The following is a 229,316-nucleotide window of genomic DNA, read 5'->3' as shown; positions in this document are numbered from 1 at the left end:
ATGGCCTCGACGCGTTAATCGCCCAAATCGACGCGGATTGCGTACGTGCGCGCGAGATCCTGAACGATGTCTGATCCCATAGATCGCAGCGATATCCGGCCAGAATTTTGGTCAAACATCCCCCTATCAAAACTGACCAAAACCGAATGGGAAGCCCTGTGTGACGGCTGCGGTAAGTGCTGTCTAAACAAGCTAGAAGATGAGGGCAGCGGCGAAGTCGTTATGACACGTGTGGCATGCAAACTGCTTGATGATAGCAGCTGCCACTGTTCGCTTTACCCTAAGCGCCACCAGTATGTGCCAGAGTGCATCGTGCTGACCCCAAAGACGATTGAGGACAATATGTACTGGCTGCCGCAAACGTGCGCCTACCGTCTTGTCTTTGAGGGGAAAAACCTTTTCCATTGGCATCCGCTTGTGTCAGGAAATGCGCAATCTGTGCATGATGCGGGCGTATCGGTTCAGGGCCTAACCATATCTGAGGCCAATACCCCTGAAGACGACTGGGAAGATCATATCATTGAGGAGCCACTCTAATGTTTTTCGCCTCTGACAATTCTGGTCCAGCCCATCCAAAAGTGATGGAGGCCCTGATGCGCGCCAACGAAGGTTACCGTTTTGGCTATGGCGCGGACGCCGAAATGGACCGCGTGCGCGACATGATCCGCGAGTTGTTTGAAGCCCCTGAAGCGGCTGTCTATTTGGTATCAACTGGCACGGCTGCGAACTCGATTGCGTTGGCGACGTTAGCCGAACCTTGGCAGACGATTTTCTGCACTAAGCTGTCCCACATCAACGAAGATGAATGTAACGCGCCTGAATTTTATAGCGGTGCAAAACTGACATTGGTGGGCGATGAAAACGCCAAGATGACCCCTACGACATTGCGGGCGGCCATCGAGGATGAAGAAACCCGCGGCGTTCACGGGCCGCAACGTGGCCCAGTATCCATCACGCAAGTCACCGAAAAAGGGACCGTTTATACGCAAGGCGAACTAAAGGCGCTAACCGCTGTCGCCAAAGAGTTCGGTCTTACAACACACCTTGATGGTGCGCGTTTCGCCAATGCGATTGTAAGCTTGGGCTGCACACCTGCGGAAATGACATGGAAAGCAGGCATTGATTGCGTCTGTTTTGGCGGCACCAAAAACGGGTTGATGGGTGTTGAAGCGGTAATCTTCTTTGACCCCAAACACGCATGGGAATTTGAACTGCGCCGCAAACGTGGGGCGCATTTGTCGTCTAAGCACCGCTACTTAAGTGCGCAGATGGAAGCATACCTGACGGACGATTTGTGGCTTGAACTGGCGACCAGTGCCAACGCCGCGGGTCAGCGGTTGGCCGAAGGTTTGCTCGGATCAAATGCAGTGACGTTTCCCTATGAACCCGAAGCCAATTTGATGTTCTTTGATGCACCGCGTGGCGTGCACAAAAAGCTGCAAGCAGCAGGTGCTGAATACTATGTAATGGGGTCACTTGAAGGTGGCGACGACGACCTTGTTACAGGCCGCCTTGTTTGTGATTGGTCAGTTGGCTCGGACGGCGTGGATGAATTCCTCGCCGCCCTAAAAGCTTAAAACTCGCCGGATAGGTGGCGATCGAGATCGTCTAGGCGGTCTTGGCCCCAGAAGCGTTCATCTTTGTCAGAGATAAAGAATGGCGCGCCAAAGACGCCTTTGGAAACCGCTTCTTCTAGGTTGCGCGCATAGGTTTCTGCACCTTCTAAAAGGCCGCTATCAGCCAGCGCCGGATCAAACCCAGTTTCTTTCAAACAGTCGCGGATCACGTCGTCTTCGGCGATGTTTTTGTCGTCAGCCCAAACACTGCGCGTCAGTGCATTCACCAATGCCCCGACATTGCCACCGGCGTTTTGCGCGGCGATGATCGCATAGGATGACGGTGCCATGTTTGTTGGGAAGAAGGCCGGCTTTTCGCTGAGCGGTAACCCAGCGACAATAGCACGACGGCGCATGTCTTGCAGGCGATATTCCTGACGGTTGATGTGGCGCTGACCGGGTGGGACACCGCCCGTGGCAGCAAACAACGCCATGATGTCGAGTGGCTTGTAAGTGACGGTCGCACCGTGTTTCTGCACGATCTGTTCGAACTCCGGCCCTGCCAAATAGGTGAACGGAGAGATGGTCGCAAAGTAATAGTCAATATTCGGCATTTGGTGCTCCTAAAATCGCGCTGCTTTGTTGGTGCGACCCTACGGACGTGCTACCCCGTGTCAACGCTGCGAATCTGACATATCGGGACCCTGCCACATGCCAAACCTCATTGAACCAAAACTCATCTCCGGAAACGCCAATATGCCATTGGCCGAAGCCGTCGCCAAACGCATGTCCATGCATCGCGGTATTAACGTCGGCCTTGTGGATGCGCGGGTAGAACGGTTCAACGATGGTGAGATTTTCGTCGAGGTCTATGAGAACGTACGCGGCGAGGATATGTTCATCATCCAGCCGACATCGAACCCTGCCAACGATAACCTGATGGAACTTCTGATCATTTCAGATGCATTGCGTCGCTCGTCCGCTGACCGCATCACTGCGGTGATCCCTTACTTTGGCTACGCCCGCCAAGATCGCCGTTCAAAGGCACGCACGCCGATCACTGCCAAGTTGGTTGCGAACATGCTGGTCGAAGCCGGCATCGAACGTATCCTGACACTTGATCTGCACGCGACACAAATTCAGGGCTTTTTCGATATTCCAGTCGACAACCTATATGCGTCGCCTGTGTTCGCGCTGGACGCGATGCACCATTTCAAAGGTCAGATGGAAGAAGTCATGGTTGTTTCACCTGATGTTGGTGGTGTGGCCCGTGCACGTGACCTTGCGCAGCGCATTGGTGCGCCATTGTCCATCGTCGACAAACGTCGCGGCAAGCCGGGTGAAGTTGCAGAGATGACTGTTATCGGGGACGTGAAAGACCGCGTCTGTCTGATCGTAGACGACATCGTTGATACGGCGGGTACGCTTTGCAAAGCGGCTGAAGTGTTGATGGAACACGGCGCGAAGGAAGTGCATTCCTACATCACACACGGCGTGCTGTCCGGCCCTGCGATTGAACGGATCGGCAATTCCGTGATGAAGCATCTGGTTATCACCGACACGATTGAGCCGACTGATGCTGTCAAAGCATGCGAACAAATCCGCATCGTGCCGACCGCACCGATGTTTGCCCAAGCGATCTTGAACACATGGAACGGTACATCCGTATCATCCTTGTTTGATCACAAGACACTGCAGCCGATTTACGAGAACATGTACACGGGTAGCTAACTAAGCGCCGCTTAGTAAACATCCCATTCGTCCGCTTGACGTAACTCACCAATCGCCTGCCACGCGACGCGTACGCGGGCGATTTTGGTGTCGCCCCATGTGCGAAACACGATGGCAAAACCTTCGTTGGTGATGTCTTCGGATTGGACGTCAGCTCGGGCGTTGGTATCGCTGGCCATGTCCCACATGGATAGGTTCACTTGCACAGCGGGCGGCGCGCGGAAACTTTCGGGAAATTCCACATGCGCACGGGTTTGGCGGGCGCCTTCGCCCGTCCACATGACGCCGTCATGCTCAAAATCCGAGAACAGGACCACGTCACCGTGATCCACCCCGATAAGGTGATTTCTTAGTCGTTTCATGTCTTACCGTCGGCCCTCAAGAGCCATTATCCATCCAACGACAACCCTAGATGTAAAAGACGGCAGATTTAAGCCAAAGATTCATTTTCGTGATTGGATCATGATTGGGCGTGACTGCGCAGCCGCATGATCAACGGGTACATCAATAAAATAAGGATTCCGCCCATTAGAAACGGTGCTCCAGGCAGGTAGATTCCATTGTTGTCCACATAGGCTTCAAATACCCAGGTAGATCCCAATGGGGCCAAAAACGCCGCAATTGAGGCCATGGATGCAATCACGCCTTGCACAAGCCCCTGCTGGTCCTCCCGCGCGATATTGGACGCCATCGCCGTCATCATCGGCGGTGAAAGGTCTGAGAACGCTGCAAATATTAGAACGATGACAAGGCCCATGACGGTTGAGATCACGCCAAAACCGACGAAGCCAATAAGGGCGGCGATCATCCCGAGTTGAAGCGTGCGGAACTCGCCCAATCGGTTGATCATCACTGGCATCAAACCGCCCTGCACGCCCGCCAGAAGTATCCCGTATCCGGCAAGGGAAATGCCGATCAGTAGTGTCGACCAGTCGAATAATTCACGCGTGAAGAACGCCCAAAGGGTTGGGTAGACCATATTGGCGAGCTCAAAAATAAACAGGCAGATCAATGGGATCGCTAGGTTTGGGATTTTGAACGCCTGAAAGATTGCGCCGAACGGGTTCAAGTTTCTAACACCAAACGCGCGGCGTTTTTCGGGTGCGAGGCTTTCGGGAAGGACAAACAAACCGAACGCCACGTTGCCTGCCGATAGTACGGCCGCAATCCAGAACGGGGCTGTGATGTGCCAGCCAGCCGCGATGCCGCCAATGGCCGGCCCAAGGACAAATCCGATCCCGAAGGCCGCCCCGATCATCCCAAACCGTGCTGCGCGTTCTTTGGGGCTTGAAATGTCGGCGATATAGGCCGTCGCGGTCGTATAGGTCGCCCCTGCAATCCCTGCGAGGATACGCCCGATAAGAAGGACCCAAAACACACTTGCCAACGCCATGATGACGTAATCCACCGCCAGCACTAAAAGCGCTGCGATCAGCACAGGTTTGCGCCCGTAAGCATCTGAAAAACTGCCGATAATGGGTGCGAAAATGAACAGCGCACCCGCATAGGATGCCATCAAAATACCCCCCCAAAGCGCACCCTCGCCCGTGCTTCCTGCCCCGACCCGATCCATCAAGTCCGGCATGATCGGAAATACCAGACCGATGCCGATGGCGTCGATCATCAGCGTTATGAGGATGAAGATGTAGGCGCGGTTTTGCATGATGCGAAGTGACGCCTTTTGGCGAGACCTGGCAAGTGCAAATTGAGGGAGCATGTCGCACTTTGCGGTCAGCAAGCACGCGATATGCCACGACGAGATTTTGGCCCAAAGTGTTAACAAAGGGGCTTCGATTTCAATTAGTCTATGCGAATCGGACGTTAATGACCTTATTTTACGGGATTCTACGCATCTAGATTCCATATAGAATGCGTATAGAAACTGTATAGCTGCTGTATGGAAATGCCGTGATTAACCCACCGCGCGGTTAGGATGCGTTAACCTTTCCGCTAATACAATTTGGCAATACCAGCGCAAGGCTGCTTACCCGCGGGCGGACCATACCTTTGCGATCCGCCCGCAGTATTCAACTGGTCACACTAAGTTGCGTTCCGGACCATCTGGGTCTGAATGCCTAGTTTTTCGATACCAAGGCGCATCGTTTCACCCCCTGATAAATACGTTGGCGGCTTTAAGCCCATCCCAACACCAGGAGGTGTGCCCGTTGAGATCACATCACCTGGTTGAAGGCTCATGAACTGGGAACAATAGGAAATCAGATGCGGCACCTTGTAGACCATTGTCGCGGTTGACCCGTTCTGGTGGCGCTTACCATCAACTTCCAGCCACATCGAAAGATTGTCGTAATCGCCAACTTCATCAGGGGTGACCAGCCAAGGACCCGTTGGTCCAAAAGTATCGCAACCTTTGCCCTTATCCCAAGTCCCCGCACGTTCGATTTGGTATTCACGCTCGGAAACGTCGTTGACGACACAGAAACCTGCGACGTGATCCATCGCATTGGCCTCATCAATGTAAGCGCCACCTTTGCCGATCACGACGCCAAGTTCGACTTCCCAATCGGTTTTCTGAGAACCACGCGGGATGATAACTTCGTCGTCGGGGCCAACAATGGCAGACGTCCACTTGTTAAAGATCACGGGTTCTGGCGGCACGTCCATTCCGCTTTCAGCGGCGTGGTCCGCATAGTTCAAGCCGATGCAGACGAACTTGCCCGTTTGACCAACGCACGGGCCAAGGCGCAGATCGGCCTGCGGTGTTCCGTCGACGATGGTCAGTGTGGTTACATCCAAGGACTTCAGTCGTGCGATTGTTTCAGGAAGCAGGGCCGCGCCTGCGATATCGTCCACATGGGCCGAAAGATCGCGAACGCGACCTTCTGCATCAAGACAACCGGGTTTTTCTTGGCCTGCGGGGCCGTAGCGCAATAGTTTCATGTGGTCCTCGGACGTTAGATATTAAGGGGGTATCGCAGCCCCGGGAGGCAGGGCTGCGACGTGTCGTAGATCAATCGTACAATACGGCCTGAATTTCAGCATCGTCGATGTTGGATTGGTCGTAGTAGTAGAAACCTGTGTCGATGATTTCTGGCAGCTCTTCGCCATTCATCGCAGCCACGGCAGCTTTTACAGTTTCATAGCCGATGCCAACAGGGTTCTGGGTGATCGCGCCAGCCATCAGACCATCACGGATAGCGTCTGTCTGTGCCTTACCGGAATCGTAACCGATGATGGTCACACCTTCGGAGCCCATTTCACGCACCGCGTTCACGATACCGATGGCAGAACCCTCGTTTGTGCCGAACATGCCGCCCAAGTCAGGGTTTGCAGTCAGGATTGCTTTGGCCACTTCAGTAGACTGAAGCTGATCGCCCGCGCCGTACTGTACAGTCACCACTTCGATGTCTGGGTATTCGGATTCCATCTGGTTTAGGAAGCCATCACGACGGTCGATACCTGTGCGGCTTGTCTGGTCGTGTGCAACGACTGCAACAGTTCCTTCACCGCCAAGGAATTCTGCCATCTTGTCAGCGGCCAATGCGGCGGCTGCGACGTTGTCAGTCGTGGCTGTGGACACTGGAATGTCGCTGTCGACGCCACTGTCAAACGCGATGACTGGAATGCCAGCCTCGGATGCTTGACGAAGAAGCGGGATCGCTGCTTGGCTGTCGAGTGCAGCAAAGCCGATAGCACCAGGGTTGTTTGCTAGCGCTGCGGCAAGCATGTCGATCTGACGGTCAACCATAGTTTCATTGTCTGGGCCTTCAAACGTGATGCGGACTCCCAATTCTTCAGCAGCTTGATCGGCGCCTGCTTTGACGGCCTGCCAGAACTGGTGCTGGAAGCCTTTAGATACGAGCGGGATGTAGATTTCATCCTGCGCATATGCAGCGGGTGCCATTGTAAGTGTTGCAGCAACGCTAAGCGCGCCAATAAGGGTACGACGTGACAACATGATAATTCCTCCTAAGTTGTCGTTTACCCCGGTTCTCCTCCCGGGTTTTTGGTTGGTTAGTTTGTCTTCTTGCGGCGCATCATGTCGGCGTAGACTGCCAGAATGATGATCGCGCCAGTGACGACTGTTTGCCATTCTTGTGCCACGGACAGCACGCGCAGCCCGTTGGTGAGAACAGCCATAATTAGGGCCCCGATAAGGGAGCCGAGAATTGATCCGCGACCACCTGACAAGGACGTGCCACCGATAACCACGGCAGCAATCGCTTCGAGTTCGTAACCAAGGCCAAGGGCTGGTTGCGCAGAGTTCAGACGTGATGCGATCAACAGGCCCGCGATGCCAACGATGGAACCCGCAACAGCGTAGATTACGATCTTCCAACGGTCGGTGTTTACACCTGACAAGCGTACGGATTCCTCGTTGGACCCAAGCGCAAAGCAGTAGCGGCCCAGCACGGTGCGGTTCAGGATGTAGGCGGTTACAGCGGCAACGATGAACAGGATCAACACGCCATTCGGGATAGGCAGGGACGGTATGACTTCGCCAATCAGTGACCCACGAGATATTTCACTAAAGCCAGGTGTGTCGTTGAAGTAGATCGGGCGAGTGCCTGAGATCACAAGGCTAAGCCCCTTGAGGATCAGCATCATGCCCAATGTTGCAATGAAAGGCGGGATCGCCATTTTCGCCACAAACGTTCCTGACAAAGCCCCGCAAAGAGCACCGGTTAGGACTGCGGCTATTACGCCCAGAAACAGGGGCATGCCTGCATAGGTCAACACCACGCCGGTTATCACAGCACAAAACGTCATCATCGTGCCAACCGACAGATCAATGCCGCCTGTGATGATCACCAACGTCACAGCAATCGCCAGCACGCCGTTCACCGACGTCGCCTGCAAAATTGCGATCATGTTGGATGTCTGCATGAAGTTCGGCGAAGCAATTGAAAAGCCGATCAGCAAAATGACCAAACTGGCGAATGCCAGCACTCGTTGGTGCGTTCCAGCTGCAATGATCTTTGCAAGCGTCGACTTGGGGGCGTCTGTTGTCATAGCGGTCATAGTGTTTCCTCTGCACCAGCCAACGCGGGGTCGCGCTGGGTGGCCAATTCCATGATTTGTTCTTGAGTGGTTTCAGCTCCGCCCGGTAAAATGCCGGTTAAGCGGCCTTCGCACATAACCGCGATGCGGTGTGACAGGCGCATGACCTCAGGCAATTCCGACGAAATCACGATGATCGCACGCCCTTGTGCTGCGAGGTCTTCGAGCAAAGAATAGATTTCAGATTTCGCGCCAATGTCGATGCCGCGTGTTGGTTCGTCAAAGATCAAGACATCGCAATCACGCAAAAGCCACTTGGCGATGACAACCTTCTGCTGATTGCCCCCCGACAGGAACCGCACCTCTTGGGTGTCGGAAGGTGTACGGATGCCCAGACGATCAATGTATTCCTTGGCGACGCGTTCCATTGCAGTTTCGTTCAGAACGCCCGTTTTTCCTGCGAACCGGCCCAGATCGGCCATCGCGATGTTGGCACGCACGGTCATGTCTACAGCCAAGCCAAAATGTTTGCGATCTTCGGACAGATACCCGATTCCTGCCTGCACAGCAGTATTAGGGGTACGGATGTCCACGGATTGCCCATCCACGAAAATCTCCCCGCGATCACGCGGGTCGGCCCCGAAGATGATCCTCGCCACCTCTGTACGACCAGCGCCCATGAGGCCTGCAAACCCCAGGATCTCACCTTTGCGAACATCGAAGCTGACATCGCGCACTTCTTTGCCACGCGACAGGTTACGAACCTCGAGGGCCACAGGGCTTACCGACGTGTCTGGAATGTCCGGTGCGTTTTGCGTGACCTCGCGACCCACCATGAGTTGGATGATAGTAGATAGGGGCGTATCTGCAGCCTCAACCGTGTCGATATAGGCACCATCGCGTAGGATCGTGACGCGATCTGCGATGCGTTTGATCTCGTCCATGCGGTGGCTGATGTAGACAATGCCAACGCCGTCCGCTTTCAGCTTGTCGATCACCTTAAACAGCTCGTTGATTTCAGCGTCGTTAAGGGCAGCTGTGGGTTCATCCATGATTAGAACGCGCGGGCTGTAAGACAGCGCCTTGGCGATCTCGATCAATTGCTGGCGTGCGATGGTCTGAGTGCTGACTTGCGTGCGGGGGTCCATCTTAAGGTTCAGCGATGCGAATATCTCGGCAGTTTTGGCATTCAGCGCAGCTTCGTCCAACCGCCCGAAACGACGGCGGGGTTCGCGCCCGATCAACACGTTTTGTGCTGCGGTCAGATCATTCATCAGGCTGAGTTCTTGGTGAATGATGCCAATGCCGAGGTCCTGCGCTGCTCGGGGGCCATCAGGCGTTACAGGGTTGCCGTCCACGAACATCTCGCCTTCGTCACGGGCGTAGATCCCGGACATGATTTTCATCAGGGTCGATTTGCCCGCACCATTCTCACCCATAAGGGCATGAACCTCACCCGGGCGTAGATCAAACTGCACGGCCTTTAACGCGTGCACGCCCGGAAAGCGTTTTTCGATCCCCCTCATTTCGACAAGATTTGTCATGGTCACAGCCCTCCCAAGCCAGTGTCGCCCTAAATGGTGCAGCCGCCATCAACCAAGACCATCTGGCCGGTCATGAAGCTGCTGCCATCAGACAAGAGATGAACGATGGTCGGCGTCAGATCATCCACGGTCGACAAGCGGCCCATGGGTTGGCGCGCGATAAAGTCTTTTTCTGCCTGAACCGGATCGGGCGCCTCAGCGATGCGGCCTTGCAGGGCAGGCGTGTCGACAGTGCCAGGGCCAATGCAATTGCAGCGCAGGTTCTGGGCGACAAAGTCAGCTGCGATACCTTTGGTCAATCCGACGACGGCAGCCTTAGTCGCGCCGTATGCCGTGCGATTGATGAAACCTTTTTCCGAAGACGCCATCGAGGACATGTTCAGGATCGATGCGGCGCCTTGGCTTTCAGCACGGCGCAAAAGGCCGGGCACAAAGGCGCGACACATGCGCACCATTGAGGTGATGTTGAGGTTGACGGAGAAGTCCCATGCGGCGTCGTCCAGTTCAAGAACCGTGCCGTGATGGACTACACCCGCACAGTTAAACAAACCATCAAGGTCAGGCAGTTCAGCGGCCAGTGCGTTAACCGCTTCTGTATCTGTCACGTCCAACACGCGGGTCTCTATTCCATCAACGTCGTCGAGCTTTGCCAAAAGCTCCGCGTTAATGTCCGTCGCATACACCTTAGCACCCGCCGCCGCACAGGCGCGAGCGCTGGCTTCGCCGATACCTTGGGCGGCGGCAGTTATCAGAATTGTTTTGTTTTGTAGTGTCATGTCGGTCCCCATTTTCACATCACCGCACCGATCTGCCACGGCACGAATTCCACCCCACCAAAGCCAAGGTCTTCGCTTTTGGTTTGCTCTCCGGACGCGATGCTGATGAACATCTCGTAGATCTCTTCGCCCTTGTCCTGCAGGCTGACGCCTTCGCTGACGATGTCGCCACAGTTGATGTCCATGTCTTCGGACATGCGGGCGTACATTTCGGAATTGGTCGCGACTTTGATGCAAGGCGTTGGCATGTAGCCCGACACAGATCCGCGGCCCGTAGTGAACACAATCAGATTAGCGCCCGACGCGATTTGGCCCGTTACTGAGCAAGGGTCGAAGCCCGGGCTGTCCATAAAGACAAAGCCCTTCTTTTCGATCTTTTCACCAAACAGATACACGTCTGTCAGGGGCGCGCTGCCGCTTTTGGCGACCGCACCGAGAGACTTCTCAAGGATTGTGGTCAGGCCGCCGCGCTTGTTACCAGGGCTTGGATTGTTGTCCATCTCGCCCTTGTTGCGGGCGGTGTAGTCTTCCCACCAGCGCACACGTTCGATCAGTTTTTCACCAACCTCAACGTTCGCTGCGCGGCGGGTCAACAGATGTTCCGCGCCGTAAATTTCAGATGTTTCCGACAGGATCGTTGTGCCGCCGTGACGTACCAACAAATCGGACGCGACGCCCAACGCTGGGTTGGCCGTAATACCGGAATAGCCATCGGAGCCCCCGCATTGCATCCCTACCATCAAGTGGGAAATGGGTGCCGGCTGACGTGTGGCCGTGTTGGCCAATGCGGCCATACTGCGCAGCTCATCTAGGCCTTTCTCGATGGTCTTTCGTGTCCCGCCCGTCTGCTGGATCGTCATGTATCGCAACGCACCATCGGCGCGAATTTCACGGCCACCAACGAGGTCGGAAATCTGCATGACTTCACACCCAAGACCGATCAAAAGAATGCCGCCAAAGTTGGGGTGCTGCGCATATCCAGACAGCGTCCGAAACAACGTATCGTACCCTTCGTTATTGCCGGACATCCCACAGCCTGTTCCGTGAGCAATCGGAACGATCCCGTCGATATTTGGAAAGTCATCCAGAAGACCGGATTTTTCCGCAGCTTCAGCAATGAATTTCGCAACGGAGCCGGAGCAATTTACCGATGTCAAAATACCCAAATAGTTACGCGTGCCGACTCTGCCGTCCGCGCGGTGAAAGCCGTTGAACGTGCGCTCTTCAGAAGCGACTTCGAGCGGCTTTGCTTCACTTGCGTGCGCATAATTCTGTGTGTGCTCTCCCATGCCGAGGTTTTGGACGTGCACATGTTCGCCCACTGCGATGTCTGCAGTGGCCTGCCCAATGGTCTGCCCGTAACGAATTACATTCTGGCCTGCGCTGATCTCTGCAATGGCAATCTTGTGTCCTTGCGTGACCGACTCAAGAATTTTAACGCCAGTCGATTCGTCAGTTTCACCCGCTGAAATATCCGCAAGCGCGACCGCGATATTGTCTTGCGTATTCAGGGTCAGCAGGCGGAAATCTTGGGTCATTGACGGGGTACCTCTGGCTTAGGGGCTTTGGTTTTTGTAGGTTAAGTGCTAGCTTGACTTGCACCACCTGTCAACTAACATGTCAGTTGAAGGACACCTACTATGACGACTGAAACGTTAACACTTGATATTAACAATCTGGATGGCCCCTTGGGGCAGCGAGTCTATACGGCCTTGCGAAACAAGATCCTTACACTGGCGTACGAGCCAGGATTCGTGCTGCGCAAAGGTGCGCTATGCGAACAGTTAGGCGTCTCCCGCTCTCCTGTAACCGAAGCCTTGAACAGGCTTTCGTCGGACGGTTTGGTCGATATCATCCCACAATCCGCAACTCGAGTTTCACAGTTCTCAATGTTTGAGCTGCGAGAAGAAAGTTTCCTGCGAGAAGCCGTCGAAACGGCCGCTGTTGCCAAAGTCGCCCAAGAGCGCACCGACGAGCAACTGACCATCTTGTCACGCAATCTAAAAATGCAGAACCTATTGGTGGAAGACGAAGATTTTCAGGGCTTCTTTGAGGCGGATCTCGAATTTCATGAGTTGATCTTAGCGTTCACCGGTTTTCCCCGCGTTGCCATAACCGCTGGACAATTATCCCTACAACTGCACCGCGCGCGGATGCTGATCTTGCCGGAACGGGGCCGCCCTGCTGAGGCAGTCGCCGAACATCAAAGCATTTTGGCCGGAATCAAAGCACGCGATGCAAATGCAGCACGTGCTGCGATGTCGCTCCATCTTCGTCAGTTAATAACCCGTCTTGAACCGTTGGAACGCCAACACCCTGAATACTTCCGATCAACCTAAAAGGCCTTCGATGAAGCTGACGAAAACCAACGTGCTAAACAACCGTACCCGATCTCCGATCGAACTATCGCAGCTGGGGTTTGGCGGCGCGCCGCTTGGAAATTTGTACCGCAAGATTGAAGATTCGGATGCGCAGGCGACGTTAGATGCCGCATGGGACGCAGGGATCCGGTATTTCGATACCGCGCCACAATATGGGTTGGGGCGATCTGAAATGCGGGTTGCTGAAGCTCTCGCTCGGTTTGACCCTGACCAAGTGAGCTTGTCGACAAAGGTTGGGCGGATTTTGGAAGACTGCGAACCCGAAGACGTTACGCCCGAAGCCTTCGTGGATGTGCCACAAAAACGCATCGTCTTTGATTTCACATACGACGGGATCATGCGCAGCTATGACGACAGTATTGCCCGACTGAAGACCGACAGGATCGATATGCTGTTCTTGCATGACATTGATGCTGGCACACACGGGCAGGCTTTCGAAGACAACAACCTGCGCCAATTGTTTAGCGAAGGCGGATATCGCGCCCTTTCAGAACTGCGCGAGGCCGATAAGATTTCCGCCATCGGTGCGGGTGTAAACACGTGGCAAATTTGCGCACGGCTGCTGAGCGAGGCGGACTTTGACGGCTTTCTGCTGGCTGGACGGTACACATTGCTGGAACAAGACCCGCTCGATACGTTCCTGCCCCTGTGTATTGAGCGCGACGTCGGGATCATTCTGGGCGGGCCATATAACTCGGGTATCCTTGCGACGGGGGCGATTGAAGGTGCGCGGTATGATTACGCGCCAGCACCTGAGGAAATACTGCAACGCGTCCGCGCCTTGAACGACGTTTGCGTTGCCCATGACACGCCGCTAATTGCCGCCGCCTTGCAGTTCCCATTAGGGCACCCGGCCGTGAAATCAGTCATTCCCGGCGCATCAAGTCCGGATGAAGTCCGCCAGAACGTCGAGATATTCGAAACACCAATCCCTGATGCCCTGTGGTCTGACCTGAAGTCCCAAGGATTGATCCGGCAAGAGGCGGTTACCCCACAGGAGAGCCTTGATGCTTCGTAACATACCTTCAATTCTTTCGCCCGATCTGTTGTGGACCTTGCGTGCAATGGGTCACGGAGATGAGCTGGTCATCGCAGACGCGAACTTTCCTGCCACTGCGTTAGGTGCACGTTGTCACCGTCTTGATGGGGTAACTGCAACGGACGTTTTGCAAGCCGTTCTCACTGTGCTTCCATTGGATCAGTTTGTACCGAACCCAGCAGTGGTTATGGAAGTTGTTGATGACCCAAATGCGGTGCCTCCAATCGTGGCGCAGTTTCAAGACATCACGACAACAACGGCAGACAATCCGGCGGCCATGGGTAAGTTGGAACGCTTCGCCTTTTATGACCGCGCTAAATCTGCATTTGCTATCGTTCAAACGGGCGAGACGCGGCTTTACGGCAATATCATCCTCAAAAAGGGTGTAATCGGCGTATGAAAATAGATGCACACCAGCACTTTTGGCAGCTCGCGCGTGGTGACTACGCGTGGCTAACGCCCGATCTAAAGGTGCTCTACCGTGATTTCATGCCCGACGATTTGGCACCGTACCTGTCGCAACGCGGCATCGACGGCACGATTTTGGTTCAGGCGGCGCCAACAGTGGCCGAAACGGAATTCATGCTCGATATTGCGGATCAAACGCCTTTCGTCTTGGGCGTTGTCGGATGGGTCGACTTTGAAGCCCCCTCTGCCGCCGATGACATTGCGCGGCTTGCACAGAATCCCAAACTGATCGGGCTACGTCCGATGATCCAAGACATTGCTGATGATGACTGGATGCTGCGCGATGACCTTACCCCAGCGTTCGAGGCCATGATAAAGGCCAACCTGACCTTTGATGCATTAGTGCTGCCCAGACATCTTTCACGCCTTCGCCAGCTGTTGTCCCGCCACCCGAAACTACGCACCGTGATCGATCATGGGGCCAAGCCTGAAATCGCAAATGGAGCATTCGAAGGTTGGGCAAATGACGTCGCGTGCCTCGCAAACGAAACCAGTGCGTATTGCAAGCTGTCTGGCCTTTTGACCGAAGCTGGAGACAATTGGACGCCGTCAGACGTTGCCCCCTATGTCGAGCACTTACTCAATTCGTTTGGATATCAAAGATTGGTCTGGGGAAGCGATTGGCCGGTTCTGACGATCGCAGGCGGCTACGGGACTTGGATAGATTTGGCGAGTTCTTTCATTCCCAACGAACGAGAAAGAGAAGCAATTTTCGGCTCCAACGCGGTTGAGGTGTACAAAATTCCATCGAGATAGTCCCGCGATTGCCAGCGCCGTAAATCATCGGAGTAGCCTCATAAATATGGAGCTTTGTCCCGCAATCTTTGCGTGGAGGCGTAGCGCAACGATCGGTCGCAATAGATCCTTTCGTTTGGGGCATCATGGTGCATTGCCCTTTGCCCCAGTAATGCTGCGGAGGGTCGCCGCGAGAGTGTCATAACGAAAGCTGAACCCGTCCTTCAGAAGGCGGAACGGGACAACGCGTTGCCCGCCCAGCATGGTTTCGCGGCCCATGTCGCCAAGAACACCAGCAAGCAACCAGTGTGGAAAGCGCAGCAAAAGGGGGCGATGCAATGCAGAAGCCAAGTCACTCGAAAAAGCGTTGTTTCGTACAGGATTAGGGGCCACTGCGTTCACGGGGCCAGAGAGAGCCGGTGTAGAAATTGCGAACGCGATCACGCGGATTAAGTCGTCATGTTCGATCCAAGGCATCCACTGTCGACCATGCCCCATAATACCGCCGCCGCCAAATTCGAACGGGGTCAGCAACTTTGCCAACATCCCGCCATCGACCCCAAGAACAAGGCCGATCCGCAGGATCACTACGCGTACACCTTGTGCATCGATCGGGATGGTTTCTTGTTCCCACGCATCGCAGACATCATGGATAAAGGCTGGATTTGCAGCTGCATCTTCTGTCAATTCTGTGTCGTCACCGTCGTCTTGTAGGCCGTACCAGCCCACCGCCGAACCATTTACCAAACATTCTGGTTTGTGGGCGAGCCTTCCTATCAAAGCTTGGATCGCGCGGGTCATATCCACGCGTGACGCAATGATCTTTGCGCGCTTCTTTTTGGTCCATAGACCGCCTGCAACGGCATCACCGGCAAGGTTCACGATGGCATCAAAACGATCTTGATCGTTGATCATGTCCAAGCTCGAGATAACACGGACGGGATGGGCCAATTGATCGGCCTTACTTGGATCACGGGTCAAAACGGTGACGTGATGGCGTGCCGCCACCAAACTTTGCACCAAGCGCGTTCCGATGAATCCGGTGCCACCTGTTACCAGAATGGATTGGCGCGGTTTTAAGCCGTCTACCAACACCGCAGGGTCCCCTCGATCCAGACGATCACTGCGTTCTGCCGCTAAAAGATCACGTGCGCTGAATATGCCGACACCAAGGGCAGACACGGTGGCCATAACGCTCCACCAACCGTAGCTGATCGGGATCAAAGCGTTTGGCATGAAGGCCCATTGCCAAAGATAAGGTGCTGCCAAGGCCAAGATTGCGCCGTAGTTCAGCGCCAACAATGTGTGGTTGATCCGTTCGGTAGCGGGGAGTTTGCGGGTTAGGTCTTCTTCAACGAAATCCCAGAGGGTAATCAGTACTTCGACGGCGAGTATGGTCGCCAGAATGATGGTGTAGATCCCATGGGGTTCCAGCCACGCAAAGCACATGAAGATTACGGCGTAAAAGAAGTTGCGCACACCGTGAAGCCGCAGTTCGTGCTTTTGGGATGCGCGCCATGCCAGACGTTCAGTGCCTTCGTGATGCACAAGCGTATCAAATGCGCCCATAAAAACCTGTACTGAAATCAGGCTCCAAAGAATTGGGTTGTCCATTGTCTATTCCTTTGCATCATTAAAGAGAGCATCTTGGTAAATCATTTGACCTAGCAACCGGTGCTTCAAATCGAGAGAGAACCGGAACTGTCCGTCGCCCATGTCATGATGGCCGATGACCAATGCGCCAGGGTTGAGGACGCGCGGAAGACGGACGCGCCGTCCGAAAACTTGGACAAAGTAGTGGTCGCTTTTGAACAGTAGATCCTGTCCCTGCACGCAGACATTCAATGCCATGCCGATGCCGTATCCGATGTATTCTTCAAGACCAGTTGGGCCTGCAAAGCGCTTGGAGCTGTGAACGACCTGTGGAAAGCCCGCCTTGCGCCCGTATTGCCGGATCCAGAACTGGCCGCTGCCCGCGATGTCTTCGGTCACGGTCACGACAGCGGGTTGGTCGACGCAGGACATATCATAAGGCAACGGCGCGCCGATGATGCGGGCCGCATGTGCTATGATACGGCCCGCGAGGTTCATCCGCATTGATGTGACTTTGCCTTGATATGCGACGCTGACGCCACCCTTAAGGCGTTTGCCAAACCGCTTTCGAACAGCCTGCGGGAGGGTCTGCCATTTCTTCGCTCCGACCAGTCGGGAGAACCGGTCATCTGGAGCGTGGCTGATTGAGATGTGATTGAGTTTCATGGGTCTTCTCGTTCTGCTTTGTCTTTAGTTTCTGCATAGACAGAAATAGTATCGTGAAAAAAATGAGTGCCCCGTTATTCAGACTTTTTCCCCGTCAGTTTGAGTAGGGAAAAAACCTTGTCGCCCATCTTCATCAGCGTGTTCAACTTGGACTTGGGCACGTTCAACATTTGAGTGGACCACCTGTCTGCGGTCGCCAAAAAGTCCTGCATTTCATGCATGCGTTCCAGCACAACGGGATGAAGATCTGGCTCTTTGTTGGCTTGCTGCACACAACTATCGATGGCGGACATCGCGGGATCGATTTCGCGTTCCTTGCGTCCCTGCGCGATACGCATCGCCATTTCCCAAACATCAACCTCGGCCACGAAATGTTCGCGGCGATCGCCTTGAATTGGGACGCGGCGGATCAGTTTCCACCCGACCAGTTCCTTGAGGGAATTAGAAACATTCGAACGCGCAATACCAAGTTGGTCTGAGATTTCTTCGGCGTTGACGGGCTTAATACTTAGATACAGCAAGGCATGAATCTGCGCGACGGAACGATTGACGCCCCACTGGCTTCCCATGTCGCCCCAGTACAAAACGAACTGCGCTTTTGCGGAAGAATCGGATATATCTGCAATTTCTGTCATAACAGAAATAAACGACATCTAGGATTTGGAGTCAACGAATTTGTCAGCCCTGCCGACAATTGGCCTGTTACTCGGTGTCCCAGAAATCGGAGGGCATATCGTGAAGTTGCTGCGCGGCTGTGTCGTCGATCCAGTCTTGTTGCTCGCCGGCGGGCCAGCTTGCAAATTCAGGGTGTTGCCCGGCCATTGTGTGGGCACGGTGCAAGGCTTGCTGGTATTTCAGCTGTTCGATTGGGGCGTCGGGGACAAACGCATAGACAAACCGTCCGCCCATTGCCCGCGCGGTTTTTTCCATTTGCTTGAGAGAGACCGCCCCATCCAACTCACTGCGCTCAGCTTGATAGACCGCATTCCGGCTCACGCCCTTGCGCTTGGCCACTTGTTCAGCAGACATGCCAAGAGCAAGCCGCATCGTCGCTATCCACCCTTTTTCAGGTTTTTGAACATCGGAGAGCCTGTCGGCACTGCGATCTAAAATTCGGGCCAATCGTCGACGCTGTAAAAAGTCAGGCATATCGCATCCTTAGCACTTTTTCGACACTTTCTCACCCTATCCTTTAGTTAAATTCGGACATAGTTGCAATTTATTTGACTGATTTTTTAACTTTTTGCATATATATACCTAACATTTACGTGAAGGACACCTATATAAAGGGTGAAGGAGAAAAGATGATCAATGTGTTTTTAGCGCCCGAAGCGCTTCCGTTCTCAATTGCGCTCGCAGTCGTGGTTGGCCTATTTATTCTTGAGATAATTGGCTCGTTACTGGGCGCGACCGTTTTGGGTTTGGGCGGTGAAGGGCCGGATCTCGACATCGACGCCGATTTTGATCTGTCCGCCGACATTGATATTGATGCACCCGATCTGGATATGGACGTGGTCGCAGATATTGGTGATACGCCGACAACGCCTGCGGGTCTTTTGGGCTGGTTGGGCGCGCGCGATGTTCCGTTTCTGATCTGGCTTGTATCCTTCCTGACATTGTTCGGCTTGTCAGGTCTGGTTGTGCAATCTATCGCAACCCGCACGATTGGCATCCCGCTATTCACTTGGCTGGCTGTCGCGGTCGCGCTGGTCCCTGCAATCACCGTCACCCGGATCATCGCAAATTGGGTCGCCCTTATCATGCCAAAGACCGAAACCAGTGCGATGCGCACGCGGTTTCTCGGCGGCTCACGCGGGACCATTACCCAAGGCACTGCCATGCGTGGCAAGCCCGCCGAAGTTAAGATCAAGGACCGCCACGGCAACATCCACTACCTGCGGGTGGAACCATTGGACGACGACGGTGTCTTTCCCGAAGGCAGCGATGTCACCTTGATCCGAAAACGCGGTGACAAGTTTTTTGTCATCTAAGCGGGATGGCCCGCAAGCATAATTCAAACCTTAATTAGGAGATCATAATGGAATTTACTGAAATTCTTATCATTGCCGGTGCGATCATTGGCCTGCTTATTTTCATCGGCCTCATCATGGCCCGCCTGTACAAACGCGCCACGCGTGAAACCAGCCTAGTGAAAACAGGGTCCGGCGGGAAAAAGGTCATCATGGACGGGGGTACAATTGTTGTGCCGTTCCTCCATGAAATCGCAAAGGTTAACATGAAGACACTTCGCCTTGAGGTGTCACGGGTGAACGAGCAATCGTTGATCACCAAGGATCGAATGCGTGTTGATGTTGGCGTCGAATTTTACGTCTCGGTCAATGCCACCGAGGACGGGATTTCCCGCGCGGCACAGACTTTGGGTGACCGCACATTCCACGTCGAGCAATTGCGCGAGATGATTGAGGGTAAGCTGATTGATGGTTTGCGTGCCGTAGCTGCCCAAATGACAATGGACGAGCTTCATGAAAACCGCGCGAGTTTTGTGCAAGAGGTACAGAACGCTATCTCAGAGGACCTTTTGAAAAACGGACTTGAGCTTGAAGCCGTGTCCCTCACGGCCCTCGACCAGACACCGTTCGAGCAGCTTGACGAGAACAACGCATTTAACGCGGTCGGTATGCAAAAGTTGGCAGCTGTCATCGCCACGTCCCGCAAGGAACGTGCTGAGATTACCGCAGAGGCTGATGTCGCCGTTGCCCAGTCGGAAATGGAAGCTGTTAAAAAGCGCTATGAGATCGACCGTGAACAAGAAGAGGCTTCGATCTCTCAGGTTCGTGAAATTCAGACTTTGCAGGCCAGCCAAGAGGCTGAGATTGCGCGCAATCAAGAAGCTTCAGATCAGGCCAAGGAACAGGCCCGCATTGAACGCGAACGTGCGGTCCGCGCGTCCGAGATTGAGCGCGAACGCACCATTCGCGAAGCGGAGATCGCCAAAGAGCGTGAACTTGAAGTGGCTGATCAAGAACGTCAGATCATTGTTGCGCGCAAGTCCGAGGAAGAAAGCCAGGCCCGTGCATCAGCGGACAACGCCCGCGCAGAAGCCAAGAAAGCATCTGAGGCGATTGAAACTGCCCGCGCCGTGGCCGAAGCAGAGCGTCAAAAGCAGATCGCATTGATCGAGGCCCAGAAAGAAGCGGAACGTATGGCAACTGGTGTGCGTCTTGCGGCTGAAGCCGAGAAAGACGCGGCAAGTGACCGCGCCGCGGCCAAGCTGGAAGAAGCGCAGGCGGATGCGAACGCGATGACCGTCCGTGCCGAAGCCAAGAAGACCGACCTGCTGGCGACAGCCGAAGGCCAAACCGCGATCGCGAACTCTGAAAACGAACTGAGTGCCGAGATCGTTGCGATGAAAGTTCGCCTCGCGAGCCTTGAGGCTATGCCAAAGATCATTGCTGAAATGGTGAAACCAGCCGAGAAGATCGACTCGATCAAAATCCATCAGGTAACTGGTATGGGTCGTGGCATCGGCGATGGGGGTAGCGACGGTTCAGGTGCGACAGGTACGCCAGTCAATCAAGCACTGGACTCGGTTCTAGGCATGGCGCTGCAAATGCCTGCGATGCAGGCTCTTGGTAAAGAACTGGGCATCAGCCTTGAAAACGGCGTCGCGGGTGTAGCCAACGATATGCTGGAGGTTACCGAGCCTGACGCGCCCAAGACTACTGCAAAGCCAGCGGCTCCTGCTGAGGACATTGCATCCTAAGATCGGCTGTTAGTAAGACTAAAAGGACCACCCAAACCGTTTGGGTGGTCCTTTTGATTCACCGTCCTCTGCACATCTCCTCCTGCGCATCTGCAAGGTGCCGTCATACACCTCCCCCCAAATCAAAAGGGGAGATAGGAATGTTCAAAAATTTTGCCACAATGGTTTCGCCACCTAAGGGCACGACGCCGTCTAACCAATTAGACGGCAACAAAGATCCATCAAATCAACAATCAAAGTCAGATACCCCACGCGATGGGACGTTCCCTAACGCAGGGGTCGTGGGCCTATCATTTTTAGTACTTTTGGCGGACTTCTTGTTTTGGGGATATCGACTTGGGATCACACTAGGGCTTTTTGCATTGGCAATTTTCGCGGTGGCCGCCCTGCATCGAAAACCCCAGACTGGTGTGATCAAGCCTGCGCTGCTGATGGGTTTCGCGACGCTTCCAATCTTTGAGCATGTTCAGACGTTATCTGTCGTTATCTTGGTGCTGGGCACGCTGGGAGCATTGGTATGGATACGTGCCCCAAAAGACGGCAGATTTACTTGGATTATTTCGGCCGCCGCGAAGCTGGCAGCATGCCTCCCATTTGGAGGGCTGACTGCCTGCGCCGCTGCTCTTGGTAAGGTGCGCGATCAGTCTACCCCGCCGACCGTATTTGATCACCTGCGTTCAAAAACCTTTTGGTTCAAGTGGTCCCTTCCAGTTGGCGGGTCATTGATCCTTGGTGCGCTTTTGATGTCTGCAAACCCTGTCTTGGAAAGTGTCGTATTGAGGGTCTTCCAAATCGATTTGAACATTGTGAAAACGGCTCCGCGGATCATGTTTTGGGGTGGCATCAGCCTCCTGATCTGGCCCCTTTTGAATCCGCCCAAACCTCAAGACACAATTTCCATGTCGTTGCCGCGCTTAGACAGGAAATTTGGTGTAAACGGTGGGTCCGTCCTACGGTCGCTGATCGTCTTTAATGTCATTCTCGGCGTGCAGAGTATGCTCGACTTTTCAATCTTGCTCGGGAATGCCGCTTTGCCCGACGGAATGACGTACGCGACTTATGCCCATCGCGGTGCCTATTCCTTGATGATCACTGCGATGTTGGCCGGAATATTTGCGATAGCCGCCCGCCCGTACCTTAAAGAACACGCGGTTCTGAAACCGTTGCTTGTTCTATGGATTGGACAAAACACCCTGCTGTCGTTCAGTGCCGTCCTGCGCCTCAATCTTTATATTGGTGAATACGGACTCACTTATCTGCGGACCTATGCGCTCATTTGGATCGGGCTTGTCGGTCTTGGGTTGGTCCTCGTGCTGTGGCATGTGCTGCGCGAAAGGTCCTCATATTTGTTGATTGCGCGACTGGCAGCGATAGGTTTTGGAACGCTCTACCTTAGTGCATTTTTCAACTTCGCAGGTTTTATCGCTAGGTCCACGATAACGCAGGCAACTGACACTGCGTCTGTGGATTGGTCGTACCTTTGCCAGCTTGGGCCAACGGCGCAAAAGGCCGTAATTCATGGGCTGGCTGCAAATTCAGCAATCGTGGCACCCGCGGGTTTTCATCGGTGCTTTGTCGCGGGTGACGGTCCGTACAACTGGCGCGAGACCGGCTTTCGGAGCATTCGGTCACAGCTTCCCGCTCCGCCCAATTGAATCGGGGTTGGTGATCGGCTTCCTCGCGGCGGAGAACTTCAAAATATCGGAAAGCGGATCATCGCACTGCGTACGGCGGGTCAAAGCCAATTCCCGCACCAGGGGTGTCTTTACTTTTGTCGTTGTTTTCGATGGCTTTGATACCCACCAATTTTCACCCGTTCTGAGCTTACTGCCAGTAGCGAACATTGGCGCGGCCGCAGCGAAAGGCTAACTAAGTCCCACTTAGCTGTCCCAGTATCCACCACCCTTAAACGAAAAATGGCGCCCCGATTTGGGACGCCATTCTTCAATTCTATGTCTGATCGCTTAGGCGACAGATGCGGCCAGTTCGGTCATGGTGTTGCGAACTGCGTCCGCTTCATCCGCGCCGTTACCTGATGCTTTGGCGGCCTCAAAGGCGGCCGTTGCGTCTGCAACCAGCTTTTCCATCGCTTCAGCCGTAGCTTCTGCCTTTGGGAACGCTTTTTCAGCCAGCACAGAAACGCCTGTGCCAGTGATTTCAGCGAACCCGCCGGACACGATGTATTCCTCAACGCCACCTGCATGGGTAACGGACAGGATACCTGGGCGCAACGTGGTGATGGTTGGGGCATGGTCGGCCATAGCCGTCATGTCCCCGTCCGCACCCGGGATCTGCACTTCGGTCGCGTCCATTTCCGCCAAACGGCGCTCAGGAGAAACGAGATCGAATTTGAAGTCTGCCATGTGATAGGCTCCTACATCTTATTATTGACTGCTCTCGCAGTCGGGGTCGATCTTAAGCTGCGTCAGCAGCCATTTTCTCGGCTTTTGCGATCACGTCGCCGATGCCGCCGACCATGTAGAACGCACCTTCTGGAAGGTGGTCATACTCGCCGTCAACAACCGCTTTAAAGGACGCGATTGTGTCTTCGAGTGGAACCTGAATACCATCAGAACCCGTGAAGACCTTCGCAACGTCAAACGGCTGGGACAAGAAGCGCTCAAGCTTACGTGCGCGTGTCACAGTCATTTTGTCGTCTTCAGACAATTCGTCCATGCCCAAAATCGCGATGATATCCTGCAAGGATTTGTAACGCTGCAAGATCTGCTGAACGTCAGTCGCAACCTTGTAGTGCTCGTCGCCGATGATCAGTGGATCAAGCAAACGCGATGTGGAACCGAGTGGGTCAACCGCAGGGTAGATACCCTTTTCGGAAATCGCACGGTCCAGAACGGTTGTCGCGTCCAAGTGAGCAAAGGAAGTCGCAGGCGCAGGGTCAGTAAGGTCATCCGCAGGAACGTACACGGCCTGAACAGACGTAATAGAACCGCCCTTAGTAGAAGCAATACGCTCCTGCATGGCGCCCATGTCTGTTGCGAGTGTTGGCTGGTAGCCAACCGCGGACGGGATACGACCCAGAAGCGCGGACACTTCGGAACCAGCCTGTGTGAAGCGGAAGATGTTATCAACGAAGAACAGAACGTCGGAACCTGTGTCATCACGGAACTGTTCCGCAAGGGACAGACCCGTCAGAGCGATACGCATACGCGCACCTGGAGGCTCGTTCATCTGACCGTATACGAGAGCAATCTTGGACTGCTCCAGATCGTCAGGAACGATAACGCCGGATTCGATCATTTCGTGGTAAAGGTCGTTACCTTCACGTGTACGCTCACCAACACCGGCGAACACGGACACACCGGAGTGCACCTTCGCAATGTTGTTGATCAATTCCATGATCAAAACTGTCTTACCAACACCGGCACCACCGAAGAGACCAATTTTACCACCCTTCGTGTAAGGCGCGAGAAGGTCGATGACCTTGATGCCTGTCACGAGGATTTCAGTCGCTGTGGACTGGTCTTCGAACTTAGGTGCTTCACCGTGGATAGAACGGCGGGCTTTCGTTTTCACTGGGCCTTGCTCGTCAACAGGGTCGCCTGTGACGTTCATGATGCGGCCAAGTGTTGCGTTACCAACTGGAACAGAGATCGGCGCATCTTGGTCGACAACTTCTTGACCGCGAACGAGGCCTTCTGTTGCGTCCATCGCGATGGCGCGAACTGTGTTTTCACCAAGGTGCTGGGCCACTTCGAGCGTCAGATCCTTGCCGTTGTTGCTTGTTACGAGCGCGTTCAGAATTGCTGGCAGATCGCCATCAAACTGAACGTCCACGACAGCACCAATCACCTGTGTGATTTTGCCTTTTGAGTTTGCCATTGTCGTTTCTCCGGTTCTCTTACAGCGCTTCCGCGCCGGAAATGATTTCAATCAGCTCGTTGGTGATGACGGCCTGACGGGATCGGTTGTATTGGATCGTCAGCTTGTCAATCATCTCACCAGCGTTGCGGGTCGCGTTGTCCATAGCTGACATACGAGCGCCTTGCTCGGATGCGCCATTTTCCAACAGGGCCGCAAAGATTTGGGTCGCAACTGCGCGCGGCAGCAAGTCGGCAAGGATCGCCTCTTCGCTTGGCTCGTAGTCATAAAGCGTGCCATCTTCGTCTTCCGCGCCTTCCGGTGCTTCGAACGGGATGATCTGCTGTGCGGTTGGGATCTGGGTCACAACGTTCACGAACTTCGCGTAGAAGATCGTAGCAACGTCGAATTCTTCACCATCAAAACGGGCCAGAACATCGCGCGCGATGTCTTGAGCGTTTTCATAACCCACGCGCTTCACCTCGGTGAGGTCAACGTGGCCGATGAAGTGGCTTTCCAGATCGCGCTTGATCGCATCGCGGCCTTTTTTGCCAACTGTGATGATTTTCACAGTTTTACCGGCTGCGACGAGCTCAGCGGCGTGTGCTTTGGCTTTCTTGGCAATGTTGCCGTTGAAGCCACCACACAAACCACGCTCAGCAGTCATAACGACCAGCAGATGCACGTTGTCGGATCCTGTGCCGGAGAGAAGACGCGGAGCGCCTTCACCACCAGCGGCAGAAGCCAAACCAGCCATTACAGCGTTGAAACGTTCCGTATAAGGACGGGACATTTCAGCCGATTCTTGCGCACGGCGCAGCTTTGCAGCTGCAACCATTTGCATGGCCTTCGTGATCTTGCGGGTCGACTTGACCGACGCGATCCGGTTTTTAAGGACTTTAAGGTTAGCCATTTGGCGTCATCCTTCCCTTAAGCGAAATCAGCTGCGAACGGATCGAGAGCTGCTTTAAGTTTGTCGGCTGCATCGCCCTTGATCTTAGGATCGTCGTTGGTGATCCATGCAAGAACATCCGCGTGGTTTGCGTGCATGTGCTTCAGAAGCGCAGCTTCCCACTCGCCAACACGGGACACGTCGACACCGTCGAGGTAACCGTTTGTACCGGCGAAGATGATGACAACGATTTCAGCGTTGGTCAGCGGCGAGTACTGCTTTTGCTTCATCAGCTCTGTCAGACGTGCGCCACGGGCCAGCAATTGCTGTGTTGCCGCGTCGAGGTCGGAACCGAACTGCGCGAACGCAGCCATTTCACGGTACTGAGCAAGCGACAGCTTAACCGGACCAGCCACAGAGGACATAGCTTTGGTTTGAGCAGACGAGCCAACACGAGAAACGGACAGACCAGTGTTAACCGCTGGGCGGATACCTTGGTAGAAGAGTTCAGTTTCGAGGAAGATCTGACCATCGGTGATCGAAATCACGTTTGTCGGAATAAACGCAGAAACGTCACCACCCTGTGTTTCGATGACTGGCAGAGCAGTCAAAGAACCGGAACCGTTATCTTCGTTCAACTTCGAGGAACGTTCCAGAAGTCTGGAGTGAAGGTAGAAAACGTCACCTGGGTAAGCTTCACGGCCTGGTGGGCGACGAAGAAGAAGTGACATCTGGCGATACGCAACAGCCTGCTTGGAGAGATCATCGTAGATGATCAAAGCGTGGCGGCCGTTGTCGCGGAAGTGTTCCGCCATCGCAGTCGCAGCGTACGGTGCAAGGAACTGCAGCGGAGCAGGGTCAGACGCTGTAGCAGCCACAACGATGGAGTATTCCATCGCGCCAGCTTCTTCGAGCTTCTTAACCAGCTGAGCAACTGTAGAACGCTTCTGGCCGATCGCTACGTATACGCAGTACAGCTTGCCGTTCTCGTCTTTTGCAGCTTCGTTGTAAGACTTTTGGTTCAGGATCGTGTCGAGCGCGATCGCTGTTTTACCAGTCTGACGGTCACCAATGATCAGCTCTCGCTGGCCACGGCCGATTGGGATCATCGCGTCAACGGACTTCAGGCCAGTCGCCATTGGTTCGTGTACGGACTTACGTGGGATAATGCCTGGCGCCTTCGCGTCAGCAATCGCACGTGTCTTTGTTTTGATCGGGCCTTTGCCGTCCAGCGGGTTACCGAGGCCGTCAACAACGCGGCCAAGCAGGCCGTCACCGACAGGAACGTCCACAATCGCGTTTGTACGCTTAACTGTGTCGCCTTCTTTAATGTCTTGGTCGGAACCAAAGATAACAACACCGACGTTGTCGGCTTCGAGGTTCAGCGCCATGCCCTGAATTCCACCTGGGAATTCGACCATTTCGCCGGCCTGAATGTTATCGAGGCCGTACACACGTGCAATACCGTCACCGACGGACAGCACACGGCCGACTTCTGCAACTTCGGCTTCTTGGCCGAAGTTTTTGATTTGGTCCTTGAGGATCGCGGAGATTTCCGCAGCTTGGATCGCCATTACCGGGCCTCTTTCATGGTGTTCTGGAGAGCGTTGAGCTTAGATTTGACCGACGTGTCGATCATCTTGGACCCAACTTTAACGACAAGACCGCCGATGAGAGTTTCATCAACGGTCGCATTGATCTTTACATCTGAACCAACTGACGCGGAAAGCGTCTTGGCCAGCTTGTCTGATTGCGCCTTCGTCAGCGCTTTGGCTGAGACCACATCCGCGGTCACTTCGCCTTTCTGCTCCGCGATTTTCGCATGCAAGGATGCGACCATCTGCGGGACAACAAACAAACGACGCTTAGACGCCATAAGCGCCAACGTATTTGTCATTGTCTTAGAGAGTTTCATTTTCTTAGCAACGCCAGCCATTGCAGCGCCCTGTTCTTCACGGCTGTAAAGCGGTGAAGAAATCAAAGCGCGCAAGTCGTCACTGCTATCCAAAGCAGCGCCCAAAGCGTTGATATCTGTTTCTAAGGCTTTAAGCCCTTTTGCACCGGTTGATAGTTCAAACACGGCAGTGGCATAGCGCGCGGCGATGCCGGAGGAGATCGAAGCTGGTTCGGACACGTCCACCCTTTCGAAGTCTGGGCCCTGCATCCCTCCCACCACGGGAAATAACAAGGCGCCGAAATCATGTCTCACAAAAGCGCGAGACAGCTAAATCAGGGGCGATGTAGCAGAGCATATCGCGTGGGGCAACCGCCTTGCGGCGCAAAATACTGGGGCCTCACACTTCAGTACACCTTTGTATACCGAATTACTTTGCCGTCGTTTTAGATGTTGCTGCGGCTCGGAAATGCGCATTCCTTAGCCTTTGCAACCAGATGGGCGCGAAATGAAGCATTTCAGCCATTGGTTTTCAGACGAAAACCGCAATGGGGTGCGGCGTTTTGGCACAAAGTAAGCATCCAACTGAAAGCAGAACGAATCCTGCGAGCACCCGCGGGGCGCTCCGCCTTCGATTCTTACCTTTTGTGCGAGTAACAATCTGAATCCACCACCTAAGGTGGCAAAAATGACGGAACCTGTTCATACTTTTTAGGATTCGTTTACTTGGTTTGAGGTTTATTATGCTTGCTGTTGGTTTACTTCCTTTCTTGGCTTTTGGCCTCATGGCCTTATTGCCCATGCTCGAAACATCATCTGCGAGTGAGGATGATACCGATGATCTGGAAGAACCGATCGCTGACGATCTAATTGATGACAGTGATGAGCAAGATGACGACGACAGCGACGATCTTGTTGATCCGGTGGACCCAGTCGATCCAGCGACACTCGGCGCGACGTTCGAAGAAACCGAAGACGGCATCAATATCCAATTTGGTGAGAATGAAACCGGACGCCTTGCGGTCGTCACCTTTGTCGACACTCAAGACAGCGCGAGTGATTTCCTCGCCGAACACGAAGCGCGGTATTACCTTGTTCCCGAGGGTGTGGAGTGGGACGATAATACGTCCGAAACGCAAAGCGTCATTCCGGGGGAGAATGAGTGGAAAGATGAAACTGACGACCTGTTTCCCGTCTACACGCTGGACAGCTTTGAAGACCATTTCGACCTGACCTTGTTGGGCACTGTCGATCTACTGGCCGCAGGTGATGACAGTCCCAGCTCGCGTGATATGGCCGACAGCCTGCCCGCGTTGACCACGAATGCAGATGACGTCGACTATTATTATCTGGAAGAGAATACTGACGGGCAGGAACTGATCACTTTCTTACGAGAAGGGTGGCTTGAAACGCGAAATGGCGTAACGGAAACCGAAGTGAACGAAAACACCGTCGGCACGGAAGGTTCGGATTGGCTTAGCACATCAACCCAAGGGGTCACGCTGGATGGCGCTGGCGGGGATGACACATTGGATACGAGTGTAGCTGGCGTGTCATTTCTTGGCGGGGATGGAAACGACGATATCAACGCTTACACGGGCGGCGCATCAATTGACGGTGGCGCTGGTGACGACACGATAAACTCCGCAAACGCTGATATTAGTGGAGGCGATGGCGACGACAGCATCTCTGCAAGCGATAGCACAATCAGCGGCGGGGATGGCGCAGACAATATCACCTTGAACGGTGGCGGGGATAACAATGTGGCCTACGGCGATGCGGGCAATGATGGCTTGTCGACCAGCGCCACTGGCGACGTCACGCTTTACGGTGGCGCAGGGGATGACAACTTGTCAGCTCATTTGGCAGGCAATGCGTTAATGGCAGCAGAGCTATTCGGTGGTGATGGCAATGATCAGCTAAACGCAGGCAACGGCGTAATTGCCTACGGCGAAGACGGGGACGATAGTTTTCAAGCAGATGCTGGTGCAACCGTTTACGGCGGTGACGGCGATGACACCTTCAGGGTTAGCGAAATGTTAGACAATGAAGAAGGCCGCATCACTCTGAACGGGGGAGCGGGAGCAGACGTATACGAAGTTGCCGTGCGCAATCCGTTTGGCGACCCAACCGACGACGTTTATTTGCAGATCGAAGACTTCGACATTGATGAAGACATATTGATGGTTGGGTCCTATGGCAACAATGCGGACGTGTCTGAAATTATCATCCTTGAAGACCCCAATGGGGCATTCACCGATATTGAGGTCTCTTTCGAGCTTCTAAGCGGCAACGTCGAAACCGAGGTTGCAACAATCCGGCTAGTTGGCACAACTGGATTTACAGCCGATCTGATTGTTGCTCTCTAGACTGGTTTCACTACGGGTCCACCCATCCCTTCAAGCACCCGAAGCGGCCTTTTGACGGCCTGAGCCAGTCCTGGGCGCTTGGGTTGGGGGATTTGTTTGGTGACTTCGACCATCAGAACGCCACCCGCCGCAAACATTGGAATATGGCGACCTGCGCCTTCTAAGGGCTTGGCCAAGCGACGCCAAATTTTGCGCGAGGATGGCGGTTGATAAAGCGTCGAGAGCGTCTTTGTCGGAATAAGCCCCACATCGCGTAGCTGCTTTTCCAACTGCCCAAGCGAGTATGGCCGCCCAAAGCCGAATGGCGTGGCGTCCGATCGTGACCAAAGCCCCGTCCGGTTCGGCACTACAAACACCGCCCTACCCCCCGGCCCCAGCACGCGCCAACATTCATCAAGCAACGTCATCGGATGATCCGAGGTTTCCAACCCATGCATCAAGACCAGCTTGTCCACGCTACCGGATGCGAGCGGCCACAGCGTGTCTTCGCATAAAACGCTCACATTTGGGCCGTCAGCGGGCCAGGGCATTACGCCTTGCGGCCCCGGCATCAACGCAATCACGCGGCGTGCTTCGCCAAGAAATGGCCGCAGAAGCGGAACCGCAAAGCCAAAGCCCGCAACAGTTTGCGCCTTTGCTTCGGGCCACAGGCGCACCAGTTCGTCGCGCACAACTTTCTGGGCCGCACGACCCAAGGGGCTGCGGTAGTAGAATTCACGAAGATCATGCACATCTAAATGCATTGAAGCCCTCTTCCGATTAGGCAAAAGTTAACCCGAACATAGCAATCAAACAGGACAACGCCATGCCCCTTCAGTTGATCACCATCCCGTGCCTTGAGGATAACTACGCGTTCCTGCTCCACAATGCCGAAACGGGTGATACTTTACTGGTAGATGTGCCTGATGCGCCGCCCATCCAAGCGGTGCTTGATGCGCAGGGCTGGACTTTGACGGATGTTCTGTTGACCCACCACCATTGGGATCACGTCGATGGGCTTGCCCCCCTCCTGAAATCGAGCGGAGCAAACCCGCGTATCATTGGCGCTTCTGCCGATGCCCACCGTCTACCCGCCTTGGACTTGTCGGTATCTGAAGGTGATAAAGTCGTGATTTGCGGCGAAGAGGCAGAGGTGTTTGACGTATCGGGCCATACGTTGAACCACATCGCCGTGCATTTCCCACAGTCAGCCGTCCTGTTCACCGCTGACAGCCTTATGGCTTTGGGATGTGGCCGCCTGTTTGAAGGCACGCCCGCGCAAATGTGGGAAAGCCTGTTGAAGCTGCGCGCCCTGCCTGACGACACCCGCGTGTGTTCTGGTCATGAATACACAGAAACGAACGCCCGTTTCGCGCTGACTATTGAACCCGAAAATTCCGACCTTATCTCTCGTATTCAAGAAATCACCACGGCCCGCGCAAATGGCCAACCGACAGTTCCGTCGGATTTGGGTGTTGAGAAGCGCACCAATCCCTTTCTACGGGCCGATAATCCCGCACTACAGGCGGCCCAAAATATGACAGATGCCGACCCTACAGACGTTTTCACCAAAGTACGCCAAGCGCGGAATTCTTTCTAATCCGCCAAATTCGACCACAAACCGCGCAAAAACAGAGTCTTAGACAGCACATTTTCACGCCAGTAACGGGAATGTAACAATTTTTCCCTTGAAGATGGGCGCAATAAGGCAAACCTTAATCATAAGAGGTCACGGTCTGAACGGGACACGCCCTGAAAGACCCCCGATTAAAAGGAGCACTTAACGTGCCATCATTTTCCACGACGCTTGAGCAGTCCATTCATTCCGCTTTGGCCTTGGCCAATGCACGCAAACATGAACTCGCCACGCTTGAGCACCTTTTGCTCGCGTTGGTTGACGAACCCGACGCTGCCCGCGTCATGAAGGCCTGTTCCGTTAATCTGGACGAGCTGCGCAAAACGCTTGAAGATTTCATCGAAGACGACCTGTCCACTTTGGTGACAGACGTTGAAGGGTCCGAAGCTGTGCCAACGGCCGCGTTTCAGCGCGTGATCCAGCGCGCCGCGATCCATGTGCAGTCTTCTGGCCGCACCGAAGTAACAGGCGCAAACGTATTGGTCGCAATCTTTGCGGAACGTGAAAGCAATGCCGCCTACTTCCTGCAAGATCAGGACATGACGCGCTATGACGCGGTGAACTTCATCGCGCACGGTGTCGCCAAAGACCCTGCATTCGGTGAAAGCCGCCCGATCTCAGGCGCGCCAACATTGGACGACGAAGCGGACACTGCTGAAGAAAGTGGTAAGGACGAGACTGCGCTTGAAAAATACTGCGTTGATCTGAACGCGAAGGCCGAAAAAGGCGACGTTGACGTGCTGATCGGGCGCGATCACGAAGTCGAACGCGCCATTCAGGTCCTTTGCCGCCGTCGCAAGAACAACCCATTGCTGGTTGGCGATCCGGGCGTTGGTAAAACAGCCATTGCTGAGGGCCTCGCCCAAAAGATCATCGAAGGGAACGTTCCTGAAGTGCTTGGCGAAACGACTATCTTCTCGCTCGACATGGGCGCGTTGCTAGCTGGCACCCGCTACCGCGGTGATTTTGAAGAACGTCTAAAGGCTGTGATGACAGAACTCGAAGACCACGACGACGCGGTCCTGTTCATCGACGAAATCCACACCATTATCGGTGCCGGCGCGACGTCTGGTGGTGCCATGGATGCATCTAACCTGCTGAAACCTGCGCTTGCCGGTGGCAAACTGCGCTGCATGGGGTCCACGACCTATAAAGAATTCCGTCAGCACTTTGAGAAAGACCGCGCATTGGCGCGTCGTTTCCAGAAAATCGACGTGAATGAGCCGTCTGTTGAAGACTCCATCAAAATCCTCAAAGGCATCAAAACCTACTTTGAGGATCACCACGAGATTAAGTACACCGCCGATGCGGTCAAATCCGCTGTCGAACTCGCGTCCCGTTACATCAACGATCGCAAACTGCCCGACAGCGCCATTGACGTCATCGACGAAGCGGGTGCCGCTCAACATCTGATTCCGGCTTCCAAACGTCGCAAGACTGTTGGCACCAAAGAGATTGAGGCTGTCGTGGCAAAGATTGCCCGCATCCCACCGAAAAACGTGTCCAAGGATGATGCCGAGGTCCTTAAGGATCTGGAGTCCAGCCTGAAACGCGTGGTGTTTGGCCAAGACGACGCGATTGTCGCCCTATCCTCCGCGATCAAGCTCGCGCGTGCGGGTCTGCGTGAACCTGAAAAGCCCATCGGCAATTACCTGTTCGCAGGGCCAACAGGCGTTGGTAAAACCGAAGTCGCAAAACAGCTCGCCGACACGCTTGGTGTTGAACTGCTGCGTTTTGATATGTCCGAATACATGGAGAAACACGCGGTTTCCCGTCTTATCGGTGCCCCTCCCGGCTATGTCGGGTTTGACCAAGGCGGCATGCTGACGGACGGCGTTGATCAGAACCCGCACTGTGTGTTGCTGCTGGACGAAATGGAAAAGGCCCACCCTGACGTCTACAACATTCTGTTGCAGGTTATGGATCACGGCAAACTAACGGACCACAACGGCCGCACCACTGATTTCCGCAATGTCATCATCATTATGACATCCAACGCGGGCGCATCCGAAATGGCGAAAGAAGCGATCGGCTTTGGCCGTGAACGCCGCACTGGTGAAGACACCGCTGCGATTGAAAAAACGTTCACACCGGAATTCCGCAACCGTCTGGATGCTGTGGTTTCCTTCGCGCCGCTTGGCAAAGATGTGATCCTGCAAGTGGTCGAAAAGTTCGTGCTTCAACTCGAAGCGCAACTGATGGACCGCAACGTTACGATCGAGCTGACAAAACCTGCCGCCGAATGGCTTGCAGATCGCGGCTACGACGAAAAAATGGGTGCCCGCCCACTTGGTCGCGTTATTCAGGAACACATCAAGAAACCGCTCGCCGAAGAGCTTCTGTTTGGCTCGCTCGCCAAGGGTGGCCACATCATTGTGGGCGTCAAAAAAGGTGAACTTGATCTCAAGATTGAGCCACCTGAAAAAGTGCGCATCTCAAAAGATAAACCGCCGCTTCTCGCAGCGAACTAATGCGCACCCTTGCACTGCTTATAACCTGCGCCGTCCCTGTTGCGGCGCAGGATTTACAGCTCGAACTCCCCATCGACTGCGCCTTGGGCGAAACCTGCTACATTCAAAATTACGTGGATCACGACCCGTCCGAAGCGGCGTCAGATTTCCTGTGTGGCAGCCTCACCTACGACACGCACAAGGGGACAGATTTCGGCCTCCCATCGCTCGCGGCGATGGAAGATGGTGTACCCGTCCTCGCGTCGGCAGCGGGTACTGTACGCGGCGTGCGCAATGACATGCGCGACGTCATTTACACGCCCGACCTCGAGGGCGAGATCAACGGCCGCGACTGCGGAAATGGCGTTGCTATTGCCCACGAAGATGGCTGGGAAACCCAATACTGCCACATGAAAGAAGGCTCTGTCGTCGTCCTTAGCGGGGACTACGTTGAGGCTGGAGATATTCTCGGCGACGTTGGTCTTTCAGGCCGCACACAATTTCCCCATGTGCATATCTCCGTACGTCGCGATGGCGCAGTCATCGACCCTTTCGCGCCTGATGGACACACAACCTGTGATGAACCGCCTTTTGAAACGCTCTGGAACCTTCCGGTAGACACGCCAGCGGGGGGGCTTTTGAACATCGGTTTTGCCGACACCGTCCCCGAATATGCTTCCGTGAAAGCGGGCACCGCGTCCGCACAAACCCTGACACCGGACGCACCAATTGTCCTTTGGGCCTTTGCCTTTGGATCTCGCGTTGGCGACACCATTAGCATCTCGTTTGACGGACCTGACGGCGCGCTCTTTCAAACCGACGATGTGCTAGATCGCCAACAGGCGCTTTTCATGCGCGCTGGCGGTCTCAATCCACCTGATCAGGGCTGGCCAACGGGCACATATTCCGGCGTTGTCGTTCACTCCCGCGACGGAATTGAAATAGATCGCCAGATCACGACCATCGCCCTGCCCTAACATATTGCTTTTGTTTTAAAACTATCCCCGCCGGAGGTGCAGCTTTCAGCGTATCGCCACCTCTGCGCGATTGGCTCACATCAGCCGCACCCACCAATAATCCAGCGCGGCGCAGCCGCTCAATTGGATCAGCGCTCGGTGAGCTTCAACTCAATACGACGGTTTTGAGCGCGGGCGGCATCTGAATTGTCTGGATTAATCGGCTGATACTGCCCAAACCCGTTCGCCGCTAAGCGTTCCGGCGGAATGCCAAGGAAATTGACCATGTACAGCACAACAGAAAGTGCGCGTGCTTGGCTTAGTTCCCAGTTGTTGGCGAACTGACCCTGACCGGACAGCGGCACATTATCCGTATGCCCATCCACGCGGATCACCCAATCGATGCCTTCTGGAATATCACCTGCAACGTCGCGCAAGATCCCCGCAACTTTGGCAATCTCTCGCTGGCCTTCATCTGAAAGTTCTGCGGCCCCTTGTTCAAACAGAACCTCGGACGAGAACACAAATCTGTCCCCTTCGATCCGCACGCCTTCGACATCTTCCAAGACGACGCGCAGAAGCCCTAAGAAATCGGAACGATAGCGTTCCAGCTCGACAGCTTCTGCCGCCAACCGTTCAAGCTCGGCTTCCTCCAACACCCGTGCACGACGCTCGGCAAGCAAGGCCCGCGCCATCGCGGTGTTCAGGTCTTGGGTCAAGGTTTCGATTTGCACGTTGGCCGTGGCGTCCTCGTCGTTGGCTAAATTTAGAAGGCCCTGCAGCCGTTCCAGTTCTCCACGCAATGCAGAAACTTGTTCGTTAAGCAACGCGACCTGTCGCTGGCTTTCGGCTGACAGCGCTTGTTCCTGCGTTAGCGCGTCATTGGCCAACGCCAAAAGCGCAATCTGTCGTTGCGCATTTTCAGCAGCCGAACCGGACTGCTCTTGTGCAGCGGCCAGCGCTGCAACTGCTGCCGCGAGATCGGTATTCAATGCATCGCGCTCCTGCGCAGCATTCGCCAAATTGGTTTCGATTTCTGTTCGGGCAATTAACGCCTCTGCCAGTTGCGCTTGCAGGGCTTCGATACCCGCGCCGGTTTCACTTTGTTGTTCAAGTTCAGCCGCCAATCGTTCTGCCAGATCGCTTCGCTCAATCCCGGCAGCTTGCGCAGCGGCTTCTGCTTCTTGTTGTGCCAACAACGCAATGGCGAGATTTTGATTCAACTCATCCCGCGCGACCTGCGCGGCGGCCAGTAATGTCAGCGTATCTTCGGCCTGTTGGCGCTGTTCTTCGAGCGCGAGGGTCATTGCCGTGAGTTCGGTATCCGAATTTGCAAGCCGCGCACGCAGTGCTTCGGCGGCGGCAGCATCAACCAGCTTCGCAGCCTCAAGTTCACTTATTTGGGTTGCCGACGCTGCGTTATCCGCTTCCAATTCAGCGATCATCGCATCAAGGGCATCCGCCCGTGCCGCGGCAAGGCGGGCGGCCTCTGTGCCTTCGTCTATTTCAGTGCGGGCCTGCGCAAGGGCGAGGTTCAACGCCTCTTGCGCGCTGATCAGTTCCGCTTCACGCGCCTCTAGATCCGCAATCGCGCCCTCAGCTTCGCGCCGCTGCGCCAGAAGCCCAGCAACCTGGGCTTCAAATCCGGTGATTTGGGATTGGGCGTTTGATACATCCGCAATTAACGCATCACGTTCCCCAGTTAGCCGTGCGATCACCGCGTTCTGTTGCGCGACTTGGCTTTCGCTTTCCGTTAAATCGACCTGCAAGTCAGACAATTCGCCAGACAACACGCCGACTTGCGCGCCGAGTGCAGCGGATTGGTCTTGCTGAATACCGAGTGCGCTGGTCAACGCCAAAACCTCGGCAGACAGGCTATCAAGTTGCGCTTCTTGTCCTGTGATCGTTTCGCGCAGCACAAATTGCAGGACCATGAAAATGGTCAGGACGAACATCAAAACCAACAACAGGCCGGTCATCGCATCCACAAAGCCGGGCCAGATGGACGCTTGAAAACGTGCGCCTGTTCTGCGGCTCAGTGCCATGGCTTAGGATCCGTCCGAGTTTGACTTGCGCGCTTCGCGGTTGCCTTGCCGCACGGCCTTGGTCAGCCCAGCCATGTCAGCACGCAGGTCTTGAATGACCTCTTGGCGCCCTGCGGCCATGTCCTCAAGAATGCGCAACAGCCCGACATCGATAGACCGCAGCCGCATACGGCTTTCCGCGTCGATGCCTTCCATGCCTGTATCTTTCAGCGCGGCAATCAAGCCTTCTTGGGCGTCGGCCACGCGGGTTAGTTGGATGTTCGCTTCCTCGTTTGAGGTTTGCTGCGCTAGCGTTTCAACCGCGCTGGCCAGTTTGCCGATGCGTTCGTTGGCTTCTGTTCTACTGGCTTCGGATGCCGCAAACATCGCCTGCATCGTTTCCATCTGTTCGACCATATGATCAACAACGCCTGCCATCGCGACCTGATCGCCGCTCGCGTCGTCGCCAGTTGCCAAGCCAACGCGGGTGATTGTGGACATCCATTCTTCGAGTTCGCGGTAGAAGCGGTTCTGGCCGTGGCTTGCGAAGAGTTCTAACAGGCCCACGACGAGTGATCCTGCGAGACCTAGCAAGGATGACGCAAAAGCAACGCCCATCCCACCAAGTTGACTTTCGAGGCCGGACTGCAGACGTGAGAAAACGTCCCCGCCGCTTTCGCCTTCATCCGGCGTCAGGGACTGGATGGTTTCGACAAGTGCCGGAACCGTCGTTGCCAAGCCGTAGAACGTTCCCAAAAGGCCGAGGAAAATCAGCGTGTTGACGATGTAGCGGGTAATTTCACGGTCTTCATCGATCCGCTGGGACACAGAATCCAGAATGGAGCGAGATGAGCTGGACGACAGTTGCATCCGCGATCCACGCGAACGCAGCAACGTCGCAAGCGGCGCCAGCAATCCCGGTGCTTTGATGATGTCCGAGCCGAGCTGTTCACCCGCAAAGGCTTCGATCCAACTAACCGACTTGATCAACTGCCAAACCTGCCAGAAACACGACAGAAGCCCGATCAAAAAGACGAAAAAAATGAACCCGTTCAGATACGGGTTTGCCATGAACACAGGCCCGACGCGCGGAAATGCTAGGATGGCGCCGGCGCAGACCAAGCCAATCACGACCAGCATCGAAATGATCTGGCGCCAAGGTTGGGAAAACTGCGGCTCGGCCTTTTGGTCCCCTGTTGCCATGGGATCAGGCACCTCTTTGTTGTTTGTTAAGCGCCACTTTAGGGGCTAGCGCGCCAATTCCCAAACAAATTTATGCGAGTTCGCGCACGCGCCGTACCAGCCATGTCATATCAGGGTCTTCAATGCCCATTTGAACAAGATGATCAGCCGTATTGAACAGATATTCAGGGTTCGGACCGCGCCCACCAACAGAGCGCGCTATCATCTGTGCTTGGCGTTCTAGGTCGAATTGGCAGTACTGCTCATGGGTGCGGTTAATGACGTAAGCCAAGGCTTGAACATCGCGTCCGTCTTGCAGGGAAAGCGGCACGTGGACCTCTTCGTAGGCAGATGAAATCAGCTCTCGTTCGCGCAGTTCACCCAGCACGCGGACCTCGTCCATTTCAGCCACACGGAACGCGACCCCAACGCAGGTGCTGTCGCCCTCATCCAGCGCCAGTACGAGACCCGGCTCTTCAACCGTGCCGCGATGGTGGATCGACAACATACAAAAGCTGCGGTGATAGCCCGTCAACGTCGCCGTCACGGCCTCGGCTGGCTCGAAACCGGGGTTCCAAAGCAATGATCCGTATCCAAACACCCACATTGTCATCTTTTATGGTCCTTCTGCTTGGGGTCCTCTAAACACCAATCAACCCGCCCGTGAAAGGCTGAAAACATGCGTAAACTCATCGCCCTCGTCGTTGTCGCCGCCACGCTTTATGGCGGTTACTGGTTTGTTGGCCGTTCTCAAATCCAATCAAAACTTTCTGAGGCCTTGGTCGACATTGACGCCGGTGACTACGACCTGACCTATGACACGTTGCATACCAAGGGATTTCCGTCGCGGTTCGACACGACGATTACCAATTTGGAATTCAATGACCCACTGACTGCAACCAGTTGGGCCGCGCCCATATTTCAGCTGTTCGCCCTGTCCTATCGCCCCAATGAAGTCATCGCCGTCTTTCCAAACGAGCAGACCCTGACGGTCGACGGTGAGGTTTTCACCCTGCTCACCAATGACATGCGCGCCTCAGGTAAGGTTCGTGCGAATGCGACCCTCGCGTTTCAGACGGCAACGATCGAAATGGACTACCCGCGCATCCGAACTGAGGAAGGCGCGGAGCTTGCGATGGCGAGTATCCTTGCCGCGATGCGCCTGACACCTGAAACGATCCAGACTTATGATCTGTTTCTTGAAGCGCGCTCGATCGAGCTTCCCGAAGACGTCCGCCGCATGATCGACCCGCAGAACCAGCAACCGGCAATCATACAAAGCCTCCGTTTTGACAGCGACATCGATCTGTCGGCCCCGATTGAGTTGAACGGCGCCAACACGGACCCGATTGGGCTTGAGGCGATTAGCATCAAAGAGTTCGCGCTAGCGTGGGGGGAAATGTCTTTGTCTGCGATTGGCGATGTGACGCCAGACGCCACGGGGCTGCTGAACGGATCTTTCAGTATTTCCGCGCGCAATTGGCAGCAGCTATTAGATCTCGCTGTTGCGACGGGTTCGATCCCAGAGGAACGCCGTTTGTTGATCGTCGGAATGGCTGCAAACATTGATGAGACGCCGCATGTGCCAGACACGCTAACGGCCACGCTTACGATCACCGATGGTCAGATGGCACTTGGTCCGATCCCGCTGGGTGCCGCACCATTGCTTCGCTAGCTTAGCGGCAATAGCTACCGGATCTGTAGTCGGCGGTATCAAAATGGAAGTGATCGCGGTGATGGCGGTCGGCTTCTGGGCCTAAGACCGTTCCGAAAGGGCCGCAAGCGGCTTGCCACATCTGGCGCAGTTGGCTGGCGTATTGCCCATTCCAGTGCGTCAAAACCGTCATTTCAGAACCATCTGCTAGCCCGATACCCGCGATATCAATCGCGTTTCCAAAGCTGTGCTCAGACAGGCGAGCGCCGGGTTGGTTGTTTCGGCTACGACAGGAATAATGCGCCACAACGCGCAAGGAGGTCACGCCGCCGCCTGTATCCCCAACTGAGGGGCGAACACCGTCTTCGACCCATGTTTTCAACGCAGTTGCTGTTGAACAGTTGATCGTCGCTGGGGTTGAAAGCGTCACACCTGACACGGCAGTCAAGCGCACAGCACCTTCAATGCCGCAGGCGCCAGACCCCTCAACCATACCGATTGCTTCGCCGAACAACGCCGGGTCGCCGCACACATTTCCGGGGCCGAGCTGCGCATTTGCTTCAGGTTCGTCACGCGAACATGCGCTGAGAACCACTGCTACGCTTAGGACCGTCGCGAGGAGCTTCATGGTTTCGGGTTGCGGCCAAAGTTCGGCGCGTCCGTATCTTGGCCCGCTTCGATAATGCCGCGGCGAATGCTGCGGGTGCGGGTGAAATAATCATGCAGGTGTTCGCCGTCGCCCTGACGGATCGCACGTTGCAGGGCGAACAATTCCTCGGTGAAGCGCCCGAGGATTTCCAGCGTGGCTTCTTTGTTGTTTAAAAACACATCGCGCCACATCGTCGGATCAGACGCGGCGATGCGGGTGAAATCACGAAAGCCTGCGGCAGAAAACTTGACGACTTCGGTATCCGTCACGCGGCTGAGGTCATCAGCAACGCCGACCATTGTGTAAGCAATCAAGTGCGGCGTGTGGGACGTCACGGCGAGGACCAGATCGTGGTGATCCGCGTCCATTTCATCCACGTTTGATCCCAACGCTTCCCAGTAGCTGCGCAATTTGGCTGTCGCGTCTGCATCAGCACCTTCGGGTGTCAGAACACACCAACGGTTGTCGAACAGTTCAGCGAAACCAGAGCGCGGACCGGATTGTTCCGTACCAGCAAGCGGGTGACCCGGAACGAAATGCACACCCTCGGGGATATGCGGCCCAACGGCATCAATCACTGCGCGTTTCACGGAACCAACGTCCGTAACGACAGCACCCTTTTTCAACACGCTTGAAATTTCGCGCGCGACTGCGTCCATCGCGCCAATCGGCACGCATAGCACGATCAAGTCCGCGCCTTCGCAGGCGTCTGCGGCACTGTCGCAAATGCGATCACACAGTCCGATTTCACGGGCAACATCACGCGTTTCATCGGAACGTGCATAGCCAGTCACTTCACCAGCAATGCCGGCGCGCTTCATCGCCCAAAACATCGAGGACGCAATCAAGCCAAGCCCAATAAGCGCTACGCGGTCATACATTACAGTCATGCGTCAACGTCCTTGTCAGGGTTCATAAATTTCCCGATTGCATGAACGACGCGGCGGCAGGATGCCTCGTCACCGACGGTGATACGCAGCCCTTCTGGGATGCCATAACCGCCGACATAACGCACCAGAATGCCTTGTGCTGTCAGATGATCATTGCACGCCTTAGCCGCGTCTTCAGACTCAAAACGCACGAGGATAAAGTTTGCGCTAGACAGGTCAGACGGCAGGCCCATGTCGGCCAGTGCAGCCGCCATCCAGTCGCGTTGCTTGGCATTTTCAGTTCGGCATTTCTCGGTATGGGCGGTGTCACGCATCGCGGTTTCTGCCGCAGCCAGTGCAGGTGCGGACAGGTTGAACGGCCCGCGAATACGCAGCAACACGTCGATAATCGGCTGTGGCGCATAGCCATATCCGATCCGCAGCCCGCCAAGCCCATAAATTTTGGAAAATGTGCGCGTCATGATGACGTTGTCGCGGCTTTCGACCAGCGCTTTGCCGCCGTCATAGCCCTCAACAAATTCAGCATAGGCACCATCCAGAACCAAAACGGCGCCTTTCGGTAGCCCATCGGCTAGGCGTGCTAGCTCGGCGTCATCAATCATCGTGCCGGTTGGATTGGCCGGATTTGCGATGTAGCAAACCTTGGTTTTCTTGGTGCAGGCTGCAAGCAGCGCATCCACGTCAACGGTGCGGTTTTTTTCTGCCACGACAACAGGTTTCGCGCCGTTCGCGTTGGCGTAGATCGGGTACATGGCAAAGCCGTGCTCTGTGAAAAGAACCTCATCGCCTTTGCCCGCAAAGGCCTGCGCGATCATCATAAGAACTTCGCCAGATCCATTGCCGCAGATAATGCGTTCAGGATCGAGACCCCAAACATCACCAATCGCTTCGCGCAATGTCGCGTGATCGGTGGACGGGTAGCGGTGCAATTCATGAGACGCGCGCACCATGGCGTCTTTGGTGGCATCAGATGGGCCGAACGGGTTTTCGTTCGACGACAGCTTTAGAACGTTGTCCATCCCGTCGACATGACTTTTACCGCCCTGATACAGGGTGATATCCATAATGCCGGGCTGTGCTTTGATCTTGCTCATCACTAGATTCCGTATTGCGTCCCTGCCCTTCTAATGGGGCAAGGACGCAGAGACCAGAAGCGTTACTTCTTAGCCGCTTCTTTCATTTTCATTTTCGCAGCAGCGGAAATGTAGTCCATGCCGGCAAGGATGATCCCAGAGAGAACAAAACTCATATGGATGATGACCAACCATTTCAGCTTTTCGGGGGTATAAAGCGCATCGGCCTCGGGAATACCGATTTCCATGAACTTCTTCAGGAGGTGAATGGCAGAAATCGCAACAATCGATGCGATGAGCTTCATCTTCAGGCCGGAGTAATCAACCGTACCCATCCAATCAGGCTTATCTTCGTTTTCATCCAAATCAAACTTCGACACGAAGTTTTCGTAGCCTGAGAACAAGACGATCAGCAAAAGGTTCCCCGCCAACGTCAAATCGATCAACGTTAGAACGACGAGAATTGATTTGTCGGATGAAAGCGTCAAGATTTTCGGTGCGTAGTACAAAAGTTCACGACCAAAAATCAACGTGAGCATCGCAAGGCTAACAACCAAGCCAAAATACATCGGCGCCAATAGCCAACGGGACGCAAACAGTCCTCGTTCAAAATGCTCTTCTACTGTTAGTTTTTCGTCTTGTTGGTTCTCGTCTGACATATGCTCGTACCTGAAAATTGTTGTTTCCAAACAATTAGCGGGCGAAGGACTCGGCCCGCAACGCCAGATACGTTCAATACCCGCTCTCGTTGTATTTCTGTGGAATCTGAATCAAAAAAGCCGCACCCAAAAGGCGCGGCTTTCTCGATTTCATACTCTGAACAGAATTAGTTCTGAGCGTAGTATTCGATCACGAGGTTTGGTTCCATCATGACTGGGTACGGCACATCGCCGAAACCAGGTGTGCGAACGAAAGTCGCTGTCATTTTGCTGTGGTCAGCTTCCATGTAGTCAGGAACGTCACGCTCAGTCAGCGCGATCGCTTCGAGAACAGCAACGTTCTGCTTCGAGCTGTCACGAACAGCGATCACATCGCCTTCTTTAACGCGGTAAGATGGGATGTTAACCTTCTTGCCGTTTACTGTGACGTGGCCGTGGTTCACGAACTGGCGTGCAGCGAAAACAGTTGGAACGAATTTGGCGCGGTAAACAACTGCGTCCAAGCGGCGCTCAAGCAAACCGATCAGGTTTTCACCTGTATCGCCTTTTACGCGTTCAGCTTCTGTAAAGATGCGGCGGAATTGCTTCTCTGTCAGGTCGCCGTAGTAACCCTTCAGTTTTTGCTTAGCGCGCAACTGCATGCCGAAGTCGGACAATTTGCCTTTTCGACGCTGACCGTGCTGGCCGGGGCCGTATTCACGACGGTTTACAGGGGATTTCGGACGACCCCAGATGTTTTCACCCATCCGACGGTCAATTTTGTACTTGGCAGCGGTACGTTTAGTCATACGCTGATCTCCTTCGATTAGAGGCCCAAAGCGGGCTATGAAGGGCGTTGTCCTTTGGGCGAACCCTGACAGAAATCCCCTTGCGGGGGTCACCAACACCAATTGAAAGGCTGCATTACGACCGGTGCTGACATGAGTCAACACATCTAACCGTCGGTTTGCTAATAAAATTGGGCTTATGCCACGTCGTGACGCAGAATTGCCGCTTCGGACGCCGACGTCACGCGCCGCGCGTATGCACCATAGGAATTCACGTCAGTCTGAATGTCCGGCACCTGTGCAAACAAACGAGCGCGGTCGTCGTCGCCCAAATGGTCAAGTCCTGCACTCGCCGGATGGAAACTTTCGCTTTCTACACCATTGGCAAACACCACCTCGTGGTTCGGCAACAGCATATGAATATACTGCACTTCGCGCATAGAACGATCGACGTAGATAGATTGGTCATTCACCAAGTCCCGCGCCGTCACCAAAACTTCATCAGTGTTAAACAAAGCCCGTGCACGCGCGCCTTTGACCATCACGCGGTGATCTGGGCTGACCAGCAGGCCCGCATCTGGCACATCGTTATCAAGTGACCCTGCCCGCAAGCGAACCGGGCACAGGTGTGGCATTGCATAAAGACGTGCGCCCGTTACGCGGCGCTGCCCTGTCCATAGTACTTCTTGGCAACCGTTGTCCTTCGTTTGAACTTTGATGCCTTCATGAATGTCCTCAACCCGCATCAAACCTTCTTCTGTGCGGATCATCGTGCCGGGCGTGAAGCAAATCACGCCGCCAGCTGGATCATCGTTTTGATCGCGGGATTTCAAATCAACAGTGTGGTTCACAATCCACAAGTCAGCCGTGCGTGGTGGAATTTCACCCACGAACATGCACAGACGCGCAGATGGTGTTGCGCCCTCAACCAGCGTCACTGTCCACGTGTCGCGCCCGTCTGTGACTGTAAAACTTTGCTCAAATGCGGGGCCTTCGATCTCAACCAGATCGAGCCGCGATGTCTTGACCTCAACGGCCTTCAACAATCGGCGCACGGACATCGCCGCACGCTTTCGGATGTCGGCTTCGCCAGCCGCATCACCCAATGGTAAAATATCTGCGGGTCCGTCCACCCGTACCGCCTCGCCTGTCCATGACCACGCCGTCCCGACCCGCAAGTTTTCAAGCGGTGCCGACCAGAACCCATCGAGTTCCGTTTGTGACCAGGAGATGACGAACGTGCCTTTAAAGCCCGTTTTCATGCCCGTTACTGCCTCTGTCTTTGCCCCGCCTCTGCGTGCAGGGTTCTGATCAAAGGTTAACAGGCCGGAATCACGCCAATCAAGTCACTTTAAGGACGAGCGTTAACTATTTATTTAGAAGTTGAAATTCAGCTTCAGTGAACCGACGATCTGGCCCTCGGTTTGACCCACATATTCTTCGCTCAAATAGGTGACGCCGTAGAAGTACGAAAAGTTGTCACCAAGGCGCCAGTGAACACCGGCGCGAGCGCGGAAACGTTCGTCCTCTGCAATGGTTCCAAAGCTGGCCGGAAAGTACGCGCTATCACTGACCACCGCATAGTCCGCACCAAGCACAAATCCGGTGCCCGCTTGGCCACCCTCAACCCCTGTATATAGTTGCCCAGACGCGCTGTCCCGCAACCAGAGGTCATTTTGCAGTGTTTGGCCGATCAAGACATCTGCACCGACACGGATGAAATTCTCCACGCCATACTGCGCCTCAACGAAGGGGCGAATGGATGCGTTTTCACGGATAATAACCGGATAAGAAACCTCGGCCAAAGCGGTCGGGTAAACAGTGTTTGCAACTTGGTTCGTCAGCACCGAATTTGAGACGTTCGGCGCGCTTACAACATCGTGGAACCAGTCCTGAATATCCGCCACTCCGGTCTGTGGCCCAACGGCCACAAGGTCAACCCCGAGAGATACGTCAGCGCCACCGCTTTCGAAATGGGTGTGAAGGCCAGCTGACAGCGTTCCGACGTAAGGGCGATCATTTGAACCTGCGCCATTCAATGCGGACGGTGCGATAATTTCGGTACGCAAACGGTACTCAAGTATGGCGCCCGGCGTGCTTGGCGCACGGCCCTGCCACTCGGGCCCGCGCACGATGGAATAGGCATAAGACCCAGACCGCCAGCGGTCTTGGTTGTCGCCAAAAAAATCATTTGTGAAGATACGGCCAAAGCCGAGCGTTTCACGTTCTTGTGCTACGGCGGGTGCGGCGGCCATCAAGCCCGCACAAAGAATTGCAATCAAACGCATCGTCTTCCCCAACTTAAGGTTGCTTCGCAGGCAATAGTATAAAACGCCCTTCAATGGCGACCCATATCTCATTCAATTGCGACGGTATTAAGGTATTTGTCGCACCAGACCCTTCCTTTTGATCAGCACATGACAGTTTTTGGCGATGTCAACTTGAGGAGCCATGGAGCACCCCTTATCCAACCCTGACAATTGCGCGGGGTTTAATTTGACAAACGCATGATTGATATAAATTGTTGCGCCATGCGCATCAATTACGATTTTGGCGACCTAGAGGCCTTTGATTTTGCCTGTGCGTGACACTGGTAACCGGCTGCTTATCGATGAAGCCATGGCCAGCGCGCGCATGCCGTTAGTTTGGACTTATGAGGTCGGTCGATCAACGACGGCGCTAGATTTGGTTGCCGATGGTTTCAGGGCGGCCCTGTTGCCCCAATCCTCGATGAACGCCGATCGCGTCGCTATTTGCGAGCTACAAACCCCGAACATTGCCCGCCCAATCGGGCTGCTCTCGCGCTTGGGCCAAGGTTACTCACCGGCGGTTACTGTGTTCAAGGCCGAAATCCACAAGGTCGCAGCAGCGGGGGATTTCACATGAAAATCGTTCTTTCGACTTACTTGATCGCCGCACTTGGTGTGGGCGTGTTCGTGTATTTGGATCTACCGTTGCCTTGGCTCTTGGGTCCGATCGTCGCGTGCCTTACCGCAGCTTTGTTGGGGATACCAATGGGCGGCAAGCCTGTGATCAATAACCTGATGCGTACTATTCTGGGTGTCGCCATTGGCGCAACGTTCACTTGGGCGCTGGTCGTTACAATGGCGGGAATGTGGACAACGCTATTACTCGTGCCACTCATGGTGTTTCTGATCGGCTTGGTCGGGATTCCGTATTTTCAGCGGCTCTGGGGATTTGATTTCGCGACCAGCTATTATGGCGCGATGCCTGGCGGGCTTCAGGATATGTTGTTGTTCGGCGAAGAAGCGGGTGCTGATGTACGCGCCCTGTCATTGTTTCACGCGACCCGCATTATGGTCATCGTCATGGTGTTACCTTTTATTTTGCAGTTCTACTGGGGCACCGACTTAAGCAATCCACCCGGTGTGCCCGCCGCAACCCTACCGTTGGGACAACTGGTGTTAATGGTGATTTGTGGTTTGGCGGGTTGGCAAATCGCCAAAGCGGTCGGGATGTTCGGCGCGTCGATCTTAGGGCCGATGATCCTAGCCGCAATTCTCGCACTGACTGGTGTCCTGCAGCACCGCCCCCCCGTCGAAGCCATCTGGATGGCACAGTTCTTTATCGGCATGACGGTGGGCACGAAATACGCAGGCGTCACAGGTGCTGAGGTCCGCCGAGACGTCGCCGCAGCATTGGGATTTTGTGTTATTCTGGTGGTTCTGTCAGCTGGGTTTGTCGAGATAATACACGTGTTTCACCTCGCGCCACCGATGGAAGCGTTACTGGCCTTTGCACCAGGTGGTCAGGCTGAAATGGCGGTGCTGGCTCTCATCGCAGGGGCGGACATGGCGTTTGTCATCTCGCACCACGTTTTGCGGATCGTGGTCGTGATCCTTGGCGCGCCCTTAGCTGCGCGGCTATTTAGCCCCAAACGGACGGGTTAGCCACTGTTGTCCGTCGACATCCTCTCATCTCTTAAACGAGCGTTTTGCAGCTGGTGGAAAGGATCGGCAAAGTTCCAATTGACGCTACTTTTAGCGATAGTAGGTTAACGAAAATGTAGGCACATCTTTTACGAAAGTCAGGCAAATTTTGACCATCCAAAGTAACATCGCAACGGTAAGTGATACGCTTGTTGTGTCTGAATTTATCTATCTCTTAATTGATGAGTTAGCGGCAGGTGCGGGCCCAGATCGCAAAACAATGGAGGCCGCAACCCGTCAGGTTCTTGCGATGAAGGGCGTCACAAGCATTGTCGCGACAGAAGGTGCTGCGCCGGTCGGTGTGATAATGCTGAACGAATGCGCGGCGATTTATGCAGGGGGGTTGTTCGGGGAAATATCAGAGCTTTACGTTTCAAAAGAACACCGCTCGAAAGGTATTGCCGCACAACTCGTTGACGCGGCAGAAACCTATGCGAAAGAGCACGGTTGGAAACGTCTTGAAGTCGGTGCGCCTCCGCAGCCCAATTGGGATCGAACTTTGCAGTTTTACCTAAGAGAGGGCTTTGCAGAGGTAGGGCCAAGACTTCGAAAGCTGCTTTAGTTTCATAGGGTAAAGCCATGACACATATTACATACCGTCGATCAACCGCCTCTGACGCCCCTGAGGTCTTTGACCTTGTGACACGATCAATTCTCCGTCTCGCTCCGCATCCATATGATCAAGGTGTTGTTGATACTTGGATGATCGGACGTGTGGCAGAGGATTATCGGCCAGACTGCGCGGATCAATGCCTCTGGATAGCAGAGGTGAATGAAAAGCAAATTGGCTTCGCACACGGTGTTTTGGGTGAAGTTATGCGACTGTTCGTAGATGCTGATTTTGTGGGTATCGGAGCGGGCGCGGGGCTGATGGATTTAGCCTTGGCAGACGCTTTGCAAAACGGATCAGGCAAGGTCAGGATTGATGCGACTCTGAATGCTGTACCTTTCTATAAAAAGTGGGGGTTCATCGAAATTGGCACCGGTGTATTTTCTGGCCGTGATGAAGAGCTTCCACCGATTGATATAGTGAAGCTGGAAAGAATGTTCTGATTGATAATGACCGGTTCGAGTCCAAATTTTCAACTTTGATCACCACAGGAATTGTCTGCTTTTGCCGCCTAAGAATAGAATGATGTTGCTAAGATGTAGTATTAAGTTGACCGTGCGCCAAGAAGCTATCGTTGGTTAGAGAATGTCACGAACCCAAACATTCATTGTGTATTTCATCGCAATTTTTCTCCAAGCTGGTGCCTATGGGCTGACGTTCATGCTGCCTCGACTTTTTGGCATCTTTAATGCCAGTGAGAAGGATGTCGGCGTTATGCTGGCCATCACGGCAGTCACGACAATTATTACAGTCTATTTTTCGGGACATCTTTCAGACATTTTTGGCCGACTTCGCACCCTTTGCATAGCTTGCCTCGCCATCTCGATTTCACTGTATTTCTATGGTGCAGCAAGTTCCGCCGGTGCCGGCGTGGTCTTTGCCAGTGTTCTTTTGGGGTTTGGTTGGGGGCTTACATATTCCCTTGGCCCAATTGTTCTGACGCGTTTGGTGAAGCCGACCGAACGGGTTCAGTCCTTTGCGTTGTTATCAGTGTTCGTCATGGCGGGCTTTGGACTATCACCGGTTCTGGCATCGTTGCTCGAAGCCTGCGGTGCATCGATTAAGGACGCGTTTTATATCACCTCGGGGCTTTGCGTCATAAGCGCGGTTTTATTCTTTATTCTGCAAAGACCGATCAACGAATATGCGCTCAATCCGGCACCAGAAGCATCATCCAGGATAACGCTTTCATCACTTTCGCAGGTCCTGAAATCTCCGGCGCGCGCACCCATTGCAATGGTTTTCCTCGGTGCGAGTGTCTTTGCAGGACTGAATAATTTTCAAACCGTGTTCGCCGATATCCGAGGTTTGGACTACGCTATTTTCTTCCTCGTCTACACGTTGGTCGTTGTCGTTTTCCGTCTCGTTCTCGTTAAGTTCAAAGGAGGAGCAAACCCATACCGGACTATTGCATTCCTTCAATATCTCATGTGCACCAGTGTCGTTTTGTTCATGTTCAGTGGAGACAGTTTGGTTCTCTACATCCTGGTCGCAGTCTTGTTTGGTCTAGGTTACGGTGTATCGTATCCGATCCTTGTTGCGATGACTGCGAGTGATGCAGAAGGGCATCTAGGTCCTCAAACACTTCAGCTTTTTGCGTTAAGTTACTTCATTGGAATCTTCGGGTTTCCATTGATTGCTGGCTGGTTCATTGTTGAAATTGGCACGACGCCGTTGCTTGCACTTGTTGCTGTCTTAGCTGGCTTTGAGGCTACAATAGCGCTGCGCAGGGCGACAGCTCATAAAACACACAATAATGATCAACTCTCGTAAAGCAGCCCTTAGTCGTCGCCGCAGCGAAGGCTCACTAAGTCCGCACTGTGTGAATCCGACCGTTGATCTTCGCTGCGGCATGCATGAACGACCGATTTTTCTGCTGCTTGGCAGCATCAGATACTAGGCTGACGCAGCATTTTTCGCGCTGCGAGCGCACGCAGCACAAAAATCGAATTCACAGTGTGGGCTCTCTCCGGACTTTAGCTGCGCGCTGTATGAATGGCCGCTTCGCCAACGTACAATCAAGCTCTCTACCCGAGCAAACCTCGCTGTTGCACAATGGAACAACTAAGCCGACAGGAATTGACGCGCGTGCTACTGAGTAGTATACGACTTGTAGGAGGACGCATATGTCAGTCAAAGCATCCGTATCGATCTCAGAGCAACAGGACGCTTATGTGCGTGACCTCGTGGTGCAGGGGCGGTTCTCGAGCGTAAGCGCTGTCATACAACAAGGTCTCGATCTGTTGCGCAAACGGGATGAGGCGGAATTACTCGAAGCTGCCGCACTGAAAGTTCTGCTGGATGAGCGTATGAAGGGGCCCTTTGTGTCTAGTGACAACTTCAGCAGACAGACCGCAGATTTACTTGTACGGAAAAGGCAGGCCCTTGGCTTGGACGGTTGAATTTGCGGCCGACGCTGAACATGATCTGTCGCTGATTTTCGACCATCTATTTGCGACTTACAAGGATCTCGGTGAGCCAGATGATATTGCGTTTGAAAATGCAGCGGCGCGCATCATTGGCATTAAGCAAAGCGCCACTGATCTTGCGTCCAACCCATATCGAGGCACTCGACGGGATAAGATTGCACAGGACTTGCGCAATATCACCATCAATAAGGCCATCATCTGGTTTCAGATCGACGAAGCCCGTAAGGTGGTCCAAGTGTTGGCCTTCTTCTTTGGTGGACAGGATCACTTTCGACACATGCTCCGCAGGCTTTTAGACAAGTAGAACGTCTGATCGTTCTACGGTCCAGCCGAACGGTAATCCTCCCGTCCTTAACGGGACTTGGTCGTAGAACTTACGCAGTCAGATCGGAGCAGACCCCATATTGTTCAGGCTGCGACTGACGGGTTCCGCGGGCAGTGAGAAGTCCACCTCGTTTCCCAGACTTTCGCGGTTGAAGTCATCCAGCACGTTCAGCAGCCGGAAGGCAAAGCCGTCAACCGACCTTAGCTGCGCTTTATGAATGGCCGCTTTTGAAAATTACGTTCCTGCGGCAGCAGGTCCCTGCCCCGGCAAGTCATCCCCGCACGGGAACAATTCTAACATATTGAATATTATGTTAATTTTGGGCAATGAAATAATGGCCAAATTCGAAGCAGCTGGGTTCGCGCGGCGATGAGGACTATCATTCTGCCCTCCAAGTATTAGGGTTCTGACACTAGCTGATACTGCGGCTTCAAAGATGTGAAAACTTCGCGCGCGATTTGGGTATGCGCGCCCCCTGCCCTGTTACAGATTGCATTCCGCAATTTAACGCAACAGTCCTGCCCAAAGCCAACCGAGAACAAACCCATGAACAAAAAACAGAACACACGTAACGATCATATTTCCCGTGTTAACCGCGTTACTGATTATGTGAGGAAAAACCTAAATCAAGATCTATCTCTTAAGTGCTTGTCCAAAATAGCCGCGCTTTCGAAATTTCATTTCCATAGGGTGTTTAGCGAAACCTATGGCGAAACACCAAGCGCCTATGTCAAACGCATCCGAATAGAAAGCTCTGCATTTTTACTCATTTTCGATCCCAAAAAAAGCGTTAACATCACTCGCCTATGACTATGGCTTTTCTAGCTCAGCGGTTTACTCTCGGGCATTCAAATCTCGCTATGGGATGAGCCCTAGCCAATGGCGCAAAGCCTGGAAACGAAGGGCTGAATTACACTTTGATAAAAATAGCAATTCAGGTCAATCAGTTAGCAACCATTGCAAAGCCTTAGGTCAACCATTGTTTTACCTGAACCCAAAGAGCGGATTACCACATTGGAGACTTCACTTGAGCGATGGCAGATTGATCGACATCAATGTTCGCAAAATGGAGGAGTTTGATGTCGCCTATATTCGACATCATGGCGCGTATGATCCAAGCGACAGCGACTTGTTCCAAGCGTTGTTCTCAAAGTTGCTGGCATGGGCAGTCCCCAGGGGTAAATTTAGCCCTGACAAATCAAAGGTGATTACGTTGTTTAGTGGCGGTCATCCATACATTACCGACCAGAGCAACTTGACCGTGGATGCGTGTACTAGCGTTGATCCTGATGCCGAGGTCAGTGGTACTATAGGAAAACGTAAGATTTCAGACGGACAGTATGCGATCGTCCAGTTATTCGGCGCGACGTCGGAAGAGTGCCGACAGACGTGGGATCTCGTGTTTGATCGCTGGATACATCAAAGTGGTTACTGCCTTGGGCCCGGCGATTTCTATTGCCCTCATGACAACGATACAGAGCAACATCCGGAGAGACTGTACGATGTAAAAATGTTCTTCTCCGTTGTACCGCAAGGAATTTGAGAACTAATGATATTCGCTTCACCCGCACGATCGAAATCCGTTCAATCGCAAGCTGAAGCACTCAGCACCAGTATACATATCGGGAAAATCTAAGTGACAATTTACTTGGAATTTGAAAAGCCAGTGGCAGATATCATTGCCAAAGCTGAGGACTTGAGAACCACTCCCAAAGTCGGCAATGAAACAGCACTACAGGATGCAGCTGTTGATCTCGAAAAGAAAGCTGATGATCCGCTGGTACGCTTGTACGGAGATTTATCAGCTTGGCAAAAATGTCAGGTTTCCCGTCATCCGGAACGACCCCATTGCAAAGACTACATCGCTTCACTCTTTACCGAATACACCGAGTTGTCCGGAGACAGAAATTTCGCCGACGACCGCGCAATCATGGGAGGGCTAGCCCGTCTGAAAGGCATACCAGTTATGGTAATAGGCCAGGAAAAAGGTAATGATACAAAGACAAGAATTGAGCGAAATTTCGGCATGGCGCGACCGGAAGGGTATCGCAAAGCCATTCGACTAATGGATCTGGCGGATCGCTTTCAACTGCCTGTTGTCTCTTTTGTTGATACAGCTGGTGCCTATCACGGAAAAGATGCGGAGGAACGTGGTCAAGCCGAGGCTATCGCTCGAACGACAGAGAAGTGTTTGCAGATTGGCGTGCCGTTTGTATCCGTAATCATTGGTGAAGGCGGTTCCGGTGGAGCAGTCGCTTTTGCGACCGCAAATCGGGTCGCAATGCTGGAGCATTCAATCTTTTCCGTCATCAGTCCAGAAGGGTGTGCCTCGATCCTGTGGAGAGACTCCGGTAAGATGCGTGAAGCCGCCAACGCGTTGCGATTGACGGCACAGGATCTGCAAGCTCTTGGTGTCTGCGACCATTTGATTGAAGAGCCGACTGGGGGGGGCGCATCGCGATCCCAGCGCAGCAATTGTAAGTGTGGGCGAAGTGATCAATGAAATGTTGCAAAGCCTTTCAGGAATGGGACGGGACGCGCTAATCCAAGACAGACGTCGAAAGTATCTGGCACTTGGGACGAAAGGCATGCCGCCTTAGTGAAAGCCTGCGCAAAAACGCGGAGCATATCGCAGTTGTAACGGTGTAAAATTCGACCAAATTGTGTCCTTCGGCTTTCCAGAGGGCGGGAGACGTAATCTTTGGACCTTTACAATCGCGTGCGCCGCGCGTGTTTGAAGGACGGTATAACGTCGCGTGAAGCGGCGCGGTATTTTAACAAAGATCTCAAGACGATTGCGAAGATGTTGCCTGACAACTGTCATCCTTAGCAGTGAGATAAAGAGGCAATTTGTCCGCACCGCAGGACTTAGCGCATTCTGCGGCGAAAATTCATTGATGTTATGACCTTTGAAGTCATTGAACAGATTGGGCGATCCCTTGGGCCATATCTGCTGCTGCGCTATTGCTGCCATGCGTACGAATAGCGACATTGAGGCCAATCATGCTGACCAGAAGGCGTTCGGCCTCCAGATCGATGTCGACGTACATATCAAGGGTTCCCTCATTTTTGCTCTTCAAAAGCTCGCTTTTGAAGGCGCTGCGAAGGGCTTGGAAATATCTGTGGGTTCGTGTGCTTATGTCAGGATCGGTCGCACCAAATTCGGTCAGCGCGTTGACCAGGAGACAACCAAACCGGCCTTGTTCGGGCATCCTAGTGTCATCGGCACGCATTCGGAAAAAATCCGCAATGCCGCCTTGTGAAACCGAGTTGTCAATCCACGGCAGCAATTCATCAAGGTAGAGGTCCAGTGTCATTAAGAAGAGAGCTTTCTTCCCTCCGTACTTGGTTTGCAGCGTGAATTTGGTGATGCCTGATCGTTTTTCCAAATCACGCGTACTCATGCCTGAATACCCACATTCCATGAAGGCTAAACCTGCGGCACGTAACGCGGCTTCTCTATCAACTTTTTGTGATTTAGGCATTTTTGAGAACTTTCCGGTTGCTAGCTAGTCAGTCGACTAGCTATACATAGTCAACTGACTAGACATTATTTACTGCACCGCTTGAAAGCAAGTTCGAAGGTCTCACCATGCCTTTACTGTCTTGTTCTTTTGGGGCGCATCCACTGAAAGAAATCCCAATGACACCCATTACCGCGCTAGCCGCATTCGCATTGATGTCGATCGCGATGATCGGCTTCGAGATCATGTACACCTATGCCACTCAAGGCTTCGGCTATGGGTTCTCGGCCAATAGACCAAACGTAACATTCTCGCCATTTGCCATTCGCGTTAAGCGGGCTCTACAAAATCAAACGGAAAGTGCGATGTATATCGTTCCCCTCATCGCGGCGGTGCAACTGCTTGGTCTTACGGGAAACGGGATTTCACTGGCTCTGGCTTTGATAATTTTTGGCCGCATGGCATTTGTTGCACTCTACTATACCGGCATACCATTCATCCGCGTGCCAGCCTTTGTGTGTGGCACGGTTCCAAGTATATATCTTGCAATCATGGTTCTCACGGCCGCAGGGGCCGCCTAGAAAAAGCATCACTACGCAGGATAGCACCCTGTTATAAAACAGAAAAATCCTTAGGGAGACATGAGATGAGTGACTTAACCTTGAGCTGCCAATGCGGCACTGTAACAGGTGTCGTGCAACACGTAACGCAATGGTCTTGTACCCGCTTGGTCTGCTATTGCAGCGATTGTCAGGCGTTTGCCAATGAGCTTGATGCAGCTGACCGTGTTCTAAACGAGCATGGCGGAACTGAAATTATTCAAGTGGCACCTTCAAGGGTGATGTTCACACAAGGTCATGAACACATCGCTTGCTTGCAATTCAGCGAAAAGGGGGCCTTTCGTTGGTATACGAAGTGTTGCAACACACCTATCGGGAATACGGCCAAACCCTCAGTTCCATTCATCGGTCTGATCGGCAACTTTATAAAGCTGGAGAGCGCAACGCAAAAGGCTCAAATCGGCCCTGTGCGAAGCCACTGTCAAACTCAACATGCAGCAAAGAATTGGCCGTCGGACCAAAAGCGCAATGGATATCCTCTTGGCCTGACGATGCGGATGATGGCATTCATTATAGGGTGGAAAATGCGCGGGAAGGGTAAAGAAAATCCTTTGTTTACGACAGCAGGTGATCCGATAATTCCACCACATCAAAGTGTTTCCAAATCATAAGGGCTTGTGAACCAAGTTTCTTCTTTCTTCGGGAAATCAGATTTTCTATTCGGCAATTATACAGCACGATATACTATTCATAAAAACAAGGCAGTTCGACTTGAAAAAACCAGATAGGATCAGATTGGTGCGCCTAACCGATGTCTCACTAAAAGATATCGTTTCGCATATGAATGATCCACGAGTAGCCGAACATATGCCGCTCTTAACTGTCGAATGGACGCCTGAGGTAGCTCGAAAATTCGTGGCTACAAAGGAAGAATCTTGGAAGCAGGATGGGCTGGGACATTGGGCAATCTTGAATGATAAAACTTATGTTGGATGGGGCGGATTTCAGAAAGAAGGCGATGATTGGGATTTCGGCCTTGTTCTCAAACCAGATAAATTCGGCCTAGGGATGCGTGTTTCGCGAATGGCAATTGAGTTCGCGAAGGCTGATGCCCGTATTGGAACGATTACTTTTCTCTTACCACTTTCTCGAAAAAATCTGGGGGCCCTTTCTCGGGGCGGTGCCAAGTTCGTTGCCAACATTGAATACGGCGGTGAAATCTTCAAGAAATATAGTCTTGAAACCAGATAGCAGCATTGTCAGCCGATCTGCACAGGCACCAACATTTGTATCACGAGCAAGTCCGATCTTGCTAGATTGAATTCCTAAAGCCGCCATTGGCGCAGCCGCAACGAAAGCTCACTTTGTCCCGCGCTGCCGACGCTCAGCAATGGCGGATTGAATGACCGGTCATCGCTACCGCTGGGTCACTTACAACGGTGACACATCTCGATAGACCTGCACTCGCCATCGCTTCGGCTGTGTAGGTACACAACAGACGTCCTTTGAAATCCACCAGTAGCTTGTTGTCCGTGCCAAATCGGGTCGACTTGGCCGTTGCCAGAAGAACCCCAGGTCGTTTTCACCTTTAAGCCCCGTATCGCCAAAATTTAAGAACGCTGCCATCGAGCACCGATTGAGCTTCACGCTAAATGCTTAAATTGCCTTGGCGCCCTAGCATTTTTAGAGTTTACCCCATTTGCTTCGGAAATGACCTCAGCCAGTACGGAAATCGCCAACGTACGCGCATCACGTGCTGAGTCTATCAGGCCTATTGGCCCAAGTAGACGTGCAATTGAGTGCTCTGCGGCGCCCATTGCGCGCAATGAATCCAAACGATTGTCCCGTGTCCGCTTGCTTCCTTGAGCTCCGATATAGAACGCGGAGGTCAAAAGAGCATCGCGCAGGATCGGAGGCTCCCAATCGTGGTCATGAAAAAACAGGACTATTGCGGTTCTGGGGTCAGCGTTAGCATCTGTTGGAAATTCAGGTCGCGTCAGCGCCATCGCTTCGCAACCGATCGATCTCGCCTCTTCTAAAGTATCTGAATCGGGCGAATACAACGTCGTTTGAAAGTTCGCTGACTGGGCGAGAGTTGCGAACGTTGTCAGCTCCGGTCCCTTACCAAAGATCAGAAATTTCAATTCGGGCAGAATTTTACCGCGAAAGATAGCCGAAGGTATTTTGCCACCCCTGCTCAAGAAAATTGCGCCTGTTTCGCAATCGATATCATAAGCGCAGGCGCGCCGATCAGTAATCACAGTATTGAGCAGATGATTAGTGATTTCTTTGTCTGGGTTCGGTATCAGGATGATCTGCAAGCCGCCACCGCAAGGCAGGACAATATCCAGATAAGGTGACCCGCGCCCATAACGCACGACTTTGGATACACCGGATTTGAGGCACTTCAATGCATGTATTCTTATGTCGGCTTCGACGCATCCCGACGACAGCGTACCAACAAGGCAGCCATTTTGAAGAACGGTCATCATTGCTCCAAGCGGGCGATATGATGGCCCCTCTACGCCGATAATGACCGCTAGAACGCAGCTTTGGGTCCGGTCGGCACAGGCCTCCAAGGGCGCTAGATCCTTTGGAATATTGGTTCGTCGCATCGTACTACTTTCTAATCATCAACGACCTCAACTTTTTGGGGTCGCCAGTTCAGTTCGCAACCCCTGGGTTTGTTATTCGCCGTAAACGTCGAGGCGACACTCTTCCAGTCGGTTCGACACATCCATGTATTGATCTGGATGGGCCGTAAACCGCGGCATTTCTCGTTTAGCCACTTCTGTCAGACCGGGATGTGCCGTAAGTTCGAAGCACTGTTGGAACGGTTCACCCGCAGTGGCTTATCTAATCCAACATAGTGTACCATTTTTATCTCCGTGTTCACAGTTGTTCTGTGATCCGACCGGGAGCTCGACCTCAGAACAGAGGCGGCCCAATCACGCATACTTTGGCCCGTTGCATATCGTATCCAGTCACAGCCCTTGAAACACACAGCATTGGTTGGCTAGAAATGAACGTTGTGTATCGTTGTAGTAAAAGAGAAGAATTAGGGTGATCAAAAAACCTCTAAATGATCACCCTAGATAGGACTGGCTTCTTATAGCTTGCTTGTCAGCTCCGGAACGGCGTCGAACAAGTCGGCAACCAATCCGAAGTCTGCCACTTGGAAAATGGGCGCTTCTTCGTCCTTGTTAATGGCAACGATGACTTTGGAATCCGTCATCCCTGCCAAATGTTGGATCGCCCCAGAAATCCCCACAGCAATATATAGATCTGGCGCAACAACCTTTCCAGTCTGCCCCACCTGCAAATCATTTGGAGCATAGCCGCTGTCTACCGCCGCCCGTGACGCACCAATGGCACCGCCTAGCTTGTCGGCCAGAGACCCGATCAGGGCAAAATCTTCTTCGGAGCCAACGCCACGACCACCTGATACAACGACACCCGCAGATGTTAGTTCAGGGCGATCGTTCTCAACCACTTTGTCTTCCACCCATTCCGACAGTCCAGCCATGCCTGCTGTCGCGACGTTTTCGATGGTGACCGAGCTACCCTCTCCCGATGAGTCGAACGATGCTGTCCGAATGGTTGCAACCTTTGTCGCGTCTAAAGATTTGATCGTTTGGATCGCGTTCCCAGCATAAATGGAGCGTTTGAATGTGTCGGCGTCAACGACATCAATCACGTCTGAGATCACCATAACGTCCAGAAGTGCGGCAACACGTGGAAGCACATTTTTGGAGCTCGCAGTTGAAGGTGCAAGGATGTGCTCGAATTCTCCTGCGAGCGACACAATCAAATCCGCCAATGGCTCTGCCAACCCATGACCGTATGCCGCATCATCAGCGCATTTTATCTTAGAGGCGCCGACCAATTTTGCCGCCGCCTCTGCGGCGCTTACGCAACCGGTCGACGCGCAAAGGATCGTCACATCACCTAACTGCTTAGCCGCGGTTAAAGCTTTGGCCGTAGCGTCGACGTTCAACTCAGTGCCATTTAGTTCTGCAATCAAGAGTACCGCCATTAGACCGCTCCCACTTCTTTAAGTTTTTCTAACAACTCATCAACAGACCCAACCATGACGCCTGGCGACCGAGCCTCAGGCTCGGTTGTCGAAATGATTTCCAAACGTGGAGACGTATCCACGCCGTAGTCTGCAGGTATTTTGACGTCCAAAGGCTTCTTCTTTGCCTTCATGATATTAGGAAGCGAGGCGTAGCGCGGTTCGTTCAGGCGCAGATCAACGGTGATAATCGTTGGCAACGTGACCTTAATGGTTTGCAGTCCGCCGTCGATTTCGCGGGTGACTGTTGCAGTGTCACCGCCCACGTCAACTTTGGATGCGAAAGTCGCCTGAGACCAACCCAAGAGGGCTGACAACATCTGCCCTGTTGCATTCATATCGTTGTCGATGGCTTGTTTACCAGCCAAGACCAGATTTGGCTGCTCTTCATCGATTACGCCTTTTAGGATTTTGGCAACAGCGAGTGGCTCAATATCCGTGTGAACATCGTCAGATGCCTCGATCAAGATTGCTCGGTCGGCCCCCATCGCAAGCGCTGTGCGCAAGGTTTCCTGTGCCTGTTTTACGCCAATTGAAACAACTACGATCTCATCTGCTTTACCGGCCTCTTTGAGGAGTAATGCTTCTTCGACAGCTATTTCGTCGAAGGGGTTCATGGACATTTTTACGTTGGCGAGGTCTACACCGCTTTTGTCCGCTTTGACGCGCACTTTCACGTTGTAATCAATCACACGTTTGACTGGCACTAAGACCTTCATTTTTACTTCCTTCTTTTAGCGTGTTGGGGTTGGATCACCGTGGCGGTAGTCGTAAAATCCGCGTCCGGTTTTGCGCCCCAACCAGCCAGCATCAACGTATTTTTGTAGCAGTGGACAAGGGCGGTATTTTGAATCATGAAGGCCATCATTCAGCACCATCATGATCGAAAGGCAGGTATCCAAACCAATGAAGTCTGCCAACTCGAAGGGCCCCATTGGATGGTTTGCCCCAAGCTTCATAGAGGTATCAATAGAGATAACCGATCCGACGCCTTCAAAAAGAGCATAAACCGCTTCGTTGATCATTGGGATCAACACGCGGTTTACGATAAATGCAGGGTAATCTTCAGAGACCGTCGCGATTTTGCCGATCTTCGCAACAACGTCTTGGACTTTCAGAAATGCGATTTCGTCCGTCGCAATACCCCGTATCAATTCAACCAATTGCATAACAGGAACTGGGTTCATGAAATGAACACCCAAAAATTGCTCTGGGCGATCCGTAGCGGATGCAAGGCGCGTGATCGAGATTGATGAGGTGTTGCTGGCGAGGATAGCATCCTTTGAAAGATGCGGCGTCAACGACTTGAATATATCCCTTTTGACCTTCTCGTCCTCTGTGGCCGCTTCAATGACAAGCTCAGCGCGCCCGATCTCTGACATCTCCAAAACTGGGTGGATATACCTTAGCGTTTCGCCAACATCCTCTCGCGAAATCTTTCCTTTTTGGTGAAGTCTGTTGAGATTGGCCTCGATGACTCCCATGCCTTTGACCAAAGCTTCCGGCGAAACGTCGCTAAGCTGTGTATGGAACTTGCTTTGCGCAAAAACCTGAGCGATTCCGGTTCCCATTTGACCTGCGCCAATAACGGCGACGTTCTGAATATCCATGTTTGACATCTCGATATCCTGACTAAGGTGCGACGTAACTGGTTTTGACTGTCGTATAGAATTCTTTTGCGTGAGATCCTTGCTCTCTAGGCCCAAAACTAGAGCCTTTGCGACCACCAAACGGGACGTGATAGTCCACGCCTGCTGTGGGAAGGTTGATCATAACCATTCCGGCTTCCGCGCGTTTTCGGAAATGACTCGAATATTTCAAAGAAGACGTACAAATGCCCGCGGACAGGCCAAATTCGGTATCGTTCGCGACGGTCAGTGCTTCTTCATAATCTCGGACTCTAATTACGCTTGCACATGGGCCAAATATCTCTTCTTTGCTAATTCGCATCTCATTAGTCGCGCCCACAAACAGTGCTGGACGTTGGAAGAAACCGGCGCCATCCAACCGCTCTCCACCTGAAACTTCACAGCCTTCTTCTTGTGCAAGCTTCACGTACCCTAGGTTGCTGTCCAGCTGGGACTGGTCAACGACGGGACCAATTTGCGACTGTGGGTCAAGCGCATCGCCAACAGTAAGCGCCGCCATTGCTGCGGACAACTTGTGAACGAACGCATCATGAATTCCGTCGCTGACGATCAAGCGTGAAGACGCCGTGCATCGTTGACCCGTTGAAAAAAACGCACCATTCAAGGAAGCGTTAACCGCAACATCCAAATCGGCGTCGTCAAGGACAACCATCGGATTTTTGCCACCCATCTCCATCTGAATCTTCTTGCCTTGTTCCGTGGCTTTCAGTGCCAAGGATCGACCGATGGGCACAGAGCCAGTAAAGCTAATCGCATTGATACGCGGATGGCCCACAATGCGCTCACCGACCGTCGAGCCGCGCCCCATAACTAGATTGAAAACCCCGTCGGGACATCCTGCCTCTTTCAGTGTTTTCGCGATGACCCATGCACATCCAGGGGTCAAATCTGCAGGTTTGAAAATGACGGCATTGCCATAAGCGAGCGCCGGTGCGATTTTCCACGCTGGAATTGCGATCGGAAAATTCCAAGGGGTAACTATCCCAATAATGCCAACGGGCTCACGTTCGACCATCACATCAACATTGGCGCGAACAGACGCGACGGTTTCACCCGTGACACGCAACGCTTCCCCGGCGAAAAATTTGAACACCTGGGCTGCGCGCACTGCTTCACCAATACCTTCGGCAAGAGTCTTGCCTTCTTCGCGACTGAGCAGGTGACCAATTTCATCTTTACGTGCCATCAATTCGGCACCAGTCTTTTCCAAGACGTCATGCCGGACTTGTGGAGACGCATAAACCCAATCGTCGAGCGCCGCATCTGCGGCTAGAACCGCTTCGTCGACTGAAGACGCACCACCGCGAACATATCGACCGACAATGTCCTGAGGGTTGGATGGGTTCAAGTTGACGCCAACGTCGACACCTTCGACCCATTCGCCGCCGATTAAGTTTTTGTGATCGTTCATTTAAATTCCTACTTGGTCTTGGCCGTTGGGCCGGAAATTGTTTGTATTTTATGCCTCAGTTTTCTGGGCGTTCTGGCAAGATCTCATACCAAACGGACACCGCAGTCTCGCATTTGTTCCAGCGCAGCGTCACGTGAACCCGCAATATCGATTGCGCGACAAGCATCGAGCTGCACAGTTACTTCAAATCCCTGCTCCACTGCATCCAAGGCTGAAAATGCTACGCAAAAGTCCAACGCCAAACCGACAAGCCTTACGTCAGTTACATTCCTTTCGCGCAGAAATCCGACAAGGCCTGTCGGTGTCTTACGGTCATTCTCAAAAAAGGTGGAATAGCTGTCAATCGCAGGGCGCATCCCCTTGCGGAAAACGGCGTCTGCCAAATCTGCTTTCAACTTTGGGTGAAATGCCGCACCCGAGGACCCCTGTACGCAATGAGCGGGCCAAAGGGTTTGTGACCCGTATTCCATTTCGACCACATCGAATGGGACCTTTCCTGTATGGTTTGACGCAAAAGATGAATGATCGGCGGGGTGCCAGTCTTGCGACAAAATCACTATCTTAGCCTCTTCGATTAACGCATTCGTAGGCACCACAACCTGGTCCCCATTTGGAACCGCAAGGGCTCCGCCTGGGCAAAAGTCGTTTTGTATATCAATAACAATGAGTGCTTCAGTCATGTGATTTTTCACCCCTTCAACGTTTACCCGGCTATCTGTGTTGACAAGACAAGCATCTCACTAATATCATTAGTATGCAAACAAAAAATTGAGTCGGGGGAACACCATGTATTATGCTCCAAGCGAACTACAGACTGCCCTTGAGGTCGCGAGTTATCTAGAAGGAAAGGTTGTTGCCGGAGGCACGGATGTGTTTCCGACCGCGCAACAGGGGAAAATGCCAAACACCTTTTTGGATGTTACAGGCATACCGGAGCTCAGAGCGATTTCTCATGACAGTAACGGCACACGCATTGGTGCTGCTGTTACATGGTCGGAAATCGCCACCGCCGATCTGCCCCCTGCATTTGATGCGTTAAGACAAGCCGCATTAGAAGTAGGTAGCATTCAAATTCAAAATGCTGGAACTATTGCTGGTAACTTATGCAATGCTTCGCCTGCTGCAGATGGTGTACCCCCATTGTTGGCGCTTGATGCCTTTGTGGAGGTGGCCAGCAAACATCGCGGTGTTAGGAGTCTACCGCTTGCAGAATTTCTATTGAATGTTCGTAAGACCGCGCTTGCAGCAGATGAACTGGTTATCGCAATCACAATACCTCCAATTAGAGAAGCGATGGGCGCAGCGTTCGAAAAGCTTGGAAGCCGCAGATATTTGGTGATCTCGATCACTATGACAGCGGCCATGATAGCCTGTGACGCGCAAGGCAAAATAATCGAAGCGCGCGTCGCTGTTGGCGCCTGTTCTCCCGTTGCACGACGCCTCACTGATTTGGAAGCCAGCCTTATCGGACAACAGGCATCTGGTATCAAAATCGACCCATCTCATTTGAGCGTGCTCTCCCCGATTGCAGACGTTCGCGGGTCAAAAGAATTCCGATTGGACGTAGTGGCTGAGCAATGTGAGCGCGCTATTAGAAGGGCTGCAAAGAATGACTAATCAGGGAAACCTAAAACCTACTGTATTTGACTTAGACGGCACATCGGTCAAAAGCTACCCCGCGCCGGGTGCGCGACTTTCGGAAATGCTGCGTGAAGACCTCGGCGCCCGTGATGTCAAAATCGGCTGCAATGCTGGGGACTGTGGTGCCTGTACCGTTTTGGTGGACGATAAACCGGTCTGCTCTTGCTTAACACCGGCACAACAAGTTGCTGGAAAACGCGTTGAAACCCTAAAAGGTATTCGCCGTGATGATCCGGTCGCAGACAAGCTTGCACATAGCTTTCATGGGCATGGTGCGGCGCAATGTGGCATCTGTACGCCTGGCATGATGGTGTCGGCCGTTGCTTTGCTGCGTGAAAAACCGTCGCCGACAGAGGGTGAAGTCAAAGACGCGCTTGGGGGTGTTTTGTGTCGATGCACAGGCTACCGCAAGATTATCGACGCGGTTATGGCTACCTCACCGATTACCGTTGAGGCCCGCGGCGAAGTTGGTGATGCGATCCCGCGCGTTGACAGCGAGGGGAAAACCTCGGGCACCGAGAAATTCGGCGACGATATTGCGCCCGCTGGTACACTTGAAATTTTTGTCATCAGGTCCCCCTTCCCGCGTGCGCGGTTTGAACTGGGTGATTTGGATGAATTTATTGCGCAGCATGAGGGTATTGAAGCCACTCTAACCGCCAAAGATGTACCAGGTAGAAACTTGTTTGGGGTTATCCCGGAGTTTGTTGATCAACCGGTATTTGCTGAAACAGAAACACGGTTCCGCGGCGAGGCAATTGCAGCAATTGTTGGAACGCCTTCTGTCATTGGTGCGTTTGATCCAGATACATTTCCAGTGCAGTGGTTCGAGCTCGAAGCAGCAACGGACGTTAAGTCAGCACAGACCCCAACGGCCGCACAATTACACGAGGGTCGCGACAAAAACGTTATGTGTGGCGGTTTCGTTCAATGTGGTGATGCAAAGTCAGCATTAGAGAGAGCTGACACCATAGTCGAAGGGCATTTTCGAAGCGGCTTTGTGGAACATGCCTATATTGAGCCAGAAGCAGGCTTTGCCCAAATCCTGAATGGCCGCGTTGAAGTCCACGCTTGTACGCAAGCGCCGGTAATGGATTTGGATGCGCTTGAGAAGATATTAGACATGGATCGCGCGCAAATCCGCATTGTCCCAAGCGGTGTAGGCGGCGGTTTCGGTTCCAAACTGGACATTTCGGTCCAACCGTATCTCGCTTTGGCCGCGCTCAAGACGGGCAAGCCTGTTCGGTTGACCTATTCGCGCACGGAATCCATGCAAAGTTCGACCAAACGCCACCCATCGGATATCCAACTTCGCATAGGGGCCAAACAAGACGGTAGCCTGAGCGGATTTGAGTTTTATGGTGAGTTTGACACAGGTGCCTACGCAAGCTGGGGACCGACGGTTGCAAACCGAGTACCGGTTCATGCATCCGGTCCGTATCAGATTCAAGATTATCGCGCAGAATCTAAGGGCATCCATACCAATAACCCGCCCGCTGGTGCCTTCCGTGGCTTTGGCGTTCCACAGTCTGCTATCGCGCAAGAGACGTTGTTTGACGAACTGGCGGAAAAACTAGGTATGGATCAGCTCGAGTTTCGTATTCTCAACGCGTTGGAAGACAATGTGCCCACCGTTTGTGGGCAGGTGTTTTCTCAAGGCGTCGGCATTAAGGCATGTTTTGAAGCACTTCGGCCAGCATGGAATACGGAGCGAGAACAAGCAGCGACATTCAACGCAAGTAATGATGTCATAAAGCGTGGCGTCGGCATCGCCGCAGGCTGGTACGGCTGCGGCAACACATCCCTCCCCAACCCATCGACCATCAAGTCAGGTGTGCTTGAAGACGGAACTGTCGTACTGCACCAAGGCGCGATGGATATCGGTCAAGGTTCAAATACCGTTATTTCTCAAATTTTTGCGACGGCCTTGGGCATACCCGTACAGGTGTTGAAAATTGTCGGCGCGGATACTGATGTCACCCCAGACGCAGGTAAAACCTCTGCATCTCGTCAGACCTATGTGTCCGGCAACGCCGCTCGTTTGTCTGGAGAAGCGCTGCGCGCTCAAATCCTTGAGAAGATGAACGTGGGCCTCGAGGCAGTGCTGTCATTCTCAGGTGGGACTTTAACTGCAAACGACGGAGCGGGTCAGCAAGAGATTGACCTAAGCACTCTCGCTGCGGATGATGAAGGCTTTGTCTTCCGCGCCGAGGAAAGCTACGATCCGCCAACCAAAGCATTGGATGAAAACGGTCAAGGCGTACCATATGCACAGTTTGGCTATGCAGCGCATTTGGTTGTTGTCGACGTGGACACCCGATTGGGAACAACTAAACCGGTAAAGTTCGTAGCCGCCCATGATGTTGGTCGCGCGATCAACCCGATGCTGGTCGAAGGTCAGGTTCACGGCGGGATTGCGCAGGGCTTAGGTATGGCTTTGATGGAAGAATACATTCCAGGTAGAACCGAAAACCTGCACGATTATCTCATTCCAACAGTTGGTGATATACCGCCTATCGAAACCATTATCATTGAAGAGCCAGATGCCCATGGACCCTATGGGGCAAAAGGTCTGGGTGAACATGTTCTTATTCCAACCGCCCCTGCGATACTCAATGCAATTCATGACGCCGTCGGAGTTCGGATAAGACAGGTTCCGGCCACGCCAGCGCGGGTGCGTTCCAAAATCAAAGTGAGCTTGTGATGAACGAAGAAGTCAAACCTGAAAAGATCCGCTGTGATGCCTGCCCTGTAATGTGCTACATTGCAGACGGCAAGTCTGGCGCCTGTGATCGCTATGCCAACCATGACGGCGCATTGGTTAGGCTTGATCCCTTGACGATCATTCACGGAACGAGCCAGAAACTCGTTCCGTTCATGAAAGATGGCGAGCCTAGTGATTGGGACGGAGATATCGTAAAAGGAGAACGCCCATTCGTGACCGCAGTCGGTGCCGGAACAACCTACCCTGATTATAAGCCCGCGCCGTTCATCGTCAGCCAAGAAGTCGACGGCGTCGATATGGTTACGATCGTGACAGAGGGAATTTTCTCATACTGTGGCGTTAAGGTCAAAATTGATACGGATCGCCATATTGGACATGAACGTGATGTGGTTTGGGTCAAAGGTGAGCCCATTGGTCACGTGATGACGTCGGAATACGGGTCCAAAATGCTGTCGTTGGGAGGGGTCGAACACCTCACAGGCGGCACAAAAAAAGAAGGTCGTGTCACCTGCGATGCGCTGCTGCGGCTGTGTAACCGCGAAGCGGTCGAAGTTGGCATCGGCGAAGGTGACCATTTGACCACTGTGGTCATTGAAGCCGGTAAGCCGCCGATCATCAACGGAGCTCCTGAACGGCTCATGCGTGTAGGCTGCGGGTCCGCAACGATCGGGATGTTCGCAAAACAATGGCAAGGTCATGCTGACGATGTTGTCGTTGTGGATGATCACATCACGGGTGTTTTGTCAGAACATGAAGCGGGCAAACAATTGGATGTTCCGCCAACGGGTATCAAGCTGCTTGGCAGACGTTCGACACCCGGAAGATATTTTCAAGTGGCCCAACCCGGTACTGGATGGGGTGGCACAGACATTGATGACCCTCTAAAAATCCTCGGGCCATTCAACCCCAAGGTCGCTTGGGAGGGCCTTCGTTTGCTGATGGTCTCCACGACAGGTGAACAGTTTGCCTATTATGAGCTGGACGCGGAATTGAGTCCGCAGCCCCTTCCGATGCCCGAAACATTGGTGAAGCCAACTGAACTAATTGCTGAGAACTGTGAACCTTCAACTTGCTCTGTCCTCTTCATGGGTGGTGCGGGCGGCAGTTTGCGCGCAGGTGTCACAGAAAACCCCGTCCGATTGACGAAATCAGTGAAAGAGTCCTTGACGCATGTGTCCTGTGGCGGCGCGGAAAGCTATGTTTGGCCTGGTGGTGGCATTACCGTCATGGTCGATGTTCTGGATATGCCCACGGGATCCTTTGGGTATGTTCCAACACCGGCGCTTGTAGCCCCGATCGAATTTTCGCTCCGTGTGAGCGACTATCAGACACTTGGCGGACATATGGATGAAATTCGTTCGATCGCGTCAACGAAAGAAGAGGGAATGCGCACAGTTAATCCCAACGCCCATGGTCATGATCCCATGTCGCGCGACAATTATCGTTGGTCAAAAAATGAAAGCACCAAATGAACCCAACAGCCAACTTATTACCAGATGGTAAACGGTTGCATCTGCAGCATGGCCCGATCGATCTGATCATCGGGGCGGATGGGGATCGTGACCTCGCATTTGCTGCTGCACGCCGCCGTTTTGAAACCATATTGAGTGAATTGGTTACAGAGCTGCCGTTGCTGCAGGCACAATTGCTTCCCGACGGTTGCCTGCCGAGCGGCACTACGGCGAAACGTATGGATTTGGCGCTGCGCCCTTATAGCTTCGAAAATTTCGTCACCCGAATGGCGGCTGTCGCCGGCAGCGTGGCCGATGAGGTTTTGGAGGCGATGTGTGAGGCTGCTTGCCTAGAACGCGCGTTTGTTAACAACGGCGGGGACATTGCACTGCACCTCACCCAAGGCACACAGTTCACGATGACTATGGCGCACCACGACGGGCACGACCTTGGGCGTATCGAAGTTAAGGATACGGACCCAATCCGCGGCATCGCGACAAGTGGTAGGCACGGCCGAAGCCTGAGCCTTGGTATAGCCGATAGCGTAACAGTTTTAGCGGAAAATGCTGCCCAAGCAGATGCGGCGGCGACCCTGGTTGCCAATCACGTTAATTTGCCAAATCATCCCTCCGTTCAAAGGCTGCCTGCAAACGACATTGTGGATGCTTCTGATCTTGGGAACATCAGTGCTGTTGTCGGCTGTGCAGCTCTTTCCCGGCCAGATGTAAAGACCGCATTGGATGCAGGCGCAACATTTGCACAAACCTGTTTGCAACGCGGCCTTCTTGTGGGGGCCTCGCTGCAACTGCAAGACCAAAACCGTGCAATACAGCTGCACAACTTTCAAAATATCCAAAGGATGCCCGAACATGCCTAATGTTGTTTTGCGTAAAATGATCACATCAGTTGAAGAAATTTTTCACGAAGGCGGCCCTGTTCCTGCGTCGTCGGTTAGACGCGGTGCCACTGTAGCCATCATCGAAAACCCATATGCAGGACGTTACGAGCCTGACATTCAGGGCTTTATGGAAGACCTGGAACCGCTTGGGTTAGAAATGGCACAAAAGCTGATCGATGCGCTTGGTGGCGCAGATCAAATCGAAGGGTACGGCAAAGGTGCGATGGTTGGTGAGGCAGGTGAATTGGAACATGGCGCTTTGTGGCATGCACCGGGGGGGTACGCGATGCGTCAACTCCTCGACGGTTCCAACGCTATTGTGCCCTCATCAAAGAAGGTTGTGGGCGTGGGCGGGCGTCTGGATGTCCCGATCACCCATATCAACGCGTCCTATGTGCGCAGCCATTTCGATTCCATGGAAATCGGCAGCAATGACGCACCGCGTGCGCACGAAATGGTTTTGGCTTTGGTCATGAGCACCGGCGCGCGAATTCACAACCGCGCGGGCGGCTTGTCCGCACAAGATATAAAAGGGGAGGATGGCCTGCGATGAGTGCCAAAATTAGAAAAATTGCCGTGAACGTTGAAGAAACACTTCGCGAGATCGGTCGAGATATTTTACCGGCGACCCGCAAAGCTGTGGCCGTCGCCGTAATTGAAAACCCGTATGCGGGCACGTATCAAGAGGATCTTAGCGCGCTAATGGATATCGGCGCGGAGCTTGGCGCGCTCTTGGGCGACAAATGCGTCGAAGCTTTGGGCATCGAGCCTGGTGATGCCCAAAGCTACGGCAAGTCGGCTATGGTTGGCGAAAACGGTGAGTTGGAACACGCGGCTGCGATCCTGCATCCAAAACTCGGTGCGCCGCTTAGAGTGGCTGTAGAAAAGGGAGCGGCTCTTGTCGCGTCGTCCAAAAAGATGGGCAGTCCTGGCCAAGTTTTGGACGTGCCACTTGGCCACAAAGACGCTGCTTACGTCCGCAGCCACTTTGATGGCATCGAGGTGCGCCTGAACGATGGACCGCGCGCCAATGAAATAATGGTGGCCGTTGCCGTAACAGATAGTGGGCGCCCCCTACCGCGCGTTGGCGGGCTTGCACATGAAGACGCCAAAGGTGATGACGGCTTGCGCTAATAAAGTGAGCTTTAAGTCTCGGGGTGCATAGCGTGAATATTTGTGCGATATCAAAAAGACCGCAACGCTAAGGCCCCGAGACATGACAACCGACCAAGAAGACGAAATCTATCAGCTCGATGAACAAGTAGGTTTCTTGCTCCGTCTGGCCAGTCAAAGACATGCTGTGATTTTTCAAAATCACATCAAAGAAAACCTGACAGGCACACAATTCTCAACATTGATGCGACTCGCGGAACATGGGCGCGTGACGCAAAACCACCTTGGGCGACTTGCTTCGATGGACATCGCGACCACTAAGGGCGTGGTCGATCGTTTGCGCGTTAAAGGGCTCGTTAAGTCGGAGCCGGACAAAACAGACAAACGCCGCTCAGTCATTTCGCTCACCGACAAAGGAAGTGCGCTTTCAACAAAGCTTAAACATCATGGAAAAGACATTACTGCCGAGACGTTGTCCCCAATCAGCGCTCGGGAACAAGATATTCTAATAGGGATGTTAAAGAAAATTTCATGAAGGCTTAGGCATCTTAGGGGATGCCCTTTCCAGACATAACTCAGAGCGCGAGAAGGATATCGGTGTGCGGACACCGGGCACGCCTTCCGGATGGATTTCCATACCGCGGTGAACGATTTGGGGGTCTGCCAAAGCCTCAGCAACCGTATTGATCGGACCAGCCGGAACCACGGCATTCTCACAGGCTTGCAAGATTTCAGTTTTGCTCCATGTCAAAAACGCTGGTGCTAGAATTTCTGTCAACGCATCCCGATTCGCAACCCGTGCTGGGTTTTTGGAATAAAGAGGATCATTCGCCAGTGCTTCGGTCCCCAATATACAGCAAAGCGCCTCAAACTGGCGATCGTTCCCGCAGGCAATAATAACATAGCCGTCAGACACTTGAAACGTTTGGTACGGCACGATGTTGGGATGTGCGTTTCCCAAGCGACGCGGTGCAATTCCGGAAGTCAAATAATTCATCGATTGGTTGGCAAGAACCCCAGTCATGCAATCCAGCAAGGAAATATCTACCTGTTGTCCAAGGCCCGTTTTCGCACGGTCAGCAAGGGCCGCTTGCACGCCGATGACACCATAAAGGCCGGAAAAAATATCTGCGAAGGCCACGCCGATTTTTTGCGGCTCACCCTTTGGATCGCCCGTCAAATCCATGATCCCAGATATGCCTTGGATCAAAAAATCATACCCCGCGCGATGCGCATATGGCCCGTCTTGGCCAAAACCCGTAACGGAGCAATAGATCAAGCGGGGGTTTGCCTCTTTCAGGGCCTCGTAGTCCAGCCCAAACTTGCTCAAACTTCCAACCTTGAAGTTCTCGATCAGGACATCTGCCTCAGCAATCAGTTCATGTAACGATGCAAGCTGTTCAGGGTCTTTGAAATCCACGGCGCGAGATGTCTTGCCCCTGTTCGCACAATGGAAATACGCAGCTGATTTTTCATCTTCCCGTTCAATAAAGGGAGGGCCCCATTGCCGCGTATCATCGCCCGCAGGGCTTTCGATTTTCACCACTTCAGCGCCCAAATCAGCAAGTGTTTGCCCAATCCAAGGACCCGCAAGGATACGGGCAAGCTCAACGACCTTGAGGCCTTCTAGGGGCGCGCTCATAAGATACGCTCCGGCAAGCGCATCGCTGGCGGTGTATTACGACTGCGTTCACTTCGGATCACGCCATCAATCACCGTCATGCCGATGCCAGGCAAATTCCCGAGCTCAACAGATTCTAGCATCGTTTTCCCCGGCGTGTGTTGCGCTTGATCCAGCAGCACAAAATCGGCGCACATGCCAATCTCGATCAGCCCGGTATCCAGCTTGCGTTGACGGGCGGTGTTGCCGTTGCCAAAACAGAACGCGATCTCAGCTGGCACATTGCCAAACGCAGAAAGCATCGCAATCATGCGCAAAATTCCGAGCGGTTGCACGCCGGACCCCGCAGGACCATCTGTGCCGAGAATAATTTGGTCCATTTTCCCCAACTCGCGCGCGGTGTTTACCGTTAAGACAGCAGCACGTTCATTGCCGTTGTGGACAATTTCAAAGGCAGCTTTGCAGCTTTCACAAAGACAAATGATCTGATCATCCGGCAAGGCAGAGTGGCCGCCGTTGATATGGCCGATCACATCTGTGTCGGTTTCGATCACCATGTCCGCATCGATCAGGCCTGATCCGGGAATGGACGGCCCCCCCGTATGGATCGTGCTTTGCATGCCGTATTTGCGGGCCCAGCCAACCATCTGTTTCGCAGTTGTTCCGTCCTTTACAGTGCCCAGCCCAACTTCACCGAGCAATTTGACGCCAGCATCAGCCATGTCTTTGAAATCTTGTTCGACCATGCCCTTTTCGATGACGGGTGCGCCCGCATGCACTTTCATTCCCGAGGGACGGAAATTTTCGTACCAACGTTGCGACGCAATTGCCATTGCTTTCAAACCAACAATATCTTTCGGACGACCCGGCATATGCACTTCACCTGCAGAAATCATCGTTGTGACGCCGCCGTGCAATGTGGAATCGATCCAATTCAATTGTTGTTGCCGCGGCGTGTAGTCACCAATGACGGGGTGAATATGGCTGTCGATCAAACCGGGTGCCAAGGTTACGCCATGTGCGTCGATTCCTGCGGTCGCTCCATCACAATCGAGATTAGCTTCTCGGCCCCAAGCCGTGATTTTCCCGTTGATCGCTATCATGCAATCACCGTCAAGAATCGGTTCTTCCATCTTACCGGATAGAATTTGGCCAATATTTTTGATGACAAGCTTTTCCACGATGATCTCCCTACAATTCATTTGTTAGTATACAAATAAATTTTCTGAGGCCGTCAAGTGTTTTACGTTCTTATGCTACAAAGAATCTCGACTGTTGACAGGCCTAACAGTGGCGCATATTCATTAGTATACAAATGAATGAGGCTTCCATGACCTATGTTGTCACCGACGCTTGCATCAACTGCAAGTACCAAGACTGTATCGAAGTCTGCCCCGTAGATTGTTTCTACGAGGGTGAAAACACGATTGTTATCAACACAGAAGAATGCATCGATTGTGGCGTCTGTGAGCCAGAATGCCCGGTCGACGCAATCAAACCAGACACCATCCCTAACTCAGCATTTTGGGTCGAACTGAATCAAAAACACGCCGAGTCATGGCCAAATATTTCTGAAAAGGGAACGCCGCCTGCGGATGCCGATGACTGGGCTAACAAGCCAGATAAACTCTCCCTTATGTCAGAAAAACCGGCTGCTTAACCATCAAAGCGCCAGCGAAAAGGACAAACCGATGTCAGCATCAACAGAAGAAACAAAAAACGAATTCCCGATACCAGCAGGTGTCTTTGAGCAGACGGTTACATCTGTTGAGCACTTTACAGACCGCTTGTTCAAATTCCGCATTTCACGCCCGTCTAGCTTTCGATTCCGGTCCGGCGAATTTGTTATGATTGGCCTCCCGAACGCCGAAAAGCCCGTGTTTCGTGCCTATTCAATCGCGTCACCGTCATGGGATGAAGAGATTGAGTTTTACTCGATTAAGGTCCCCGACGGACCTCTGACTGAGCACCTGCAAAAGGTTAAGGTCGGGGACACGGTCTTGATGCGGAAAAAGCCAACTGGCACGCTTGTGAATGACGCACTACTATCTGGTAAGCGTCTTTGGATGTTTTCGACAGGTACTGGAATTGCCCCTTTCGCGAGCTTGATCCGCGATCCAGAAACATTTGAAAAATTCGACGAGGTCATCCTGACACACACGTGCCGAGACGTCGCGGAGCTAAATTATGGTAAAGAACTGGTTGCGCAACTTAAAAATGATCCATTGTGTGGTGAATTCGCGCAGGGATTGCGCCACTACTGCACGACGACTCGCGAAGATTATCCATTTCAAGGTCGCATTACTGATTTAATGGCGTCCGGGAAAGTCTTTGACGACCTCGGCCTGCCCCCCATTAGCCCGGAAATAGATCGCGGCATGATTTGCGGATCAATGGAGATGCTGCGCGACACAAAAGCAGCACTCGAATCTTTCGGCCTTGTAGAAGGCGCCAATAACCGTCCAGACACGTTTGTCGTTGAACGTGCGTTTGTAGATTAAGGAATCACCATGCCAAATGACCTAAGCCCACAAAGCCGCCCAGACCTATCCTCTTTCAATTGGGGTGACCCGTTTCTGATCGAGACACAGTTGTCTGAAGATGAACGCATGATCCGCGATAGCGCCCAAGCCTATGCGCAGGAAAAACTGCAACCACGGATTATGAATGCCTTCGAAAAAGAAGAAACTGATCCAGATATTTTCTCAGAAATGGGTGAAATGGGCCTATTGGGCACAACCATTCCTGAATCCTACGGCGGCCTTGGTGCGGGATATGTCAGCTATGGGCTTGTCGCGCGCGAAGTTGAACGCGTGGACAGTGGTTACCGATCTATGATGTCAGTTCAATCCAGTCTTGTGATGTATCCAATTTATGCCTACGGCACAGAAGAACAACGCATGAAATACCTACCGGGCCTCGCTGCTGGTACGAAAATTGGCTGTTTCGGACTAACAGAGCCGGACGCAGGCTCCGACCCTGGCGGCATGAAAACAACTGCGACAAAGGTGGATGGGGGATATGTCCTTCACGGTTCCAAGATGTGGATCTCAAATTCACCGATCGCCGATGTCTTTGTCGTATGGGCGAAATCAGACGCGCATGACGGCAAGATCAAAGGCTTCGTGCTGGAAAAGGGCATGAAAGGCCTATCCGCGCCGAAAATCCAAGGCAAGTTGAGCCTTCGCGCTTCCATCACCGGTGAGATCGTCATGGACAACGTCGAGGTGGGCGAGGATGCGTTGCTGCCGAATGTATCGGGCTTAAAGGGGCCGTTTGGATGTTTGAACCGCGCCCGTTACGGGATCGCTTGGGGTGTGATGGGCGCCGCAGAAGCGTGCTGGTTCGGGTCGCGTCAGTACGGTTTGGATCGCAAGCAATTCAATAAACCATTGGCCCAAACACAACTGTTCCAGCTCAAACTCGCGAATATGCAAACGGAGATCACACTGGGCCTTCAGGCCGCTTTGCGTGTGGGCCGTTTGATGGACGAAGGCAATGCCGCGCCAGAAATGGTGTCCCTCATCAAGCGTAACAACTGTGGTAAGGCGCTGGAAGCAGCGCGCCACGCCCGTGATATGCACGGCGGCAACGGGATTAGCCAAGAATTCCCGATCATTCGCCATATGGTGAACCTTGAAACGGTGAACACATATGAAGGTACCCACGACGTTCACGCGCTTATCCTTGGCCGGGCACAAACAGGGCTTCAGGCCTTCGCATAAGGGAACGTTCATCCCAATACATAAGGGGCTGCTGGTGGTGTAATCCACCAGCAGCCCTTTTTCGTTGGTTGGGTAAAGAAGGCGACAGTCAGCCGCCTTAGAGACTAGACACCAAGGTACGTGTTGATCCGAGAGGAATCTTCACGAAGCTCAGACGCATCCACGGTTTCGATATCTTTGCCGTTCTCGATGAATGTTACGCGGTCCGCGATTGACAGCACTGCATCAACCCGTTGTTCAACCAAAATGATGGCGTAGCCTTCAGCTTTCATTTTCACGACAACCTGCCGGATCTGTTCGATCATAGATGGTTGCAGCCCTTCGGTCGGCTCATCCAACAACAAGACTTTTGGACGCAAGCACAACGCACGTGCCGTCGCAAGCATCTGCTGTTCGCCCCCGGACAAGGTTTCGGCAACCTGACCTAAACGCTCGCGCAGACGGGGGAACAAATCTAGCACCCATTCACGGGTATCGTCACCTTCGTTTCTGGTCATAAGACCCATTTCGATGTTCTCAGAAACCGTCAATTCGCTAAATAGCCGCCTGCCCTGCGGGATATATCCAATCCCCTGCTTCGGGATGAGGTGCGCCGGCATGGTATTTAGCGATTTACCGTCCATAGTAATACTTCCACCGGTAATCGGAAGTTGGCCCATGATCGACTTCATAATCGTAGATTTACCGGCCCCGTTGCGTCCCATGAGGCAAAGAATTTCCCCTGCCTTTACGTCGAGCGACACATCAAACAGAACTCTTACGGGACCATATCCCGATTGAACATTTTTTACTTCAATCATTCGGAGTTATTCCTAAGTAGGCCGCCTGGACGGCTTCGTTTTCGTGAATTTCATCAAGTGTTCCACTCGCTAGAAGACGACCTTGATCAAGAACCGTGACCAAGTCCGCTGTTTCGGTGACAACGCGCATATTATGCTCGATGAGCAAGATAGTGGTCTCCCCGGCCAAAGATTTCATCAGAGCGATGAATTCATCGACTTCAGTTTCGGCCAGGCCTTGGGTCGGCTCATCAAGGATGAAAACCTTTGGGTCTTGTGCCAAGCCCATTGCAATTTCCAAGACCCGTTGGTGGCCATAACTTAGGTCACCCGCGATTTGGTCACCGCGCTCAGCGAGCCCGATACGTTGCAAAACCGATTGTACTTTTTGGGAATGGGCTTTCTTGTCATTCGCCAGTTTACGACCAGCGGCCAAGGCCACGTTATCGTAAACCGTCAGCCCAGGAAATATCGATGTGATCTGAAACGTATACGCCATGCCCATCTGCATCCGCTTGTGAGCGGGAAGCTTACTGATGTCTCGACCCTCAAAGCTAACCGTGCCACGAGTCGGCGGAATGCGCCCACTCAACATACCGACGAATGTAGATTTGCCTGCGCCATTAGGCCCAATCAACGCAGTGATCTTGCCCTTTTGCAGTTGAAAATCAACATCCGTGTTGGCCGCGACACCACCATAGGTTTTCGTCAGGCCATTAGCCTCAAGTACATTTACGGCAGCCATGATAGGACCCTCTTACGTAGTGTTCCAACAATTCCGTGGGGTGCGAACATAGTGATCAGAACCAATGCCAGACCTGCGATAAGCATGTATGCGTTGGTATACCCGCTGGATATATCGATGAGATAGAACATGAATATGACTCCGATCAGCGGGCCAATGGTTGTCCCCGCACCGCCCAGCAACACCCACAAGAGTGGGAATATGGAATAGTGCACCGCGGCAAAGCTGGCGCCTATATAGCCAAACAACAATCCGTAGGTGGCACCCGCAACTCCCGAAACGGCTCCGGACACGATAAGGGCCCACAGCTTTAAGGTTGCGACATCGTATCCAAGCATGCGAGCACGTTCTTCGTTTTCTCGAATGGCAACAAGACGCTTACCGAATGGCATCTGCACCAATTTAGAGAGCGCCAAGAAACAGACGGAAAATAGGACGAATGCAGTAAAGTAGCGTGCGGTTTCTGTTGTCAGATCGATACCAAATAGATTGCGCTGCGCCTGTTGAACCACAAAGCCCTCGTCACCACGGGTAAATTCGCCGAAGTAAATGATCACAAGATACGCCGTCTGGGCAAACATCAGCGTCACAATCATGAAGGCAACCCCCGTAGTACGTAGGGCGAGATATCCAACGAATGTAGCAAGCGCCGCTGCAGCCAACACGCCCACCAAAACCGCTGGCACCAAAGGCAATCCGAAAAAGTTCGTCGTCAAGCCGTAGCCGTACATGCCCGCAGCAAAGAACATCGCGTGACCGAGGCTTAGCAGCCCAGTGTACCCAAACAACAAGTTGAACCCCATCGCATAGATGGCAAGGACCATAATCCGAGAGAAGGCTCCAACATGATAGGATGGAAGAACAAAAAACAACACTATGAGGATGGCCAACACACCAAAGTGGAGGATGGCGGGTTTAGAAAAGGAGTTCATGACTAGTTCTTTCCCATTAAGCCTTGAGGACGAAACACAAGGACCATCGCAACAAGGAATGTGGCTATGATCTTTGCAAGAGTCGGCGAGAAGAAGACCGAAATTAGGCCGTCGCTCATACCGATTAGAAGTGCGGCGATCACGGTACCCGGCAAACTGCCCAACCCACCGATGATGACAACAATGAAGGCAAGCAAGAGAGGGTCACCACCCATCAGGTAGTGCGCTTGTTGGATCGGCACGACTAGCACAGCACCAAAAGCAGCAAGCCCTGCCCCAAGGCCAAAGACCCAAGAGTAGACTTTTCCGACAGGCACACCAAAGGCCTGAGCGGTATCGCGGTCCTGCTGCGTTGCGCGCATGATCAAGCCAAATTTTGTACGCGTCAGGACGCCCCACAAGACGAACAACACAAAGGCCGCCGCGAAAATTACGAAAAGTTTATAGCTCGTTATGCTAAGACCCCAAGGCCAGAACATCTCGAACCCGTTTTCACCAAACTCAAACCAAGGTAATGAAATGCGTGTGTTGAAGGGAGGCTCTACGGGGCGCGCTTCGGGGCCGTAAAGCATAAGCGTTGATTGTTGGATGATATAGAGCACGCCTATCGTCGCAACGATTGTTCTATCGACGTCATAATTGATCCGTCTAAGGATCAATCGATCTGCCGTCGCTGCAATGCATCCGACAAAGATCGGCGCAATGATAAGTGCCGCAGCAAACCCGATGGCCGGATGGCCACCGAGTGTTGTTGAAACCGCCCATGCAAAAATGGCGCCCAGCATGAAGAATTCGCCATGTGCGACGTTGACGACGCGCATAACTCCGAAAACAATACTTAGTCCCATCGCAGTGAGTACAAGAATAGACGATGTTACCGCCCCCTCGAGAGAGGCGAGCATCAGATGAGGCCCAAATTCCATAGGTGATCTCGCTTAGTTAAATATTAAAGTCAGGATCAAAGAGACTGGGTCGTGTAATCGACTTCATCTTCGTACAATCCGTCTTCGATTGAAGCAGTGTGTTCAACCACAAGAGTCCCATCCGTAACCTTGGAGATATACTGCTGTCCAAACGTCTGGTGTGTTTTTCCGTTAAACAGCTTATCACCTTGTGGATAGTCATCCGAGGCCGGAAGAGCAGACATCGCTTCCACCGCTTCAATCAACTTAGGACGATCTTGTGGTCCTTGGTAATTAGCTGACTCCATACCGGCTTTGATGATGTTGAGCGTTTCCCAGCAACCGAACATGTGTGCGTAAGTCGACACGTTGGACGGATCATCCACAGCAGCCCCACGATCATTACAACCCACCGCTGCACGGTAATTCTTTTGGAACTCGGTGTCGTTGGCTTGCGCATGACGAGGCATGCCTTCCCAGAAATATGACCCCTCGAGGAATTCCAAACCTGGGCTTTTGATGTCGACGGCTTCAAGGCTGTCGATAAAGCCAAACAGCTCGGGGCGATTGGGACCAAAGAATTCTCCGAGTTCTTTGACGAATGTCAAAACAGCAGGTCCGACCATGACGTGGTAGATAACGTCGGTATCTCGTGGGATATTCGGGAAGTAACGTGTAAACGTTGTTTCTGTTGGGGGCACGGCGATCTTAGCGATAACTTCGCCGCCTTGCGCTTCGATGGCTTCAGAGAAGAAGTCACGATGGTCATGACCGAACGCGAAATCAGGATAAATCATTGTGACTTTCTTACCAAGATTGTTGGCGACAAACGGCGCCATCGACTGAACTTGGCTTTTCACATCCGTGATACCTGGCTGAAGCGTGTATCGGTTCAGCATGCCGCCTGCGACGTGGTGACCCTCAGAAACCACAAAGTACGGAAGCTTCAACTCACCAGCGCGCGGGGCTGAGCCGATGACTACGTGGCTAAAAAGGGCGCCAAATGCGACGTCGCATTCATGCTGTGTTGCGAACTTTTCAAGCACTTCAGCGCCACGGCCCGGATCGGTTGCATCATCCTCAACAACAACTTCTACTGGGCGGCCATTGATGCCACCGTTGTCATTGATCCGTTTTACGGCAGCGTCAGTGGTCGCACCATACCAACGACCATATGCGGCGCCGATGCCGGTTGCATGCTTTTGGAAGCCAATCTTAATCGGTGCAGAACTTTGCGCTTGTGCAAATCCAAGTGACCCGGGCACAACGCCTGCTGCAGCCAATGCCCCAACGCCAGCTCCCAGACCGGTCAGTGCCGTTCTGCGGTTCATATGGGTATGTTTCTTAGTTCCATGTGTCATTGTAATTTTCCCTATTGATCTGGTGCAGCTTGTGCCGCTTATGGGTTTAGTTTGTATGTATACAAATGAAATGTCTACAGTTTTTTCAAACTCCTCTCGGACTTGCCAATAGCCAGAGACCAAAAATCGTGTAAACCACCATAACAAAAGATAAACCTAACTGAAGCCTCAGGACGTTTTGACGCCGAGTGCAGAACATTTCAGCAGTTTTGTGACTCAAGAGTACAGCCAGAACATGCGAAAGGACGACGATTCCGGCCTGAAACAGCCAAATTAATTTGACCGTTTCTGGCACCGTGAGAAAGCCGACTTTGACCCGTACACCGCCCAATCCGAACAGGTTCCAGCCCTTTGCCAAAGGATCCGCCAATGTCGCCACGACAACCTGAATTTGGACAAGGAATGACACAAAGTAATGCGCGAAATGATACCCAATAGCGATTGGTAGCAGTGTAATGGAAAAACGAATGAATGCCTGTTTGAACTTGGGTAATGTGTGCTCATCATGATGCGTTACGGCTAACAGCCCAACCCAAACGGCCCCCGCGAAAAGCAAAGTCAACGAGATGATTCCAGCAGCTAAGCCAAGGGTTGTCGATGCAACCATTGCAGTACGACCTGGGTACTCCAAAGGGTTTACACCCAACTTCGCAAGCCACCAGAAAGTTTCATGCAACCCGTCAAAACTGCCGGAAGCAAGAAGAACGAGGACAAACATTGCATGACTAAGCCCAAATTCCTTGCTCTGAAAAGCTTGCCATCCCGGGAATCCCAACTTCACAGTCTTTAGTCCACCAGCGATACGCATTGTACCAAGTAGGTCGAACAACACGGTGAAACATTCGACCTGACGGAGCCAAGCGTCACGACCAAACAGCGTCATTCCGAGAAAAGTAAATAGCCAGTACATGAACGCGAACCATGCAAGACGCTCTGGGTCGTTCGGTGCAGTATCCGCCAACACAAAACCCATAAAGGCAGTGAAAACTAGAACAGCAGGCCAAACCGACAGTTTCTTAGAAAGCCGTAGCGGCGACTTGTGACCTGACATTAAGAAGTCGTAAAAGCCCACCAACGGATTAAACAGTCGCCAAATGTCGAAAACAAAGCCCTGAACCACAAACATGGCCATCCACCATACTGTCCATAGCACAAGGGGCATCAAATTGGCTTGAGGATCTGTTGGACCCGAAATCCCGAGCCAAATCAATGCAAGAAACCCGCCTGACGACACAAACTGTAAAAGTTTTTGCGGTCGTAGTCGGCCCCGCGATAGCCCTGTATCAATTGGTGACAAAACCCTATCTAGGACACTGGCTCTCAGAATGAACAAGAGGGCGATAGTGGCGGCGACGACCGCTGTACCCCCAGAAATATAGGCGGCGGTGGGCAACAAAAGAACAAAGCCTTGATCTGCAGCATGCCCATGTGCCGCTCCACTTTTCAGAAGAAGCGCGGCGAGCAACGGAAAAATTGGTTTCAGTTTTGGCCTCATGTCATTAGTATACATATGAATGTGCTCGGAAAGGCAAGAATTATGATAAAGCGAATAGGCGCAATTTTTGGCATCATTGTCGTTGGAACGGCATTCTATTTCGAATCCCTCCCCATAGAAGGTACCATAACTGTACTAAATGCCCGTGCGGCCCCAATGGGCGCAAATGGCAACATGTTTATGGTTACATTGACTATGACGAATGAGGGTGACGCCGTCGCGCTAACTGGCGTTCGATCTGAATCCGGTGGGCAAGCGCATATTATGAACACCGAACAAACGGGATCACTAGTCATCCCTGCGAACGGCCAAGGGCTCTTGGCAATGGATGGGGCTCACATGATGCTTTCGGTGCCAAACGGCGAGTTCGAAGAAGGGTCCTATCAATCCGTTTCCTTAGAATTCAACGATGGGAGCAAAGTCGGTGTTCGTGTTTTGCGCCCATTTCAGGAAAGTGACGGAGGCATGATGAACCACGACATGTCTCAAGGTGTAGAAGCAGAGCCTTCCCCAGCAATATCCTTCACCTCTGGCCCCGCGGTCAACGCCGCAGGTTTTGAAGTCAACCTTGCGCTTGAGAGTTTCATCTTTGTCCGTGCCTCAGATGATGCGCCCCACGCGCCGAATGAAGGTCACGCGCACGTCTATCTTAATGGCCTAAAGCTTGGTCGCCTTTACGAAGATCGTTATGAAGTTGGCGCGCTTATGCCTGGCGACTATGTATTAAGAATCGCACTCAACTCAAATGATCACCGCCCGTATGTGGCGGGAGGCAACGCCGTCGAGGCCACCCTAAAATTTCAGATCGATTAGGCGTACGCAACATAAAGAGAATTTTTTGGTACCCGCGATTAGGTTTCATGGAATGGGAACCTTGCATTTCAACGGGAATATTGCCGCCCAGCCGATGCCCAAGGCAACAGCCATCTAGAATTGAAAAATAGGTTAGTGAACTGGCCCTTGTTTGCCGGAGACCCACAAGTAAAGATGCTGCGTTTTGGAGAAGAAAAATGTGGCAACTGATATTCACCTGAGGTGAGCGAACGAACCGTGCGGATGGTGTTCGAACATCAAGGTGAATTTGGCAGCTAGTCTGCTGTAATCAAATCGATTCCGCCAAAGGTCGGCTGTGCGCCTGATACGATTCGTGCGTAAGCTCGACGCACTGAGACGGACAGTGGTCAACATGATGGTGTGACGACAGCCGTGTGCTGCAGATTGGCCCTTCCGTATTCTATACGCATTTGGCTTTGGAGAATGACCCAGACAAAGCGCCGGATCGCGCCAAACGTGACACTGCATTAAACCCAGTGATGGGACTGGTAACTTATGGGTCTATCGTGCGCGCAAACTTTGGCATGCGATGAAACGTTAGAAGTTTGGCATCGCCCGCTGTACCGTTGAACGGCTCATGCGTGACATAGGCATCGAAGGGGTTCGGCGCGGGAAGAAGATCAAAACGACGTGGCCGGACAAATCCTTGCTATACCCAATGGACCGAGAGAACAGGCGGTTCCGTGCGACAATGCTAGACCTAATCTGGGTGCCGGACTTCACTAGCGTCTCAACCTAGCAAGGGTTCGTCTATGTGGCATTCGTTATTGATACGTTTGCCAACAAGATTGTCGGTTGGCGTGAATTGTCTGACGTCAGGGCTTGAGGGACATGCAAAAGTCCTGGCGAGAAGATCGACCTCGATGGCGACTATAGCGGCCTTGTGCTGGCCCGCAATCTCGTCGCACTTTTTGATAAGTCCGAATAGCGTGTGTTCCATACCTGCATTATGGAGTCACAAACTTGCTTTTATTGGGTAGATTGCTGGTGGTTTGATACATAAGGCAGAGCAGTCCATTATAGCGGACATTGATACGTTGCCGTAGTATTATTGGATCACGATGCTCCCGCTTCGTGTCAGCGGGTTGGTCGTGTTGCGTGCCTACAATTGCCAATATTTCATGATCTTGATCAGCTTGATAGGTTGCTAGCTCAAGAAAGGTAGAGGAAACCTAATTTCCACAGTTAACCCTCCCGCTTCATTGCGCGCCAGATGAATTGATCCATCATGCGCCTGTACAACCCGACGGGAGGTAGAGAGCCCTAGGCCAGCCCCCCCCGTTTCTAAATTACGACTGCTGTCACCTCGAACGAACGGTTGGAATAAGCTTTCTAAGTCTACTGTACCCAAACCTTGGCCTTCGTCTGACACAGTAATGTGTGCAATTCCTTTGCTTGATCGCAGTTCTGCCCGGGCGTTCTCTCCGTATTTGATCGCATTATCTGTTATGTTTCTAAGAGCTCGAGCAAGACTAACTTGTCCACCGACTACATATGTTTCGCCGCAGCTTTTGAACGGGATATTTGCGTCAGCGCAGATAGTTGCAATCAATGCGGAGAGTTCAACTTTGTCTGTTAGATCCTCTTCGACCCCTACATGTGCAAAATTTACCAGCCCATCTGCCATACGGGTTAACTCTTCCAAATTTCTGATCATGCGATCTCTTAGATCGTCTTCACCTATATCTTCGACGCTAATACGCAAACTTGTGAGCGGTGTTCTAAGATCATGTCCCAGCGCCGCGACAGTTCGTTTTCGCTCACTGTCAAAGCGTTCAATCTCATCTTGCATAGAATTGAACGCGCGCGCGGCATCTCTCAATTCGGACGGACCGCTTTCCTTGACTTTCGTAGATCCGGGCCCGCTCATTGAAGAGCGCGCGGCGGCCGACAGCGCCTTCACCGGTGCGATGATGCGGCCCACAAACAGTCCCGACACGATACTGACCGACGCGACCGTTAGAAAAAAAATCGATGTAATAAATTTCAGGTCTGAATTTGTGTACCAGCGCTGGGGCGCTCTGGATCGAAAATTTAGCCAAGTTCCGTCTGATAGTTCGGCAGATATTGCAATCACTTCACGGCTCCGCGCGGAATTCCGGTCATCTATTGATGCGTTAGGTAGTGCGCGAGACAAGATCGATCCAGTGACACTTTGAATTCGCACGTCTTCTCGCACTCGCGCGACAAGCGCTCTGGAACGTTCGCTGTCTGCCGTTTCAATAACCGACGGCGTTTGCGAAACGCTGATTGTTGTTGTGCGATTTGAGGCAGCTTTTGAAACTGCAGAGCGTTCAGTTTCTGACAAGCCATCCAAGGCTTGAAACAACTCGACAACCCGCGACGCCGCCGATTGATCACGAGAAGATTGATCATTCGCTCGTTGAAATAGTGTAGTAGCGATCATCGCGACGACAAAGGAAATCAAAATACTGACGCCAAGCAAAACGATGAGTTGGGTTCCAAGCTTGCTAAAAAAGGGTCCGAGGCGCTTCATTCGCCGCCCAATTCTGTCACGACAGCAACCAATTGATATCCGCCCCCCCAAACAGTCCGAAGCAACGTCGGGTTTGATGCATCCTGTTCGAGTTTTTTTCGCAGCCGGCCGATTTGATTGTCGATTGCACGATCATAGGCTTTTTCCTCACGGCCAACGACGTAGTCAAGCAACACAGCCCGGGACAAAACAGTGTTGGGATGATCTAAAAGGATCGAAAGCAACCGGTTTTCATAGGTCGTCAACTCGACAACGTTGCCATTCTCAGAGCGTAATTCATTTTGTGCTGAATCATGTAACCATTCGTCAAATTTGCGAACTTTGAATTCCACCTCATCCACTTTGGGCGCGCGGCGACGCAAAGCGACACGCACCCGCGCAAGCAATTCCCGCGGGTTGAAAGGTTTGACAACATAATCGTCGGCACCGAGTTCAAGCCCAACAATTCGATCGGTTTCACTTGTCATTGCTGTCAGAAAAATAACCGGCGTATCCTTGTTGGCCAGTAGCCAACGGCAAAGGCTAAATCCATCCTCACCCGGCATCATGATGTCCAGTAGCACAAGATCAAATGCGGCCTCACGCAGACACAGCCTGGCTGCCGCTGCATCTTCGGCCACAACAATTCGAAAGCCGTTCCTACGCAAATACGTTGCTAAGGAATCCCTAATATCCTTTGAGTCATCGACGATCAGTATGCTGTGGGCTGATTTATGCAAACTAAGGTTCCCCAGCTTTATGCTACGACTTCAACAACCTGCATCATACCTTGATCTTCATGCGGAAGAACATGGCAGTGAATTACGAACTTTCCTGTAAACGTTTCGTATCGCGTCTTGAATGCGACCGAACCGGTCAGGGGGATGCCTATCGTGTCCTGCCAGCGCCGCAGTGGGCTATCTACTGCGAGGGTTTCCCCGTCGATTTCGGTAATCAGATAGGGGTTTACGTGAATATGATAGACATGAAGCACCTGCGTGCGGTTGAAAACAGTCCAGTCTTCTGCGGCATTCAACTGCAGCGTCTTTTCTATTTCTCCGTCAAAAGCCTCGAGATCGATCGTACGCTGCCGCGTGAACGCAAGCTCGCGCTTTGGCAGTTCAATGTCGTCAAAGGGAACCAACCCAGAGCCCGGTAACGCATCATCATCGGACCATGTCGCCGCAACAGAGGAACCTGCTACGGTGATCGGAAGATCGATGAACCGAGCGAGGTTACTGTCGTTGGCCAAATCGTCCAAGGATGACTTGACTGCAGTTGAAATTGTTGTGGCATCCAATACGGCTGGTGCACGCACAATAAAGTCCGCACGGTTTCCCGGAGCCAATGCTGAAGGATTGAACCAAGGTGCCTCAAGGTTCTCTAAATTAACCGCGACTCGCTTGTCTAGCGTAAGCCCATCGAAGGCAATCAGATGCATTTCCAAGTTAGAAATGCTGGGGCGTAAGAAGGCGTAATCCGCGCCATTCCCGCTTCCGTTGATGACACGCCAACGCTGCACTTCTCCAGGGCGCATGGTGAATTCACTGGGGGCAACAGCACTGCCGTCCTGGTCGACCAGAAGAACTTCTTCGCTGGTGATGAAAAAAATCTTCTCAACGGCCTGTTCAATGTATTCCGGCATGCTCCCCGGAACATCGTCAATAATCAATGGCCCCGCGAGCCCATCGCTTACTTGGTCCGCCGATGATCCATGTTTGTGCGCGTGGTACCAAAACGTCCCTGATACGTGATTTTCAGGTATTTCAAATCGGAATTGGTTACGTCCATATCTAAAGTGGGATTTGACATCGACACCGCAGATCTCTTCACAACTCACAATCTGCCCCTCAGGAACCACGCTCACGAAGATATTGTCGGCGTCAAATTCCCCAGTGGAATCTGTCGTTGGTGAGACGTGGAGGCCATGGGTATGGAAGTTGGTCGTATTCAATCCGTGAGGCTGATTGGGATTATCCGTACAATCATCATGCAAAGGAGGCAGATTATTGACGAGCTCAACATCCAACGTTTCACCAGCCGCGACGCGCATGATAGGCCCGAGTGGTTTTCCGTTGTAAACTTGGCGACCATCAAGGTTGTCGACGACCAACCGATAGAACGCATCCGCATTGCCAGCGACCGCTCGATGTGCACCAAATGAAAATCCGCCACCAAGAACTGCAATGGAAACAGACCCCAAAAGCAGCTTACGCCGAGACACGATTGCGTTCGGCATACTTGTTGAATTTATATGTGCACGTTTGGGATTTCTTGTTGCCATTTTTATTGCCTCCTTTTTTGTCGTGGAAATTTATGTTTGCGGTGATCAGTCCTCGTTTTTTATCATCCATGTTCGGAGTAATGGATCAGACATGGCACATGGGATCACGTCGAGCGAGCGCGACTGAAATGGACCCGCCTGCCGACTGTTTTGTCCAGCTGTCAAACATTGACTAGGCTGGTCCAAGGGATGGAGCGCGCCAGTCTCCTCATCAAATGAAAACATCTGTTCCCTCGCACCTGTTTCACAATCAATGAGCCCCAAAGACGTTTCAGCTGAACTCGCGTTGAGCGCTAAGCAAAGCCCCGAATATTCAGCATGTTCGATGTGTCGGCTTACCGCATCAAAGGTGAACAACACATCTCGGTTGCGGCTATCTTCGCTATCCGGCTTGCACGAGTGAAGTTGGATCCCATTTGACAGTCCGCGTCCGACGGTATCGATGCACCAGCCAAGCCTTTCTGGCTCATTAAGGTTATCCGCCAAATAGATGACAGGTCCGGAGTTTTGAAGCATCGGGGCTTCAGCGACCGCTGGTTGAACAGACGACAAAATACCGGATACCGTAAAATAAAACCACAGCTTGGACAAATAATTTCCTTCCGAACGAATGTTTCGAAGCTTCCAATCAAACCTGACAGCATCAAAGCCGTTTTCCGAGAAAAGAATTGTCGCAGCCTGTCGCAAACCAGACCAATGATAGATTCTACGACAAAACAATGCTATCGTTGCTCGTGCCTCTGCCCGTATTATCTTCCGAAGATGTGTCTCGTGTCTGCTGTTTCATTTCAAATGGGATGCAACATTACTGATGGACGCGAAGACGAAGTATAGGTCATTTTGGAAAGGACCGAGTATGAAGAACTCAACAATTGCCGCGAGCTTATTGATGGCCACAGCGATCAGCGGTGCGGGGCAAGCCATGGCTTCACCCAACGTGCTTTTGATTATTGCTGACGACATGGGTTTAGATGCGTCCGCCTGCTATAACGTGGGTAACCAGCAAGCATCCATGCCAAATATCGAAGCATTGTGTGAAGCGGGTCTCGTCTTTGAAAACGCACACTCGTCGCCAACATGTTCGCCCACCCGCGCGACCATGATGAGTGGCCAGTACGGGTCGCGTACAGGCGTTGGTGCACCAGTTGCCACAGACGGTAGCGATGAACTTTCTGTCGACACTTTCACGATATTTGATGCTTTGGCGCCAACAGGTTATGCGACCAACCTTATCGGAAAGTGGCACATTACAGGCCGACAAAGTGGTTATGGGGCCCCCGCCGATATGGGAATTCCTGACTACTTTGGTCCATATTTTGGCGGTCTTTCTGACTATCACAACTGGACCGCAATTGAGAACGGCGTGGAAGTCGAGATCGAAGGATATGCCACCACAATCCAGACAGACCGCGCGATCGATTGGGTTGGCGAACAGGAACAACCATGGTTCTTATGGCTTGCCTATAATGCACCACATTCTCCATTCCATCTGCCACCAGCAGATTTGCACTCGTCCCACGATTTGGAGGACGACGAGGCCGCTATCTCCGATAATCCCTTGCCCTATTACCAAGCCATGCTGGAGGCACTTGATACCGAAGTTGGTCGGTTACTGTCATCCATTCCCGAAGACACTGTCGTTATGTTCATCGGTGACAACGGGTCGCCAAATCAGGTCACCAGTGGTGTCTATGGAGAACATAGCGCGAAGGCCTCGCTCTATAGCAGCGGTAGCAACGTACCATTAATCGTCACAGGTCCAAACATTGACGCGGGCCGTACGGCTGCATTTGTTAATACGACAGATCTTGCAGCTACGATTACGGGACTGGCGGGCACTGGTTTCGATTCACAAGATTCAATCGACTTTGGCCCAGTGTTGGCTGGCGCAGAGGGTTCACGTAACTTTCTTTACGTCGAACACTTCACCGAACGCGAGACTAAGGGCGGCGGAATGTATGGCTGGGCTTACCGTGAGGGTGACTATAAAGTCGTCGTAGCGCTGGACGCAGATGTTGAACTTTATAACCTCGTAGAGGATCCTATGGAGCAAAATGACCTGCTTGCCGATGGCGGAACTACTGAACATCTCGCCATATCTGAGGCGCTTTCTGCAGCGCGTGAGGCGATAGTTGCCCCTGCCAACTAACGCTTAAAAGCTCCGGCTTGTACGCAATCAATCCCAATGGGGTTTTCCAATGAGTACGCTGATTTGACTGACAATGGTAAAACAAGTTGCTGCACCCCTACCGTGGGCATCCAACGGCCAAATCTTGTTGCTCAAGTACATAAAACCAAAACATCTTGCCGCCCTGACAGCGTTGCTGTTCCGGGCGGTAAGGCCTTGATTGGGACGGCGCGCCCTCTGATCCAAGGCGACGGTGAAGGCCCGCTTCGACAAAAGAAGGTAAAACCGTTCCGCATGAAAACCACGACGGTCAGCAATGCGGAATTCGCAGAATTTATAGCAGCAACAGGATACATAACCGAAGCGGAACAATTCGGTTGGTCCTTTGTATTCCATTCCGACGTACCCAAAAGCATTGGCAAGACCCGAAGTGCCCCCGGAACGTCTTGGTGGCGTATGGTTGAGGGTGCGACCTGGCGTGACCTCAACGGTCCAAAAACTGGTGAGGTAGCGTGGCATGAAGATCATCCGGTTGTTCAGGTTTCTTGGAACGATGCTGTCGCATATGCGGAATGGTGTGGCGGGCGATTGCCATCCGAAGTTGAGTGGGAACACGCCGCACGCGGCGGTCTCGGTGATGTGCCTTTTCCGTGGGGAGACAAGGAACCGGATGACGATACGTTTCTACCATGCAACATCTGGCAAGGCCGCTTTCCAACACACAACACAGGTGCTGATGGCTGGAAAAACACCTCGCCTGTCAACGCCTTTGAACCAAACGCTTATGGGCTATTCAATATGGTAGGTAACGTTTGGGAATGGACAAGTGACCCTTTCCGCATCCCTTCTCTCAAAAAAAAGACCAAAGACCGACTTGCGGCGATGAAGGGCTTCAAGCTCTTAAAGGGGGGATCGTTCTTATGCCACCGCAGCTATTGCTATCGCTACCGTGTCGCTGCGCGTATCGGGAATTCACCGGACACAACCACTCCTCATCAGGGATTTCGAGTCGTTTGGGGCGAGGTTTAGTTCGCAAATCCATTCGGTATTCGAACGTATATACAGAGCATTCTGGTAGCGCAACGGTACGACTAAGGTATTGGAGTGCCTAGTAAATTAGTATTTTTCTTAATGGGCCGAAGGCGAGAAACATTGCAATATATTTGACCTCCTTACTTTTCGCATTCTCCATTGGTGAACGATCTTACAGCTCACTCTGCAAAACAGAGCATCAAGTCACGCCAGCAGTTAGAGAGGAGTCCTCTAGGTGGAACAACAGGTAAATCTCTTGGCCAAATGTGTTGGTTGCAACATCGCAGTCTGCGCACTTTACCGACCATGGCCTAGTTTACAAAAATGTAAGTTTGAAAAGAAGCGTTTGTAATATCGACGTCCCATCTTGGTGTCATCGGAAGACACAACGTCTTCCATCACACAAAATTTGGAGACCTCTTATGAACATGAAACTTATCGCAGGCGGCGCACTCACTGGTCTGGTTTTAGCAGGCAGCTTGGCTGGCATGGTGTCAGCCCAATCCGTAGCAGATGCGACAGGCCTTACAGAAGAACAGGTGATCGAGATCGCCCTTATGGAAATCCCGGGTGAGGTGCAGGAGGTCGAACTTGAAAACCACCGTGGCCAACAAATCTATGAAATCGAAATCCTCTCGGCTGATGGTGAAGAAATGGAAGTTGAGATTGACGCGCAGACAGGCGATGTTCTGGAAGTGAAGGCAGACCGCGAAGGCTGCGACAAAGATGATGATGACACCGACGAGGCGTAAAAGACGCCACATCGGGGACGAAAGAGAGGTTGCTGGAGACAGCAGCCTCTTCCCCGCGTTAAAACTGAAACGAGAGTAGCCATGCGCATTTTGCTGTTGGAAGATGACAAACACCTCGGCCCGTGGGTTGCTGGTGGCTTGCGCGAAGAAGGCCATGTCGTTGACCATTTTGAGGACGGCAAAGACGCGTTGATGGCCGCGATGGGCCAAGAGTTTGATCTGTTGATCTTGGACCGCATGGTGCCCGGTTTAGACGGGCTGTCTGTGTTGAAGTCCTTGCGCGCCTCCAAGAATACATCCCCCGCATTGTTCCTCACCGCATTGGGCGAGGTGGACGCCCGAGTTGAGGGGTTTGACGCAGGCGGCGATGATTATCTGACCAAACCATTTGCTTTCGCTGAACTGTCTGCCCGCGTGAACGCTTTGGGCCGCAGGCGTGACAGCAGCGACAGTGCAGAACCCGCGTCAACGGTGTTGCGCTTCGCTGACTTAACGCTCGACATGTTGTCGCGCAGTTGTATCCGTCAAGAGCAGGAAATCGACCTGATGGCGAAAGAATTCAAACTTCTGGAATACTTCATGCGCCGTCCGGGCCGTTTGGTGACCCGTACTATGTTGCTCGAACAGGTTTGGGATATGAGCTTTGATCCAACAACCAGTGTCGTTGAAACGCATATCAGCCGGTTGCGTTCCAAAATCGATAAACCTTTTAAAGAGGCTCTGATCAGGACGCGACGCGGTGAAGGATATGTCTTTGGCAAATAGGGTCACCAAACGCTTAGGATGGCTGCGGCGCTCATCAACGCTGCGCTTGTCGCTGCTGTTATCGGTTATTTTTGCCGTCGGTATGGCGATTACCATTTTTGTTGCCCTTGAAGTGGGTGAAGACGCCATTGAGCAGAGCGTTGACGAGACCTTGCAAGCACTGGCGGGTGCGACCGCATTGGAAGACGTTGAAGGCGACAGTCCCGCGATGATCTTGCGATCTTTGGATGATCTGGACGGTCTCCCGCAACCTTTTAGGCGCGCGGTGGACCGCAATGGCGGAACCGTTGATCTGGATCGCAATTTCCAAAGATCCGAGACTTGGCGTGTCTTGGTGACTGACGATAGCAACGGCGATCCGATCCTGATTGCTGTTCCAGTCGAAGACAGCGACCGCGCCCAAGAGCTTCTTGCCGGGGTACTTTGGACGACCGCAGCTTTGGTTATTGCGGTGACCTTGGCTATCGGGTTTGGAACCGGACTGTTGGCGCAGCGCCGTTTGGTACGGATCAACGACACGCTGCACCGCCTTGGGACGGGCGATCTATGCGCACGCACGGGGCTTAAGCGGTCCAAAGATGACCTTGATGACATCGCACATGAGCTTGACCGAACTGCGTCTGAACTTGAACGCCTTGTGGCGCAAGCCCGTCATTTGAGTGGTAGCATCGCCCACGATCTGCGCACCCCCCTTGCACGGCTTCGTGCCCGTCTGGAAGATTTGCCAGAGGGTGAGGAGCGCGGCGCCGCGTTAGAAGAAGCGACGCGTATGACAGGCGTCTTTGACACCATCATGCGGGTGGCGCGGATTGAGGCCGCACAAGGGAATGACGGGTTTGAGCCTGTGGCATTGGGCCAATTTGTCGATGAACTTGCGGAAACTTTTGGGCCTGTGGTTGAAGATGCAGGCAAGACGCTGACGCTGGATACAGATGTGGCGTCGACTGTAATGGCGGATCGCCAAATGCTAGTGCAGGCTGCTGCCAATCTTATACAGAATGCCCTAGTTCATGGGGGCAAGGACATTGCCCTATTTGCCCACGGTTCTGCGTTTGGTGTCGCAGACAACGGCGCAGGCGTCCCGTCTGAGCAATATGATGAGGTCATTAAGCCGATGGTCCGTCTGGATGCGGCGCGATCGAGTGAGGGCACGGGACTGGGTCTCGCACTGGTGCGCGCTGTGGCGGATCGGCATGGCGCGAAGCTCATTCTTGCTCAAAATGACCCGGACCAAAACCTTAAGGGGCTGCGGGTCACACTGAACTTTGCATAATTGTAAACTTGCAGTCAGGCGTCCGTAAATTTGGCCTCTCATATCTGTTTCATCGCAACAAAGATGAAACTGGAGATGACCACATGAAAAACCTAATCAACAAAGCAACGTCCCTCGTATCTGGTGCGGCACTGTTTGCCTTCGGCGTCGTTATAGCGGGGATCGGACTGGCAACCATAAGCGTTTTGGCACTGCTTGCATTGACCGCCGTCGGCATGGCGCTGCTCGCGGCTCCTTTCGCCGCGATGGCGCAAACAAGCGAAGTAGATGCAGACGACACTCTCGACGCGACGGCAGACAAGACCGTAGACGCCGCGCCCGCTGCTTGATCTTCACACCCACTCACCAACAGAAAGGACCGCACATGCAGCCCCCTGCGCGCGCTCATGGCTTCGTGACCAAAACCATCCATTGGCTATCCGCCGGATTACTTGCCTATGGTTATTTCAAAGGATTGAACAACGTTCGTCAGCTGAATCAACCTGGCCTTCTTGAATTTGAAGTGATCTTCGCCTTGGCGCTAGGAGCCTTGTTTCTTGTTCGCCTACTTTGGACAAAGTACGTCGCAGGCCACACACGCCTGCCTCAGGACGCACCAAAATGGGAACACGTTGCGTCGCGTGCTGTTCAGGTTGGTCTATATGCAAGCGTCTTTGGGATCGTTCTGTCGGGCTTGGGTATCGCCCTTGGTTTTGTCACTCCGATGCTCGACGGCCTATTCATGGATGCAATGTTGGCTCTGCACGACGTTACACTGTTTGCCCTTCCGGTCTTCCTCGGCGTCCATATTTTTGGTGCGCTCTGGCATAAGATTGTTCGGAGAGACGGGGTGCTCGAAAGCATGACAGGTCGGTTGCCGATCTAACTGGTAAGTCGGTAGCCACAATACTTGCGGTCGCATTCAAAAGACTGCGGCCGTATCGAGTAAAACGCTGCGCGAAATAGGCTAGGCCAATTCGAAACCATTGGCACCGCGTGCAATAGGCTTTCCAAGTGGCATCGATTTATTCCGGGGCCACCTTTGCGGCAATCTTGGATGGTAAGAAACTTGGATTGAACGCACTGGCCCATGTTCAGGTGTCCCTCGTTGACTATGAATCAGCCTCGATTGATAAATTTCATGCGTTTATTCAAGAGAGCGAACAAGTTCTGGAATGTGCGTCCATCACGGGCGACTTTGACTATATTCTAAAGGTTGCGGCCACTGATCCTGAAAACCTTGAACACTTCATTATGCGCAACCTTCTTGGGCTTGGGGTTGTCAGGACGACGACGACCATTTTCATTTTGCGAGAACTGAAGGTGTCTGGCGCGCTGCCAGTCGGCATTTGAACGCGAGCAAATATCAACGTCAGGGTACCTTCCTAGCAGCAATGCAGTTGGGATCGAAGACGATCTACATTGCGGTGATGTCGTCGGGACGCATTGGATCCAACGAAACAAATCTCTATATGTAGTAAATATAGAAATCCCGCAGCGCTTCTGGCGTAAGCTTCTCGGTCTTTTCGACCTCTGCCAATTTCATGAAGATATGATTTTCGACCAAGCCAGAACCAACAGCCTCAGATAAGGCCACGTCAGCCGCCAAATCTGCGATCGCGAACTTCAAATCAGTGGCAGCACCAATTGTAGCGTCCGTTTCTACAAATCCGTCGCCAGTCTCAATCGGTTGCAGATCATATCCGTTTTCGACCCCCAACAAGGCCGCCTGCAATACGGAAGCAACGGCTGTGTAAGGGTTCGATGATGCGTCGGCCATACGGTGTTCCAACCGCGCTTTGGCGCCGCCTTCGCTGCTGATCCGTGTCGTCACATTGCGATGATCGCCGCCCCAGTTCTTCCAATGGCCGGACAACGAACCGGGCTGCAGGCGATCATAGGAATTGGCGGTCGGCGCGATCAGACCAGCGAGGCCCTTGTGATGGTGCAGCAGCCCCGCGAGACAGCCACGCGCAAGATCGTTCAGATGATCGGGCCCGCCTTTGCCACCCGTCGAAAGGGAGTTGTCGCCGTTCTTGTCGTTAAACGAGAAATTGATGTGCATCCCGTTGCCCCCCGCCTCGGCGATGGGTTTGGGCATAACCGTCAGGATCACGCCTTCGCCCAACGCCACTTCGCGCGCCATTTGGCGAAACAAAATGATATCGTCGACAGCTTTTACCGCATCATCAAAAGTCAGCGTGTATTCGAACTGCGGGCTGTCATATTCGGCCGTGATCATATCAAGACTGAAGCCAAGTTCTTCCGCTACGTCCCAGATCGCATCGTTGAAGCCACGCGGATCGGTGAACGGACCTGTTCCGTAAACGACACCGCCAAGACTGTCGTAGGGGATCAGTTTACCGTCAGCGTCATGGATGAAGGCAAAAGCCTCTAACTCGATGCCGACCTTGGGTGTCAGCCCCTTCGCCGCCCAAGCCGCAACCGCGCGTTTCAGCGCGCCACGTGGGCACATCGGCAGAGGCAAACCGTCCGTGTCATACAGATCGCCCAAAACGATCTTGGTGCCACTTTCCCAGCAGTCGCGAATGTCATCCGCGCTCCAACGCAGCTCCATGTCGGGCAGGCCTTCCATCATCATCGCACCGGGGGCGGGCAACAGGTCTTTGTCGTAATGAACGCCAAAGGTTGAGCGACAAAACCGCGTATCATCTGTCCCGATTTTGTTGTGAGGCAAGTATTTCCCACGCATAATGCTCAGATGGTCACAAAAGACCGCGCGCAATCTATCGTTCATTATTTTCTCCAGTTTAAGCGCGCGTGATCCGCACGGGCAGCGATTTAAGACCGCTTACAAAGTTCGAACGCAGGAACAGCTGTGGCCCATCCGCTTTGATGTCAGTGATCCGTTTACTGAGTTCTTGGAACAGCACCGTGACCTCAAGGCGCGCCAACCACATGCCAAGGCACAGGTGCGGCCCACCCAATCCAAAGGCGAGGTGTTTGTTGGGGCTCCGCATCAGGTTCACGCGGTTGGGTTCATCGAAATACGAGTCATCGCGGTTGCCCGATGCGAACCAGTACAAAACTTTGTCACCCTCGCGGATGGTCTTGCCGTGCATGTCGTAGTCTTGCGTTGCGGTGCGGCGGAAATAGGTGGCTGGGGTGGCCCAACGGATCACCTCGTCCGCCATCGTGTCCCAGACCTCGCCACCCGCTTTCAACTGGCTACAAGATCGGTCAACGCTTCCATTCAGCAGAAGCGACACGCGTGGCCGATGGTAGAAGCCAACATTTGGGCCATCTTGTTAAGGCGGACGGACGCTGGCGCATTTTCATGTTTGGGGGCACTCAAGACCCGACAAAGCCCTCTTCCGATGCATATCAATTCATTGATTTTTTGGCGAATGACGCCTCATCCCCCGTACAGAAATACACGCCAAAGGGCTCAGATATCGACTCGGTCATCGACACCTACACCATCTTCCAACAACAGGATCTGTCGATGCATGACTTGCATGGCTATCTGTGGCCGGCAAAAGGCAAGTACGGCCTTAGGGACTACGAAAAAGTATTCCAAAGCCAAAGTGGGAGCGACGTCTTTGATCTTCGCGGCATCGAGCGCAGCAGCGGCTGTGTTGTGATCGTCAGGCCCGATCAACATATCGCCTCGATCTTGCCTGTAACAGCTCATGTGGAGTTATCGAAGTTCTTCGACGTATTCATGATTGAGCAAACATAACCCGCCATTATTGGCATCGGAGTATGAGACTTTGAGGTTTTTTTGCGCCTCGTTGAGCAAGCTGAATGGCAAAACATGCTGGCTTTTCGCCAAATAGCCGCGCGCGAGTTAAAACGTTCCCCCGCCAGTAGCCACGCCGAGGAAAACTGTCACTATGGGCTCACTGCCGCCATTCGCTGCATCTGCACGTGATGTCTATGCTGAAGGTCCGCTTCTTCATTGGCTCGTCTGAAACTTTGCAACCGCAGCGAAAGTCCGCATTCCGCCCATCTATACCTTGCATTATCGTATTCGCGGAGACTGCCTCCTACCGCATTCGACAACATCGTTGATGGAATTCGCCTTACTTCCGGAATGGCTTGTGTTTCAATTATTGCGGCATAGATCTTCAACATGACTACAGAGCCGCCCACCCAAATCGTCCCCTTACCGCTCAGCGTACCGCTTGCCGAGCGTGAAACCGGATTCTCCTTTATGTCGCGCCTCGCCGCACGCAATGGTGTTTCATCCCGCCTTCTCGGGCTTAATTATGACATGCCCTTCAAATCAGTCGTTGACGGAGAAATCACAGCCATCCGGACGCTAAGTGCGCTCGGTTCGGTGAATCCTGAGCAGGTAGCAAAGTGGACGGCCAGTCATCGCAATAGATCTTCACACCGACTTTGCGGTGAAACCTTTCACGGCATGTCTGTTCGAAATCCCGTCATAAAGGGGTGCCCCCTATGCCTCAAAGAAGATGCCCAAGATCACACCAGACCACCCGAGCAGGCGATGGCCCTGCGCGGCCATTGGATGGTCAAACATGTATTCCTATGCATGAAGCACCGTCACCCCTTGGTGCCACTTTGGCGTGAATCAAACCTGATTTTGCGTTATGATACATCACAACGTTTCACCGACCACGCAGCAGCCCTTGTCCAAGGTGACTTTGACCAAGAGACCAGAGAGTTCACTGACTATGATCAGTGGATAGACAACCGTTTAGAAAACGGGAGGGCAGACGGATGGTTGGACCAGCACCCTCTGCATGCCGGTGCGACCTTTTGCTTCCTTCTTGGTTACGCGTTGTTGCGGCTCGAGATTTCAGCTCCGTCATCCATTCCTAGAGAGGATCGTTGGGCCATTTATCAAACCGGTTATGAGGTAGCGCGCAAAGGTGAGTCAGCAATTCGAAAATCGCTTCAGAAGTTACAGCAGCGAACAGCGACGCCACAACAGGGGCCCAAGGCGACTTTTCCCTTGCTGTATGAACGGCTTGCGCATGACTATGCTACTGATCCAGACTTCATGCCGTTCCGAGATATTTTACGTAGCCACATTTTGGAAACTTGGCCTCTGGGAGTTGGCGACGAATTGATGGGCGATCCGGTAGAAAGGCGACAACTACATTCGGTCATCACCGCAAGCAAAGAGACCGGTGTTGACCAACGCAGATTGCGCAAACTCCTTGAGGCACGAAAGCTAATTTCCCCTGAGCAACCAGACGCTTGGGCGTTATTCGATGCTGAGGACACGTCACATTTGCTCGCGTCTTTGGTGACCTATTTGCCGGCAAAAAATATTCGCGGAAAGACTTTGCATGACACGGTCGCAGTTTAACCTTCTTGTGGAAGATGGTGTGCTAAGACCCACCCTCCTAGACGTCGAAACAAAACATGTCTGGAACCCAACGGATGGTCAGGATTTTCTGGCGCAGTTATTTTACGGGGCTGAACACCTGGTTCAGGCTCAGCATGGCTGGGAGCACATTTCAAAGTCCGCAATGAGACTCAAAATACGGCCCGGTGACATCGTCCGTGCAATTCAAGCCAACCAGCCATTGCGGGTAGGTAATCATGCTGATTTTGACGGCTACGCTGCATTGTACGTCTATCATGACCAGGTCGCCTCACTACTTGGCGGCAAAAATCCAGATGCCAGTTCGATTGAGATGTTTGCGAAGTCTGTGGGCGCTCGGCAGATGCCGGCGTTCAGACGTCTTATTATTAGAGGCCATTCTCCCTGCTCGAAGCTAAGAAACCCACGCACAAATTCTATGCAGCTCTACATCAGCCCCGCCGATGCCCAAGCATTCCATACGAAATTCTACACGCTACGCAGCATGAGTGCAGAATATGATCGAAGCTGGCAGCACCTGAATACTGAGCTTGCCGAAGCCGGTGTAAAACCCTTCTCTCCAGATGGGGTGGACTACGGCAAAATCTACCTCAAGGAGGACGTGGACAGTTCTTTAGGTTAAGGTCCTCGTCACAAAGAATTACTTCACTAAAACGAATGGCGGACCCCGAAAAGGTCCGCCATTTCTTCTATCTGTCAACATCGTCCAAGAAGGCAATTTTGCGCCACTCCAACCGCCAGTGTCTAATTCGTCTCGCGATCAGCGCTAACATCCGTTTTTTGTCGCAAAAACGTACTTTCGATGTCGGACGTCACACAACAACATAAGGAAAGAACCCGATCAGCCACACTTCGAATAGCCGCAATCTGAACAGGTCATACACCCTTCAACCATGCGCAGCGTATACTGGCCGCAGCTTGAACAGGCGTTGCCTTTGGGCTTCATGTTCACCACCTCGGCGTGGGGATCAGTTTTAAGCCCCATCCCTTCACCGGCGAGGAAACCCGTCGAAATCATGTGCTTTTCAATGACGCCGCCAATAGCCGCGAGGATAGACGGGACATATTTCCCTTGAATCCATGCACCACCGCGCGGATCAAACACCGCCTTAAGCTCTTCGACGACGAACGACACATCGCCACCCCGACGGAACACGGCGGAAATCATACGGGTCAGTGCAACTGTCCACGCGAAGTGTTCCATGTTCTTAGAGTTGATGAACACCTCAAACGGGCGCTGCTGCCCCTGATGCAGGATATCGTTCACGGTGATATAAATCGCGTGCTCGGAATCCGGCCATTTAAGCTTGTATGTTTGACCTGTCAGCTCGCCCGGGCGATCCAGCGGCTCAGTCATATAGATAACGTCGCCTGCGTTTTCATCCGCAATGACTTCCGGCTTTGTTTCGGGTTCGACGGACAAAACAGAACCCGTTACATCGTTTGGACGGTAGGTCGTGCAACCCTTACAGCCTGAATCCCATGCTTCCATGTAGACCTCTTTGAAGTCATCAAACGAGATGTCTTCGGGCACATTGATCGTCTTAGAGATCGAGCTATCGACCCATTTCTGCGCGGCAGCCTGCATGCGTACGTGGTCCATCGCAGGCAGTGTTTGGGCGTTGACGAAATAGTCCGGTAGTTCTGCATCACCGTGCAGATCGCGCCACATTTTAACGGCGTAGTCTACGACTTCTTCTTCAGTGCGCGTGCCGTCTTTTTGCAAGACTTTGCGGGTGTAGGCGTAGGCGAACACTGGCTCGATCCCGCTGGACACATTGCCTGCGTATAGGGAAATCGTGCCCGTTGGTGCGACAGAGGTCAGCAAGGCGTTGCGGATACCGTGGGTACGGATCGCGTCGCGCACATCGTCGTCCATCTGCATCATGTTGCCCGAGCTGAGGTATTGATCCGCGTCAAACAACGGGAACGCACCTTTTTCCTTGGCCAAGTCCACCGACGCCAGATACGCGGCGCGGGCGATCGCTTTCATCCAAACTTCCGTTTGACGCGCCGCCTCCTCGGATCCATAGCGCAGGCCGGTCATCAGCAGTGCATCTGCCAGCCCAGTAACACCAAGCCCGATCCGGCGCTTTGCGGCCGCTTCTTTTGCTTGTGCTTCCAGTGGGAACTTTGACGCATCCACAACGTTGTCCATCATGCGAACGGCTGTCGCGACCAGTTCGGTCAGTTCGTCCTCGCTGACGTGCGCGGATTTCTCGAATGGGAAATGCACCAAACGTGCAAGGTTTACAGACCCGAGCAAACACGCGCCGTATGGCGGCAAAGGTTGCTCACCACATGGGTTCGTCGCCGCGATGGTTTCGACGTAGTTGAGGTTGTTCATCTCATTGATACGGTCGATGAAAATAACGCCCGGTTCAGCATGGCTGTATGTGGACTGCATAATGCTGTCCCATAGTTCGCGGGCTTGAACGGTGCGAACAACCGCGCCATCCCAAACCAGATCCCACGGTTTATCCGCCTTTACCGCTTCCATGAACGGGTCGGTGACAAGCACGGACATATTGAACATACGCAAACGGTTGGCGTCGGATTTAGCGGTGATGAAGTCTTCCACATCTGGGTGATCACAGCGCATCGTCGCCATCATCGCCCCGCGGCGGGACCCCGCAGACATAATCGTGCGGCACATCGCGTCCCAGACGTCCATAAAGCTCAATGGGCCAGAGGCATCCGCAGCAACCCCGTGAACAGTCGTACCCTTCGGGCGAATGGTTGAGAAATCATATCCGATCCCCCCACCCTGCTGCATCGTCAGCGCGGCTTCGCGCAGGTTGTCAAAAATGCCCGACATCGTGTCAGGGATCGTTCCCATAACAAAGCAGTTGAACAAGGTTACGGACCGATTGGTCCCCGCGCCCGCAGTGATGCGGCCAGCTGGCAAATACCGGAAGTCTTCCAACGCTTTATAAAACTTAGGTTCCCACTCCGCGGGCTTTTTTTCCACTGACGCCAGTGATTTCGCAACACGTGACCAAGTCTCTTCAACTGTCGCATCAATTGGCGTGCCATCCGCCTCTTTCAAGCGGTATTTCATGTTCCAAATTTGTTCGGCAATTGGAGCGGCAAAGCGGGTCATGAGTACCTCTTGGTTGGTGGCAGAATCGTTAAGAAGAACTTACCCTACCATAAGCAGGGGGAACTTTTGAAGAACATACTTCATATGCAGAAGCTATCTGTTGGCACTGAAAGCGCCTCAGATTTGGCCTTATGGCACGCGGACAAGCGTGCGCAAGCCCCTGATGGCCTGCCAAGACATATTACCCGTATGTGGCCCAAACGGGCCGATGAAATCCTTGCCGGTGGGTCGATGTATTGGGTCATCAAGGGCTCACTTTTGTGTCGCCAACGTATCTTGCGGTTCGACGAAGTGATCGGGTCCGACGGAATACGCCGCTGTGCTATTGTTCTTGATCCTGAACTTGTTCGCATCGCACCAACGTTAAAACGCCCCTTTCAGGGATGGCGCTATCTAAAGCCCGCAGACGCTCCAATGGATCTCCCCGAAGGACGAGAGGCAGAAGAAGCCTTGCCTGAATCGCTGTCCGCAGCACTTGCTGAAATCGGGGTTCTTTAGACAATTCATCCTCAAGAACCAACTGTAACGGGCCGGCAACAGGATGAGATCCAAACGGGACATTTGGATCCTCCCTATTGTTCATCAATACTTTATTAACTAAAGTTAACGTGTTGCTAGCGTATTTTCGCCAGCGGAAATACCTACATATTTTTACGAACAATTTTACGACTGATATTTTTAGGAGAATTACGATGAAAACCCTGTTTATAGGTACCGCTATTGCTATGACTGCCGTTACAAGCGCAGCGGCACAAGAACTCAGCTACGGTCGCCTTATCGCCGACTTTGAAATGTTGTCGACACCTGGTGGTGATGTAAATGCATCCATACTTGGCGCAGAAGCTGGTGTGCGTGTTCAGGACTTCGATTTCTGGATCAATGGTACACAGGTAACAATCTCACCTGATGGTGTCCCAGTTAACCTGACTGCAGATGTATCTACGATTGGCGCCGGATACACGTTCTCTGGCAACTACCGCGTAGACGTTTCGTCATCTAACCTCGGATTTGGAATTGGCGGAACTGGCCTTAGTATCGGTTTGGATGAAATCGGTGTCGCTTATGACAACGGCACTTTCTTTGGCCGTTTGAGCTTTGCTGACATCAACCAACCTGTGCCGGGTGTCGATGGGCTTCTTGGCCTACACGTTGGCTATCAGTTCAATGACTATGCGGATGTGTCCATGTCTGTGCACGCTCTTGACGAAACCTCAGGCACAGTTGATCCGCTCATCATTCTTGGCGGCGAATACGATACGGGCCAGTGGGGCGTAAAGGCTGAATATGCTTCGATTAGTTTGGGTGGAACAGATCTGTCTTTGATCAGCTTGGCCGGTAATTACCAGATCAACGATCAATGGGGTGTTCGCGGTGCGTACTCAACGGCTGACATTGCCGGAACAGACGCCGATTTGATCCGCTTGGGCGGTACTTACAACGTGAATGACAAATACACATTGTATGCTGGTCTTTCGCGCGTTGATCTTGGTGGTTTTGAGGTCGATGGCTTTAACATCGGCATGACCATGGACTTTGGCGACAAGCCTGCATCATACGAAACCACTGCAGATCGCTTGCTTGGTGTCATAGAAACAGCTGGTGCCTTCGACTACTAAATCTACCCTTTTGTTTGCATTGGAATAGGGCACCCTTTGGGTGTCCTATTTCGTTTTCGGGTACCGATGATCGACGGCCTCAAGATCAGCGCCGGAAAACTCGAACTAACGCTCTAATTTCGCGTTGAGGGCCTTGAGCGTTTCACGCTGCTCTTTGGTCCAATTGCTGCGACGGCCCCGAAACAACGTGGCTTGGCTGGCGTGGATGGGACCATCGCTCAGTATTTTCAGCCCGTTTGCGCGCAGGGTTTCACCTGTTGACGTGATGTCAGCGACGGCCTCGGCGGTTTCGTTGCGGATTGTGCCTTCTGTCGCGCCTTGGCTATCGACGAGCTGGTAGTCCGCCACGCCATTTTCACGTAGGAATTCCCGCACAAGGCGGTGGTATTTGGTGGCAATGCGCAGGCGGAACCCGTGATTGGCGCGAAACGCGGCAGCGACTGCATCCAGATCGTCCAAGTTATCGACATCAATCCAGGCTTGCGGCACCGCAATAATCAAATCTGCACCGCCAAAACCCATCTTGGCAATTTCGACAACACGCTGATCCCACCCGCTAAGCTTTTCGCGCACAAGGTCAGAACCGGTCACCCCAAGGTGAATGTTCCCCTTGTCCAATTCGCGCGGGACTTCACCGGCGGACAAAAGCACCAATTCGATGCCATCAATGCCGTCCACAGCGCCTGCGTATTCACGATCAGAACCGGATTTGCGCAGCGTCACACCGCGTGCCGCGAACCAATCGAATGTTTTCTCCATCAGCCGCCCCTTGGACGGCACACCGAGCTTGAGGGTCATTGTACAGCCTCCGCGATTGCGACGAGATCTGGCCGGATCACACCGCCCACAGCAGGAACACCTTTTCCAGCACCCAGCACAGTCGTCAGCGCGTCATAACGCCCACCCGTCGCGACGGGTGGAATGTTCAGGTTTGGAGCCGCCGAGAAACCAAAAACGAAACCATCATAGTATTCCATCGATGTGCGACCGTAGGACGCCTCAAACGGGAGCTCTTCTACATTGATCCCGTGTTTGGACAGCGCGTCCAACCGTGCAGAGAACCCATCAACAGCCGTTGAGATAGACGGAAGATCGACCGCAATATCGCCAAGTAGGGCCAGCGCATTGGGTGCGGTTTCGCGTACCTTCAACAGCGCATCCAGCAGATCACGTTCCATGTGAGAAATCGGTTCCGCAGCGGCATCGTCGCGCAAGGCCTCAATCCGCAGGGCAATCTCGGACTCCGAGCGCAAACCTAGAACCGCTGGCAACTTCGCCAACGGATCAGCATCGGCAAGCAATGCGGCGCGCGCGGCAGGAACCGGAGTTACGCCCCCAAACCTGTCCAGCAACGCCTTAAAGCGGCGCGGACGCCAGAGGTGGCGCAAAAGTGCTGCGCGGCGGTGTTCAGTGGTTTTGAGGCCCGTAACAGCCGCACGAAGGATACCGATGTCACCCGTAACGGGCGAAACGGGCACGTCCGCGAGGATTTCAGCGAAGGTTGCGAAGACTTCCGCGTCAGCGGCAGCGACATCACTACCGTCAAAGACCTCAAACCCGACTTGCACAAACTCGGATGGGCGGGCCTCGTCGACTTCCTGCTTACGGAATACTTTGCCCATGTAGGTATAACGCGCGGGTTCTGCGCCGAAAGCCATGTGTTGTTGTACGATTGGCACCGTGAAATCGGGGCGCAACATTTGCTCGCCGCGCAGAGGGTCCTGCGTGGTGAATGCACGGGCGCGGATGTCTTCGCCGTATAGGTCCAGCAGCGTTTCCGCCGACTGCAGGTAATCTGCATCCGTAATCACAGCACCCTTAGCAGCAATGGTTGCTTGATAGCGCCGCGCGCGATCCCAATTGGCTTGAGCGTGAAATTTGCTCATCTATCTAAATCCTCCGCACGATCAATTAGCCAAATACCTACGACTGCAGCCAAAACGCAAATGGCAAGCAACAGCCAAAATTGCATTAGCAAACTGAGCAAACCCAACATTACACTGCACCCAAAGACCATACTTCCAGACATAGACATGCCAAACCAAGCAGCTAATTTACCGAGCCTCTTCACTTTGCTTGCTCGTCTAAAAGCGTTTTGATCCGGCTCACCAGATCGGCACGCGGAATTTCAAACTGTTGTGGGCGTTCGCTCCATTCTTCCTGCGATGCAGTCTCGGCGATCTTCGCGCCAAGGATCAGGTCTTTGACCTGCAATGTGCCTGCTTCCAGCTCGTCACCGCCTTGGATGATCGCGATTGGTGAGTTGCGTTGGTCTGCATATTTCAACTGGTTGCCGAAGCTTTTTGGATTGCCAAGGTAAACCTCTGCACGGATGCCTGCATTACGCAGCTCGGACACGATGCCCTGATAATCCGCCATGCGATCACGATCCATAACCGTGACCACAACAGGACCCGTCGTGTCCGTGTTCAAGCGGCCCTTCATGTGCAGCGCTGCAAGCAAGCGATCGACGCCAATAGACACGCCTGTCGCAGGGACCTCTTGGCCTGTGAAGCGTTTCACGAGATCGTCGTAGCGACCACCGCCAGCAACGGAACCAAAGGACCGCGGGCGACCCTTTTCGTCTTTGATTTCAAACGTCAGTTCGGCTTCAAAAACTGGGCCAGTGTAATAGCCAAGGCCACGCACAACGCTTGGGTCGATCACGATGCGGTCAGGGCCATAGCCACCAGCCGCCAAAAGGTCTGCCATTGTCTGCAATTCATCCACGCCCTTTGCGCCAACTTCACTGTCACCAATCGCGGCCCGCAGGTTCGCCAATGTGCCCTCAGTTGTGTCAGACTTGGATGTCAGAAATGCGACAACAGGTTCGGCTTGCTCATCCGACAAGCCCACGCCGTCAATGTAGGCGCCAGAGGCATCCAAGCGCCCCTTGCCGAGCAATTCACGTACGCCGCTTTCGCCAACTTTGTCGAACTTGTCGATGGTACGCAGGACGTTTGCCTTCTGGTCATCATCAGACAGGCCCATGACCTCAAGCACACCGTTCAAAACCTTACGGTTGTTGATGCGCACGACGTAATCGCCGCGATCAATTCCCACGGCTTCCAAAGTATCAGCCAGCATCGCGCAAATCTCGGCATCAGCGGCAACATTGCCAGACCCAACCGTATCCGCATCACACTGATAAAATTGGCGGAAACGACCCGGACCGGGCTTTTCATTGCGCCAAACCGGACCCATTGCATAGCGGCGATAGGGTGTCGGCAAATCATTTCGGTGCTGTGCGAAAACACGAGCAAGCGGCGCAGTCAGGTCATAGCGAAGCGCCAGCCAATCGCCGTTGTCGTTTTCGTCTTCTTCTTGCCACGCAAAGACACCCTCATTCGGGCGGTCCACGTCAGGAAGAAATTTGCCCAACGCTTCGACGGTTTCAACAGCCGCAGATTCAAGCGCTTCGAACCCGTAGCGATGATAAACCCCAGCAATCGTGCGCAACATGTCTGTACGCTGCGCCACTTCTGCGCCGAAATAATCGCGAAACCCTTTAGGGGTCTGCGCCTTGGGTCGTTGGGGTTTTTTCTGCTTGGCCATTCGCTTGGCTCCCGCTGAGGACATTTATCCCCGCGCTTTACCGCGCCCACACGCGCCACGCAACAGCAGGGGCTAGCAAAGCGCGGCCCAGCGCCTTAATGGATGTGTATGAGTGACCAAACAAACCTTGAAGAACAGCTCGCGCATCTGAGCCGCACCGTGGATGATTTGTCAGATATTGTGGCACGCCAAGAAGGTGAGATCAGCAAACTGACCCACCGCGTACAGATGTTGATGGAGCGCGAAGCAGGCCGTGAAGCCGATGCAGGCGGATCAGCGATGATGGCAGACCAACGTCCGCCACACTACTAGGCTTTAGCCGTCTTTTAAGGACATCGCCAAAACTTCTCCGTCATGGACGAGGATTTGCGCCCACTGCGTTGGCACAGAACTGAACGTGCCACCAAAGAAGTTATAGACAGTTATGAAATGCGTATCGCGGTTCAGACGCTCCGTGCGCTCACCACAAGGCTGGCCACGACCGACGCGGCATTCGCTTGCCTTCAAGGCCTCATAGGCATTGTCGGTTGTGGTGTAATCAATGCCTTCGTTGCTGCCTTGATAGCGGACGAATTCATGGGTTTCGATGTCACCAGTCACGACCACAGCACCTGTAAATGTGCGCGCGCAATTGTCATCAAACCCTGTGATATAAAAGGGCCGCGGGGACGTTGTTTGGGGAATGGTGTCGTAAATTCTGAAACCACCGCCACCATCGATCTGTGTCCCAAGTTGGTTAGAACCTAACCCACAGACCCGCGCGATTGTTCCAAACGGCATCACAGTGCCAGCGTCAACATCGGTCGCGTCGGGGCCCGTGCGTGGGCGTTCTGCGCGGCCATTGCCACTAAACAGCCCGCGCAAGCCGCGCCTTGGCAGTTCAGCCTCTTGCGGTTCCGGTATTGTTGATGAGGCGGATGTTTGGACCAGAGTTTCCTCGTCGCCGTCTTCGGCATTTGCCGTATCGGCCAAAGCCGCTTCAACGGCAGCATTTGTCGGATCATCAGGTTGGCGGTTCAGCATACGGCGAAACAAGCCACCGCCGCCTGCGTTGTTACGTGCTTCAGCAGGGGTTTCGGCGACGTTCGCTGCGCCATCGGCGATAACAACATCATCTAAACGTGCCACATCGCGTAGTGGATCACCACACGCAGAAAGCCCTGTGGCTACAACCAGTCCCAACAAAATATGGCGCATTTAGCGTCCTTCACCTTACCGTTTCGAATGTATTAACGGATGGGGTCGCGTGCGTCCACCGGACCCTTTGGACAGGCGGGGTTTCGCCGCACGTTAAAGATGCGTTAGATTTCTTGCACTTCGATGACACCGCTAAGGCTGCGTAACGCACCTTTGATCTGCGGGTTCACAGGGAATTCAGCGCCAAGTTCCACGTCAATCTCGCCCAGTTCGGCATCATCAATGGTAAATGTGATCGGCCCACGCCCACCCTTAACCTTGTCGCGGATCGCGTTTTGCAGGATTTCATCGACTGTCGGGATTGCCGCGATATCCCCAAGGAACACCCGCAAACCGGTTGAGCCAGCATCAGCCACTGCCAAATCAATCGGCGACACCGACCGCCCGAGGAGTTTCAGTTGTTCGCTTTCCATCGTGGCTTCGACGCTTAGGACAACTTGCGCACCCGTTTCCAGAAAATCGCGCGAGGCTTCTAGCGCATCACTGAACATCGTGACCTCGTACTGACCCGTTGGATCAGAAAGCTGAACAAACGCGAAACGATTGCCGCGTGCGGATTTGCGTTCCTGACGCCCCGCCACTGTGCCCGCCATTTTAGCGACGTGCGCTCCGCGTTCAGCCTTGGCTGTCACCTCATCAAGGGTCAGCACGCCTTTGCGTTTTAGCGGCGCAAGGTAGTCATCCAGCGGGTGGCCGGACAGGTAGAACCCAACCGCTTTGAATTCTTCGGCAAGCCGTTCAGCAGGCAACCAGTCCTCGCACGCAGGCAAGCGCGGTTCTGGCAGATCATCGCCAGCTTCACCAAACAACGACACCTGATTGGAATTCTTCTGGTCATGGATCGCCGCGGAATACCCAACCAGCGCATCCAACCCACCCAGCACTTTGCGGCGGTTCGGATCCAGTACATCAAACGCACCCGCGCGGGCCAACATTTCAAGTGGGCGTTTACCGACACGTTTCAGATCAACGCGGCGGGCAAGATCAAACAGCGTCGAGAACGCCTTCGCACCCTCTGCCAATCGCGCATCCACGATAAGGCCCATCGCATCCGCGCCGACATTTTTCAGACCACCAAGGCCATAGACCAACGCGCCATCTTGCACGTCAAACGTGGCGAGCGATGTGTTCACGCAAGGTGGCTTCCAAGGCAGCTCAAGCCCCTTCTTCACTTCTTGGAAATACACTGCCAGTTTGTCCGTCAGGTGGATATCGCAGTTCATCACGCCGGCCATGAATTCAACCGGATGGTTCGCCTTTAGCCACGCGGTTTGGTAGCTGACCACCGCATAGGCCGCCGCGTGGGATTTGTTGAAACCGTAGTTTGCGAACTTATCCAGCAGGTCCCAGACTTCCTGCGCTTTCTTCTTATCGACACCGTTTTCAGCGGCACCGGAAATGAACTTCGGCTTCTCGGCGTCCATCGCCTCTTGCAGCTTTTTACCCATCGCGCGGCGCAACAAGTCAGCGCCACCAAGCGAGTAGCCCGCCATTTCTTGGGCGATCTGCATAACCTGTTCTTGGTAAACGATGATGCCTTGGGTTTCGTCGAGAATGTGGTCGATGGACGGATGCAGCGTGTCGCGATCCGAAATGTCGTTCTTCACTTCACAGAACTTCGGAATGTTCTCCATCGGGCCGGGGCGATACAATGCCACCAGCGCGATAATGTCCTCGATACAATCCGGTTTCATGCGCCTCAGCGCATCCATCATACCGCTGGATTCCACCTGAAACACGGCCACGGTTTTGGCGGCGGCGTAAAGCTTATAGCTCGCTTCATCGTCCAGCGGAATCGCGTTGATTTCATTCACTGCACCTTCGGCGGGCACATATAGTTCTGTTCCATCTGCGGCCGTATGAATATCGCGGCCCGACTTGCGGATCAGGTCAATCGCGTTCTGGATCACTGTCAGCGTTTTCAGACCCAAGAAATCAAACTTAACGAGGCCTGCTTGCTCAACCCATTTCATGTTGAACTGGGTCGCGGGCATATCAGAACGCGGATCTTGATAGAGCGGCACAAGTTCATCGAGCGAACGGTCGCCAATCACAACACCCGCCGCGTGGGTCGATGCGTTGCGCAGCAAGCCTTCTAACTGCTGCCCATAGGTCAGCAAGCGGTCGACAACTTCTTCATTGTTCGCCGCTTCGCGCAGGCGCGGCTCATCCGCCAGCGCCTTAACAATGCTGACAGGTTTGACGCCTTCCACGGGGATCATCTTGGACAGTTTATCGACCTGCCCGTACGGCAGCTGCAAAACACGCCCAACATCGCGTACGGCGGCTTTGGACAATAGCGCACCAAAGGTGATGATCTGGCCTACCTTATCGCGGCCATATTTTTCCTGAACGTAGCGAATGACCTCTTCGCGGCGATCCATGCAAAAATCGATATCGAAATCGGGCATGGACACACGTTCGGGGTTCAAGAACCGCTCAAACAGCAAGGAATACCGCAAAGGATCAAGATCGGTGATCAGCAGCGCATAGGCCACCAAAGACCCCGCACCAGACCCACGGCCCGGACCGACTGGGATGTTGTTATCCTTGGACCATTTAATGAAGTCCGCAACGATCAAGAAGTAGCCGGGGAACCCCATGCCCTCAATGATGCCGAGTTCAAAATCGAGGCGCTTCTCGTACTCAGCAACGTCGGCCGCATGGGGGATAATCGCCAGACGGTCCTTTAGTCCCGCTTCGGCCTGACGGCGCAGTTCTGCGACCTCGTCATCGGCAAATTTGGGCAAAATTGGATCGCGTTTGTAAACTTTGAAACCGCAACGTTTGGCGATTTCAACGGTATTGGCGACGGCTTCTGGAAGGTCCGCAAACAGCGTGACCATTTCTTCTTGCGACTTGAAGTAGTGCTGCGGCGTCAAGCGGCGGCGGGGCTCGTTTTGGTCGACATAGGCACCGTCTGCGATACAGATCAACGCATCATGCGCTTCGTAGATTGCGGCCTTTGGGAAATAGACATCGTTGGTCGCAACCAACGGCAAATCCATCGCGTAGGCCATTTCGACATGGCCTTGCTCCGACAATTGTTCAGCCTCAGGCAGGCCGCCATCAACGGGGTGGCGCTGCAGTTCCACATACAAACGATCTGGGAAAGTCGCGGCCAGTTTGGTCATCAAAGCCTCGGCAGCGGGGCGTTGCCCAGCGCGCAATAGCCGCCCGATAGGTCCGTCCGGCCCACCAGACAGACAAATCAAACCCTCGGAATGTTTCGCCAAATCATCGAGTGAAACTTGCGGCAGCTCCCCGTTCGCATCCAAGTACGCACATGAGTTTAGCTTCATGAGGTTCAGGTAACCCGCCTCATTCTGCGCCAGAAAAACCAGCGGTGCGGGCGGCTCAGGGCGACGACCGGGTTCATCCGTGCCCATTCCAAAATCAATCTGACACCCAATGATTGGCTGAACTCCAGCCTTCGCCGCATATTCGGAAAATTCCAGTGCACAAAACAGGTTGTTGGTGTCCGTAACGGCCACCGCAGGCATCCCAGCCTTTGCTGCAAGCCCACTCAGGGTTTTTACAGGAACCGCCCCCTCAAGAAGTGAGTATTCTGTATGCGTGCGCAGGTGTATGAATCGTGGATCAGCCATAATCTGTACCCTAGCTGGGGCGCGATGCAGGTGAAAGTGTTAGATATTAATTTGGACTGCTCACCGCCCCAAAACCCATAACTTAGCATTTTGACTAACTATATTGACGATCGCAAGAAACACCGTCAATATTCCTTCCATGCCAAGAGACCTCAACGCCATCTTTTCCGCCCTCTCAGACCCAACCCGCCGCACCGTGGTTGAGCGATTGGCCAAGGGCCCCGCGAGCGTCACTTCTCTCGCAAGTGATTACAATATCGCGTTGCCCACATTCATGCGACATCTCAAGATCCTTGAAACCTGCGGCCTCGTCCGGTCCGTCAAAAAAGGTCGCGTGCGCACCTGCCATATCGAAGCTGCCCCGATGATGGAACTTCAAGGCTGGCTCGAGTGGCAACGCCGCGTTTGGGAAAGCCAGCTAGATGGACCTAACGGAACTGAGGCTTGCAAAAGCGCGTAATTCCCGCTTTGATCCAATCTGACGCAGGGGTCTACGCCGCATCGACCCAGCGCACCAACTTTCCTTGGTACCGCGGCAGAGCAATATCATGAATGTAACGTTTCTTCTCAACGGAGAGACCGTGGATGTGGACACCCACCCCACGCAAACGCTGCTCGACTGGTTGCGCGAAAAGCGCCACCTAACGGGAACCAAGGAAGGCTGCAACGAGGGCGACTGCGGTGCGTGTTCGGTGATGGTGACCGACGAAAACGGCGCGCGCACCTTGAATGCCTGTATCCTGTTCATGCCGCAGCTTCATGGGAAAGCCGTGCGCACCGTCGAAGGTCTTGCCTCACCCGATGGAACCCTGCACCCTGTGCAACAGGCAATGATCGACAATCACGGTAGCCAATGTGGTTTCTGCACACCTGGTTTTGTGATGTCGATGGCCACAGGTCATCTGAACGGGCGCACTGACCATGATGATGTGCTCGCTGGTAATCTGTGCCGCTGTACTGGCTACGCACCAATCATACGCGCGGCCAATGCAAGCGAAGGTACATCCGTCCCAGACCACATGCGCGAAGTGCCACCGCAACTTGGCGAAACGGACATTCCTGCGCCATCTACCAGCGACGAACTTGCACAGTGGTACATGGAGCACCCCGAAGGAACGCTTATTGCTGGCGCGACGGATGTTGGTCTGTGGGTCACCAAACACTTCACTGATCTGGGAGATGTGGCATTTCTAAACCGCTGCGCCGACCTGCAACAAATCGAAGATCAAGGTGATGCATTTCGAATCGGCGCGGCCGTTACAATGACGGATGTATTAGGCGCAGTGCGAGACTTGCATCCGTCTTACGCTGAAATGATCCGCAGATATGGCTCTGAACAAGTGCGCAACGCGGCGACAATTGGCGGCAACATCGCCAATGGGTCGCCCATCGGGGACAACCCGCCTGCCCTGATCGCGCTGGACGCAACACTGCATCTTCGGTGTGGCGACTCGCGACGCGACATGCCGATTGAGGATTTCTTCATCGCTTATGGCAAGCAAGACCGCCAACCCGGGGAATTCGTCGAAGCTGTAACGATCCCCAAAACGGCCCCCTCGTTGCGCTGTTACAAACTTTCCAAGCGGTTTGACCAAGACATCTCGGCGGTCTGTGGCTGTTTCAATATCACGGTTGAAGACGGCGAAATCACCGCGGCACGTATCGCATTTGGCGGTATGGCCGGAACGCCTAAACGCGCGGCCTCGTCAGAGGCCACGCTGGTCGGACGCCCTTGGGCGTTTGAAACACTGCAAGCGGCAGCAGAGAGCCTAACCGAAGACTTCCAACCCATGAGCGACATGCGTGCCTCTGCCACCTACCGCATGGAAGCGGCGCAGGGTCAGTTGCTACGCTATTTCGATGACATCAACGGCACTGAAACAAGTGTTCTGGAGGTCCGCGCATGAGTGTTTCTAAGCCCCTCCCCCATGACGCAGCGAAGCTCCATGTTACCGGAACTGCGCGCTATGTTGATGACGTACCGATGCCCGCAGGCACGCTGCATCTGGCCTTTGGCACAAGCACGGTTGCGCGTGGAATGCTCAAATCGGTGAACCTTGAAAAGGTGAAGCAAGCCCCCGGAGTTGTCGCAGTTCTAACGGCGAAGGATCTTCCTTTTGCCAATGATGTTTCCCCGTCGATCCATGATGAACCACTGCTGTCGGACGGAACCGTTCACTATGTCGGACAGCCGATCTTTTTGGTTGTGGCGCAAACACACTCGCAAGCCCGTTTTGCTGCGCGTCAGGGCGACATTCAATACGTCGAAGAAACCCCGATTTTCAGCATCGAAGACGCGCTCGCGGCGGATGCAAGGTTTGAAAACGGTCCGCGCGTTTATACGAAAGGCGATATCGCCTCAGCGCTTTCATCTGCACCAAACCGCCTTAAGGGGCGGATTGAGATGGGCGGACAGGAGCATTTTTACCTAGAAGGCCAAGCCGCCCTCGCCCTTCCGCAAGAAGGCGGCGATATGGTGGTGCATTCATCAACGCAACACCCAACAGAAATTCAACACAAAGTGGCGGACGCGCTGGGTGTTGATATGCATGCCGTGCGTGTTGAAATCCGTCGCATGGGTGGTGGGTTTGGCGGTAAGGAAAGCCAAGGCAACGCCCTCGCGGTGAGTTGCGCGGTTGCCGCGCGCGCAACGGGGCAACCTTGCAAGATGCGCTATGATCGCGACGACGACATGACGATCACTGGTAAGCGCCACGATTTCCGCATCGATTATGATGTTGGCTATGACGCAAACGGTCGACTGACCGGAGTGGATTTCACGCATTACACGCGTTGCGGTTGGGCGCAGGATCTGTCCCTGCCTGTCGCGGATCGCGCCATGTTGCACGCGGACAATGCCTACCTATTGCCTGCTGCACGCATCACCTCGCATCGGCTGAAAACCAACATGCAAAGTGCTACGGCCTATCGTGGCTTTGGTGGCCCGCAAGGGATGCTGGGGATTGAGAGGGTTATGGACCACGTGGCCCATGCGTTGGGCAAGGACCCTGCTGCGGTGCGACGGGTGAACTTCTATGCCGCGCCCGATGCGGTGGCTGGTTCGTCAGAGGGAAAGGCGGGAACTGGTCGGCGCTTCGGGGCAGAGCATTCGCCGGTCGCCGAAGCGGAAAATACGACGCCCTACGACATGGAAGTCACAGACTTCATCCTGCACGAGATGACCGAAAAGCTGCTTGCAGATGCTGACTATGAAGGCCGAAAAGCGGCTGTGGACGAGTGGAATGCCAAGCACACAACCCTCAAGAAAGGGATCGCGTTCAACCCCGTTAAGTTCGGCATTTCATTTACCCTTACGCACCTGAACCAAGCGGGCGCACTGGTGCATGTGTATCAAGACGGATCGATCCAGCTGAACCACGGCGGCACCGAGATGGGGCAAGGGTTGTTCCAGAAAGTGGCGCAGGTTGCGGCGGCGCGGTTCGGGGTGGATTTGAGTGCCGTGAAAATCACAGCAACGGACACGGGCAAGGTACCAAACACGTCTGCGACAGCCGCATCGAGCGGGACGGATTTGAACGGCATGGCGGTGCAAAACGCATGCGACATCATCCGAGACCGGATCGCGGAGTGTCTGGCCGAAATTCACGAGACGGCGACTGGAGATGTTACGTTCGACAATGGCATGGTCGTGGTTGGCAATGTCGAGATGTCCTTCGCGGATGCTGCCAAGACTGCGTATGAAAACCGCGTCAGCCTAAGCGCCACGGGCTTTTATAAAACACCCGACGTTGCATGGGATCGGATCGCAGGAAAGGGTCGCCCATTCTTCTATTTCGCATATGGCGCGGCGATTTCCGAAGTGGTGATCGACACGCTGACAGGTGAAAATCGCCTGCTGCGCGTTGATGTTTTGCATGACGCTGGGGCGTCACTGAACCCCGCTTTGGACATCGGTCAAATTGAGGGTGGATTTGTGCAAGGTGCGGGCTGGTTGACCACCGAGGAACTCGTTTGGGACGATGCGGGACGTTTACGCACGCATGCGCCCAGCACCTATAAAATTCCCGCCTGCAGTGACCGTCCCGAGGTTTTTAACGTCGCTTTGTGGGATGGCGAAAACCGCGCTGAAACGGTCTATCGGTCCAAAGCAGTCGGAGAGCCGCCGTTTATGCTCGGGATTTCGGCGCATTTGGCCTTAGCAGATGCTTGTGGAGCCTGCGGGGCGACCTATCCGGATTTGCAAGCCCCCGCGACGGCGCAAGAAGTGCTGCAAGCCGTCAAGCGAGCCCGTGCATGAGCCAAAACGAAGAACAGTTCATTGCGGTGACCGTCGGGGCCGTCAAAGGCTCCGCCCCGCGTGAAGTAGGCGCCGTTATGCGCATCTGGCCGGACCGTCAGGAAGGCTCCATCGGTGGTGGAGCGCTGGAATTTGAGGCGGCAAAAATCGCGCGGGAAATGTTGCGTGACAACTTGATGAAAATCCAACGGGTCATGCCGCTTGGCCCTGATCTGGGCCAATGCTGCGGGGGTGTTGTCACGCTTGATTTCAACCGTGATGACCAACTCGAAAAACCGTCACAACCGCCCCTGTGGATTTGGGGGGCAGGTCATGTTGGGCGTGCGATCGCCAACGTTTTGGCACCACTTGAAGACCGCCAAATCACATTGATCGACACCACCGCCGAGCGCATGCCTGATGTGCTTGCGATCACGGTAGCGCCCCTTGTGGCTGCTGACCCAGTTCGCGCCGTTGCCCATGCGCCCCGTGATGCGGATCACCTTGTCCTGACCTACTCCCACGCAATTGATTTGGCACTCTGCGATGCGCTGCTACGTCATGGATTCGCGAGCGCGGGTTTGATCGGTTCCGCGACGAAATGGGCACGGTTTCGATCAAAGCTCGCCTCAATGGGGCACACATCTGCACAGATTTCACGCATTGCTTGTCCCATTGGCGATCCGAGCCTTGGAAAGCACCCGCAAGCCATTGCCGTAAGTGCTGCGGCTGCGTTAATCTCTGCTTCGGCGGACGGGGTTGAACGCCAGGGGATAGGGGAACGCACAGCATGACCGAACCGCTTATGAAGCTCGAGGGGCTGACCAAAGCCTACCCTGGAGTCGTTGCGAATTCCGACGTGTCGTTCAACATTCAAGCAGGCGAAGTTCACGCGCTACTGGGCGAAAACGGCGCGGGGAAGTCCACCTTAGTCAAAACCATCTATGGATTGGTCAAGCCTGACACGGGCACGATGACGCTGGACGGAAAACCTTTCACACCCGCAGAACCACGGGCCGCACGCGCCGCGGGTATCGCGATGGTCTTTCAGCATTTCTCATTGTTTGAAGCCTTGGATGTCGCGGAAAACGTTGCCTTGGGGATGGAAAACCCGCCCCCAATGAAAGACCTCGCGCAGCGCATCAAAGAGGTCTCTGAAACCTACGGATTACCGCTGAACCCGTCGCGCATTGTCGGTGATTTAAGCGCGGGCGAGCGCCAACGTGTCGAGATTATTCGCTGCCTTCTGCAAGACCCGAAGGTGCTTATCATGGATGAACCGACAAGCGTTTTGACCCCACAAGAAGTCGAGATTCTGTTCGAGACCCTGCGCAAGCTGAAGTCCGAAGGTACAGCGATTTTATACATTTCGCACAAGCTCGAAGAAATTCGTGCGCTGTGCGATCACGCGACGGTTTTGCGCCTCGGCGAAGTCGTCGGAACCTGCGACCCACGCGAGACATCGGCGCGCGAAATGGCCGAGCTGATGGTGGGTGGAACGCTTCATGTGCCGGAACGCGAAGCCGGTGAGACTGGCGAAACGCTGATGCAGATCAGCGGCCTTTCCGCCCGCTCGCCCGCTGAATATGGAACCTCACTAAAGGACATCACCCTCGACATTCGCGCAGGCGATGTCATCGGGATTGGTGGCGTTGCAGGCAACGGGCAGGACGAATTGCTCGGTGCGTTGTCGGGCGAAATCAAGGTTGGTGCCGGACAAGTTGCCTTTATGGACCAAGACATTGGCCAGATGGCGCCAGATGCACGGCGCAGCCTTGGGATTTGCGCGGCCCCTGAGGAGCGCATGGGCCATGCCGCCGCACCTGATATGTCCTTAACAGAGAACGCCGCGTTGACGGGACGCAAGCGTAAAGACCTGGCAAAAAACGGGTTTATCGACTGGAACAAAACGCGGAACTTTGCCGAAATCATTATCGAGCGCTTTGATGTCCGCACGCCGGGGGCCGGCAATGCCGCGCGGTCGTTGAGTGGTGGGAACCTGCAGAAATTCGTCATCGGGCGTGAGATTTTGCAAGACCCGAAGATCCTGATCGTCAACCAGCCGACGTGGGGCGTTGATGCGAGCGCGGCGGCCGCTATTCGGCAGGCTTTGCTGGATTTGGCGGCCAAGGGTGCTGGGGTCATTGTGATCAGCCAAGATCTTGATGAGTTGATGGAAATCTCAGACCAGTTTGCTGCGTTGAACGAAGGGCGGCTGTCCAAGCCACGCCCGGCGCAAGGCCTCACTGTTGAGGAAATCGGCCTGATGTTGGGTGGTGCGCACGATATGGAAGTCGCGCATGTGGAGGCTGCGACATGATCATTTTGGAAAAACGCCCGCAGCCGTCGCAATTCTGGTCTTATGGCGCGCCGATTGTCGCGGTCATTCTGACGATGATCTTCGGGGCTGCCTTGTTTGCAACCCTTGGAAAGCCACCAATCGAGGCGCTAAGCAAAATCTTCTGGGAGCCGCTGTTTGGCGAGTTCAACTTCTTTTACCTGCCACAACTCCTGATCAAGGGCGCGCCATTGGTCGCCATCGCGTTGGGCCTTTCGCTTGGGTTCAAGGCAGGCATCTGGAACATCGGTGCCGAGGGGCAATACATCATCGGGGCGTTGTGCGGTGCTGCCGTGGGCCTTGCGCTGTATCCGATGGAGGCACGTTGGCTGGTCCTTCCGGCAATGCTGATCGCGGGGGCATTTGGTGGTTTCGCATGGGCGATGATTCCAGGAATTTTGCGCGTAAAGTTCAACACTAACGAGATTTTGGTGTCTTTGATGTTGGTCTATGTGGCCGAACAATTGCTAGCAGCCATGGCGCTTGGAGCGTTAAAAAACCCCGAAGGCATGGGCTTTCCGGGCTCACGCAATCTATCGCAATACGCATCAGCCAGTTCGTGGATCGACCAAGGAAACGGCATGCACTGGGGCGTCGTAATAGCCCTTATCGCGGTGATCTTTGCGTATATCCTGTTCACCCGACATATCCTTGGCTTCCAAATCAAACTGGCAGGCCAAGCACCACGCGCGGCTGCGTTTTCGGGCGTTAACCCTGCGCGATTGGTCTTGTTCTGTCTTGGTACATCTGGCGCATTGGCAGGGATCGCGGGCCTGACGGAAGTGTCCGGTCCGGCGGGCGTTGTCAGCATCGACTTCAACGTCGGCTATGGGTTCACCGCGATCATCGTTGCCTTCTTGGGACGCTTGCATCCCGTCGGTATTTTGATGGCGGGAACGTTGATGGCACTGACCTATATCGGTGGCGATGTAGCGCAGTCTTCGCTTGGGCTACCGAAGGCTGCGATCCAAGTGTTCCAAGGGACGCTTCTGTTTTCACTGCTTGGCGTCGACGTTCTGACGAACTACCGCGTGCGGATGAAACGGGGGGCCGTGGCATGAGAATTTTCAACCATACCAAACCCATTGTCATGGGCGGCCTGATGGGGCTGATGATGATGTGGATGCTACACAGCGCGTTGACGGGTGACGGAACGCTTGGCGCAGGTGCGTTGATCGCGTTTGTTGCAGCCCATGTCGTGTTTGCTGCGGTCGTGATCGGGGGCGCGTTATTTGCCGCGCGCCTCTCCCCACGAGCACGCCAATTCATGGATCGCCTGCACCGCCCATCCCTGCGCCACATTGGAGTGATGATGGCTGCAGCATTGAGTGTTGCCGGTCTAGTTCATCTCGTCGTTCATGGAGGGATTGCGTGATGTTTGGATCGATTGACCCGCAACTGCTGCTTGCCTCCCTAATGGTGGCCGCCACCCCAATTATGCTTGCCGCGATCGGTGAGCTGGTGGTGGAACGCGCTGGGGTTTTGAACCTTGGTGTTGAAGGGATGATGATTACCGGTTCGGTTATCGGGTTTATTGCCGCGATCAAAACCGGCAACCCGTGGATCGGATTTATTGCGGCCTCCGTTGGTGGTGCTGGGCTATCCCTTCTGTTTGGATTTCTGACGCAGTTTTTGCTGTCCAATCAGGTGGCGACAGGCTTGGCATTGACACTGTTCGGGTTGGGCCTCGCCGCGCTTCTTGGGCAGGATTACCTTGGTGTGAAGGCCCCTGTATTCCCTGACTGGCACATTCCACTGCTCGGCGACATTCCGATCCTTGGCCCGATTGTATTCCAACATGACCCGATGGTTTACATCGGCCTTGGCATTGTCGCGGGCGTTTGGTGGTTCTTGAAAAAATCCCGCGCCGGTTTGATCTTGCGCGCTGTCGGTGAGAACCACGAGGCGGCCCACGCATTGGGCTACAACGTCGTGCGCACACGTATGCTGGCGATCATGTTTGGCGGGGCCTGTGCGGGGCTTGGTGGTGCGTATTTGTCTATCGTGCGGGTGCCGACCTATGCCGCGGGCCTGACCGCTGGGATGGGCTGGATCGCCCTTGCGATTGTGGTCTTCGCTGGCTGGAAACCCGGGCGATTGTTGCTGGGCGCATATTTGTTTGGCGGTGTGACAGCGTTGCAGCTGAACCTACAGGCCGCGAGCCTTTCGTTGCTCGATGTTCTCACGATCACCGCGCTGACAGCGGCCGTTGTCGTAATCATCGTAGGGTTGACCCAGAAACGCAGATTTACAGCCAAGATGCTTTGGTGGAGCGCCAGTCTTTGCATCGCAGCCGCATTCTTTAGCGTTTATAAATGGCTTGGATGGGTTTTTAACGAGACTCTTTGGCTTTCATCCTCGCCTTATATTGCCACCATCTTCGTTCTGGTCATTATGTCCAGCGGCGGAGCGCCGGGGTCGCTCGGCAAGATTTTCCACGCCTCACGTTGAGGCACATCAATAACTCAGAAAAATCCAAGGGGGATAAGACATGAACATGAAGGCATTACTGGGTGGAGCAGCGGTCGTTGTCGCAGCTGCTGCCGCGTATTTCTACATTGCACCAGGCTCAGACGATATGGCGTCCGGCGAAGACGGCGCAACCAAAGTCGGTTTCGTTTACGTTGGCCCAGTTGGCGACGGCGGCTGGACATACGAACACGACCAAGGTCGCCTTGCTGTTGAAGCAGAATTTGGCGATGCAGTTGAAACTGTGTTCGTTGAAAGCGTTCCAGAAGGCCCAGATGCTGAGCGTGTGATGACACAGATGGCGCTGGAAGGTGCTGACCTGATTTTCACAACGTCCTTTGGTTACATGGATCCGACAATCAACGTCGCGGCCCAGTTCCCTGATGTTCGTTTTGAGCACGCAACAGGTTACAAGCAGGCGGACAACGTTTCTGTTTATTCCGCACGTTTTTACGAAGGCCGCGCAGTTCAAGGCCACATCGCGGGTCAGATCACTGAATCCAACGTCATCGGCTACATCGCGTCCTTCCCGATTCCGGAAGTTATCCGTGGCATCAACTCTGCTTACCTTCACGCGAAAGAAGTAAACCCAGACGTCGAGTTCAAGATCATTTGGGCGTACACTTGGTTCGACCCTGCAAAAGAAGCTGAAGCAGCAAACGTTCTGATCGAGCAAGGCGCAGACGTGATCTTGCAGCACACTGACTCCACAGCACCACAGGCTGCGGCGCAGGCCGCTGGCAACGTATACACATTCGGTCAAGCGTCTGACATGTCAGAATTCGGCCCAATGCCACGCGTATCGTCCATCATCGATGACTGGGCGCCGTACTACATTGCGCGCACACAGGCTGTTATGGACGGCACATGGGAAAGCACATCCACATGGGATGGTATCGGCGCAGGCATGGTTGGCATCGGTGAAATCTCTGACGCGATCCCAGCTGAAGTCAAAGCATCTGCCGAAGCAATGGTCGCAGAATTGGCGTCTGGCGAATACCACGCGTTCACTGGCCCGATCAACAAACAGGACGGTTCTGTTTGGTTGGCTGAAGGCGAAACAGCGCAGGACTACTCGGACGATGGTTTGGCTGGCATGAACTTCTACGTTGAAGGTCTGACAGCAGAAGTTCCGCAGTAAGCGACTGCTCTTTGAAATGAGAAAGGCCCGCCAGAAATGGTGGGCCTTTTGCCGTTTAATGGGGCTTTAGGTTATGTGGCGGTATTCGCCTAGGTTGGGTCCACTCACAGCGAAAGCAACACAATGATCAACACACGGCGACCAATTTGTTTTGTAGCGACGACCCAACCTGACGCAGCGAAGGCATTTTATCGTGAGGTTATGGGGCTCGATTTGATCGAGGAGTCGCCTTACGCGTTGGTATTTGACGACGGCGCGGCGATGCTGCGGGTCCAGATTGTACCTGATCTACACGTCGCGACGCATACTGTGCATGGCTGGGAGGTTGCTGATATGACGTCCGAAATCGCGACGCTTATAGCCAAAGGTGTCACCTTTTTGACGTTTGAACATCTGGAACAGGACGCGTCTGGCATTTGGACCACACCGGATGGGAGCAAGATTGCGTGGTTTAACGATCCATGCGGCAATGTGTTATCGCTGACGGAGTTTGCGCCGACCTGATGAAATAGAAAAGGCCCGCCAAATGACGGGCCCTTCGCGTTTCAGGGTAAGTGGTGGTCGTTGGGAAATGGGGAATTATGGGCGTTGTGGCAGTGCAGCGCGTAAGGCGTCTTCGTCAACACCAAGCACTGCGGCAACCGCTGCGAGGTCAGCTTGCGGGCCGCCTGCTTCTTCCAAAGTGCGGGCGAGCAGTTGTTCATCAACACCCAACGCTTCTGCCATCGCTGCAAAATCGGGGCGTCCGCCTTGCCCACCGGGACCCTTCCCTTCAGCGCCAATTCCGCCGGCAGCGTTGGTGCTGTAGTTGTCTTCCGCTTGAAGACCAACCAAACACGTAGGCAGGTTCGGAAATTCTTCGCTGGCGTGGTAATGGTACGTGTCCCCATCAACGTGGCCGCCGCATTCGTCCAAATCACGCGGAACACTGCCGTCATGTTCTAGGCTGCCCATGATCGCAAAGCCGTCAAAGGCATACCCGAACTGAACTTTTGCGTCTTGAATCGCGTTCGCACAGGACCCTTCAACGCCAGCATGGTCATAGACCGTATCAAGGTCCGTCGCGGTGCCGTGGTAGTGGTACCAACCACCCGGATCGACATGGCCCGCACAGACATCCAAAGCAGGCATATGACCCGTATCAAGCGCGCTGGGTGCATCTGCAAAAACCGGCACACCCGACAAGGAAACACCCACTTTAGCGACGGTCCCTAGGGAAACGGGCGCATCGGCCATGACTGGGGTCGTCGGGATCAACATTGTCATTTCAACGGCTTCATCAAACGAGCCGCTGATGCATTCGTTGTCGTCAGTCGGCCCTTCGACACGGATGTCAAACACGTGGACCGTCCCGTCTTCGTCGTAAAAATGATACCCCATCTCATCGAGCATCGTCAGGAACGCAGCATCGATGCGATAAAGGCCCGCCTCATCTCCATCCCAGTCCCAAATTCCACCAATGTCATCGATCATTGCGGGGCAAAATGGACCCACCTCAAGGTTCTCGGGAACATACTTAACCGTTATCTCAAGACAGGTCGCAGTGCTGCCATCTGTGAGCGTGCAATCAACGGATTCCGGTGTGGAAACGAGGGCATCTTGCGAGATTGAATCGACATTAATCTGCGCTTGAGCAACCAAAGGTGCGAGTGCAAGGCATGCAACAGCAGTTGAACGGCGGAAATGGAACATTAAAAATCTTCTATAGTTGGGGTTTCTAGGCGTTATACGCGCGGGGCACTTAGATTTGTCGCTTCCCACAGAAATTTCTAGAATTCTTTGCGCGAGCACTCCAAAGTGCCGACAAAACCAAGGGAGCAAACAAATGCCATATCGCGGTGCAGGCGGAACGAACGGTGGGGAAGGCAGCTTTCTGATCGGGATTATCATGATGATCGCGGGGGGGTATTTGCTGCTAAAGGGGATCATGGTGCGGCCGCAATTTGGGCTTGGAAACCAGATGTTTGCCGTTGGCGGGTTTCCAGTCACCACAGGGCTGGTCCTTGTGCCGTTCGCATTCGGTGTTGGCATGGTGTTTTACAACAGCCGCAATTGGATTGGCTGGATACTGGCGCTAGGATCCGTCCTTGCGCTGGTGGTTGGCGTGATCGCATCCATCAACTTCACCCTCGTGAGGATGAGCGCGTTTGACCTGCTCATGATCCTTATCTTGCTGATCGGTGGTGTCGGGCTGTTTTTGCGTTCGCTTCGGGGTCGCTAAGACATGATTGACTTTCTGGTCATCGGCGGTGGGATTGCGGGGACGTCAGTTGGCGCACGCCTGTCCCATCATGGGCATGTCGTGGTGTTGGAGCGCGAAAGCGCACTGGCCTATCACGCGTCAGGGCGTTCTGCAGCGTTGTTTGAAGAAAGCTATGGGCTGCCCTCAACGGTCGCTTTGAACGAGGCAAGCCGCGGCTATCATTTCGAGGCAAATGGCGGTGTCACGAGCCCGCGTGGGTTGATGTTGATCGGGACTGCCGATGACAAAGACGCGTTTGAGACGGATCTGGCGAAGATGCATCTAGAGACCCTAAGCGTAGCCGAGGGCCGTGCGCTGTTTCCAATACTCAACGATACTGTGACGCGGGTTGGCTATGACGGCGACGCGTGGGATTTGGATACAGATCGTCTTGTTCAGAATTTCGCCAGCGAAGTGCGTGGCAACAGGGGCGCGGTGCGAACTTCTGCCGAAGTCACGGCCATCGCCCGCACCGCTGCTGGCTGGGACGTTACTGTCGGAGATGACGTTCTAAGTGCGCGGGTCATCGTAAACGCCGCAGGCGCTTGGGTGGATGTGGTCGCTGAAATGGCTGGGGTTGCGCCGCTTGGTGTGACACCTCTGCGCCGTTCAATGGCACGCATCCCTGCCCCTGGTGGTCATGATGTGTCCGGTTGGCCGATGCTTTTTGGGCCCGGTGAAGATTGGTACGCGAAACCAGATGCTGGTGCGTTGATCGTCTCACCCGCCGAAGAGGTGCTTATGCCACCGATGGACGCATGGGCAGACGACATGATGCTAGCCGAAGGCCTTGCGCGCTATGAGGAACATGTGACGGAACCCGTGACGCGGCTTTTGTCGAACTGGGCAGGCCTGCGTACCTTCGCGCCTGATCGCAATCTGGTTCTTGGACCAGACAAGTCGGATCCGTCATTTGTATGGATGGCAGGACAAGGCGGCTATGGTTTCCAAACGGCACCTGCCGCGAGCCAATTGACGGCTGATCTTACAGTTGGAAACACACCGCAAATTGCGGCGGATATGGTCGCGAAACTGTCACCAGCCCGTTTCGCTTAAGCGGCTGACGTCTTAAGCGACGGCGGCCATCAATTCCCATGAGCGTAGTGTCATATAGTCTAAATCGCATTCACCTTCAGGCAAGATCGTCTCAATCGGGACACCCTCAGCGAAAATAACCCCCTGCTCTTCCAATGAAATTTGGATGTAACTCACGGGCATATCGGTGCGTGTAACTTTGACATCAGGATGGCTCACGGCGAGCGATTTTGCGCGCACCAGCGCAGCGTCTGTGCCAAACATCAATGGCACACGGATGTGTTCAAACAACACGCGATGTTGCGGTCCGACGTTTAGATCGGCGTGTGGAATTCCGAACCCCAATGCGCCCTTGGCGATGCGTACAGGGTAATGATTCCGCTCGCTCGGTGCGGCGAATGCTTCACGGACGTTGGTGACTGGCTGTGGCCCATGATCGCGGGTTTCGACCATATCACCGATCCGCAAATCCCGCGCTTCACGGGTCCCGTTTGGGGTCGAAATTCGTGTCTGCGGCGTGATACCGAACGCTGCGACCCAAGGGGCAAGCGCCTGAAGTTCTGGTTGAAATCTCATATCTGCTCTTTCCGATGTCTTTCCTCGGTTTGGGCTATTTCTGACGCGGTAAACTGTCACGCTCATGGCGCAAATGGGGCAAATGTAACAAATTTATCCTGTCCTTTTAGACAGTTTGCCTTAAATTAGCGGCTTACGTGTATTCACGTTGCCCCCACCCGAGAGACACGCAAAAGTGCCCTATGTTGAGTGAAACCGATCCCAATTTCCAAGTGCTTAATGCAATGGTGCGCGAGTTTGCGGATGCGATGGACTTTCACGGCCTACCTAAAGTTGAGCGTATTTTCACCTCTCCAGTTCTACCCCTAGAACGCCAAGTGTTGCGTGTCGTCTTCGGCCACGACATCTATGCAATGAAGGTTGATTTCACCTCGGACGTCACATCGCGTTTGGCACAAGAATTTGAAGGCCTGAAACGGCTAAGCAAACACTTTCAAACCTACGAAAAATTAGGAACTGCCACGCCAGTATATTTATCCAAAGCTGGCACGTTTTTTGCCATGAACTTCCTAAACTTACCCACGGCTGGGCAACGATTACAGCAATCACAACAGTTGCAAACGACACGTCAGGTCTATCGTCGTGCGGGGCTTTGGCTGACAGCAATGCACGAGTTCAAAGAGCAGAAACAGGGCAAGTTCGACGGCAAATGGATGGTCCATGAGATAAATGCGCGTATCGAAGACGGGAACTTGAAAGCACCCTTAGCAGACGTCGAGCGAATGCGTGATATCTTGCGCGAAGATGTTGTCGAGGTCCACCACACCAAAAGCACTCGCGCGTGGAGCCACGGGGATTTTCACAGCGAAAACATGATGCTGAGTCCAGGCATGACCTATGCCTTCGACCTAACTGAAGCCCGCATGAAGATGGCGTTATATGACACTGTCGACTTTCTGAAGGTCGACATTTACCGCCAAATGCCCAGCGAAGAAATCGACCGATCCGGCATCATCGCCAAGCACCGCGAGATGTTTTTCAAGGGCTACAAACACAAGGTAAAGCCAGAGCTGTTCGACGTCGCTATGCGGGGCCGGTTGTTGATTGACTGGGCGTCGATTGAAAAGTCGGGCTACGCGAAAAACGAGTCTCAGCAGCTGCAATTTTTGCGGCTGAAACAACGTCTCGACGTGGCGTTTCAGGCTTAGCTCAATGAGGGTCCCGCGCGATCGGCTGAAATGCCGCCATCCAGGTCATCATAGCAAACGATGTTTCCGCTTGGGATCGCAAACCCGTTCGCCAACACTGGGCTGGCGAACGGGGATACTATTCAGGCACTAAGCGCCGTCAGCGTTCTTGCGGATGGTTTCGTTTTTCGGGTCATAGGGGCTGTCCTGCACAACTTCAGCGTCCCACAACTCACGGAACATGCGCACCTTAACTTTCGTGCCTACGGCGCACAATTCTGCCGGTAGGTAGCCCATGCCGATGGATTTTTCGAAGGCCACCGAATAACCGCCAGACGTCAGGCGCCCGACCTTTTGCCCGTCATGGATCAGCGCCTCGCGGCCCCATGGATCAGCATCCGCAGGACCGTCAATCAGCAGCGTCACGCATTTCGAGCGAATGCCGATCTTTTGCATCGCGTCCTTGCCGTGGAAGTCTTTTTCAAGATCAACAAAGCGCGGCAAGTCAGCCTCAAGCGGGGTTGCGTCGCGGCCCAATTCGGTGCCGAACGCACGGTATGATTTTTCCTGACGTAGCCAGTTTTGTGCACGCGCGCCGACCAATTTCATGCCATGCGGCTCGCCTGCTTTTTCCAAGAGATCGAACAAGTAGTTCTGCATTTCCATCGGGTGATGCAATTCCCAACCAAGCTCACCTGTATAGGCAACGCGGATGGCGTTGACCGGACACATGCCCAGTTCAATCTGCTTGGCAGACAGCCAAGGGAAGTTCTTGTTGTGCAGCGCAGTTTCAGGATTTGCGTCATTGATGACCGCGTTCAACACGTCGCGGGACTTCGGCCCCGCAATCGCGAAGACGCCCCATTGCGTGGTGACGTTCTGACACTCGATACGGCCAAATTCGGGCTCTTTGTCTTCGATCGCTTTGCGCAGGAAGTCGGCGTCATAATCCGTCCAAGCCCCTGCAGACACGAGGTAATAGCTGTCCTCGCCCGTGCGCACGATGGTGTATTCGGTACGCGTGGTGCCGTGGGACGTCAGTGCGTAGGTCAGGTTAATGCGGCCGATTTTCGGCAACTTGTTGGTGGTGAACCAATCAAGGAATGCAGTCGCACCGGGGCCTTTTACGACGTGTTTGGTAAAGGCTGTGGCGTCGATAAGGCCGACACCTTCGCGGATTGCTTTGGCCTCATCCACGGCGTGCTGCCACCAATCGCCACGGCGGAAAGATCGCGCGTCGTGATCGAAGTTGTCTGGTGCATCTAGCGCACCGAAGTAGTTCGGACGTTCCCAACCGTTAACGAACCCGAACTGTGCGCCGCGTGCTTTCTGGCGATCATAGGCCGGTGCTGTGCGCAGGGGACGACAGGCAGGGCGTTCTTCATCAGGGTGGTGAAGGATGTAGACGTGGTCGTAGCATTCTTCATTTTTGCGGGCGGCATATTCCGTGGTCATCCAGTCGCCGTAACGTTTGGGATCAAGGCTCGCCATGTCGATCTCGGCTTCGCCCTCCACCATCATCTGCGCGAGGTAATACCCCGTGCCGCCAGCAGCCGTGATGCCAAATGAGAACCCTTCAGCCAGCCACATGTTGCGCAAACCAGGCGCCGGACCGACCAACGGGTTGCCATCAGGCGTGTAGCAGATAGGGCCGTTGAAATCGTCCTTTAGTCCGCTTTCTTCGCAGGACGGAACACGATGGATCATCGCCATGTATTGTTCTTCGATGCGCTCCAGATCGAGCTGAAAGAGATCGGCGCGGAAGCTGTCGGGCACACCATGTTCAAACACGGCAGGTGCGTTCTTTTCATAAACGCCGAGGATCCAACCACCACGTTCTTCGCGCACATAAGATTGCGCATCTGCGTCGCGAATAACAGGGTGTTCGCCATTGCCAGCGGCGCGGTGTTCCACCAGCGTAGCATCCTGATCCATAACGATAAACTGGTGCTCGACTGGGATCGCGGGCATCTTGATGCCAAGCATTTTCGCGGTCCGCTGGGCGTGGTTGCCCGATGCCGTGACCACGTGTTCAGCCGTGATAACGATCTGCTCGTCCGACGGCACAAGGTTGCCACCTTTTTCCACCATCTTTGTGCAGGTCACGTCCCACGCGGTGCCGTTCCAATCAAACGCATCAGCCTGCCATTTGCGCACGATCTCAACACCGCGTTGACGCGCGCCTTTGGCCATCGCCATCGTCACGTCCGCAGGGTTAATATAGCCGTCTTCGGTGTGATAAATCGCGCCTTCAAGGTCTTCAGTGCGGATCAGGGGCCAGCGTTCTTTGATCTGTTCTGGGGTCAGCCATTCAAATGGCACGTCACAGGTTTCCGCCGTAGACGCATAAAGCATGTATTCTTCCATGCGTTCCTTGGTCTGGGCCATGCGCAGGTTACCGACCACAGCAAAGCCTGCATTCAAACCTGTCTCTGCCTCAAGCTCTTTGTAGAAATCGACCGAGTATTTGTGGATGTGGGTTGTCGCGTAGGACATGTTGAACAGTGGCAGCAAGCCAGCGGCGTGCCACGTGGAACCGGACGTCAACTCGTCGCGTTCCAGCAACATGACATCGTCCCAGCCTGCCTTGGCGAGGTGATATGCGATTGACGTTCCGACGGCACCGCCGCCTACGACCAAGGCTTTTACGTTCGTTTTCATCTGTGCGACTCCCTTACGGTACTTGCACGTAATTTGGCGCAATTGAGGGATCTTCGCCAAACCGAGCCGACGCCACAGCGACCAAAACCGACCATGAACACAAATTCATGCAAAAAACCGGCTGCTTGCAGTCGTTTCTGGCAGAAAATGAAATTCCTTCAAAAACCCATGTTTTTCAGGTGTTTCCCTTACGTAAACCAACTGCAACTAAGGCGAGAACATGTTGTTTTATCAAAAGGTTAGCGAGTGCGGCAATTTTGCGACAGGGTGTGAGATGGACACGCTTCCCCCTAGGAGAACGCGTCAACTGCCCCTATGTTGGCGTCAGAGTAACGTGAGAGAGCCGTGCTAAGCGGCCCCACGAGGAGAGCAGTATGACACGTATTTCACTAGCAGCGCTTGGCGCTGTAATGGTTCTTGGGGCATGTACACCGCCCGAAATCGCTTCACGGATGGACAGCAGCGAAACGCTGTATTCCGGCTTTGAAGCCGCTGAAAGCTATACGCCGCGCCCAGTTGGGTCGCGTTCGGAAAATGATTTCATGCGTTTTTCAACCATGAGCCTCGCACGCTAACAGCGTAATCATTGGTTTAACCTGCACCTATTTAGGGTGCGGAAAACCCGACTAGACATATTTCCATAGCTGATTGACCTTAGGGAAACCTAAGGGAGAACAGCTATGCGCAATATGGATTTGATGGACGCCGCCGAACTTGTTCGTGACAGTTACAAAGGTGCCAGCCATCTGCCGCCTGTCCGTGCTGATATTACCGAAGCCCATGTCGAAGCATATTTCCTAAGTGACAACACCCTGGTCATTCCAGGCAGCAACCAGTTGGTGGACTATACCAAGGCGAACTTGGTGACTGGGAAAACCAAAATCTCTTGGGACCAAATGGGCAAGGCCAGCGGCAATGCTATTTGGCACAAAGGGTTTGCGGGGCACGCGTCTACCATCGCAAACAAGCTGGGGCGTGCTAGACCAACCTTCATCATCGGGCATTCATTAGGCGCTGCGGCGGCTCAAATTCTGGGCTGCATTTATGGTGTTCCTGCAATTGGATTTGCGTCACCGATGCCCCGTCGTGGCCGGTCGCGGCTCACCCATGAAGGAAAAGTTCTGAACGTTGTGCGCAATGACGACCTTGTTTGCAGAATGCCGCCCAAACAATTTGGGTTCCGACGCATTGGCAATACCGAAGTCATGCAACCCGTGACGAAGAACAAGAGCGAGGATCATTCTATGCCCCGCTACATCGAACTGATGGAGATCGAACGTCGCGCTGGAAAGATCGTGAAAAGCTGGCCGCGTTAGCGGTTAAAGCATCGCCGGAATGACAAGATCAGGCGGGCGGTGGCCGTCGTCGAATGTTTTTACGTTCAGCAAGACTTTTTCGCCCATCTCAATGCGCCCTTCCAACGTGGCAGACCCCATATGCGGCAGCAACACGACGTTCTTTAGTTCACGCAAACGCGGGTTCACGCCAGTGTCGTGTTCGTAAACATCCAATCCAGCACCCGCGATTTCACCCGCGCGCAGCATACGTGTCAGGGCGTTTTCATCGATCACCTCACCGCGGGCCGTGTTCACGATCACCGCATCCGGTTTCATCAATTTCAAACGCCGCGCATTCATCAAATGGAACGTGGCAGGGGTGTGGGGACAATTGATCGAGATGATGTCCATGCGGGCCACCATTTGATCAAGGCTTTCCCACCATGTAGCACCCAGATCTTCTTCGACCTCGGGGCGCAGGCGACGGCGGTTGTTGTAATGGATTTGCATCCCAAACGCGTGCGCGCGTCTGGCAACGGCCTGCCCAATGCGCCCCATCCCCAAGATACCGAGGCGACGGCCCGCAATGCGCCCACCCAACATCGCAGTTGGCGCCCAGCCGTCCCAGTCACCTGTCTGCATCAATGCAAGGCCTTCCGGAATGCGACGCGTGACAGACAAAATCAACGCCATCGTCATGTCAGCCGTGTCTTCCGTCACAACGCCCGGCGTGTTGGACACCAGCACTCCGCGTTGGCGTGCAGTTTGAACATCAATATGATCCACCCCCGCGCCATAGTTCGCGATTAGCTTCAAACGATCCCCAGCTTGCCCAAGAACCTTTGCATTAATGTCATCGGTAACGGTCGGAACCAGCACATCACAGCTCTGCATCGCTGCGATTAGCTCGGCAGAGGTCATAGGCGTGTCGTCCTCGCGCAAGGTCACCTCGAACAATTCACGCATCCGGGCTTCGACAGCATCGGGTAACCGTCGCGTGACGGTAACACTTAGACGTTTGCTTGGCATGTTTGCGTCCCTTCGCTTGCCCTACGGGGCGGTTGTTGCCAAGTTGCCCTCAAAGGTCCGGTGGCACAAGAACCACCATGTAAATTCAGGACCAGTTGAGAGCAGAGATTATGATTTTAGCACGCACAGTTTGTCTGGCGATCATGGTAGCGTTTGGCGCGCCCGTTGTTGCGCAAGAAGCTACATCCGAAGTCATCACACCGATTACGGCCGTTCAAGGTGAACGTGGGCCAGTTACAAACTTGCCAATGCCGCGGTTTGTGTCGCTGAAAGCCAATGAAGCCAACGTGCGCCGCGGCCCATCCCTTTCGCATCGCATTGACTGGGTTTTCCAACGCCGCGACATGCCGCTGCGCGTTGTCGGTGAATACGGCCATTGGCGCCGCGTTGTTGATCGCGAAGGCATGGGCGGTTGGGTCCATTATTCCCTGCTTTCGGGCAATCGCACGGTAATCGTTGATCGTGACCTGTTGGTTTTGCGCGGACAGCCTGTACCGGACGCAACCGAAGTTGCCATGCTAGAACTCGGCGTGATTGCCGACCTTGGCGAATGCAGCGCAGACTGGTGCCGGCTTCGTGCCGACGGGTACCGCGGCTGGGCCCCGAAAACCGCGCTATTTGGCGTCGCGCCGGACGAATTGCGCGACTAGGCCAGCCGGCCCTGCGGGGCAGAGTATTTAAGAGCCAAAGAAGCGAAAGTGGGGCGCCTTAACCGGCCAAGCCCCGTCCCTTTAGCAATGCAGTTGCGTCTGGCATTGAACCCCTGAACTTTTGATACAGGACGGCTGCGTCTTCTGATCCGCCCGCGGAAAGAATGTGGGTTTCCAGTTTCTTTGCCATGTCAGGATCAAACGGGCCGCCGTTGTCTTCAAATGCTTGGAACGCATCGGCGTCCATGACTTCGGACCACATGTAGCTGTAATACCCGCTTGAATATCCGTCGCCTGCAAACACATGCGCGAAATGCGGTGTGGCATGGCGCATTCGGATGGCGTGAGGCATGCCAAGGTCTTCGAGGACTTCGGCTTGTTTTTGCATCGGGTCAGCTGGTGCGTCTTCAGATTCATGGAACGCCAGATCTACCATCGCAGAGGCCACATATTCGACCGTGGAAAAGCCCATATCGTAGGTCGCCGCCCCAAGCATCCGGTCCAGCAAGTCGCGCGGCATCGGTTCGCCAGTTTCAGCATGGGTTGCAAATTTTTCCAAGACTTCAGGAACTTCGAGCCAGTGTTCATAAAGCTGGCTAGGGAGTTCAACGAAATCACGCGCCACAGAGGTGCCTGAAATCAGCTCATAAGTCACATCAGAAAGCATCTGGTGCAGCGCGTGCCCAAATTCATGAAACAGGGTACGTGCATCGTCATATGACAGCAGCGCAGGCGCGTCTTTCGGCGGCTTGGCAAAGTTGCACACGTTGATCACATGCGGGCGAATGTCGCCCGCCAGCTTTTGTTGCGAACGCATCGCTGAACACCAAGCACCAGAGCGTTTGGATCCACGCGCAAAGTAATCCCCGATGAAGACCGCCACGTGTTTTCCGTTTCGCGTGACGTCCCAAGCGCGGCAATCTTCATGATAAAGCGGCGCGTCGATTGGGGAAAACTCCAATCCGAACAGCCTGTTTGAACAATCAAATGCCGCCTCGATCATGCGGTCTAATTGCAGGTAAGGTTTGAGTTCCGCTTCGTTCAGGTCGTGTTCCTCGGCGCGGCGTTTTTCGCTGTAAAAGCGCCAGTCCCATGGTTCTAACGGGCCGGTTTCGCCGCTTGTGTGCATTGTCGCTTGCAAGACTTGCGCATCGGCGATCGCGGCGGCTTTGGCGGGCTCCCAAACCTGCATCAAAAGCGCGCGCACAGCGTCGGGTGTTTTAGCCATTTCGGTTTCGAGTTTGTAGTCAGCAAAGCTGTCATACCCGAGCAGGTTCGCGCGTTCAGCACGCAGGGTCAGAATTTCAGCGGCCAATGCGCGGTTGTCTGTTTCGCCGCCATTCGCGCCGCGCGCTGTCCATGCCTCATAGGCCTTTTCACGCAAGTCGCGGCGCGAGGAGAACTGCAAAAACGGAACAATCAAAGACCGCGACAGGGTGACGACAGGGCCGCCCGCATCTTTGTCTTCGCCAGCAGCCGTCGCTGCCTGAACCACAAAATCAGGTAATCCCGCCATATCATCTAGCGGCATGAACCAGCTGCGTTCATCGGCCAGAAGGTTTTGCGTGAATTGCGTTCCCAGAACGCTAAGACGTTGTTTTACTTCGGCCAAACGGTCCGCCGCATAGCCTGACAGTTCAGCACCGGATCGTACGAAATTACGGTGCACCAGCATCAACACACGCTGTTGTTCGTCATTCAGATCGAGGGATTCACGTGCTTTCCACAGCTTTTCGATGCGCGAGAACAAGTCTTTATTGGCTGTCATTTCCGAGTAGTAGGTCGATACCAGTGGCGAGAAATCCCGCATCAGGCCTTCGCGCACTTCGTTGCTATCAGCGCCTGCCAGAGCGTAGAATGGTGCAAGCGCCTTCTCCAAAGGCCTATCGACATGCGCCAAAGCATCGATCGTGTTGGCGAATGTCGGCTCTGTGTCGTTACAGATTGCGGCAATCGCAGCGCGGGCCTCAGCCAAAGCCTCTTCGAGTGCAGGGGCGAAATGGGTGTCTTCGATCAGATCGAAGGGTGGCAATTCAAACGGGGTATCCCACGGGGCACGCAACGGGTTTGTCATGAAGGTCTCCTTTGAATTCAACCTAAGCAGCCGCGCCGCGACGTACCACCGCCAACTTAATGGCTCGGCGATTTTTGCAGTGAATTTCGTTCAAATTTTCGCAAAGCAGGGCTAGGGCCGCGTTAGCCGCAGATCGGGCAGTCCGCACGGGGCTTTATCCCGATAATGCGGGTTTCAGCATAAAGTGCGTCATAGATAAGCAACCGCCCACGCAGCCCCTCGCCCGCGCCTGTCAGCGTTTTGACGGCTTCGACCGCCATCATCGCGCCCAACACGCCAGGCAATGGGCCAAGCACGCCGCCTTCCGCGCAACTTGGCACTAAAGACGGGTCAGGACGTTCTGGGAAAATGCACTGATAACAAGGTGTTCCAGCATGCGGCGCATATTCGCTGATTTGCCCTTCCCACTGGGTTAGCGCGGCCGAAATCAGCGGTTTATGTGCTTTGACGCAGGTTTCATTGACCAAGTATCGTGTATCAAAATTGTCCGTACCATCGAGCACGAGGTCGTATTCAGAGACCAAATCGATGGCGATCTCGTCGGTCAAACGTCGTTCATACGGCTTAACCGTGACGAAGGGATTGAGCGCCTTCATTGCCTTTGCCGCAGACTGAACTTTTGCCATTCCGATACTTTCGTCTGTGTGGATGACCTGACGCTGCAGGTTGGAATTGTCGACGACATCATCGTCGATTACCCCAATTGTGCCGACACCAGCGGCCGCGAGATACTGCAAAGCTGGCGCACCCAAGCCCCCCGCCCCGATGACCAAAACAGACGCGTCTTTCAGTGCTTTCTGCCCTGCGCCGCCGATTTCACGAAGTACGATGTGGCGGGCATATCTGGTTAGCTCGGTGTCTGAAAACGGCCCTTCGTTGTCATTTGGCTCGGGGCTTTCCTCTGCTTTAACAGCGGAGCGTGATCGCAAGAAGGAAAGCAAAATAGAATATCCATTTAGCAAAATTCCCACAGCTACGATAAATATCCACAGCTCAGGCTCACCGCCTGTACTTTCGCGAATTGGATGACCGTCGGGCAAAACAAGGTGCAGTGCGATCAAGACTAAAAGCAACGCTGCAATCATTGAAACGCGGTAAAAACGAGAGAGGTTCATCGCCAATCCGATGCCCCATAACGCCGCCGCCAAACCTACAACAATTGCCATTATCAAATCACCTAAGCAGTCCCGGTCGAGCCGAAGCCGCCAGACCCACGTTCAGTTTCATCAACCAATCCGATTTCGAACGCGGCCTGTATGACAGGTGCTACAACCATCTGCGCGATCCGCATCCCGTGCGTGATTTCGAAAGGCTCTTCACCACCGTTTTGCACGATCACGCCAAGCGGGCCGCGGTAATCACTGTCGATTGTACCTGGGCTGTTTGGCAACGTAATCCCGTGCTTCAGTGCAAGGCCGGAACGCGGGCGAACTTGTACTTCAAACCCGTCTGGAATTGCCAATCGCAGGCCGGTTGGCACCAGTGTTCTTGCGCCCGCAGCAAGGGTAACACTTTGACCGTCAAGGAAATTTGCCCGCAGATCTGCACCCGCTGCGCCCGTGGTCGCGTATGTAGGAAGCCCTTGCGTTTCATCCGCACCTTCAAGCCATTCGAACAGAATAGTCACCATCAGCCCAGTGCCTCTGCGATTTTCTCAGCCAAGCGTTGCGCCACCTGATCCTTACCCATGCGCGGCCAGTCCTCAGCACCGTCTTTTGAGATCAGGGTGACGTCGTTCTCAGATCCACCCATTATCCCCGTGCTTGGCGACACGTCGTTCGCCACGATCCAATCGCAGCCCTTGCGCTTTCGTTTTGCAGTTGCGTTTTCGATGACATCTTGGGTTTCAGCCGCAAAACCGACGACCAGCTTTGGCTTCTGCTTTTCAGCACAAACCGAGGCGAGAATATCTGGGTTCTCGGCGAACTCCAGAACAGGTAACCCATTGCCATCTTTCTTTATTTTCTCATCAACAGTGTTTGCCATGCGCCAATCCGCAACGGCTGCGGCGAACACGGCGGCATCCGCTGGCAGTGCCGCTTTAACGGCCGCTTGCATTTGCGCCGCGGTCTGGACTTCGATCAGATCGACACCCATCGGTGCGGCCACATCTGCAGGGCCCGTTACGAATGTAACTTTCGCGCCCAGCCCCAACAACGCCTGCGCAATCGCCGCCCCCTGCGCGCCAGAAGAGCGGTTCGCGATGTAGCGCACCGGGTCAATCGGTTCGTGAGTCGGGCCAGATGTCACCAAGACATGGCGTCCTTTTAGCGGGCCGTCGTTTACGGCTGCTTCGATCGCAGCAACAATTTCCATCGGCTCCGCCATTCGACCAAACCCAAATTCACCACAGGCCATATCGCCCTCATTGGGGCCACAAGTCAAAATACCATCCTCAAGCAAGGTCGCCAGATTCCGCTGCGTTGCCGCGTGCTCCCACATTCTGACGTTCATCGAAGGCGCAATCAGAACACGTTTGTCGGTTGCCATCAGAAGTGTCGACGCAAGATCGTTCGCCAAACCCGCTGCCATTTTTCCCATCAAATCTGCGGTCGCCGGCGCGACGACCACCAGATCGGCGGCGCGGCTCAACTCGATGTGTCCCATTTCCGCTTCATCGTTCAAATCAAACAGGTCTTGGTAAACCTTTTCGCCAGCCAAGGCCGACACGCTTAACGGCGTTACAAATTCGGTTGCTGCCTTTGTCAAAACGGGCGTCACCGAATGCCCGCCCTCACGCAATCGGCGGATCAGGTCCAGCGATTTGAACGCCGCGATACCACCGCCGATTATCAACAGAATTTTCTTGCCAGCCATGCCCGCATCCTCTCATTAACGTGCGAAGACTAGGGGTTAGCGCGAGCAGAGGCCAGACACGAATGACCCGACCCGTTGTCACGCACTGCGAGTACTTTGCTTTTGGTGGCGTACTGTTTACGAACGACGCAACGTTCGGATCACAGAAAGGCCCCGCTTTGCCCTTGCCCAAGTTCACATTCGTCTTAGGTGGCGCTGCTTCGGGCAAGTCTTCTTTCGCAGAATCACTTTGTTTTCAGTCGACTAGATCCCGCGTCTACATTGCGACGGCCCAGGCCTTTGATGATGAGATGCGCGCCAAGGTTTCCGCCCACCGCAGTCAACGCGGGTCTGATTGGTTAACGCTTGAAGCACCACTCGACGTTGCTGGCGCCCTTGCGGCGCGAACACCTGAGGAGATCGTGTTAATCGATTGTGCGACCCTTTGGCTATCCAACGTCCTTTTAGAACAGAAAGACACAGCTGCTGCGGTTGCCGCCCTGCTTGCTGCAATTGCAACCTGCCCTGCCAAAATCATTGTCGTTTCAAACGAAGTTGGCCATGGAATCGTGCCTGATAACGCCCTCGCCCGACAGTTTCGCAATGCCCAAGGACGGCTGAACCAGTCAATTGCGGCACAGGCCGATTTGGTTGTGACTGTGATCGCCGGCCTGCCGCAAATCCTCAAAGGTGATAAGGACATGTTAACGTGACGGTCATTTATTGGGTCCGCCACGCCCCAACCCATGAGAACACATTCGTCGGTCATCGCGATGTCCCTGCGGACCTATCTGACACGGCCCAAATCGCACGGCTAAACGCCGCGTTGCCGCAAGACGCACTTGTCGTTTCTTCTGACCTTTCTCGCTGCGTCGACACTGCAACGGCGATCCAAGGCCCGCGAATGCGGCTATCTCACCGCGTTGGATTACGCGAGTTTGATTTCGGTGATTGGGACGGGATGCACTTTTCCGATGTTTCTAAGAAATGGCCGGACCTGTCGCGTTCCTACTGGCAAAACCCCGGTGACGTTGCCCCGCCAAACGGTGAAAGCTGGCATGCTGCGGCGACGCGTGTGTCGAGCGAGATTTCTACAATCGTCAAAGACAACCCGCGTCGTGATATCATCGCCGTGGCGCATTTCGGCGCGATCCTGACCCAGGTGCAACTGGCTGCAAATATCCCGCCATACTCTGCTCTTGCCCATCGGATCGACAATTATTCTATCACTGAAATTCAAGTCCGCCCGACGTTCGGCGTCGCACGCGTCAATCACGTTCCGTGAAAAGCGTCACCACAAATTACGATTTGCACAGCTACGGGGCCCCGCTTAGGTTGCTCACATGACATATCAGTTAATCCTCGGAAATCGTTTATATTTTAGCTGGTCCATCGCGGCCAACATGATGGTTGAGAAGTTCGGTTTGTCCGAGCATATCGATATAAAAATTGTACACCCTCAAGAAGAAGCGGACGTTGCGCGCTTTCTAAAAGACATACCGCCAGCACGCACATTGCCGACAATGGTGACGCCGGAGGGTGTCGTTGTGTCCGATAGCCTTGCAATCGCGGAAGAGCTCGCATCGCGCTTCCCCGAGGCGAAAATGTGGCCTGCAGACCCGACCGCCCGCGCCGTTGCGCGCACAGTGGCGGCAGAAATGCATTCCAGTTTTGGTGGCCTGCGCGGCAACTGGCCCGTCAATTTGCGTCACATTTTCATCGGAGCTGTTGCCCCCGCCGAAATCGAAAAAGAATTGGACCGATTGGAACTGATCTGGGCCACCGCCCGAGAAAAATCTGGTTCAGCTACGCCTTGGCTCTGCGGGGACTATAGTATTGCAGACGCAATATTCGCACCAATGGCCGCGCGTTTGGCGGCCTATAAATTCGATACACGCCCTGTAACGAAGGCCTACGTTGCTGCGCATCTGGCTGATCCTGCGTTTCAGAAATGGCGTGCAGACGGTTTGGCGAACGACCCGATCATGCCAAAATTTGACCTCGATCTGCCAACGGAACCTTGGCCAGTCTGAGCGATTTTCTAGTGATTACCGCGGTGTTTACCATTCAGTAACCACCCCGCTGTTAATGATCATTAACAGCGGGGAAAGGGTTTAGAATGGTGGCACGCGCCTACACGGTCGCGTTTGAAGGCGTCGAAGCGCGGTTGGTCGAAGTGCAATGCGCTACGTCCCCGGGCATGCCCGCGTTCTCAATTGTCGGCTTGCCCGACAAAGCTGTTTCCGAAGCCCGTGATCGGGTGCGATCGGCCCTGAGCGCGCTGTCCATTGCGCTGCCGTCAAAGAAAATTACCGTTAATCTCTCTCCTGCCGACCTGCCAAAAATCGGCTCGCATTTTGACCTACCTATCGCGCTGGCACTCCTCGCGGCACTCGATGTTATCCCCCACGACAAGCTCGCTGAAACCGTGGCTTTAGGAGAGCTTTCACTAGATGGAACGCTTGTTCCGGTTCTTGGCGCATTGCCCGCCGCAATGGCCGCAGCCACTGAAAACAAATCACTTTTTTGCCCCTCAGCGTGCGGGCCAGAGGCCGCTTGGGTTGAAGCGACGGCTGTCTTTGCGCCTAAAACCCTGGCCGAAACTTTACGACATTTCACCGGACAAGCGGAACTTTCGCCCGCCGAACCCGGTGAAATTGCTCCGCATCAAGGGGGGCGGGACTTTCGCGATGTTAAGGGTCAGGAAAAAGCAAAGCGCGCTCTCGAGATCGCCGCCACAGGTCGTCATCATGTCTTAATGGTCGGCTCACCCGGATCTGGAAAGTCGATGTTGGCTGCGCGATTGTCTAGTATTTTACCGCCACTCAGCCCCACTGAAGCGCTCGAAACGTCGATGATCCATTCTTTGGCGGGATTGATTAGCGAAGGCGGAATTCAACGCGCGCGCCCCTTTCGCGAACCACACCACACGGCATCGATGGCCGCGATCGTCGGCGGAGGGCGCGGCGCAAAGCCCGGAGAAATCTCCCTCGCGCACAACGGGGTTTTGTTCATGGATGAATTCCCAGAATACCCGCGCACCGTTTTAGAAACACTTCGCCAGCCCGTTGAAACGGGTGAGGTTGTGGTCGCGCGCGCAAATGCGCACGTCCGTTATCCCTGTCGATTTATGCTCATCGCGGCCGCAAACCCTTGTAAATGCGGATATTTGGCGGACGCTGCCCGCGCATGCGCCCGCGTTCCTGTTTGTGGCGAAGAGTATATGTCGCGCATTTCTGGCCCACTACTAGACCGTTTTGATTTACGCATCGAAGTCCCGCCAGTTGCGTTTTCCGACTTGGATCTTCCCCAATCTGGCGAAACTTCCGCAACTATTTCGACGCGTGTGGCAAAGGGCCGGGCAATACAAACAGCGCGGTTCGAGGGAACGGAAATGCGGGTAAACGCGGACCTAGAAGGCAGCGCACTTGAGGAAATCGCGACGCCGGACACGGAAGGAAAGGACCTTTTGTTGCGGGTCGCAGATCGTTTCGGCCTTAGCGCGCGGGGGTATCACCGTGTGCTAAGGGTCGCGCGGACAATTGCAGATTTGGATGGATCAGAAGGCGTAAGAAAACCCCATGTGGCCGAGGCTGTGGGCTATCGTTTGGCGCTTTCAAAGGAGCTTTGAACAAACGCCGCCGCTTTTCGCATCGCAGCGTTGGCCTCAGGTAGGCGGCCATCAAAAATCTGCCAGACGTGCGGGACGTACGGCCAGACATCAACCGCTCCACCAGTTGCTTCAGCCATTCTCTTGGAATCACTCAGTAAAACTTCGTCTCCACCAACTTGTATCAAAACCGGCGGAGGGTTTTTGAAGCCCGCAAAAAGCGGGCTGGCAAGCGGGTGCATCGTGTCCGCGCCATTCAAATACAGATCGACGGCTTCTTCCATCCGGCTCACAGGGATTAACGGGTCTTTGTCGCGGTTTGTCTCAATCGTGTCACCGGACAATGTTAAATCCGTCCAAGGCGAAAAGGCGAGAACCGCGGCGGGGCGTTCGTTACGGGCCAAAAGGGTCGACAGTAACCCGAAAACTAAATTCCCACCGGCGCTGTCCCCTGCGATAACGATCTGATGTGCTTTCCATCCGGATGCGATCAAATGGTTCCATGCGTTGAGTACTGCATTCGGTGCTGCTGGAAACGGCGCGTCCTGAAGGACCGGATAGTTGGCCAAAAAAATCGTAGCTTTTGTACGCTTCGCCAATCGACCGCCAAACGCACGGTAACTGCGCTGAGACCCTGTCACGAATGCGCCTCCATGTAGGAACAAAATCGCGCGGTCCGCCATCGGTGTTCCGACGGTTATTCGGCTTGAGGGGCCATCTTGGACCGCTTTCAACCCTTTAGGTTTGCTGAACAAAAACGGTGCAGCTCGCTCGAAATCGCGGTTTGCCTTTTCAGGGGTTCCGGTGCGCTTTAACTTGGGCTTGACCAACCATCGCATGCCAAAGATCAGCAAACGTAGTCGCAGAGACGGTGAGCTCATGGGCGTTTAGCCTCAATCGCCTCCCAAATCTTGGCGGAGATGTTCACATCGTCAAAACGCTCAAGCTCCTGAATTCCAGTTGGCGATGTCACGTTGATCTCGGTCAGGTAGTCGCCAATCACGTCGATCCCGACAAAGACCTGTCCTTTTTCGCGCAAAAGCGGGCCAATGCGTGCGCAAATCTCAAGGTCGCGCTCTGTCATGCCGATCTTTTCGGGGCGACCACCGACATGCATGTTTGAACGTGTTTCACCCTCGGCCGGAACGCGGTTGATGGCCCCCACTGGCTCACCGTTCACAAGGATAATCCGCTTATCGCCCGCACTAACGTCTGGCAAAAACTTCTGCATAATCAACGGCTCACGGTTAATTCCGGCAAACAATTCATGCAGCGAAGCGAGGTTACTATCACCCTTTGACAGCTTGAAAACACCAGCCCCGCCATTGCCGTAAAGCGGCTTGAGGATCACATCGCCGTGGCGCGCGCGGAAGGCCTTGAGCGTTTCAAGATCACGCGCGACTGCGGTCGGCGGGGTCAGATCAGGGAAGTCGAGGACAAGCAGTTTTTCTGGATAATTACGCACCCAAAACGGGTCATTCACGACCAGCGTATCTGGGTGAACGCGATCCAGAATATGGGTCGTCGTAATATACCCCATATCAAATGGCGGGTCTTGGCGCAGCCAAATCACGTCGACATCCGCAAGGTCTTGTTCCCGCATTTCACCGACTGTGAAATGGTTACCCTCTTCACGGCGAATGGTCAGATCCTGCCCACGCGCAAGGACGCGGCCTTCCTGATAGCTCAACTGATCGGGCGTGTAATAGAACAGTTTGTGCCCACGCGCCTGTGCTTCTTCGGCAAGGCGAAAGGAACTATCGGCGTTAATATCGACGGCGTCGATTGGATCCATTTGAAAGGCAACGGTAAGGGATTTTGCAGCGGTCATAGCGAGGTCCATCTAAAAGGGTCTACTCTACATGGACCCAGCCTTCGCCGAGCGCAATGATCAGGCGGCCATAAAAGCGTTTTCAATCACTTCTACGCGACCCAGCTCATCCACCAATGCGAGGTCAAACCGCACGTCTGTTAATTGCCCACGCGGTTGTGTCGCCAAAAATTCGGACCCGGCACCATAAATACGGTCCATTTGTTCGGGGGTAAGTCGCGTAGCGGCTTGCGCATGACTGCGGCTTTTCTTCACTTCGATGAAGACCACGCCGTCACCGTCTTGCGCAATAAGGTCGATTTCACCGCAGGACCCGCGCCAACGTTTCGCCAAAACCGGACGGCCACTGCGTGCATACCGCTGCGCAACGATTTCTTCTGCTGCAACGCCGGCATGATACGCTGTTAAGCCACGTCTTTGTTTGGTTTTCATGCCCCGTCTTTCAAGCTGAGAGCCAGTTGATAAACATCACGCCGCGCCATTCCCGTAGCACCAGCAACAGCCGTTGCTGCGTCTTTGACCCGCATCGTTTGCATGGCAGACAATAGCGCTTCTTTCACGTCATCCTCATTCAGTTCTGCAACCTCGCCGCGGTCGAGTAACACAACGATTTCGCCTTTTAGCGAACGCCCATCGAGTTGCTCCGACAAATCAGAGGGTGTTCCTGTAAGGACCTCTTCAAACTTCTTGGTCAGCTCGCGGCATATCACAACCTTACGATTGTCCCCCAACACCTCGCGCAAATCATTTAACATTGCGTGAATCCGTTTCGGCGACTCGTATAGAACCACGGTTGCCTGCAAATCTTTAAGACCTTCAAGTGCTGTGCGGCGCGCGCCAGAGCTGTTGGACAAAAATCCTGCAAAATGAAACGCATCACTCGGAAGGCCCGAGACCGTGAGCGCAGCCAAGACCGCTGATGCACCAGGGGCCGTTGTCAGTGGCAGATCGGCTTCGCGCATATCTGCGGCCAGTTTATACCCCGGATCGGCAACAAGTGGCGTGCCTGCTTCAGAAACATATGCGACTGATTTTCCCTCTCGAACAGCCGCGAGTAATCGGTCACGTACAGGAGCTTGCGAATGATCATGATAAGCCACCATCGGACGTTTGCCCGCAGAAATTCCGTGAATTTCCATCAACTTACGCGTGCTTCGCGTGTCTTCAGCTGCGATCACATCGGCGCTCGCCAATATATCGAGCGTGCGCAAAGTGATGTCACGGGCGTTGCCAATTGGCACGGCGCATAAGTAAAGTCCGGCCGATAGGGGAACTGTGCGATGATTCATACCTAGACCCTCACGATGTGCGCTTTATGATACGCGCCAAGATGCTGCGGCACGTTGCCCGCCGCCAAGAGGAAGTGAGATAGTCCATGTCAGCCCGTTTGCCCAGCCACACCGCCGCCCTACGTCCGATAGCGGCTCGAATCTTTGCCTTTACCGCACTTGCGTTTTTGGCAGCATGTGACCTCGCCATTCCTGGCGCTGGGGGTAATTCAGGCCAACAAATCGACCCTGATGCGCCTGTTCAAGTCGCGTTGCTCGTCCCTGGTGGCACAGGTGAAGCTGAAGCGAGCGCGATTGCAGCGAGCATTGAAAACGCCGCACGTTTGGCGATCTCAGACCTGAACGGTGTCGAAATTGACCTGCGCGTTTACAACACAGCCCGCGACCCTGGGCAGGCAAGCCAGATGGCTGCGACTGCGATTGCTGAGGGTGCGAAAATTATCCTTGGGCCACTAGATGCGGCCAGTGCGAATGCGGTTGGCGTAACAGTAGCACCTGCAAACGTTAACGTTTTGGCGTTCTCAAATAACCCTGCGATCGCGGGTGGTAACGTGTTTGTTCTTGGGAACACATTTGGCAACGTCTCTGACCGTTTGGTCAGCTATGCAGGCACGCAGGGCATCAACCAATTCATGATTGTTCATCAGGACGATCTGGCCGGTGCGGTTGGTCGCGATTCGATTGCGACATCCATCCGTTCTGCAGGTGGCACGGTGTCCGGTGTTGAAGCATACCCGTTCAGCCAAGAAGGCATTTTCGCCCGTGCACCGGCGATTGCCGCAGCAACAAACGCGAGCGGCGCGCAGGCAGTATTCGTAACCGACAACGTGGCTGGTGGTTTGCCCATCTTGGCGACGTCCTTGGATGATCAGGGCCTTAACCCTTCCAACACGCCGTTCGTCGGCATCACGCGTTGGGACGCAGCGCCACAAGCTGCAACGCTTCCTGGTTTGCAGGGTGGTTTGTTTGCTATGGCGAATGCAGGCCGCGAAGCTGCGTTCCGCAATCGCTATGAAGCAGCATACGGTTCTGCGCCTCACCCGCTCGCCAGCATCGCCTACGACGGTATCGCCGCAATTGGTGCGCTGGCTGCAACAGGTGATCGCAGTGCACTTACTGCGGGGTCTCTAACCCGTTCGGCTGGTTTCGCTGGAGCGACAGGTATCTTCCGTTTGCGTCCAGATGGAACCAATCAACGTGCACTTGCTGTTGCGCGGATCGTGAACAACCAAGTTTCGATCGTCGATCCTGCACCGCAATCTTTCGGACGCGGTGGATCCTGATCTGACCTTCGATCCAAACCAACTGCCGGTCCCTGAGGACCTTATTTGCGCCGCGGAAGATATTCTCGACCGCGGTGCTTTGCGTGCGGCAATCAACGCGGCAATTGCGAACTGTGGAACAGGTGGCGGCGAACGTCGCAAGGCCGTTGTCCCAATCCTCAAGGACGCATTTAGCTTAGGGCGAAAGCGGATTGCGGAAGCGTTCCTTGCCTCGCCATTTGAATCCGTTCCGACCACGCAGGCCTATGCTTGGCTGACGGATGCAATCGTCATTGAAGTCTTCGTGCTGGCGAGGACACATTTGCACCCCCTCGCCAACCCAACAGAAGCGGAACGTCTTTCGCTGATCGCCGTTGGCGGGTCCGGCCGCGGTGAAATGGCCCCCCATTCTGACGTCGATTTGCTGTTCCTCGCCCCCTACAAGCTGACACCGTGGTCCGAGAGCCTGATCGAATCCATGCTCTATATCCTTTGGGATCTGAAGCTGAAGGTTGGCCATGCCAGCCGTACCGTCAAAGACTGTTTGCGCCTCGCGCGCGAAGATTACACGATCCGCACAAGCCTTGTTGAAGAACGCTTTTTGGTCGGCGATGCGGCCCTAGCCACTGAGCTGACCGAGCGTCTACGAACTGAACTGTTCGCGTCCACAATTCCCGATTTCATTGAAGCCAAACTAACCGAGCGCGAAGAGCGCCACCGCAAGCAAGGCGGTCAGCGCTATATGGTTGAGCCGAATGTGAAAGAAGGCAAAGGCGGACTGCGCGATTTGCAGTCGCTTTACTGGATCGGCAAATACATTCACGGCGTGAAAAACGCCGCCGAATTGGTGAATTTCAAGGTCTTCACACAAGACGAATATGAAGAATTCAAAGCCGCCCACGAGTTTCTTTGGGCGGTGCGCTGTCATCTGCATTTGCTAACTGGGCGCGCGATGGACCAGCTGACGTTCGACATGCAGGTCGAGGTCGCGGACCGCATGCACTACAAGGATCGCGGTGGGCGTCGCGCTGTTGAACACTTCATGCAGGACTATTTCCGCTTTGCCACCGATGTTGGCGAGTTGACCCGCATTTTCCTCGTCGCACAGGAAGAAGCGATGCTGAAAGCGGAGCCTATGTTGCTGCGCCTGTTCAATCGCACCAAGAAGGCAAAGGCGCCTTATGCGATCAAACAGAACCGCCTGACCGTCGCAGAACCCGAAGCCTTCCTTCAAGACAAGTTAAACCTGCTACGCATCTTTGAGGAAGCCCTGCGTACAGGTACGTTAATCCACTCCGATGCAATGCGCCTTATCAAGGCCAACCTGTATTTGATCGACGATGGAATGCGTGCCGACAAAGAGGCCCAGCGCATCTTCCTTGATTTGATGCTGAAGCACGGCAATCCGGAACGCGCGTTGCGACGCATGAATGAGCTTGGCGTTTTGGGCGCATTCATTCCAGAATTCGAAGCTATCGTCGCGATGATGCAGTTCAATATGTATCACCACTACACGGTGGACGAACACACGATCCAAACCATCAGCCACCTGTCCAAAATCGAACGCGCGGAATTGGACGAAGAGCTGCCCGTTTCTGCCTCTATTCTTAAAGGCGGTATCAACCGTAAGGTTCTTTACGTCGCGCTGTTGTTGCATGACATCGGTAAGGGCCGCGATGAGGATCACTCGATCCTTGGGGCGAAAATCGCCCGCACCGTTGCGCCGCGCCTTGGGCTTTCCAAGAAGGACGCTGAAACCGTTGAATGGCTCGTGCGCAATCACTTACTGATGTCAGACATGGCGCAAAAGCGTGACATTGCCGACCCGCGCACCGTGCGGGGCTTTGCCAAGGCGGTGAAAACCAAAGAACGTCTTGATCTGCTGTGCGTGCTGACGGTGTGTGACATTCGCGGTGTTGGCCCTGACACATGGAATAACTGGAAGGCCGTGCTGATCCGCGGGCTTTATCGCCAAACACGGTTCGCGCTTGAGAACGGCATGGAGGCCCTTAACCGCGAAGAGCGTGGCACAGAGGCGCGTAAAAACTTGCGCGCTGCCCTTCCGGATTGGCCAGAAAAGAAACTTCGTGCTGAAGTCGCACGCCATTATCCCCCCTATTGGCAAGGTCTGCACGTGACAGCACACGTCGATTTTGCCAATTTGCTGGCTGGGGTCGGCACAGACGAAGTGCGCATCAACCTAACGCCAGACGATGACCGTGATGCGACACGGGTATGCTTTGCAATGGCCGACCACCCCGGTATTTTCAGCCGCATGTGCGGGGCGTTGTCCCTGTCGGGCGCGAACGTGGTGGATGCTCGTACGTTTACCACAAAAGACGGCTTCGCAACTGCAGCCTTCTGGGTACAAGACAGCGACGGCCACCCCTATGAGGAAGCCCGCCTACCACGTCTGCGCAAAGTCATCGAACGCACGCTACACGGCGATATCGTCCCGCGGGATGCACTGGCCGACAAAGGCAAACTCAAGAAACGCGAAAAGGCGTTTCGGGTTCCGACCTCTATCACTTTTGATAACGAAGGCTCCGAAATTTACACAATCATCGAAGTCGACACCCGCGATCGCCTTGGCCTGCTGCACGATCTGACACGCACGCTCGCCAACGCAAACGTCTACATCTCAAGCGCGGTCATCGCGACCTATGGTGAGCAAGTCGTCGACACCTTCTATGTCAAAGACATGTTTGGCCTAAAATTCCACGCCGAAAGCAAACGCAACGCCCTGGAACGCAAACTACGCGAGGCCATTGTGCAAGGCGTTGAACGGGCGGATGTTTGAGGTAAGGGAAAGCCCGTTGTGCGGACAGCGCTGCCGTTAGAGCAAACCACTATTGCCGCGTTTCCGCCACAATTTGACCTTTGCTGAACGTTTTTCTGCCCGACTTGAAGGTTACAGACGTGAATAACGAAACCAATTGAGGTCAATGTTATGAGCGCACTGCTGGCGGAAAACATGTACGGTAAATACTCTGTTCCAGAAAACTTGGAGCATCGACCGGCGGTCCGATTAGTAACGGCAGGTAAAGTTTATGAGCCCAAAACTATAAGCTTCATGGCGAAGAACGCTGGTGACGGCGATGTGATTCACGCTGGTACATTTTTTGGCGACTTTCTGCCTGGAGTTTCGGCGGGTTTAGCATCCGGCAGAAAAGTCTGGGCGTTTGAACCAAACCCAAACTCTTTTCAAAATGCGGCCGAGACTTGCAAGCTGAACAAACTGGAAAACGTTGAGATTCAGAACCACGCGCTGTCTTCCAGAACCGGCTCGATCCTTTTTCGAACTCATGATGAAAACGGCAATCCAATGGGCGGGCATAGCCATTTTGTCGATGAAATGTCCGAAGGTGTTCAGGAAGTGTCCTCGATCCGTTTGGATGATGCTGTGCCGTTTGACCGTAAGGTTTCGGTGTTGCAACTTGACGTCGAAGGTCATGAACGTGACGCTCTCATGGGAGCACGCGGAATCATCGACAAATGGAAACCCATCTTGATTTTAGAGGATTTCGAACGTCCCCGCTGGATTCGGAGACAATTCGGACATCACGGTTACAGACTCGTCGGCCGCTTACACGCTAACCGCGTGTTTGCCACGAGCGACATTAAGCTGCACTAATTCCAGCAGTGTAGCCTAGTCTTTCACGGTGAGCATTCCGAGGCAGATTCCGACGAAAATTGCCTTCTAAAAGCAACACTCTTCCCCGAATTTGACTTTCGCTGCTTCGCAGAAAATCGGTAATATGGTCTCAAAGCGGATGCTGCCTGTTCTTGATACTTACGATAATCCGTCGGTGACGTGGTGCGCCACGTTTTCACGCTAGGCCACGATTGGCTCGCGATCAGGTTTTGCACGACTTCTCATTAGAAATTGGACACGGTAGGCGCTAGACTATTTGTGACGCAATGAGGGCGCGAAATGGCACTGACGCGAGACATTCATTCTATGCCTGCTTTTGTCGCTGAAGCTTTGGCCGCGCGTGGCCTTCGGTCTGCGTTTGATGCACGCCCTCCCTATCAGCAAAACGACTGGACTGGCTGGATCGCGGGGGCCAAGCGCGAGGACACACAGCAACGTCGCTTGGAAAAGATGCTTTCAGAGCTTGCAGCGGGCCATGGCTACATGGGAATGGAGTGGCACCCAAAGCCGAATAAGGAAGACTGACTTGAAACCGATCCGCCTTATCTCTGGCTTTTTGACTGTTGGTGTCTGGACGCTGCTAAGCCGCGTTCTTGGATTTGTGCGCGACATTCTGATCGCGGGCTTTCTGGGCGCTGGCCCCGTCGCCGAAGCGTTCCTTATTGCTTTTGCTCTTCCCAATATGTTCCGCCGCTTCTTTGCTGAAGGCGCGTTCAACATGGCCTTTGTGCCGATGTTTTCAAAGAAGCTGGAAAAAGGCGACGACCCTGTTGGGTTCGCTCGTGATGCGTTTGCGGGGTTGGCGACGATCCTAATTGTTTTAACGGTGATCGCCCAAGTGATCATGCCGTGGCTGGTGCTGGCGATGGCTGGTGGTTTTGCCGCAGACGGGCGGTTGGATTTGGCCGTGGGTTACGGGCGCATTACCTTTATCTATATCCTGTTCATCTCATTGGCGGCCCTTGCGTCTGGTGTTTTGAATGCTTCAGGTCGGTTCGCTGCTGCGGCGGCGGCACCTGTTTTGTTGAACATTGTCCTTATTACCGCCGTCTGGCTCAGCAGTGCTGGGTGCAAGTGCTCGCCGGAAGAACTGCAGGCATGGACTGGCATGTTCCTTGCATGGGGCGTGCCAATAGCAGGTGTCGCGCAACTGGCGCTGGTCTGGTGGGCCGCGCACCGTGCTGGATTTACGTTACTACCCCGCCTGCCGCGCATGACGCCCGAGATCAAACGCCTCGCGATTATCGCCACGCCTGCGATGCTGGCGGGCGGTGTGGTGCAGGTCAACCTGTTGGTTGGCCGCCAAGTCGCAAGTTTTTATGACGGCGCGATTGCGTGGCTGTCATATGCGGATCGTCTGTATCAATTGCCGCTGGGCGTTGTGGCGATTGCATTGGGTGTGGTTTTGCTTCCTGACCTCAGCCGCCGCCTTGCTGCGGGTGATGATGATGGCGGACGCGATGCGTATAACCGTGCGTCCGAACTCGCGCTGGCGCTGACTATTCCTGCCGCCGTGGCACTGATCGTGATCCCTGTGCCGCTGGTCGAAGTGCTCTTTATGCGCGGGGCTTTTACGTCTGATGATGCTGCAGCCACAGCTCTTGCGGTGATGGTTTACGGTGCTGGCCTGCCAGCATTCGTGCTGCAAAAGGCGCTTCAACCGCTCTATTTCGCGCGTGGAGACACCAAACGTCCGTTTTATTTTGCCGCTGTTGCGATGGTGGTGAATGCAGTCGTCGCGATTGGGTTGTCGTTCTATGTCGGGTATATCGCGGCGGCCATTGCCACCACGCTCGCGGGTTGGGTCATGGTTTGGCAGTTGTGGCGCGGGAGCCGTTCTATGGGCGATGCCGCAAAGTTTGATGCGCGCTTCAAAAGCCGCTTCTGGCGGATTGTGCTGTCATCCGTTCTGATGGGGGCCGTGTTGTTGGGCGCAGTGTTGCTGGTTGGCCCTGCCCTTGGAATGGCGACCATCCGCTATTTCGCATTGGCAGTCGTCGTGTTCATCGGGATCGCAAGCTACTTCGGTATAGGCCACTTGATGGGCGCGTTCAGACTGTCCGAATTCAAGGCAGCAATGCGCCGCGGCTGATGGATTTGAGTATTTAAGAGCCAAAGAAGCTGGAAAGAGTCAGGTTCCAGCCCAGAGAAGTTCTATTCGCAAGCCACCAGGTTCGGCGAACATCATGTGTTGGCGCGGACCGCTGCCCATTGGTTCGGGCATGAATTCAATGGTGACGCCACGCGTTTGGGCAAGCGTCGCGGCGAGGGAATTTAGGGTTTCTTCATCGGCGACCTCAAGCGCGAGGTGGTGCAAACCCAACCCGGTTTTGCGGTCAAACGGTTCAGGCGTGTCTGTTTGCACTTGCCACAACGTTAGGCGCAATGATCCGTCGGTGACAGTGGTACGCGGATAGCTTTCATCACGTGCAGTTACATCCCAACCCAACACATCCACAAAGAAGTCGGTTGTTTGGTCAAGGTCGCGCACCGTGAGGCCGAGGTGATTAAGGCCCTGTGTTTTTGCCATGATCAATCTCGCTGACGGATGCGGTGCAGGAAGGCAGCCCAACCACCAGGTGCAAGAAGCGGGGCGATGAACAGACCAACGAGGAAGCCCGCGACTTCGGCGATCCAAGTTGGGGACGAGCCGAAAATCATTGAGTAAACGAGCAGAAGGCCAAGCAAGATACCGATCAGCGTGAACGCTTTATACTGGTTGTCCCCCATGCGCCCGAGCGTGAGCCACATCAGATAGGTATAAGCCCCGATCAGCCCATAAACGCCCGGGTAGGCCCCAATGAGCTGTGTGTTTTGCCACGAAAGGACTCCGTAAACGGCTGCACCAAATATTGAGCACACGAAAAACAGGATAAGAAACGCGGTCGCGCTGAAGATTTCGCCAACGAATTTCCCGAGCGCAAGAAGTAGTACGCAGGCCCAAAGCGCGTGCGTGAAATTGGAGTGTACAAACGGGTAGGTTACGAAGCGCTTATAATAGTCAAACGAACCGCGGCCGCGCTCAAACACTTCGGTCATGATCTCAGGGTAGAACTGTATCTCTCCAAAGACGGCGGATCGCCAGCCGACCCCTTGTGCGTCACCTATCATCCCATTGCCGGCCGCACTCAGCGTGAGTTCAACACCTGCAATGATCAGAACCAGTATCAACGGCACGAATGGGACGGCGTTAAACGGGTTTTCGGCTTGGTCAGTGTCGTGCATCGGGCGGTCCATTCGGTTGACGGCGTACAGGGGCATGGGTAAGCGGTTGTGAAACCGAAATCCAGCTTTGGAACGCATCATGACCGAAACCACTTTCACACCGCGCGTCTTTTCCGGCATCAAACCATCCGGTGGTTTGACGCTTGGCAACTATCTGGGTGCGATCAAACGTTGGGTCGACATGCAAAGCAGCGACATGGAAAGCATCTATTGCGCGGTGGATTTACACGCGATCACCGTGTGGCAGGACCCTGAGGCGTTGAAAAACGGCACGCGCGAACTGGCGGCGGGGATGCTGGCGTCTGGCATTGATCCTGAACAGTCCATCTTGTTCAACCAATCCCAAGTCCCAGAGCACGCGCAACTTGCGTGGATTTTCAATTGCGTCGCCCGTGTCGGCTGGATGAACCGCATGACGCAGTTCAAGGACAAGGCTGGTAAGAATGCCGAGAAAGCATCGCTTGGACTGTACGCTTACCCATCCCTAATGGCCGCGGATATTTTGATGTATCACGCGACACACGTGCCTGTTGGCGAAGACCAAAAGCAGCACGTTGAACTGACCCGCGACATCGCCAACAAATTTAACAATGACTTTGGCGTCGATTTCTTTCCTGTGACCGAACCTGTGATCGAAGGACCGGGTATGCGGGTGATGAACCTGCGTGACGGCACCAAGAAGATGTCCAAGTCTGGCGAAAGCGACATGGAGCGTATCAACATGCTTGATGACGCGGATAAGATTGCCAAGAAGTTCAAGAAGGCAAAGTCAGACCCTGAAGGGTTGCCTGAAACCGTTGAAGGACTTGAAGGACGACCTGAGGCCAAGAACCTCGTCGATATTTATGCGGGCTTGAATGACATGACGCCGGAAACGGTGATCGCGGAATATGCAGGTGCACAGTGGGGCAAATTCAAACCGGCATTGGCAGATCTGGCCGTTGCAAAGCTCGCGCCGATCTCAGACGAGATGAAGCGCCTAATGGATGATCCTGCCGAGATTGACCGCAAACTGGCACGTGGCGCTGAAAAGGCGCGCGCGATTGCGACGCCTATCTTGGAGAAGACCTACGATATCGTTGGGTTGCTGCGTTCCTGATCTGAAAGCTGGCCATTTGGCTACTGCAGATATGGATTGCGCGTTTGTGCGCACTCCTGCACACTCTGCGTGTTGAATGGAGACAAAGATGCGCAAGTTCCTCGTGATCCTTGATGATAGCCGCGAATGCCTAAACGCTATGCGGTATGCTGCAATGCGCGCTGCCAAAACCGGTGGCGGTGTTGAGGTTCTTTCCATTATTCCACCAGACGAATTCAACCACTGGATCGGCGTGGCAGACGTGATGCGTGCGGAAACCCGTGAACGTATCGAAGTGCATTTCGAAGTTTTCGCTAAATGGATGCGTGACAAACAGAACGTCGACCCTGAGCTGGTGATCCGTGAAGGTGTGCCTGTGACAGAGATCCTTTCGCAAATCGACGAAGACCCCGAAGTTGGTGTTTTGGTGCTGGGTGCTGCGACGGACAAAAAGGGGCCCGGCCCCCTTATCACGGCAATGACGAAACAAGCGGGGTCTTTGCCGATCCCGATGACGATTGTTCCGGGTGATATGTCCAAAGAACGGCTTGAGGCGATCAGCTAAGCCGAAACTTCGCGCGCTCTATCTTAAAACGCGGCAATCTTCCGTTAAAAACTCACGTAAGTTGGGGCAGTTTTGCTTGTTCAGAACCTGTGTTCGCGAACATCGCCTGAAGATTCGCGTGGATGCGCCCGCAAACGCATCGCAATTACATTTCAGAACCCCCTGATTTAGCGCCGTTTTAATCACTCAAACGGGAGCGGCTTGAAACATCCGCCGCTCACTTTTTTGCGTTCACGCTGTGCCTGTGAGGTTTTGAAACATTCGTTTGTGGAATGCTGCACCGTTCGCTCAAGCCTTTGGTGCGCACTTGCACAGAACACCCCTTTAAGAGGCCAATTCAGCGTTGCAAGTCCGAAAGGGCATCACTCGATCCCATTTTTTCGTGATGGCTGTGAGGGTTTTCGAAAGGCGTTTTTGGCCCCAACTTCATCTCATCGAAACGCAGAACATCACTGCAACGACAAATACAAACCTGCCCCTCGTATCAAACATACGACCGGCGAAACCCACCGCCCCAACTGGGCACTTGAAAGGAAATACCATGTTTAAGACAGCAACTCTCGCAATCGCAGCAATCGCAGCTTCCGCAACTATCGCATCTGCAAACATCAACGATTTGTCCAACTTCGCAATGGAGCAGGACCGCGGCAACCAAGTTGAACTTGGTCTGGTTCGTGCAACTGGTGACGGCGTCGTCGAAGTCTACACATACCACAAAGACGAAATCGGTGAATTGATCGGCTCCACAAATGTCCACGCTGGTGCAAACCTAGACGTTGACGTGCAAATCCCACGCACTGGTGTTGATGCCATCGCAATCCTGAAAGTGAACGGCCAAACCGTCGACACACAGGAAATCGATTTCAACTAAGTCCTCTTTCCGCTTCTCCCAAAGCTAACAAAACTAATCCGCCCATGATGGGCTCTTGAAAGGAAATACCATGTTTAAGACAGCAACTCTCGCAATCGCAGCAATCGCAGCTTCCGCAACTATCGCATCTGCAAACATCAACGATTTGTCCAACTTCGCAATGGAGCAGGACCGCGGCAACCAAGTTGAGCTTGGCCTAGTTCGTGCAACTGGTGACGGCGTCGTCGAAGTCTACACATACCACAAAGATGAAATCGGCACGCTTCTGGGCTCCACAAACGTCCACGCTGGTGCAAACACAAACGTTGACGTGCAAATCCCACGCACTGGTGTTGATGCCATCGCAATCCTGAAAGTGAACGGCCAGACCGTCGACACACAGGAAATCGACTTCAACTAATACGACCTCCTGTTGAACCTCCCCGCTGCGGACCGTCCATTCATGGGCGGTCCGTATGCGTTTGTTGTTTAGAATCATTCCAAACCTTGACTTCGTGGGTCCGCAGGCGCATATCTAAAGCCTGACAAAAAAGGTTTGCTGCCCATGTTTATCCAGACTGAATCAACGCCGAACCCCGCAACACTGAAGTTTTTGCCCGGTCAAACCGTGCTCGAAGCAGGCACTGCCGACTTCGCGAGCGTAGAGGCCGCAGGAAATAGCCCACTCGCTGGCCGTGTTTTCGCGGTTGAGGGAGTGACAGGCGTGTTTTTCGGCGCTGACTTCGTAACTGTGACCAAAGCGGACGGTGTTGAATGGGACCACATCAAGCCTGCGATTTTGGGTGCGATCATGGAGCACTACCAATCTGGTGCAGCCGTGATGACTGGCGCTCAGGCGGACTCTGGCCATGCAGAGCACACCGGCGAAGACGGTGAAATCGTCAACCAGATCAAAGAACTTCTTGATACGCGCGTCCGCCCTGCTGTTGCACAAGACGGTGGCGACATCACGTTCCACGGATTTGAGCGCGGCGTTGTTTATCTGCAGATGCAAGGCGCCTGTGCGGGTTGCCCTAGCTCAACCATGACGTTGAAAATGGGCATCGAAAACCTGCTGCGCCACTACATCCCAGAGGTTCTTGAGGTGCGCCCCGTTGCCGCCTAAGCCAACCATCTTAGCATTTGATACATCGGCGGCACATTGTGCCGCCGCTTTGCTATCTAACGGAAAGATCGTCAGTCGCGTCGAAGAAATGTCACGCGGACAGGGTGAACGCCTGATGGTGTTGCTCGAAGAGGTTTTGGCAGAGAACGGCCTGACTTGGACCGACCTAGATGCCCTAGCCGTGGGCGTTGGACCTGGAAACTTCACAGGCATCCGCATTTCGGTATCCGCTGCGCGTGGGTTAGCGCTTGGTCTCGGCAAACCCGCAATTGGCGTTTCGATGTTTCAGACCACGCAGCATTTGGCGAACTGGGCGCAAACGGCAGTGCCCGCGCCAAAAGACCAAGTTTACTTCTTTGACCCAGACAAGATGACCACTCCAATTCAAACGACGTTAAACGGCGAAGAAAGTACCATTGCGTTATCGAGCGAGTTCGACGCCGCCGCCCATGTCCGTGCCATAGCCGAGATCGCTGCGGAGCAACTGGCACGTGGCGGGGATATTGCACGCCCTACTCCGCTTTATGTGCGCCCTGCGGATGCCGCACCCCCACGCGAAAAACCACCGGTTATTCTGCCATGACGCCAGAAGGCTTGGCATTCACCCACGCCGCCGCATTTGGCGGGAACGGCTGGCCCGAAGCTGACTTTGCACAATATCTAGACGACCCAAATGTGTTTCTCCACGGCACGGATCTTAGCTTTGTTGTGTTGCGACGTGCTGGGCCCGAAGCAGAGGTTCTTACCCTTGCTTCCGACCCCAGTTGCCAAGGCAACGGCCTTGCCACGCGAAACCTTGAGAGAGCCCTGCGCATCCTTGCCCATCAAGGCGTCCAAGACATCTTTCTAGAGGTGGCAGAAGACAACATCCCTGCCCTTGCAATCTATACCCGCTGCGGGTTCACCGAGATTTCTCGCAGGCCGAAATATTACAAGAACGGTGCCACGGCGATCTGCATGAAAATTGAGCTTTCCGTAGCGTCGTTTCCTGATACGGCCACCTGATCCCGCTTCAGTGGTAAGAATCGGTTGATCTTTTTCGCGCCGCATTGCCTACTTTGCTTCATGATCGAAAAATCAGCCTACCATATCGGTGGGTTAAAGATCCGGGATCGCTGCCAAATGCGGCCCTCCAACAACAACTTGGGAGAGTTTTATGACCCTTATGACCAAATTTCTTAGCGCGACGACTGCGCTGGCACTGACAGCTGGTGCAGCAATGGCTGACGGCCCTGCAATCATTTATGACCTCGGCGGTAAGTTCGATAAGTCGTTCAACGAATCTGCTTTCGGTGGCGCACAGCGTTGGGCGGAAGAATCTGGCGAAGAATTCGCTGAATTCGAAATCACATCCGACGCACAGCGTGAGCAAGCGATCCGTCGCTTCGCCGAAGCTGGCAACAACCCGATCGTTATGGCTGGTTTCTCATGGGCGACACCGCTTTCCGAAGCTGCTGGCGACTACCCTGACACCAAGTTCGTTCTGATTGACATGGTTGTTGATGCACCAAACGTGCGTTCCATCGTCTTTAACGAGCACGAAGGTTCCTACCTTGTTGGCATGATGGCTGCTGAAGCTTCCGAGACTGACGTCGTGTCTTTCGTTGGCGGCATGGACATTCCGCTGATCCGTAAGTTCGCTTGTGGCTACGCCCAAGGTGTTATGGCTGCGAACCCAGACGCGACAGTGATCGCCAACATGACAGGTACAACGCCGTCTGCTTGGAATGACCCGGTAAAAGGTTCCGAATTGACACTTAGCCAGATCTCTCAGGGGGCTGACGTTGTGTTTGCTGCGGCTGGCGGCACCGGTATCGGTGTGCTTCAGACAGCTGCGGACGAAGGCATCTTGTCCATCGGTGTTGATGCGAACCAGAACTACCTGCACCCAGGTCAGGTTCTGACATCCATGCTTAAGCGCGTCGACAATGCTGTTTACGAAAGTTTCGTTGCTGGTGAAGGTGTTGAGACTGGCTTCAACGTCATGGGCGTTGCAAACGAAGGTGTTGGCTACGCACTGGACGAGCACAACGCTGACCTCGTCTCCGCAGAGATGCAGGCAATGGTTGATGAAGCCGCTGCTGCAATGGTCTCTGGTGAGCTCGCGGTTCACGACTACATGTCTGACGAAACGTGCCCGGCTCTTGAATTCTAAGACGGGTTAACAGACAGTTACAGGAGGGCCGTGCTGATCAGATCGGCGCGGCCCTTTGCTTAAACGATATTCGACGGGGGCGCACGACAATGAGCGATGCATTAACAACATTTTTTGACGCTTGGAGCGAACAGGATGCGAGCAAACGCGCAAACATGATCGCCAGTGCAACGTCCCCTGATGCCACCTATTCCGACCCGCGCTCAGGCGATCGATTGTCAGGCCACGCGGCGATTTCCGACTACGTTGGAATGTTCAGCGCCAATGCGCCGGGATGGACGGCGAAGGTCGTTTCTACGGATGAAGTCAACGGTTACGCCCGTTCTGCAGTCGCGTTCGGAGGCATGGGGCCCGACGGCAATGAGATGACACAGCACGGCACCTATTTTTCCGAAGCCGATGATGCTGGCAAACTCGTGATGATCGCAGGTTTTGTAGGGTTAGGATTTACGCCAGATGTCTGAAGTCGCACCTGCTATTGAGCTCGTTGGTATCTCCAAGGCTTTCGGGCCGGTGCAAGCCAACAAAGACATTTCTATCCGCGTGATGCCTGGGACGATCCACGGGATCATCGGCGAAAACGGCGCGGGAAAATCCACGCTGATGTCGATCCTGTATGGGTTCTATAAAGCCGATGCGGGTGAGATTTTCATCTCTGGTAAGAAAACCGTCATCCCTGATTCACAGGCGGCGATTGCTGCTGGTATCGGGATGGTGTTTCAGCACTTCAAACTGGTGCAGAACTTTAGCGTGTTGGAAAACGTGGTGCTTGGGGCGGAAGATGGTGCGCTTTTACGTCCGTCTTTGGCGAAGGCCCGTAAGCAGCTGAAATCCCTTGCTGAAGAGTATGAATTGAACGTTGATCCGGATGCGATCATTCAAGACATCGGCGTTGGCATGCAGCAGCGCGTTGAGATTTTGAAAGCGCTTTATCGTCAAGCCGACATTCTGATTTTGGACGAACCCACGGGCGTGTTGACTCCGGCCGAGGCGGACCAGTTGTTCCGTATTTTGGGGCGCCTGAAGGAAGAAGGTAAAACCATCATCCTGATCACGCACAAGCTGCGTGAGATCATGGATATTACGGACACCGTCAGCGTGATGCGTCGTGGTGAGATGACGTCGACAGTCAAGACATCTGAGACCAGCCCAGCCGACCTTGCCGAGCGAATGGTGGGCCGTAAAGTGTTGTTGCGTGTGGATAAAGTCCCGGCAAAGCCCAAAGATGTTGTGCTTGAGGTCAAAGACCTCAACATCACGGATGAGAAAGGCGTGCACCGCCTTAAGGGCGTATCTTTCAACATTCGCGCGGGTGAAATCCTTGGGATCGCAGGCGTGTCTGGCAACGGCCAATCCGAACTGTTGGAAGTGTTGGGTGGCTATGAAAAGGCAACTGGCGAAGTCTTGTTGAACGGCGAAGCGATTGACTTGACGGGTGCATTTTCTGATGGCCAGTCACGCCGTGCGCGCGGCATTGCCCATGTGCCCGAAGACCGCCAGCACGAAGGCCTGATTATGGACTTCACAGCGGCTGAAAACACCGCCTTTGGTTATCACCATGATCCAAAATACCAACGCAATCGTCTGCTGATGGACAACGCTGCAATCCTACAGGACGCACAGGAAAAGATGGACCGTTTCGATGTGCGTCCGCCTAATCCGATGCTGGCCGCCAAGAATTTCTCGGGCGGGAACCAGCAAAAGGTCGTTGTCGCCCGCGAGATCGAACGCGACCCTGACCTTTTACTGGTCGGGCAGCCGACACGCGGTGTCGATATCGGCGCGATTGAATTCATTCACCAACAGATCGTCGCCCTGCGCGATGCGGGCAAAGCGATCTTGCTGGTCTCGGTAGAACTGGACGAAATCATGGGGCTTTCTGATCGGATCGCTGTGATGTTCGACGGACAGATCATGGGCGAGCGTCTGCCAGCCGAAACAGATGAAAAAGAGCTCGGCCTGATGATGGCTGGCGTGACAGATGGGGAGACCGCGTAATGGATAAGATGCCAAAATGGGCTGACGTTGTGCTGGTGCCGGTCGTATCTCTGCTGTTGGCAGCGATCATTTCCGCGATCGTTTTCCTATCCATCGGCCAGAACCCATGGGAAGCCTTGAAGTTGATGGCTTACGGCGCTGTCGGCACGTCCGATTTCCTTGGATATACGTTGTTTTATGCGACGAACTTCATCTTTACCGGCTTGGCTGTGGCCGTGGCGTTCCATGCGTCACTGTTCAATATCGGCGGCGAAGGGCAGGTGCTTTTGGGAGGCTTAGGTGCTGCGATTGTCGTGCTGTTGGTGCCATGGCCCCATTGGACGTTGGCATTGCTTGCAGGTGGTTCAGCGGCGGCCCTTTTCGGTGCGCTTTGGGTCGTTATCCCTGCCTATCTACAGGCACGACGCGGCAGCCACATCGTTATCACAACGATCATGTTTAACTTCATGGCGTCCGGTTTGCTTGTGTACATGCTCGCGGGTCCGCTTAAACCAGCGGGCCAACAACAGGTCGCGTCTGGCCTATTTCCTGAGGCCAGCAGATTGCCGTCGCTCAACGATATAGCTGAGATGTTTGGGTCCGACATGTTCGGGCGATCGCCGGTGAATATATCCATTGTCATCGCGTTGTTGGCTTGTGTCGCCGTTTGGGCGCTCATCTGGCACACGCGGCTGGGCTATCAAATTCGCGCACTCGGGAAGTCCGAAAGTGCTGCCAAATACGCAGGCATTTCTGCAGTCAACATCACCATGATCGCGCTGCTTATTTCCGGTGCGCTGGCGGGGATGATGGCGATTAACAACACGATGGGTATTAACTCGCCCCAGCTGGTTGATAACGCGGCAGGGGGTGCTGGGTTTATCGGCATCGCGGTGGCATTGATGGGGCGCAACCATCCGGTTGGCATCGTGATCGCGGCGCTGCTGTTTGGCGCGCTTTATCAAGGCGGTGCTGAACTTGCGGCGGTGACCGATGTGCAGGTGCAGATCGTAATCGTCATTCAGGCGCTGGTGATCATGTTCACAGGCGCATTGGACGAGATGGTGCGCGCACCCATTGAAAAGCTGTTCTTGCGGTTTGGCCGCGAGACAGCGGTGGAGGAGTAGATCATGGATTTCTTCACATTCGTTCAACTTGGTGACGCATCAGTTCGCATGGCGATCCCGCTTTTGCTGGCTTGTCTTGCTGGTTTGTTTTCCGAACGCGCCGGTATTTTCGACATTGGACTTGAAGGCAAAATGCTCGCCGCGGCATTCCTGTCAGCGGCGGTGTCTTTCGCATCCGGCAACGTCTGGGTCGGGCTTTTGGCAGGTATCGGGATTTCGGTGGCCCTGTCGATCATTCATGGCCTTGCCTCAATCACGTTTCGCGGCAACCAGCTGATTTCCGGTGTCGCAATTAACTTCTTTGCGGCCGGTCTAACGGTCGTCATCGCGCAAGGTTGGTTCGCGCAAGGTGGACGAACGCCGTCCCTACCAAAAGACGCGCGTTTTAACGGCCTCGATTTTCCTGGTGCTTTGACGCGCGTACGTGACAAGATGCAAGCAAGTCCGGGAATGCAGTTCTATTCCGAATTCGTATCCGGTCATTCTATCCTCGTTTACCTTGGCCTTTTGACCGTCCCGCTTAGCTGGTGGATACTTTATCGCACACGTTTCGGCCTGCGCCTTCGTGCTGTTGGCGAAGCCCCTGAAGCCGTGGATACTGCGGGTATTTCAGTCGTTCGGCTACGCTATAGCGCCGTCATCATTTGCGGTATTCTGTGCGGGATCGCTGGCGCATATCTTTCAACAGCTGTGCAGGCTGGTTTCACCAAAGACATGACCGCCAACCGTGGTTTCATCGCACTGGCCGCCTTGATCTTTGCAAAATGGCGCCCATGGTATGCCCTTGGCGCTTGTCTGTTGTTCGGCCTGTTCTTTGCAATCGATAACCGCTTCCAGAACATCCAACTGCAAGTGATCTGGATCATGATCCTGCTGATCGGCAGCGCCGTCGCAATGACGGTTTATGCCTTGCGCCGTGAAAAGATTGACGTGCTGGTTTTGGGTGGGTTGTCCGCCGTTTTGGCAGCCGTTGCGCTTATTACATGGTTTGGAACTGCATCCGGCGAAGGCATCGGCGTTTTGGCCGCGCTTTGGGAAACCGTTAAGGTCCCAAGCCAGTTGATCCAATCCCTGCCTTATCTGTTCGTGGTTATCGTACTCGCGGGATTTGTCGGCAAAGCCATCCCTCCACGTGCCGGAGGACAACCCTATGTCAAGGAACGCTGAGGAACTCGCGGATAAGATCCGCGCGATTGCTGGTGATGCTCCGGTTTCAATCGGGCTGATCCTTGGGTCCGGTTTGGGGCATTTGGCGGGCGCTGTCGAAGGCGTCGCCATCCCTTACGATGAGCTTGAAGGTTTTCCCCATGCAGGCGTGTCGGGCCATAATCCTAACCTTGTGATTGGCGACCTAGAAGGCGTGCGCGTTGCCGTTTTTGGCGGGCGGGCACACTATTACGAAAGCGGCCGCGGCGATGCCATGCGCCTCCCACTTGAGGTGCTTAAAGCGCTTGGTGCGGATAAGATGATCGCGACGAATGCTGCGGGATCAATGGTGCCAGAGATGGCGACGGGTTCGATAATGTGCCTGTCTGACCACATCAACTTCAGTGGTCTAAACCCGCTGATCGGCGAGCAATCTGATGCACGCTTCGTCCCAATGCGCGACTGCTACGATCCCGCTATGCGCGAAGCCCTGACCCGCGCAGCAATGAACGCCAAAGTCGACATGCACAGTGGTGTTTACGCATGGTATTCTGGTCCGTCGTTTGAAACCGTTGCCGAAATCAACGCGATTAAAACCCTCGGCGCAGATGCGGTTGGCATGTCCACGGTGCCTGAAGTGATCTTGGGTCGTTTCCTTGGGCTTCGTTGCGCTGCGATTTCTACAATTACTAATATGGCCGCTGGGATGTCAGAGGAATCCATCAGCCATGAACACACCAAAGCAATGGCGCCTTTAGGGGCTGCAAAACTAGAAATTGTACTACGTGCGGCCCTACCGCATCTCTGAGACCAGCCAATCTCGTTAATAAGACTTCTGGTCTTATTAACGCGGCATAATTGGCCGTTGAATTATGTACCCTTGCAGGCGTAAGGAAAGCCTATGCAAATTTACCTGCCCATCGCCGAAGTGTCGGTGAACGCGTTTCTACTGCTCGGCTTGGGTGGTCTTGTCGGAATTTTATCCGGCATGTTTGGTGTTGGCGGCGGTTTTTTAATGACACCTTTGTTGTTTTTCATCGGCATCCCCCCAGCAGTGGCAGTTGCAACCGAAGCGGTACAGATCGTGGCGTCCTCTTTTTCAGGGGTTCTTGCGCACCTTAGGCGAAAGACCGTTGATCTCAGGATGGGGACGGTGCTGCTGACAGGTGGCCTGATCGGGGCCGCGGTCGGTGTGGTTTTGTTCAACTATCTAAAATCGCTCGGTCAGGTCGATCTGCTCGTAAAGCTTTGTTATGTCGTCTTCCTTGGCATCATTGGCGGGCTGATGTTCGTTGAAAGCTGGCGCGCGATCAGACGCTCAAAGCTAAACAATCCACCGCCTGTGCGTCGCAAACACGGGCTGGTCCACGCGTTGCCATTGAAAATGAAATTCCGTGTCTCGGGCCTATATATTTCTGTTATTCCGCCGCTGGTCGTTGGCCTATTGGTCGGGATATTGGCGGCGATCATGGGTGTTGGTGGCGGCTTTATTATGGTTCCAGCAATGATCTATCTGCTGGGCATGCCGACCAAAGTTGTGATCGGCACATCCCTTTTCCAGATCATCTTCGTGACCGCATTCACGACAATGTTGCACGCGACGACGAACTATACCGTTGATATTGTCCTCGCTGTTTTGCTTTTGGTTGGCGGCGTGATTGGCGCACAAATCGGCACGCGCATTGGTGTGAAAATGAAAGCCGAACAACTGCGCATCCTGCTTGCGATCATGGTGCTGTTGGTGTGCGGCAAACTCGCGCTGGACCTACTACTGATGCCGACTGAATTGTATTCCTTAGGCGCAGGAGGTGGTCACTGATGCTCCGCCTGATCGCAGCCCTTTTCCTGATGGTTACACCACTTGCGGCTGAGGAAATCGTGCTTGGCCTAAGCCGAGATGAGGTCGCGATCACGGCGACATTCAACGGGTCTGACGTGATGATTTTCGGTGCCGTTAAACGCGATGCCCCTGCCCCCGACGGCGGCCCGCTTGAGGTTATCATCACGCTCTCCGGCCCGCTTGAACCGGTGCTGGTTCGCCGAAAAGAACGTGTTCTTGGTATCTGGGCGAACACCGATGCGGTCGAAGTTGACGAAGCGCCGTCCTTTTATGCTGTCGCAACATCCGCACCGATGCGCGACGTGCTGACCTCGGTCGAAGACCTGCGTTACGGCATATCTATCCCACGTGTGATCCGATCCGTGGGTGCCCCGAGTGACGTCGAGAATGCAGGTACTTTCACGGAGGCGCTTATCCGCATTCGTGCCGCTGCCGGCCTATATCAGATTTTGGATAGCCAAGTGGATATGGAGGAAGAAACCCTATTTCGCGGGCAAATCACACTTCCTGCCGCCCTGACCGAGGGCAATTACTCCGCGCATATTTTCCTAACGCGGGACGGTGTCGTTATTGATGACTACGAAACGGATATTGCGGTTTTCAAAGCGGGCTTGGAACGCTGGCTCTATGAAGTGTCGCGCAATCAGCCGTTCTGGTACGGTATCATGTCCCTGATGATTGCGATTTCTGCGGGCTGGCTGGCGTCCGCTGCCTTCCGCATATTCCAAAGATAACCCACGTATCTTCTTGGCTTAACCGCGCCCGATATGGGGCATCTTGCTCGCCATGATCATCATACTTTGAACGTTGGCCTCAGCTGGCAAGCTCGCCATGTGGAACACGGCGCGTGCAACGTCTTCAACGGCCATTGTCGGCAACGGTTCTAACCCTTGTTCAGCCCGCGTGACTTCAAGGTTTTTCACCAGATCCGTACGCGCATTGCCGATATCGATTTGCCCGCACGCAATGCCAAACTCGCGCCCGTCAAGCGTGATCGTTTTGGTCAAGCCAGACACACCGTGTTTGGTGGTCGTATAACAGGTCGATCCCTCACGCGGTGTGTGCGCCGAGATTGAGCCGTTGTTGATAATCCGCCCACCTTGCGGCGTTTGATGGCGCATTTGCTTAAAGGCAGCGCGTGCGCAAAGGAACATGCCCGTCAGGTTAACGTCCACAACCTGTTTCCAGTCGTCCAGCGCGATCTCATCGATGGTTGTTTGCGGGCCAAACATCCCTGCATTGTTGAACAGCGCATCCAATGTCCCGAAGCTGTTAAATGCCGCCTGCACTTGGCCCTCGTCCGTAACATCACAGGGCATAGAAACTGCGTTTTCATGGGTGATCTCAGCAAGCGCACCAGCGCCTCGCGCGATCAGTCCAACGCGCCAACCGTTCGCCAGAAAATGTTCCGCAGTTGTCCGACCAATGCCGCTGCTAGCGCCTGTGATGATAATGCTTTTCATGGCTCAACTCCGTCGTCTTGCATGGTCAATTCCAACGGCGCGGGTGCGACGGTCAAATCGTCAACGCGCAGCAAACTGGAAGGCCGTGCAAGGCGGTTACGCACGACCCAGCACAACCGGTGCTCGGCACGGGTGATGGCAACATAGGCAAGGCGCTTCCACAGTGGTTGGCCTGCTTCGACACGCCCCATACGGCTTGCGACCTCAATATCTGGGGCGAAAACCTGCACGGTTTCCCACTGTGAACCCTGCGCCTTGTGGATAGTCACAGCCGCGCCGTGCAAGAACGTAGCGCCCATCTTGGCGGCGAAGGGGATGAACGGCTCTTCATCGCCCTCAAGTTCGATCTTAACGATGCTCGCCGCGCTGACCTGCGGGTCTTCGGCGCCCATGACATGAAGGCGTGAAAACCCGGGCTTGCGCCCTGGCCCGAGGTAGATGACCTGCGCACCCTTAATCAGACCGCGCGCCTCAAGGTCGAGACGTTTCTTGCGATGCTTCATCGGCAGCTCAATACCATCACAAATGAGGGGCTCCCCCTCCAACAGCTCATCCGCTGGTGCGCCGAACGCGTTACGGAACGCATGGATCAGCTTGATACGCGTTGCATTGCGCCAAACCAGACAAGGGGACCGCGCCATAAGGTCGCTTTCGACCCGCTGTGCCAAGACAACACGATCATCCTTTGCCGCCGCTTCTGCCACGAGCTTTTCAAAGGCATAAAAATCGACCTGCGGATCAGCAAGCGCATGGGCAAGGTCAAGGATCGGGTTGTCCGCCGTTTGGCGATGCACGCGCGACAAAACCAGCTGCTTGGATTCAGGCAGGCGTTCAAACACCATCTTGCCGCCCTCCGCTTTTACAGGTGGCAACTGGGCCGGATCGCCAAACAGCACAAGGGTCGGGAAGATGTCTTTCAGGTCTTCAAATTGCTTTGCGTCGAGCATCGAGCTTTCGTCCACAAACCCAATATCGAGAGGGTCTTCGCGGCGCTTCCATCCGGTGATGAAATCAGACCCACGCAATCCCGCTGCCGCCAACGCGGCTGGCACAGACGAGTTCAATTGATACGACGCAAACGCACGGTCGAGGGCGACTTCGGTCAGCCCTTCAATTTCAGGTTTTTCGCCCTGCCCTGCCAACCATTCCGCGATCTTTTCATATTCGGGGTCATACATCGGCGTATAAAGAATGCGGTGGATCGTCGTGGCCGGAACCCCACGGTTTCGCAGCACCGATGCGGCTTTGTTGGTCGGCGCAAGAATGGCCAGCGTGCGGCGATTGCGACGTTTCTTGCCCTCATAATCACCCGACACGATATCAACGCCCGCCTCGCGCAAAGACTTGAACAATTCGGCCAGTAGCAACGTCTTACCACTACCTGCTTTGCCCAAAACGGCCAGCACCGCACCTTTTGGATCCTCGTCGGGCGGAAGGGTTGAGCCACCCAGCATATCGACACCAGCTTCGCCCAACAGGTCGGACACAGCGTCCCATGCTTCGGCCTGATCATCTGAAAGGGAAAGGGCAGTTTGTTCCATAGCCGGACACTAGCGGGACTACGCTAGAGGGGCCAGATGCTAAGGCGTCTTCGAGTACCCTTTCGCACCTTCATCCGAGAGAATTCAACCGATGTCTTTCAAGGGCGGCACATGTTGGCCGTTTACCAAATTCGCAACAGGCCCGACGCCGTTCACTCGGGTCTCGATTTCCGATTTCGCGACTGAGGCCGTAACCTCGAGTTGGTTGGCAAGCAGCGGCAGCCCATTGTATTCAGCGAAATCACGCAAATCCGCGATGACGTCGATTATCCATTTTTGCCCCATGAAAGTCCCCTTACGATCAGAGTAAATGATTAGTTAACGCCAAGTATATGGGCGGAAAGATTAACAATTTACTCCCGAAGGTCGGGGCTTTGGGAACTTTCGGTTAGGTCGCAATTAGGGGTTTTCAAAACAACAGGCCGCTCAGCAATGTGCTGGCGGCCCGTTTCTTAGGTCTTAAAGTGAAAGCTACTATTTGCTTCCAGCTTCGATGACATCTTCAAGCGTGCGCAGGCCGGTTTTCGGGGCCTGAACCAGTACGGACATATTGCCCGGCTTGTGCTCGTTGCGCAGCATTTTGGTATGTGCGCCTGGCAGTTCATCCCACGGGAACACTTCTGACATGCACGGATCAAGGCGACGCTCAACCATCAGGTTGTTGGCGGATGACGCTTGCTTGAGGTGGGCAAAGTGGGAACCCTGAACGCGCTTTTGGTGCATCCAGAGGTAGCGCACATCAAACGTACAGTTAAAGCCCGTGGTACCAGCACAAATCACGACCATGCCGCCCTTTTTACAGACCAATGTGGACACTGGGAACGTCGCTTCGCCAGGGTGTTCGAACACCATGTCAACGTTGTTGCCCTTACCTGTAATCGCCCAGATCGCCGCGCCAAATTTGCGCGCTTCTTTGAACCATGTGGCGTATTCAGGTGTGTTCACCTTCGGCAACTGGCCCCAGCAATCAAAATCCTTGCGGTTGATGACGCCCTTGGCGCCAAGACCCATAACGAAATCGCGCTTATCTTCTTCAGAAATAACACCAATCGCGTTAGCCCCCGCCGTGTTGATCAGCTGGATCGCATAGGATCCAAGACCACCTGAAGCGCCCCAAACCAATACGTTTTGACCAGGTTTCAGGTCATGTGGCTCATGGCCGAACAGCATACGGTACGCAGTTGCGAGCGTCAGCGTGTAGCAAGCTGACTCCTCCCATGTGAGGTGCTGTGGGCGTGGCATCAATTGCTGCGCTTGCACATTTGTGAACTGCGCGAAGGACCCATCAGGTGTCTCGTAACCCCAAATACGCTGGGACGTAGAAAACATCGGATCGCCGCCGTTGCACTCTTCATCGTCGCCATCATCTTGGTTGCAATGGATTACGACCTCGTCGCCGACCTTCCAGCGCTTAACCTTGTCACCAACTGCCCACACGATGCCAGACGCATCGGAACCAGCAATATGGTATGGTGCGCCGTGACCATCAAACGGGCTAATTGGCTTACCAAGACCGGCCCAAACGCCGTTATAATTAACGCCCGCAGCCATAACGAGGACAAGAACTTCGTTGCTATCCAGAACTGGCGTATCGACGACTTCGACTTCGAAAGCTTTGTCTGGTTCACCGTGGCGTTCACGGCGGATTGCCCAAGCATACATTTGCGCCGGAACGTGACCCATCGGTGGGATTTCACCCATTTCATAAAGGTCTTTTTTCTCGGCCTCGTAGGTGAAGGCTGCGTTTTGGTCGAGCGCCATGTCGGTCTCCATCAGGTTTATCCGTTACTCATGCCGCGCCGCAGAATCGGACGCGTTGAAAGCAGAAATAGAGACGTGAAAGTAAGATTGCAACTCTGTAGAGTACTTTTTTGTAATTTTATGTCCGCCGCATCGCAGCAAAGCCCAATACTTGCGCGTTAAGGGAAAGACACCGCCGAAACGCGACAAACGTTGATGTTGTTCTTCACAATCGCAGCGAGAGCAAATGATTTGAAATGAAAAGACATTGTATTCCCCAAATTAAATTAATCGTGGGAAAAGCCTAACGGCGCGAAAACCACTCATCAAGTCAGGGAAAACAGTCCTATTCTTCAGAGTAATGGTGCGAGATTGAGTTCGCGTAGTAGGCGAGGACAGGTTTGTCAGTGTCTGCAACGGTCATAACAGCGTCGCCAGATACCAATCCGCGGCGACGCAAGTTCACCAATCCGTCCGTTGCCATTTGATCTGGCGTGCGGCGTGGTTTGGCCACCGAGGACGGCACCGTTGCGATCGTTTCTTCGATACTTGCTGTTATCTCTGCCTGCGTTGTTGCCCCAGACAAGATCGCACGGCTCACCAATGGGACGGGCAACAGTGGGACGACACTGGCGATACGGGCCATCAGTTCTTGCCCTACAGCCTCGGTCGCACCCTCACGAGACAGGGAAAAGTCGCGCAGCGATAGCGGTTGCCCAAAGCTGACATTTGCCGTCCCGAAGGTCGTAAGTTTGCGACGCACGCGCGCCCAAAGATATCCCGTGACGCCACCAACAACAGTGAAAAGCGGAGGCCGGAAACGGCGTTTTCCAGTTTGATCCGCTTTGATCAGGAATTTATCCTCCAAAACCCGATCATAGTTTAGCGCAACGGGGACAAAGACCACGTCGCGCTTCTCAGGGTCAAATCCATCAACGATATAGCTAAGAATACCAAGGCGCGGGTTGGCCATTTTACCGTTCAACGACAACCCGCCTTCTGGGAAAACCGCTTGCGTGACGCCCCCTTCAGTTGCCATCTGCACATAACGCGCCAAGACCTTGCGGTACAACTCGCGCGCGGCTGGCTTACTGCGAGACTTACGACGGATGAAGTACCCGCCCATCATCTTAATCATCGCGGACAGCGGCCAAACCCGCGCCCATTCACCCACTGCATAAGACAACGCACCAGCGCGAGACACGAGGTAGGTGACAAGCACGTAATCCATGTTTGAACGATGGTTCATCACAAAGATCACCGTCGCGTCTGGGTCAATCGCCTCGTACTCCGCGCGGTCAAATTGGCCGACCCGCAATCTGTAAAGGAAACGAGACAGCCATTTGGCTAGACGCATCCCGAAGGAAAAATAAGCGGTGGCAGAAAAGGATGGCACGATCTCGCGGGCATAATGGCGGGCCTTCTCAAAGGCCACGTCTTCGCGCACATCCTCAACCTTGGCGTACTCGTTCACGGCCCTGATGACCTCTGGATCAAACACCAATCGTTCAATCGTGTCATAGCGCCGGGCGAGCTTGAACGGCTCGATTGGTTTTGCGAGCCGCTTGTTTACCCGCGCCACCACACGTTCTGCGCGACGGCGGAAAAACCAGCGTACAGACGGAAACAGAAAGTGCGATGCGAACGTGACTGCCGCGAAAAGCAGCACCAGAACCAAGAGCCAAAGTGGGATTTCAATCGGGGTCGTCATAGGGGGACCGTGTCAGGGATTGGGCGCTTCGGCAATGGGGACAAAAAGCCAAAAAATGCCGCAGTGCAGCGCGTTGACAAAGGTATTATCTTTCCGATAACTACCTATCCAAGCAATAAAATTGCGCACCCTGATTCACGAGGCCGTACCATGTCGCAGACGCAAAAAGACCGCCCTTGGCTATTTAGAACCTACGCTGGTCACTCAACAGCCAAAGCGTCGAACGAACTGTATCGCGGCAACCTCGCCAAGGGGCAGACGGGCCTTTCGGTCGCCTTCGATCTGCCAACGCAGACGGGCTATGACAGTGATCATGTTCTTTCTAAAGGCGAAGTCGGCAAAGTCGGCGTTCCGGTGAACCACTTGGGCGACATGCGCGCACTGTTCGACGATATCCCGCTTGAGAAAATGAACACCTCGATGACGATCAACGCGACGGCGCCTTGGTTGCTCGCGCTTTATATCGCTGTTGCCGAAGAACAGGGTGCGGACGTGTCCGCCCTGCAAGGCACTGTGCAAAACGACATCATCAAAGAATACCTTAGCCGCGGCACCTATATTTGCCCGCCTGCCCCGTCCTTGCGCATGATCACAGATGTCGCTGCGTTTACCCGCGAACACCTGCCAAAATGGAATCCGATGAACGTCTGTTCCTACCACCTGCAAGAAGCGGGCGCGACGCCTGAGGAAGAACTGGCCTTTGCGTTGGCTACCGCGATTGCCGTGCTGGATGATCTAAAGGGCAAAGTCCCTGCCGAAGCCTTCCCCGCAATGGTTGGACGTATCTCATTCTTCGTAAACGCTGGCATCCGCTTCGTCACCGAGATGTGCAAAATGCGCGCTTTTGTAGAACTTTGGGATGAGATTTGCACCGAACGCTACGGCGTTGAAAACCCAAAATTCCGCCGTTTCCGCTACGGGGTTCAGGTGAACTCACTCGGGTTGACTGAGCAGCAGCCAGAAAACAACGTTTACCGTATTCTTATTGAGATGCTCGCCGTGACGCTGTCAAAGGACGCCCGCGCCCGCGCCGTGCAATTGCCTGCGTGGAACGAAGCCCTTGGCCTGCCGCGCCCGTGGGACCAGCAATGGTCCTTACGCATGCAACAGATCCTCGCGTTTGAAACGGATCTTCTGGAATACGACGACCTGTTTGAGGGCAACCCAGCGGTCGAGCGTAAAGTAGCAGCGCTGAAAAAGGGTGCGATGGAAGAGCTGTCCCAGATTAACGGCATGGGTGATGCGCAAGAAAAAATCGAATACATGAAAGCGCGTTTGGTTGAATCCAACGCCGCGCGTATTGCTGGGATCGAAAGCGGTGACACCACTGTTATCGGCGTGAACAAATTCCAGAACGGCGAACCTTCCCCACTGACATCCGGCGAAGATGCAATCATGGTGTCCGACCCTAAGGCCGAGGCAGACCAGCTTGCGCGCTTGAACGCGTGGAAAATTGACCGCGATGACAAAGCAGTCGCCAAAGCACTGGCCGATTTGAAAGCCGCTGCGTTGGACGGCACAAACATCATGATCCCGTCCGTCGCCGCTGCAAAGGCTGGTGTAACAACAGGCGAATGGGCCGAAGTTATCCGCCAAGCATTTGGCCAGTATCGTGGCCCGACAGGTGTGTCCCATAACCCGTCAAACCGTACCGAAGGGCTTGATGACATTCGTGACCGCGTGTCTGCGGTCAGCTCAAAACTCGGACGGAAATTGAAGTTCCTGATGGGCAAACCAGGCCTTGATGGACATTCTAATGGTGCCGAACAAATCGCTGCACGCGCACGCGATTGTGGGATGGATATTACCTATGAAGGCATCCGCCTGACACCGGACGAAATCATCGAAGCGGCAATCCGCGATGATGTACACGTTGTCGGCCTGTCCATTCTTTCCGGTTCGCACATTCCACTAATTTCAGAGCTGATGGAAAAGATGAAAGCCCAAGGGTTGTCCCATATTCCAGTCGTCGTTGGTGGCATCATCCCAGATGAAGACGCGGATCGCCTGTCAAACATGGGTGTCGCGCGGGTCTACACGCCGAAAGACTTTGAGCTGAACCGCATCATGGATGATATCGTGGATTTGGCTGACCCAACGGACGTCGCAGCGGAATAGATCGCCCAACCGTATTACTCGTCAAGTTTAACGACCAGTTCATCGTAGCTATAGCTTTGCTCAATGATGCCGCTGTCGCCGGCGACGAAATTGGGATCGGACGGTAAACAGCCGATCCCGCAAATCTGGCGCGTGGTCATGTCTTCGGTATCAATATACCAAAGCCGCCCACCCGGTGTAGCAACCCAGCCATCAATACCCTCATCCTCATCGCCTTCCATGTCGGTACCGCTTGGGAGTTCACTGGAGTAATCCGGCGAAAACGCGGCGTGGGTATGGTAGGACGTCGTGATGATGTTGAGGTTGGTTGGATCATCGGCAAGGCAGCTATCGTTGTTTCCGGGGGTCGGTTCTGAAAACGCCAAGTTGCCATCATCATCGAGCCCAATGTAGCCGCAAAATTCAATGTCCTGAGCGATGGAAAGCGGATTTAGGTCTGCATAAATTTCTCTCACCATTGCCAGTTCTTCCGCGCTCTGTGCGAATACCGCAGCAGGTGCAATCATTGGGGTCAGGGCAACGGCGAAAATAGTAATTCTAAACATGCAGTGTCCAATCTGTTTCAGTGGCAGATTGCTGCGAACAGCGGCGGTATTCAAGTCGCGAGTACCGCCGCAAAACTTTACAGACCGAGTGAGCGACGCCCAAAGATAAACTGCCACTGCGTGCCATCCTGCATGGTGATTTCACCACCACCCTCAAGCGCGGATTGATACGTTGCGGTGCCGATACCTGTCAGACCGTTGGTACAAGTAACTGGGAAGGTCGTGGTCGTCCCCATCGTACCCGGGCTGTAGCGCCCCTGACAGGTATTCGCTCCGTTGCTAACCTGAAACCAACCGCCTTCAAACAGGGTCGCCGTGGCCGTACCACGATAAACCGTGTTGCTTGGGCCGACGACCGCAACCGGATGCGTAACAACATCACAGGCGGCCAGCCCACCGCAAAGCGCAAGAATACCAATTGATTTATAGAACATATGAGGTCCTTTCATGTGTAACCTGCGACCAATATTGAACACCGTTCATGCTTATCGCCAGTCAGGATTTCCCGACCCCGCTACGCCTCTTGAACCTGCCTGCACACAAGCCTAGCATTGGGCGAACTCCAGACAGAAAGCGACACACATGACCATCCATATTGGTGCGGATAAAGACGATATTGCTGACGTAGTACTGATGCCGGGCGATCCATATCGTGCGAAATGGGCGGCCGAAACGTTCCTGACAAATGCCAAATGCGTCCACGAAGTACGCGGCATGTATGGCTTCACCGGTGAATGGAATGGCAACCGCGTTACGATCCAAGGGTCGGGCATGGGCATGCCGTCCATGTCTATCTACGCGAACGAATTGATCCGAGACTTTGACGTACAGACGCTCATTCGCATCGGGTCCTGTGGCGGTATGCAAGACCATGTCAAAGTGCGCGATGTGATTTTGGCGATGACGGCCTGTACAGTGGCAACGCCAAGCTCAACCATATTCAAAGAATTGAACTACGCGCCAGTGGCAGACTTTGACCTATTGCACAAAGCCTTCCACGCCGCAGAAGGCATGGATGTCGGCGTGCATGTCGGCAGCATCTATTCGTCAGATACATTCTATGATGAACGTCCCGACCTGAATAAAGAAATGCAACGCCACGGCATCTTGGGTGTCGAAATGGAGGCGGCGGAACTCTACACGCTCGCAGCACGCTACGGTCGCCGCGCACTCGGCGTCATGACAGTCTCCGACCACCTGCTTACAGGCGAAGCCCTGCCTTCAGATCAGCGCGAACGCAGCTTTGGTGACATGATCGAAATCGCACTAAAGGCCGCTTTCGCCTAACGGCCATGGGTTCCGTCATAGGCATTTCGCTCAGGTGGAACCCATCCCGATAACGCCCCTTCAACGGGCGTGCGCACAGACATGTGCAACGGATAGCATGGGGCTGTGTCACTGGTATGCTCAGCTCCACAATCCCCACCTGGGCAAGCGCTCAGCACTGCCAACATATCAATCTCAGCGAACAACTCGATGTAATCCCCAGGCCGAACCGGCGACGCCTTCATAAAATATTGCCCCGTTTCGCGGGTAAAACCTGTGCACATAAAGACGTTCAATACGTCATGAATATGCGGCTCGGCCTCTTGCACAGAAATACCCAGATGATCCGCCAACGCGCGCGTCAGGTTTGAATGGCAACAATGGTGGTAATCATGCCCCTGCAGTAAGCGCCCAGTATAAGGATCGCACCGCGTTCCGATTACGTCATGAACCGACCCGCCATATTCATCGATTCCGTACCAATCCAAGGTGTCCCTCACGATTGTCGCCATCGGGCGCAAATGCGGGAAACTGGACCAAAGGCGCTCACCAGTACTGACGTGCGTGCCATGCAGTGCACGGGTCTTACCTGAATAAAACCGCTCACTCAAATCAGCCGCATTAAACAGGTTCAGATCTCCAACCTGCGCTCCCTCAACCGAGGTAATACGCAGAAAACTCCCTGCCGGAACCTCAAGACATGACGCCTCACGCGGCTGCGCTGTGGCCTCAACAGCAACAACGGCACTCGCAGCCGCCCGCTGATAAAGCGTCAAATCAGGCTGCGGAAAATCGTTGGTCGGGTAGCAAATTACAGGCTCAACCGCGCGGCGTGCGGCAGCGTCGTTAGGTTCTGACATCTATCGTTCCTTTGCTTTTGTTTTAAAAATATCCCCCGCGGAGCGTCCCATAGCAAACAAAAAGCGGCGCCTCTAATTAGAGACACCGCTTTTCAATTTTCGAAACTAACTAAGCGCGCAAGCGCACATTTCTTTCAGATCAAACAGTCCGCTCGATCATCATCTTTTTAACATGCGCAATCGCGGCCGCTGGGTTCAGACCCTTAGGGCACGTCTTGGCGCAGTTCATGATGGTGTGGCAGCGGTACAATTTGAACGGATCTTCAAGATCGTCCAAACGCTCACCCGTCGCCTCATCGCGTGAATCGATGATCCAGCGGTATGCATGCAACAAGGCTGCTGGCCCAAGGTAGCGATCGCCGTTCCACCAGTATGATGGGCAGGACGTTGAACAGCAGGCGCACATGACGCATTCATAAAGCCCATCAAGCTTTTTACGGTCATCAACCGACTGCTTCCACTCTTTCGCGGGGCGGTTGGTTTTTGTCTCGAGCCACGGCATGACAGATGCGTGCTGCGCGTAAAAGTGCGTCAGGTCCGGGATCAAATCTTTGACCACAGGCATGTGCGGCAGTGGGTAGATTTTTATGTCGCCCGCAATCTCATCCATGCCGTAGATACAGGCCAGCGTGTTGATGCCGTCGATGTTCATCGCACAAGATCCGCAAATCCCCTCGCGGCAAGACCGGCGGAATGTCAGCGTTGGGTCAATCTCGCTCTTGATCTTGATAAGAACGTCCAGAACCATTGGTCCACAGCTATCCAAGTCGACGAAATACGTGTCCAAGCTTGGGTTTTTCCCATCATCAGGGTTCCAGCGATAGATCTGCACTTTGCGCAGATTGCTGGCGCCCTCAGGCTTGGGCCATGTTTTACCCGTCGTCATGCGGGAATTCTTGGGCAGGGTCAGCTGAACCATGTCTATAGGCTCCTGTTGTTAAGTCAGCGCAGAGGTTGCGCAGGTCACGGTTTCGGGCCGTGCAAGGATATTGGAAACGAGTGTGATGTTCTCAGGCGTTGCACCCTGAACTCCGATTGCAAACAGTTCTTCGCCAGATGCGTTGTCGATCACGCAATTGGTGATAGCGACACCGGCTGGGCCAGGGATCGTGTCAGCAACGATTGGACCAACGACCGCTTTGGCGGCTTCGCGACCAGTATCTACAGCGGCTGTTTCAACAACCGCGCATGCAGACAATGTCAGTGTGGCGGCGGTTAGTGTGGCGATCAATTTCATGTTTTTCTCCAAACTCAAATTAGCGCAGTACAGGTGGGCGAATGGGGGATGCGCCGGTCCGATCAAAGATACATTGGCCATAAACTTCAAGCGGGTCACGCCCCGCGATGAAGTCCGACGACAAGCCAATCTCAACGCCCCCGAAGCCACCTGAATTGCTATTGGTACCAACGGTAACAGATCCTGTTGGCCCTTGCGCGGCTCTTGCTTTCTCTTCGCAGATTTCCGCCGCCCGCTCCGGTGAAACCGGAACAGGGGTACAGGCAGCAAGTGCGAGAAGAAGGACCGCTGCGCGCATTAGAACGTCCGTTCTTTCGGGGCGATGGTCTTGAGGCTGATGCCGCCTTCTTTTTCGGTGCTCAGCGGTTTGGTGATAACCGGACGGTGGCTCAGTTTGACCTTTGCACCATCGACGTGGCTGATCGTGTGAACACGCCAGTTTTCGTCGTCACGCGTTGCGTAATCCTCATGGGCATGTGCACCACGGCTTTCTTTGCGCGCCTCAGCACCGACGATTGTCGCCAATGCGTTCGGCATCAGGTTCGCCAGTTCCAGCGTTTCCATCAGATCAGAGTTCCAGACGAGCGAGCGGTCAGTGACGGACAAATCGCCCATCTTGCCCGCAACTTCGGTCATCTTCTCAACGCCTTCTTTCAGCGTCTTGTCGGTACGGAACACTGCGGCGTCTGCTTGCATCGTTTTTTGCATTTCAAGGCGCAATTCCGCAGTCGGTGTGCCACCGTTCGCGTTACGCAGCCCATCAAAACGATCAAACGCTTTATCAACAGACGGCTTGTGCGTGCTCGGAATTGCGGCATCGCGGTCCACAACTTTACCCGCGCGGATTGCGGCGGCACGGCCGAAGACGACCAAGTCGATCAGACTGTTAGACCCAAGACGGTTCGCGCCATGCACGGATGCACAACCCGCTTCACCAACAGCCATCAGGCCCGGAACAACTGCGTTCGGGTCTTTCGCTGTGGGGCTCAAAACCTCACCAAAGTAGTTCGTCGGAATACCGCCCATGTTGTAGTGCACAGTTGGCAAAACAGGGATCGGCTCTTTGTTCACGTCCACACCCGCGAAAATCCGCGCGGATTCAGAAATACCAGGCAGACGTTCCGCCAGCGCTTCCTTCGGAAGGTGGTTGAGGTTGAGGTGAATGTGATCACCCCCTGCGCCAACACCGCGGCCTTCGCGCATTTCCATCGTCATACAGCGGGACACGTAGTCACGCGGCGCGAGGTCTTTGTAGTTCGGCGCGTAACGTTCCATGAAACGCTCGCCCTCAGAGTTGGTCAGATAACCGCCTTCGCCGCGCGCGCCCTCGGTGATCAGGCAGCCTGATCCGTAGATGCCCGTTGGGTGGAACTGAACGAATTCCATGTCCTGCAATGGCAGACCCGCACGGGCCACCATGCCGCCGCCATCACCTGTACAGGTGTGCGCGGAAGTGGCAGAGAAGTACGCACGGCCGTAACCGCCCGTCGCCAACACAACCATCTTGGCGTTGAAGACATGCATCGTGCCGTCATCAAGCTTCCAGCAAACAACACCAGTGCAGACGCCATCGTCGGACATGATCAAATCGATCGCGAAATACTCGATGTAGAACTCAGCCTGTTGCTTCAGGGACTGACCATACAGCGTGTGAAGGATTGCGTGGCCTGTCCGGTCAGCCGCAGCACAGGTCCGCTGCACAGGTGGGCCGTCACCGAATTCTGTCGTGTGACCGCCAAATGGACGCTGATAGATCTTACCTTCTTCAGTACGCGAGAACGGTACGCCGTAATGCTCAAGCTCATAAACCGCTTTTGGTGCTTCACGGGCGAGGTATTCCATCGCATCCGTGTCGCCCAACCAGTCAGACCCTTTTACGGTGTCATACATGTGCCACTGCCAGCTGTCCGGCCCCATGTTACCAAGGGACGCCGCAATGCCGCCCTGTGCCGCAACGGTGTGGGAACGTGTTGGGAAAACCTTGGAAATACAGGCCGTGCGCAGGCCCTGTTCCGCCATACCAAGTGTGGCACGCAAACCAGCACCGCCGGCGCCAACCACTACGACGTCATATTCATGCGTCTCGTATTCGTATTCAGCCATTGTTGTCTTTCCGTCTTACAGAGCCATGCGGGCAAGCGCGAACAGCCCGACTGCGATCAAAAGGTATGAGATGGCCTTAACGCCAATCAGGGTGAGTTTCTGTGCCAATCCATGCACGTAGTCTTCGACCGCTTCGGCGGCCTCTGCCGCGAAATGGGACACGCAGACAATCAGCGACAGTGCCAAGATGATGGCAGGCAGTGGGCGACCAAAATAGACCAAAACCTCTTCGTGGGTGCCCCCAAGGCCAAGCCCGAAGGTGATCACGAACAGCGGGATCATTACCTGCAAGGCAATCGAGCTTTTGATCATTTTCCAGAACTGTTCGGTTCCGGTTTTGGCAGAGCCAAGACCTGCAGCGCGTTTACGGTCAGTTAGAAAAGCCATAGTTTTAGCCCCCTACAATACGATGACGAAAAAGATGGTTATAAGGAAAGACACCACGACCATCATCTGAGCAAAAAGCTCGGATTTGTCGACTTCGAGCATATAGCCGAAATCCCAGATCACATGACGCAACCGCCCCAGCATGTGGTAAAACAGCGCCCAAGTACCAAAAAACAGGATGATATCCCCAAGGAACCCGCGCAGCAGACCGTCGATAAAGGCAAAAGCGCCCTCAGAGGTCGCAGCCGCGATCAGCCACCACACAACCAAGATCGCGCCAAACAACAGACCAATCCCCGTAATGCGGACGAAAATCGATGACATCGACGTCCATTGGGGGCGGTAGTAAGGCCCGATCATGAATGGAGAAAGCGGGCGGTTGCCCCGATTGACGTCAGCCATATCGTATCCTTACGCTTGTTCATGCCGTCTATATGCAACGGCATATGTTACTATCCTTTTAAATGATTATCCGGCGGTGTCACGGCGCGTGGGCGCTAACCGATGCAGAAATTCGAGGCAGATCGCCTCTTTTTTCGCATTTGTGATCACAGGTCCGTAACCAGTGATCACAAAGTAACGATCTTCGGGAATATGTGTTTTCTTACTGAAACAGTCGGAAAATCGGTTTCCCAGATAGAATTCAAACGGGAATCAACGCCCAATAGTCCAAATCCAGCAGCACGTGTGGAAGGTACCTAGCGTCGTCACCTTTTAGGGTGCCGACCTCTCCACCTTTCGTCGCAACCAGTCGTAACCTGATCGCACCAACGCCCGGTGCGGCGGTTTCAGCGGTATCGAGAACTTCGGACCAAGCACGCACCGTGTCCCCAGCGAAGCAAGGGTTGGCATGTGCGCCAGCGTTGATCGCAACCATCATTTGCGCATTGGCCAGCCCGTTAAACGTCAGCGCGCGGGCCATGGAAATGACGTGCCCGCCATACATCAAGCGCTTGCCGTCTGGCCGCGATGTCACATCGAAATGCACCTTGGCCGTGTTCTGCCAAAGACGCGTCGCCATCATGTGTTCGGCTTCCTCAATGGTAACGCCATCCACGTGGTCGATAATGTCGCCCACTTTGTAGTCGCCAAGGCGATGCGCTTCGCCGGCCAACGTGAAATCGTAATCTGCAAAAGACAGCCCATCGGGGATCACAAGATCATTGGCCGCAACTGTTGAGGCAAGCTCAGGAATAACTGTCTCAGGTGCTGGCGCATCCAGATCACCTTTGCGCACCATGACCCAGCGCACAAACTGCATCACCGTTTCGCCGCGTTGGTTCGTTCCCGTGGTCCGTACGTAGACAACACCAGACTTGCCATTCGAATTCTGCTTTAGCCCGATGACCTCAGACGTTGAGCGTATCGTATCGCCTTGCTGCACCGGCGTAATCCAGCGGCATTCGGCATACCCAAGGTTCGCCACCGCGTTCAGCGAAATATCAGGGACCGATTTGCCGAATACGATATGAAACGCGATCAGGTCGTCCATCGGGCTGTTCGCCAACCCGCATTTTTGCGCAAACGCATCGGATGAATGCAGCGCGTGACGCGCTGGATACAGCATATGATAAAGGGCACGTTCGCCACCAGAAACGGTGCGCGGAACGGCATGATCGATCACTTGGCCGATGGCGTAGTCTTCAAAGAAATTGCCCGCGTTCGTCTTGGTCATTGTTGGCCCAATTTCATGTCTGGCGTGTAATCTGCCTCAATCTCTTTGGTCACGGCCTGCCCTGCACGCATGACGCCATTGGCGTGGTCATAGGCATAGGTCGGATCACCATAAAGCGTCCAACCTTTGGACAGAGCGAGGGAAACCTTGTGGCAAAACTCGGATGTGTCGTCTTCGGTTAACAGGCGGTAAATTTTCATGTTCTTAACCCCAAGGTTGCGCGCCGAGCGCGTAGTGGATACCCATCACAACACAGGTCACGATGACCGTAATCACAAGGGCAACGATTTCTTTCTTTCGAGGCGCCGCAGGCAATCGCACCCACGGTCCTTCTGTAGCACTTAGGATGCGTGCGTGGACAATCGCCCACGCCAGCAAGCCGCCAAACAAAATGAACGAGGGTGTATCCCCGTTTACCAACAAATGCGCCACTGCCCAGAGACCAAAGCCCGTCAGCTGTGGGTGGCGAATCTGGCGACCCAGCCAAATTTTGACACCCTTGGCTGCACTTGCCGCGTAGCAATAAAACGCCGCGACCATCAGCAGATTGTTCAGCCAGACCAGCCCGTTGCCGCGATCCCAATAAACCGCACCATTCGCACTGCGATACCCGATCACCATCAAAACCACACTGGCCAAAACGATAATCGACACCACCGCGTAGGGTTTACCTGACGACGGCTCGATCTTTGGGCGTCCTGTTACGCGATTGAACAAATGGGCTGCGACCCAGATGAGTAGGCCAATAACTATCAGGGTCATTCAGTATCCAACTTTGCGATTGCTTCAGCTTTCGCCAAAGTCGCCCGCGCTGTCACAATATGCAAGTTCTCGACGATCTTGCCATCAACAACAGCAACGCCCTGCCCGCCTGCTTCAGCCTCGGCAAAGGCCGCGATCTGTCGTGTGGCAAGGTCGATTTCTGCTTCAGTCGGCGCAAATGCTGCATTCGCCACGGCGACCTGCGCGGGGTGGATCAGCGTTTTGCCATCAAACCCGAAATCACGGCCCTGTTCGCATTCCACTTTCAGCCCGTCTTCGTCTTTGAACGCATTGAACACACCATCAATTGCAACAACGCCGTGCGCGCGTGCCGCCAGTAGGCACATCTGCAAAGACGTCACCATCGCGTCACGTGTGCGCGTGTTAAGGTCTTTCGCCAGATCGTTGGTGCCCATAACAAAACCTTCGATCTTCGGGTGCGCTGCGATTTCCAGTGCGTTCAAAATCCCGAGCGGCGTTTCCATCATCGCCCAAACAGGCTTACCCGTCAGCGCGGCCAGCGCATCAACGTCGGCGGCTGAATTCACCTTCGGCAGCAACACCGCATCGCAATCCATCGCCTCGGCAGCTTTGGCGTCCTCGGCGCCCCATTCAGTGTCCAACCCGTTGATACGCACGACCTTCAGACGGTCACCATAACCGCCCTTACCCAACTCCTCTGCCAGCGTAGCACGTGCGGTGATTTTCTCATCCGGCGTGACCGCATCTTCTAGGTCAAACAGGATCACATCCACGGGCAGGCCCCGCGCCTTGTCCAATGCGCGTGGACGCGAACCGGGGATATAAAGGGCGGAACGATATGGGCGGGTCATGGTGGCATCCTTAAATGGCAACGAAACATTGTTGCGCCAAAGGGGTCAGATTCCTCGCGATGTTGCAAGCCCCAAAATGCCGCAGCGCAGCGCAACAGGCACCGTTGCAGCGCATTAACCAATTCTCAAAGGTTAATGGCGAAGGTTGGTTAACGAAAATTCACCCCTTGCAGCGTGCCATTGCACGTCACCGACAGGAGACCACGATGATTAAAGTCCTCGCAACTGCCGCCGTGATGCTGGCCACCACCGCCAGCGCCCAGTCCAACAACTGCGCAGAACACGGGATGGTCGTCGAACGGCTTGCCAGTGGTTATGGCGAGTCCCGTCAATCCATCGGTATCAGTGCGGATAACACTGTCGTTGAAGTGTTTGCGTCTTTAGAAACGGGGACATGGACAATTACGGTCACAGCCCCCGGCGGCCCGACATGCCTGGTTGCAAGTGGCGCTGCGTTTCAAGTTTTGGCTGAAGCCCTACCCAATACAGACAGCGGTGCTTAACCGAAAATTCCGTCCCAGATCAATTTCGCTGAGACCAACAAAAGTGCCCATGCGACGATCGTGAAAAAGACCTTATCCGGTATGATCTTTACCAAACGGACGCCAATAAACACCGCGACCACCGCAGGTAGGAACAACATTGCCGCTATGCGCAGGTTCTGCAGTTCTAATTGGCCAAGATAATAGTACGGCACGATCTTTGAGACATTCATGATCGCAAAGACGATCGTGGTCGTTCCCGCAAAAGCCAGTTTTGACAGACGTTGCGGCAACACCCAAATTTGCCAAGGTGGCGCTCCAGCATGGCTGACGAAGCTGGTAAACCCAGCGACCGATGTCCAAAACAGACCTTTTCCCCAAGTCGCTGTTTTGGGCGGACCACTGACCTCGCGTCGTATCAACAGCGACAGCGCGAAGACCGTGCCAATCACACCAATCAGAAAACGCACGAGCTGTTCAGGGACGATCGAGGCTGTAAACCAACCAACCAATGCCCCCAACAGAATACCCGGAACAGCGATACGCACGACGTCGCGACTGTATTCTTTACGGTAGGCCCAAATCCCGAAAATATCGGAAAACACGAACACCGGCAGCAATAATCCCGCCGCCGCGACTGGTGAAATAACGAGCGATAACAGCGGCACGCCAAGCATCCCGAACGCTGGCAAGCCCCCCTTGGACAAGCCAACACAAAACGACGCGGCGATGCCCAACATCCAAAAATATGTACCGTCCACTGCATCGACCTTTCCGATCAGGAATCACAACCGGTTGCGCTAACAGGGCGAAATCGATCCCGTGACTTTTCGCACCAATACGCAAACTTTCCCCTACAAACAATGGCCTATGCCGCACTGCGGCGCATCACACTTGCACCAGCCAAGGCAAAGGACTAGGCAAGCTGCGACTAAAACAACCAACTTCGAACGCACACAAGGATCCATTTACAATGGCCAGACCTAAGATTGCCCTGATCGGCGCCGGAAACATTGGCGGTACACTCGCCCACCTCGCAGCTGTTAAAGAATTGGGCGACGTCGTCTTGTTCGACATCGCTGACGGCCTGCCACAAGGTAAAGCACTCGACATCGCAGAATCCGGCCCGTCCGAGGGTTTTGACGCTGCAATGTCCGGCACATCCGACTACGCAGACATCGCAGGCGCAGACGTTTGCATCGTGACTGCCGGTGTTGCACGTAAGCCAGGCATGTCCCGTGATGATCTGCTGGGCATCAACCTCAAGGTTATGAAATCCGTTGGCGAAGGTATCGCCAAGCACGCGCCAAACGCGTTCGTTATCTGTATCACAAACCCGCTTGATGCGATGGTTTGGGCACTGCGCGAATTTTCCGGCCTGCCACACAACATGGTTTGCGGCATGGCAGGTGTTCTTGACTCCGCGCGTTTCCGTCACTTCCTCGCTGAGGAATTCAACGTTTCCATGCGCGACGTGACTGCATTCGTTCTGGGTGGCCACGGCGACACAATGGTTCCACTGGCACGTTACTCCACAGTTGGTGGCATCCCGCTTCCTGACCTCGTGGACATGGGTTGGACCACACAAGACAAACTGGACGCAATCATCCAGCGCACACGCGATGGCGGTGCTGAAATCGTTGGCCTGTTGAAAACTGGCTCCGCGTTCTACGCGCCAGCAACATCCGCGATTGAAATGGCTGAAGCCTTCCTCAAGGACCAAAAGCGCGTTCTGCCATGTGCCGCCCACGTTGACGGCGCGCTTGGTCTGAACGGCATGTATGTTGGTGTTCCAACCGTTATCGGCGCCGGCGGCGTTGAGCGTGTAATCGACATCAAGATGAACAAAGCCGAGCAAGCGATGTTCGACAACTCTGTTGCGGCTGTTAAGGGCCTCGTTGATGCGTGTATCGGCATCGATGGCTCACTTGCTTAATTGAGCTTGCTTAAAAACCTTTTGCTGGTGGCGGGGCTGACCCTCGCCACCAGCGCACATTCCCAACCGATCGTCGACTATGATGCGATGCCGGACCCCGTTCAAACGGTACTGACCGATCTTGACGGGGATGGAGAATTGGAGGCCACCAGCGTCTTCGCCCTCAACGACAGATATGACATCGTCACGATACGCCCTTTTGAAAATCGCGGTGATCGGGATTTCGACGCTGCCTTTGTCGTGCCCATCAACCAGTCTGACTTCGATACTCTCGAGATTCAGGCGAACGGCAATCTGCGTATTTATTGGGGCTGTTTTGCTTGCGGTCGCTACCATAGCACCAGCTCTGTCACGGTGGACGCGCGAGATGGTGAAATTAAGATCATCGGATACGACGATAGCTACGCAGACCGGATTTACGCGGCTGTAATCACCTGTTCCGTTAACCTTTTGACAGGCGATGCCATTGTCCAAGCGGATGATGTCGACAAGCAAGTCCTTACGACGAATGAACGCAGCTATCCTCTGAGTGCACTGAGTACGGCAACGTTCCCACAAGTCTGCCGCTCTGCCTATGCGCGTTATGACGAAGACTTTATGGTTCAGAACTACCCCGACGGTTAACACGCAGGAGTTTTGCACGGCACCACTCCTTGACTGAACGTTGTTCATGAACTATGTTCACATTAATCAAAGGAGACTCACATGCGTTTCATCATTCCCGCCGCTATTGTCGGCATCACAGTTGCTGCGGCTGCCCGCGCGGATACCGAATACTCCGCGATGATCCGTGATCTGGGGCTTTCCCAGACCAAATCCGCTTTGTCGGAAATATCAAACCCCACCCCGTCTGATCGCTTTGCCTTGGGCGGCGTTCACTTTCTCAGCGTCGTCGAGCAGGCGTTGCAAACCCAGTATCGTGTTGGCGTAGATCAAGAGATGGCAGAGATGTCTGGCTTGCCATTCCTGCGTCTGCCCGTCGCCCAGAACCCCTCGCCCGAAGGGTTTTACCCCGAGGTTATCGAAGAGATTTTCACAGCCGCACTTGCGGACCTTGATGGTGCATTGGACCAGCTCGATGAAATTTCGGATGGCGATGACGTTGGCGTTGTTATTAACACAGCCGACCTCTGGTTCGACATCAACATGAACGGCACCTATGACGCAGGTGAAAGCCTGTTCGAGGTTGCTGGTGGTGACCTGAACCGTGGTTTGGACACGGACTTCGTTCCCCCTATCGTGCGTTTTGACACATCTGACGCTGCTTGGCTGTCTGCCTATGCCCACCTTCTAAGTGGGGTCAGCGAGACCATCCTCGCCGTTAGCCCGTCGCAAGCGATTGAACGTGTAACCACCAGCGCTGCAGTGTTCCAGGAAATGGGCCGCGATGAGCGCGAGTATCTGATGTTTTATGATGAAGACCGCTGGCTCGATATGGCCGCGATGTTCATTCACGCGATCGAAGGTCCTGTGGATGTGGACCGCAGTCGTGCAGCGCACACCCATTTTCTGGGTATGATCCAAGACAACAAAGTGTTCTGGGATCGGGTTAGCCGCGAAAACGACAATGACCGTGAATGGATCCCCAATAAAGCCCAAGACAGCGCCCTGCCCATTCCGTTCCCAGCAGATCTTGGCGATCAATGGCGCAACGTGTTGACCGAAGCCGAAATGATGTTGAACGGTGAGCTGCTGATCCCCCATTGGCGTCTGCCAGAAGGCATGGGCATCAACGTTGCTGCCTTCATGCAAAACCCGCCGGAACTGGACATCATCGCGCTCATCCAAGGCGAGTCCATCTTGCCTTACGTCGAACGTGGTCCCGAGATGTCTGGGCAGGCATGGCGCTCGTTTGAACGCATGGTTGGCGGGGATGCTGCCTTTTACGCAGTAATCCTGAATTAATTCAGCGAAACCTCGGGCCCGCGTCACGCGCGCGGGCCTCACCTAATTGGCACGATCCAATTCCAGCGCTCAGCCTGCAGACTTGTGAACACGCGTGACGCTGATATAGAACTCCACCAAAATGGAGTAGAAAGTGTCGGATACACCTAAGGTTTTTTTGGTCGGCCTTAACAAAACAGCCACGCGTTCCATATTCGTCTTATTCAAACGGTCAGGATACCCTGCGCTGCATTACGAAGGCGGTAGACTCGCAGAGGATATCCACGCCGCAAAACTGTCGGGCGAAAAACCGCTAGCGCAATACGAAGACATCGTCTTCTTCGGCGACATGGAATCGATCGCCAAAGAAAGCCCTCCAATCGAGGCCTACCGCGACTACGAGCTCCTTGATCAACAATATCCTGATGCGAAATTCATCCTGAATTACCGCGATGTAAACGGTTGGATCATGAGCAGATTGAACCACCGTAAAGGTAAATATTACCGCCAATATATCCGCCACTACGGAACTGCAGATATCGCCGAGATCTGCACGCGCTGGCGCGACAAGTGGTATGAACACAACGCTGCCGTTCGGTCCTATTTTGCCGACAAGCCCGGGAAATTGCTTGAATTCGAATTGGGTGTCGATAGCGGTGAAAAAATCGCCGAGTTCGTTGCACCTGAAATCGAGTTAAACCTGAAATATTGGGGCAACGAGACAAAGCGCATTGCAAAAGCAAAAGCAAATCGCAAACGCAACGCGTAAGATCGCAATCACTTTCGGCTGCAGAATTAACCCTTTCGTTATCACGAATCGCATAGTTGTCGGGGTACATCAAACCGGCGGCAGCTATTTGTGATCACACTTTTTAAAGCTGTGATCACAAATGTCGCTTTTTCGGCGATTCCGCCAAGAAACCCTTTCTGAATGAATTCAAAATAGGTCTATATCGTTTTAACGCATATCAGACCGAAGGACGACTTCATGAACATTCACGAATATCAGGCAAAAGCACTGCTCGCTTCATACGGGGCGCCCGTCAGTGATGGCCGCGCAGTCCTCAAGGCTGAAGACGCAAAAACAGCTGCTGGCGAAATGGACGGCCCGCTTTGGGTTGTTAAGGCGCAGATCCACGCAGGTGGCCGCGGCAAAGGTAAATTCAAAGAAGCAGACGCTGGCGATGCCGGCGGTGTTCGCCTGACGAAGTCCGCAGTTGAAGCGGCTGAAGAAGCCAAGAAGATGTTGGGCCGCACATTGGTCACGCACCAGACTGGCCCAGCCGGCAAGCAAGTGAACCGCATCTACATCGAAGACGGTTCTGGCATTGAAACAGAAATGTACCTCGCCCTGCTGGTTGATCGTCAGACATCCCGCATCGGTTTCGTTGTCTCCACTGAAGGCGGCATGGACATCGAAGAAGTGGCTGAGAACACACCTGAAAAGATCCTGAATTTCACAGTTGATCCGGCGACTGGCTACCAAGCCTATCACGGCCGCCGCGTTGCCTTCGCCCTTGGCCTTGAAGGCCAGCAGGTTAAGCAGTGCGTGAAACTGATGGGCCAGCTTTACAAAGCCTTCACTGAAAAAGACATGGAGATGCTTGAGATCAACCCGTTGATCGTAACTGACTCCGGTGATCTTAAAGTTCTCGACGCTAAAGTGGCTTTTGATGGCAACGCGGTTTACCGCCACGCTGACATCGCGGCCCTGCGCGACGAAACAGAAGAAGACCCGAAAGAATTGGCAGCCTCCAAGTTCGACCTGAACTACATCGCCCTCGACGGCGAAATCGGCTGCATGGTCAACGGTGCTGGCCTCGCGATGGCGACAATGGACATCATCAAGCTTTACGGTGCTGAGCCTGCGAACTTCCTCGACGTTGGTGGCGGTGCCACCAAAGAGAAAGTGACCGAAGCCTTCAAAATCATCACGTCTGACCCACAGGTCAAAGGCATCCTCGTCAACATCTTCGGCGGCATCATGCGCTGTGATGTAATCGCCGAGGGCGTTGTTTCTGCGGTGAAAGAAGTGGGCCTGAAGGTTCCGCTCGTCGTTCGTCTCGAAGGGACAAACGTTGAAGAAGGCAAAGCCATCATCAACAACTCCGACGTTGACGTGATCGCAGCGGACGACCTGAAAGACGGCGCCGAAAAGATCGTAAAAGCGGTTAAAGGTTAAGGACCCGAACCGTGCGCAAACTCGCCATCTCTTTAAGTGCAAGCCTCATGTTTCTTGGGGCTTGCATGTCAGACGCCGAAAAAGATGCGGTGCGTGAAGAGTTGTTCTTGATGCCCGATGCGGGTGTCGAAACTGTTAACTTGGATTTCGCTATGTCCGAGTTCAGGCGTGTTTGCTTTATCAACGAAGGGCGCCTTCGTAACGCGCTGCATTTGCTCGAAACCTCGCGCTACACGTTCCACGAAAGCATCGAAATCTATACCGACAACCAGTACGTCATCAGTTTCAATGTTCAGCCCGCCAGCACGAGTGGAAACAACCCGTTCTGTTCCATGGTTTGGACACCAATTGAAACCGTTGAGGAAGCCCGAGACCGAGTAGCTGCTGAATTTCCAGATGTTGATCTGCGGATCAATGCAACCGGATCAATAACTGCCTTTTTGTATGGAACCTATTAAAGATGCGCATGTTTAAGAACCTCGCCCTTTCAGCCCTCACGCTCAGCACCCTCGCTGCCTGTGAAACACCCGCGCCGGGTGTTACAATCACGCCAGAGGCGCTGGAACGTGTCGACTCAATTACAGCTGAAACAGTCGCACCGTCCGTAAGCCCAGCAACCGCAATCACAACATTTGACGCATTTTGTGGCCGCTTCCCAGCCAATCCAGCGGGAACGCGTGCTGCAGTTCAGGCAAATGGTTACTTCCTGATGGCAACCGCATCATTTGACGGCCTTGAAATGTGGGCCAGCGAAAATGGCGCGCCACTGGTGGCGCTAGGCAATCGTGATGGCGCCAAGGTTTGCATGATCATGCTGAAAGAAGGCCGGGACCTGAGCTCGGCAATTTCAAACTACGTGCAACAAAAACACGGCGGCTCAGCCGTTAATATTGGAGAAATGCAATTTGGTGCGGACACGGCGGAAAACGTCTTTGTCGTGCCGAATGCCCCTCCAGTCATCTACTTCTCTCTCGTTCAAGCTCAACCAGGCCTCGGCCGCGTTGAAGCTATCGCAACTGTTACCGAATAAAGGACGCCCCAATGGCTATTCTCATCGACGAAAACACCAAAGTAATCTGTCAGGGTCTGACGGGCTCTCAGGGTACATTCCACTCTGAGCAGGCCATCGCTTATGGCACCAAAATGGTTGGCGGCGTGACACCTGGTAAGGGCGGTCAAACGCACCTTGACCTGCCGATCTTCAACTCCGTTCACGAAGCGATGCATGTGACTGAAGCGAATGCTTCTGTGATCTACGTGCCTCCGCCCTTCGCAGCGGATTCCATCCTCGAAGCGATCGACGCCGAGATGGAATTGATCATCTGTATCACTGAAGGCATTCCAGTTCTGGACATGATGAAAGTGAAGCGCGCTTTGGAAGGCTCCAAGTCCCGCCTCGTTGGTCCAAACTGCCCAGGCGTTATCACACCTGACGCATGCAAAATCGGCATCATGCCGGGCCACATCCACAAGCGTGGTTCTGTTGGCGTTGTGTCGCGTTCCGGTACGCTGACTTACGAAGCCGTGAAGCAGACATCTGACTCCGGCCTTGGCCAATCCACTGCTGTAGGCATCGGCGGCGACCCTATCAAGGGCACTGAGCACATCGATATCTTGGACATGTTCCTCGACGACGACGAAACACACTCCATGATCATGATCGGTGAAATCGGTGGTTCCGCAGAAGAAGAAGCCGCTGAATTCCTGACAGCCCAAAAGAAAAAGGGCCGCTGGAAGCCAACTGCTGGTTTCATCGCAGGCCGCACAGCCCCTCCAGGCCGCCGCATGGGCCACGCTGGTGCGATTGTTGCTGGTGGTAAAGGCGATGCTGAAAGCAAGATCGAAGCAATGAAGTCTGCTGGTATCGTTGTGGCTGATAGCCCTGCGACATTGGGCGAAGCTGTGCTGGAAGCTATCTCCAAATAAACAATCTGGCCGCCCTTTTCCAAAGGGCGGTCTTTGTCCATTTTGCCTTTGGGTGCCATAATGACTGATCAATCTTCCAACGACATCTTTCACGCTTCTTCCTTCATGCAAGGGCACAACGCGGAATATATCGAGCAGCTTTATGCGCGGTATGCGGATGATCCGAATGCGGTCGATGAAAGCTGGCGAGACTTTTTCGCGTCCTTGGGGGATGCCCCATCCGATGCCAAAGCCGAGGCCGCTGGCGCCTCTTGGGGCCGCGCCGATTGGCCGCCTGTTCCGAATGACGACCTAACAGCCGCGCTTGACGGTCAGTGGGCCGCTGAGCCTGAGGCTGCGGGCAAGAAGATCAAAGCAAAGGCCGCAGATGCAGGCGTTGCCATATCTGAGGGCCAAGTGCGCAATGCGGTTCTGGATTCCATCCGCGCTCTGATGATCATTCGCGCCTACCGTATTCGCGGACACTTGGTTGCTGACCTTGATCCGCTCGGCATGCGCGACCAGACTCCACACCCTGAGCTGGACCCCGCGTCTTACGGCTTCACCGCCGCCGATATGGATCGCAAGATCTTCATCGACAACGTGCTGGGCCTTGAGCACGCAACGATGAACGAAATCATCGCCATCGTGCGCCGCACCTATTGCGGCACGTTCGCGCTGCAATACATGCACATCTCCAACCCAGAAGAAGCGGGCTGGCTGAAAGAACGCATTGAGGGCTACGGCAAAGAGATTGCCTTCACCAAAGAAGGCCGCAAGGCGATCCTAAACAGCCTTGTTCAGGCCGAAGGCTTTGAGAAATACCTCCACGTCAAATACATGGGCACCAAGCGTTTCGGCCTTGATGGCGGCGAAAGCCTGATCCCCGCGATGGAGCAGATCATCAAACGTGGCGGCCAGTTGGGTCTCCAAGATATCGTGATTGGCATGCCCCACCGTGGCCGCCTGTCCGTTCTCGCCAATGTTATGGAAAAGCCGTACCGCGCGATCTTCAACGAATTTCAGGGCGGTTCCTTTAAGCCCGAAGACGTTGATGGTTCTGGCGACGTGAAATACCACCTCGGCGCGTCATCTGACCGTGAGTTCGACGGCAATTCGGTTCACCTGTCTTTGACTGCGAACCCGTCCCACCTTGAGGCCGTGAACCCAGTTGTTCTTGGTAAAGTGCGCGCCAAACAGGACCAGACAAACGACGTCGACCGCACGAAATCCATGGCGATCCTGCTGCACGGCGATGCGGCCTTTGCGGGCCAAGGCGTTGTTGCAGAAGGCTTTGCGCTTTCAGGTCTGCGCGGTCACCGCACAGGCGGCACAATGCACATCGTCGTCAACAACCAGATCGGGTTCACAACTGCGCCGCACTTCTCGCGCTCATCCCCCTACCCGACCGACAACGCGCTGGTCGTCGAAGCACCGATTTTCCACGTGAATGGCGACGACCCAGAAGCCGTGGTTCACGCCGCACGCGTCGCGACTGAATTCCGCCAGAAGTTCCACAAAGACGTGGTTCTGGACATCATCTGTTACCGCCGCTTTGGTCACAATGAGGGCGACGAACCGATGTTCACCAACCCGGTGATGTACAAGAAGATCAAACAGCAAAAGACAACACTGACGCTCTATACAGACCGCCTCGTGAAAGACGGCCTCATGCCTGAGGGCGAGATTGAGGATATGAAGCAGACGTTCCAGGATTATCTGGCTGCTGAATTCGAAGCCGGAACTGACTACAAGCCAAACAAGGCTGACTGGCTTGATGGCAAGTGGTCCCATCTGGACAGCCAGAAAGACAAATATCAGCGCGGTAAAACCGCGATCAAGAAAGAAACGTTTGACCAAATCGGTCAGGCGCTTTCCTCTGCACCCGAAGGCTTCCCACTGCACAAAACCGTTGGCCGTATTCTTGGCGCGAAAGCCAAGATGTTCGAAACCGGCGAAGGGTTCGATTGGGCAACTGGTGAGGCGCTCGCGTTTGGTTCTTTAATGACTGAAGGCTACCCTGTTCGCCTGTCCGGTCAGGATTCCACACGTGGTACGTTCTCGCAGCGTCACTCTGGCCTCGTGAACCAAGACACAGAAGAGCGTTACTACCCGCTCAACCATATCCGTGACGGCCAAGGCAACTACGAAGTCATCGACTCCATGTTGTCTGAATATGCCGTGCTTGGATTTGAATATGGGTACTCGTTGGCAGAACCAAACGCGCTGACCCTTTGGGAAGCCCAGTTCGGTGATTTCGCCAACGGCGCGCAGATCATGTTTGACCAATTCATCAGTTCTGGTGAATCCAAATGGCTGCGCATGTCCGGTCTCGTTTGCCTGTTACCGCACGGTTATGAAGGCCAAGGGCCAGAACACTCAAGCGCACGTCTGGAACGTTTCCTCACCATGTGTGGCGGCGACAACTGGATCGTTGCGAACTGTACAACACCGGCCAACTACTTCCACATCCTGCGCCGTCAGTTGCACCGCAGCTACCGCAAGCCGCTGATAATGATGACGCCGAAATCGCTTTTGCGTCACAAGATGGCAGTGTCCAAAGCGGAAGAATTCCAAGACGGTTCATCCTTCCACCGCATTATGTGGGACGACGCCCAGCACGGAAATTCAGACACTAAATTGGTTGCAGACGACAAAATCAAACGCGTCGTTATGTGTTCAGGCAAAGTCTACTATGACCTTCTGGAAGAACGCGACGCACGTGGCATCAATGACGTCTACATCATGCGCTACGAACAGTTCTATCCTTTCCCAGCACAGTCCGCGGTGAAGGAATTGGAACGCTTCGCGAATGCCGAAATGGTTTGGTGTCAGGAAGAGCCAAAGAACCAAGGCGCTTGGTCGTTCATGGAACCCAACATCGAATGGGTCCTCACACGGATCAAAGCCACACACACACGTCCCGTTTACGCGGGTCGCGCCGCTTCCGCATCGCCCGCAACGGGCCTCGCGTCGCGCCACAAAGCAGAACAAGCCGCTCTCGTTGACGAAGCGCTCACCGTTAAAGGATCAAAATAATGACCGAAGTCCGCGTCCCAACCCTTGGCGAATCCGTCACAGAAGCAACTGTCGCAACATGGTTCAAAAAGCCCGGCGATACTGTCGCGCAGGATGAAATGCTGTGTGAACTTGAAACAGACAAAGTAACGGTTGAGGTCCCAGCACCCGCCGCTGGCACCCTGTCCGAAATCGTAGCTGCCGAAGGCGATACAGTTGGTGTTGATGCGCTACTGGCTCAAATCTCAGCTGGTGGCGAAGCCGCCCCAACAAAGGCTGCTCCTGCTGCAAAAGCGGCGGCCGAACCTGCATCCGGAGGAAATGAAATGGACATCATGGTCCCAACGCTCGGTGAATCCGTAACCGAAGCAACAGTATCCACATGGTTCAAAAAGCCGGGCGAAGCATTCGTCGCAGATGAAATGCTGTGTGAGCTTGAGACCGACAAAGTTTCTGTTGAGGTGCCTGCACCTGCCGCTGGCGTGTTGACCACAGTCCTTGCCGAAGAAGGCGCAACAGTTGAAGCGGGCGGCAAGCTCGCGATCATGTCCACAGACGCAAACGCGGCCCCAGCGCCCGCAGCAGCGGCAGCCGCGGCTCCGGCAGCGGCATCCTCAGCAAAGGACGTCGAAGACGCGCCAAGCGCCAAAAAACTGATGGCAGAAAACAATCTGACAGACGTCACAGGCACCGGCAAAGACGGCCGCGTGATGAAAGAGGACGTGTTGAACGCATTGGCAGCCCCTGCGCCCGCAGTTGTTGCAGCCGCACCGCCACGCGCGCCAGTCGCTGCAAACCAAGAAGCCCGCGAAGAACGCGTGAAGATGACGCGCCTGCGCCAGACCATCGCGCGTCGCCTCAAGGACTCTCAGAACACCGCCGCCATGCTGACCACCTACAACGAGGTCGACATGACCGAGGTGATGGCCCTGCGCAACGAGTACAAAGACCTGTTCCTCAAGAAGCACGGTGTCAAACTCGGCTTCATGTCCTTCTTCACCAAGGCTTGTATCCACGCCCTGAAAGAAGTGCCTGAGGTGAATGCCGAGATCGACGGCACCGATGTGGTCTACAAAAACTACGTCAACATGGGCATCGCGGCGGGTACGCCAACGGGCCTCGTGGTTCCGGTTCTGAACGACACGGATCAGATGTCCTTCGCTGGCATCGAGAAAGCCATCGCCGAAATGGGCGCGAAAGCCCGCGACGGCAAACTGTCCATGGCAGAAATGCAGGGCGGTACGTTCACCATCTCTAACGGTGGCGTCTACGGCTCGCTGATGTCCTCACCGATCCTGAACCCACCACAGTCCGGCATCTTGGGCATGCACAAAATCCAAGACCGCCCGATGGCGATCAAAGGTGAAGTCGTGATCCGCCCGATGATGTACCTCGCCCTGTCCTACGATCACCGCATCGTAGACGGCAAAGGCGCTGTGACATTCCTCGTACGAGTCAAAGAAGCGCTTGAGGATCCACGTCGCCTCCTCATGGACCTCTAATGACTGCACGCAACATAGGGCAGCCCGCGACCCTGGGTGGGGGTGAAGCCCCCTCCCGTGGGGAGGGTCGGGGGCTGCCCGTGCAAGCACGGGCGATATGATAAAATGACTGAGTTTGAACACTGGCTTTGGCCTGCCATATTGCTAGTTTTGCTCTGGCTCATCTTTACCGCCGTTCGGCGACTTCAAAGAGACTTGGAGGTAATTACCAAGACTGTTCAAACAATACGTCAGGTTCAAACCAGACGTTCCGCTGAATACATGCTCATTGAAAATGAGTTGTCCACGCTTTTGAGCTGCATGATCGAAAGCTCTAACGACGAGGAAACTAGAGAAAAATTACTGAAGGTAGCTCAAGACCGCCATTCGAGGCTACGTTCGAGGATTGAGCATGGGACCGGTAGTTCGGAACACCTCCGTGGTCTTGAGCTCCCGCTTGAAGAAGATGATCCTTGGTTCAATAGCGATGTGGCAGAAATGATGGTCCCCGAAGCGTTTTTGAAAGAAGACAAATGACCCCCGAACTCACCATCCTCGCCCTCGCAGGCCTGCTGCAAGCACTTCAATTCTTCCTCTACTCAACGCTGGCGAACATGCAGGTGCCGACAAAAGTTGCACTCGGCCCACGCGACACCCCTGTCGAGCTTCAGGGCTACGCTGGCCGCGCACGACGTGCGTTGAACAACCATTTTGAGGGGTTGATCCTGTTCACCCTCGCCGTGGTCGTGGTCACCCTGTCCGATCAATCCACATCGCTCACCCAAACCGCCGCTTGGGCCTATCTTATCGCCCGCGTGCTATACGTCCCTGCCTATCTCATCGGCAAAGGCCCGTGGCGCTCTCTCATCTGGTTCGTCGGCTTTATGGCGACCGTCATCATGATTATCTCAACTCTGATGTAAGGCAGCTGTATATACAGAATATATACGGATTCTATACAGGTTCTTTACAGCCCAAATTCGAAGGAAAACCCCATGTCCAGCTACGACGTCATCATCATCGGTTCCGGCCCCGGCGGCTATGTCTGCGCTATTCGTTGCGCGCAATTGGGTCTTAAAACAGCTATCGTTGAGGGGCGTGAAACGCTTGGCGGCACCTGCCTGAACGTGGGCTGTATCCCGTCCAAAGCATTGCTCCACGCGTCCCACATGCTGCACGAAGCACAGCACAATTTCGCAGCAATGGGCCTGAAGGGTAAGACCCAGTCGGTCGATTGGAAACAGATGCTCTCGTATAAGGACGACGTCATTGGTCAGAACACCAAAGGCGTTGAATTCCTTATGAAAAAGAACAAAGTGGACTGGCTTAAGGGTTGGGGTTCGATCCCTGCTGCGGGCCAAGTCAAAGTCGGCGATGAGGTCCACGAGGCCAAGAACATCATCATCGCGTCCGGTTCCGAGGTTTCCTCGCTTCCCGGTGTTGAGATCGATGAAAAGACTGTCGTGTCCTCAACGGGCGCGCTGGAAATGAAGAAGATACCGAACAAGCTGGTCGTGATTGGCGCAGGCGTCATCGGGCTTGAGCTTGGGTCCGTTTACAGCCGCCTTGGGTCTGAAGTGACCGTCGTTGAATTCCTCGACGCAGTGACGCCTGGCATGGACGGCGAAGTCCAGCGTCAGTTCCAAAAGATGCTGACGAAACAAGGCATTAACTTTGTCATGGGCGCAGCGGTGCAAGGCGTTAAATCCAAAGGCGGCAAGGCCACAGTCACCTACAAATTGCGCAAAGATGACAGTGAAGCGACAATCGACGCCGACACTGTTCTGGTTGCTACAGGTCGTCGCCCTTACGTTGACGGGCTTGGCCTTGAAGCACTTGGTGTTGAGCGTTCTGAACGCGGCCAGATCAAGACAGATGGCAACTACGCGACAAACGTTGCTGGCATTTACGCGATCGGTGACTGCATCGACGGTCCGATGTTGGCCCACAAAGCCGAAGACGAAGGCATGGCCTGCGCTGAGGGCCTCGCCGGACAGAAACCTCATGTTAACTATGGTGTGATACCTGGTGTCATCTACACCCACCCTGAGGTCGCGAATGTTGGCAAAACCGAAGAACAGCTCAAGGATGAGGGCGTCGATTACAAGGTCGGCAAGTTCTCCTTCATGGGCAACGGCCGCGCCAAGGCGAACTTTGCTGGTGACGGTTTCGTAAAGCTCCTCGCGGATAAGGCGACGGACCGCATCTTGGGCGCACATATCATTGGCCCGATGGCTGGTGACCTGATTCATGAGGTTTGTGTTGCTATGGAATTTGGCGCCGCTGCTGAAGATCTTGCACGCACATGCCACGCCCACCCGACTTATTCAGAAGCTGTGCGTGAAGCCGCGCTGGCTTGTGGCGACGGTGCAATCCACGCTTAAATTGCGTTAACAGATTGTTAACCAAAATGACGGGCGGCGCCAGAAATGGCCCGCCCGTTGTCAAATCCTTGCCTTATCCTCGCCGCACAGCACGCGCATCCTGTACCTCAGTGACAACCAGAAGGTATCAATATGCGTAAGTTCCTGCCCATCATCGCGCTCTCATTCGGGCTGACCACAACTGCATCAACTGCAGATGCGTATATTGTTTCCGGCGAGGACTTGCGTTTTGTGGCCGAAACCAGCCTTCCTGGGCAGGCGGGCGAACCCGTTTCATTGTGCCATCTCGTGGACTTTACAAATGCGCTGTTCGTTCCGGTTTATACATCAGTGCAGTCTTACGCCCTGTCCCCAGATGGTTGCGTTGGCGATTCCTACCGTGCCCTTTCCGCCGAACAGTTTTCCGCAATGCAGGCCTCAGGGCTTCTGCCGGCAGAGCTTCCAGAAGCGCCAAGGGCCACCATCAAAGACCTTCTTTGGGGTCATGCGTGGTTGATTGTCGCTGCTATCGGTATCTTGTTTAGCGCTCTCATTGCATTTCGTGATCGCAAACCGCGCAAAGCGAAGACACCCGACGCACTCGCGATCCATTCCCTTGTCGCGATGAGCCAAGTTGCCATCGCAGATGGGCGAATTGACGATGCTGAGGTCCAACAGATTTCAAGTATTTTGACCCGGCTGACAGGCACATCCTATGCGCCGCAACAGGTGATGGAACTTCTAAGCCGCTTGAACCCGTCCCCATCTGACATCGATCAGATCGGCGAAGGTCTGTCCGACGGGGACCGGCAAATTGTACTTGAGGCCGCGCTGAACATTGCCGTTGCTGACGGTGAAATTCACCCGAGCGAATACGCTGTGGTATCTGACTTAGCCCAGCGTATGCGTATTGGTGCCGATCAATTCCGCAGTGCAATGGCGCGTATCTCAGCGCATTTGCACACGGTTCCGCAGGCCTAAACTTTTAGCATCCGTAGACCTTGGGTCGCATCTGAACGCACGGCAAGCTTTAGGCTCGCCTCGTCGCCAGCTTTTAGCGCAGCAAGTATCAGCAAGTGATTGCGCGGTGGTTCCGTGCGCCGCAAACGCCCGTAAAGTTTGGACATTGTCGGGCCAAGTTGTAGCCAAATGGTTTCAGCCATTGCCAACATCGCCGGTGCTTGTGCGCGCAAATAAAGGGTGCGGTGGAATTCGAGGTTTAGCTTGATGTAGCCCGGTGCGTCCTGTCGCGCGATGACCCGCGCGACCCGTCCGTTGATTTCTTCTAACCGTTCAATCAGTGCCATATGCGCCCGTGGCAACGCCCGCGCTGCGAGTTCTGGCTCTAGCAATGCTCGCAACGCCGCGAGCTCTTCGATGCGTTCGTTGGACAGCTCTGGCGTCGACACGCGGCCTGATGATGACAGGAACAATGCCCCTTCCGCCACCAAACGCCGCGCTGCTTCGCGTGCCGGTGTCATCGACACGCCGAACTCTTTCCCAATCCCACGCAGGGTTAGCGCCTGTCCGGGGTCAATTTCGCCATGCATGATACGGGCACGCAATGTGCGATAGACGCGATCATGGGCGGCACCGGTGGGTTCATTTGCTTTGGATTGGATCAACATGGGGCGTTTGTGATCACATCAACGCGCGACGTCAATCAAAACGCACACGCTGCAATGCGCCGCCGTGATCGCGCAACCATTTACGACATGCCTTATGCGCTGGATACAGACGCTCAACAGTGGCCCAGAAACGGGTCGAATGATCCATGTGCTGAAGATGCGCGACCTCATGGGCTGCGACGTACTCAAGCACCTCAGTCGGGGCCATGATTAAGCGCCAAGAGTACATCAAGTCGCCCGCAGAGGAGCATGACCCCCACCGCGAGCGCGTATCGCGCAGTGAAATGCGTCCATAAGGTTTCCCCAGCGCCGCGGAATACCTGTCCGAGGCGTCTGCCAATGCGTCGCGGGCCTGCAGTTTCATAAACGCAGCGACCCGTTTTCCCACTTTGTCTGGGTCATTCGGTAACGCCAGGGCACCGTCGATGAGGCGCGCACGTTTCACATCACCTGCGACAAGTGGAAGCTCTGCGCCGCGAAATAGCACCGTTCCGCCCAAGACAACTGGCATCTCCGGCTCGATTCCATCCAAGTGCCCGCGCAGCCACGCTTCACGCTCTCGCAGGAAGGCCATCCCTTCGCGTTCTGGCACCCTATTGGGCAATGTCAGCGTCGCACGCCCGTCTAAGCGCGAGATACGCAGGCTGAGCCGCCGTGCGCGCGCAGAACGCCGCAACAGAACCTCTACTGGGGGGTTGCCTTCGAGGATCAAACGTCCCATATCCGCCTTTCACATTTATACGCGCCAAATGCCTTTGACTTAGGCCTGTCCTTATGGCAGTTGGCGACGATCCGGCCAAGTGGCCGAACCGCCAAAAGGAAGATCACATGCCAAAGGAAGAGTGGGGCACAAAGCGCCTCTGCCCTGAAACCGGAAAACGGTTCTACGACCTGAACGCCGATCCGATTGTCAGCCCTTACACTGGTGAGGTTGTTGTTGTCGAAACCGGCAAGACCCGCACAATGGTTGCTGACGCTGCTGATGCCCAGTCCAAGAAGGACGAAGACAACGCAGAAGACGACGATCTCGTACTCGACGATGACGACGAGGATGATGATGCGGATCTGGGTGACGACGTTCTGGATGATGATGAAGACGACACGGTTCCTCTTGAGGAAATCGCTGACGTTGCCGCTCCAGACGACGATTCCTAAGACCTGATTAGATTTTGGGGCTTTAGGGCGGGATTTTCTCTTGATCTCGCCCGCCCCGCTGCGTAAAGCATCCAAGTCCGCGAATAGCGGCACCCTATGGTTTAGGGGCATTAGCTCAGCTGGGAGAGCGCCTGCATGGCATGCAGGAGGTCAGCGGTTCGATCCCGCTATGCTCCACCAAACCTTCCTTTCCAGAAATTGTAAATGAGACGCACTTTGGCGGGTTGGCTTACGGGCGAATGCTCTGCAATTACTCTGATCGCAGAGGTTCAGTTCAGTAGCACTTTCCAGACAAAATTCGGCATCGCACCATAATTGTTCCCTTTAGCAGGGAAGCTTGAATTTTTTGATTTTGAAGTAGCTTGCTACGCAATCAGAACCTGTCGACCTCTGCAACAAGATGACTGATAGAACTCTCTGATTTGCTACTTGTTAAGAAACAGGGCCCACTGTTGTACGGACGTTCAAAATAGTTGGGCAACTGACATAGACGCCTTCAATGCTGATCTCTACGGCTTCGCGGAAAACAGGAACGAACAAATCACCCGATGGGCAGTCCTTAAGAAAATTAAGACCAGTCACGTCATCCAGATCGACGGAAACGGCACTGAGTCGCCTTGACTTTGCTGTGCTGATATAACGAGAGACTTTACTCTGGGCGCCTACGACGATTGCATTTTGTGGTAATCCACCGCCGAGTGAACCTGCGGGAATTCCCACGCGAAGCTGAGTTTCTTCGCTGATTGCTGAGCAATCATTCCTGATGAGACCGACTGCACTGACGAACCCGTGCCCCCGCGTGATAATTTTCGCTTTGCTCGTTAAGTCACGAATTTTTGTCATCCCGTCGCGGCAAGGCACCTCACAGTCACCACATATTCCATAGCGTTGGAAAACAGCGGGTTCAGGTTTCACCTGGGCAAAGCCCCAATCACTGCGCCAAACAAAAGGCGACTTCACCGCCTTATACATCATTCTAGAAGTTGTAGGATGAATCCTCATGGTAATCTCTTTCCTAGTTAACAGCACTGTAACGGTTCGTCTTGAATAACACCTCAAGCGAGTTCAATAAGAAGAATACAATCTAAAGTTGTTGTCAAAAATAAGGCAAGGTTTAAGGGGTTCGGGGCTTCTTCTAGCAGATTTTCAATTCAATGGTGCCAAAGACTGGCCATTATTGACAATTGGTCAACAATGCGAGTCTCGGTGAATAAAACAACGCGTACATAAACAAATGGGCACATATCTCAGTGTGTTGATATTCGCCCTTGTGATCTCAGGCCTCTTAAGCGGGGTGAAGAACAACGCGGTACTTTGCATATTGACTGCGGTTAGTTGACCTCACGTAGCGCCAAAAATCCTCAATGCATGAGCAAATTTGTACTTTCAAAAATGGAACCACATTTAGGCGCGTAACGGTTCGGCCCTAAATTCAAAACAAAGAGCGCTGTTTCTTCGTCATATAGGTCCAGGCAATGAAACGGCTCGTTTTTTGGCCTTGGGCCATTTCGACGACTTGAAAATCAACGACATTAGCTTTTCGCAAAATTCGCTCTAGTGGCTGAAGGTTATCTTTCTTGGAAACCAACGATGTAAACCAAAGGCACTGTTCGGAAAACTCCACGCTCTGTTCGACCATACGGGCGATGAATTTGATTTCGCCACCCGGACACCATAGCTCAGCGTTCTGACCGCCAAAGTTAAGCTTGGTTGAACGTCCCTTCCCGAGGTTGGACCATTTGCGCTGGGTGCCTTTGTTCGCCTGCTCCATGGATGCGTGAAACGGCGGGTTGCACATGGTTAGATGAAACACATCGTTGGGCTTGATAACGCCCCGGAAGATTTTTTTAGGTTCGGATTGCTGTCGAAGGGTGATCTTCAATTCGTTTAGTTCACAAATCTTCTTTGCTGATTTGAACGCGCCCGCGTCGATATCAACGCCTGTGAAGGCCCAGCCATACTCGCTCTGGCCCGTCAGCGGGTAAACAAGGCTCGCTCCGGTTCCGATGTCTAGTACTTTGATGTGAGGCCCACGCGGAACGTCCTGACTTTTACCTTCGGCCAGCAAGTCCGCAAGGTAGTGGATGTAGTCCACTCGACCAGGAATTGGCGGACACAGATAGCCGGTCGGGATATCCCAGTACCCAATATCATAATGCGTTTTTAACAGTGCCCGATTGAGCATGCGAACAGCATTCACATCTTGAAAATCAATCGTCGTCTGACCGCGTGGATTGGTTGTCGTGAAGGCTTCAAGTTCAGGTGTATCCGCCACCAAGCGCCTAAAATCATAACCTTGCGCGTGTTGATTTCGGGGATGCAGCTTTGATTTTCCAGCCATGTGGGACGCCTTTATAGAACTTGGTGGACGTCACGCATCAGACGGTTGGCTGATTTTAGGCATTCTTACCCAAAAGGTAAAATCAGGAACGGCGCGATGCGTTCCTGAAACTTTTTAACAGTCGGGTCTTCTAGGCTTTGGGCACTGCGTCAAAGTCGCTTGCGTCGTGACGCTCGCGAAGTTGTTCGTGGTCTTCACCCCAACCACGGTTCACCATACGGCCCTTGATGAACGCCGGACGCGACATCACATCATCAGCCCAGCGGTTGACGTTTTCATAGCTGGCCGTGTCCAAGAATTCCTCGGCGTCGTAAACTGCACCTTTGACCAAAGCGCCGTACCAAGGTGCGGTCGCCATATCGGCAATCGTGTATTCCGCGCCTGCAACATAGCGATTGTCCTCGAGCTGTTGGTTCAACACATCCAACTGGCGTTTGGCTTCCATCGCGAAACGGTTGATCGGGTATTCGAGTTTCTCTGGGGCGTACTTGTAGAAATGGCCAAATCCACCGCCCAGATAAGGTGCAGACCCTTGCAGCCAAAATAGCCAATTCAGTGTTTCGGTGCGCGCTTCAATGTCACGCGGTAAGAATGCGCGGAACTTTTCGGCCAGATACAGCAGGATGGCGCCAGATTCGAACACCCGGACACCAGTGGATTTATCAAACAGCGCTGGAATTTTTGAATTCGGATTTACATCGACAAACCCGCTGGAAAACTGGTCGCCCTCGTTAATGTCGATGTACCACGCGTCGTAGTCAGCGGCGTAACCTTTGGCCAACAGCTCTTCCAACATCACCGTGACCTTAACCCCATTTGGTGTCGCCAATGAGTGCAGCTGCAGAGGATGCTTGCCCACGGGCAGGTCTTTGTCATGGGTTGGGCCCGCGATCGGGCGATTGGTGCTGGCGAACTGGCCGCCGTTCTCGGAATCCCATGTCCAGACTTTGGGGGGCGTATAGGTCATATTCAAATCCTCGATGCTGTTGCGCACAAGCTAAGCCTAACAGCGGCGGGCGCAATGGGGTCTTGGGCGGTTCGGATCAAATAGTTTTGATTGCGGCGGCGGAATTCTCAAAGGTTGCGTCTGAAGGCATCCCGTCCCAATGTCAGGAAAGTGGTAAAAGGAGCGATCATAATGAGTAAGGCACGGCTTGGCGTTGATATCGGTGGGACGTTTACGGACGTCGTTCTGGAAGCTGACGGAAAGAGCTATTCAACCAAGGTTTTAACCACCTACGCTGCGCCCGAGAATGCGATCATCGAAGGTATTCATCAGGTTTGCACCAAGTCCGGTGTCGCGCCAACAGAAATTGGCCAAATCATCCATGGAACCACACTCGCGACCAATGCCTTGATCGAACGCCGTGGTGCGAAGACAGCGTTGATCACGACTGAAGGGTTTCGTGATGTCATTGAAATGCGAACCGAGTCTCGGTTTGAGCAGTATGATCTGAACCTCAACCTTCCTGAGCCCTTATTGCCCCGCCAAATGCGCTACACCGTCCCAGGTCGGATAGATGCGACCGGTGCCGAGCTGGTGCCCCTTACCCGTGCTCAAATCGAACCTGTCGTCGACCAAATCGTCGCCGCTAGATACGAAAGCATCGCGATTGGGTTGATCCACAGCTACCTTAACCCTGCGCACGAACGTCTTGTTGCCGAGGTTATCGCCGAAAGAATGCCCGACGCCATGGTGTCCTTGTCCTGCGAAGTGTCACCACAAATGCGCGAGTACGAGCGTTTCAATACGGTCGTTGCTAACGCCTATATCAAACCGCTGATGAAGAGTTACCTCAGCCGTTTGGAAGACCGTCTGAAGGGCGAAGGGGTGAGTTGCAGCATTTTCCTGATGCATTCGGGTGGCGGTATTATTTCAATCCAAAGCGCGGCTGACTTCCCCGTGCGACTGGTTGAATCCGGCCCCGCCGGCGGCGCGGTTTTCGCCGCACATATCGCCGCGCGCTACCAGCTCGATAAGGTGCTGAGCTTTGACATGGGTGGCACCACCGCCAAAATCTGTCTGATCAAGAACCAGACCCCCAAAACATCCCGCGTCTTTGAAGTGGCGCGGACCTATCGTTTCAAAAAGGGCAGCGGCATGCCGATTTCCATTCCGGTGATCGATATGGTTGAAATTGGCGCTGGCGGTGGATCACTCGGGTCCGTTGATGCCATGCGTCAAATTCGCGTTGGACCGGAAAGCGCGGGGTCAGAGCCGGGCCCTGCATGTTATGGTCGTGGGGGCGCACGCCCCGCGGTGACGGATGCAGATCTGGTGCTGGGAAAGCTAGATCCGGATAATTTCGCTGGCGGGTCGATTACGCTTGATACCGCATCATCCAAGACCGCGTTAAGCGCTGAAATTGGCAACGTACTAGACATGGACGCGACGACATCCGCATTTGGCTTGGCCGAGGTCGTGGATGAAAACATGGCGAACGCGGCGCGGGTGCATGCGGTGGAGAATGGCGAAGACCTGTCTGAATATACCATGATCGCGTTTGGCGGAGCGGCGCCACTGCATGCAGGGCGGTTGTGCGAAAAGCTGGGTGTTGAGCGTCTTCTGGTCCCGCCTGGTGCGGGCGTTGGATCCGCAATCGGGTTCTTACGTGCGCCCTTTTCGTTTGAGGCCAATCGGTCTGTTTACATGCGTCTGTCAGATTTTGACCCCGCTGCCATTATCGCGCTTCTCACTGACCTGAACACCGAAGCCACTGGGTTTGTGCGAACCTGTGACGCAACATCAAAGATCATCAGCGAGTACAAAGTCTACATGCGCTACACTGGTCAAGGTTGGGAAATTCCGATTGAACTGACGCAAGAACAGGCAATGGCACCGGATGCCGAAACCTTCAAAGCACGCTTCATTGAAGACTACACCAAGCTATTTGGGCGATCGGTTGACGGAATGGATATTGAGATTACCGTTTGGTCCGTAAATGCGACGACCCCACCGGAACGGGTTAATCCAACCACACAAATCACGCGCGAAAGCGATGCGTCAATCACAGGGACGCGGTCGCTCTTTGATCCGGTATCGAGTGCGTTCCAGAACGCCAATGTGGTTCTACGAGATTCAATGGACGATGGCGCGGGCGTGGATGGCCCCGCGGTTGTCACCGAAGATGAAACCACAATCATCGTGCCAGCGTCGCGCACGGCGCTACGTCAGCCAGATGGCTGCATTGACGTGAGGACCAAGCCATGACCCATTCAGATGTTGCATACCAAGTCATGTGGAACCGCCTCATTTCGATCGTCGAGGAACAGGCGCAGGCATTGGTGCGTACTGCGTTCTCGACCTCCGTTCGTGAGGCAGGTGATTTGTCTGCCGGTGTATATGAAACCGACGGGCATATGCTTGCGCAAGCCGTCACGGGAACGCCCGGGCATGTGAATGCAATGGCTGATGCCGTTGCGCATTTCATTCGTCGTATCGGGCGTGAAAACATCTTTGAAGGTGACGTCTATATCACTAACGATCCGTGGGAAGGCACTGGGCATTTGCACGACATAACGATGGTCACGCCGTCATTTCATAACGGCAAGCACGTCGGGTTTTTCGCCTGCACTGCACATGTCGTTGATATCGGCGGACGTGGTTTAGGTGCCGACGGGGCAAGCGTCTATGAAGAAGGGATACACATCCCTATCCTGAAATTCACCGAACGTGGGGTCGTGGACAAAACCATGGTCGCCATGCTGCGGAGCAATGTGCGCGAGCCCGACCAGCTGATCGGAGATATCTACGCCCTCGCGACCTGCAACGAGATCGGGCATCGCCGTTTGGTCGAGATGATGAAGGAGTTCGCGATGGACGATCTGTCCGGCATCGCGAGTTTCATCCTTGATAATTCCCGCCGAGCAACACTGGAGCGGATCAATGCGTTGCCCCGCCAATCTGCCAGCGGGGAAATGGTAATAGACGGATTTGATACGCCGATTTCCCTGAAGGTGAAGGTCAGCATCGAACAGGATCGCATTCTGTCGGATTTTGCCGGCACGTCTGGCCTCGACAAAATGGGGATTAACGTCCCGCTGGTCTATACCAAGGCCTACGCATGCTACGCGCTGAAGTGCGCTATCGCGCCTGAAATCCCGAACAATGCCGCGTCTTTGGCCCCGTTTGAAATCACGGCTCCGGTAAATTCGATTGTGAACGCGCTTCACCCTGCGCCCGTCGCATTGCGCCATATCATCGGGCATTTCGTTCCTGACACGGTCTATGATGCCTTGGACAAGATCCTTCCGGATTTGGTGCCTGCTGAAGGCGCTGGATGCCTGTGTAACTTCCAGGTGTCATTGCGCCCGCGCACAGATGCCCCCGCCCCTAAGGATGCCGTTAGATCCGAAGTTCTGACATTCAATTCAGGTGGTGCAGGCGCACGGCCTGAGCATGATGGGCTGAACGCCACGGCGTTCCCGTCCGGTGTTATGACGATGCCGATTGAGGCAACAGAACACGCTGGCCCTGTTATCATTTGGCGCAAGGAATTGCGGCCTGACTCTGGTGGTGCTGGAAAACAGCGCGGTGGGCTTGGGCAGTTCATGGAAGTTGGTGCTCGTGAAGGTCATGAATTCGATTTTCAGGCGATGCTAGACCGCGTTGATCATCCTGCACGCGGACGGAGGGGCGGGCATCACGGCGCCCCCACAACGATTGCACAAGACGATGGCACGCCCATGCGCGGAAAGGGCAAACAGTTCGTCGCGCACGGGCGACGCGTGTTGATGGCGTTTCCTGGGGGCGCTGGTTACGGGGACGCTGCCAAGCGCGATCCAGAGCTGGTCAAACGCGATCTGTCACGCGGGTACATATCAGCAGAGTCCGCCGCAGCAGATTATGGATTAAGCGCAGATGAAATTGCGGACGTCTTGGCGGGCGTCGCACGTGGTGACGCCACTTGAGCGATCACAAACAAATATACGTTGGTGTTGACGGCGGCGGCACAGGGTGTCGCGCGGTTATTGGGACAGCGAACCAAGTGCTTGGCGAAGGGCGCGGCGGGTCTGCGAATGTGACTTCCGACCCAAACAGCGCGATCCGCAGTGTGTTGGGTGCAATCGACAACGCATGTGCTGCGGCGGGCCTGCACGACCTCAGCAACGCCCATGCACATATCGGGTTGGCGGGCGTGTTAACGGCGCAGCAGGCTGACAGCATTCATACCGCTATGCCGTTTGGCGCAGCGTCTATCACGGACGATAGACCGACAACGTTGGCAGGGGCGCTTGGAGACAAGGATGGAATCGTCGCGGCAATTGGCACGGGCAGTTTTGTCGGATCCAAACGCGGGGCCGACTTTCGCTTTATTGGTGGCTGGGGTTTGACCTTGGGCGACGAAGCGTCAGCTGCGTGGCTCGGTCGATCTGCGTTGTCCGAAACGCTTTTGGCCTGTGATGGGATGCAAGACGAGACTGACCTAACCAAAGCGTTGTTTGAAAAATTTGGTAAAGACGCCAACGCCATCGTGGATTTTGCCACAACAGCGACACCCGCAGACTTTGGCGCGTTTGCTCCGTTCGTAACGGACGCGGGAAAAACAGACGATCCAATCGCGATGCGCTTGATGAAAGACGGCGGGCTTTACATTGAATTGGCCTTTGCGCACCTCAAGCCGAAGAACGGCGAACCATTCTGCCTGACTGGGGGGCTTGGCCCATCTTATGCACCGTTCTTGTCACCTGCCGCGCAGGAATGGCTACGACCCGGTGAGGGCTCTGCCCTAGACGGCGCGCTGACCTTAGCGAGAGGCATTTCAGCTTAAGCAGGCTCGTCTTTAGGGACTTCATCGCCATCACGTTTGACCAGTGTCGACCATGTCTGCTTATCGGGCGCATCTGGCGGCGCGATAGACGCCTTTGTATGAATGTTCACTTTGCTCATGAAGTTCGCGGAAATCGGCGCAGTCACAAACAAGAACGCCATAATAAGAAGCTCGTGAAACGAGCCGTTTCCGGCGACGAACCCGCTTGTCATTGACGCAAGCAAAAGCGCTCCAATGCCCATTGTGCCAACCTTCGTCGGCGCATGCAGGCGTGTCATTGCATCGCTCAAACGGAATAACCCGATTGCGCCGACCAGCGTAAAAAATGCCCCGATCAACAGGAAGATGGCAACAGCGTAAGTTCCGATAATATCCCAGCTCATTCGATGATGTCCCCGCGTAAAACAAACCGCGCATAGGCCACGGTGGACACAAAGCCGAGCATGGCGATGATAAGAGCGACCTCAAAATATATTCGAGTTCCTTGGGATATGCCCAAAAGCACGATCAATGCGATGGCGTTCACAACCATCGTATCGAGTGCAAGAATTCGATCACCCGAACCAGGCCCAATCACCAGACGGATCATCGCAAGCAACTGGGAAACAGCTACAGTCGCGAATGAGATGGCCAGTGCCAAGCTCAGGAATTCATCTGCAGGTATCATACAAAAATCTCCTTCAGGCGGGCTTCGTAACGTTGCTTGATGTCGTCGCGTATCGCATCAGGGTCCGGCGCATCAAGCGCGTGGACCAACAGGCAACTTCCCGAGCTGGACATGTCGGCCGAAACTGTTCCGGGTGTGAGTGTGATCGTGCCAGCAAGAACCGAGATCGCCTCAGGGTCACGAATATCAAGTGGGACGATGATCCACGCTGGGCGTAGTTTTGAATTGGGGCGCGTCAGCACGATCCAAGCGACTTGAACGTTGGCGACGACGATGTCCCACAAAACCAAAATGATATAGGAGATCATTCGAAAAACGCGGAACCCATGCGGTCTGTCAGGCCACCAATGCGCCGTGGCACGCGGAATGATGACCCCGAGGATCAACCCGAAAAGGGCCATCCCGTAAGACAACTCCTTTTGAAGGATAATCCAAACAACCGCGAGCAGCAGTGTCATAGCAGGGTGCGGGAAAAGCCAAGTGAAGAAACGTTTCATATCAGTGATCCCCCTCTTCAGTCGCGCCGCTTAGTTTACCTTCGGTTTCCAACACGGTTGCGATGTAAGGCTCGGGCGCGAACAGTTGCTCAGACGTTGCCTGCATGTAAGCCTGTGCATGACCGCCAAAGACGGTGAATGCCGCGCTTAGCACGATCAGGCCACCGGCGGCGGCGTAGGATAGGAAATGCGCTGGTTCCTGGGCCTCGGCGTCTTCATCCGGCGCAACGCTGTTGGCCTTCCAGAACACGACGCTGCCTGCACGGGCAAAGCCAACGACGGAAATCAGGCTCGCGCCCAAAACGATTGCCCAAATCCAGACACCGAAGGGTGTTTCAAACGAGGCATCCAAAATCAGCAGCTTGCCGATGAAGCCCGACAATGGTGGAAGGCCCGTCATTGCGATGGCCGCTGCAAAAAACAACCCAGCCGTGAGGGCAGCACCTGCGATAGGGGGCATCGTGCGCAACGCAAGCGATGAGCGGCTTGATTTTACCAGATCAACGATCAGGAACAGCGCAGCTCCTGCGAGTGTCGAATGGACGATGTAGTAAAGTGCAGCGGCAATGCCTTCAGACGTCATCAGTGCAATCGCGACCATCACCATGCCCATCGATCCGATAACAGCAAAAGCCACGAGGCGATCGAGTGACTTGGCGGCCAAAACGCCGATCATACCAAGCGCCAATGAGAGCAACGCTGCTGGCATCAGCCAAACTTCGTGCAAACCTGCGGTGACGTCGAGGTCCGGTGGAAAAATCAATGTGTAAACGCGGATGATGGCATAGGCGCCGACCTTGGTCATGATCGCGAAAAGTGCAGCGACCGGCCCCGGCGCCTCGGCGTAGCTAGACGGCAACCAGAAATGCAGCGGCACAACGGCGGCCTTAATCGCAAAGACCAACAACAGCAGCACGGACGCCACGCGAATACCAACAGTCGCATCGCCGCTGATCATCTGCGCACGTAGCGCGAGGTCCGCCATATTAAGCGTCCCCGTTTCGGCGTAGATCGATCCAAGCGCAAATAGGAACAATGTCGATCCAAGCAGGTTGAACAGCACGTATTGAACGCCAGCCCGAAGCCGCACGTTGCCGCCCGCGTGGATCATCAGGCCATAAGACGCGATCAGGAGGACTTCAAAGAAGACGAACAGGTTGAACAAGTCACCCGTCAAAAACGCGCCCATGATTCCCATAAGCTGGAACTGGAAGAGCGCGTGGAAATGGCGACCACGGTCATCCCAACCTGATCCAATCACATAGAGAAGCACAAATAGCGCTAAAACGGACGTGAGCAATATCATCAGCGTCGAGAGCATGTCGCCGACAAGAACGATGCCAAACGGCGCGGCCCAATCACCCAGTTGATAAAGAATGATAGTGCCATCAGAAGCCGTCCAAGCGAGGCCTGCTGAAATCGTAATCAGAGCGAGGACACCAACAAGCGAGAACACACGCTGAATGCCGATGTGATAGCGCGCGGCCAGTACGATAAATGGCGCAAGCATTGCGGGCAGGACAATGGGGGCGATAATCCAATGGCTCATGACGCGTCCTCCTCGTCCGTGACAATCGGGTCATCGACCAGATCATCGTTCGTTCCAAGATAGGCACCAAGTGCGATCATCACGACAACGGCTGTCATGCCGAATGAAATCACAATCGCCGTAAGCACTAAGGCTTGTGGCAGTGGATCTGTGTAAACCGTTGCGCTGTCCGTCAGGATCGGAGGTGCGCCAATGGTCAGACGCCCTGAGGCGAACAAGAAAACGTTGACCGCATAGGTCAGCAAAGACATTCCCAAGATTACCGGGAAGGTGCGCAGACGCAGAACCAAATACAGGCCTGTTGCCGTCAAAATGCCGACGGCTGATGCAACGAGAACTTCCATGTTACACGCCCCCCTCTGGTGAATTCGGTTCAACAAGAAGTGACGGATCAACGTCCATTGGGTTGTCAGAGTCCTTAACATGGGCACGACGTGCCAGACGCGAGAAGCTTTCAAGCGTCAGCATCACAGCGCCGACAACGGCAAGAAACACCCCAAGATCAAACAACGCGGCCGTGGCCAGCTCGAATTTCTCGAAAGGTGGAATGCGGACATAGGTAAAGTCAGATGTCAGGAATGGCTTGGCAAAGAACCACGACCCAATACCCGTCAGACCAGCAATCAGCACACCCGTTCCAATCACCCCGTGATACGGGAAACGAATGCGGTCGGACGCCCAGTTAAACCCGCTGGCCATATATTGCATCACGACCGCAATCGACACGATCAGACCTGCGATAAACCCACCACCCGGTTCGTTGTGGCCACGCAAGAAGATGTAGAAACCAACCATCAATACGATGGGCATAATCACACGCGTGAGAACGACCATCATCATCGGGTGCTGAGTACCCGAAAGTGGCTTGTCAGGGACGCGATTGAGAAGGCGTGCCCGTACAGGGCCGTTCAACAAAGTTTCCGTCAGCGCATAGATCAACAACGCGGCGATACCCAAAACGATGATCTCGCCGAAGGTATCAAAGCCACGGAAATCAACGAGGATAACGTTGACGACATTCGTGCCGCCCCCACCTTTATAGGAATTGGCGAGGTGGAATTCCGAAATTGGTGCCGCGACAGCTTCGCGCAACAAGTAGTGATATGTCAGCGCCATAGTCGCCAATCCAGCGGCACCAGCGACGACAACATCGCGTGTGCGCCGCCAAACCGAGCTTTCGACCGGCGTTTGATTTGGCAAAAAGTTCAGCGCCAAGAGCAGCAGAATGATTGTCACAACCTCAACGGTAATCTGTGTCATCGCAAGATCAGGCGCGCTTAGGAATACAAAGGCGACTGAAACCATAAGACCGACAATCCCGATAAGAATCAGCGCCAAAAGACGGTTGTAGTGCAATGCCGCAAGGCCAAGGGAAGCCGCAACCAGCATGATCCAGCCACCGATCTCAACCCAACCCACAGGCTGAACTTCGCGGGTGACGGGGCCAACAAGTCCTGTCACCCAAGCATGATACCCAACCGCGACAACGGTAACGGCCATGATCAAGCCGTAGCGGGTGAACGCGCCGTTGTGCAGCGGATGGATCAGCACGCGTGCATACATCACGAAAGCAGCAATGATGTCGTCAAAGATGTTTTTCGCTTCAGGTCGCGGCGTCGCTTCCCAGACGCGTGACAACGGCTTGAACATCGACAACACGATAAGCCCACCAACAACCGCCGCAATCGACATATAAAGCGGCGTCACAAACCCGTGCCAGATTTTGATGTGCGCATCAGGAACCTCAGCCGCAGAGCCAAGGACCGCCCCTGTGACGATCTTGACGAAATCTTCGACCAAGAACGGTGCAACACCAATGACAACGACCAGAATGGCAAGGATCGCTGGTGGCAACCACAAGCCCGCACCCGGGTCATGTGGTTTCGCAGGATAGCTTTCAGCGTCGCGTTTTGGTCCAAGGAAGGTGTGCCCAATCAAGCGGAAGCAATAAGCGGCTGAAAACAACGACCCAAACGTCGCGAGTGCAGGCACTAACCATTCAGGGCCGAACAGATACGTATGCTCCATCTCTTCGAGCATCATTTCCTTGCTGAGGAATCCGTTCAGGAACGGAATACCTGCCATGGAAAGCGCCGCAATGGTCGCGATGACAAAAGTGATCGGCATGAGATGGCGCAAACCACCCAGCAAACGGATGTCACGGGTGTTTGTTTCGTGATCGATGATACCCGCCGACATGAACAACGCCGCCTTAAACGTCGCATGGTTGAGGATGTGGAACATCGCGGCAAATGCGCCAAACGCGGTTCCGGTGCCCAGTAGCATCGTGATGAGACCAAGATGCGAGACTGTAGAAAACGCAAGCAGCGCCTTTAGATCATGTTTGAATAGCGCAATCACAGCACCAAGGATCATCGTGATCAGGCCCGCCGTGGTGACAATGTAGAACCATTCCGGCGTGCCAGATAGCACAGGCCACATGCGCGCCATCAGGAAAATGCCAGCTTTAACCATCGTCGCTGAGTGCAGATAAGCGGACACAGGCGTCGGTGCGGCCATCGCGTGGGGCAGCCAAAAGTGGAACGGAAACTGAGCCGACTTGGTAAATGCACCGAGCAAAATCAGGATAAGCGCGGGGACATAAAGTGGGTCGGCTTGGATCAGTTCGCGATTCTGAAGGATCACGGAAAGATCATAGGAACCAACAATTTGCCCGATAATCAGCATACCACCGATCAGCGCGAGGCCACCCATACCCGTGACGGTCAGCGCCATGCGCGCGCCTTGGCGCCCTGCTTCAAGGTGCTTCCAGTAGCCAATCAGCAGGAAAGACGACAGCGATGTCAGCTCCCAGAAAATCAACAAAAGCAGCACGTTGTCGGAAAGAACGATCCCGACCATCGCGCCTTGGAACAGCAGTAGGTAGGTGAAAAACTCACCCATGTTGTCTTCACGCGCTAGATAGAAACGCGCGTAAGCAATGATCAAAAGGCCAATACCAAGGATCAATGTCGCAAAGAAAAACCCAAGCCCGTCGAGCATGAGCGTCACGTTCAAACCCAGCTGCGGAAACCAATCAAAGCCGGCTTGCACCACGTGACCGTCCAATACGGCCGGTAGATTGGTCATCAATCCGACGAACGCTGCAAGCGTGACCGTGAAGGTTACTCCACCAACAGCTTGACGGCCGGCAGAGTTCATCAAACCAGGAAGGAGCGCTCCCAAAAATGGCAGTGCGACGATGAGAAAGAGTGACACGCGAACTCCTGAGCTTCGGGCTTGAAAACAGTGCACCCCTTCTGGGTCAGTTTTACGCTATTCTCAAGGGCTAGAGAACGAATTCAACTATGTTTGGGCGCTTTTTCACAGGCTTCAAATGCAGAGACCTGTGCTGATTAAACTCAGATTCCTTCAACAAATTTGTAATCACGATCTGACACAGGCAGGGCAAAAGCTAAAGCCTCTTGGTATTCAGGGCTGTGATAAAATGTTTTTGCAGTGCTCAGATCAGCGAACCTGATAATCACGCAGCGTGCACGGGTTGTGCCTTCCATGACTTCAACCTCGCCGCCACGGGCAAGAAATTCGCCGTTGTACTTTTCGACCGCTGGCCCCGCTAGGACCGCGTACTTCGCATATTCATCGGCATCTTTTACGTCCACTTGGACAATTGCATAAACGGACATTGCTGAGTCTCCTGATAAAAATCGTTCGTATTTCGCCCGCATCTTAGGCGTCACTGCTTCAACGTCTATCAAAACATGAGCAAAACCAAAGAGCTGAAGCTATAAAAATTTTACCGTTTGATAAAAAAATAATCTGTGCCAAAGTAAACCCGATTTAGACGACGGAGCTCACATGAATTCGCCTTTTACAAATGGAATTGCAGCACAGCGCCTTGATGCGGACGCGTTGGCGGAAAACTTCTCTGATTTGCACGCGCCCTTAGACGGGCATGAAGCCGCGGTTGCCGCTGATCGTTGCTATTTCTGTCATGACGCGCCCTGCATCACGGCGTGTCCGACGGATATCGACATTCCGTTGTTCATTCGCCAGATCGCCACCGGTACACCAGATGCCGCAGCGAAGACCATTTTCGACATGAACATTTTGGGCGGCATGTGCGCCCGCGTTTGCCCAACCGAAGATCTGTGTGAACAGGCCTGCGTGCGTGAACTGGCCGAAGGAAAGCCAGTTGAGATTGGTCGCCTGCAACGGTTCGCAACGGACACTGTGATGGCAAAAGGTGTGATGCCCTTCGTGCGCGCGGCGTCCACTGGTAAGAAGATTGCTGTTGTCGGGGCTGGGCCAGCAGGACTGTCCTGTGCGCATCGTTTGGCAATGCTTGGGCATGATGTGATTGTTTATGATGCCCTGCAGAAAGCGGGCGGCCTGAACGAATTCGGGATCGCAGCGTATAAGTCGACAGACGACTTTGCTGCGCGCGAGGTTGATTGGCTTTGCTCTATCGGTGGGATTGAGATCAAAACCGGCATGGCGTTAGGTGCTGATCTGAACATCGACGACCTAACCCAAGATTTCGATGCTGTATTCTTGTCGGTTGGATTGGGTGGTGTGAATGCTTTGTCGATTGATGGGGACGATAAAGAAGGTGTTGAGGACGCTGTTTCTTTCATCCGCGATCTGCGCCAAGCCAGTGATTTGTCCGCCTTGCCAGTTGGCCGCAACGTTGTGGTGATTGGTGGAGGCATGACGGCGGTGGATGCAGCGGTTCAGTCCAAGCTTCTTGGTGCGCAAAGCGTGACGATTGCATATCGGCGCGGCCGCGATGCAATGTCTGCAAGCCGCTATGAACAAGACTTGGCCTCATCTTTCGGCGTGAATCTGATGTTCAATGCGCAACCACTAGCGATCCATGGTAACGGTACCGCCGCCGAGATTGAGCTGGAATACACCAGCACGAAAGATGGCAAACTTTCCGGCACGGGCGAAACCGTTCGTTTACCTGCAGACCAAGTGTTCAGTGCGATTGGACAGACGTTGACCAGCGATGGCGGGCTTGACCTAACCGGACGTAAGATTGCCGTGACAGGCGCGGGCCGCACCAGTCGGTCCGGCGTTTGGGCTGGCGGCGATTGCGCGTCCGGCGGCGACGATTTGACGGTGACTGCCGTTGCAGAAGGTCGTGATGCTGCGATCGATATTCATGGCGTCCTAAGCGAGGCGTCATGATCCGCGTAACCGCGACATTCGTTTTGCTGGCGACATCCAGCCTCGCCAAATCCGATGAGCAGGCTTGGCCGCTGACGGGGTCGTGGTGCACTGGCAATGAGACCATGCTGATAGAATCCACCGGAATCGGGTTCAACGAACACACTTTCTGTGACGTGGAAAACCTGCCCATCACGCTGGATAGCGCCGATTCCTGGAGGTCTCCCGTTGCTTGCCGAACCGTCCATTTGGCCGATGGGACAGGCGAAGGTGAGGTCGAATTAGTCGAACAGCCTGTAGAAGGCTTAACGCAAATGACTCTGTTTGGCGCTGCCGATGGAACCCTAGTTCTTGGGACAGATACGCATAAAGACGAAATGCATTTTCTGCCTTGTTCCCATTTTCAATGATCGAGAGGAGCCGAACCCATGGCTGACCTGACCACAGACTTTTTAGGCATCAAATCCCCGAACCCGTTCTGGCTCGCTTCGGCACCGCCAACGGACAAAGAATACAACGTGCGCCGCGCGTTCGAGGCCGGATGGGGCGGCGTGGTTTGGAAGACGCTCGGGTCGGAAGGGCCACCCGTAGTGAACGTCAATGGCCCACGCTACGGCGTGATCTATGGCGCGGATCGCCGCGTTCTCGGGATTAACAACATCGAGTTGATCACCGACCGCGACCTGTTCACCAACCTCGAAGAAATCAAACGCGTGAAGGCCGACTACCCTGATCGTGCAATCATCGTTTCCCTTATGGTGCCTTGCGAAGAAGACGCATGGAAAGCCATTTTGCCGTTGGTCGAAGACACGGGCGCGGACGGGATTGAATTAAACTTTGGCTGCCCGCACGGGATGGCGGAACGCGGCATGGGCAGTGCCGTTGGACAGGTTCCTGAATACATCGAAATGGTCACGCGCTGGTGCAAGCAGTACTACAGCAAGCCTGTCATTGTGAAGCTGACGCCAAACATTACAGACATTCGCAAACCCGCCGCTGCGGCGATGCGCGGTGGCGCGGACGCGGTTTCGCTCATCAATACGATCAATTCCATCACCTCAGTGAACCTCGACTCGATGTCACCGGAACCGAGCATTGACGGCAAAGGCACGCATGGCGGCTACTGCGGCCCAGCGGTGAAACCCATTGCGATGTCGATGGTCAGCGAAATTGCCCGTAATCCAGAGACCAGCGGCCTGCCGATTTCAGGAATCGGCGGCGTAACGACGTGGCGTGATGCGGCTGAATATATCACGCTTGGTTGTGGTAACGTGCAGGTCTGCACAGCGGCGATGACCTACGGCTTCAAGATCGTTCAGGAAATGATTTCGGGCCTGTCCCAATGGATGGATGAAAAGGGCCACACCAGCATTCAGGACTTCATGGGGAAGGCGATCCCGAACACGACAGACTGGCAATACCTGAACCTGAACTACGTGGCCAAAGCGGTCATCAATCAGGACGATTGTATCTCATGCGGTCGTTGCTATGCCGCCTGCGAGGACACCTCTCACCAAGCGATTTTGATGTCCGATGATCGCGTATTTACCGTCAACGACGATGAATGCGTCGCATGTAATCTTTGCGTAGATGTTTGCCCTGTTGAGGACTGCATTACGATGGTCGCAATGGAGCCAGGTACCGTCGACCCGCGCACGGGCAAAGTTGTTCAGAAAGACTATGCAAACTGGACGACCCACCCCAACAACCCGTCGGCCACGGCCGCGGAATAGATCGAAGTTTTCCCTTCAACTTGGCCGGCGTTTCGACGCCGGCCTTTTTTATGTGGTTGGCGTCAACATCCGGCGAAGCATCGTTTCGAGATGATGCTCTGCCCCGTCAAATGGATCTGTCTTGCCCAAAATCGCACGGACCTGAACATCGAAATCCGCGTAGTGTTGGGTCTGCGCCCAAATCGAGAAAATCAGATGGTGTGGGTCAACCACATTGATCCGCCCTGCAGCGACCCATCCGTTAATGATGACCGCGATTTCATCCACCAGTTCACGCAACTCTCCGCTTAGAACGTCACCAATGCGCGGCGCACCTTGGATGATTTCATTCGCAAACAGGCGGCTTTCGCGCGGGAAATTCTGGCTCATCGCGAGCTTGCGTTTTGCATAGCCCAACAGCTCTTCAACTGGATCGCCTTCTGGGTCAATTTTGCGAAGGGGCTCAAGCCAGTTTTCAAGCAACTTAGCGAGCAAGGCTGTATAAATCGCGTCCTTGGACCGAAAATAGTAAAGCAGATTAGGCTTCGACAAACCCGCCTCATCTGCAACCTGATCCAATGTCGACCCGCGAAAGCCAAACTGCGAAAACACGACCAATCCAGCCGCCAGAATCGCAGACTGGTTCTTCTTTTGGATTCGCGTGTCCGACTTTTGAGCGGCTTTGGGCATAGGGTAACTTTTCATTCTGGTTACAAATTAGGCATTCAGCCCGTACATGCAGTACGGTGTACCCGTTTGCCGCCAATTGGTTAAGCAAAATCCTTGACTGGTGTTAGCCCTCTGTTAGCCTGCCTTTGACCAGTTGGTCAAAATTTTAGCTAGTCATCGGGGGATGTGCCATGCCAGCGGATACGCCAGCAATGGGTGAAAATCTTAAAATCAATGGCGAACGTCTTTGGGACAGCCTGATGGAAATGGCCAAGATTGGCCCTGGTGTTGCTGGTGGCAACAACCGCCAGACGTTGACGGATGAAGACAGTGAAGGCCGCCATCTTTTCCAGAAATGGTGCGAAGACGCTGGAATGAGCATGGGCGTTGACGAGATCGGCAATATGTTTGCCCGTCGCGAAGGGACCGACCCTGACGCCCTACCCGTTTACGTGGGTTCGCATTTGGATACACAGCCGACGGGCGGAAAGTACGACGGCGTGTTGGGCGTGCTTGGTGGTCTCGAACTCATCCGCACGATGAATGACCTCGACATCAAGACAAAGCACCCGATTGTTGTAACGAATTGGACCAATGAAGAAGGCACGCGTTATGCGCCAGCGATGCTGGCGTCTGGCGTTTTCGCGGGCAAACATACGCTTGACTGGGCAAACAACCGTGTGGATGCAGACGGTAAGAAGTTCGGCGATGAGCTTGAGCGGATCGGCTGGAAGGGCACCGAAAAGGTTGGCGACCGCAAGATGCACGCCATGTTCGAATTGCACATCGAGCAAGGCCCGATCTTGGAAGCCGAGGGCAAAGATATCGGCGTCGTGACCCACGGCCAAGGCCTGCGCTGGATCGAATGCACGGTGACCGGCAAGGAAAGCCATACAGGGTCCACCCCCATGCATATGCGCAAAAACGCAGGGCGCGGTTTGGCGCTGGTGACGGAACTGGTTCATGAAATCGCGATGGCGAACCAGCCCAATGCGGTTGGTGCGATTGGCCATATCGACGTCTACCCCAACTCGCGCAACGTGATCCCCGGAAAGGTGGTTTTCACCGTCGATATGCGCACGCATTTGCTGGATAAACTGAACGCGATAGTGGCGGAATTCAACGAACGCGCACCAAAACTATGCGAAGATATCGGCGTTGATTTTTCTTGCGAAATCGTTGGCCAATTTGACCCGCCTGCCTTTGATAAGGGCTGTGTGACGGCTGTACGAAATGCGGCTGAACGGCTGGGCTATTCGCATATAGATATCATTTCGGGCGCAGGCCACGATGCGTGCTGGATCAACCTGATGTACCCCACTGCGATGATCATGTGCCCTTGTGTGGATGGGCTTTCTCATCACGAAGCCGAGGAAATCTCACAAGAGTGGGCGACAGCAGGTGCGGATGTATTGATGCATGCTGTGTTGGAAACGGCGGAGATTGTTTCTTAGCGCTGAATTGGGGGCCAGCCCCCAACCCCCCGAGGTTTATTGAACAAAAGCAGATGAGGGAAACCCGATGTCTAAAGTGATCAAGAACGGAACAATCGTCACCCATGATCTGACCTATAAGGCGGATGTGCTGATTGAGGACGGGTCCATCGTTGAGATCGGGCCGAACCTAAAGGGTGACGAGGAACTAGATGCCACGGGATGTTATGTGATGCCCGGCGGCATTGATCCGCACACGCACCTCGAGATGCCGTTTATGGGGACGTATTCCACGGATGACTTTGAATCCGGCACGCGTGCAGCACTGGCGGGTGGTACGACGATGGTCGTTGATTTCGCCCTGCCCTCCCCCGGTCAGGGGCTGCACGATGCACTACAGATGTGGGACAACAAATCGACCCGCGCGAACTGTGATTATTCGTTCCACATGGCCGTCACATGGTGGGGTGAGCAGGTGTTTGATGAGATGGAAAGCGTTATCAAGGATCGCGGCATCAACACGTTCAAACACTTCCTCGCCTATAAGGGCGCGTTGATGGTGAATGATGACGAACTATATGCCTCGTTCAATCGCTTGTCCGAGCTTGGCGGCATCGCCATGGTCCACGCCGAAAACGGCGATGTGGTGGCCGAGCTGAGCGCCAAATTGCTGGCAGAAGGCAACACAGGGCCAGAAGCGCATGCTTATTCCCGCCCTCCACAAGTTGAAGGCGAGGCAACAAACCGCGCGATTATGATCGCGGATATGGCGGGCGTTCCACTGTATGTCGTGCACACGTCATGCGAAGAATCCCACGAAGCGATCTGCCGTGCGCGCCAACAAGGCAAACGCGTTTGGGGCGAACCGCTGATCCAGCACCTGACGTTGGACGAGTCTGAATACTTCAACAAAGATTGGGACCACGCAGCAAGGCGCGTCATGTCGCCGCCATTCCGAAACAAGCAACATCAAGATAGTCTTTGGGCAGGTCTGCAGTCGGGGTCATTGTCCGTCGTGGCAACGGACCACTGTGCGTTTTCAACGGAACAGAAACGGTTTGGCGTCGGTGACTTTACCAAAATCCCTAACGGCACCGGCGGATTAGAAGACCGTATGCCGATGCTATGGACCCAAGGCGTTGCTACTGGTCGCTTGACGATGAACGAATTCGTTGCCGTGACATCAACCAACATCGCCAAGATCCTGAACTGCTACCCCAAAAAGGGCGCGGTTCTTGTAGGTGCCGATGCGGATTTGGTGGTCTGGGATCCAGAAAAGGAAAAAACAATCACTGCCGGCGCACAGCAGTCAGCGATTGATTACAACGTGTTTGAGGGCAAACATGTGAAGGGTCTGCCACGCTTTACCCTTACTCGCGGGCATGTCGCGGTGCACGATGGTGAAATTCGCACGCAAGAAGGCCACGGCAAGTTTGTCAAACGTGAGGGCAATGGCGTAACGAACAAAGCGCTGTCTAGTTGGAAAGAACTCACCGCACCGCGCCCTGTTGAGCGCACCGGAATTCCGGCGACGGGGGTCTGATGAAACGACTGTTGGCAATGCTCGCGGTTAGCGCGTTACCTTTGGCCGCCAATGCACAGGCGCTTGGTAATCAGGCGGGGTGTGAGCGCGTGGCGGGGCTTGAGGAGTCTACCGACAACCTATTCGTTCTTTGGCCTGATCGTATCGAGCGTTGGGAAAGCAGTTGCAAGATCGAGAGCGTTGAAGGCGACCTCAACGTGCGTTCGATCATCACGACACAATGCAGCGGCGAAGGCGATACGTGGAAACAAGTCTACGGCATGACCCCTGTAGGTGAGGATGCCTTTTCAATTTGGCCAGTAGAAAGCCCCGAAATGATATTTGAATTGCGGTCCTGCGAATGAGCCTTGATCCAGTGATTACTGCCAAGAACCTCGATCTGACGTTTGAAACAAACGACGGGCCTGTTCATGCTCTTAAGGACGTGAGCCTCGATATCAATAAGGGCGATTTCGTTTCCTTCATTGGGCCGTCTGGCTGCGGTAAAACAACCTTTCTTCGCTGTATCGCTGGATTGGAAACGCCAACTGCGGGAAACATTTCGGTCAATGGAATGACGCCTGATGAGGCACGCCGCTCGCGTGCCTATGGCTATGTTTTCCAAGCGGCAGGCCTGTATCCGTGGCGCACGATTGGCGGTAATATCCGCCTGCCACTCGAAATCATGGGGTTTGGCAAAGACGAGCAACGAGAGCGTGTTGAGCGTGTGTTGGACCTTGTGGACCTAAACGGGTTTGACAAGAAATTCCCGTGGCAACTGTCTGGGGGCATGCAGCAACGCGCCAGCATCGCCCGCGCCTTGGCGTTTGATGCTGATATTTTGCTGATGGATGAACCGTTCGGTGCATTGGATGAAATCGTGCGCGATCACCTTAATGAACAGCTTCTACAACTTTGGGCTCGCACCGAGAAAACCATTGGGTTTGTGACACATTCTATTCCTGAAGCGGTGTATCTTTCGACCAAGATCGTCGTGATGTCACCACGTCCAGGGCGCATCACGGATGTGATCGAAAGCCCGCTTCCTAAGGAGCGCCCGCTTGATATTCGCGACAGCGCCGAGTTCATCGAAATCGCGCACCGCGTTCGTGACGGGCTGCGTGCAGGCCATGCGGATGACTAGGGTATGAATATCAAAGGCATCATTCCGGCACTAACGGTTGTGGGGTTCATCCTCCTGATCTGGACGGTTGCCGTGGTGCCAATGAACGCGCATCTGACGGCTGACCAAGCGCAACGCGACGGGCTTGTCATGACTCCGGAAGCCCCGCGCGACAGACAGGATTTTGCAGGCCTCACCCTCGCGCTGAAGAACCCTGCCATTATCCCACTGGCTTATAATTTGGAACGCCCGCGCTTGCCGTCACCGCATCAGGTTGCTGCTGAGCTTTATACAACTGTGTTCACAAAGGCCCCGACATCTCGGCGTTCCCTCGTGTACCATGCATGGGTCACGCTTTCCGCGACTTTACTGGGCTTTGTGATTGGCACGACCCTTGGCGTGATGCTTGCGGTGGGTATTGTTTACAACCGCACGATGGATAAATCGGTGATGCCATGGGCGATTACGTCCCAGACGATTCCGATTTTGGCGCTCGCACCGATGATCATCGTGATGCTTGGGGCGATTGGCATTCAGGGGCTTTTGCCGAAATCCATCATCTCGGCTTACCTTAGCTTTTTCCCCGTTGTTGTTGGCATGGTTAAAGGGCTGCGTAGCCCAGACGGAATGCAGCTGGACTTGCTACGCACCTATAGCGCCAGCGCAAATCAAGGGTTCTGGAAACTGCGCCTTCCCGCTTCGATGCCGTATCTGTTTACGTCGCTAAAGATCGGGATTTCAGCGGCACTTGTCGGGGCAATTGTTGGTGAACTGCCAACGGGTGCGCGTGCTGGATTTGGCGCGCGGATGCTTGTTGGCGATCAATACGGGCAACCGATCGTCACTTGGGCTGCCCTGTTTGGGGCTGCGATCACCGCCGCCCTTCTCGTCGCGATCCTGAGCTTTATCGAAAAGCGCACGCTGCGGCGCATGGGCATGGGGGCAGTTTGATGGCGTATCTTATTGCACTTGCGATCTGGGCAGCGGGCTGGTTCATCAATGCCAAGCTCGCAAATGGGCCGCAGTCAGACACGCGCGGAATTAGCCTGCTGATACCGATCATTTTCGGCATCACGATTGTCGCGATGTGGGAAGTTTTGGTGACGATGCTGGGTGTCAGCCCGATCATCCTGCCGCCCCCATCCATGATTGCAGCACGGTTCGCCACTTCAATCCCGATGCTTTGGGCGGACTTCGAACAGACAATTCTAAAGGGTGCGCTGACTGGATATATTGTGGGAATGATCGCGGCCTTCGCAGTGGCTTTACTCGCGGATCGCAGTGATTTCTTGACCAAAGGTATCCTGCCTGTTGGTGCGTTTATGGCCGCCCTTCCCATTGTCGGGACGGCGCCGATATTCGTCAAATGGCTAGGTAGCGATTGGGAATCCAAGGCCGCGGTTGTGGCTGTGATGGTGTTCTTTCCAATCCTCGTGAACACGGTTGCGGGGCTGAAAGACACAAGCGCGATGCAACGGGATCTAATGCGAACCTATGGCGCTGGTTATTGGCCAACGTTGTTCAAACTGCGCCTGCCCGCCGCCTTGCCCTTCATCTTTAACGGCCTCAAGATCGCGACAACACTTGCCTTAATCGGCGCCATTGTCGCTGAATTTTTCGGCTCTCCGACGGTTGGTATGGGCTTTCGCATCTCAACATCCGTCGGCCAACTTGCGCTGGATATGGTCTGGGCCGAGATTGTGGTCGCAGCCCTTGCAGGGTCGGCGTTTTATGGGGCCATGGCATTTTTCGAAAAGCGGGTGACATTCTGGCACCCGTCACAACGATAAGACCCTGACCAATCGGGGCATTCCTGAAACTGACTTAGGAGGTCAACATGAAGACGACATTCACAACTGCAGCTCTCGCTGCGCTACTTGGTACCACCGCGCTGGCGGACGATGATGTGACACTGCAATTGCAGTGGGTCACACAAGCGCAATTCGCGGGCTACTACGTGGCGCTCGACCAAGGGTTCTACGAAGCTGAAGGCCTGAACGTGACGATACTTCCAGGCGGCCCCGACATTGCCCCTCCACAGGTTCTTGCGGGCGGAGGCGCTGACATCATGTTGAACTGGATGCCATCCGCCTTGGCTGCCCGTGAAAAAGGTCTGCCAGTGGTCAACATAGCGCAGCCGTTCACATCATCCGGCCTAATGCTGACCTGCTGGAAAGACACAGGGATTGAGACCGTCGAAGACTTCCGCGGCAAAACCATTGGCGTTTGGTTCTTCGGCAATGAATACCCATTCCTCAGCTGGATGAGCCAAGTTGGCATCGGCACTGAAGGTGGCGAAGACGGTGTGACGGTTCTGAAGCAAGGCTTCAACGTAGACCCACTTCTGAACCGCGAAGCCGACTGTATCTCGACCATGACGTATAACGAATACGGCCAAGTTCTGGATGCAGGTGTGAACCCTGATGAGCTGATTACATTCAAGTATGAAGATCAAGGTGTTGCGACGCTTGAAGATGGCATCTACGCGCTGGAAGAGAACCTCGACGATCCGGAGTTTGTAGACAAAATGGTACGCTTCGTGCGCGCGTCTATGGCTGGCTGGCGTTACGCAGAGGAGAACGTCGATGAAGCTGCGGCGATCATCATTGAATATGATGAAACAGGCGCACAGTCCGAAGCAGCGCAAGCCCGCATGATGGGTGAGATCGCCAAGCTGACAGCTGGCAGCACAGGCGCATTGGACGTTGCAGCCTATGAGCGCACAGTTGCGACATTGCTGGCTGGTGGGTCTGATCCGGTTATCTCAGCAGCCCCTGAGGGTGCTTATACAAGCGCAATCACGGATGCTGCGCTGAATTAAGCCTAAGCCAGCCTGTAAGTGAAATGACCCGTCCGCGAGGGATCGCGGGCGGTTTTTCGTGGCCTGATGCACAAAGGTTTAACCGGTTTGGACCCAGTAGATCAGCAGTACGGTTGAATAAGTTACATCTACCACAAAGCAGCCCAAGGTATACCAACTGACAAACGGCACCCCTGCACCGCGATGTTTGCCAATGTCCCATAGACCATGGGCAAAAATTGCCGCTATCGCGAACAGCGGATGGATTAGGACACCGAGAATGGAGGCGGTAATCAAGGTTGCGGCGATAACGACCTCAAACCGGAGCCAACGACCGACGTAGGCCGCCTCGATCATGTAAGTAAAGTTCATGGCGACGGAAAAGAACGCAGCGATGATCCAGACATGGACCGGTGGTAACGTCGCATGGGACAGGATCAAGCCAAGGACATAAAGGCTGGAGAAGGCAAAGAGGAGCTGTTGACGGCTGTGAAAGAACGCGTGGTGTGTGTGGGACATGGGACCTCATGTAACAGGGTGCCGATAGGGTATCAGCGTTCCAGTAGGGGGAAGGTCAAGACCCATGTTTCAGCTGCGTCACGAAGTTGTTCCGTATGAACAGGTTTCGCGACGCCCGACCGTGCCCCATATATCAGCAAACAATCAAAGGACCGCTACGATGCCCAATGCCCGCTTACACCGGATGGAACTGCCCAACTACACCTGCGGATACGGCACTGCCGCCCGCGACCTTCTGAAGAGAAACGGTTTTGAAATTGAAGAACATGTTTTGCGCACGCGTCGCGAAACAGACGCTTTCAAGGATAAGCACAACATCACAACCACACCGTTGATCTTTATCGATGGTGTCAAGATCGGCGGCTACACCGATCTTGGAAAACACCTCAAGTCGATGAAGCCCAAACGCAAAGGGTTATTCGCGAGGTAGAACTGCAAAAGGGCCGGAGCAATGCTCCGGCCCTTGATGTTTCATCGATTGCTAGAGGGCCCTCAGGCCTTGCCTTTCCACGGCACCAGTCGGCGTTCGGCCATACGCATCAGCATGTCGATACCGAAACCAACGACGCCGATGATAATCACACCCATCAGGATGATGTCCGTGCTTTGGAACTTGGATGCGGTGGTGATCATCTTGCCGATGCCTTCCTCGGCGGCGACCAATTCGGCAGCCACAACAGTGCCCCAGCAAACACCCATCGCAACCCGCGCACCGGTAAAGATTTCCGGCAAACTGTTGGGGATAATAACATGGCGTAGGATTTGCCACTTGGATGCACCGAGTGAGTAGGCCGCGTGAACCTTAGTGATACGCACGCCGGACACACCGGAACGTGCGGCGATTGCCATGATCCATAGCGCAGCGAGGAACAGCAGGAAGATCTTGCCGACTTCACCAATACCGAACCAAATGATCACAAGTGGGATCAATGCGAGCGGCGGAACTGGCCGCATGAATTCCACGATCGGGTCAAACCAACCACGGAACCAGTTGGACAGGCCCATCGCGTAACCCAGTGGGATGCCGACGGCTGCACCAAGCATGAAGCCCACGATCACACGGAACAATGAAAAGCCTAAGTGAACCGTAAGGTAAACGTTCTGATAGCCATATTTGGCGACTTCGATGAAGCGGTTCCAGACCGCTTCAGGTGCTGGCAAATAAAGAGGCTGCATCTGCCAACCCGGATTTGGTGAGACGTTGATCGTCCCACGATCAGTGATGGCAACTTTCGCGAACCCAACATCGAAACTAGGCGCTGTATCCACCAGATTGCCATTGTCGTCACGGTTGTTGGGATCGAACATAAATTCATTGCCGTTAATCGCAACAATCTGCGCCTGATGGTCACGACGTGTGAACTCATCGTTTCGGTCCCACGTCACGATTTCGCTGCGGTAGATTTGGATATCTACAGTATCGTTCTTTGCAAAACCGTCACCCGCGTCGATCTCAAGCGGGTCGGAATCTTCGCCAGCATCAAAAACGCGTACGAAAACCTCAGCCTCGTCGGTTTCACCCGCCGCATTCGCAACCGTGTAGGTGAAGCTTGATTCACCTGTGTAGGGCCCTGGAAGGTGCATGAACTTCGGGATCAAGGACGAGCCCGTGAAAGAACACCAAATAACGAAAATCAGTCCGACCGATATGATCGACGCCGCAGTTTCAGAACGAACAGCACTTTCGTCGCCGAACGTCACAGTCTTGAGCGAGGTATAGTCGGCCTTTGGGGTCAGCAGGGTTTTGATCGCCCGCCAGAACACCATAAACAGCAGAACCAGTACGACATAGACCAACAGGTAGGGAACCGCGTTGAGCGCACCCAACAACACATTGCCGGTCTCGGTCCAAAGTTCGCTGAACAAAGTGCCAAATTGATAGGAAATGACTTCCCAAGTTGAGGCGACTTCGCAACCAGCCGGCGGCGTGAAACCGGCCTCAAGTGTTTGGCCTTCGGGAATGGTAACAGCGCGTAATTCCGAGACGACTTCGCCAAGGCGTTCGCGTGTACAGACGAGGTTTACAGATCCAGCCATGTTATGCGTCCTCCCCTGTGCGGCCCATAATTTCTTCTTCCATGTCCCAAATCATGTTGAGGATCTCATCACGTTTGGCACCAAAATCAGGGTGTTTTTTGACTTCGCGCAGATCGGCATCAACGCCGAGTTCTGCGAAAGGCAGGTTGTATTCTTTGTGGATGCGACCCGGGCGTGGCGCCATCACGATCAGGCGTTCGCCAAGCAGCAGTGCTTCCTCAACGGAGTGAGTAATCAAGATGATCGTCTTACCCGTTTCTTTCCACAGCTTCAGCACAAGGCTTTGCATCTTTTCACGGGTCAGCGCGTCCAGCGCGCCAAGGGGTTCGTCCATCAAGATGACATCGGGGTCATTGGCAAGGCAGCGCGCCAAGGCCACACGCTGCTGCATCCCGCCAGACAGTTCGTACACCATCTTTTCTTTGAAATCTTGCAAGCCTACCACGTCAAGAAGGTGGTCGACGTTGCCCATATAGTCAGCTTTTTTCTTGCCAGCCATGCGCGGGCCAAAGCTGACGTTGTCACGAACGGACATCCATTCGAACAGCGCACCTGCTTGAAAAACCATGCCGCGTTCGGCGTCTGGCCCGGTAATTTCATGACCATTCAGAACCAACTTGCCATCTGTTTGGGCAAGAAAGCCTGCAACGATGTTCAAGAGTGTCGTCTTACCGCAGCCCGATGGCCCGAGCACACTCAGTAGTTCGCCCTGCTTTAGGTCGATTGAAACATCTTCGAGCGCTTGGACATGGCCGCCATTGGGCAGCTCAAAGCGCATCGACAGGCCTTGAATAGATAATCCGTTCATTGGGGGGCTCCCTAGCGCCTTGGCGCGAAATTTGGTGGGGATTTGGTCCGGTACGGAGGCCTGAACCATAAGAAAACGAGGGCCCAGCGCGCATGCACTAGGCCCCCGAATTATAGGTCTTACATGTCGTTGGCAGCTGCCAATGGACCTGTGTTGATTGCGCCCTCATAGGAGTCGAGAGCCGCGTCAATGGAACCCGCTTCAACAAACACGTCCGCCACAC

The 229,316-nt window shown here is 54.1% G+C and carries 231 protein-coding genes, 1 tRNA gene and 5 pseudogenes (2 of these 237 running past the window's edge); 129 read left to right on the top strand and 108 right to left on the bottom strand.

Annotated elements, in window-relative coordinates; genetic code table 11:
- The 3 genes in view from OSB_RS03245 to OSB_RS03235 are tightly spaced (each overlapping or abutting the next) and all read left to right on the top strand, a layout consistent with a single transcriptional unit that may run on beyond the window.
- On the top strand, positions 1–74 hold the 3' end of the coding sequence (locus OSB_RS03245; protein ID WP_049833636.1) for a bifunctional riboflavin kinase/FAD synthetase. 859 nt of this gene lie to the left of the window's left edge; only the last 74 of its 933 coding nucleotides appear in the window; its start codon lies beyond the left edge, outside the window; it ends in the stop codon at positions 72–74.
- Complete coding sequence (locus OSB_RS03240; RefSeq protein ID WP_049833635.1) at positions 67–537, top strand: YcgN family cysteine cluster protein; 471 nt, start codon at positions 67–69, stop codon at positions 535–537. The genes OSB_RS03245 and OSB_RS03240 overlap by 8 nt, the downstream gene beginning before the upstream one ends.
- Positions 537–1,577, top strand: a complete 1,041-nt coding sequence (locus OSB_RS03235) for a threonine aldolase family protein (RefSeq protein WP_049833634.1) — start codon at positions 537–539, stop codon at positions 1,575–1,577. The genes OSB_RS03240 and OSB_RS03235 overlap by 1 nt, the downstream gene beginning before the upstream one ends.
- Here OSB_RS03235 and OSB_RS03230 read toward each other — a convergent pair.
- The gene (locus tag OSB_RS03230) at positions 1,574–2,170 is read right to left on the bottom strand and encodes a 2-hydroxychromene-2-carboxylate isomerase (protein ID WP_049833633.1); all 597 of its coding nucleotides are present in this window, start codon (positions 2,168–2,170) and stop codon (positions 1,574–1,576) included. The genes OSB_RS03235 and OSB_RS03230 overlap by 4 nt on opposite strands.
- Positions 2,171–2,267: 97 nt before the next feature.
- Here OSB_RS03230 and OSB_RS03225 point away from each other — a divergent pair, with 97 nt between their 5' ends.
- The gene (locus tag OSB_RS03225) at positions 2,268–3,287 is read left to right on the top strand and encodes a ribose-phosphate pyrophosphokinase (RefSeq protein ID WP_049833632.1); all 1,020 of its coding nucleotides are present in this window, start codon (positions 2,268–2,270) and stop codon (positions 3,285–3,287) included.
- An 11-nt stretch (positions 3,288–3,298) separates the two neighbouring features.
- Here OSB_RS03225 and OSB_RS03220 read toward each other — a convergent pair whose 3' ends face one another.
- From OSB_RS03220 to OSB_RS03185, 8 genes are all read right to left on the bottom strand, one after another.
- Positions 3,299–3,649 (bottom strand): H-type lectin domain-containing protein, encoded by a 351-nt coding sequence (locus OSB_RS03220; protein ID WP_049833631.1) that lies wholly within the window; start codon positions 3,647–3,649, stop codon positions 3,299–3,301.
- Between the two features lie 98 nt (positions 3,650–3,747).
- A complete protein-coding gene (locus OSB_RS03215; protein ID WP_049833630.1) occupies positions 3,748–4,950 on the bottom strand; it encodes an MFS transporter in 1,203 nt (400 codons plus the stop codon).
- Positions 4,951–5,327: 377 nt separating this feature from the next.
- Positions 5,328–6,185 carry a fumarylacetoacetate hydrolase family protein gene (locus tag OSB_RS03210; protein WP_049833629.1) on the bottom strand — a complete coding sequence of 286 codons (858 nt, stop codon included), beginning with the start codon at positions 6,183–6,185 and terminating at the stop codon, positions 5,328–5,330.
- A 70-nt stretch (positions 6,186–6,255) separates the two neighbouring features.
- Entirely contained in the window at positions 6,256–7,203 is a 948-nt protein-coding gene (locus OSB_RS03205) for an ABC transporter substrate-binding protein (RefSeq protein WP_049833628.1), read from the bottom strand.
- 56 nt (positions 7,204–7,259) lie between these two features.
- Positions 7,260–8,267 carry an ABC transporter permease gene (locus OSB_RS03200; protein WP_049833627.1) on the bottom strand — a complete coding sequence of 336 codons (1,008 nt, stop codon included), beginning with the start codon at positions 8,265–8,267 and terminating at the stop codon, positions 7,260–7,262.
- Positions 8,264–9,790, bottom strand: coding sequence for a sugar ABC transporter ATP-binding protein (locus tag OSB_RS03195; protein WP_049833626.1), 1,527 nt, complete (start codon positions 9,788–9,790; stop codon positions 8,264–8,266). The genes OSB_RS03200 and OSB_RS03195 overlap by 4 nt, the downstream gene beginning before the upstream one ends.
- Positions 9,791–9,819: 29 nt before the next feature.
- Positions 9,820–10,566, bottom strand: coding sequence for an SDR family oxidoreductase (locus OSB_RS03190; RefSeq protein WP_049833625.1), 747 nt, complete (start codon positions 10,564–10,566; stop codon positions 9,820–9,822).
- Between the two features lie 14 nt (positions 10,567–10,580).
- Positions 10,581–12,104, bottom strand: coding sequence for a UxaA family hydrolase (locus tag OSB_RS03185; protein ID WP_049833624.1), 1,524 nt, complete (start codon positions 12,102–12,104; stop codon positions 10,581–10,583).
- A gap of 102 nt (positions 12,105–12,206) precedes the next feature.
- On the opposite strand from OSB_RS03185, the gene OSB_RS03180 reads away from it, so the two are divergent.
- The 4 genes from OSB_RS03180 to OSB_RS03165 are packed head-to-tail and all read left to right on the top strand — an operon-like array spanning position 12,207 to position 15,210.
- Complete coding sequence (locus OSB_RS03180; RefSeq protein ID WP_049833623.1) at positions 12,207–12,905, top strand: GntR family transcriptional regulator; 699 nt, start codon at positions 12,207–12,209, stop codon at positions 12,903–12,905.
- Positions 12,906–12,915: 10 nt separating this feature from the next.
- A complete protein-coding gene (locus OSB_RS03175) occupies positions 12,916–13,965 on the top strand; it encodes an aldo/keto reductase (RefSeq protein WP_049833622.1) in 1,050 nt (349 codons plus the stop codon).
- A complete protein-coding gene (locus OSB_RS03170) occupies positions 13,955–14,386 on the top strand; it encodes an RbsD/FucU family protein (protein ID WP_049833621.1) in 432 nt (143 codons plus the stop codon). The genes OSB_RS03175 and OSB_RS03170 overlap by 11 nt, the downstream gene beginning before the upstream one ends.
- On the top strand, positions 14,383–15,210 hold the full coding sequence (locus OSB_RS03165) for an amidohydrolase family protein (RefSeq protein WP_049833620.1): 828 nt from the start codon (positions 14,383–14,385) through the stop codon (positions 15,208–15,210). Before OSB_RS03170 ends, OSB_RS03165 begins: the two co-directional genes overlap by 4 nt.
- 123 nt (positions 15,211–15,333) lie before the next feature.
- Here the strand turns inward: OSB_RS03165 and OSB_RS03160 are convergent, their stop codons facing one another.
- From OSB_RS03160 to OSB_RS03145, 4 genes are all read right to left on the bottom strand, one after another.
- On the bottom strand, positions 15,334–16,803 hold the full coding sequence (locus OSB_RS03160) for a TIGR01777 family oxidoreductase (RefSeq protein ID WP_049833619.1): 1,470 nt from the start codon (positions 16,801–16,803) through the stop codon (positions 15,334–15,336).
- Between the two features lie 3 nt (positions 16,804–16,806).
- Complete coding sequence (locus tag OSB_RS03155) at positions 16,807–17,448, bottom strand: DUF4166 domain-containing protein (protein ID WP_049833618.1); 642 nt, start codon at positions 17,446–17,448, stop codon at positions 16,807–16,809.
- 74 nt (positions 17,449–17,522) lie between these two features.
- Positions 17,523–18,101: a GbsR/MarR family transcriptional regulator gene (locus OSB_RS03150; RefSeq protein ID WP_217511909.1), complete on the bottom strand. Its 579-nt coding sequence runs from the start codon at positions 18,099–18,101 to the stop codon at positions 17,523–17,525.
- 49 nt (positions 18,102–18,150) lie between these two features.
- The gene (locus OSB_RS03145; RefSeq protein ID WP_049833617.1) at positions 18,151–18,597 is read right to left on the bottom strand and encodes a helix-turn-helix domain-containing protein; all 447 of its coding nucleotides are present in this window, start codon (positions 18,595–18,597) and stop codon (positions 18,151–18,153) included.
- Between the two features lie 155 nt (positions 18,598–18,752).
- On the opposite strand from OSB_RS03145, the gene OSB_RS03140 reads away from it, so the two are divergent.
- The 3 genes from OSB_RS03140 (at position 18,753) to OSB_RS03130 (ending at position 22,827) form a co-directional block, all read left to right on the top strand.
- Complete coding sequence (locus tag OSB_RS03140; protein WP_049833616.1) at positions 18,753–19,439, top strand: YqiJ family protein; 687 nt, start codon at positions 18,753–18,755, stop codon at positions 19,437–19,439.
- 47 nt (positions 19,440–19,486) lie between these two features.
- Positions 19,487–21,172: a flotillin family protein gene (locus tag OSB_RS03135; protein WP_049833615.1), complete on the top strand. Its 1,686-nt coding sequence runs from the start codon at positions 19,487–19,489 to the stop codon at positions 21,170–21,172.
- A 140-nt stretch (positions 21,173–21,312) separates the two neighbouring features.
- Entirely contained in the window at positions 21,313–22,827 is a 1,515-nt protein-coding gene (locus OSB_RS03130) for a DUF4153 domain-containing protein (protein ID WP_049833614.1), read from the top strand.
- A gap of 309 nt (positions 22,828–23,136) precedes the next feature.
- On the opposite strand, the gene OSB_RS03125 is transcribed toward OSB_RS03130, so the two are convergent.
- Genes OSB_RS03125 through OSB_RS03105 form a run of 5 tightly spaced genes read right to left on the bottom strand, consistent with a single transcriptional unit; the run spans position 23,137 to position 28,017 of the window.
- Entirely contained in the window at positions 23,137–23,535 is a 399-nt protein-coding gene (locus OSB_RS03125) for a F0F1 ATP synthase subunit epsilon (RefSeq protein WP_049833613.1), read from the bottom strand.
- Between the two features lie 52 nt (positions 23,536–23,587).
- A complete protein-coding gene (atpD, locus tag OSB_RS03120; protein ID WP_049833612.1) occupies positions 23,588–25,012 on the bottom strand; it encodes a F0F1 ATP synthase subunit beta in 1,425 nt (474 codons plus the stop codon).
- Positions 25,013–25,031: 19 nt separating this feature from the next.
- Positions 25,032–25,904 carry a F0F1 ATP synthase subunit gamma gene (locus OSB_RS03115; RefSeq protein WP_049833611.1) on the bottom strand — a complete coding sequence of 291 codons (873 nt, stop codon included), beginning with the start codon at positions 25,902–25,904 and terminating at the stop codon, positions 25,032–25,034.
- Between the two features lie 17 nt (positions 25,905–25,921).
- Complete coding sequence (gene atpA / locus OSB_RS03110) at positions 25,922–27,457, bottom strand: F0F1 ATP synthase subunit alpha (protein WP_049833610.1); 1,536 nt, start codon at positions 27,455–27,457, stop codon at positions 25,922–25,924.
- Positions 27,457–28,017 carry a F0F1 ATP synthase subunit delta gene (locus tag OSB_RS03105; protein WP_049833609.1) on the bottom strand — a complete coding sequence of 187 codons (561 nt, stop codon included), beginning with the start codon at positions 28,015–28,017 and terminating at the stop codon, positions 27,457–27,459. Before OSB_RS03105 ends, atpA begins: the two co-directional genes overlap by 1 nt.
- 545 nt (positions 28,018–28,562) lie before the next feature.
- On the opposite strand from OSB_RS03105, the gene OSB_RS03100 reads away from it, so the two are divergent.
- Entirely contained in the window at positions 28,563–30,146 is a 1,584-nt protein-coding gene (locus OSB_RS03100; protein WP_144420076.1) for a calcium-binding protein, read from the top strand.
- Here the strand turns inward: OSB_RS03100 and OSB_RS03095 are convergent.
- On the bottom strand, positions 30,143–30,889 hold the full coding sequence (locus tag OSB_RS03095) for a class I SAM-dependent methyltransferase (RefSeq protein WP_049833607.1): 747 nt from the start codon (positions 30,887–30,889) through the stop codon (positions 30,143–30,145). The two genes, OSB_RS03100 and OSB_RS03095, sit on opposite strands and share 4 nt — an antisense overlap.
- 62 nt (positions 30,890–30,951) lie before the next feature.
- Here OSB_RS03095 and gloB point away from each other — a divergent pair, with 62 nt between their 5' ends.
- The 3 genes from gloB to OSB_RS03080 all read left to right on the top strand — a co-directional run bounded on the left by gloB (position 30,952) and on the right by OSB_RS03080 (position 35,188).
- Complete coding sequence (gloB, locus tag OSB_RS03090) at positions 30,952–31,725, top strand: hydroxyacylglutathione hydrolase (RefSeq protein WP_200802517.1); 774 nt, start codon at positions 30,952–30,954, stop codon at positions 31,723–31,725.
- Between the two features lie 185 nt (positions 31,726–31,910).
- Positions 31,911–34,232: an ATP-dependent Clp protease ATP-binding subunit ClpA gene (gene clpA / locus OSB_RS03085; RefSeq protein WP_049833605.1), complete on the top strand. Its 2,322-nt coding sequence runs from the start codon at positions 31,911–31,913 to the stop codon at positions 34,230–34,232.
- Positions 34,232–35,188, top strand: a complete 957-nt coding sequence (locus tag OSB_RS03080) for a M23 family metallopeptidase (RefSeq protein ID WP_049833604.1) — start codon at positions 34,232–34,234, stop codon at positions 35,186–35,188. The genes clpA and OSB_RS03080 overlap by 1 nt, the downstream gene beginning before the upstream one ends.
- A 128-nt stretch (positions 35,189–35,316) precedes the next feature.
- On the opposite strand, the gene OSB_RS03075 is transcribed toward OSB_RS03080, so the two are convergent.
- The 3 genes from OSB_RS03075 to OSB_RS03065 all read right to left on the bottom strand — a co-directional run bounded on the left by OSB_RS03075 (position 35,317) and on the right by OSB_RS03065 (position 38,986).
- Positions 35,317–37,212: a peptidoglycan -binding protein gene (locus OSB_RS03075; protein WP_049833603.1), complete on the bottom strand. Its 1,896-nt coding sequence runs from the start codon at positions 37,210–37,212 to the stop codon at positions 35,317–35,319.
- A gap of 3 nt (positions 37,213–37,215) precedes the next feature.
- Positions 37,216–38,394: a hypothetical protein gene (locus OSB_RS03070; protein ID WP_049833602.1), complete on the bottom strand. Its 1,179-nt coding sequence runs from the start codon at positions 38,392–38,394 to the stop codon at positions 37,216–37,218.
- Positions 38,395–38,464: 70 nt separating this feature from the next.
- Complete coding sequence (locus tag OSB_RS03065; protein ID WP_049833601.1) at positions 38,465–38,986, bottom strand: gamma-glutamylcyclotransferase; 522 nt, start codon at positions 38,984–38,986, stop codon at positions 38,465–38,467.
- 66 nt (positions 38,987–39,052) lie between these two features.
- Here OSB_RS03065 and OSB_RS03060 point away from each other — a divergent pair, with 66 nt between their 5' ends.
- Complete coding sequence (locus tag OSB_RS03060; RefSeq protein WP_049833600.1) at positions 39,053–40,048, top strand: DUF2125 domain-containing protein; 996 nt, start codon at positions 39,053–39,055, stop codon at positions 40,046–40,048.
- 1 nt (position 40,049) lies between these two features.
- Here the strand turns inward: OSB_RS03060 and OSB_RS03055 are convergent, their stop codons facing one another.
- The 7 genes from OSB_RS03055 to OSB_RS03025 all read right to left on the bottom strand — a co-directional run bounded on the left by OSB_RS03055 (position 40,050) and on the right by OSB_RS03025 (position 46,353).
- Positions 40,050–40,655, bottom strand: a complete 606-nt coding sequence (locus OSB_RS03055; protein WP_049833599.1) for an extensin-like domain-containing protein — start codon at positions 40,653–40,655, stop codon at positions 40,050–40,052.
- Positions 40,652–41,566, bottom strand: a complete 915-nt coding sequence (locus OSB_RS03050; protein WP_049833598.1) for a prephenate/arogenate dehydrogenase family protein — start codon at positions 41,564–41,566, stop codon at positions 40,652–40,654. Before OSB_RS03050 ends, OSB_RS03055 begins: the two co-directional genes overlap by 4 nt.
- On the bottom strand, positions 41,563–42,660 hold the full coding sequence (gene hisC / locus OSB_RS03045; RefSeq protein WP_049833597.1) for a histidinol-phosphate transaminase: 1,098 nt from the start codon (positions 42,658–42,660) through the stop codon (positions 41,563–41,565). The genes OSB_RS03050 and hisC overlap by 4 nt, the downstream gene beginning before the upstream one ends.
- Before the next feature lie 62 nt (positions 42,661–42,722).
- The gene (locus OSB_RS03040) at positions 42,723–43,298 is read right to left on the bottom strand and encodes a TIGR00645 family protein (RefSeq protein ID WP_049833596.1); all 576 of its coding nucleotides are present in this window, start codon (positions 43,296–43,298) and stop codon (positions 42,723–42,725) included.
- A 167-nt stretch (positions 43,299–43,465) separates the two neighbouring features.
- Complete coding sequence (gene rpsD, locus OSB_RS03035; RefSeq protein ID WP_049833595.1) at positions 43,466–44,086, bottom strand: 30S ribosomal protein S4; 621 nt, start codon at positions 44,084–44,086, stop codon at positions 43,466–43,468.
- Positions 44,087–44,262: 176 nt separating this feature from the next.
- Positions 44,263–45,327: a Hint domain-containing protein gene (locus OSB_RS03030; RefSeq protein ID WP_049833594.1), complete on the bottom strand. Its 1,065-nt coding sequence runs from the start codon at positions 45,325–45,327 to the stop codon at positions 44,263–44,265.
- 114 nt (positions 45,328–45,441) lie between these two features.
- Positions 45,442–46,353 carry a lipid A-modifier LpxR family protein gene (locus OSB_RS03025; protein ID WP_049833593.1) on the bottom strand — a complete coding sequence of 304 codons (912 nt, stop codon included), beginning with the start codon at positions 46,351–46,353 and terminating at the stop codon, positions 45,442–45,444.
- Between the two features lie 280 nt (positions 46,354–46,633).
- Here OSB_RS03025 and OSB_RS03020 point away from each other — a divergent pair, with 280 nt between their 5' ends.
- The 7 genes from OSB_RS03020 (at position 46,634) to OSB_RS02990 (ending at position 51,358) form a co-directional block, all read left to right on the top strand.
- Positions 46,634–46,951, top strand: a complete 318-nt coding sequence (locus OSB_RS03020) for a LysR substrate-binding domain-containing protein (protein WP_074202183.1) — start codon at positions 46,634–46,636, stop codon at positions 46,949–46,951.
- Positions 46,948–47,976 (top strand): AbrB family transcriptional regulator, encoded by a 1,029-nt coding sequence (locus OSB_RS03015; protein ID WP_049833591.1) that lies wholly within the window; start codon positions 46,948–46,950, stop codon positions 47,974–47,976. Before OSB_RS03020 ends, OSB_RS03015 begins: the two co-directional genes overlap by 4 nt.
- Positions 47,977–48,124: 148 nt before the next feature.
- On the top strand, positions 48,125–48,577 hold the full coding sequence (locus OSB_RS03010; RefSeq protein WP_049833590.1) for a GNAT family N-acetyltransferase: 453 nt from the start codon (positions 48,125–48,127) through the stop codon (positions 48,575–48,577).
- Between the two features lie 17 nt (positions 48,578–48,594).
- The gene (locus OSB_RS03005; RefSeq protein WP_049833589.1) at positions 48,595–49,068 is read left to right on the top strand and encodes a GNAT family N-acetyltransferase; all 474 of its coding nucleotides are present in this window, start codon (positions 48,595–48,597) and stop codon (positions 49,066–49,068) included.
- A 142-nt stretch (positions 49,069–49,210) separates the two neighbouring features.
- Positions 49,211–50,398 carry an MFS transporter gene (locus tag OSB_RS03000; RefSeq protein ID WP_049833588.1) on the top strand — a complete coding sequence of 396 codons (1,188 nt, stop codon included), beginning with the start codon at positions 49,211–49,213 and terminating at the stop codon, positions 50,396–50,398.
- 353 nt (positions 50,399–50,751) lie between these two features.
- Positions 50,752–51,027 carry a ribbon-helix-helix domain-containing protein gene (locus OSB_RS02995; protein ID WP_049833587.1) on the top strand — a complete coding sequence of 92 codons (276 nt, stop codon included), beginning with the start codon at positions 50,752–50,754 and terminating at the stop codon, positions 51,025–51,027.
- On the top strand, positions 51,011–51,358 hold the full coding sequence (locus OSB_RS02990) for a hypothetical protein (RefSeq protein ID WP_049833586.1): 348 nt from the start codon (positions 51,011–51,013) through the stop codon (positions 51,356–51,358). Before OSB_RS02995 ends, OSB_RS02990 begins: the two co-directional genes overlap by 17 nt.
- Before the next feature lie 96 nt (positions 51,359–51,454).
- Here the strand turns inward: OSB_RS02990 and OSB_RS16575 are convergent.
- Positions 51,455–51,571: pseudogene (locus tag OSB_RS16575) on the bottom strand (IS3 family transposase); the annotation flags it as partial.
- 354 nt (positions 51,572–51,925) lie between these two features.
- Between OSB_RS16575 and OSB_RS17005 the strand changes: the two are divergent.
- The 4 genes and pseudogenes from OSB_RS17005 to OSB_RS02980 all read left to right on the top strand — a co-directional run bounded on the left by OSB_RS17005 (position 51,926) and on the right by OSB_RS02980 (position 53,979).
- Positions 51,926–52,189: an AraC family transcriptional regulator gene (locus OSB_RS17005; RefSeq protein WP_074202181.1), complete on the top strand. Its 264-nt coding sequence runs from the start codon at positions 51,926–51,928 to the stop codon at positions 52,187–52,189.
- Positions 52,134–52,256, top strand: a pseudogene (locus OSB_RS17000) (AraC family transcriptional regulator); the annotation flags it as partial. The gene OSB_RS17005 and the pseudogene OSB_RS17000, both read left to right, overlap by 56 nt.
- Positions 52,257–52,406: 150 nt before the next feature.
- A complete protein-coding gene (locus OSB_RS02985) occupies positions 52,407–52,922 on the top strand; it encodes an AraC family transcriptional regulator (protein WP_049833585.1) in 516 nt (171 codons plus the stop codon).
- Between the two features lie 93 nt (positions 52,923–53,015).
- A pseudogene (locus OSB_RS02980) lies at positions 53,016–53,979 on the top strand (acetyl-CoA carboxylase carboxyltransferase subunit alpha).
- 315 nt (positions 53,980–54,294) lie between these two features.
- On the opposite strand, the gene OSB_RS02975 reads toward OSB_RS02980, so the two are convergent.
- Positions 54,295–54,864 (bottom strand): TetR/AcrR family transcriptional regulator, encoded by a 570-nt coding sequence (locus OSB_RS02975; RefSeq protein ID WP_143831180.1) that lies wholly within the window; start codon positions 54,862–54,864, stop codon positions 54,295–54,297.
- 158 nt (positions 54,865–55,022) lie between these two features.
- Here OSB_RS02975 and OSB_RS02970 point away from each other — a divergent pair, with 158 nt between their 5' ends.
- The 3 genes from OSB_RS02970 to OSB_RS02960 all read left to right on the top strand — a co-directional run bounded on the left by OSB_RS02970 (position 55,023) and on the right by OSB_RS02960 (position 56,654).
- The gene (locus tag OSB_RS02970; RefSeq protein WP_049833583.1) at positions 55,023–55,424 is read left to right on the top strand and encodes an MAPEG family protein; all 402 of its coding nucleotides are present in this window, start codon (positions 55,023–55,025) and stop codon (positions 55,422–55,424) included.
- Positions 55,425–55,489: 65 nt separating this feature from the next.
- A complete protein-coding gene (locus tag OSB_RS02965) occupies positions 55,490–56,074 on the top strand; it encodes a DUF6151 family protein (protein ID WP_049833582.1) in 585 nt (194 codons plus the stop codon).
- A gap of 100 nt (positions 56,075–56,174) precedes the next feature.
- A complete protein-coding gene (locus OSB_RS02960) occupies positions 56,175–56,654 on the top strand; it encodes a GNAT family N-acetyltransferase (protein ID WP_049833581.1) in 480 nt (159 codons plus the stop codon).
- Positions 56,655–56,787: 133 nt separating this feature from the next.
- On the opposite strand, the gene OSB_RS16995 is transcribed toward OSB_RS02960, so the two are convergent.
- From OSB_RS16995 to pncA, 7 genes are all read right to left on the bottom strand, one after another.
- Positions 56,788–56,967 (bottom strand): NTP transferase domain-containing protein, encoded by a 180-nt coding sequence (locus tag OSB_RS16995; protein ID WP_082166414.1) that lies wholly within the window; start codon positions 56,965–56,967, stop codon positions 56,788–56,790.
- 79 nt (positions 56,968–57,046) lie between these two features.
- Entirely contained in the window at positions 57,047–58,018 is a 972-nt protein-coding gene (locus tag OSB_RS02955) for an XdhC family protein (RefSeq protein WP_082166413.1), read from the bottom strand.
- A 494-nt stretch (positions 58,019–58,512) separates the two neighbouring features.
- Positions 58,513–59,439 carry an electron transfer flavoprotein subunit alpha/FixB family protein gene (locus OSB_RS02950; protein ID WP_049833579.1) on the bottom strand — a complete coding sequence of 309 codons (927 nt, stop codon included), beginning with the start codon at positions 59,437–59,439 and terminating at the stop codon, positions 58,513–58,515.
- Positions 59,439–60,197 (bottom strand): electron transfer flavoprotein subunit beta/FixA family protein, encoded by a 759-nt coding sequence (locus OSB_RS02945; RefSeq protein WP_049833578.1) that lies wholly within the window; start codon positions 60,195–60,197, stop codon positions 59,439–59,441. Before OSB_RS02945 ends, OSB_RS02950 begins: the two co-directional genes overlap by 1 nt.
- A gap of 15 nt (positions 60,198–60,212) precedes the next feature.
- Positions 60,213–61,088 carry a 3-hydroxybutyryl-CoA dehydrogenase gene (locus tag OSB_RS02940; protein ID WP_049836021.1) on the bottom strand — a complete coding sequence of 292 codons (876 nt, stop codon included), beginning with the start codon at positions 61,086–61,088 and terminating at the stop codon, positions 60,213–60,215.
- A gap of 22 nt (positions 61,089–61,110) precedes the next feature.
- Positions 61,111–62,538, bottom strand: coding sequence for an aldehyde dehydrogenase family protein (locus OSB_RS02935; protein WP_049833577.1), 1,428 nt, complete (start codon positions 62,536–62,538; stop codon positions 61,111–61,113).
- An 83-nt stretch (positions 62,539–62,621) separates the two neighbouring features.
- Positions 62,622–63,218 carry a bifunctional nicotinamidase/pyrazinamidase gene (gene pncA, locus OSB_RS02930; protein ID WP_082166412.1) on the bottom strand — a complete coding sequence of 199 codons (597 nt, stop codon included), beginning with the start codon at positions 63,216–63,218 and terminating at the stop codon, positions 62,622–62,624.
- Positions 63,219–63,324: 106 nt separating this feature from the next.
- Here pncA and OSB_RS02925 point away from each other — a divergent pair, with 106 nt between their 5' ends.
- From OSB_RS02925 to OSB_RS02895, 7 genes are all read left to right on the top strand, one after another.
- Positions 63,325–64,155: an FAD binding domain-containing protein gene (locus OSB_RS02925; RefSeq protein WP_049833575.1), complete on the top strand. Its 831-nt coding sequence runs from the start codon at positions 63,325–63,327 to the stop codon at positions 64,153–64,155.
- A complete protein-coding gene (locus OSB_RS02920) occupies positions 64,148–66,883 on the top strand; it encodes a molybdopterin-dependent oxidoreductase (RefSeq protein ID WP_049833574.1) in 2,736 nt (911 codons plus the stop codon). The genes OSB_RS02925 and OSB_RS02920 overlap by 8 nt, the downstream gene beginning before the upstream one ends.
- Positions 66,883–68,376 carry a hypothetical protein gene (locus tag OSB_RS02915; RefSeq protein ID WP_049833573.1) on the top strand — a complete coding sequence of 498 codons (1,494 nt, stop codon included), beginning with the start codon at positions 66,883–66,885 and terminating at the stop codon, positions 68,374–68,376. The genes OSB_RS02920 and OSB_RS02915 overlap by 1 nt, the downstream gene beginning before the upstream one ends.
- Positions 68,373–69,233, top strand: coding sequence for a UPF0280 family protein (locus tag OSB_RS02910; RefSeq protein WP_049833572.1), 861 nt, complete (start codon positions 68,373–68,375; stop codon positions 69,231–69,233). Before OSB_RS02915 ends, OSB_RS02910 begins: the two co-directional genes overlap by 4 nt.
- Entirely contained in the window at positions 69,226–69,807 is a 582-nt protein-coding gene (locus OSB_RS02905) for an amino acid synthesis family protein (RefSeq protein ID WP_049833571.1), read from the top strand. The genes OSB_RS02910 and OSB_RS02905 overlap by 8 nt, the downstream gene beginning before the upstream one ends.
- A complete protein-coding gene (locus OSB_RS02900) occupies positions 69,804–70,388 on the top strand; it encodes an amino acid synthesis family protein (RefSeq protein ID WP_049833570.1) in 585 nt (194 codons plus the stop codon). Before OSB_RS02905 ends, OSB_RS02900 begins: the two co-directional genes overlap by 4 nt.
- Positions 70,389–70,470: 82 nt before the next feature.
- Positions 70,471–70,902, top strand: coding sequence for a MarR family winged helix-turn-helix transcriptional regulator (locus OSB_RS02895; protein ID WP_049833569.1), 432 nt, complete (start codon positions 70,471–70,473; stop codon positions 70,900–70,902).
- Here OSB_RS02895 and OSB_RS02890 read toward each other — a convergent pair.
- Positions 70,897–72,009: a CaiB/BaiF CoA transferase family protein gene (locus OSB_RS02890; RefSeq protein ID WP_049833568.1), complete on the bottom strand. Its 1,113-nt coding sequence runs from the start codon at positions 72,007–72,009 to the stop codon at positions 70,897–70,899. The genes OSB_RS02895 and OSB_RS02890 overlap by 6 nt on opposite strands.
- The gene (locus tag OSB_RS02885) at positions 72,006–73,190 is read right to left on the bottom strand and encodes an amidohydrolase family protein (protein WP_049833567.1); all 1,185 of its coding nucleotides are present in this window, start codon (positions 73,188–73,190) and stop codon (positions 72,006–72,008) included. Before OSB_RS02885 ends, OSB_RS02890 begins: the two co-directional genes overlap by 4 nt.
- Before the next feature lie 128 nt (positions 73,191–73,318).
- Between OSB_RS02885 and fdxA the strand changes: the two genes are divergently transcribed.
- The 3 genes from fdxA to OSB_RS02870 are packed head-to-tail and all read left to right on the top strand — an operon-like array spanning position 73,319 to position 75,713.
- A complete protein-coding gene (gene fdxA, locus OSB_RS02880) occupies positions 73,319–73,648 on the top strand; it encodes a ferredoxin FdxA (protein WP_049836020.1) in 330 nt (109 codons plus the stop codon).
- Between the two features lie 31 nt (positions 73,649–73,679).
- Positions 73,680–74,489, top strand: a complete 810-nt coding sequence (locus OSB_RS02875) for a ferredoxin--NADP reductase (protein WP_049833566.1) — start codon at positions 73,680–73,682, stop codon at positions 74,487–74,489.
- Positions 74,490–74,498: 9 nt separating this feature from the next.
- A complete protein-coding gene (locus tag OSB_RS02870) occupies positions 74,499–75,713 on the top strand; it encodes an acyl-CoA dehydrogenase (RefSeq protein ID WP_049833565.1) in 1,215 nt (404 codons plus the stop codon).
- A gap of 104 nt (positions 75,714–75,817) precedes the next feature.
- Here the strand turns inward: OSB_RS02870 and OSB_RS02865 are convergent, their stop codons facing one another.
- The 6 genes from OSB_RS02865 to OSB_RS02840 form a co-directional block, all read right to left on the bottom strand.
- Positions 75,818–76,513, bottom strand: coding sequence for an ABC transporter ATP-binding protein (locus OSB_RS02865; protein WP_049833564.1), 696 nt, complete (start codon positions 76,511–76,513; stop codon positions 75,818–75,820).
- A complete protein-coding gene (locus OSB_RS02860; protein ID WP_049833563.1) occupies positions 76,506–77,237 on the bottom strand; it encodes an ABC transporter ATP-binding protein in 732 nt (243 codons plus the stop codon). The genes OSB_RS02865 and OSB_RS02860 overlap by 8 nt, the downstream gene beginning before the upstream one ends.
- Positions 77,225–78,169, bottom strand: coding sequence for a branched-chain amino acid ABC transporter permease (locus OSB_RS02855; protein WP_049833562.1), 945 nt, complete (start codon positions 78,167–78,169; stop codon positions 77,225–77,227). Before OSB_RS02855 ends, OSB_RS02860 begins: the two co-directional genes overlap by 13 nt.
- Before the next feature lie 2 nt (positions 78,170–78,171).
- Complete coding sequence (locus OSB_RS02850) at positions 78,172–79,092, bottom strand: branched-chain amino acid ABC transporter permease (protein WP_049833561.1); 921 nt, start codon at positions 79,090–79,092, stop codon at positions 78,172–78,174.
- A 35-nt stretch (positions 79,093–79,127) separates the two neighbouring features.
- Positions 79,128–80,432, bottom strand: a complete 1,305-nt coding sequence (locus tag OSB_RS02845) for an ABC transporter substrate-binding protein (protein WP_049833560.1) — start codon at positions 80,430–80,432, stop codon at positions 79,128–79,130.
- Between the two features lie 85 nt (positions 80,433–80,517).
- On the bottom strand, positions 80,518–81,942 hold the full coding sequence (locus OSB_RS02840; protein WP_158454099.1) for a hypothetical protein: 1,425 nt from the start codon (positions 81,940–81,942) through the stop codon (positions 80,518–80,520).
- A 27-nt stretch (positions 81,943–81,969) separates the two neighbouring features.
- Between OSB_RS02840 and OSB_RS02835 the strand changes: the two genes are divergently transcribed.
- Together OSB_RS02835 and OSB_RS16990 are read left to right on the top strand one after the other, a co-directional pair.
- Positions 81,970–82,740, top strand: a complete 771-nt coding sequence (locus OSB_RS02835; protein ID WP_049833558.1) for a copper chaperone PCu(A)C — start codon at positions 81,970–81,972, stop codon at positions 82,738–82,740.
- 392 nt (positions 82,741–83,132) lie between these two features.
- Positions 83,133–83,563, top strand: a pseudogene (locus OSB_RS16990) (IS3 family transposase); the annotation flags it as partial.
- A 345-nt stretch (positions 83,564–83,908) separates the two neighbouring features.
- Here OSB_RS16990 and OSB_RS02825 read toward each other — a convergent pair.
- Genes OSB_RS02825 through OSB_RS02810 form a run of 4 tightly spaced genes read right to left on the bottom strand, consistent with a single transcriptional unit; the run spans position 83,909 to position 88,208 of the window.
- A complete protein-coding gene (locus OSB_RS02825) occupies positions 83,909–85,258 on the bottom strand; it encodes an ATP-binding protein (RefSeq protein ID WP_049833556.1) in 1,350 nt (449 codons plus the stop codon).
- Positions 85,255–85,977 carry a response regulator gene (locus OSB_RS02820; RefSeq protein ID WP_049833555.1) on the bottom strand — a complete coding sequence of 241 codons (723 nt, stop codon included), beginning with the start codon at positions 85,975–85,977 and terminating at the stop codon, positions 85,255–85,257. The genes OSB_RS02825 and OSB_RS02820 overlap by 4 nt, the downstream gene beginning before the upstream one ends.
- Before the next feature lie 17 nt (positions 85,978–85,994).
- Positions 85,995–87,521: a multicopper oxidase family protein gene (locus OSB_RS02815; protein WP_049833554.1), complete on the bottom strand. Its 1,527-nt coding sequence runs from the start codon at positions 87,519–87,521 to the stop codon at positions 85,995–85,997.
- A 45-nt stretch (positions 87,522–87,566) separates the two neighbouring features.
- Complete coding sequence (locus OSB_RS02810) at positions 87,567–88,208, bottom strand: ricin-type beta-trefoil lectin domain protein (RefSeq protein ID WP_049833553.1); 642 nt, start codon at positions 88,206–88,208, stop codon at positions 87,567–87,569.
- Between the two features lie 169 nt (positions 88,209–88,377).
- Between OSB_RS02810 and OSB_RS02805 the strand changes: the two genes are divergently transcribed.
- The 8 genes from OSB_RS02805 (at position 88,378) to OSB_RS02770 (ending at position 94,803) form a co-directional block, all read left to right on the top strand.
- Positions 88,378–89,670, top strand: coding sequence for a sulfatase-like hydrolase/transferase (locus tag OSB_RS02805; protein ID WP_049833552.1), 1,293 nt, complete (start codon positions 88,378–88,380; stop codon positions 89,668–89,670).
- A gap of 102 nt (positions 89,671–89,772) precedes the next feature.
- Positions 89,773–90,678: a formylglycine-generating enzyme family protein gene (locus tag OSB_RS02800; RefSeq protein WP_425311657.1), complete on the top strand. Its 906-nt coding sequence runs from the start codon at positions 89,773–89,775 to the stop codon at positions 90,676–90,678.
- Positions 90,679–91,103: 425 nt separating this feature from the next.
- Positions 91,104–91,433, top strand: coding sequence for a PepSY domain-containing protein (locus OSB_RS02795; RefSeq protein WP_049833551.1), 330 nt, complete (start codon positions 91,104–91,106; stop codon positions 91,431–91,433).
- A gap of 81 nt (positions 91,434–91,514) precedes the next feature.
- Positions 91,515–92,198 carry a winged helix-turn-helix domain-containing protein gene (locus tag OSB_RS02790; protein WP_049833550.1) on the top strand — a complete coding sequence of 228 codons (684 nt, stop codon included), beginning with the start codon at positions 91,515–91,517 and terminating at the stop codon, positions 92,196–92,198.
- Complete coding sequence (locus tag OSB_RS02785) at positions 92,182–93,471, top strand: sensor histidine kinase (protein WP_143831176.1); 1,290 nt, start codon at positions 92,182–92,184, stop codon at positions 93,469–93,471. The genes OSB_RS02790 and OSB_RS02785 overlap by 17 nt, the downstream gene beginning before the upstream one ends.
- A gap of 83 nt (positions 93,472–93,554) precedes the next feature.
- Complete coding sequence (locus OSB_RS02780; RefSeq protein WP_049833548.1) at positions 93,555–93,800, top strand: hypothetical protein; 246 nt, start codon at positions 93,555–93,557, stop codon at positions 93,798–93,800.
- A 35-nt stretch (positions 93,801–93,835) separates the two neighbouring features.
- Complete coding sequence (locus OSB_RS02775) at positions 93,836–94,336, top strand: cytochrome b (RefSeq protein WP_049833547.1); 501 nt, start codon at positions 93,836–93,838, stop codon at positions 94,334–94,336.
- A gap of 128 nt (positions 94,337–94,464) precedes the next feature.
- Positions 94,465–94,803 (top strand): Lrp/AsnC family transcriptional regulator, encoded by a 339-nt coding sequence (locus tag OSB_RS02770; protein WP_082166406.1) that lies wholly within the window; start codon positions 94,465–94,467, stop codon positions 94,801–94,803.
- Between the two features lie 115 nt (positions 94,804–94,918).
- Here the strand turns inward: OSB_RS02770 and OSB_RS02765 are convergent, their stop codons facing one another.
- On the bottom strand, positions 94,919–96,208 hold the full coding sequence (locus OSB_RS02765; RefSeq protein ID WP_049833546.1) for a type I glutamate--ammonia ligase: 1,290 nt from the start codon (positions 96,206–96,208) through the stop codon (positions 94,919–94,921).
- A gap of 13 nt (positions 96,209–96,221) precedes the next feature.
- Positions 96,222–96,641: pseudogene (locus tag OSB_RS02760) on the bottom strand (cytochrome P450); the annotation flags it as partial.
- A 41-nt stretch (positions 96,642–96,682) separates the two neighbouring features.
- Here OSB_RS02760 and OSB_RS02755 point away from each other — a divergent pair.
- The 3 genes from OSB_RS02755 (at position 96,683) to OSB_RS02745 (ending at position 99,392) form a co-directional block, all read left to right on the top strand.
- Positions 96,683–97,153, top strand: a complete 471-nt coding sequence (locus tag OSB_RS02755; protein ID WP_234967339.1) for an FAD-dependent phenol hydoxylase family protein — start codon at positions 96,683–96,685, stop codon at positions 97,151–97,153.
- Between the two features lie 393 nt (positions 97,154–97,546).
- The gene (locus OSB_RS16425; protein ID WP_074202178.1) at positions 97,547–98,752 is read left to right on the top strand and encodes a TniQ family protein; all 1,206 of its coding nucleotides are present in this window, start codon (positions 97,547–97,549) and stop codon (positions 98,750–98,752) included.
- A complete protein-coding gene (locus tag OSB_RS02745) occupies positions 98,733–99,392 on the top strand; it encodes a hypothetical protein (protein ID WP_049833542.1) in 660 nt (219 codons plus the stop codon). Before OSB_RS16425 ends, OSB_RS02745 begins: the two co-directional genes overlap by 20 nt.
- Positions 99,393–99,611: 219 nt before the next feature.
- Here the strand turns inward: OSB_RS02745 and OSB_RS02740 are convergent, their stop codons facing one another.
- A complete protein-coding gene (locus OSB_RS02740) occupies positions 99,612–101,873 on the bottom strand; it encodes an adenosylcobalamin-dependent ribonucleoside-diphosphate reductase (protein ID WP_049833541.1) in 2,262 nt (753 codons plus the stop codon).
- A gap of 84 nt (positions 101,874–101,957) precedes the next feature.
- Between OSB_RS02740 and OSB_RS02735 the strand changes: the two genes are divergently transcribed.
- Together OSB_RS02735 and OSB_RS02730 are read left to right on the top strand one after the other, a co-directional pair.
- The gene (locus OSB_RS02735; RefSeq protein ID WP_412457886.1) at positions 101,958–102,371 is read left to right on the top strand and encodes a DUF1489 family protein; all 414 of its coding nucleotides are present in this window, start codon (positions 101,958–101,960) and stop codon (positions 102,369–102,371) included.
- Positions 102,372–102,565: 194 nt separating this feature from the next.
- Positions 102,566–103,489: a porin family protein gene (locus OSB_RS02730; protein WP_049833540.1), complete on the top strand. Its 924-nt coding sequence runs from the start codon at positions 102,566–102,568 to the stop codon at positions 103,487–103,489.
- Positions 103,490–103,594: 105 nt separating this feature from the next.
- On the opposite strand, the gene hisG is transcribed toward OSB_RS02730, so the two are convergent.
- From hisG to hisS, 3 genes are all read right to left on the bottom strand, one after another.
- Positions 103,595–104,287 carry an ATP phosphoribosyltransferase gene (gene hisG, locus OSB_RS02725; protein ID WP_049833539.1) on the bottom strand — a complete coding sequence of 231 codons (693 nt, stop codon included), beginning with the start codon at positions 104,285–104,287 and terminating at the stop codon, positions 103,595–103,597.
- Complete coding sequence (locus OSB_RS02720; RefSeq protein WP_049833538.1) at positions 104,284–105,375, bottom strand: ATP phosphoribosyltransferase regulatory subunit; 1,092 nt, start codon at positions 105,373–105,375, stop codon at positions 104,284–104,286. The genes hisG and OSB_RS02720 overlap by 4 nt, the downstream gene beginning before the upstream one ends.
- 181 nt (positions 105,376–105,556) lie before the next feature.
- Positions 105,557–107,044: a histidine--tRNA ligase gene (gene hisS, locus OSB_RS02715; protein WP_049833537.1), complete on the bottom strand. Its 1,488-nt coding sequence runs from the start codon at positions 107,042–107,044 to the stop codon at positions 105,557–105,559.
- Between the two features lie 108 nt (positions 107,045–107,152).
- Here hisS and OSB_RS02710 point away from each other — a divergent pair, with 108 nt between their 5' ends.
- The gene (locus OSB_RS02710) at positions 107,153–107,356 is read left to right on the top strand and encodes a SlyX family protein (protein ID WP_049833536.1); all 204 of its coding nucleotides are present in this window, start codon (positions 107,153–107,155) and stop codon (positions 107,354–107,356) included.
- Between the two features lie 3 nt (positions 107,357–107,359).
- On the opposite strand, the gene OSB_RS02705 is transcribed toward OSB_RS02710, so the two are convergent.
- Both OSB_RS02705 and dnaE read right to left on the bottom strand, forming a co-directional pair.
- Positions 107,360–108,241 (bottom strand): hypothetical protein, encoded by an 882-nt coding sequence (locus tag OSB_RS02705; RefSeq protein ID WP_049833535.1) that lies wholly within the window; start codon positions 108,239–108,241, stop codon positions 107,360–107,362.
- Positions 108,242–108,345: 104 nt separating this feature from the next.
- On the bottom strand, positions 108,346–111,849 hold the full coding sequence (gene dnaE / locus OSB_RS02700) for a DNA polymerase III subunit alpha (protein ID WP_049833534.1): 3,504 nt from the start codon (positions 111,847–111,849) through the stop codon (positions 108,346–108,348).
- A gap of 139 nt (positions 111,850–111,988) precedes the next feature.
- Here dnaE and OSB_RS02695 point away from each other — a divergent pair, with 139 nt between their 5' ends.
- From OSB_RS02695 to OSB_RS02650, 10 genes are all read left to right on the top strand, one after another.
- On the top strand, positions 111,989–112,309 hold the full coding sequence (locus tag OSB_RS02695; protein ID WP_049833533.1) for an ArsR/SmtB family transcription factor: 321 nt from the start codon (positions 111,989–111,991) through the stop codon (positions 112,307–112,309).
- Positions 112,310–112,397: 88 nt separating this feature from the next.
- The gene (gene xdhA, locus OSB_RS02690; protein WP_049833532.1) at positions 112,398–113,756 is read left to right on the top strand and encodes a xanthine dehydrogenase small subunit; all 1,359 of its coding nucleotides are present in this window, start codon (positions 112,398–112,400) and stop codon (positions 113,754–113,756) included.
- On the top strand, positions 113,753–116,107 hold the full coding sequence (gene xdhB, locus OSB_RS02685; RefSeq protein ID WP_049833531.1) for a xanthine dehydrogenase molybdopterin binding subunit: 2,355 nt from the start codon (positions 113,753–113,755) through the stop codon (positions 116,105–116,107). Before xdhA ends, xdhB begins: the two co-directional genes overlap by 4 nt.
- The gene (gene xdhC / locus OSB_RS02680) at positions 116,104–116,880 is read left to right on the top strand and encodes a xanthine dehydrogenase accessory protein XdhC (RefSeq protein WP_049833530.1); all 777 of its coding nucleotides are present in this window, start codon (positions 116,104–116,106) and stop codon (positions 116,878–116,880) included. Before xdhB ends, xdhC begins: the two co-directional genes overlap by 4 nt.
- Positions 116,877–118,406 carry an ABC transporter ATP-binding protein gene (locus tag OSB_RS02675; protein WP_049833529.1) on the top strand — a complete coding sequence of 510 codons (1,530 nt, stop codon included), beginning with the start codon at positions 116,877–116,879 and terminating at the stop codon, positions 118,404–118,406. The genes xdhC and OSB_RS02675 overlap by 4 nt, the downstream gene beginning before the upstream one ends.
- The gene (locus OSB_RS02670) at positions 118,403–119,485 is read left to right on the top strand and encodes an ABC transporter permease (protein WP_049833528.1); all 1,083 of its coding nucleotides are present in this window, start codon (positions 118,403–118,405) and stop codon (positions 119,483–119,485) included. The genes OSB_RS02675 and OSB_RS02670 overlap by 4 nt, the downstream gene beginning before the upstream one ends.
- Positions 119,482–119,799, top strand: a complete 318-nt coding sequence (locus tag OSB_RS02665; protein ID WP_049833527.1) for a hypothetical protein — start codon at positions 119,482–119,484, stop codon at positions 119,797–119,799. Before OSB_RS02670 ends, OSB_RS02665 begins: the two co-directional genes overlap by 4 nt.
- Positions 119,799–120,875, top strand: a complete 1,077-nt coding sequence (locus tag OSB_RS02660) for an ABC transporter permease (protein ID WP_049833526.1) — start codon at positions 119,799–119,801, stop codon at positions 120,873–120,875. Before OSB_RS02665 ends, OSB_RS02660 begins: the two co-directional genes overlap by 1 nt.
- Before the next feature lie 40 nt (positions 120,876–120,915).
- Positions 120,916–122,034: a BMP family ABC transporter substrate-binding protein gene (locus OSB_RS02655; protein ID WP_074202177.1), complete on the top strand. Its 1,119-nt coding sequence runs from the start codon at positions 120,916–120,918 to the stop codon at positions 122,032–122,034.
- Between the two features lie 123 nt (positions 122,035–122,157).
- Entirely contained in the window at positions 122,158–122,538 is a 381-nt protein-coding gene (locus OSB_RS02650) for a VOC family protein (protein WP_049833525.1), read from the top strand.
- Between the two features lie 75 nt (positions 122,539–122,613).
- On the opposite strand, the gene OSB_RS02645 is transcribed toward OSB_RS02650, so the two are convergent.
- Positions 122,614–123,726 carry a YHYH protein gene (locus OSB_RS02645; RefSeq protein ID WP_049833524.1) on the bottom strand — a complete coding sequence of 371 codons (1,113 nt, stop codon included), beginning with the start codon at positions 123,724–123,726 and terminating at the stop codon, positions 122,614–122,616.
- A 133-nt stretch (positions 123,727–123,859) separates the two neighbouring features.
- On the opposite strand from OSB_RS02645, the gene OSB_RS02640 reads away from it, so the two are divergent.
- A complete protein-coding gene (locus OSB_RS02640) occupies positions 123,860–124,255 on the top strand; it encodes a hypothetical protein (protein ID WP_049833523.1) in 396 nt (131 codons plus the stop codon).
- A 3-nt stretch (positions 124,256–124,258) separates the two neighbouring features.
- Positions 124,259–125,332 (top strand): NAD(P)/FAD-dependent oxidoreductase, encoded by a 1,074-nt coding sequence (locus tag OSB_RS02635; protein WP_049833522.1) that lies wholly within the window; start codon positions 124,259–124,261, stop codon positions 125,330–125,332.
- A 12-nt stretch (positions 125,333–125,344) separates the two neighbouring features.
- On the opposite strand, the gene OSB_RS02630 is transcribed toward OSB_RS02635, so the two are convergent.
- Positions 125,345–125,887: a Hint domain-containing protein gene (locus OSB_RS02630; protein ID WP_049833521.1), complete on the bottom strand. Its 543-nt coding sequence runs from the start codon at positions 125,885–125,887 to the stop codon at positions 125,345–125,347.
- 182 nt (positions 125,888–126,069) lie between these two features.
- Between OSB_RS02630 and OSB_RS02625 the strand changes: the two genes are divergently transcribed.
- The gene (locus OSB_RS02625; protein WP_049833520.1) at positions 126,070–127,035 is read left to right on the top strand and encodes a phosphotransferase; all 966 of its coding nucleotides are present in this window, start codon (positions 126,070–126,072) and stop codon (positions 127,033–127,035) included.
- A 129-nt stretch (positions 127,036–127,164) separates the two neighbouring features.
- On the opposite strand, the gene OSB_RS02620 is transcribed toward OSB_RS02625, so the two are convergent.
- Complete coding sequence (locus OSB_RS02620) at positions 127,165–129,675, bottom strand: GcvT family protein (RefSeq protein WP_049833519.1); 2,511 nt, start codon at positions 129,673–129,675, stop codon at positions 127,165–127,167.
- A 374-nt stretch (positions 129,676–130,049) separates the two neighbouring features.
- Here OSB_RS02620 and OSB_RS02615 point away from each other — a divergent pair, with 374 nt between their 5' ends.
- Together OSB_RS02615 and OSB_RS02610 are read left to right on the top strand one after the other, a co-directional pair.
- A complete protein-coding gene (locus OSB_RS02615; protein ID WP_049833518.1) occupies positions 130,050–130,250 on the top strand; it encodes a hypothetical protein in 201 nt (66 codons plus the stop codon).
- Between the two features lie 105 nt (positions 130,251–130,355).
- Complete coding sequence (locus OSB_RS02610; protein WP_049833517.1) at positions 130,356–130,991, top strand: lipase family protein; 636 nt, start codon at positions 130,356–130,358, stop codon at positions 130,989–130,991.
- Between the two features lie 3 nt (positions 130,992–130,994).
- Here the strand turns inward: OSB_RS02610 and OSB_RS02605 are convergent, their stop codons facing one another.
- Positions 130,995–131,981, bottom strand: coding sequence for a 2-hydroxyacid dehydrogenase (locus OSB_RS02605; protein ID WP_049833516.1), 987 nt, complete (start codon positions 131,979–131,981; stop codon positions 130,995–130,997).
- 110 nt (positions 131,982–132,091) lie between these two features.
- On the opposite strand from OSB_RS02605, the gene OSB_RS02600 reads away from it, so the two are divergent.
- A complete protein-coding gene (locus OSB_RS02600) occupies positions 132,092–132,631 on the top strand; it encodes an SH3 domain-containing protein (RefSeq protein ID WP_049833515.1) in 540 nt (179 codons plus the stop codon).
- A 58-nt stretch (positions 132,632–132,689) separates the two neighbouring features.
- Here the strand turns inward: OSB_RS02600 and OSB_RS02595 are convergent, their stop codons facing one another.
- From OSB_RS02595 to coaBC, 4 genes are all read right to left on the bottom strand, one after another.
- Positions 132,690–134,705 carry a M3 family metallopeptidase gene (locus OSB_RS02595; RefSeq protein WP_049833514.1) on the bottom strand — a complete coding sequence of 672 codons (2,016 nt, stop codon included), beginning with the start codon at positions 134,703–134,705 and terminating at the stop codon, positions 132,690–132,692.
- Between the two features lie 122 nt (positions 134,706–134,827).
- Positions 134,828–135,871 carry a HesA/MoeB/ThiF family protein gene (locus tag OSB_RS02590; protein ID WP_049833513.1) on the bottom strand — a complete coding sequence of 348 codons (1,044 nt, stop codon included), beginning with the start codon at positions 135,869–135,871 and terminating at the stop codon, positions 134,828–134,830.
- An 11-nt stretch (positions 135,872–135,882) separates the two neighbouring features.
- Complete coding sequence (gene dut, locus OSB_RS02585) at positions 135,883–136,335, bottom strand: dUTP diphosphatase (RefSeq protein ID WP_049833512.1); 453 nt, start codon at positions 136,333–136,335, stop codon at positions 135,883–135,885.
- Positions 136,335–137,522 carry a bifunctional phosphopantothenoylcysteine decarboxylase/phosphopantothenate--cysteine ligase CoaBC gene (gene coaBC, locus OSB_RS02580; RefSeq protein ID WP_049833511.1) on the bottom strand — a complete coding sequence of 396 codons (1,188 nt, stop codon included), beginning with the start codon at positions 137,520–137,522 and terminating at the stop codon, positions 136,335–136,337. Before coaBC ends, dut begins: the two co-directional genes overlap by 1 nt.
- Before the next feature lie 158 nt (positions 137,523–137,680).
- Here coaBC and cobU point away from each other — a divergent pair, with 158 nt between their 5' ends.
- From cobU to OSB_RS02560, 4 genes are all read left to right on the top strand, one after another.
- The gene (gene cobU, locus OSB_RS02575) at positions 137,681–138,214 is read left to right on the top strand and encodes a bifunctional adenosylcobinamide kinase/adenosylcobinamide-phosphate guanylyltransferase (RefSeq protein ID WP_049836016.1); all 534 of its coding nucleotides are present in this window, start codon (positions 137,681–137,683) and stop codon (positions 138,212–138,214) included.
- Positions 138,211–138,786, top strand: a complete 576-nt coding sequence (locus OSB_RS02570; protein ID WP_049833510.1) for a histidine phosphatase family protein — start codon at positions 138,211–138,213, stop codon at positions 138,784–138,786. The genes cobU and OSB_RS02570 overlap by 4 nt, the downstream gene beginning before the upstream one ends.
- A 58-nt stretch (positions 138,787–138,844) precedes the next feature.
- On the top strand, positions 138,845–139,534 hold the full coding sequence (locus OSB_RS02565) for a glutathione S-transferase (protein WP_049833509.1): 690 nt from the start codon (positions 138,845–138,847) through the stop codon (positions 139,532–139,534).
- 86 nt (positions 139,535–139,620) lie between these two features.
- Entirely contained in the window at positions 139,621–141,132 is a 1,512-nt protein-coding gene (locus tag OSB_RS02560) for a YifB family Mg chelatase-like AAA ATPase (protein WP_049833508.1), read from the top strand.
- Here OSB_RS02560 and OSB_RS02555 read toward each other — a convergent pair.
- Genes OSB_RS02555 through rsmI form a run of 4 tightly spaced genes read right to left on the bottom strand, consistent with a single transcriptional unit; the run spans position 141,102 to position 144,231 of the window.
- Complete coding sequence (locus OSB_RS02555; protein ID WP_234967338.1) at positions 141,102–141,992, bottom strand: alpha/beta hydrolase; 891 nt, start codon at positions 141,990–141,992, stop codon at positions 141,102–141,104. The two genes, OSB_RS02560 and OSB_RS02555, sit on opposite strands and share 31 nt — an antisense overlap.
- A complete protein-coding gene (gene gshB / locus OSB_RS02550) occupies positions 141,989–142,942 on the bottom strand; it encodes a glutathione synthase (protein WP_049833507.1) in 954 nt (317 codons plus the stop codon). Before gshB ends, OSB_RS02555 begins: the two co-directional genes overlap by 4 nt.
- Before the next feature lie 60 nt (positions 142,943–143,002).
- A complete protein-coding gene (locus tag OSB_RS02545) occupies positions 143,003–143,374 on the bottom strand; it encodes a YraN family protein (RefSeq protein WP_049833506.1) in 372 nt (123 codons plus the stop codon).
- Positions 143,371–144,231 (bottom strand): 16S rRNA (cytidine(1402)-2'-O)-methyltransferase, encoded by an 861-nt coding sequence (gene rsmI, locus OSB_RS02540; protein ID WP_049833505.1) that lies wholly within the window; start codon positions 144,229–144,231, stop codon positions 143,371–143,373. The genes OSB_RS02545 and rsmI overlap by 4 nt, the downstream gene beginning before the upstream one ends.
- Positions 144,232–144,317: 86 nt before the next feature.
- Here rsmI and OSB_RS02535 point away from each other — a divergent pair, with 86 nt between their 5' ends.
- The 5 genes from OSB_RS02535 (at position 144,318) to murJ (ending at position 151,240) form a co-directional block, all read left to right on the top strand.
- On the top strand, positions 144,318–145,514 hold the full coding sequence (locus tag OSB_RS02535; RefSeq protein ID WP_049833504.1) for a penicillin-binding protein activator: 1,197 nt from the start codon (positions 144,318–144,320) through the stop codon (positions 145,512–145,514).
- Positions 145,504–148,293 carry a [protein-PII] uridylyltransferase gene (locus OSB_RS02530; RefSeq protein WP_049833503.1) on the top strand — a complete coding sequence of 930 codons (2,790 nt, stop codon included), beginning with the start codon at positions 145,504–145,506 and terminating at the stop codon, positions 148,291–148,293. Before OSB_RS02535 ends, OSB_RS02530 begins: the two co-directional genes overlap by 11 nt.
- Positions 148,294–148,443: 150 nt before the next feature.
- Positions 148,444–149,127 carry an FkbM family methyltransferase gene (locus tag OSB_RS02525; protein ID WP_049833502.1) on the top strand — a complete coding sequence of 228 codons (684 nt, stop codon included), beginning with the start codon at positions 148,444–148,446 and terminating at the stop codon, positions 149,125–149,127.
- A gap of 300 nt (positions 149,128–149,427) precedes the next feature.
- Positions 149,428–149,673 (top strand): YdeI/OmpD-associated family protein, encoded by a 246-nt coding sequence (locus OSB_RS02520; RefSeq protein WP_049833501.1) that lies wholly within the window; start codon positions 149,428–149,430, stop codon positions 149,671–149,673.
- Between the two features lies 1 nt (position 149,674).
- Complete coding sequence (gene murJ / locus OSB_RS02515) at positions 149,675–151,240, top strand: murein biosynthesis integral membrane protein MurJ (RefSeq protein WP_049833500.1); 1,566 nt, start codon at positions 149,675–149,677, stop codon at positions 151,238–151,240.
- A gap of 39 nt (positions 151,241–151,279) precedes the next feature.
- Here the strand turns inward: murJ and OSB_RS02510 are convergent, their stop codons facing one another.
- Positions 151,280–151,678, bottom strand: coding sequence for a VOC family protein (locus OSB_RS02510; protein ID WP_049833499.1), 399 nt, complete (start codon positions 151,676–151,678; stop codon positions 151,280–151,282).
- Between the two features lie 2 nt (positions 151,679–151,680).
- Positions 151,681–152,373, bottom strand: coding sequence for a rhomboid family intramembrane serine protease (locus OSB_RS02505; RefSeq protein ID WP_234967337.1), 693 nt, complete (start codon positions 152,371–152,373; stop codon positions 151,681–151,683).
- A 79-nt stretch (positions 152,374–152,452) separates the two neighbouring features.
- Between OSB_RS02505 and trpS the strand changes: the two genes are divergently transcribed.
- The 15 genes from trpS to OSB_RS02430 all read left to right on the top strand — a co-directional run bounded on the left by trpS (position 152,453) and on the right by OSB_RS02430 (position 164,971).
- Positions 152,453–153,472, top strand: coding sequence for a tryptophan--tRNA ligase (gene trpS, locus OSB_RS02500; protein ID WP_049833498.1), 1,020 nt, complete (start codon positions 152,453–152,455; stop codon positions 153,470–153,472).
- A gap of 88 nt (positions 153,473–153,560) precedes the next feature.
- The gene (locus OSB_RS02495) at positions 153,561–154,016 is read left to right on the top strand and encodes a universal stress protein (protein ID WP_049833497.1); all 456 of its coding nucleotides are present in this window, start codon (positions 153,561–153,563) and stop codon (positions 154,014–154,016) included.
- A gap of 541 nt (positions 154,017–154,557) precedes the next feature.
- Positions 154,558–154,887, top strand: coding sequence for a hypothetical protein (locus OSB_RS02490; protein WP_049833496.1), 330 nt, complete (start codon positions 154,558–154,560; stop codon positions 154,885–154,887).
- 70 nt (positions 154,888–154,957) lie between these two features.
- Positions 154,958–155,287: a hypothetical protein gene (locus tag OSB_RS02485; RefSeq protein ID WP_049833495.1), complete on the top strand. Its 330-nt coding sequence runs from the start codon at positions 154,958–154,960 to the stop codon at positions 155,285–155,287.
- A 144-nt stretch (positions 155,288–155,431) separates the two neighbouring features.
- On the top strand, positions 155,432–155,992 hold the full coding sequence (locus tag OSB_RS02480) for a NifU family protein (protein ID WP_049833494.1): 561 nt from the start codon (positions 155,432–155,434) through the stop codon (positions 155,990–155,992).
- The gene (tsaB, locus tag OSB_RS02475; RefSeq protein ID WP_049833493.1) at positions 155,982–156,575 is read left to right on the top strand and encodes a tRNA (adenosine(37)-N6)-threonylcarbamoyltransferase complex dimerization subunit type 1 TsaB; all 594 of its coding nucleotides are present in this window, start codon (positions 155,982–155,984) and stop codon (positions 156,573–156,575) included. The genes OSB_RS02480 and tsaB overlap by 11 nt, the downstream gene beginning before the upstream one ends.
- A complete protein-coding gene (locus OSB_RS02470; RefSeq protein WP_049833492.1) occupies positions 156,572–156,997 on the top strand; it encodes a GNAT family N-acetyltransferase in 426 nt (141 codons plus the stop codon). The genes tsaB and OSB_RS02470 overlap by 4 nt, the downstream gene beginning before the upstream one ends.
- A 151-nt stretch (positions 156,998–157,148) precedes the next feature.
- Entirely contained in the window at positions 157,149–158,147 is a 999-nt protein-coding gene (locus OSB_RS02465) for a BMP family lipoprotein (RefSeq protein WP_049833491.1), read from the top strand.
- Positions 158,148–158,236: 89 nt separating this feature from the next.
- Positions 158,237–158,611: a nuclear transport factor 2 family protein gene (locus OSB_RS02460; RefSeq protein WP_049833490.1), complete on the top strand. Its 375-nt coding sequence runs from the start codon at positions 158,237–158,239 to the stop codon at positions 158,609–158,611.
- Positions 158,604–160,145, top strand: coding sequence for an ABC transporter ATP-binding protein (locus OSB_RS02455; protein ID WP_049833489.1), 1,542 nt, complete (start codon positions 158,604–158,606; stop codon positions 160,143–160,145). The genes OSB_RS02460 and OSB_RS02455 overlap by 8 nt, the downstream gene beginning before the upstream one ends.
- Positions 160,145–161,251 (top strand): ABC transporter permease, encoded by a 1,107-nt coding sequence (locus OSB_RS02450; protein ID WP_049833488.1) that lies wholly within the window; start codon positions 160,145–160,147, stop codon positions 161,249–161,251. The genes OSB_RS02455 and OSB_RS02450 overlap by 1 nt, the downstream gene beginning before the upstream one ends.
- A 3-nt stretch (positions 161,252–161,254) precedes the next feature.
- On the top strand, positions 161,255–162,418 hold the full coding sequence (locus OSB_RS02445) for an ABC transporter permease (protein WP_049833487.1): 1,164 nt from the start codon (positions 161,255–161,257) through the stop codon (positions 162,416–162,418).
- Positions 162,402–163,205 carry a purine-nucleoside phosphorylase gene (locus tag OSB_RS02440; protein WP_049833486.1) on the top strand — a complete coding sequence of 268 codons (804 nt, stop codon included), beginning with the start codon at positions 162,402–162,404 and terminating at the stop codon, positions 163,203–163,205. Before OSB_RS02445 ends, OSB_RS02440 begins: the two co-directional genes overlap by 17 nt.
- A 93-nt stretch (positions 163,206–163,298) precedes the next feature.
- Entirely contained in the window at positions 163,299–164,216 is a 918-nt protein-coding gene (locus OSB_RS02435) for a sulfite exporter TauE/SafE family protein (protein ID WP_049833485.1), read from the top strand.
- Entirely contained in the window at positions 164,216–164,971 is a 756-nt protein-coding gene (locus tag OSB_RS02430) for a TIGR02186 family protein (protein ID WP_049833484.1), read from the top strand. The genes OSB_RS02435 and OSB_RS02430 overlap by 1 nt, the downstream gene beginning before the upstream one ends.
- An 18-nt stretch (positions 164,972–164,989) precedes the next feature.
- On the opposite strand, the gene OSB_RS02425 is transcribed toward OSB_RS02430, so the two are convergent.
- The 5 genes from OSB_RS02425 to OSB_RS02405 all read right to left on the bottom strand — a co-directional run bounded on the left by OSB_RS02425 (position 164,990) and on the right by OSB_RS02405 (position 170,692).
- Positions 164,990–165,700, bottom strand: a complete 711-nt coding sequence (locus OSB_RS02425; protein ID WP_049833483.1) for an SDR family oxidoreductase — start codon at positions 165,698–165,700, stop codon at positions 164,990–164,992.
- The gene (locus OSB_RS02420; protein WP_049833482.1) at positions 165,697–167,241 is read right to left on the bottom strand and encodes an ATP-dependent DNA helicase; all 1,545 of its coding nucleotides are present in this window, start codon (positions 167,239–167,241) and stop codon (positions 165,697–165,699) included. Before OSB_RS02420 ends, OSB_RS02425 begins: the two co-directional genes overlap by 4 nt.
- An 84-nt stretch (positions 167,242–167,325) precedes the next feature.
- On the bottom strand, positions 167,326–167,526 hold the full coding sequence (locus OSB_RS02415; RefSeq protein WP_049833481.1) for a hypothetical protein: 201 nt from the start codon (positions 167,524–167,526) through the stop codon (positions 167,326–167,328).
- A 189-nt stretch (positions 167,527–167,715) separates the two neighbouring features.
- The gene (gene ccrA / locus OSB_RS02410) at positions 167,716–169,002 is read right to left on the bottom strand and encodes a crotonyl-CoA carboxylase/reductase (protein WP_049836013.1); all 1,287 of its coding nucleotides are present in this window, start codon (positions 169,000–169,002) and stop codon (positions 167,716–167,718) included.
- A gap of 325 nt (positions 169,003–169,327) precedes the next feature.
- Positions 169,328–170,692 (bottom strand): 1-acyl-sn-glycerol-3-phosphate acyltransferase, encoded by a 1,365-nt coding sequence (locus tag OSB_RS02405; protein WP_049833480.1) that lies wholly within the window; start codon positions 170,690–170,692, stop codon positions 169,328–169,330.
- A 150-nt stretch (positions 170,693–170,842) separates the two neighbouring features.
- Here OSB_RS02405 and OSB_RS02400 point away from each other — a divergent pair, with 150 nt between their 5' ends.
- Positions 170,843–172,810: a protein meaA gene (locus OSB_RS02400; protein ID WP_049836012.1), complete on the top strand. Its 1,968-nt coding sequence runs from the start codon at positions 170,843–170,845 to the stop codon at positions 172,808–172,810.
- 14 nt (positions 172,811–172,824) lie between these two features.
- Here the strand turns inward: OSB_RS02400 and OSB_RS02395 are convergent, their stop codons facing one another.
- Together OSB_RS02395 and OSB_RS02390 are read right to left on the bottom strand one after the other, a co-directional pair.
- On the bottom strand, positions 172,825–173,355 hold the full coding sequence (locus OSB_RS02395) for a DUF4329 domain-containing protein (protein ID WP_074202176.1): 531 nt from the start codon (positions 173,353–173,355) through the stop codon (positions 172,825–172,827).
- A gap of 77 nt (positions 173,356–173,432) precedes the next feature.
- Positions 173,433–173,789 carry a hypothetical protein gene (locus OSB_RS02390; RefSeq protein WP_049833479.1) on the bottom strand — a complete coding sequence of 119 codons (357 nt, stop codon included), beginning with the start codon at positions 173,787–173,789 and terminating at the stop codon, positions 173,433–173,435.
- A gap of 148 nt (positions 173,790–173,937) precedes the next feature.
- On the opposite strand from OSB_RS02390, the gene deoD reads away from it, so the two are divergent.
- The gene (deoD, locus tag OSB_RS02385; protein ID WP_049833478.1) at positions 173,938–174,642 is read left to right on the top strand and encodes a purine-nucleoside phosphorylase; all 705 of its coding nucleotides are present in this window, start codon (positions 173,938–173,940) and stop codon (positions 174,640–174,642) included.
- Here the strand turns inward: deoD and OSB_RS02380 are convergent.
- From OSB_RS02380 to OSB_RS02330, 11 genes are all read right to left on the bottom strand, one after another.
- Positions 174,639–175,481, bottom strand: coding sequence for an urea carboxylase-associated family protein (locus OSB_RS02380; protein ID WP_049833477.1), 843 nt, complete (start codon positions 175,479–175,481; stop codon positions 174,639–174,641). The two genes, deoD and OSB_RS02380, sit on opposite strands and share 4 nt — an antisense overlap.
- 139 nt (positions 175,482–175,620) lie before the next feature.
- Positions 175,621–176,400: a succinate dehydrogenase iron-sulfur subunit gene (locus tag OSB_RS02375; RefSeq protein ID WP_049833476.1), complete on the bottom strand. Its 780-nt coding sequence runs from the start codon at positions 176,398–176,400 to the stop codon at positions 175,621–175,623.
- Between the two features lie 18 nt (positions 176,401–176,418).
- Complete coding sequence (locus OSB_RS02370) at positions 176,419–176,718, bottom strand: hypothetical protein (protein ID WP_049833475.1); 300 nt, start codon at positions 176,716–176,718, stop codon at positions 176,419–176,421.
- Between the two features lie 19 nt (positions 176,719–176,737).
- Positions 176,738–177,016: a hypothetical protein gene (locus OSB_RS02365; RefSeq protein WP_049833474.1), complete on the bottom strand. Its 279-nt coding sequence runs from the start codon at positions 177,014–177,016 to the stop codon at positions 176,738–176,740.
- Positions 177,016–178,821 carry a succinate dehydrogenase flavoprotein subunit gene (gene sdhA, locus OSB_RS02360; protein ID WP_049833473.1) on the bottom strand — a complete coding sequence of 602 codons (1,806 nt, stop codon included), beginning with the start codon at positions 178,819–178,821 and terminating at the stop codon, positions 177,016–177,018. The genes OSB_RS02365 and sdhA overlap by 1 nt, the downstream gene beginning before the upstream one ends.
- Positions 178,822–178,836: 15 nt before the next feature.
- Positions 178,837–179,208 carry a succinate dehydrogenase, hydrophobic membrane anchor protein gene (locus OSB_RS02355; RefSeq protein ID WP_049833472.1) on the bottom strand — a complete coding sequence of 124 codons (372 nt, stop codon included), beginning with the start codon at positions 179,206–179,208 and terminating at the stop codon, positions 178,837–178,839.
- Positions 179,209–179,220: 12 nt separating this feature from the next.
- The gene (sdhC, locus tag OSB_RS02350; protein ID WP_049833471.1) at positions 179,221–179,610 is read right to left on the bottom strand and encodes a succinate dehydrogenase, cytochrome b556 subunit; all 390 of its coding nucleotides are present in this window, start codon (positions 179,608–179,610) and stop codon (positions 179,221–179,223) included.
- Positions 179,611–179,851: 241 nt separating this feature from the next.
- Positions 179,852–180,883, bottom strand: coding sequence for a MaoC family dehydratase (locus OSB_RS02345; RefSeq protein WP_049833470.1), 1,032 nt, complete (start codon positions 180,881–180,883; stop codon positions 179,852–179,854).
- Positions 180,880–181,083 carry a DUF1737 domain-containing protein gene (locus OSB_RS02340; RefSeq protein ID WP_049833469.1) on the bottom strand — a complete coding sequence of 68 codons (204 nt, stop codon included), beginning with the start codon at positions 181,081–181,083 and terminating at the stop codon, positions 180,880–180,882. The genes OSB_RS02345 and OSB_RS02340 overlap by 4 nt, the downstream gene beginning before the upstream one ends.
- Positions 181,084–181,087: 4 nt before the next feature.
- Positions 181,088–181,645, bottom strand: coding sequence for an NnrU family protein (locus tag OSB_RS02335; protein ID WP_049833468.1), 558 nt, complete (start codon positions 181,643–181,645; stop codon positions 181,088–181,090).
- Entirely contained in the window at positions 181,642–182,478 is an 837-nt protein-coding gene (locus OSB_RS02330) for an HpcH/HpaI aldolase/citrate lyase family protein (RefSeq protein WP_049833467.1), read from the bottom strand. Before OSB_RS02330 ends, OSB_RS02335 begins: the two co-directional genes overlap by 4 nt.
- Positions 182,479–182,684: 206 nt before the next feature.
- Between OSB_RS02330 and OSB_RS02325 the strand changes: the two genes are divergently transcribed.
- Positions 182,685–182,981, top strand: a complete 297-nt coding sequence (locus tag OSB_RS02325) for a hypothetical protein (protein ID WP_049836010.1) — start codon at positions 182,685–182,687, stop codon at positions 182,979–182,981.
- On the opposite strand, the gene OSB_RS02320 is transcribed toward OSB_RS02325, so the two are convergent.
- On the bottom strand, positions 182,978–183,721 hold the full coding sequence (locus OSB_RS02320; RefSeq protein ID WP_049833466.1) for a sulfite exporter TauE/SafE family protein: 744 nt from the start codon (positions 183,719–183,721) through the stop codon (positions 182,978–182,980). The genes OSB_RS02325 and OSB_RS02320 overlap by 4 nt on opposite strands.
- 212 nt (positions 183,722–183,933) lie before the next feature.
- On the opposite strand from OSB_RS02320, the gene mdh reads away from it, so the two are divergent.
- The 14 genes from mdh (at position 183,934) to OSB_RS02250 (ending at position 198,710) form a co-directional block, all read left to right on the top strand.
- Complete coding sequence (mdh, locus tag OSB_RS02315; protein WP_049833465.1) at positions 183,934–184,896, top strand: malate dehydrogenase; 963 nt, start codon at positions 183,934–183,936, stop codon at positions 184,894–184,896.
- Positions 184,897–185,520 (top strand): hypothetical protein, encoded by a 624-nt coding sequence (locus OSB_RS02310; RefSeq protein ID WP_049833464.1) that lies wholly within the window; start codon positions 184,897–184,899, stop codon positions 185,518–185,520. It begins immediately after the preceding gene.
- 81 nt (positions 185,521–185,601) lie between these two features.
- Positions 185,602–186,801, top strand: a complete 1,200-nt coding sequence (locus tag OSB_RS02305) for a hypothetical protein (protein WP_049833463.1) — start codon at positions 185,602–185,604, stop codon at positions 186,799–186,801.
- A gap of 133 nt (positions 186,802–186,934) precedes the next feature.
- Entirely contained in the window at positions 186,935–187,549 is a 615-nt protein-coding gene (locus tag OSB_RS02300; protein WP_049833462.1) for a sulfotransferase, read from the top strand.
- Between the two features lie 219 nt (positions 187,550–187,768).
- On the top strand, positions 187,769–188,962 hold the full coding sequence (sucC, locus tag OSB_RS02295) for an ADP-forming succinate--CoA ligase subunit beta (RefSeq protein WP_049833461.1): 1,194 nt from the start codon (positions 187,769–187,771) through the stop codon (positions 188,960–188,962).
- Positions 188,963–189,027: 65 nt separating this feature from the next.
- Entirely contained in the window at positions 189,028–189,420 is a 393-nt protein-coding gene (locus tag OSB_RS02290; protein ID WP_143831172.1) for a hypothetical protein, read from the top strand.
- 8 nt (positions 189,421–189,428) lie between these two features.
- A complete protein-coding gene (locus OSB_RS02285; RefSeq protein WP_143831170.1) occupies positions 189,429–189,992 on the top strand; it encodes a hypothetical protein in 564 nt (187 codons plus the stop codon).
- A gap of 11 nt (positions 189,993–190,003) precedes the next feature.
- Positions 190,004–190,888 carry a succinate--CoA ligase subunit alpha gene (sucD, locus tag OSB_RS02280; RefSeq protein ID WP_049833458.1) on the top strand — a complete coding sequence of 295 codons (885 nt, stop codon included), beginning with the start codon at positions 190,004–190,006 and terminating at the stop codon, positions 190,886–190,888.
- A 60-nt stretch (positions 190,889–190,948) separates the two neighbouring features.
- Positions 190,949–193,906 (top strand): 2-oxoglutarate dehydrogenase E1 component, encoded by a 2,958-nt coding sequence (locus OSB_RS02275; protein WP_049833457.1) that lies wholly within the window; start codon positions 190,949–190,951, stop codon positions 193,904–193,906.
- Positions 193,906–195,387, top strand: a complete 1,482-nt coding sequence (gene odhB, locus OSB_RS02270; RefSeq protein ID WP_412457885.1) for a 2-oxoglutarate dehydrogenase complex dihydrolipoyllysine-residue succinyltransferase — start codon at positions 193,906–193,908, stop codon at positions 195,385–195,387. Before OSB_RS02275 ends, odhB begins: the two co-directional genes overlap by 1 nt.
- 105 nt (positions 195,388–195,492) lie before the next feature.
- Positions 195,493–195,903 (top strand): hypothetical protein, encoded by a 411-nt coding sequence (locus OSB_RS02265; RefSeq protein WP_143831168.1) that lies wholly within the window; start codon positions 195,493–195,495, stop codon positions 195,901–195,903.
- Entirely contained in the window at positions 195,900–196,289 is a 390-nt protein-coding gene (locus tag OSB_RS02260) for an MAPEG family protein (protein ID WP_049833454.1), read from the top strand. Before OSB_RS02265 ends, OSB_RS02260 begins: the two co-directional genes overlap by 4 nt.
- A 72-nt stretch (positions 196,290–196,361) precedes the next feature.
- Entirely contained in the window at positions 196,362–197,750 is a 1,389-nt protein-coding gene (lpdA, locus tag OSB_RS02255; protein ID WP_049833453.1) for a dihydrolipoyl dehydrogenase, read from the top strand.
- Positions 197,751–197,882: 132 nt separating this feature from the next.
- The gene (locus tag OSB_RS02250) at positions 197,883–198,710 is read left to right on the top strand and encodes a tellurite resistance TerB family protein (protein ID WP_049833452.1); all 828 of its coding nucleotides are present in this window, start codon (positions 197,883–197,885) and stop codon (positions 198,708–198,710) included.
- On the opposite strand, the gene OSB_RS02245 is transcribed toward OSB_RS02250, so the two are convergent.
- Both OSB_RS02245 and OSB_RS02240 read right to left on the bottom strand, forming a co-directional pair.
- Positions 198,707–199,357, bottom strand: coding sequence for a GntR family transcriptional regulator (locus OSB_RS02245; RefSeq protein ID WP_049833451.1), 651 nt, complete (start codon positions 199,355–199,357; stop codon positions 198,707–198,709). The two genes, OSB_RS02250 and OSB_RS02245, sit on opposite strands and share 4 nt — an antisense overlap.
- A gap of 31 nt (positions 199,358–199,388) precedes the next feature.
- Positions 199,389–200,078, bottom strand: coding sequence for a M48 family metallopeptidase (locus tag OSB_RS02240; protein WP_049833450.1), 690 nt, complete (start codon positions 200,076–200,078; stop codon positions 199,389–199,391).
- A 107-nt stretch (positions 200,079–200,185) separates the two neighbouring features.
- Here OSB_RS02240 and OSB_RS02235 point away from each other — a divergent pair, with 107 nt between their 5' ends.
- Entirely contained in the window at positions 200,186–200,512 is a 327-nt protein-coding gene (locus OSB_RS02235; protein WP_049836009.1) for a TIGR02300 family protein, read from the top strand.
- Positions 200,513–200,616: 104 nt separating this feature from the next.
- Positions 200,617–200,692: transfer RNA gene (locus OSB_RS02230), tRNA-Ala, on the top strand.
- Positions 200,693–200,944: 252 nt separating this feature from the next.
- Here the strand turns inward: OSB_RS02230 and OSB_RS02225 are convergent.
- The 3 genes from OSB_RS02225 to yghU form a co-directional block, all read right to left on the bottom strand.
- Complete coding sequence (locus OSB_RS02225; RefSeq protein ID WP_143831166.1) at positions 200,945–201,514, bottom strand: hypothetical protein; 570 nt, start codon at positions 201,512–201,514, stop codon at positions 200,945–200,947.
- 430 nt (positions 201,515–201,944) lie between these two features.
- Positions 201,945–202,853 carry a 23S rRNA (adenine(1618)-N(6))-methyltransferase RlmF gene (gene rlmF / locus OSB_RS02220; protein WP_049833448.1) on the bottom strand — a complete coding sequence of 303 codons (909 nt, stop codon included), beginning with the start codon at positions 202,851–202,853 and terminating at the stop codon, positions 201,945–201,947.
- Between the two features lie 130 nt (positions 202,854–202,983).
- On the bottom strand, positions 202,984–203,820 hold the full coding sequence (gene yghU / locus OSB_RS02215; protein ID WP_049836008.1) for a glutathione-dependent disulfide-bond oxidoreductase: 837 nt from the start codon (positions 203,818–203,820) through the stop codon (positions 202,984–202,986).
- A 171-nt stretch (positions 203,821–203,991) separates the two neighbouring features.
- Here yghU and OSB_RS02210 point away from each other — a divergent pair, with 171 nt between their 5' ends.
- Genes OSB_RS02210 through OSB_RS02200 form a run of 3 tightly spaced genes read left to right on the top strand, consistent with a single transcriptional unit; the run spans position 203,992 to position 208,624 of the window.
- Positions 203,992–206,064: a hydantoinase/oxoprolinase family protein gene (locus OSB_RS02210; RefSeq protein ID WP_049833447.1), complete on the top strand. Its 2,073-nt coding sequence runs from the start codon at positions 203,992–203,994 to the stop codon at positions 206,062–206,064.
- Positions 206,061–207,764: a hydantoinase B/oxoprolinase family protein gene (locus OSB_RS02205; protein WP_049833446.1), complete on the top strand. Its 1,704-nt coding sequence runs from the start codon at positions 206,061–206,063 to the stop codon at positions 207,762–207,764. The genes OSB_RS02210 and OSB_RS02205 overlap by 4 nt, the downstream gene beginning before the upstream one ends.
- Positions 207,761–208,624, top strand: a complete 864-nt coding sequence (locus OSB_RS02200; protein ID WP_049833445.1) for a glucosamine kinase nucleotide-binding domain-containing protein — start codon at positions 207,761–207,763, stop codon at positions 208,622–208,624. The genes OSB_RS02205 and OSB_RS02200 overlap by 4 nt, the downstream gene beginning before the upstream one ends.
- Here OSB_RS02200 and OSB_RS02195 read toward each other — a convergent pair.
- The 7 genes from OSB_RS02195 to OSB_RS02165 all read right to left on the bottom strand — a co-directional run bounded on the left by OSB_RS02195 (position 208,621) and on the right by OSB_RS02165 (position 214,984).
- Positions 208,621–209,007 (bottom strand): Na+/H+ antiporter subunit G, encoded by a 387-nt coding sequence (locus OSB_RS02195; protein WP_049833444.1) that lies wholly within the window; start codon positions 209,005–209,007, stop codon positions 208,621–208,623. The two genes, OSB_RS02200 and OSB_RS02195, sit on opposite strands and share 4 nt — an antisense overlap.
- Positions 209,004–209,291 carry a K+/H+ antiporter subunit F gene (locus OSB_RS02190; protein ID WP_049833443.1) on the bottom strand — a complete coding sequence of 96 codons (288 nt, stop codon included), beginning with the start codon at positions 209,289–209,291 and terminating at the stop codon, positions 209,004–209,006. The genes OSB_RS02195 and OSB_RS02190 overlap by 4 nt, the downstream gene beginning before the upstream one ends.
- Positions 209,288–209,788: a Na+/H+ antiporter subunit E gene (locus OSB_RS02185; RefSeq protein ID WP_049833442.1), complete on the bottom strand. Its 501-nt coding sequence runs from the start codon at positions 209,786–209,788 to the stop codon at positions 209,288–209,290. The genes OSB_RS02190 and OSB_RS02185 overlap by 4 nt, the downstream gene beginning before the upstream one ends.
- 1 nt (position 209,789) lies before the next feature.
- Positions 209,790–211,337: a monovalent cation/H+ antiporter subunit D gene (locus tag OSB_RS02180; protein ID WP_049833441.1), complete on the bottom strand. Its 1,548-nt coding sequence runs from the start codon at positions 211,335–211,337 to the stop codon at positions 209,790–209,792.
- The gene (locus tag OSB_RS02175; protein WP_049833440.1) at positions 211,334–211,681 is read right to left on the bottom strand and encodes a Na+/H+ antiporter subunit C; all 348 of its coding nucleotides are present in this window, start codon (positions 211,679–211,681) and stop codon (positions 211,334–211,336) included. Before OSB_RS02175 ends, OSB_RS02180 begins: the two co-directional genes overlap by 4 nt.
- A gap of 1 nt (position 211,682) precedes the next feature.
- Entirely contained in the window at positions 211,683–214,556 is a 2,874-nt protein-coding gene (locus OSB_RS02170; RefSeq protein ID WP_049833439.1) for a monovalent cation/H+ antiporter subunit A, read from the bottom strand.
- A 143-nt stretch (positions 214,557–214,699) separates the two neighbouring features.
- Positions 214,700–214,984, bottom strand: coding sequence for a DUF1330 domain-containing protein (locus OSB_RS02165; protein ID WP_049833438.1), 285 nt, complete (start codon positions 214,982–214,984; stop codon positions 214,700–214,702).
- A 172-nt stretch (positions 214,985–215,156) separates the two neighbouring features.
- On the opposite strand from OSB_RS02165, the gene OSB_RS02160 reads away from it, so the two are divergent.
- Genes OSB_RS02160 through preA form a run of 3 tightly spaced genes read left to right on the top strand, consistent with a single transcriptional unit; the run spans position 215,157 to position 218,203 of the window.
- The gene (locus tag OSB_RS02160; protein WP_049833437.1) at positions 215,157–216,491 is read left to right on the top strand and encodes an NAD(P)-dependent oxidoreductase; all 1,335 of its coding nucleotides are present in this window, start codon (positions 215,157–215,159) and stop codon (positions 216,489–216,491) included.
- On the top strand, positions 216,488–216,880 hold the full coding sequence (locus OSB_RS02155) for a hypothetical protein (RefSeq protein WP_049833436.1): 393 nt from the start codon (positions 216,488–216,490) through the stop codon (positions 216,878–216,880). The genes OSB_RS02160 and OSB_RS02155 overlap by 4 nt, the downstream gene beginning before the upstream one ends.
- Before the next feature lie 18 nt (positions 216,881–216,898).
- Positions 216,899–218,203, top strand: coding sequence for an NAD-dependent dihydropyrimidine dehydrogenase subunit PreA (preA, locus tag OSB_RS02150; RefSeq protein ID WP_049833435.1), 1,305 nt, complete (start codon positions 216,899–216,901; stop codon positions 218,201–218,203).
- Positions 218,204–218,251: 48 nt separating this feature from the next.
- Here preA and OSB_RS02145 read toward each other — a convergent pair whose 3' ends face one another.
- Complete coding sequence (locus tag OSB_RS02145) at positions 218,252–218,872, bottom strand: TetR family transcriptional regulator C-terminal domain-containing protein (protein WP_049833434.1); 621 nt, start codon at positions 218,870–218,872, stop codon at positions 218,252–218,254.
- Between the two features lie 170 nt (positions 218,873–219,042).
- Between OSB_RS02145 and OSB_RS02140 the strand changes: the two genes are divergently transcribed.
- The 7 genes from OSB_RS02140 (at position 219,043) to OSB_RS02110 (ending at position 225,750) form a co-directional block, all read left to right on the top strand.
- On the top strand, positions 219,043–220,305 hold the full coding sequence (locus tag OSB_RS02140; protein WP_049833433.1) for a Zn-dependent hydrolase: 1,263 nt from the start codon (positions 219,043–219,045) through the stop codon (positions 220,303–220,305).
- Positions 220,306–220,372: 67 nt separating this feature from the next.
- On the top strand, positions 220,373–221,827 hold the full coding sequence (gene hydA / locus OSB_RS02135) for a dihydropyrimidinase (RefSeq protein ID WP_049833432.1): 1,455 nt from the start codon (positions 220,373–220,375) through the stop codon (positions 221,825–221,827).
- Positions 221,827–222,171, top strand: coding sequence for a hypothetical protein (locus tag OSB_RS02130; protein WP_049833431.1), 345 nt, complete (start codon positions 221,827–221,829; stop codon positions 222,169–222,171). Before hydA ends, OSB_RS02130 begins: the two co-directional genes overlap by 1 nt.
- Complete coding sequence (locus tag OSB_RS02125) at positions 222,168–222,950, top strand: ABC transporter ATP-binding protein (protein WP_049833430.1); 783 nt, start codon at positions 222,168–222,170, stop codon at positions 222,948–222,950. Before OSB_RS02130 ends, OSB_RS02125 begins: the two co-directional genes overlap by 4 nt.
- A 3-nt stretch (positions 222,951–222,953) precedes the next feature.
- On the top strand, positions 222,954–223,880 hold the full coding sequence (locus tag OSB_RS02120; protein WP_200802515.1) for an ABC transporter permease: 927 nt from the start codon (positions 222,954–222,956) through the stop codon (positions 223,878–223,880).
- Complete coding sequence (locus OSB_RS02115; protein WP_049833429.1) at positions 223,880–224,719, top strand: ABC transporter permease; 840 nt, start codon at positions 223,880–223,882, stop codon at positions 224,717–224,719. Before OSB_RS02120 ends, OSB_RS02115 begins: the two co-directional genes overlap by 1 nt.
- 47 nt (positions 224,720–224,766) lie before the next feature.
- On the top strand, positions 224,767–225,750 hold the full coding sequence (locus tag OSB_RS02110) for an ABC transporter substrate-binding protein (RefSeq protein ID WP_049833428.1): 984 nt from the start codon (positions 224,767–224,769) through the stop codon (positions 225,748–225,750).
- 78 nt (positions 225,751–225,828) lie between these two features.
- Here OSB_RS02110 and OSB_RS02105 read toward each other — a convergent pair whose 3' ends face one another.
- Positions 225,829–226,248 (bottom strand): hypothetical protein, encoded by a 420-nt coding sequence (locus tag OSB_RS02105; RefSeq protein ID WP_049833427.1) that lies wholly within the window; start codon positions 226,246–226,248, stop codon positions 225,829–225,831.
- A gap of 160 nt (positions 226,249–226,408) precedes the next feature.
- On the opposite strand from OSB_RS02105, the gene OSB_RS02100 reads away from it, so the two are divergent.
- Complete coding sequence (locus OSB_RS02100; RefSeq protein WP_082166403.1) at positions 226,409–226,678, top strand: glutaredoxin family protein; 270 nt, start codon at positions 226,409–226,411, stop codon at positions 226,676–226,678.
- 62 nt (positions 226,679–226,740) lie between these two features.
- Here OSB_RS02100 and OSB_RS02095 read toward each other — a convergent pair whose 3' ends face one another.
- From OSB_RS02095 to OSB_RS02085, 3 genes are all read right to left on the bottom strand, one after another.
- A complete protein-coding gene (locus OSB_RS02095) occupies positions 226,741–228,285 on the bottom strand; it encodes an ABC transporter permease (RefSeq protein WP_082166402.1) in 1,545 nt (514 codons plus the stop codon).
- 1 nt (position 228,286) lies between these two features.
- Positions 228,287–229,093, bottom strand: a complete 807-nt coding sequence (locus OSB_RS02090) for an ATP-binding cassette domain-containing protein (RefSeq protein ID WP_049833425.1) — start codon at positions 229,091–229,093, stop codon at positions 228,287–228,289.
- 119 nt (positions 229,094–229,212) lie between these two features.
- On the bottom strand, positions 229,213–229,316 hold the 3' portion of the coding sequence (locus tag OSB_RS02085) for a taurine ABC transporter substrate-binding protein (protein ID WP_049833424.1). 898 nt of this gene lie beyond the right edge of the window; only the last 104 of its 1,002 coding nucleotides appear in the window; its start codon lies beyond the right edge, outside the window; its stop codon occupies positions 229,213–229,215.

Origin of the sequence: Octadecabacter temperatus (assembly GCF_001187845.1) — a bacterium.
GTDB lineage: Bacteria > Pseudomonadota > Alphaproteobacteria > Rhodobacterales > Rhodobacteraceae > Octadecabacter > Octadecabacter temperatus.
The sequence above is the reverse complement of the archived record's forward strand: the minus strand, read 5'-3'. Positions and strand labels throughout refer to the sequence as shown.

Bases quoted from the DNA above. Each gene is read 5' to 3' on its own strand.
- OSB_RS02115 (WP_049833429.1), top strand. From the start codon at position 223,880: ATGGCGTATCTTATTGCACTTGCGATCTGGGCAGCGGGCTGGTTCATC.
- OSB_RS03055 (WP_049833599.1), bottom strand. From the start codon at position 40,655: ATGAAGCTCCTCGCGACGGTCCTAAGCGTAGCAGTGGTTCTCAGCGCA.
- OSB_RS02890 (WP_049833568.1), bottom strand. From the start codon at position 72,009: ATGAGCGCGCCCCTAGAAGGCCTCAAGGTCGTTGAGCTTGCCCGTATC.
- OSB_RS03165 (WP_049833620.1), top strand. From the start codon at position 14,383: ATGAAAATAGATGCACACCAGCACTTTTGGCAGCTCGCGCGTGGTGAC.
- OSB_RS03210 (WP_049833629.1), bottom strand. From the start codon at position 6,185: ATGAAACTATTGCGCTACGGCCCCGCAGGCCAAGAAAAACCCGGTTGT.
- sucC (WP_049833461.1), top strand. From the start codon at position 187,769: ATGAACATTCACGAATATCAGGCAAAAGCACTGCTCGCTTCATACGGG.
- OSB_RS03060 (WP_049833600.1), top strand. From the start codon at position 39,053: ATGCGTAAACTCATCGCCCTCGTCGTTGTCGCCGCCACGCTTTATGGC.
- OSB_RS02110 (WP_049833428.1), top strand. From the start codon at position 224,767: ATGAAGACGACATTCACAACTGCAGCTCTCGCTGCGCTACTTGGTACC.
- xdhC (WP_049833530.1), top strand. From the start codon at position 116,104: ATGAGCCAAAACGAAGAACAGTTCATTGCGGTGACCGTCGGGGCCGTC.
- OSB_RS02840 (WP_158454099.1), bottom strand. From the start codon at position 81,942: ATGTATACTAATGACATGAGGCCAAAACTGAAACCAATTTTTCCGTTG.
- OSB_RS16425 (WP_074202178.1), top strand. From the start codon at position 97,547: ATGACTACAGAGCCGCCCACCCAAATCGTCCCCTTACCGCTCAGCGTA.
- OSB_RS17005 (WP_074202181.1), top strand. From the start codon at position 51,926: ATGAACAAAAAACAGAACACACGTAACGATCATATTTCCCGTGTTAAC.
- fdxA (WP_049836020.1), top strand. From the start codon at position 73,319: ATGACCTATGTTGTCACCGACGCTTGCATCAACTGCAAGTACCAAGAC.
- OSB_RS02925 (WP_049833575.1), top strand. From the start codon at position 63,325: ATGTATTATGCTCCAAGCGAACTACAGACTGCCCTTGAGGTCGCGAGT.
- pncA (WP_082166412.1), bottom strand. From the start codon at position 63,218: ATGACTGAAGCACTCATTGTTATTGATATACAAAACGACTTTTGCCCA.
- OSB_RS02490 (WP_049833496.1), top strand. From the start codon at position 154,558: ATGTTTAAGACAGCAACTCTCGCAATCGCAGCAATCGCAGCTTCCGCA.
- OSB_RS02640 (WP_049833523.1), top strand. From the start codon at position 123,860: ATGCCATATCGCGGTGCAGGCGGAACGAACGGTGGGGAAGGCAGCTTT.
- OSB_RS02400 (WP_049836012.1), top strand. From the start codon at position 170,843: ATGTCGCAGACGCAAAAAGACCGCCCTTGGCTATTTAGAACCTACGCT.
- OSB_RS02325 (WP_049836010.1), top strand. From the start codon at position 182,685: ATGATTAAAGTCCTCGCAACTGCCGCCGTGATGCTGGCCACCACCGCC.
- OSB_RS02545 (WP_049833506.1), bottom strand. From the start codon at position 143,374: ATGAAAACCAAACAAAGACGTGGCTTAACAGCGTATCATGCCGGCGTT.
- OSB_RS02870 (WP_049833565.1), top strand. From the start codon at position 74,499: ATGCCAAATGACCTAAGCCCACAAAGCCGCCCAGACCTATCCTCTTTC.
- OSB_RS02535 (WP_049833504.1), top strand. From the start codon at position 144,318: ATGTCAGCCCGTTTGCCCAGCCACACCGCCGCCCTACGTCCGATAGCG.
- odhB (WP_412457885.1), top strand. From the start codon at position 193,906: ATGACCGAAGTCCGCGTCCCAACCCTTGGCGAATCCGTCACAGAAGCA.
- hisC (WP_049833597.1), bottom strand. From the start codon at position 42,660: ATGAGCAAGATCAAAGCACAGCCCGGCATTATGGATATCACCCTGTAT.
- rsmI (WP_049833505.1), bottom strand. From the start codon at position 144,231: ATGAATCATCGCACAGTTCCCCTATCGGCCGGACTTTACTTATGCGCC.
- OSB_RS02330 (WP_049833467.1), bottom strand. From the start codon at position 182,478: ATGACCCGCCCATATCGTTCCGCCCTTTATATCCCCGGTTCGCGTCCA.
- OSB_RS03065 (WP_049833601.1), bottom strand. From the start codon at position 38,986: ATGACAATGTGGGTGTTTGGATACGGATCATTGCTTTGGAACCCCGGT.
- sdhA (WP_049833473.1), bottom strand. From the start codon at position 178,821: ATGGCTGAATACGAATACGAGACGCATGAATATGACGTCGTAGTGGTT.
- OSB_RS02510 (WP_049833499.1), bottom strand. From the start codon at position 151,678: ATGGCAAAAACACAGGGCCTTAATCACCTCGGCCTCACGGTGCGCGAC.
- OSB_RS02335 (WP_049833468.1), bottom strand. From the start codon at position 181,645: ATGACCCTGATAGTTATTGGCCTACTCATCTGGGTCGCAGCCCATTTG.
- OSB_RS02155 (WP_049833436.1), top strand. From the start codon at position 216,488: ATGATCCGCGTAACCGCGACATTCGTTTTGCTGGCGACATCCAGCCTC.
- OSB_RS02195 (WP_049833444.1), bottom strand. From the start codon at position 209,007: ATGAGCTGGGATATTATCGGAACTTACGCTGTTGCCATCTTCCTGTTG.
- OSB_RS02450 (WP_049833488.1), top strand. From the start codon at position 160,145: ATGGATAAGATGCCAAAATGGGCTGACGTTGTGCTGGTGCCGGTCGTA.
- OSB_RS02940 (WP_049836021.1), bottom strand. From the start codon at position 61,088: ATGGATATTCAGAACGTCGCCGTTATTGGCGCAGGTCAAATGGGAACC.
- OSB_RS02175 (WP_049833440.1), bottom strand. From the start codon at position 211,681: ATGGAAGTTCTCGTTGCATCAGCCGTCGGCATTTTGACGGCAACAGGC.
- OSB_RS02095 (WP_082166402.1), bottom strand. From the start codon at position 228,285: ATGGCTGGATCTGTAAACCTCGTCTGTACACGCGAACGCCTTGGCGAA.
- OSB_RS03170 (WP_049833621.1), top strand. From the start codon at position 13,955: ATGCTTCGTAACATACCTTCAATTCTTTCGCCCGATCTGTTGTGGACC.
- trpS (WP_049833498.1), top strand. From the start codon at position 152,453: ATGACCGAAACCACTTTCACACCGCGCGTCTTTTCCGGCATCAAACCA.
- OSB_RS02555 (WP_234967338.1), bottom strand. From the start codon at position 141,992: ATGAGCTCACCGTCTCTGCGACTACGTTTGCTGATCTTTGGCATGCGA.
- OSB_RS03230 (WP_049833633.1), bottom strand. From the start codon at position 2,170: ATGCCGAATATTGACTATTACTTTGCGACCATCTCTCCGTTCACCTAT.
- OSB_RS02995 (WP_049833587.1), top strand. From the start codon at position 50,752: ATGTCAGTCAAAGCATCCGTATCGATCTCAGAGCAACAGGACGCTTAT.
- OSB_RS02660 (WP_049833526.1), top strand. From the start codon at position 119,799: ATGTTTGGATCGATTGACCCGCAACTGCTGCTTGCCTCCCTAATGGTG.
- OSB_RS02340 (WP_049833469.1), bottom strand. From the start codon at position 181,083: ATGAAAATTTACCGCCTGTTAACCGAAGACGACACATCCGAGTTTTGC.
- OSB_RS02675 (WP_049833529.1), top strand. From the start codon at position 116,877: ATGACCGAACCGCTTATGAAGCTCGAGGGGCTGACCAAAGCCTACCCT.
- yghU (WP_049836008.1), bottom strand. From the start codon at position 203,820: ATGACCTATACGCCCCCCAAAGTCTGGACATGGGATTCCGAGAACGGC.
- OSB_RS02480 (WP_049833494.1), top strand. From the start codon at position 155,432: ATGTTTATCCAGACTGAATCAACGCCGAACCCCGCAACACTGAAGTTT.
- OSB_RS03200 (WP_049833627.1), bottom strand. From the start codon at position 8,267: ATGACCGCTATGACAACAGACGCCCCCAAGTCGACGCTTGCAAAGATC.
- OSB_RS02740 (WP_049833541.1), bottom strand. From the start codon at position 101,873: ATGACCCGCTTTGCCGCTCCAATTGCCGAACAAATTTGGAACATGAAA.
- OSB_RS02425 (WP_049833483.1), bottom strand. From the start codon at position 165,700: ATGAAAAGCATTATCATCACAGGCGCTAGCAGCGGCATTGGTCGGACA.
- OSB_RS02835 (WP_049833558.1), top strand. From the start codon at position 81,970: ATGATAAAGCGAATAGGCGCAATTTTTGGCATCATTGTCGTTGGAACG.
- OSB_RS02165 (WP_049833438.1), bottom strand. From the start codon at position 214,984: ATGTCCGTTTATGCAATTGTCCAAGTGGACGTAAAAGATGCCGATGAA.
- OSB_RS02920 (WP_049833574.1), top strand. From the start codon at position 64,148: ATGACTAATCAGGGAAACCTAAAACCTACTGTATTTGACTTAGACGGC.
- xdhB (WP_049833531.1), top strand. From the start codon at position 113,753: ATGAGTGTTTCTAAGCCCCTCCCCCATGACGCAGCGAAGCTCCATGTT.
- OSB_RS02885 (WP_049833567.1), bottom strand. From the start codon at position 73,190: ATGAATTGTAGGGAGATCATCGTGGAAAAGCTTGTCATCAAAAATATT.
- OSB_RS02610 (WP_049833517.1), top strand. From the start codon at position 130,356: ATGCGCAATATGGATTTGATGGACGCCGCCGAACTTGTTCGTGACAGT.
- OSB_RS02380 (WP_049833477.1), bottom strand. From the start codon at position 175,481: ATGTCAGAACCTAACGACGCTGCCGCACGCCGCGCGGTTGAGCCTGTA.
- OSB_RS02485 (WP_049833495.1), top strand. From the start codon at position 154,958: ATGTTTAAGACAGCAACTCTCGCAATCGCAGCAATCGCAGCTTCCGCA.
- atpA (WP_049833610.1), bottom strand. From the start codon at position 27,457: ATGGCGATCCAAGCTGCGGAAATCTCCGCGATCCTCAAGGACCAAATC.
- OSB_RS02455 (WP_049833489.1), top strand. From the start codon at position 158,604: ATGTCTGAAGTCGCACCTGCTATTGAGCTCGTTGGTATCTCCAAGGCT.
- OSB_RS03195 (WP_049833626.1), bottom strand. From the start codon at position 9,790: ATGACAAATCTTGTCGAAATGAGGGGGATCGAAAAACGCTTTCCGGGC.
- OSB_RS02865 (WP_049833564.1), bottom strand. From the start codon at position 76,513: ATGATTGAAGTAAAAAATGTTCAATCGGGATATGGTCCCGTAAGAGTT.
- OSB_RS02285 (WP_143831170.1), top strand. From the start codon at position 189,429: ATGTTTAAGAACCTCGCCCTTTCAGCCCTCACGCTCAGCACCCTCGCT.
- OSB_RS02845 (WP_049833560.1), bottom strand. From the start codon at position 80,432: ATGACACATGGAACTAAGAAACATACCCATATGAACCGCAGAACGGCA.
- OSB_RS02665 (WP_049833527.1), top strand. From the start codon at position 119,482: ATGAGAATTTTCAACCATACCAAACCCATTGTCATGGGCGGCCTGATG.
- OSB_RS02825 (WP_049833556.1), bottom strand. From the start codon at position 85,258: ATGAAGCGCCTCGGACCCTTTTTTAGCAAGCTTGGAACCCAACTCATC.
- OSB_RS02905 (WP_049833571.1), top strand. From the start codon at position 69,226: ATGCCTAATGTTGTTTTGCGTAAAATGATCACATCAGTTGAAGAAATT.
- OSB_RS02160 (WP_049833437.1), top strand. From the start codon at position 215,157: ATGAATTCGCCTTTTACAAATGGAATTGCAGCACAGCGCCTTGATGCG.
- OSB_RS02260 (WP_049833454.1), top strand. From the start codon at position 195,900: ATGACCCCCGAACTCACCATCCTCGCCCTCGCAGGCCTGCTGCAAGCA.
- OSB_RS02655 (WP_074202177.1), top strand. From the start codon at position 120,916: ATGAACATGAAGGCATTACTGGGTGGAGCAGCGGTCGTTGTCGCAGCT.
- OSB_RS03100 (WP_144420076.1), top strand. From the start codon at position 28,563: ATGGCCTTATTGCCCATGCTCGAAACATCATCTGCGAGTGAGGATGAT.
- gshB (WP_049833507.1), bottom strand. From the start codon at position 142,942: ATGACCGCTGCAAAATCCCTTACCGTTGCCTTTCAAATGGATCCAATC.
- OSB_RS02145 (WP_049833434.1), bottom strand. From the start codon at position 218,872: ATGCCCAAAGCCGCTCAAAAGTCGGACACGCGAATCCAAAAGAAGAAC.
- OSB_RS02695 (WP_049833533.1), top strand. From the start codon at position 111,989: ATGCCAAGAGACCTCAACGCCATCTTTTCCGCCCTCTCAGACCCAACC.
- OSB_RS02860 (WP_049833563.1), bottom strand. From the start codon at position 77,237: ATGGCTGCCGTAAATGTACTTGAGGCTAATGGCCTGACGAAAACCTAT.
- OSB_RS02225 (WP_143831166.1), bottom strand. From the start codon at position 201,514: ATGAGGATTCATCCTACAACTTCTAGAATGATGTATAAGGCGGTGAAG.
- OSB_RS02305 (WP_049833463.1), top strand. From the start codon at position 185,602: ATGCGTTTCATCATTCCCGCCGCTATTGTCGGCATCACAGTTGCTGCG.
- OSB_RS03125 (WP_049833613.1), bottom strand. From the start codon at position 23,535: ATGGCAGACTTCAAATTCGATCTCGTTTCTCCTGAGCGCCGTTTGGCG.
- OSB_RS02100 (WP_082166403.1), top strand. From the start codon at position 226,409: ATGCCCAATGCCCGCTTACACCGGATGGAACTGCCCAACTACACCTGC.
- OSB_RS03155 (WP_049833618.1), bottom strand. From the start codon at position 17,448: ATGAAACTCAATCACATCTCAATCAGCCACGCTCCAGATGACCGGTTC.
- OSB_RS02420 (WP_049833482.1), bottom strand. From the start codon at position 167,241: ATGGAACAAACTGCCCTTTCCCTTTCAGATGATCAGGCCGAAGCATGG.
- OSB_RS02630 (WP_049833521.1), bottom strand. From the start codon at position 125,887: ATGAGATTTCAACCAGAACTTCAGGCGCTTGCCCCTTGGGTCGCAGCG.
- OSB_RS02240 (WP_049833450.1), bottom strand. From the start codon at position 200,078: ATGGGACGTTTGATCCTCGAAGGCAACCCCCCAGTAGAGGTTCTGTTG.
- OSB_RS03140 (WP_049833616.1), top strand. From the start codon at position 18,753: ATGATCAATGTGTTTTTAGCGCCCGAAGCGCTTCCGTTCTCAATTGCG.
- OSB_RS03025 (WP_049833593.1), bottom strand. From the start codon at position 46,353: ATGCGTTTGATTGCAATTCTTTGTGCGGGCTTGATGGCCGCCGCACCC.
- OSB_RS02250 (WP_049833452.1), top strand. From the start codon at position 197,883: ATGCGTAAGTTCCTGCCCATCATCGCGCTCTCATTCGGGCTGACCACA.
- OSB_RS02780 (WP_049833548.1), top strand. From the start codon at position 93,555: ATGAAAAACCTAATCAACAAAGCAACGTCCCTCGTATCTGGTGCGGCA.
- OSB_RS02850 (WP_049833561.1), bottom strand. From the start codon at position 79,092: ATGGAATTTGGGCCTCATCTGATGCTCGCCTCTCTCGAGGGGGCGGTA.
- OSB_RS03205 (WP_049833628.1), bottom strand. From the start codon at position 7,203: ATGTTGTCACGTCGTACCCTTATTGGCGCGCTTAGCGTTGCTGCAACA.
- OSB_RS02650 (WP_049833525.1), top strand. From the start codon at position 122,158: ATGATCAACACACGGCGACCAATTTGTTTTGTAGCGACGACCCAACCT.
- OSB_RS02975 (WP_143831180.1), bottom strand. From the start codon at position 54,864: ATGCCTAAATCACAAAAAGTTGATAGAGAAGCCGCGTTACGTGCCGCA.
- hisS (WP_049833537.1), bottom strand. From the start codon at position 107,044: ATGGCCAAGCAGAAAAAACCCCAACGACCCAAGGCGCAGACCCCTAAA.
- OSB_RS02935 (WP_049833577.1), bottom strand. From the start codon at position 62,538: ATGAACGATCACAAAAACTTAATCGGCGGCGAATGGGTCGAAGGTGTC.
- OSB_RS02970 (WP_049833583.1), top strand. From the start codon at position 55,023: ATGACACCCATTACCGCGCTAGCCGCATTCGCATTGATGTCGATCGCG.
- preA (WP_049833435.1), top strand. From the start codon at position 216,899: ATGGCTGACCTGACCACAGACTTTTTAGGCATCAAATCCCCGAACCCG.
- OSB_RS02645 (WP_049833524.1), bottom strand. From the start codon at position 123,726: ATGTTCCATTTCCGCCGTTCAACTGCTGTTGCATGCCTTGCACTCGCA.
- OSB_RS02735 (WP_412457886.1), top strand. From the start codon at position 101,958: ATGCAGAAGCTATCTGTTGGCACTGAAAGCGCCTCAGATTTGGCCTTA.
- OSB_RS03080 (WP_049833604.1), top strand. From the start codon at position 34,232: ATGCGCACCCTTGCACTGCTTATAACCTGCGCCGTCCCTGTTGCGGCG.
- OSB_RS02560 (WP_049833508.1), top strand. From the start codon at position 139,621: ATGGTGGCACGCGCCTACACGGTCGCGTTTGAAGGCGTCGAAGCGCGG.
- OSB_RS02730 (WP_049833540.1), top strand. From the start codon at position 102,566: ATGAAAACCCTGTTTATAGGTACCGCTATTGCTATGACTGCCGTTACA.
- OSB_RS02120 (WP_200802515.1), top strand. From the start codon at position 222,954: ATGAATATCAAAGGCATCATTCCGGCACTAACGGTTGTGGGGTTCATC.
- dnaE (WP_049833534.1), bottom strand. From the start codon at position 111,849: ATGGCTGATCCACGATTCATACACCTGCGCACGCATACAGAATACTCA.
- OSB_RS03240 (WP_049833635.1), top strand. From the start codon at position 67: ATGTCTGATCCCATAGATCGCAGCGATATCCGGCCAGAATTTTGGTCA.
- OSB_RS02275 (WP_049833457.1), top strand. From the start codon at position 190,949: ATGACTGATCAATCTTCCAACGACATCTTTCACGCTTCTTCCTTCATG.
- OSB_RS02460 (WP_049833490.1), top strand. From the start codon at position 158,237: ATGAGCGATGCATTAACAACATTTTTTGACGCTTGGAGCGAACAGGAT.
- OSB_RS02600 (WP_049833515.1), top strand. From the start codon at position 132,092: ATGATTTTAGCACGCACAGTTTGTCTGGCGATCATGGTAGCGTTTGGC.
- OSB_RS02915 (WP_049833573.1), top strand. From the start codon at position 66,883: ATGAACGAAGAAGTCAAACCTGAAAAGATCCGCTGTGATGCCTGCCCT.
- gloB (WP_200802517.1), top strand. From the start codon at position 30,952: ATGCCCCTTCAGTTGATCACCATCCCGTGCCTTGAGGATAACTACGCG.
- OSB_RS02440 (WP_049833486.1), top strand. From the start codon at position 162,402: ATGTCAAGGAACGCTGAGGAACTCGCGGATAAGATCCGCGCGATTGCT.
- OSB_RS02345 (WP_049833470.1), bottom strand. From the start codon at position 180,883: ATGACCAAGACGAACGCGGGCAATTTCTTTGAAGACTACGCCATCGGC.
- OSB_RS02950 (WP_049833579.1), bottom strand. From the start codon at position 59,439: ATGGCGGTACTCTTGATTGCAGAACTAAATGGCACTGAGTTGAACGTC.
- OSB_RS03050 (WP_049833598.1), bottom strand. From the start codon at position 41,566: ATGACTGTAATGTATGACCGCGTAGCGCTTATTGGGCTTGGCTTGATT.
- OSB_RS02355 (WP_049833472.1), bottom strand. From the start codon at position 179,208: ATGGCTTTTCTAACTGACCGTAAACGCGCTGCAGGTCTTGGCTCTGCC.
- OSB_RS02790 (WP_049833550.1), top strand. From the start codon at position 91,515: ATGCGCATTTTGCTGTTGGAAGATGACAAACACCTCGGCCCGTGGGTT.
- OSB_RS02505 (WP_234967337.1), bottom strand. From the start codon at position 152,373: ATGCACGACACTGACCAAGCCGAAAACCCGTTTAACGCCGTCCCATTC.
- OSB_RS02435 (WP_049833485.1), top strand. From the start codon at position 163,299: ATGCAAATTTACCTGCCCATCGCCGAAGTGTCGGTGAACGCGTTTCTA.
- dut (WP_049833512.1), bottom strand. From the start codon at position 136,335: ATGGTGACTATTCTGTTCGAATGGCTTGAAGGTGCGGATGAAACGCAA.
- OSB_RS02615 (WP_049833518.1), top strand. From the start codon at position 130,050: ATGACACGTATTTCACTAGCAGCGCTTGGCGCTGTAATGGTTCTTGGG.
- OSB_RS02235 (WP_049836009.1), top strand. From the start codon at position 200,186: ATGCCAAAGGAAGAGTGGGGCACAAAGCGCCTCTGCCCTGAAACCGGA.
- OSB_RS02370 (WP_049833475.1), bottom strand. From the start codon at position 176,718: ATGAAATTGATCGCCACACTAACCGCCGCCACACTGACATTGTCTGCA.
- OSB_RS02710 (WP_049833536.1), top strand. From the start codon at position 107,153: ATGAGTGACCAAACAAACCTTGAAGAACAGCTCGCGCATCTGAGCCGC.
- OSB_RS03175 (WP_049833622.1), top strand. From the start codon at position 12,916: ATGAAGCTGACGAAAACCAACGTGCTAAACAACCGTACCCGATCTCCG.
- OSB_RS02965 (WP_049833582.1), top strand. From the start codon at position 55,490: ATGAGTGACTTAACCTTGAGCTGCCAATGCGGCACTGTAACAGGTGTC.
- OSB_RS02900 (WP_049833570.1), top strand. From the start codon at position 69,804: ATGAGTGCCAAAATTAGAAAAATTGCCGTGAACGTTGAAGAAACACTT.
- OSB_RS03000 (WP_049833588.1), top strand. From the start codon at position 49,211: ATGTCACGAACCCAAACATTCATTGTGTATTTCATCGCAATTTTTCTC.
- OSB_RS02190 (WP_049833443.1), bottom strand. From the start codon at position 209,291: ATGATACCTGCAGATGAATTCCTGAGCTTGGCACTGGCCATCTCATTC.
- OSB_RS02635 (WP_049833522.1), top strand. From the start codon at position 124,259: ATGATTGACTTTCTGGTCATCGGCGGTGGGATTGCGGGGACGTCAGTT.
- OSB_RS02125 (WP_049833430.1), top strand. From the start codon at position 222,168: ATGAGCCTTGATCCAGTGATTACTGCCAAGAACCTCGATCTGACGTTT.
- OSB_RS03215 (WP_049833630.1), bottom strand. From the start codon at position 4,950: ATGCAAAACCGCGCCTACATCTTCATCCTCATAACGCTGATGATCGAC.
- OSB_RS03015 (WP_049833591.1), top strand. From the start codon at position 46,948: ATGAAAATCGTTCTTTCGACTTACTTGATCGCCGCACTTGGTGTGGGC.
- OSB_RS02785 (WP_143831176.1), top strand. From the start codon at position 92,182: ATGTCTTTGGCAAATAGGGTCACCAAACGCTTAGGATGGCTGCGGCGC.
- xdhA (WP_049833532.1), top strand. From the start codon at position 112,398: ATGAATGTAACGTTTCTTCTCAACGGAGAGACCGTGGATGTGGACACC.
- OSB_RS02405 (WP_049833480.1), bottom strand. From the start codon at position 170,692: ATGACGACCCCGATTGAAATCCCACTTTGGCTCTTGGTTCTGGTGCTG.
- OSB_RS02395 (WP_074202176.1), bottom strand. From the start codon at position 173,355: ATGTTTAGAATTACTATTTTCGCCGTTGCCCTGACCCCAATGATTGCA.
- OSB_RS02620 (WP_049833519.1), bottom strand. From the start codon at position 129,675: ATGAAAACGAACGTAAAAGCCTTGGTCGTAGGCGGCGGTGCCGTCGGA.
- OSB_RS02895 (WP_049833569.1), top strand. From the start codon at position 70,471: ATGACAACCGACCAAGAAGACGAAATCTATCAGCTCGATGAACAAGTA.
- OSB_RS02365 (WP_049833474.1), bottom strand. From the start codon at position 177,016: ATGCGCGCAGCGGTCCTTCTTCTCGCACTTGCTGCCTGTACCCCTGTT.
- OSB_RS02090 (WP_049833425.1), bottom strand. From the start codon at position 229,093: ATGAACGGATTATCTATTCAAGGCCTGTCGATGCGCTTTGAGCTGCCC.
- OSB_RS03225 (WP_049833632.1), top strand. From the start codon at position 2,268: ATGCCAAACCTCATTGAACCAAAACTCATCTCCGGAAACGCCAATATG.
- OSB_RS02185 (WP_049833442.1), bottom strand. From the start codon at position 209,788: ATGAAACGTTTCTTCACTTGGCTTTTCCCGCACCCTGCTATGACACTG.
- OSB_RS02265 (WP_143831168.1), top strand. From the start codon at position 195,493: ATGACTGAGTTTGAACACTGGCTTTGGCCTGCCATATTGCTAGTTTTG.
- OSB_RS02605 (WP_049833516.1), bottom strand. From the start codon at position 131,981: ATGCCAAGCAAACGTCTAAGTGTTACCGTCACGCGACGGTTACCCGAT.
- sucD (WP_049833458.1), top strand. From the start codon at position 190,004: ATGGCTATTCTCATCGACGAAAACACCAAAGTAATCTGTCAGGGTCTG.
- OSB_RS02670 (WP_049833528.1), top strand. From the start codon at position 118,403: ATGATCATTTTGGAAAAACGCCCGCAGCCGTCGCAATTCTGGTCTTAT.
- OSB_RS02180 (WP_049833441.1), bottom strand. From the start codon at position 211,337: ATGAGCCATTGGATTATCGCCCCCATTGTCCTGCCCGCAATGCTTGCG.
- OSB_RS02910 (WP_049833572.1), top strand. From the start codon at position 68,373: ATGAACCCAACAGCCAACTTATTACCAGATGGTAAACGGTTGCATCTG.
- OSB_RS02495 (WP_049833497.1), top strand. From the start codon at position 153,561: ATGCGCAAGTTCCTCGTGATCCTTGATGATAGCCGCGAATGCCTAAAC.
- coaBC (WP_049833511.1), bottom strand. From the start codon at position 137,522: ATGGCTGGCAAGAAAATTCTGTTGATAATCGGCGGTGGTATCGCGGCG.
- OSB_RS02955 (WP_082166413.1), bottom strand. From the start codon at position 58,018: ATGCGACGAACCAATATTCCAAAGGATCTAGCGCCCTTGGAGGCCTGT.
- OSB_RS02805 (WP_049833552.1), top strand. From the start codon at position 88,378: ATGAAGAACTCAACAATTGCCGCGAGCTTATTGATGGCCACAGCGATC.
- OSB_RS02105 (WP_049833427.1), bottom strand. From the start codon at position 226,248: ATGTCCCACACACACCACGCGTTCTTTCACAGCCGTCAACAGCTCCTC.
- OSB_RS03005 (WP_049833589.1), top strand. From the start codon at position 48,595: ATGACACATATTACATACCGTCGATCAACCGCCTCTGACGCCCCTGAG.
- OSB_RS03185 (WP_049833624.1), bottom strand. From the start codon at position 12,104: ATGACCCAAGATTTCCGCCTGCTGACCCTGAATACGCAAGACAATATC.
- OSB_RS03030 (WP_049833594.1), bottom strand. From the start codon at position 45,327: ATGAAAACGGGCTTTAAAGGCACGTTCGTCATCTCCTGGTCACAAACG.
- OSB_RS02795 (WP_049833551.1), top strand. From the start codon at position 91,104: ATGAACATGAAACTTATCGCAGGCGGCGCACTCACTGGTCTGGTTTTA.
- ccrA (WP_049836013.1), bottom strand. From the start codon at position 169,002: ATGGCGCTCGACCAAAACGCAGCCTTCACCTACGAGGCCGAGAAAAAA.
- OSB_RS02765 (WP_049833546.1), bottom strand. From the start codon at position 96,208: ATGAACGATAGATTGCGCGCGGTCTTTTGTGACCATCTGAGCATTATG.
- OSB_RS02390 (WP_049833479.1), bottom strand. From the start codon at position 173,789: ATGTTCTATAAATCAATTGGTATTCTTGCGCTTTGCGGTGGGCTGGCC.
- OSB_RS03135 (WP_049833615.1), top strand. From the start codon at position 19,487: ATGGAATTTACTGAAATTCTTATCATTGCCGGTGCGATCATTGGCCTG.
- OSB_RS02430 (WP_049833484.1), top strand. From the start codon at position 164,216: ATGCTCCGCCTGATCGCAGCCCTTTTCCTGATGGTTACACCACTTGCG.
- hisG (WP_049833539.1), bottom strand. From the start codon at position 104,287: ATGACCCTCAAGCTCGGTGTGCCGTCCAAGGGGCGGCTGATGGAGAAA.
- OSB_RS02375 (WP_049833476.1), bottom strand. From the start codon at position 176,400: ATGGTTCAGCTGACCCTGCCCAAGAATTCCCGCATGACGACGGGTAAA.
- OSB_RS03040 (WP_049833596.1), bottom strand. From the start codon at position 43,298: ATGTCAGACGAGAACCAACAAGACGAAAAACTAACAGTAGAAGAGCAT.
- OSB_RS03095 (WP_049833607.1), bottom strand. From the start codon at position 30,889: ATGCATTTAGATGTGCATGATCTTCGTGAATTCTACTACCGCAGCCCC.
- OSB_RS03070 (WP_049833602.1), bottom strand. From the start codon at position 38,394: ATGGCAACAGGGGACCAAAAGGCCGAGCCGCAGTTTTCCCAACCTTGG.
- OSB_RS03130 (WP_049833614.1), top strand. From the start codon at position 21,313: ATGTTCAAAAATTTTGCCACAATGGTTTCGCCACCTAAGGGCACGACG.
- atpD (WP_049833612.1), bottom strand. From the start codon at position 25,012: ATGGCAAACTCAAAAGGCAAAATCACACAGGTGATTGGTGCTGTCGTG.
- OSB_RS02130 (WP_049833431.1), top strand. From the start codon at position 221,827: ATGAAACGACTGTTGGCAATGCTCGCGGTTAGCGCGTTACCTTTGGCC.
- OSB_RS03220 (WP_049833631.1), bottom strand. From the start codon at position 3,649: ATGAAACGACTAAGAAATCACCTTATCGGGGTGGATCACGGTGACGTG.
- OSB_RS02470 (WP_049833492.1), top strand. From the start codon at position 156,572: ATGACGCCAGAAGGCTTGGCATTCACCCACGCCGCCGCATTTGGCGGG.
- rpsD (WP_049833595.1), bottom strand. From the start codon at position 44,086: ATGACTAAACGTACCGCTGCCAAGTACAAAATTGACCGTCGGATGGGT.
- OSB_RS03075 (WP_049833603.1), bottom strand. From the start codon at position 37,212: ATGGCACTGAGCCGCAGAACAGGCGCACGTTTTCAAGCGTCCATCTGG.
- OSB_RS03115 (WP_049833611.1), bottom strand. From the start codon at position 25,904: ATGGCTAACCTTAAAGTCCTTAAAAACCGGATCGCGTCGGTCAAGTCG.
- OSB_RS03235 (WP_049833634.1), top strand. From the start codon at position 537: ATGTTTTTCGCCTCTGACAATTCTGGTCCAGCCCATCCAAAAGTGATG.
- rlmF (WP_049833448.1), bottom strand. From the start codon at position 202,853: ATGGCTGGAAAATCAAAGCTGCATCCCCGAAATCAACACGCGCAAGGT.
- deoD (WP_049833478.1), top strand. From the start codon at position 173,938: ATGACCATCCATATTGGTGCGGATAAAGACGATATTGCTGACGTAGTA.
- OSB_RS02590 (WP_049833513.1), bottom strand. From the start codon at position 135,871: ATGGCAATTGTTGTAGGTTTGGCGGCGGCGTTATGGGGCATCGGATTG.
- OSB_RS02415 (WP_049833481.1), bottom strand. From the start codon at position 167,526: ATGGGGCAAAAATGGATAATCGACGTCATCGCGGATTTGCGTGATTTC.
- OSB_RS02815 (WP_049833554.1), bottom strand. From the start codon at position 87,521: ATGGCAACAAGAAATCCCAAACGTGCACATATAAATTCAACAAGTATG.
- hydA (WP_049833432.1), top strand. From the start codon at position 220,373: ATGTCTAAAGTGATCAAGAACGGAACAATCGTCACCCATGATCTGACC.
- sdhC (WP_049833471.1), bottom strand. From the start codon at position 179,610: ATGGCTGACGTCAATCGGGGCAACCGCCCGCTTTCTCCATTCATGATC.
- OSB_RS02245 (WP_049833451.1), bottom strand. From the start codon at position 199,357: ATGTTGATCCAATCCAAAGCAAATGAACCCACCGGTGCCGCCCATGAT.
- OSB_RS03150 (WP_217511909.1), bottom strand. From the start codon at position 18,101: ATGTCGTTTATTTCTGTTATGACAGAAATTGCAGATATATCCGATTCT.
- OSB_RS02745 (WP_049833542.1), top strand. From the start codon at position 98,733: ATGACACGGTCGCAGTTTAACCTTCTTGTGGAAGATGGTGTGCTAAGA.
- OSB_RS03160 (WP_049833619.1), bottom strand. From the start codon at position 16,803: ATGGACAACCCAATTCTTTGGAGCCTGATTTCAGTACAGGTTTTTATG.
- OSB_RS02565 (WP_049833509.1), top strand. From the start codon at position 138,845: ATGACATATCAGTTAATCCTCGGAAATCGTTTATATTTTAGCTGGTCC.
- OSB_RS02945 (WP_049833578.1), bottom strand. From the start codon at position 60,197: ATGAAGGTCTTAGTGCCAGTCAAACGTGTGATTGATTACAACGTGAAA.
- OSB_RS02445 (WP_049833487.1), top strand. From the start codon at position 161,255: ATGGATTTCTTCACATTCGTTCAACTTGGTGACGCATCAGTTCGCATG.
- OSB_RS02705 (WP_049833535.1), bottom strand. From the start codon at position 108,241: ATGCGCCATATTTTGTTGGGACTGGTTGTAGCCACAGGGCTTTCTGCG.
- lpdA (WP_049833453.1), top strand. From the start codon at position 196,362: ATGTCCAGCTACGACGTCATCATCATCGGTTCCGGCCCCGGCGGCTAT.
- OSB_RS02625 (WP_049833520.1), top strand. From the start codon at position 126,070: ATGTTGAGTGAAACCGATCCCAATTTCCAAGTGCTTAATGCAATGGTG.
- OSB_RS03180 (WP_049833623.1), top strand. From the start codon at position 12,207: ATGACGACTGAAACGTTAACACTTGATATTAACAATCTGGATGGCCCC.
- OSB_RS02465 (WP_049833491.1), top strand. From the start codon at position 157,149: ATGACCCTTATGACCAAATTTCTTAGCGCGACGACTGCGCTGGCACTG.
- OSB_RS02205 (WP_049833446.1), top strand. From the start codon at position 206,061: ATGACCCATTCAGATGTTGCATACCAAGTCATGTGGAACCGCCTCATT.
- OSB_RS02775 (WP_049833547.1), top strand. From the start codon at position 93,836: ATGCAGCCCCCTGCGCGCGCTCATGGCTTCGTGACCAAAACCATCCAT.
- OSB_RS03145 (WP_049833617.1), bottom strand. From the start codon at position 18,597: ATGCCTGACTTTTTACAGCGTCGACGATTGGCCCGAATTTTAGATCGC.
- OSB_RS03190 (WP_049833625.1), bottom strand. From the start codon at position 10,566: ATGACACTACAAAACAAAACAATTCTGATAACTGCCGCCGCCCAAGGT.
- mdh (WP_049833465.1), top strand. From the start codon at position 183,934: ATGGCCAGACCTAAGATTGCCCTGATCGGCGCCGGAAACATTGGCGGT.
- OSB_RS02875 (WP_049833566.1), top strand. From the start codon at position 73,680: ATGTCAGCATCAACAGAAGAAACAAAAAACGAATTCCCGATACCAGCA.
- OSB_RS02140 (WP_049833433.1), top strand. From the start codon at position 219,043: ATGCCAGCGGATACGCCAGCAATGGGTGAAAATCTTAAAATCAATGGC.
- OSB_RS02720 (WP_049833538.1), bottom strand. From the start codon at position 105,375: ATGAGCAAATTTCACGCTCAAGCCAATTGGGATCGCGCGCGGCGCTAT.
- OSB_RS02855 (WP_049833562.1), bottom strand. From the start codon at position 78,169: ATGAACTCCTTTTCTAAACCCGCCATCCTCCACTTTGGTGTGTTGGCC.
- OSB_RS02525 (WP_049833502.1), top strand. From the start codon at position 148,444: ATGAGCGCACTGCTGGCGGAAAACATGTACGGTAAATACTCTGTTCCA.
- OSB_RS02595 (WP_049833514.1), bottom strand. From the start codon at position 134,705: ATGACAAACCCGTTGCGTGCCCCGTGGGATACCCCGTTTGAATTGCCA.
- OSB_RS02210 (WP_049833447.1), top strand. From the start codon at position 203,992: ATGAGTAAGGCACGGCTTGGCGTTGATATCGGTGGGACGTTTACGGAC.
- OSB_RS02520 (WP_049833501.1), top strand. From the start codon at position 149,428: ATGGCACTGACGCGAGACATTCATTCTATGCCTGCTTTTGTCGCTGAA.
- OSB_RS02290 (WP_143831172.1), top strand. From the start codon at position 189,028: ATGTCAGACGCCGAAAAAGATGCGGTGCGTGAAGAGTTGTTCTTGATG.